The sequence below is a fragment of the Microbacterium limosum genome (assembly GCF_036324365.1).
GTDB lineage: Bacteria > Actinomycetota > Actinomycetes > Actinomycetales > Microbacteriaceae > Microbacterium > Microbacterium limosum.
In genome coordinates, this window is sequence record NZ_CP137080.1 from 903,935 (window position 1) to 1,128,210 (window position 224,276).

Consider the following 224,276-nt stretch of genomic DNA (forward strand, 5'->3'; position numbering starts at 1 on the left):
ATCGGAAAGTTCCGCATGACGTTCTTCATTTCGCCCGTCGACCTCCCCGTGGCGGCGAACGGCTGATGCCGGCAGCTTCGGCCCGCGGGTCCCTCCCCGTCGCCGGCCTGCTGAGCATCGGTCAGGTGCTCGCACGGCTGACGCCCGAGTTCCCCACGCTGACCACGTCGAAGCTGCGTTTCCTCGAGGTGCAGGGCATCGTCACCCCCATGCGCACGGAGTCGGGGTACCGCAAGTTCTCCCAGGGCGATGTCGAGCGGCTCCGGATCGCGCTGCAGCTTCAGCGCGACCACTACCTGCCGCTCCACGTCATCCGCGACTATCTCGCGGACCGCGACGCCGGGCGCGACGCGCAGCACCCGGGGGAGCAGCCGCCGCCGTCGATCCACCCGCACGGCCGTCGATTCAGTCGCGACGAGTTGCTGAAGGCGACGGGCGCTCGTGCCCAGCTGCTCAACGAGGCCATCTCCATCGGCCTTCTCCCCGCGTCGGAGTCGTACCCCGAGTCGGCGGTCGGCCTCCTCGGGGCGATGTCGGCCCTCGACCGCCACGGCATCGAGCCGCGGCACATGCGCGCCCTGCGGCAGGCAGCCGAGAGGGACGCCGCGCTCGTGCAGCAGGCGCTGGCGCCGCTGCTGCACCGCACGGATCCACGATCGCGAGCACGGGCGAGCGAGGCCGGCCCCGAGCTCGCACGTCGCCTCGACGAGGTCCGCAGCCACTTCCTGAAGGCGGCCCTCGAGCGGATCCTGCCGTGAGCGACCCCGCACGGTCGGGGTTGCGGCGTGTCGCGGCCGATGTCGTTGCCGGGCGCCCGGGCGTGGCCTACCGTGGGGGAAGATCGATCCGGACGAGGCGAGGAGAACGCGATGACCGCTGGTGACCTCGCCGACGAACCCCGCTTCGTCTCCGAGCTGCTCTTCACCGACGGTCTTCCCGCGATGGATGACGAAGTCGGCTATCGCGGCGCCGTCGCTGCCCGCGCCGCCGGCATCACCTACCGGCAGCTCGACTACTGGGCCCGCACCGAGCTGGTCGAACCGACCGTCCGTGGCGCCAGCGGATCGGGCTCGCAGCGTCTCTACGGCTTCCGCGACATCCTCGTCCTGAAGCTCGTCAAGCGCCTGCTCGACACCGGCATCTCCCTGCAGCAGATCCGCACGGCGGTCGATCAGCTCCGCGCGTCCGGCATCCGCGATCTCGCGGGCACGACGCTCATGAGCGACGGCGCATCCGTCTACCTCTGCACCTCCAACGACGAGGTCATCGACCTCGTCAGCCGCGGGCAGGGTGTTTTCGGGATCGCGGTGGGAAAGGTCCTCCGCGAGGTGGAGTCGACGCTCGTCGAGTTCGACCCGCAGGCGCCCGACTCGCTCGACGAGCTCGCCGCCCGCCGGGCCAAGCGCACGGCCTGACGCCCCCTTCTCCACCGGCCGTGCCGGGTGGAGAAGGGGGCGCCCTCGCGGATCAGGCTCCCGGGGCGGGGATGCGCCCGGTCCGCATGACGCGGTCGAGAAGGGCGTCGAAGTCTGCCGCGAGTTCCTGCGCGGAGTCGCCGGGCCAGATGTGGAGCGGCTTCGCCGCGCCCTGCGCCTGCTGCAGCGAGGTGCGCTCGGGCAGCTGCGGCGAGAGCACGAGGGGGCCGAACATGTCCCGCAGCTCCTTGATACGGAACTGGTGCTCGATCGACTGCGGACGCACGCGGTTCACGACGATGCCGAGGGGCTGCAGACGCGGGGAGAGGCCGCGGCGGATCTCCTCGATCGCGCGAAGCGCACGGTCGGCGGCGGCGACCGAGAAGAGCCCGGGCTCGGTGACGACGATGACCCGGTCGCTGGCCGCCCATGCGGTGCGTGTGAGCGCGTTCAGCGACGGTGCGCAGTCCACCAGCACGAGGTCGTAGTCGGCCTCGATCGTCGCGAGCGCCTCTTCGAGCTTCCAGACGTCGCGCACCGACGGGTGCGGTCCGTCGAAGTTGATGGCGGAGGGGCTCCCGATGAGCACGTCGATCGTGCCGGGATGCACCTTGGCCCACCCGCTGGAGGTGATCGCCTGGCGGACGACCTTCTCCTTCGGGTTCGCCAGGACATCGGCGACGTTGAGTCGACCGGCGACGTGGATATCCATGCCGGTCGACACATCCGATTGCGGGTCGAGATCGACGACGAGGGTCCGGACACCGCGGGCGAACGCGGCCGAGGCGAGCCCCAGTGTCACGGTCGTCTTGCCGACCCCGCCCTTGAGCGAGCTGACGCTGAGTACGTGCACGGTCCCTAACGTTACCTTCCCCTAGGCTGAGGAACACATTCTGCCCCGACGCGCCGACGCTGGGAGGCCCCATGTTCCACAAGATCCTGGTTGCGAACCGAGGTGAGATCGCCATTCGGGCGTTCCGCGCGGCCTACGAGTTGGGGGCCCGCACGGTGGCCGTCTACCCGTACGAGGACCGATTCTCGCTGCACCGGCTGAAGGCCGACGAGGCCTATCAGATCGGCGAGCCGGGGCATCCGGTGCGGGCCTACCTCGACGTCGATGAGATCATCCGCGTCGCGCGCGAGTCGGGAGCCGACGCCATCTACCCGGGGTACGGCTTCCTCTCCGAGAACCCCGAGCTGGCCGCTCGCGCCGCCGAGCACGGCATCGCGTTCATCGGCCCGCCCGCGCGGGTGCTCGAGATGGCCGGCAACAAGGTCACCGCCAAACACCACGCGGTCTCGGCGGGAGTCCCCGTGCTGCGCTCGACCGAGGCCTCGGACGACGTCGAGGCGCTCGTCGCCCAGGCCGACGACATCGGCTTCCCGATCTTCGCCAAGGCGGTCGCCGGCGGCGGCGGCCGGGGCATGCGGCGCGTCGAGTCCAAGGCCGAGCTCGCTCCCGCCCTCGCCGAGGCCATGCGCGAGGCCCAGAGCGCGTTCGGCGACCCGCGCATGTTCCTCGAGCAGGCCGTGGTGCGTCCGCGGCACATCGAGGTGCAGATCCTCGCCGACGGCGGCGGGAACACGGTGCATCTCTTCGAGCGCGACTGCTCGGTGCAGCGCCGGCACCAGAAGGTCATCGAGATCGCCCCCGCACCCAACCTCGACGACGCCCTCCGCGAGAGGCTGCACCGGGATGCCGTGGCCTTCGCGACATCCATCGGCTACGTCAACGCCGGCACCGTCGAGTTCCTCGTCGACACGGCGGGGGAGCGCGCCGGCGAGCACGTGTTCATCGAGATGAACCCGCGCATCCAGGTGGAGCACACCGTGACGGAGGAGGTCACCGACGTCGACCTCGTGCAGTCGCAGATGCGGATCGCGGCGGGCGAGACGCTCGAGCAGCTCGGTCTGACGCAGGCGGAGATCCGGCTGCGCGGTGCCGCGCTGCAGTGCCGGATCACGACGGAGGACCCCACCCAGGGCTTCCGTCCCGACACGGGGAAGATCACGACCTACCGTTCGCCCGGAGGCGCGGGCATCCGGCTCGACGGCGGCACGACCGCCGCCGGGTCGCAGATCAGTCCGCACTTCGACTCGATGCTCGCGAAGCTGACCTGCCGCGGGCGCGACTTCCCCGCGGCGGTCGCCCGGGCGCGGCGCGCGCTGGCCGAGTTCCGCATCCGCGGCGTCTCGACCAACATCCCCTTCCTGCAGGCCGTCCTCGACGACGCCGCCTTCGCGGCCGGCGACCTCGCGACCTCGTTCATCGACGAGAGGCCCGGTCTCCTCGCCGGCTCGGCGTCGAAGGACCGCGGCTCGAAGCTGCTCAACTGGCTCGTCGATGTGACGGTCAACAAGCCGCACGGCGACAACCCGATCTCGATCGCCCCGGCCGACAAGCTGCCGCGGATCGACCTGCTGGCCCCGCCGCCCGAGGGGTACCGCCAGAAGCTGCAGTCGCTCGGACCCGCGGGATTCGCCCGCGCCCTGCGCGAGCAGCCCGCCCTCGCCGTCACGGAGACGACATTCCGCGATGCGCACCAGTCGCTGCTGGCCACGCGTGTGCGCACGAAGGACCTCGTCGCGGTGGCGCCCGCCGTCTCCCGCATGACCCCGGGACTGTTTTCGATGGAGGCGTGGGGCGGTGCCACCTACGACGTCGCGCTGCGCTTCCTCGGCGAGGACCCGTGGGAGCGGCTCGAGAAGCTGCGCGACGCGATGCCGAACATCCCGATCCAGATGCTGCTGCGCGGGCGCAACACGGTGGGGTACACGCCGTATCCGACCGAGGTGACGGACGCCTTCGTCCGCGAGGCGGCGGCGACGGGCGTCGACATCTTCCGCATCTTCGACGCGCTCAACGACGTCTCGCAGATGCGGCCCGCGATCGACGCCGTCCTGGCGACGGGCACGACGGTCGCCGAGGTCGCCGTCTGCTACACGGGCGATCTGCTCAATCCCGGCGAGGACCTCTACACGCTCGACTACTACCTGCGCCTGGCGGAGCAGATCGTCGACGCGGGGGCGCACATCCTCGCCATCAAGGACATGGCGGGCCTCCTGCGACCGGCCGCGGCCGCGAAGCTCGTCGCCGCCTTCCGGGACCGCTTCGACCTCCCCGTGCACGTGCACACGCACGACACGGCGGGCGGACAGCTCGCGACCCTGCTGGCAGCCAGCGCGGCCGGGGCCGACGCCGTCGACGCGGCATCCGCCCCCATGGCCGGCACCACGAGTCAGCCCTCCCTGTCGGCGCTCGTCGCAGCGCTCGCCCACACGGAGCGCGACACGGGTCTGGACCTCGGCGCCGTCGCCGACCTCGAGCCGTACTGGGAGGCGGTGCGCAGCCTCTATCGTCCGTTCGAGTCGGGCCTTCCGGGCCCCACGGGCCGCGTGTACCGGCACGAGATCCCGGGCGGGCAGTTGTCGAACCTGCGCCAGCAGGCGATCGCGCTGGGGCTCGCCGACGACTTCGAGCTGATCGAGGACATGTATGCGGCGGCCAACGAGATCCTCGGCCGCATCCCGAAGGTGACACCGTCGTCGAAGGTCGTCGGCGACCTCGCGCTGCACCTCGCCGCCGTCAAGGCCGACCCCGCCGACTTCGCCGCCAACCCGCAGAAGTACGACATCCCCGACTCGGTCGTGGGGTTCATGGCGGGCGAGCTCGGCGACCTTCCGGGCGGATGGCCCGAACCCTTCCGCACCGCCGTGCTGGCGGGCCGCACGGTCACGATCGAGACCGCGCCCCTGTCCCGCGAGGATGCCGCGGCCCTCGAGGGCGACGCGGCCGAACGCCGTCACGCCCTCAACCGTCTGCTCTTCCCCGCGCCCACGAAGCATTACGACACGGTGCGGGAAACCTACGGCGACCTCTCCCTCCTCGACACCGCGGACTACCTCTACGGCCTCGTGCCCGGGGAGGAGCACGTCGTGGAGATCGAGCGCGGGGTGCGCCTCTACGTCGGCCTCGAGGCGATCGGCGCCGCCGACGACAAGGGCATGCGCACGGTCATGACGACGCTCAACGGTCAGCTGCGGCCGGTGTTCGTGCGTGACCGCAGCATCGAGGTGGAGTCGCGGCAGGCGGAGAAGGCCGACACGTCGCGCCCGGGTCAGGTCGCGGCACCGTTCTCCGGCGTCGTCACGCTCAAGTCCGCGGTGGGGGAGAAGGTCTCGGCCGGTCAGCCCGTCGCCTCCATCGAGGCGATGAAGATGGAAGCGGCGATCACGGCGCCCGTCGACGGCGTGATCGAACGACTCGCGATCGCCGCGACGGCGCAGGTCGACGCGGGGGATCTTTTGGTCGTCATCCGGCCCGCGCACTAGCCTTAGGCAGTCCGACCGGACGACCCGACCGATCCCACGGAGCACGAGTGAGCCCGCACGGCCCCGATTCCCACCCCGACGAGCATCCCGACAACGGCCTGCTCAGCACGGCGCCCTCGGTGGACACGTCGGGGATCGGCATCCTGGGCGCCACGACGGCGCACGTCGAGATCGTCCTGCCTGCTCACGACGACGAGGAAGACGACGACGACGTCGTCGACGACGATGTGCTCGAGGAGGACGTCGAGGTCATCGTCGCCGAGCTCGCCGACGATGATCCGGCGGCTGACGCCGAGCCCCCGCAGGAACCGGGTCCCGAACCCGAGCCGGAACCCGAGCCGCTGCCCGAACCCGAGCCGCTGCCCGAACCCGAGCCGCTGCCCGAACCGGTCGCCGCCTCCTCGCGCGCCGACGCTACGATGACGGCACACCTCGGTGCGGGGGACTCGTCCGCCGGCGCCGGGGACGAGCCGGAGGGGGATGCCGTGACCGACGACGCATCGCACGCCGAGACCACGACCGCGGCCGTCGCGACGCGTGCTGCGGCCCGTGAGGTCACCCGGCACGCACCCGCCGAACCCGCCGCCCCTCGGCGCATCGGCGACATCGCGCAGGGGTCGGTGCGGGAGACCCCCGACCTGCTGACGGCGGACCGGCTTCTCGATTCCAGCCGGCTCGCGCGTCCCGAACCCGACGGGGCATGGCGGCACCTGCTCTACAGCGCCACCCGGGGACGCATCAATCTGGGGGATTCGCGGCGGGCCCGCGAGCGCAAAGACCTCGACCGCCGCATCGCCGCGCCGCTGCCCGGCAGCGGTGCTCGCTTCGTGGCCGTCATGTCACGCAAGGGCGGTGTCGGCAAGACGACCGTGACGACCCTGCTGGGCATGGCGCTCGCGGACGCCCGCGACGACCGCGTGATCGCCGTCGACGCCAACCCCGACCGCGGCACCCTCGCCGAGCGCATCACTCGCCGCAGCGAGAAGACGGTGCGCGATCTCGTGCGCGAGAGCGAGAGCCTTCGCGGGTACAACGACGTCTCGGCGATCGTCGCCCGCGACGAGACACGACTCGACGTGCTGGCCTCCGACACCGATCCGCACGTCTCCGAGGCCTTCAGCGACGACGAGTACCGCACGGTCGCCCGCGTGGCGGACCACTACTACTCGATCGTGCTCACCGACACCGGCACGGGGATCGTCCACTCCGTCATGGGTGCCACGCTGGAGCGCGCCGATCAGCTGATCGTCGTCGCCGGAATGAGCATCGACGAGGCCCGCCTCGCCTCGGAGACGCTGACGTGGCTCGAATCCAACGGGCACGAGGAACGGGTGCGCGACGCGATCGTCGTCCTCAACATGGCCTCGCCGGGGTCCGCACTCGTGCGGCCCGACCAGATCGAGGCGCACTTCCGCTCCCGCGTGCGCGACGTCGTGCGCGTGCCCTACGACGCGCACATCGCGACGGGCGGGGCCATCACCTTCCGCGATCTCCCGCCCGCGACGCGCGCCGCGGCGAGGCAGCTCGCCGTGAAGGTCGTCGACGCGCTGCGCGGCGCGCCGGCCCCCTCGACTACGACGGCGGGTGCCTGACCATGGCCGTGCGTGAGATCCGTCTCTTCGGCGACCCCGTGCTGAAGGCGCACAGCGCCGAGATCGCCGAGATCGACGACTCGGTGCGGGCGCTCGTGCGCGACCTGCTCGACACCGTCGCCCTGCCGGGTCGTGCGGGGGTCGCCGCCCCTCAGATCGGGGTCGGCCTCCGTGCGTTCAGCTACAACATCGACGGCGACATCGGCTATGTCCTCAATCCCCGCGTCGTCGAGGTGCGCGGCGAGGCGGAGCCGGTCGACGAGGGCTGCCTCTCCGTTCCCGGGCTCTGGCATCCGGCGCTGCGCCACCCGTGGGCCCGGGTCGAGGGCATCGACCTCGACGGTCAGGCCGTGGAGCTCGAGGGCGAGGGCCTCCTCGCGCAGGCGCTCCAGCACGAATGCGACCACCTCGACGGCGTGCTCTACCTGCAGCGGCTCACCCCCGAGCAGCGCCGGATCGCCATGCGCGAGGTGCGTGAGAGCTCCTGGTTCTGAGCCCCCGCGCACCCCGCGCCGGGCGGGTCAGGGGATCGAGACGTTCGTCGTGTTGACGGGCTCGCTGTAGAGCTCCTCGATCTGCAGCGAGAAGTCGGACATGATCACGTTGCGCTTGATCGACATCTTCGGCGTGAGGTGCCCGGATGCCTCGGTCCACTCCGAGGGCAGGATCGTGAACTTCCGGATCGACTCCGCCCGGGAGACGTGGGTGTTCGCCTCGTCGATCGCCCGCTGCACCTCGGCCCGCACGGCGGCGTGCGCCGCGGCATCCGCCAGCGACATGTCTCCCGGCAGGTTGTTGTTGGCCAGCCACGTCGGCAGCATCTCGGGGTCGAGGGTGATGAGGGCCGCGATGAAGGGCTTCTGATCGCCGACCACGACGACCTGGCCCACGATGGGGTTGGCGCGGATGGGGTCTTCGAGGGCGGCGGGGGCCACGTTCTTCCCGCCCGCCGTGACGATGATCTCCTTCTTGCGCCCCGTGATCGTGAGGAACCCCTCGGAGTCGAACGACCCGACATCTCCGGTCTTGAACCACTCGCCGTCGAAGGCCGCCGCGGTCGCCTCGGGGTTGCGCCAGTACTCCTTGAAGACGTTGATGCCGCGCACCTCGACCTCGCCGTCCTCCGCGAGGCGGACCCCCACCCCGGGAAGGGCGGGGCCGACGGTGCCGATCTTGGACTTCTTGGCGAGGTTCACCGTCGCCGGCGCGGTGGTCTCGGTGAGGCCGTACCCCTCGAGGATCGTCACGCCGAGGCTGTGGAAGAAGTGGCCGAGACGGGGACCGAGCGGTGCCGACCCCGAGACGGCGTAGCGCACGTTGCCGCCCATCGCGTTGCGCAGCTTGCTGTAGACGAGCTTGTCGAAGAGGGCGAACTTGATCTTCAGCGCGAGGGGGATCCGCTTGCCCTCCTGCAGGAGGGTGGAGTGCTCGATCGCCGCGTGCGCGGCGGCGCGGAAGATCTTGCCCTTGCCGCCCGCCTCGGCCTTCTGCTCCGCGGAGTTGTAGACCTTCTCGAACACCCGGGGCACGGCGAGGAGATACGTCGGCTTGAAGCTGCCGAGCGCCGGCAGCAGCTGCTTCGTGTCGGGCTGGTGGCCCGTCTTGACACCCGCGTGGATGTTCAGGATCGAGATGAAGCGCGCGAACACGTGCGCCGTCGTGATGAACAGCAGCGTGGACGACCCGGGCACCTGCACGACCTCGTCGAGTGCCTTGGCGGCGTTGCGCGAGAGCTCGACGAAATTGCTGTGCGTCAGGACGCATCCCTTCGGGCGCCCGGTCGACCCCGAGGTGTAGATGAGGGTCGCGATGTCGGCGCCCACGGCGATGCCGCGGCGGCGCTCGATCTCGTCGTCGCCGACGGCGCTTCCCGCGTCGGAGAGCTTGCCGATCGCGCCGAGGCCCAGCTGCCAGACGTCGCGGATGAGGGGCAGGTCGCCGCGCACCTCGTCGACACGGGCGGCGTGGTCGGCCGACTCGACGATGAGTGCGACGGCGCCGGAATCCTGGAGGATCCACTGGATCTGCGAGGGGGAGCTGGTCTCGTAGATGGGGACCATCACCGCGCCGGCGTAGAACAGCGCGAAGTCCACGAGCGTCCACTCGTAGGTCGTCCGGGCGAGGAACCCGACCTTGTCGCCGGGCTCGATGCCGGAGGCGACGAAGCCCTTGGCGAGCGCGATCACCTGCCGCCGGAACTCGGATGCGGCGATGTCGCGCCAGCCCGAACCTTCGGGGACCGCGAACAGCGGGCGATCGGGGGTGGCCTTCACCCGCTCCTCGAGCAGATCGGCGATATTGGCGCTCGGGTCGGCGGGGACGATGGCGGGAACCTCGAACTGGACGGCACTCATGTCGGCAACTCCTTCGGTACCGGTGGGGTGGCTCTGGCACTCAACTCTACCCCGCGGTGATACTCAGTCCCAGCCGCGAAACGATGCCCGGCGCCGGGCGCGACCTCCCTACTAGACTGCACGTTGGCCCGCGCGCGGCCGGGGAAGGAAGTGGCGGTGCTCGCGGTAGGTATCGACATCGGCGGAACGAAGATCGCCGGCGGACTCGTCGACGAGGAGGGGCGCATCCTCGCGCAGGTCAGGGTCGATACGCCCCTGACGGTGCCCGCGATCGAGGCGGCCGTCGCACAGATGATCGCCCACCTGTCGACGGATCGGGACGTGCGAGTGGCCGGGGTCGCCGCCGCCGGGTTCATCGACCGCGATCGCTCCACGGTGTATTTCGCGCCCAACATCGCGTGGCGGGATGAGCCGCTGCGCGCCCGGCTGGAGTCGCTGACGGGCCTCGACGTCGCGATCGAGAACGACGCCAACGCGGCGGGCTGGGCCGAGTACCGATTCGGGGCCGGTGAAGGCCGCCGTGACGTCGTGATGCTGACCCTCGGCACCGGCGTGGGCGGCGCCATCGTCGTGGGCGGGGAGCTGTACCGCGGGGGCCACGGGATCGGCGCCGAACTCGGTCACATCCGGCTCGTGCCCGGGGGCCGGCTCTGCGGGTGCGGACAGCAGGGCTGCCTCGAGGTGTACGGATCGGGCCGCGCACTCGGCCGGGAGGCGGCCGAGATCGCCGACACGGCGCCCGAGGGCCTCGGTCGCGCACTCGCCGAGGCTCGCGCGGAGAAGGGGAAGCTGACGGGGGCGATGATCTCCGGCCTGGTGCTCGCCGGGGATCCCGGGGCGGAAGAGGCGCTACGTCGGATCGCGGTCGCGGTGGGACAGGCGTGCGGCAGCTTCACTGCGATCCTCGACCCGGAGCTGTTCATCATCGGCGGGGGAGTGTCGCAGCTGGGGGAGCGCGTGCTCGCGCCGATGCGCGAGGCGTATCTCGCCGCGACCCCGGCGGCGGGGTCGCGACCGGTCGCCGACTTCGCGATCGCCCGGATGGTGAACGACGCCGGGGTGATCGGCGCCGCCGACCTCGCCCGCCGCGACATCCTCGGGGGTGCCTGAGCGGTGTTCTACTGGCTGATGAAGTACATCGTCATCGGGCCCGTGCTCAAGGCGATCTTCCGGCCCTGGATCGTCGGTCGCCGAAACATCCCCGTGCAGGGGGGAGCGATCCTCGCCAGCAACCACCTCTCGTTCGCCGACTCCATCTTCCTTCCGCTCATGATCGACCGGCCGGTGTCGTTCCTCGCCAAGAGCGACTACTTCACCGGGCGGGGCATCAAGGGCTGGGCGACGCGGGTCTTCTTCAAAGCCACGGGGCAGCTGCCCATCGACCGCTCGGGAGGCAAGGCCTCCGAGGCGTCGCTGAACACCGGACTGAGCGTGCTCGCCCGCGAAGACCTGCTCGGCATCTACCCCGAGGGCACGCGCAGCCCCGACGGCAAGCTCTACCGCGGCCGCGTCGGAATCGCCCGGATGGCGCTCGAGGCCCGCGTGCCGGTCGTTCCCGTCGTCATGGTCGACACCGACGAGATCATGCCGATCGGGCGCCGCGTGCCGCGCATCGGCCGTGTCGGGATCGTGATCGGCGAGCCGCTGGACTTCTCGCGCTTCGCCGGTCTGGAGGGCGACCGCTACGTGCTCCGCTCGGTCACCGACGAGATCATGGTGGCGCTGCAGCGGCTGGGCGAGCAGGAGTACGAGGACGTCTACGCCTCGACGGTCAAGGACCGCCTGGTCGCGGCCCGGCCGGCGCGAGGGTAGCCGCCCGCGCGCTGGTGGGCAACCCGCCCCGGCTAGACTGAGCGGATGCTTCAGCAGTTCGACGCGCTCGATCAGTGGCGCACCCTTCCGATCAAGCAGCAGCCGCAGTGGGCCGATCCGGATGCCGTGGCCGCCGTGTCTGCAGAGATCGCGACGCTCCCCCCGCTCGTCTTCGCCGGTGAAGTCGACATCCTGCGCGAGCGCCTCGCGCGGGCCGCGTCCGGTCGCGCCTTCCTCCTGCAGGGCGGCGACTGCGCCGAGACGTTCGCCGGCGCGACGGCGGAGCAGATCCGCAATCGCATCAAGACGGTGCTGCAGATGGCCGTCGTGCTGACCTACGGCGCATCCATGCCCATCGTGAAGATGGGCCGCATGGCGGGGCAGTTCGCCAAGCCGCGCTCGAGCGACACCGAGACCCGTGGCGATGTCACGCTCCCCGCCTACCGCGGCGACATCGTCAACGGATACGACTTCACCGCGGCATCCCGTCAGCCCGACCCCCAGCGGCTGCTCAAGGGATACCACACCGCGGCATCCACGTTGAACCTCATCCGCGCGTTCACGCAGGGCGGCTTCGCCGATCTGCGCGAGGTGCACAGCTGGAACAAGGGCTTCGCGCAGAACCCCGCGAACCAGCGCTACGAGCGCCTGGCGGGGGAGATCGACCGGGCGATCCAGTTCATGGAGGCGGCCGGCGCCGACTTCGACGAGCTGCGGCGCGTGGAGTTCTACACCGGGCACGAGGGCCTGCTCATGGACTACGAGCGACCGATGACCCGGATCGACTCGCGCACGGGCACGCCGTACAACACCTCTGCGCACTTCCTCTGGATCGGCGAGCGCACGCGCGAGCTGGACGGGGCGCACGTGGACTACTTCTCCAAGATCCGCAACCCGATCGGCGTGAAGCTCGGCCCCTCGACCTCGCCCGAGGTCGCGCTCGAGCTCATCGACAAGCTCGACCCCGAGCGCGAGCCCGGGCGCCTGACCTTCATCACGCGCATGGGCGCGGGCAAGATCCGCGACGCCCTGCCGCCGCTTCTGGAGGCCGTCAAGGACTCCGGCGCGACGCCGCTGTGGGTCACCGACCCGATGCACGGCAACGGCATCACGACCCCCACCGGCTACAAGACGCGTCGCTTCGACGACGTCGTCGACGAGGTGCGCGGCTTCTTCGAGGCGCACCGCTCCGTCGGCACGTTCCCGGGCGGCATCCACGTCGAGCTGACCGGCGACGACGTCACGGAGTGCCTGGGCGGCTCGGAGATGATCGACGAGGCGACGCTCGCCACGCGCTACGAGTCGCTGTGCGACCCGCGCCTGAACCACATGCAGTCGCTCGAGCTGGCGTTCCTCGTGGCCGAGGAGCTCGAGAAGCTCTGACCGAGCGGCGCATCCGCCGCACGCGAAGGCGCCCGGAACGGGAGGACCCCAGGGTCCGCCGTTTTCGGGCGCTTTCGCGTGGGCGGTGCGACCGAGATGGCGGTGCCGCGAGTGGCGGTCAGCCGAGGGCGGATATCTGAATGGTCGTGCCAGGAACCCGGAATTCCCCAGCCTCAGGGTCTGTGCTCACGGCGCTGAAGAAGTCCCAAAGTGGGCCCGCAGGCAGGGAAGTTGTGGGTCGGAAACCCTCTTCCTCAAGCAGCGCCATGGCCTCGCGGATCGTGAGGCCATTCACGTCGGGAATTTCGATGGGCTCGGGCCCGAGCGAGACGACGAGGGTCGCGGTGTCGCCGGGCGCCCAGTTCCGCCCCTCCGGGGCCCCGCGGATGCCGATCACGTCGCCCTCGGCGATGTCGTCGGAATACTCCTCCGGTCGGTCGCCCGACACCTGCAGACCGACGCCCTCGAGCGTGGTGGTCGCCTGTCCGACGCTCATGCCCGTGACGTCGGGAACGGGGCCGCGGGAGACCGTGAGCACGACGGTGTCGCCCTCCAGCACCGTGCCGCCGTTGGAGAGGTCGCTCGGATCGCCGCCCGCCGCGGGCTGCAGGGTCGCCGCGAGGACGGTGCCGTTCGCCGGCTCGGCGAACTCCACCCGCGACTCGCCGACGGTCACCTCGGCCGCCGTCAGCACCTGGCGCGCGGCATCCTCCGACAGGCCCGCGAGCGCCTCGATCGTGTGCGGCCGGGGGCCCAGGGAGAGCACGACGGCGACCTCGGTGTCCTTGTCGACACGGTCGCCCGCGGCGGGATCGGTGCGGATCACCTGCCCCGGGGGTACATCCCGTGTGTACTCGCCCTCGGCCTGCGTGGCGACGAGGGTGTCCTGCGCGAGACGGGCGGCCGCCTCCTCGTAGGTGAGGCCGCTGACATCGGCGACGGCGACGAGGGAGCCCGGACCGGAGCCGAACCACCATCCCGCACCGCCCGCGAGCCCCGCCAGCAGCAGGACGATGACGAGCAGCCATGCCCCCTTCGCGCGGCGGCGGCCGGCGCGCGAGCGCAGGCGCGCGGAGTTGTCGATGTCCACCCCGGGCGCGTTCGTGCTCGCCATCGCGGTCGTGCCGGCGGCCGGCAGCACGGCGGTCAGCTCGCCCGAGCCGCCGTCGGACACCGTCGGGATGCCGACGGTCGCCCGGGTCGGGGCGGGTGTCACGCCGATCTCCCGCTCGATCTCGCGCAGCTTCTCGAGCATCTCCTGCGCGTCGCGCGGGCGGTCGTCGGGCACCTTCTCGGTGGCCCACAGCACCAGCTCGTCGAGCTGCTCGGGAACCTGCGGGTTCTTCGCGCTCGGGCGGGGCACCGTGTCGGTGGCGTGGCGGTACGCGATCTGCATCGGCTGTTCGCCCTTGTAGGGCTGGTCGCCGACGAGCATCTCGTAGAGCATGATGCCGAGCGCGTAGATGTCGCTGCGGGCGTCGGCCTGGCCGCGGGTGACCAGTTCCGGGGCGAGGTAGGCGATCGTGCCGAGCAGCATCTGCCCGGTCGCGGTGTTCGCCGTCGTCGCCCGCGCGAGCCCGAAGTCGCCGATCTTGATGCGGCCGTCCTCGGCCAGCAGGATGTTCTCCGGCTTCACGTCGCGGTGGATGATCCCCGCGCGGTGCGCGGCGGCGAGCCCCGACAGGGTCGCGTCCATGATCGTGATCGTCTGGGCGACATCGAGGCGCTTCTGCTCGCGCAGCAGTTCTCGCAGGGTGATGCCGGGCAGGTACTCCATCACGAGGTAGGCGATGCCCTCGTCCTGCCCCTGATCGAAGACGTTGACCACGTGCGGGTCCGCCAGGCGCGCGGCTGCGCGCGCCTCCTGGATGAACCGGCCCTGGAAGACGGCGTCGTCGCTGAGATGGCCGTGCATCACCTTGAGCGCGACGCGTCGTTCGAGGCGCAGGTCGGTGGCGACGTAGACGGTCGCCATCCCGCCCCGCGCGATGCGGGCGCGAACGCGGTACCGGCCGTCGACAAGCCGCCCGATGAGGGGGTCGGCTTGCTGGCTGGTCGTCACGCAAGCAGTCTACGGATGCCCCGGCATCCGGCCCGGCAGCGGCTCACCTGTTCGGGACCCCCCATGCGCCGGGATCGCGCGGAATCTCAGCCGAGCGCGGCCAGCCAGGCGTATGCCCGGCTCTCCCACTGGCCATAACGATCCGGGAACGCCGAGACCTGCACGGCCTGCGCCGCCTCGGCGAACCCCATCTGCTCCCACCCTGCGACGTCGAGCAGGCCGCGCGTACGGTCGCCGTTGGGGTCGGCGGCGCCGCCGTAGAAGACGCGGATGGAGCGTGCCGCGTCACGGATCTCGCCCTCGGTGCCCCACCCGGTGCTCGGGCGCTGCTGGAACAGGCCGAGCGAGTCGCGGTCGCCCCAGTCGAGGTTGCGCACCCACGACTCCACCATCGCGGTGGCCAGGGCGATCGCGATGCCCCGGTCGGGGACCCCGATCTCGCGCCCGATCTGCACGATGAGCCGCGCGTTGGCGGTCTGCTCGGCATCCAGATCGGCGATCTCGGCCGGCGCGGGCGCGGGGGCGGTTGCGACGGCGAGCTCGACGGTGCCGGGGAGGGAGATCTGCTGACCCGGGTAGATGATCGAGCCGGGACCCAGCCCGTTGGCGTCGAAGACGGCCTGCAGCGAGACGCCGTGCGCGGCGGCGATGCCCGAGAGCGTCTCGCCGGCGGAGACCGTGTGCACGGCCGCGGCGGGCGAGGGAGCCTGCGGGGCCGTCTCGGGTGCGGCCGGAGCCGGAGCCGGAGCCGGAGCTGGTGCCGCCGCAGCCCCCGGGAGCGCGATCTGCTGACCCGGGTGGATCACGGAGTGCCAGCCGAGGCCGTTGGCGTCGAAGAGCGCGCGCAACGGGATGCCGTGGCGTGCCGCGATCGCGGAGAGGGTCTCGCCGGCGGACACGGTGTGCGTCGCGGCCGGGGCCGGGGCGGGCGCCGCGGGCGCGGGAGCCGCGGCGGCGGGCGGGCGGAGTACGACGGTGTCGCCGGGATGGATCACGGAGCCCGATGTGAGGCCGTTCCACGCGAGCACATCGGCGACTCGGACGCCGTACCGGATGGCGATGCCCCACACGGTGTCGCCCGGGGCGACGATGTACGTGTCGGGGGCCGTGCTCGCCGGCACCTGCCGCCACGTCTGTGCGGGGGAGCGGTCTGCGTGGGCGCCCGAGGCGTGGGCCGGTGTCGCGGCCAGGGCCGCCGTCAGAGTTCCGACGATCGCGGCGGGCACGCCGATGCGGGTGATCTGGGCGGACGAGCCGCGTCGAAGGATGTGTCGCACGGGTCTTCCCCTTCCTGTGAGACGACTGACACGCTGTCACGCCTGCTAACGAAAGTCAACGAAAGTGATATGTGCGACGCATGAGACGCGAGTGATTTCTGTGACGGAGGTCAGGGGCGGCGCCCACGTGGATCGGGCCCGGGCGGGCGTGCGATAGTGGCTGGGTGACCGATTCACCGTCCTGGATCCGAGCCATCGACTGGCTCACCCTCCCCGATGTCGCCGACGCGATCGGCGAGACGACGAGCCGGGTTCGTCGCCTGCTGGATGACCACGCGCTCGTCGCGGTCCGTGTCGACGGCGTCCTGAAGGTCCCGGCCGACTTCCTGCTCGAGGGGCGACCGCTCTCCTCTCTGCGGGGCACCGTGATCGTCCTTCTCGACGGCGGGTTCGCGCCCGAAGAGGCCGTGCAGTGGCTCTTCGAACCGGAGGAGACGATCGGGATGCCGCCGATCGAGGCCCTGCGGGCGGGACGCAAGAGCGAGGTCCGCCGCGTCGCCCAGACGCTCGGCTGACGGGCGCCCGGGCCTTCCTCAGGCCTCGCGCCGAACGGCGGCGATCGCAAGATCGCGCAGTTCGCCGACGGCCCCGTGGCCGAGGGGCGCGCCCGCGAGCGCGCGGTCGGCCTCGTGGGCATAGCCGGCGATCAGCTGCTCGACCCGATCGAGCGCGCCGCAGTCGCGGATCGCGCCCTGAAGGGCGACGACCTGCGCCGCGTCGAGCTCGGGGTCGCCGAGCAGTTCGTCCAGCGTCCGCCGCGCGGAGGGGGGAAGGGCCGCCCGCGCGAAGGCGATCAGGGCGGTGCGCTTGCCCTCGCGGAGATCGTCGCCGGCGGGCTTGCCCGTGACGGCCGTGTCCCCGAAGACGCCGAGCACGTCGTCCCGCAGCTGGAAGGCCATGCCGATCGGGTGTCCGAACGCGCTCAGCGCGTCGTCCTGGGCGGGCGAGGAGCCGGCCAGGGCGGCGCCGATCGCGAGGGGCTGCTGCACCGAATAGCGCGCGGATTTGAAGGAGGCGACCAGCAAGGCCGCGTCGAGGTGCTCGTGCTCGGCGAGCACGGGGTGCGAGGCCTCCGCGGCGATGTCGAGGTACTGGCCGACGGTGACGTCGCGGCGCATCCGGGCGTACCGCGTCCGCGCGGCGATCGCGCGCTCGCGGGGCGCGGTGCGCAGGCCCTCCTCGAGCAGGTCGTCGCTCCACGCCACGAGCAGGTCGCCGAGCAGGATGGCGGTGGAGCGGCCGTAGCCCGCGGCATCCCCGGCCCATCCGTCGGACCGGTGCTGAGCCTCGAGGGCCCGGTGCGCGGAGGGGCGGCCCCGGCGCGTGTCGGAGTTGTCGATGATGTCGTCGTGGACGAGGGCGGCGGCGTGGAAGATCTCGAGGGCGCCCGCGGCATCGACGACCTCCTCGGGCACCTCGCTCGGACGCCCTCCCGCCTCGGCGACGGCGCGCCACCCGGCCAGCAGGAACTGGGCGCGGAAGCGCTTGCCGCCCGCGAGCGCGGATGCCGCGGCATCCGTCACGGGCCGCGCCATCGGTGTCTCGGCGAGCGCCTCCCGGGTGAGCCTCGTGACGAATCTCTCCAGTCGCTGTGAAACTCGGGTGATCGCGTCCGGGGAAGCCTGCACGGGCCTAGCCTAGTAACCGGCGCCAGCACTAGACTTAGGCGCACTCTTCCATTACCGACCGGGGGGACCGATGCCACTCTCCGAACAGGAGCAGCGCCTTCTCGATGAGATGGAGCGCCACCTTCTGCGCAACGACGCCGACGTCGTCAGCGCCGACCGTCACGGCCGGACCGTCAACTACCGCAACGTCACCATCGGGGCCCTCCTCGTGCTCGCCGGTATCGGCGGGCTCATCGCCGGTGTCGCCACCCAACTGATCGTGGTCGGCATCGTCGGGTTCGCCGCGATGCTCGGCGGCGTGATCCTCGCGGCCACGCCCTCCAAGGCCGAGTCGGCGCACCTCACGGCTCCCCGACCGGGGGCCGGACCGACGCGGGCATCGTCCCCGTCCTCCAGCTTCATGGATCGCATGAACGATCGCTGGGACCGCCGTCAGGGAGATCGCTAGCTCCACCTCCCTCCACTCCTTCGGGGTCGACCTTCGGGTCGGCCCCTTTTTTCGTGCTCCGCGCACCTTCGCACGCGCCGAAACCCCGCTTCCGCGCCGAAACACCACACGGCGCGTGGTGTTTCGGCGCGGGCGTGGTGCCTCGCCGCCGTGCGCCGCGACGCGGGGCGCCCCGGAGAGGGGGAGCGGTGCGCCCACGAATTGATAGACGAGTGGGGGGAAGTGGAGTAATGTGGGGGCACATGAGCGCGGCCGGGCGAAGGGGGGATGCCGATGCTTCTCGGCACCTACACCCCGAAGCTCGACGACAAGGGGCGGGTCATCCTGCCCGCGAAGTTCCGCGAGGACCTCGCGGGCGGCGTCGTCGTGACGCGCGGCCAGGAGCGGTGCCTCTACGTCTTCAGCCAGCAGGAGTTCGAGCGTGTGCACGAGCGGATCCGCGAGGCACCGCTGTCCAACCGCGACGCGCGCAACTTCCTGCGGATGTTCCTGTCGGGCGCCTCCGCGGAGATGCCCGACTCCCAGAGCCGCATCACGGTGCCCGCCCACCTGCGCCAGTACGCCGGGCTCGAGAAGGAGCTCGTCGTGACGGGTGTCGGGGCCCACGCCGAGATCTGGAACGCCGAGGCCTGGAACGCCTACGCCGAAGCCAACGAATCGACCTACGCCGAGCTGGAGCAGGAGGTGATCCCCGGCCTGTTCTGATCCCCGGACCCTGACTCCCAGCCGCACGCCCTGACACACTTCCCCGGTGCCAGGTCGGAGCGGATGGGGATCAGGGTCCGGGGCCCCGAGGCCCTCATCATGGACGCCCGCGACCTGCACACCCCCGTTCTGCTCGAGCGCTGCGTCGAGCTCCTCGCCCCCGCCCTCGATCGACCGGGCGCCGTCCTCGTCGATGCCACCCTCGGCATGGGCGGACACGCAGAGGCCTTCCTGGAGCGCTTCCCCGACGCGCGCCTGGTGGGGCTGGACCGCGACACCGATGCGCTCCGCCTCGCCGGCGAGCGTCTCGAGCGCTTCGGCGACCGCGTGAGCCTCGTGCACACGGTGTACGACGGGATCGCGGATGCCGCGGCATCCGTCGGACTCGTCCGCGTCGACGCGGTCCTGTTCGACCTCGGCGTCTCGAGCCTGCAGCTCGACCTCGCAGACCGCGGGTTCGCGTATGCGCGCGACGCGCCCCTCGACATGCGGATGGACCAGACCCGCGGCACGACCGCGGCCGAGGTCATCGCGACGTATCCGGAGGGGTCGCTGCGGCGCATCTTCGAGAGGTACGGCGAGGAGAAGCTCGCGGGGCGCTACGCCCGCTTCATCGTCGACGCGCGTCAGAAGGCTCCGATCGAGCGGTCCGGTCAGCTCGTCGACATCCTCGTCGCAGCGACGCCCGCCGCCGTGCAGCGCGCCGGACACCCCGCCAAGCGCGTGTTCCAGGCCCTGCGCATCGAGGTGAACGCCGAGCTCAGCGTCCTCGAGCGCGCGATCCCCGCGGCCCTCGACCTGCTGCGGGTCGGCGGCCGCATCGTGGTCATGTCATACCAGTCGCTCGAGGACCGCATCGTCAAGCGGGCCCTCGCGGATGCCACGGCATCCACCGCCCCCGCGGGCCTCCCTATCGAGATGGCCGAGCACGCTCCCCGCTTCCGGCTGCTGGTCAAGGGCGCCGAGCTCGCGTCCGACGCCGAGCGCGAGGCCAACCCCAGAGCAACCCCCGTCAGACTCCGCGCCGCAGAGAGAGTGAGGGCCGCATGAGCGTCCCGGCCGTCGCACCGCTGTCCGCACCCCGTATCCAGCGCGATCCGCAGCGAGGCCTCCGCGCCCTCGAGTCTCCCGCGCGCCGCCGTCGCCCGAGGGTGCTCTATGCGATCATCGCCGTGTGCGGGGCGTTCGGGATCGCGGCGGGTCAGATGGGGCTGTCGATCGCGATGACGCAGGGCGTGTACCAGGAGCAGGCGCTCGAGCGGCAGCTGACCGCGCTGACCTACGAGAAGCAGTCGCTCACGGAGGCCATCACGGGCCTGAGCTCCCCGCAGTACCTCGCGGCGAACGCCAGCGCCCTCGGAATGGTCGTCGGGGAGCCGCCCTCGTACCTGCGCCTGTCCGACGGTGCCGTGCTCGGCAGCGGCGAGGCGGCCACGTGGAGCTCGTCGGTCGACGCGATCGGCCGCGGCAGCGTGCCCAACTCCCTCGTCTCGGATGCTCCGCTCGTGACCGCGCCGGGAGCGACGATCGGCGGAGTGACGGTCGCCCCCGCCGAGGAGGCGGATGCCGCGGCGGGCGACGCCGCGTCGCCGGCGGCGCCCGAGCCCCCCGCGCTCTCCGACGGACTGCCCAGCCCGGTGACACGCTGATATGAGCACTCGCGCCACCCGGTCGCCGCGGCGCCGCACCGTGATCGCCCTCGCGGTCGTGCTCGCCGTGCTCGCGGCCTTCGTCGTTCGCCTCGTCGACATCCAGGTCGTCAACGCGGACTCCCTCCGGGACGACTCCCTCGGGGTCGGCATCGGCGCCTCCCACACCGTCTTCGGCGCGCGCGGCACGATCACCGACTCCACGGGCGCGCTGCTTGCGGGCAACGTCATGCAGTACGACGCGCAGGTCGACCCCCAGCACGTCGGGGACATCGAGACCGAGTCGGCGACCGGCGAGGAGATCGTCGTGACGTGGGCGGAGCAGGCCGCGCGCATCGCCGCGATCACCGGGCAGACGCCCGAGGAGATCCAGAAGATCGTCGCCGACGCGCTGGAGGCGGACCCGGACACGCAGTGGGCCCGCCTGTCGACGGGCCTGTCGACGGACCAGTTCCAGGCCCTCGCCGACCTCGGGTACCCGTACCTCTACATGACCGAGCACCCCGCCCGCACGTACCCGGACGGTGCGGTGGCCGGCAACCTCATCGGATTCGTCGGCGCGGACGGCGACGCCCTCGCGGGTCTCGAGAGGGCGAAGGACGGGTGCCTCGCCGCGATCGACGGCGAGCGGGTCTTCGAACGGGGCAAGGACGGCGTCGTCATCCCCGGGACGATGCGCGAGACGCCGGCCGTCGACGGCGGCACGCTCGAGCTGACGATCAACCGCGACCTGCAGTGGTACATGCAGCAGATGATCGCGGAGGAGGTGCAGAACCAGGAGGCGAACTACGGAACGGTCTTCGTCCTCGAGGTCGGTACCGGCAAGGTCCGCGCGGCCGCGGAGTATCCCACCGTCGACCCCAACGACCCGTCGGCCTCTCCCGGGGAGGACCGGGGCAGCCGCATCTTCAGCTACACGTTCGAGCCCGGCTCGACGTTCAAGCCCGTGACGGCGGCCACGATCATCGAGGAGGGCGCGGCCACGCCGCTGCGGCCGATCATCCCGGCATCCGGCCGGGAGACGTTCCCCAACGGCGTCACGATCAACGACATCTTCTCGCACCCCTCGTACGACTACACGCTGACCGGGGCGCTCGTGGACTCCTCGAACGTCGCGCTGTCGAAGTTCGGCGAACTGGTGCCGGATGCCGTGCGCCACGACTACCTCGAGGCCTTCGGCGTGGGCCAGGGCACCGCGATCGGCTTCCCCGGAGAAGAGCCAGGCCTGCTGCACCCCGTGCCGTGGGACGACGCATCGCACTACACGACGACCTTCGGGCAGTACTACACCGTCACGGTGCCGCAGGTCGCGAGCGTGTATCAGACCATCGCGAACGGCGGCGTGCAGATGCCGCTCAGCCTCGTGGAGTCCTGCACGACGCCCTCGGGAGAGGTCATCGAGCCGGAGCTGCCCGCCGCGAAGCGGGTGATCAGCGAGAGCACCGCCGACCAGGTCACGCTCATGCTGGAGAACGTCTATCAGCAGGTCACGAACCACTCCGTGCTGGAGGTTCCGGGCTATCGGATGGCGACGAAGTCGGGCACGGCCCAGAAGCCGGACGGGCAGGGCGGATACAAGCAAGGTATCTTCTATACGACCCTCGCGGGCTTCGCGCCGGCGGATGACCCGCAGTACGTCGTGATCCTCACGCTCGACGAACCGAAGAAGAACCGGGCATCCGCGGCGAACGCGCCGGGATTCCAGAAGGCCATGACCCAGGTACTCAAGACGTTCCGGGTGCTGCCGTCTCAGAATCCGGGGCCGGAGATCCTGCCGAAGTACGAATGAGAGGGTTCGCGCGCCGATCGATGCGGCGCGCGTCGCTCCAGGAAGGATGTCCATGATCGCGTTGACGCTTGCCGAGATCGCACGGGTAACCGGCGGCGAGCTGCGCACGGCGGGGGAGCACACCCCCGACACCGTCGTCGACGGCACCGTGGACACCGACTCGCGACTGATCGAGCCGGGAGGGATCTTCGCGGCGAAGCCCGGCGCAGAGACCGACGGGCACCGCTTCATCGGAAAGGCGATCGAGCGCGGCGCGGTGCTGGCCCTCGTCGAGCGGCCCACCGACGACGCCGTCAGCCAGATCGTCGTGCCGGGCGTCGTCTCCGCGCTGGCCGACCTCGCGCGCCACGTCGTCGCCCGCGTCCGGGACGGCGGGGCGCTCACGGTCGTGGGCATCACCGGCTCCAACGGCAAGACGACGACCAAGAACCTCATCGCCCGCATCCTCACCGACGAGGGCCCGACGGTGTATCCGCACGCCTCCTTCAACAACGAGGTCGGCGCGCCGCTGACGATGCTGCGCGTGCGGCACGACACCCGCTACCTCGTCTGCGAGTTCGGCGCGAGCGCGCCCGGAGAGATCGCCCGCCTCGCAGGCCTCGTGACCCCCGACATCGGCGTCGTCCTGATGGTGGGAATGGCGCACGCCGGCGGCTTCGGCGGCATCGAGGCGACCGTGAAGGCCAAGTCCGAGCTCGTCGGCGCGATCCGGCCGGGCGGGACGGCGGTGCTCAACGCCGACGATCCGCGCGTGGCCGGGATGGCGACCCTCGCGCGGGGCCGCGGCGTGGAGGTGCGGTGGTTCGGGCGCGGAGCGGCGGCGGACGTCCGCGCCGACGAGGTCGTGGTGGATGCCGCGGGCACGTCGTGCACGGTGTACGCCGACGGCACCGCGGCATCCCTCCGCCTGCGGGTGCTCGGCGAGCACCACGTCATGAACGCCCTCGCGGCGATCGCGGTCGCCACGCGCATCGGCGTCACCCTCGCCGAGTGCACCTCGCGCCTCGAGACCGTCGAGCTCGCCGAGCGGTGGCGCATGCAGCCCCTCGGCACCGAGCGCATCCGCATCATCAACGACGCCTACAACGCCAGCCCCGACTCGATGGCGGCCGCCCTGCGCACGCTCGCGCAGATCGTCGGTCCCGGCGAGCGGACCGTCGCGGTGCTCGGAGCGATGAGCGAGCTCGGCGAGTACGCCGACGACGAGCACGACCGCGTGGGGCTTCTCGCTGTGCGCCTGAACATCCAGCGCATCGTGGTCGTGGGCCAGGACGCCCGACGCATGTACCTCGAGGCGATCGCGCAGGGCTCGTGGGACGGCGAGGCCGTGTTCTTCCCCGACGCCGATGCGGCCTTCGAGTACCTCGTCGCCGAGCTGCGCGAGGGCGACCGCGTCCTCGTGAAGTCGTCGAACGCGGCGGGTCTGCGGCACCTCGGCGATCGTCTGGGAGAATCGGTCTCGTGAGGTCTCTGCTGACGGCGGCCGCGATTTCGCTGGCATTCACGCTCTTCCTCACTCCCGTCTTCATCCGTCTCTTCCGCGCATGGGGCTGGGGGCAGGTGATCCGCACCCCCGAGGCGATCGAGAACCCCAGCCACGGCGAGAAGCGCGGCACGCCCACGATGGGCGGAACGATCTTCATCCTCGGCACGATCGTCGGCTACCTCATCGGCGGGTACACGGGCAACAACCCGCCCACGATCTCGGGCTGGCTCGTCATCTGGATGATGGTCGGCTTCGGAGCGGTCGGGTTCATCGACGACTACATGAAGGTGCGCCGGCAGCGCAGCCTCGGCCTGTCGGGGTGGCCGAAGGTGATCGGGCAGGTGCTCGTGACCGTGCCCTTCGGCATCGTCGCGCTGCACCCGATGTTCCAGAACGCCTGGGGGCAGACTCCCGCGAGCGCGTACGTGTCGCTGTTCCGCGACCTGCCCGTGCTGTCGTTCATGGCGCTCGGGCCGATCCTCGGGTGGCTGCTCTACCTCGCGTGGCTCTCGCTCATCGGCGTGGCCTCCTCCAACAGCGTCAACCTCACCGACGGTCTCGACGGGCTCGCCGCCGGCGCGGGCGTCTTCGTCGTCGGTGCGTACAGCCTCATCGCGTTCTGGCAGTTCAACCAGGTGTGCACGGGCGAGGGGCTGGCCCCGGCGCTGCAGCCCGCCTGCTACGACACGAGGGACCCCTTCGACCTGGCCATCATCTCCGCCGCGTTCGTCGGCGCCCTCGTCGGGTTCCTCTGGTGGAACGCGCCCAAGGCCAAGCTCTTCATGGGCGACGTCGGGTCGATGGCGATCGGCGGCGTCGTCGCCGCCATGGCGATCCTCACCCGCACCGAGCTGCTCATGATCCTCGTCGCGGGCGTCTACGTCATCGCGTCGGGCTCCGTCATCCTGCAGCGGCTCTACTTCAAACTCACCCGCGGCAAGCGGCTCTTCCTCATGAGTCCACTGCATCACCACCTCGAGATGCGCGGATGGCCAGAGGTCACGATCGTCGTCCGGATGTGGATCATCGCGGGCATGCTCGCCGTCACCGGCATCGGGCTGTTCTACGTCGAGTGGCTGGCGCGCGCCTCGTGAGTGCGCCGCTGTCGGAGCTGACCAGCTGGCACGCCGACTGGAAGGGCCTTCGGGTCGCCGTCCTCGGCCTCGGCCAGACGGGGTTCTCCGTCGCCGACACCCTGACCGAGCTCGGCGCCGAGGTGCTCGTGCTCACCGAGCGCGCCGACGAGGAGTACGAGCGCCTGCTGCCCGTCATCGGCGCCGCGCTGCACGTCGGTGCGCTCGAGCCCGCCCCGGCCGAGCTCGCGGGGTTCGATCCCGAGCTCGTGATCGCCTCGCCCGGGTTCCCCCCGCATCACGCGGCGGTGCGCTGGTGCGAGGAGTCGGGCGTGCCGCTCTGGGGCGACATCGAGCTGGCGTGGCGTCTGCGCGACAAGGTCGTGGGCGCCGACGGCTCGCCGGCGGAGTGGGTGTTCATCACCGGGACCAACGGCAAGACCACGACGACCAACCTCACCGCGGCGATGCTCGTCGCGGGCGGCATGCGCGCCGCGCCATGCGGCAACATCGGCATCCCGGTTCTCGATGCCGTGCGCGACCCCGCCGGCTTCGACACGCTCGTGGTCGAGCTCTCCAGCCATCAGCTCTGGTACCTCTCGCTCTCGGCGCCCGAGGGGCAGCCCGTGCCCGCGGCATCCGTCTGCCTCAATCTGGCCGACGACCACCTGCAGTGGCACGGGTCCGCCGAGGCGTACCGCGACGCGAAGGCCCTCGTCTACCGCAACACGCGCCTCGCCTGCGTCTACAACAAGGCTGATCCCGCGACGCGCGAGATGGTCGAGGATGCCGAGGTCATCGAGGGGGCTCGCGCGATCGGGTTCGACCTCGGCGTGCCCGGCCCGAGCGACCTGGGCATCGTCGACGGGATCCTCGTCGATCGCGCGTTCCTCGAGGAGCGCCGCACGAGCGCGCTCGAGATCACCACGATCGAGCGCCTCGCCCGCCACGGGCTCGGCGCTCCCCATATCGTCTCGAACATCCTCGCCGCCGCGGCGCTGGCCCGGTCGCAGGGGGTCGCACCCGCCGCGATCCGCGACGCGCTCGACGCGTTCCGGCTCGACCCCCACCGCATCGAGGTCGTCGCGGTGCACGCCGGGATCACATGGATCGACGACTCGAAGGCGACCAACCCCCACGCCGCCGCGTCGTCGCTGGGCGCGTACCCCGGTGCCATCTGGATCGTGGGAGGGCAGCTCAAGGGCGTCGACATCGGGCCACTCGTCGCGCACCGCGGGCCGTCGGCGCGCGCCGCGATCGTCATCGGCGAGGTACGCGACGAGGTCGTGGCGGCATTCGGCCGACACGCGCCCGGGGTTCCCGTGTTCGAGGTGCAGGCCGGTGAGACTGAGGACGTCATGAGGCGCGTCGTGGAACTGGCGGCGGGCGTCGCACGCGAGGGAGATGTCGTCCTGCTCGCACCGGCCGCGGCATCCTTCGACCAGTTCACCGGCTACGCCGAGCGGGGCACGCGATTCGCGGACGCCGTCAGGAAGCACATCGAGCAGGAACCGAGGGGAGCGGCGGATGGCGATCACGACCCCGACGAGGCCCCGGGGCTCGGCTGACGGCGACGACGGCGGCGCGCGCTCCGGCGGTCTCGCCGCCCGGGTCTCGCTCGGCCGGGTGTTCGCGCCCGTCCCCAGCGAGTTCCTGCTCATCGCCTCCACGGCGATCCTGCTCACGGTGTTCGGCCTGGTGATGGTGCTCTCCGCCACCACCGCGACCGCCACCGCCTCGGGGGAGAGCCCCTTCGACGCACTGATCAAGCAGGGCGTTTTCGCGATCCTCGGCATCCCGCTGATGTTCGTCGCGTCGCGCTTCCCGATCGCGTTCTGGAAGAAGATCGCGTGGCCGCTGCTCGGGGTCGCGGTGATCTTCCAGCTGCTCGTGTTCGTCCCAGGCCTCGGCATCGAGGTCTACGGAAACCGCAACTGGATCGGCATCGGCGCCTTCACGGTGCAGCCCTCCGAGTTCCTCAAGCTCGCCCTCGCGCTGTGGATCGGCTACGTGCTCTACCGCAAGCGCACGCTGCTCGGGCTGTGGCGGCACGTGTTCATCCCGCTCGTGCCCGTCTCCATCGCCGTCATCGCGACAGTCATGGCCGGGCACGACCTCGGCACGGCGATGATCCTCGTGCTCATCGTGCTGGGAGCGCTGTTCTTCTCGGGCGTGAAGCTGCGCATCTTCATCCTCCCGCTCATCGCCGCGGCAGTCACCGTCGCCTACCTCGCGGTGACGAGCCCCAACCGCATGCGGCGCATCCTGAGCTTCATGGATCCCGACTGCGACTACTTCAACGAGTGCTATCAGCCGCTGCACGGCGTCTGGGGTCTCGCGGGCGGGGGAGTGTTCGGCCTGGGCCTCGGCAACTCCAAGGAGAAGTACGACTGGCTCCCGGCGGCCGCGAACGACTACATCTTCGCGATCGTGGGCGAGGAGCTGGGGCTCATCGGCTGCATCGTCGTGCTGTTCCTGTTCACGCTCTTCGCCGTGGGCGCCTTCCACGTCATCCGCAAGACCGACGACCCCTTCGTGCGGATCGTCTCGGGTGGCATCACGATCTGGATCGTCGGCCAGGCCCTCATCAACATCGGCGTCGTGCTGCGGGTCTTCCCCGTGCTCGGCGTGCCGCTGCCCTTCATGTCGCAGGGCGGCACGGCGCTGCTGTCGGTGCTGCTGGCATGCGGCGTGCTGCTCTCGTTCGCCCGGGCGCTGCCCGTGCGCCAGAGGGCGCGAGGGTAGCCTGCTGCGGTGACGACCTACCTCCTGGCCGGCGGCGGCACCGCCGGTCACGTGAACCCCCTGCTCGCTGTCGCCGACGGCCTCGCCGCCCGCGATCGCGGAGATGAGATCCTCGTGCTCGGCACGAAGGAGGGCCTCGAGGCGCGGCTCGTGCCCCTGCGCGGCTATGAGCTGCTCACGATCGAGCGCCTGCCCTTCCCGCGCCGGATCGACGCCGCCGCGGCGTCCTTCCCGGTGCGCTTCCGTCGGGCCGTCGCACAGGTGCGCGCCCTCATCCGCGAGCGCGGCGTCGACGCGGTGGTGGGGTTCGGCGGCTATGCGTCGGCTCCCGCGTACGTCGCCGCCCGGCGCGAACGGGTGCCCTTCGTCGTGCACGAGGCGAACGCGCGTCCGGGGCTTGCAAACGTGCTCGGAGCTCGGACGGCCGCGGGCGTCGGCGTCGCCTTCGCGGGAACCCCGCTGCGCGGGTCGCGAGTGGTCGGGATGCCGCTGCGCCCTGAGATCACCGCGATGGACCGCGCGTCGCTGCGCGATACCGCGGCATCCCACTACGGGCTGGATGCCGCGGTGCCCACCCTGCTCGTCTTCGGCGGATCGCTCGGCGCGCTGCGGCTGAACACCGCGTTCACGGGCGCCTACGCCGACGTGCTCGCCGCGGGCTACCAGCTCGTGCACATCACGGGAGCCCGGTGGGAGGGGGATGACCCCGGCGTGCCGGGCTACGTCGTGCGCGAGTACGAGGACCGCATGGATCTCGCGTTCGCGATGGCCGACGTCATCGTCTCGCGGGCCGGGGCCGCCACCGTGAGCGAGATCAGCGCCCTCGGCATCCCCGCCGTCTACGTGCCGTACGCCGTGGGCAACGGCGAACAGAAGCTCAACGCGCGCTCGGCGGTGGAGGCGGGCGCGGCGATCCTCGTCGAGGACGGGTCGTTCACCGCCGACCGCGTGCGGACGACCATCGTGCCGCTGCTGCGGGATCCCGAACGCCTCGACGCGATGCGCGAGGCGGCCGTCTCGGTGGGCACCCGCACGGGAACCGAGAACGTGATCGCCATGATCGACTCCGCGCTGCGGCGCTGACCACGCCCTCGTTCGGCCGCGAACGGTCGCGACACGCCGCAGGGCCCGCCCCGGCGCGGCGTGTCGCGACCGTTCGGCGCAGGCCCGCGCGCGCCGGGGCGTCCCCACAGGAGGGCCGACCTACACTTGTGACGTCATGATCAAGCCCGACCTGAGCCTTCCCATCCCCGCGCGCATCGAGGCCGCGCACTTCATCGGCATCGGCGGCTCGGGCATGTCGGGTCTCGCGCGCATGTTCCTCGCCCGCGGCATCCGCGTGTCGGGCTCCGACCGTTCCGACAGCCAGGCGCTGCGCGATCTCGCCGCGCTCGGCGCGCGCGTGCACGTCGGCCATGACGCCGCGAATCTCGGCGACGCCGACACCGTCATCCACACCGGCGCCATCTGGCCCGAGAACCCCGAGTTCGTGCTCGCTAAGCGCCGCGGGATGCCGGTGATCCACCGCTCGCAGGCGCTGCACTGGCTCATCGGCGGCCGTCGGTTGGTCTCGGTGGCCGGCGCCCACGGCAAGACGACGTCCACCGGGATGATCGTCACGGCGCTGCATGCGCTCGGCGAGGACCCGAGCTTCGTCAACGGAGGCGTCATCGCGCAGCTGGGCGCCTCCAGCGGGCCGGGCGCCGACGAGCTCTTCGTCGTCGAGGCCGACGAGTCCGACGGCACCTTCCTGCTGTACGACACCTCCGTCGCCCTGATCACCAACGTCGATCCCGACCACCTCGACCACTACGGCACGACGGAGGCGGTGGAGGACGCCTTCGTGCGCTTCGCCGACGCGGCACGGGAGGCCGTCGTCGTTTCGGCCGACGACGCCGGCGCGCTGCGGGTCGCGGCCCGCCTCTCCCATCCGCACGTCGTGAGCTTCGGCGAATCCGTCGGCGCCGACGTGCGCATCACCGACATCACGACGCAGGGCCCCGTCGCGTTCTCCGTGTCGCACGACGGTGCGACGGTGCGCGTGCGTCTCCAGGTGCCCGGCGCGCACAACGCGATCAACGCGGGCGGGGCGATCGCGGTGATGCTGACCCTCGGTCGAAGCCTCGAGGATGCCGCGCGCGCCGTCGAGGGGTTCACCGGGACCGTTCGGCGCTTCGAACTGCACGGCACGGAGCGGGGCGTGAGCGTCTTCGACGACTACGCGCACCACCCCACCGAGGTGGCCGCGGCCCTCTCCGCAGCCCGCACGGTGATCGGCGACGGCCGCATCATCGCCGTGCACCAGCCGCACACGTACTCGCGCACGCAGGCGATGCACCGCGAGTTCGCTGAGGTGCTCGAAAGCCACGCCGACCACACCGTCGTCCTCGACGTGTACGGCGCTCGTGAGGACCCGGTGCCGGGAGTCACCGGCGAGCTCGTCAGCGCGGACTTCGAAGATCCCACCAGGGTGCGCTTCGTCGCCGACTGGCAGCAGGCGGCCGACTACACCGCCGGCATCGCCCGCGCCGGCGACTACGTCATCACGCTCGGCTGCGGCGACGTCTACCTGATCATCCCGCAGGTGCTCGCAGCCCTCTCGACACAGGCGCCGGTCGGCGCCCAGGGCTGATCGGGATGCGCCGGCCCGCTCCCTTGCCGACGCCGCCGCGCGCGCAGGCGGACGCCGAGGCGGATGCCGCGGCGCGCGCCCTCGAGGGCGAGCACGACGCCGGTACCGACGCCACGCAGGCGCAGGCGTCCGCCACGGAGGCTCCACCCGCAACGAGCCCCGGGTCGCTCGATGAGACCGCCGAGGTGCCGTGGCTGCGCGACCGCACGCGGGAGGCGACGGATGACCGGGCCGCGACGCCGGCGGAGCGCGCGGCATCCGCCCTGCCCTTCGCCTCGGTGCGGCGACCGGCCGCCGTCGTCGACGACGAGCAGACCGCGACGGGCTGGCGCGACGTGTGGCGCGCGGCCCGGGCCCGGCGACGCGCGCTGCGCCGGGAGGTGCGGCGTTTCACGGCGCGGTCGCGGCGGCGGCGCGTCGCGTGGGCCGTTGGCGTGGGCGCCGTCGTGCTGCTCGTCGTCGGGAGCGTCGGGGCCGCGTACAGCCCGCTGTTCGCCGTCGAGCGCATCAGCGTCGTGGGCACCGAGACCCTTCCGGCCGATGCCCTCGAGCGGGCGCTCGGCGCGCAGCTCGGCCGGCCGCTGCCCCTCGTCGACGCCAGCGAGGTCAAGGCCGCGCTGGTCGGATTCCCGCTCGTGGAGTCCTACACCCTCGAGGCGCGGCCCCCGCACGACCTCGTCGTGCGCATCGTCGAGCGCACCCCCATCGGCGTCATTCAGGGACGGGCGGGGTGGACGCTGGTGGATGCCGCGGGCGTCGCGCTCGAGACGACTCCCGACGCACCGGAGGGCCGGCCGGTGCTCGAGGTCTCGGGCGGCACGGGATCCGACGCCTTCGACTCCGTCGGGCTCGTGATGCGCGCCCTCCCGGACGCGATCCGCGCGCAGGTCACCCGCGTGTCGGCCTCGACGCGCGACGACGTCACGCTGACCCTCGGCGCGACCGGGACGCAGATCGTCTGGGGCTCGGTGGACGACACTCCGATGAAGGCGCGCGTGCTCGAGACGGCCATGGGAACGCGCCCCCCGGAGACCGTGAGCACGTACGACATCTCCTCGCCCGAGGCCATCGTCATCCGCTGACCGCGACGCCGGAAATCGGATGACGCGACACGCCCGCGCGCCTGCGTGCCGGGGAGGGGCCGGGACCTACCGTGTGAATACGGAATTGCATACCGAGCATTTCTTTATACCTCTACTTGAGGTTGAAGGTTGAGACATTCGGTGCGGGACACGGAGGCCGGCATGAGCCAGAACCAGAACTACCTCGCTGTCATCAAGGTGGTCGGCGTTGGCGGAGGCGGCGTCAACGCCGTCAATCGCATGATCGAGCTCGGCCTTCGCGGCGTCGAGTTCATCGCCATCAACACCGATGCGCAGGCGCTGCTGATGAGCGACGCGGACGTCAAGCTCGACGTCGGGCGCGAGATCACGCGGGGCCTCGGCGCGGGCGCCGACCCCGAGGTGGGTCGCCGCGCGGCGGAGGACCACGCTGAGGAGATCGAGGAGGCGCTCCGCGGCGCCGACATGGTCTTCGTGACGGCCGGTGAGGGCGGCGGAACCGGCACGGGCGGCGCCCCCGTCGTGGCGAAGATCGCCAAGTCGATCGGCGCCCTGACGATCGGTGTCGTCACCAAGCCCTTCTCGTTCGAGGGTCGTCGCCGCCAGACGCAGGCGGAGGCGGGCGTCGGTCGGCTCAAGGAAGAGGTCGACACCCTCATCGTCGTGCCCAACGACCGCCTGCTGGAGATCAGCGACCGCGGCATCTCGATGATCGAGGCCTTCGCCACGGCCGACCAGGTTCTCCTGGCCGGTGTGCAGGGCATCACCGACCTCATCACGACGCCCGGCCTCATCAACCTCGACTTCGCCGACGTGAAGTCGGTGATGCAGGGGGCGGGATCGGCCCTCATGGGCATCGGCTCGGCGAGGGGCGCGGACCGCGCGATCAAGGCCGCGGAGCTCGCCGTCGAATCTCCGCTGCTGGAGGCATCCATCGAGGGCGCCCACGGAGTGCTGCTGTCGATCCAGGGCGGTTCCAACCTTGGCATCTTCGAGATCAACGACGCCGCGCAGCTCGTGCGCGAGGCGGCGCACCCCGAGGCCAACATCATCTTCGGCACCGTCATCGACGACACGCTCGGCGATGAGGTGCGGGTCACCGTGATCGCCGCGGGCTTCGACGGGGGCGAGCCGCAGGCCAAGACCGAACCGGTCGTGGCTCAGCGGCCGGCGCCCGTGGTCCCCGCGACCCTCCCGGAGGAGCCGGCGACCGAGAAGCCGAAGGCCGAGGTTCCGCGCGAGAGCGTGGCCGTCGGGTCGAACAGCGGGCCCATCGTTCCCGAGAACGCCGGGTTCGAGTCGGCATTCGGGGACGACGACCTCGACATCCCCGACTTCCTGAAGTAAGAACGACCTGTCGCGCACGCGGGTCCGGCCATGCGCCGGGCCCGCGTGCGTGTTCCAACGGAAGGGATGCCGTGAGTCACCCCTCGCTCGCTGAGCGGCTCGAGGCCATCGATCAGCGCATCGCCGACGCCGCACGGGCCAACCGGCGCGACCCGGGTGAGATCACCCGCATCGTCGTGACGAAGTTCCACCCCGCCTCGCTGGTTCGGAAGCTGTGGGCGCTCGGCGTGCGCGACGTCGGCGAGAACCGCCAGCAGGAGCTGCACGCCAAGCGTGCGGACCTCGCCGACCTCGCCGATCTGCGCTGGCACTTCGTCGGTCAGGCCCAGACCAACAAGGCCCGGGCGATCCGTCACGACGCCGCCGCGGTGCACTCGGTGGACCGCACACGGCTCGCCGACGCCCTGGACCGCGCCGCAGAGCCGGGGGAGGGCGCCCTCGACGTCCTCCTGCAGGTCAACCTCACGTCGGACCCGGCTCGGGGCGGGGTGGCTCCGTCGGAGGCTGCCTCACTCGCAGAGCACATCGCCGGATGCCGCGGTCTGCGCCTGCGCGGGGTCATGGCGGTCGCGCCCCTCGACGAGGCCCCCGCGTCGGCGTTCGCGCGGCTCGCAGGCGTCGCGGAGGCCGTCCGCGGGGTGGAGCCGAACGCGCGATGGATCTCCGCGGGCATGACGGCGGATTTCGCCGAGGCTATCGCGGCCGGCGCGACACACCTGCGGATCGGGTCCGCAATCACGGGCAACCGACCACCCCGGGCGTAGCCTCGAAACAGCCCAGCGAACACGGAGGAAGCGATGGCGAACCCGCTCAAGAAGACGATGGTGTACCTCGGTCTCGCCGACGAGGAAGAGATCATCGACGAGCAGCCTCAGCAGCAGACGCAGCACACGCGCGAGCAGCGAGTGCAGCCCGTCGAACAGCCGAAGGGAACGGTGACCCCCATCCGCAAGCCCGCCGTGGTCGCGCAGCCCGCCAGCAGCGGACTGACCGAGATCCTCACCGTCCACCCCAAGCAGTACCGGGACGCACAGGTGATCGCCGAGAACTTCCGTGAGGGCGTTCCGGTCATCATCAACCTCTCGCAGATGTCCGACGCCGACGCGCGCCGCCTCATCGACTTCGCCAGCGGGCTCTCGCTGGGGCTCTACGGCCGCATCGAGCGCGTCACGAGCAAGGTCTTCCTCCTCTCGCCGGAGCACGTGGCCGTGTCCGGTGACGGCGGCATCCCGCACGCCGACCCGGAGCAGCCCTCCTTCTCTCCGGCGTAGTCTGGAGGAGTGGAACTGCTGGGGCTCATCGCGTCGATCCTCAACGGCCTTCTCCTCCTGTACGTCTTCGTCCTGTTCGCGAGGCTCATCCTCGAGTACATCCCCGTGTTCAATCGCGAGTGGCGGCCGAAGGGTGCGGGATTGATCGCCGCGGAGATCGTCTACACCGTCACCGACCCTCCGATTCGCTTCTTCCGGCGCTTGATCCCGCCGCTGCGCATCGGTCCGGTCGCCATCGACCTGGGCTTCGCGCTCACCATGCTGCTGTGCTTCATCCTCCTCGGGGTGACGCGCACGCTCGCCGCGGGCGCCTGACCCGCCGGCGCGCACCCGCGCCTCGCGACGCGAAAACCCCTGGACTATGCTGGACAGGCCTCGCACACGGGGCGCCATCACACCGACCACGAGATAGAAGAGGACGGATCCCATGGCTCTGACCCCCGATGACGTCGTCACCAAGCAGTTCCAGCACGTCCGCTTCAAGGAGGGTTTCGACCCCGAAGAGGTCGACGACTTCCTCGACGAGATCGTCGTGGAATGGCGCAAGACGATCGCCGAGAACGAGGAACTGAAGGCCAAGCTCGCCGCGTACGAGTCCGGCGAGGCGTCGGCCCCGTCCTCGGCGCCCGCGCCGGCGGCAGAGGCATCGGCGCCCGCCCCCGCCGCGGAGGCATCGGGCGATGGCACGGCACCCGCAGCCACGAGCGCCGGGATCATCGAGCTGGCCCAGCGCCTGCACGACGAGCACGTCTCCGAGGGCATCGCCCAGCGCGACAAGCTCGTCGCCGAGGCCCAGGCCACCGCATCCCGCATCATCGCCGAGGCGGAGGCCAACCAGCGCGAGCAGAAGGAACGCCTGGAGAAGGAGCGCCAGCTCCTCGAGGGCCGCATCTCCGAGCTCCGTCAGTTCGAGCGCGACTACCGTGCGCAGCTGCGCAGCTACATCGAGGGCCAGCTGCGCGACCTCGACTCGAGCGGCACGAACTCGGGCTCGGCCCCGGTCTCGACCGTCGGTCTTTGACCCTTGGGTGATGAGCGCCCCGCCGTGGAGCGATCCTCCGGCGGCAGGCGCCCCCTGAACCGAGCGGCGGCCGGCATCCTCATCGCGATCCTCGCGGTGACGGTGCTGGCCGCCGATCAGTTGACGAAGGCCCTCGCACTGGCGCAACTGGAGCCGGCAGACCCCGTGCAGGTGCTCGGCGAGGCGCTGGTCTTCGTGCTGGTCTTCAACCCGGGTGGCGCGTTCTCCCTGGGTGCGGGCTTCACCTGGTTCTTCACGATCGCCCTCGCGAGCGTGGCGATCGTGATCGTGTATCTGATGCTCACGCGCGTGCGGTCGCGACTGTGGGCGGTCGCCCTCGGCCTTCTCCTCGGCGGCGTGCTCGGCAACCTCACGGATCGCCTGTTCCGCGACCCCGGCTTCCCTGTGGGCCATGTCGTCGACTTCATCCACACGCCGTGGATGATGGACGCCGTCTACAACGTCGCCGACATCTTCATCGTGGGCGACATGATCGGAATCGCTCTGATGGTCCTCCTCGGCGTGCACATGGACGGCACGCGGGAGCGGCGTCGGGCCGGGGCGACGGATGCGGGGTCGTCCGCGGAGGGCGACGTGCCGCGCGGGTCGTCGCCGGCGTGAGCATGCAGACCCGCACCATGCCCGTCCCCGACGGTCTCGACGGTCAGCGCGTGGATGCCGCGTTGGCGAAGATGCTCGGATTCTCCCGCACCTTCGCCGCGGAGGTCGCGGAGGCCGGCGGTGTCGCGCAGTCGGGCCGCCCGCTCGGCAAGTCCGACCGCGTGAGCGCGGGCGAGTGGCTCGAGGTGAACTGGCAGCCGCGTACGGAGCCGCAGATCGTCCCCGTCGAGGTGCCCGACCTCGGGATCGTCTACGACGACGACGAGATGGTCGTCGTCGACAAGCCCACGGGCGTGGCCGCTCACCCCTCTCTCGGATGGGAGGGGCCCACGGTGCTCGGCGCCCTTGCGGCGGGCGGCTTCCGCATCGCGACCACGGGTGCGGCCGAGCGACAGGGCGTCGTACACCGCCTTGATGTCGGCACGAGCGGCCTGATGGTCGTGGCGAAGACCGAGGGCGCCTACACGGCGCTCAAGCGCGCCTTCAAGGAGCGCGAGGTGGCGAAGGTCTACCACGCCGTCGTGCAGGGGCATCCCGATCCCCTGTCGGGCACCATCGACGCCCCGATCGGTCGCCACCCCTCCCATTCCTGGAAGTTCGCGGTGACACCCTCGGGCAAGGACTCGGTCACCCACTACGAGACCACGGAGGCGTTCCCGGGCGCCTCGCTTCTCGAGATCCACCTCGAGACGGGCCGTACCCACCAGATCCGCGTGCACATGGCGGCCCACCGGCATCCCTGCGTCGGCGATCCCCTGTACGGCGCCGATCCGACGCTCTCGGCCAAGCTCGGGCTCACCCGGCAGTGGCTGCACGCACGGCGGCTGGGGCTCACGCACCCGGCCACGGGCGAGTGGATGACCTTCACCTCCGAGTATCCAGAGGATCTCGCGCACGCGCTGGAGATCCTGCGGGGCGGGTGAGCGTCACCGCTCGAAGAACGCCTCGGGCGCACCGCTGAGCGCAAGCCGGATCGCGCGCTTCTTGCCCTCGGGTGCGAGGGCGATCGCGTCGTGCGGGGCCATCCAGCGCAGCTGCGTCAGCTCTCCGTCGGCGGGCCACGGATCGCCGTCCTCCCATATGCACAGGAAGGCGATGTCGAGGTAGTCGACCTGGTCGCCGCCCACGTGGGTGATGCGCGGCACCTGGTGCACCGACAGGAGACGCTCCACCCGGATGCGGATGCCCGCCTCCTCGAGCGCCTCGCGACGTGCCGTCTCGGCGGGTTCCTCGCCGGGGTCGACGATTCCGGAGATCGGCGCCCAGGCGCCGTTGTCGCTCCGGCGTCCCATGAGCACCTCGTCGGCCCTCACGACGACGGCGGTCACTCCGACGAGGGGAAGGGGGGCGTGCCCGATGTGCCGGCGCAGCGCGAGGACGAAGTCGGGGGTCGGCATGCCGACACCCTACCGGCGGGGGTGTCGGCGGCCACGCGTAGGCTGGTCGCGTGGCAGCCGACTCCTTCGTACATCTGCACGTCCACAGCGAGTACTCGATGCTCGACGGTGCGGCCCGCGTGGGCCCGATGGTGCAGGAGGCGGCCAAGCAGGGGATGCCCGCGCTGGCGGTGACCGACCACGGCAACACCTTCGGCGCCTTCGAGTTCTACAAGGCCGCGAAGGATGCCGGCGTCAAGCCGATCATCGGCATCGAGGCCTACGTGACACCCGGCACGCACCGCGCGGACAAGGCCCGCGTGCGGTGGGGGAGCCCGGACCAGGCCGACGACGACGTGTCGGGTGCCGGCGCCTACACGCACATGACCCTGCTGTCGCACTCGACCCAGGGCATGCACAACCTGTTCCGCCTCTCCTCCAAGGCGAGCATCGAGGGCTACTACTTCAAGCCGCGCATGGACCGCGAGCTGCTGCAGACCTATTCGTCCGGACTCATCGCCACGACGGGGTGCCCCTCCGGCGAGGTGCAGACCCGACTGCGGCTCGGGCAGTACGACGCGGCGAGGGCGGCGGCCGCCGAGTTCCAGGACATCTTCGGCAAGGAGAACTACTTCGCCGAGATCATGGACCACGGCCTCGGGATCGAGCGCCGCGTCATGGCAGATCTGCTGCGCCTGGCCAAGGATCTCGACATCCCGCTCGTCGCGACGAACGACCTCCACTACACGCACCAGCACGACGCCACGAGCCACGCGGCGCTGCTCTGCGTGCAGTCGGGTTCCACCCTCGACGATCCCAAGCGGTTCAAGTTCGACGGCGACGGCTACTACCTGAAATCGGCCGCCGAGATGCGGCAGGTCTTCCGCGACCACCCCGAGGCGTGCGACAACACCCTGCTGATCGCAGAGCGGTGCCAGAGCGAGTTCAACACCAGCGCGAACTACATGCCCCGGTACCCCGTGCCCGACGGTGAGACGGAGCAGTCCTGGTTCGTCAAGGAGATCGAGAAGGGCCTGCAGTACCGATACCCGGGCGGGGTGCCGGACGAGGTGCGCCGTCAGGCGGAGTACGAGACCGACGTCATCGTCCAGATGGGCTTCCCGGGATACTTCCTCGTCGTGGCCGACTTCATCAACTGGGCCAAGGACAACGGGATCCGCGTCGGTCCGGGGCGCGGCTCGGGCGCCGGATCCATGGCGGCGTACGCGATGCGCATCACGGATCTGGACCCCCTTCAGCACGGCCTGATCTTCGAGCGCTTCCTCAACCCCGACCGCGTCTCCATGCCCGACTTCGACGTCGACTTCGACGACCGTCGCCGCGGCGAGGTCATCCAGTACGTCACCGAGAAGTACGGCGACGACCGGGTGGCCCAGATCGTCACGTACGGCACGATCAAGGCGAAGCAGGCGCTCAAGGACGCCAGCCGCGTGCTCGGCTTCCCCTTCGGCATGGGGGAGAAACTCACGAAGGCGATGCCGCCCGCCGTGATGGGCAAGGACATGCCCCTCGACGGCATGTTCGACCCGCAGCATCCGCGCTATAAGGAGGCGTCGGAGTTCCGCACCCTCATCGAGACCGATCCCGAGTCCAAGACGGTCTTCGACACCGCCGTGGGACTGGAGAACCTCAAGCGGCAGTGGGGCGTGCACGCCGCCGGCGTCATCATGTCGAGCGAGCCGCTGATCGACATCATCCCGATCATGAAGCGGGAGCAGGACGGCCAGATCGTCACGCAGTTCGACTACCCGGCGTGCGAGTCGCTCGGCCTGATCAAGATGGATTTTCTCGGGCTTCGCAACCTCACGATCATCGACGACGCCCTCGACAACATCCGCGCCAACCGGAACGAGAACCTCGTCCTGGAGGATCTCGCTCTCGACGACGCCGCGTCGTACGAACTTCTCGCGCGGGGCGACACCCTCGGCGTCTTCCAGCTCGACGGCGGACCGATGCGATCGCTGCTGCGCCTCATGAAGCCCGACAACTTCGAGGACATCTCCGCCGTGCTCGCGCTGTACCGGCCGGGCCCGATGGGCGTGAACTCGCACATCAACTACGCGCTGCGCAAGAACGGCCAGCAGGAGATCGAGCCGATCCACCCCGAGCTCGCCGAGCCCCTCGCCGACATCCTCGACACCACCTACGGCCTGATCGTGTACCAGGAGCAGGTCATGGCGGTGGCACAGCGCGTCGCGGGGTACTCGCTCGGACAGGCCGATCTGCTGCGCCGCGCGATGGGGAAGAAGAAGAAGTCCGAGCTCGACAAGCAGAAGGAGATCTTCTTCGGCGGCATGACCGAGCGGGGCTTCTCGGATGCCGCGCAGCAGACCCTCTGGAAGGTGCTGGAGTCGTTCGCGGACTACGCCTTCAACAAGGCGCACACGGCGGCCTACGGTCTCGTGTCCTATTGGACGGCATACCTCAAGGCGCACTATCCCGCCGAGTACATGGCCGCCCTCCTGACGAGCGTGGGGGACTCGAAGGACAAGCTCGCGATCTACCTCAACGAGTGCCGCCGCATGGGCATCAAGGTGCTGCCGCCGGATGTCAGCCAGTCGATCCGCTACTTCGCCGCCGTCGGCGACGACATCCGCTTCGGCCTCGGGGCCATTCGCAACGTCGGTGCCAACGTCGTCGAGGCGATCGTCGCGGCCCGGCGGGAGACGGAGTTCACGACCTTCCACGACTTCCTCCAACGCGTTCCGCTGCAGGTCGCCAACAAGCGCACGATCGAGTCGCTCATCAAGGCCGGCGCCTTCGACTCCACCGGGGCGACGCGTCGGGCGCTGCTGGAGGTGCACGAAGACGCCGTCGAGCAGGTCGTGCTCGACAAGCGCCGTGAGGCCAACGGCGAGGTCGGCTTCGACTTCGACAGCCTGTGGGATGAGCCGCAGACCGCCCAGAAGGTGCCCCAGCGGCCTGAGTGGACGAAGAAGGACAAGCTCGCGTTCGAGCGCGAGATGCTCGGACTGTACGTCTCGGATCACCCGCTGGCCGGGCTGGAGGTGCCGCTCGCGAAGCACGCTTCGCTCGGCATCCACGAGCTGCTGGCATCGGACGACCTCTCGGACGGGGAGCAGGTGACGATCGCCGGCCTCGTCACGAGCGCCCAGCACCGCGTCGCCAAGTCCAGCGGCAATCCGTACGGCATGATCACCGTCGAGGACTTCAACGGCGAGATCACGGTCATGTTCATGGGCAAGACGTACCAGGAGTTCCAGCCGATACTGCAGGCCGATTCGATCCTCGTGGTGCGCGGGCGGATCTCGCGTCGCGACGACGGGATGAACCTGCACGCCGTGTCGGCGATGGCGCCGGCACTCGACTCGTTCGACGCGTCGGGTGCGCTCGACCTCGTCATCCCCGAGCATCGAGCGACACAGCCCGTCATCGGCGACCTCGCCGAGATCCTCGCGCGGCACGGGGGGTCCACCGAGGTTCGGCTCACGCTCACGAAGGGCCAGGTCGCGAAGGTCTTCGAGGTGCCGCACCCCGTGAAGATCTCCGCCGACCTGTACGGGGAGCTCAAGTCGCTGCTCGGCCCGGGGTGCCTCGGGGGGTGAGGCGGGGGCGGCGAAGCCGCCCCCGCTCCTCCAGCCGGCGACGGTAAGGTAGGCGAGGCGCGCAGCGCCGGACGAAAGGGGAACAGCGTGAGCGATGCACAGGCCGGATCGGACCCGATCGAGCAGCACACCGCGTCCGACACGGAGACGCCGACTCGCGAGGGTCAGTACGGGGTCGGACCCTTCACCATCCGTGAGGTCGCCATCCTCGCGTTCTGGGCCGTCGCGTTCCTCGCTTCGTTCTTCTCCATCTGGGGTCGCGCGTTCAGTTCGGTGTGGATGAGCGGCATCGAGTGGATCCTGCTCATCGGCGCTCCCACCGTGGCGGTCTTCCTCATCGTGCTCCGACGCTTCTCGCCGGAGGGGATCCGCCGTGTCGGGTCGCTCGGCATCGACCAGTTCGCGTCGGTCGTGTTCTCCGTGGCGGCCCTGCTGTGGCTGCAGTACATCTGGAGCACGATCGCGACGGTCGCAGGACGCGGCCCGTGGCTGACGACGTGGGTGATCTGGGTCGAGTTCTTCGCGATGCTCGCGCTGGTGTTCCTCACCGTGTTCGCACCCTACGTGGCTCCGTTCGACGAGGACTTCCGCGGACGACCCGAGGTGCCGGCCCACCGCAACGCGCGTCCGGTGCGCGCCGTGATCCCCCGGCCGGCGCCGGAGCCGAAGCCCGAGGCCGGGTCCGTCGCGACCAGCGAGCCGCAGACGTCCTCGATGACCGAGGCCTTCGCGCCGCTCGGCGACCCGTATGCGGCGGAGCCCCGCGACACCGATACCGGCGCCCCCGCCGCAGACACCGGCCGGGCTCCCGCTCCCGCCTATGCGCGCTCCGGCTACGACCCTTCCGCGCCCGACGCCGAGGAAGCCCCCGCTCCGGCCGCATCCGAACAGCCCTTCTGGGCGCTGGTGCCCGTCGAGCGCGACGTGGTCGACGAGGCCACCGGGGCTCCGATGTTCCGCATCGGCCCCACCGCCTGGGCTCTCGTCGTGGCCGATCGCGGGTCCAGCTTCCTCGTGCGCCACGAGGACGGTCGCGTCGGTGTGCTCAACGACGTCTCCGGCGTCACCCGCGGCTGAGCGCCGGTAGCCTGGAACGATGCGCACGATCGATCTGCGCGGTGTTTCCGCGCGCGACGCGGCGGCCCTCGTCCCTCGGGCCGTCGAGGCCCGCGAGAACGCCCTGAAGGTGGCCGGCGACCTCGTCGCCGATGTCCGAGACCGAGGCGAGGCCGCCCTGCGCGAGCACGCCGAACGTTTCGACGGCGTCAGCGGACATCCGCTGCGGGTTCCGAGAAGCGACATCGACGCCGCCGTCGCATCCCTCGACCCCGCGGTGCGGGACGCGCTCGAGCAGGCGATCGTGCGCGTACGGCGGGCATCCGCGGCCCAGGTGCCCGCGCCGGCCGTCACCGAGATCGCCCCGGGCGCCCGCGTCACGCAGCGCTGGCAGCCCGTGAGGCGGGTGGGCGTCTACGTGCCGGGAGGCAAGGCCGTCTATCCGTCCACCGTGGTGATGAACGTCGTGCCCGCGCAGGTCGCGGGCGTCGAGGCCGTCGCGCTCATGTCGCCGGCTCAACGCCCCGACGGCCGCGTCCACCCCACGATCCTCGCGGCCGCCGGTATCCTGGGGGTGCAAGAGGTATATGCGATCGGGGGAGCGAGCGCGATCAGCGCGCTCGCGCACGGGATCGACGAGATCGGTCTCGAGGCCGTGGACGTCGTGACGGGGCCCGGGAACAACTTCGTCGCCGCGGCCAAGCGCCACGTGGCGGGGATGGTCGGCATCGACTCGGAGGCGGGCGCCACCGAGATCCTCGTCATCGCGGACGCGACCGCTGATCCCGTCGTCGTCGCGGCCGACCTCGTGAGTCAGGCCGAGCACGACGAGCAGGCGGGCTCCGTCCTGGTGACGGACTCGCCGGAGCTCGCCCGCGCGGTCGAGCGGGAGACGGAGCGCCTGGCGGCCCGCACGCTTCACAGCAGGCGGGTGAAGGCCGCTCTCGAGGGGTCGCAGTCGGCCATCGTGATCGTCGACGACCTCGCCGCCGCGGCAGACTTCAGCAACGCCTACGCGCCCGAGCATCTCGAGGTGGTCACGGCCGAGCCCGAGGACCTGCTTCCGCGGCTGACCAGTGCCGGGGCGATCTTCCTCGGCGCGAGCACGCCGGTGAGCCTCGGCGACTACCTCGCCGGAAGCAATCACGTCCTGCCCACCGGGGGACAGGCCCGCTACGCGGCGGGGCTGGGAGCGCACACGTTCCTCCGGCCGCAGCAGGTCATCTCGTACGACCGCGCGGCGCTTGCCGAGGTGGCGGGGCCGATCATCGCCCTCGCCGAGGCCGAGGCGCTGCCGGCGCACGGCGAGGCCATCACCGCGCGCTTCTCGCCCGAACGGCTGACCGGCGGCAGCGCCATCGACGCGGCATCCACCGACTGAGCGATACTCATGCACTGTCCGTTCTGCCGCCACGCCGACTCCCGCGTCATCGACTCCCGCACGAGCGACGACGGGCTGTCGATCCGCCGGCGCCGTCAGTGTCCCGAGTGCGGGGGCCGTTTCTCGACGATCGAGACGGCCAGCCTGAACGTCATCAAGCGCTCCGGCGTCATCGAGCCCTTCAGCCGGGAGAAGGTCATGTCGGGGGCGCGAAAGGCATGCCAGGGCCGGCCCGTGACGGAGGCCGATCTCGCGATACTGGCGCAGAGCGTCGAAGAGACGGTGCGTCAGACGGGGTCGTCGCAGATCGATGCGAACGACATCGGCCTGGCCATCCTGGGCCCGCTCCGGGAGCTCGACGAGGTCGCCTATCTGCGATTCGCCAGCGTGTATCAGGCCTTCGACTCGCTCGAGGACTTCGAGAGCGCCATCGGCGAGTTGCGTGCCGACCACGACCGCCCCCGTCGCCGCCCCGTCGAGTGAGCGCCCCGACCCGAAAGACCGAGGCCGCCATGTACCGCGCCCTGTTCTCGCTCGTCCTCTCGCGGCTCGATCCGGAAGACGCCCACCACCTCGCGATGCGGGTGATCAGGATCGCGGGCACACGGCCGATCGCCCGGATGCTGCGCCCCTTCACGCGGCCGGATCCCTCGCTCGCGGTCTCGGCGCTCGGTCTCGACTTCCCCTCCCCCTTCGGGGTCGCGGCGGGTTTCGACAAGGACGCGCACGGCGCCCTCGGTCTCGGCGCGCTCGGCTTCGGCCACGTCGAAGTGGGCACGATCACCGCCGTGCCGCAGGACGGCAATCCGCGTCCGCGGCTCTTCCGGTTGATCCCCGACCGCGCGGTCGTCAACCGGATGGGATTCAACAATGCGGGTGCGGAGGCGGCCGCCCACCGCCTCGCCCGGCTGCGCGGCCGACGCGATCGGCCCGTCCTCGGCGTGAACATCGGCAAGAGCCGCATCGTGGATGTCGCGGACGCCACCGAGGACTACGTCCGCAGCGCCACGCTCCTCGCGCCCCTCGCGGATTACCTGGCCGTCAACGTCTCCTCGCCCAACACTCCTGGGCTTCGCACCCTGCAGGCGGTGGAGAGCCTCGCCCCGCTGCTGAGGTCCGTCAAGGACGCCGCGGGAGCGACGCCCCTCCTGGTGAAGATCGCTCCCGACCTGGACGACGCCGAGGTCGACGCGGTCGCTGCCCTTGCGGTCGAGCTCGGACTCGACGGCATCATCGCGACGAACACGACGCTGTCGCGCGACGGGCTCGCATCGGCCCCCGACGTCGTCGCCGCGGCAGGAGCGGGCGGGCTCTCCGGCGCACCCCTCGCGGGGCGCGCCCTCGAGGTCTTGAGACGCGTGCGGGCCGCGGTCCCGGCCGACTTCTGCGTGATCTCCGTCGGAGGCGTCGAGACCGCCGAGGACGTGCGGGAGCGGCTCGCCGCGGGCGCCACCCTCGTCCAGGGCTATACGGCGTTCCTCTATCGCGGGCCCTTCTGGGCCCGTCAGATCAACCGCGGCCTCGTGGGCTGACGGCCCGCGCGGGGGTCAGGACAGCTTCGCGCCGCGCCGCACCTGCGGCTTGGGCAGACGCAGGAAGCGCATCTGCATCGACCGCATCGCGGCATACCAGCCGGTCCCGCGCTCGAGCGCGTTCTCACCGAACTTGCGCCGCACCGCCCGCTTCGTGCGCCAGGAGGTGATGAACATCTCGACGACGACGAACAGGATGAAGCCCCACAGGGCGACGAACGCGTAGAACTGCACCGCGGGGATCGAGATGAAGGACAGCAGGATGACGACGATCATGGCCGGCATGATGAACTCCGCGAGGAACCAGCCGGAGTCGACGTAGTCGCGCACGAAACGTCGCTGAGGACCCTTGTCCCGGGCGGGCAGATATCGCTCGTCGCCCGCGGCCATCCCGGCGCGCGCCTGGTCGCGCTTGGCCTGCAGCTGGGCGCGCGCGGCCTTCTTCGCCTCCTTGGTGTCGGGCACGAGCGGCCGGCGACGGCCGGCGACGGCCTCGGCCCGCGAGGGCGTGGGGCGACCCTTTCCGGGACCCGCGGGGGTGTCCTGCTCGTCGCTGGGCACCGGGGCGGGAGTCTTGGCCACGATCGTTCCTCTACAGCCGGGAAAAGGGGACGTCTCTAAGATTACCCGCATGCATCCCGCGCATTCCCCGACACCGACCGACCTGCAACGCCTGGTGGAGGAGGGGATGCCCGGCACCCTCGCCGCGCTCGGTGCGCTCGTGCGCATCCCGGGCATCGCCTGGCCGGCATTCGACCAGTCCGCGTTGCAGCGCAGCGCCGAGTCCGTCGCGGCGCTTGCGGAGGCCACCGGTGCGTTCGACGAGGTCCGCATCCTCCGCGCGCCGATCCCCGGCACAGCCGAGCAGGGCCAGCCCGCCGTGCTCGCCACGCGCGCCGCGCGGCGCGGTGCACCGACCGTCCTGCTCTACGCCCACCACGACGTGCAGCCTCCCGGCGATGACGCGCTCTGGGATTCGCCGCCCTTCGAGCCCACCGTTCGGGACGGCCGGCTCTACGGGCGCGGCGCAGCCGACGACAAGGCCGGCATCATGACGCACATCGCCGCGGTGACGGCTCTTCGCGAGGCCGCGGGGGAGGACTTCCCGCTGGGGCTCGCCCTGTTCGTCGAGGGCGAGGAGGAGTACGGGTCGCGGTCGTTCGCGAACTTCCTGGCGGAGAACCGCGACGCGCTGGCGGCCGACGTCATCGTCGTCGCGGACTCGGGCAATTGGGACTCCGACACCCCCGCGCTGACGGTGTCGTTGCGGGGAAATGCCCGCTTCACGCTGCGGGTGCGCACGCTCGCCCACGCTTCGCACTCCGGCATGTTCGGCGGCGCCGTGCCCGACGCCATGATGGCGCTCGTGAAGACACTGTCGACGCTGTGGCACGACGACGGTTCGGTCGCGGTCGAAGGCATGACGGCCCGGGACGCCGATACCCCGGAGTACGGCGAGCAGACTCTGCGGGACGAGGCCGGTCTGCTCCAGGGGGTCGATCCTGCGGGCCGTGGCGAGATCCTCGGGCGCATCTGGAACCAGCCCTCCATCACCGTGACGGGGATCGACTTCACGTCGGTTGCCGCGGCATCCAACACGCTCGCGCCGGAGGTCACCGTCGTCGTCAGCGCGCGCGTCGCGCCGGGTCAGGACGCCGCGGCCGCCTACGAGGCGGTGCGCACGCACCTGATGACGCACGCGCCGTTCGGCGCGCAGCTGGAGTTCTCGGACGTGGATCTGGGCAACGGCTTCCTCGTCGACACCTCGGGGTGGGCGGTGGCCGCGGTGCGGGAGGCCTTCGCGGAGGGGTACGGCGCGGAGCCCGTCGACATCGGCGTCGGCGGCAGCATCCCGTTCATCGCCGATCTCGTGAGGGAGTTCCCCGACGCGCAGATCCTCGTCACGGGCGTGGAGGACCCGCATTCGCGGGCGCACAGCCCGAACGAGTCACTTCATCTCGACACGTTCCGGCATGCGATCCTCAGCGAGGCCGTCTTCCTTGCTTCCGCGAACGCGCGCGCGACAGGCGCCGCGGGGCCGGGCCGCGGGTAGACTCTCCGAAAGGAGGACTGCCATGACCGATACCACGATCGTTTCCACCGAGGCCCCCGCTCACGGTGTCACCCTCACGACGGCGGCCGCGGCCAAGGTCAAGAGCCTGCTCGAGCAGGAGGGGCGTGACGACCTGCGTCTGCGTGTCGCCGTTCAACCGGGCGGATGCTCGGGCCTGATCTATCAGCTCTACTTCGACGAGCGCTATCTCGACGGCGATGAGACGGTCGACTTCGACGGCGTCGAGGTCATCGTCGACAACATGAGCGTGCCCTACCTCGATGGCGCCGCCATCGATTTCAAGGACACCATCTCCGAGCAGGGATTCACCATCGACAACCCCAATGCCGCGGGCAGCTGCGCCTGCGGCGACAGCTTCCACTGAGCTGATCAGCCCCTTCCAGACGCCCAGTCCGACGTCGTGTCGGGCTGGGCGTCTGGCCTGAGTGCGGTGTGAATTGTCCTAGACTGACTCAAGTCACACCCGCGAGCCCCGAAAGGTGCACCGTGCGCTCGAAACGCCGTCTTCGCCTCGCCGCCCTCCCTATCGGAGCAGCGGCCGTCGCCATCCTCGCCGGATGCACGCCGACGGAGCTGAACGGGTACCTTCCCGGATTCCAGGAGGACGGTTCCCAGGCCACCAACCGCACCGAGATGGTGTCGGGCCTGTGGGTCAACTCCTGGATCGTGCTGCTCGCGGTGGGCGTCATCACGTGGGCGCTGATGCTCTGGGCGATGATCGTCTACCGCCGTCGCAAGGGCCAGAGCGGCCTGCCCGTGCAGCTGCGCTACAACATGCCGATCGAGATCTTCTATACGATCGTGCCGCTGATCCTCGTCGTCGGCTTCTTCGCCTTCACGGCGCGCGACCAGACCATCCTCGAGACGCAGTACGAGGACCCCGATGTCTCCATCGTCGCCATCGGCAAGCAGTGGGCGTGGGACTTCCAATACAACGGCGACGACGAAGATGGCTCCGACGCGGTGTGGACCATGGGCGTCCAGGCGGTCCCCGAGGCCAACGGAGACGTCGACCAGGCCGCGCTCCCGACGCTCGTCCTGCCCGTCGACCAGACCGTCCAGATCGAGCTGCGCTCGCGCGATGTGATCCACAGCTTCTGGGTCATCGACTTCCTGTACAAGAAGGACATGTACCCGGGCCGCGAGAACTTCTGGTCCTTCACACCGACGCGTGAGGGTACCTACGCCGGGAAGTGCGCCGAACTCTGCGGCGAGTACCACTCCGCCATGCTCTTCAACGTCGAGGTCGTGAGCGAGCAGGAGTACGAGGACTACCTCGACACCCTGCGGGCCGCGGGACAGACCGGCGACATCACCGACGATTACGACCGCAACAGCAACCTGCCCGGGACCGGCGGCGACCTCGCCGGCGCGGGCAGCGAGGAAGGCTGAGCCCATGGCCACGACCCTGCCGTTGAAAGAATCCGGTTCGAGCCGGACGACGACGCTGCCTCCCCGTCAGGCGGCGCTGCTCTCGCGGTCGCGCGTCGACCAGAAGGGCAACATCGTTGTCAAGTGGATCACCTCCACCGACCACAAGACCATCGGGTACATGTACCTGATCGCGTCGTTCCTGTTCTTCCTCCTCGGCGGCGTGATGGCCCTCATCATCCGCGCCGAGCTCTTCGCGCCGGGCATGCAGGTCATCCCGACGAAGGAGCAGTACAACCAGCTGTTCACGATGCACGGCACGATCATGCTGCTCATGTTCGCGACGCCGCTCTTCGCGGGCTTCGCCAACGTCATGATGCCGCTGCAGATCGGCGCCCCCGACGTGGCGTTCCCGCGTCTGAACGCCTTCGCGTTCTGGCTGTTCCTGTTCGGATCGACCATCGCGGTCTCCGGCTTCCTGACCCCGCAGGGCGCGGCATCCTTCGGCTGGTTCGCGTATCAACCGCTCGCGAACGCCTCGTTCTCGCCGGGAGCCGGCGGCAATCTATGGATGCTGGGCCTCGGTATGAGCGGTTTCGGCACCATCCTCGGTGCGGTCAACTTCATCACGACGATCATCACGATGCGCGCTCCCGGCATGACGATGTGGCGCATGCCCATCTTCACCTGGAACACCCTCGTGACGAGCCTGCTCATCCTGATGGCATTCCCCGTCCTCGCGGCCGCGATCTTCGCCGCCGCCGCGGACCGCGTGCTCGGTGCGCACATCTACGATCCCGCGAACGGCGGCGTGCTGCTCTGGCAGCACCTGTTCTGGTTCTTCGGTCACCCCGAGGTGTACATCATCGCCCTGCCGTTCTTCGGCATCGTGTCCGAGATCTTCCCGGTCTTCAGCCGCAAGCCGATCTTCGGCTACAAGACGCTCGTGTACGCGACCATCGCGATCGCGGCGCTGTCCGTCGCGGTCTGGGCGCACCACATGTACGTCACCGGTGCGGTTCTGCTTCCCTTCTTCGCACTCATGACGATGCTGATCGCGGTTCCGACGGGTGTGAAGATCTTCAACTGGATCGGCACGCTCTGGCGAGGATCCGTGACGTTCGAGACCCCGATGGTGTTTGCGCTCGGGTTCCTCATCTCGTTCGTCTTCGGAGGGCTCACGGGCGTCATCCTCGCGTCGCCGCCGCTGGACTTCGCGCTGTCCGACTCCTATTTCGTCGTGGCGCACTTCCACTACGTGGTCTTCGGAACCGTGGTGTTCGCGATGTTCGCGGGCTTCTACTTCTGGTGGCCCAAGTGGACCGGTCGCATGCTCAACGAGCGCCTCGGCTACGTGCACTTCTGGCTGCTGTTCATCGGCTTCCACATGACCTTCCTCATCCAGCACTGGCTGGGCGTCGACGGCATGGTCCGGCGCTACGCGGACTACGCCGAGGCCGACGGCTGGACCTGGCAGAATCAGTTCTCCACGATCGGATCGATGGTGCTCGCCGCGTCGATGCTGCCCTTCCTCCTGAACGTGTGGATCACCGCGCGCAAGGCGCCGAAGGTCACGGTCAACGACCCGTGGGGGTACGGAGCTTCGCTGGAGTGGGCCACCTCGTGCCCGCCGCCGCGACACAACTTCACCTCGATCCCGCGGATCCGCAGTGAGCGTCCCGCGTTCGATCTCAATCACCCCGAGGCAGGCCTGCCCGTCGGCGTGGGTCCCGCGAAGGACGCACCCGATGCCCCGGTTGTCGACCTTGCCCAGGGAGGGGTGAAGTAAGTGCGCTCCAACGTCGTCCTCTGGTGGATCCTGGCCGGTTTCTTCGGCTCGGTCGGCGCGCTGTACATCGGCTGGAACATCATCGCGCACCCCGACGTGCCGTGGTACAACGGCATCGAGTGGGTGGGATCCGTCGCCCTCGTCTTCGCAACCCTCATGGCCGCCTTCATTGCCTGGTACCTGCAGCGGGTGCACAAGGCTCAGGGCGGTGACCTGCCCGAGGACACGCTGACGGCCGACATCGATGACGGCGATCCGGAGCTCGGCGAGTTCAGCCCGTGGTCGTGGTGGCCCATCGTGCTCGCGTTCGCGGCCGCGCTGGCGTTCATCGGGCTCGCTGTGGGGTCGTGGATGGTTCCGATCGGTTTCGCGGTCTTCCTCGTGGCGATCGTCGGCTGGGTCTACGAGTACTACAGGGGTTACTTCGCCCGGTGACGCCCCGTTATCCGAGGCGCGCCTCGGGCTCCGTTCGGCGGTGCGGTCCGACACAGGACCACACCGAACCGGCAATGAGGATTCCGTGTCCGTGTCGTCCCAGTCGACGGTCGTCGCCGATGGTGTTCGCGGTGGTCCCGGCGGCGAGATCGCGTCCGCCGCGCTGATCCATCGGATGGCTTCCGGGTCGTGGACGCCCCTGACCGTCGACGACGTCGCATTCGGGCGGAGTGATCCGACTGGGATCTCGGGCCCCTCATCCGGCGCGATCCCTAGATCACTGGGATCGCGACGACGTTCACGGGGGATCCACGCTGGATGCGCTGACGGCCACGCGCACGGTCGAGGTCGCCCCCACACATCGGCCACGACGAGCAGGCTTCCCACCACGGGTGCGAATCCCAGCTGGGGTGTGCTCGCGGCGGCCGGGGTGCTGCTCGCACTCGGCGGAGTGATCACTGTGACCGGCTACCGGCGACGCCAGGGCTGAGCGCTCCAGCCGTGCGCTGACGATGGGAATCGGGCAGCGTCAGTCGCGGTTGCGGAAGCCGCGGGCGAGGCGGCGGTGCGCACCTCGAGTCAGCGCGCGGTGCGGACGACCATGACCTGGGGGTCGAAGAGGCGGGGGAATGGACCCTCGTCGTTCTCCGCGGGTTGCCCTTCGCGCGCCCAGTATTCGTAGCCGCCGATCATCTCCTTGACCGATAACCCCGCCTCGGCGAATGCCTTCGCTCCGTTCACGCCCGCATTGCACCCGGGGCTCCAGCAATAGACGACGACGGGCACGCGGGGATCCAGCTCGGCGGCCCGACGGGGGACGTCGCGGTAGGGCATGTGGATGGCGCCGGAGATGCGTCCCTGCGCCCAGGCCTCGTCTCCGCGGACATCCACGAGCACGAAGCGCTCGCCCGCCCTCTGAGCGGCGTACACGTCGGATGGATCGGTCTCATGCGCCAGGCGGGACGAGAAGTACGAGGCGGCATCGGTCATCTTCTGACGATAGGGGGGGGGGAGCGGGCGCGCCCCTACATCGCTTCCCGGTCATACGTCGTGCTCTTCCTGCCGATCTCGCTGCGCGCACTGTCGAGTCGGAACGGCGTCGCACGCGAAAGGGCCCGGACGGCATCCCGCGGGGGGAGCTGTCCGGGCCCTTGTGATCCGTTCCGGGGCCTCAGTTTTCCTCGGCGTCCCGCTTCTTGGACTGCGACGACTTCTCGTCCTCTTCGAGCGCGATGACGGTCGTCGGCCGAACCGCCGTCTCGTGGACACGCTCCGACCCGTCCGCCACGAGCGGTGCATCGGGCGCGCCGGCTCGCTCGTGGGCACCGCGGATCTCCGCGGTCTCCTCATCGGCGATGTGGTCGAGGGCATGCTGCTGGTGCGCCACGGCCTCGTCGATCTCCGCCTGGGTGACCGGCGTGAGGCGATCCTCGAAGAACCAGCGCGAGATGGACGCGCGGACTTTCTGATGCCACGCGATGCGCCCGCGGGAGTCGGGGCGCACGACGAGCGGCTCGTAGGTCTCGTAGGAGACCAGCTTCCACCGCTCGTACTCGTCGACGGGCTGGTGGACCTCGATGTACTCGCCGCCGGGGAGCCGGACGATACGCCCGGACTCGTAGCCGTGGAGTGCGATCTCGCGGTCCTTCTTCTGCAGGGCGAGGCAGATGCGCTTCGTGACGAAGTACGCGACGATCGGCCCGAAGATCAGCATCGCCTGGAGGGTGTGGATCACGCCCTCCATCGTCAGCCAGAAGTGCGTCGCGATGAGGTCGGAGGATGCCGCGGCCCACAGCACCGCGTAGAACGTCACTCCGGCCGCGCCGATCGCCGTGCGCGTCGCGGCGTTGCGCGGGCGCTGGGCGATGTGGTGCTCGCGCTTGTCGCCCGTGACCCACGCCTCGATGAAGGGGTAGATCGCGACGAGCACGATGAACAGTCCGATCACGACGAGCGGGAGGATGATGTTCCACGACCAGGTGTGGTCGAGGAATACCGTCTCGAGGTGCGGGGGAACGAGCCGCAGCGCGCCGTCCGCGAAGCCGATGTACCAGTCCGGCTGGGTTCCGGCCGACACCGGAGACGGGTCGTAGGGGCCGTAGTTCCAGATCGGGTTGATCGTGAACAGCGATGCGATCAGGGCGATGACACCGAACGTGATGAAGAAGAAGCCACCCATCTTCGACATGTACACGGGCATCATCGGGTAGCCGACGACGTTGTCGTTCGTGCGGCCGGGGCCGGCGAACTGCGTGTGCTTGTTCACGATCATCAGGATGAGGTGAACCGCGATCAGCCCGATCACGAGCAGCGGCAGCAGCAGGATGTGCAGCGTGTAGAGACGACCGACGATATCGGTGCCCGGGAATTCGCCGCCGAACAGCAGGAACGAGGTCCACGTGCCGATCAGGGGGATTCCCTTGATCATGCCGTCGATGATGCGCAGACCGTTGCCCGAGAGCACGTCGTCGGGGAGCGAGTAGCCGGTGAAGCCCTCGGCCATCGCCAGGATGAAGAGCACGAAGCCCACGACCCAGTTCAGCTCGCGCGGCTTGCGGAAGGCGCCTGTGAAGAACACGCGCAGCATGTGGACGCCGATGCCGGCGACGAAGATGAGCGCCGCCCAGTGATGCATCTGGCGCACCAGGAGGCCCCCGCGGATGTCGAACGAGATTTCGAGCGTCGAGGCCATCGCCGCGGACATCTCGATGCCGCGCATCGGGATGTAGGCGCCGTAGTAGTGGGTCTCCACCATCGACGCCTGGAAGAAGAACGTCAGGAACGTTCCCGTGATCAGGACGACGACGAAGCTCCAGAGGGCGATCTCGCCGAGCATGAACGACCAGTGGTCGGGGAAGATCTTCCGACCGAGCTCCTTGACCATGCCCGAGAGGCTCGTGCGCTCATCGATGTAGTTGGCGGCGCCTCCGACGAAGCGGCCACCCAGGGGCGCCTTCTTGGCGCCTTCGTTGCCGGCTGCAGTACTCAATGGCGCTCCCAGAAGCTCGGGCCGACGGGTTCATGGAAGTCGCTCTGCGCAACGAGGTAGCCCTCGTCATCCACGGTGATGGGCAGCTGCGGGAGCGGACGGGCAGCCGGTCCGAAGATGACCTCCGCACCGCGAGAGACATCGAATTGCGACTGGTGGCATGGGCACAGCAGGTGGTGCGTCTGCTGCTCGTACAGAGCCACAGGGCATCCGACGTGGGTGCAGACCTTCGAATACGCCACGATGCCGTCGTAGGACCAGCTCGCACGCTCCTCCGTCTCCTGCAGCTGCTCGGGGAGCAGGCGCATGAGCAGGACGATGGCCTTCGCCTTCTCCTCGAGGTAGCCGTCATAGTGCGACAGGCCGGCCAGCGGCTCCGGGATGACCTGGAAAGCCGAACCCAACGTGACCTCGGAGGCCTTGATGGGCGTGCCGGAGGGGTCGCGCGCGAGTCGCATGCCCGACTCCCACATCGTGTGGCTGAGTAGCTCGACGGGGTTCACGCCCTGCGGCGCGAGGCCGCGGAAGAGGACGATACCGGGGGCGACGGAGGCGACGAGAGCGGCGATCAGCGAGTTGCGGATCATCGCGCGGCGACCGAAGCCAGACTCCTCGTTCGCCTCGGCGAACGCCTGCACCGCAGCGGCGCGGGTGGTGTCCTTACCGCGCGTCGGGTGGCGGTGCTCGACGTGCTCCGTGTCGGACATGATCGCCTTGGACCAGTGGATCGCGGCGACGCCGATCGCGAGGAGCGCGAGCGCGATCCCGAGCCCGACGAAGAGGTTGTTGGCGCGGACCGAGGCCAGCTCGCCGTCTTCCATCGGGAAGAGGAAGTACGCGGCGATGGCCCAGATGCTGCCCGCGACCGAGAGGTAGAAGAGCGTGTAGACGGTACGGACCGCTGCGCGCATCTTGGCGGGATCCTGATCCGTCACCCGCTCGCGGTGCGGCGGCAGGCCGGGGTTGCGAACGGGATCGGTCACGGCGACCGCGAGCCCGGACGAGGGAGCGGGGCCCCGGTCCTGGTCCGGTGCCTCGATCTCGTGTGCCATGGTGCTCCTCGTGCGTATTGGTGTGTCGTCGTTGCGGGGCGTCAGTTGGACTTCGCCGTGATCCACACGGTGAATGCCACGAGCGCTCCGATACCGAAGATCCAGATGAACAGGCCCTCGGAGACGGGTCCGAGCGAGCCGAGCGAGAATCCGCCGGGGGAGGGGTTGCGCTCCATCCACAGCAGCGCCGAGATGATGTCGCGCTTGTCCTCGGGGGAGAGGTTCAGATCGCTGAAGACGGGCATGTTCTGCGGGCCGGTGACCATGGCCGCGTAGATGTGGCGGGGCTCGACGCCCACGAGCGAGGGCGCGTACTTGCCCTCCGTGAGCGCGCCGCCGGCGGCGGCGACGTTGTGGCACATCGCGCAGTTGATACGGAACAGCTCTGCGCCGCGCGAGACGTCGCCCTCGCCGTCGAGCACCTGCCCCGTGGCGATCTCGGGCCCGGGAGCGACCGACTGGACGTACTCCGCCATCGCCAGCGTCTGCTCTTCGGTGAACTGCGGCGGCTTCTGCGGGGCCTGCGGCCCCTGCATCTGCAGAGGCATGCGGCCCGTGGCGACCTGGAACTCGACCGCCATGGCGCCCACGCCATAAAGGCTGGGACCGTTCTCCGTGCCCTGCAGGTCGAGGCCGTGGCACGTGGCGCAGTTGGCCTGGAACAGCTTCTTGCCGTCTTCGACAGTCAGGGTCTGCGTCGGCGTGTCGGGGGTCGCGGCCATGGCCGCCGAAGCACCCGCGTAAAGACCGCCGGTCAGGAGGAGGCCGATTCCGATGAGGCCGGCGGCTGCGAGGGGGCTGCGGCGACCGGAGCGGCGCTTTTTGTCTCGTGGCATTTCGGGGCTTTCGCTTCTTATTTGAGGAAGTAGATGACCGCGAACAGGGCGATCCACACGACGTCGACGAAGTGCCAGTAGTACGACACGACGATCGCGCTCGTGGCTTCCTTGTGGCCGAAGTTCTTCACCGCGTAGGCGCGGCCGATGACGAGGAGGAACGCGACGAGCCCGCCGGTGACGTGGAGGGCGTGGAAGCCGGTCGTGAGGTAGAACGCGGAGGCGTACGAGTTCGTGTCGATCGACAGGCCCTCCGCGACTAGCTGCGCATACTCCCAGACCTGGCCCGACACGAAGATCGCGCCGAGCGCGAAGGTGAGGAAGAACCACTCGACCATGCCCCAGCCGAGGATGCCGCGCTTGCGCGTGGAATACGGCTGGAACCGCTCCGCGGCGAACACGCCCATCTGGCAGGTGACGCTCGAGAGCACGAGGATGATCGTGTTCACGAGGGCGAACGGGACGTTCAGAAGAGCGCTGTCCTCGGCCCATAGACCGGGCGAGGTGTTGCGCAGGGTGAAGTAGATCGCGAAGAGGCCGGCGAAGAACATGACTTCGCTTCCGAGCCACACGATCGTTCCGACAGCGACCGGATCCGGACGCTTGATGGTCCTCGCCGCCGAGGCATAGGTCGCTGTAGTGCTCGTCACGCTCCCCATTATGGCCGATCCTGAGCGGTTGGGTTCGCACGGCGGCGCCTCCCCGCGCCCGGACGGGGACTTTGGGCCGCCTCGGAGCGCCCGGCCAATCCGCCGGGAGAGTGCTGAATGCCGCGGTCGATAGGATCGGGAGACATGAGCGATGCCGATACCTGGCCCGATCTGATCGCCGCGCTGCTGGCCGGGGAGGACCTCAGCGTGTCGGAGGCGACGTGGGCGATGTCCCGTGTCATGACGGGGGAGGTGACGCCGGCTCAGCTCGGCGGCTTCCTCGTCGCTCTGCGGGCGAAAGGCGAGACCGTCGACGAGGTCGTCGGCTTCCGCGACGCGGTCCTCGACGCCGCGCTGCCTCTGGACATCCCCGCGGACGCCCTGGACATCGTCGGTACCGGGGGCGACCGGCTCGGGGCCGTGAACGTCTCGACGATGGCGTCGATCGTCGCCGCGGCATCCGGTGTGCCCGTGATCAAGCACGGGAACAAGGCGGCGAGCTCTTCGTCGGGCTCGTCCGATGTTCTCGAAGCGCTGGGCGTATCGCTCACGCTGAGCCCCGAGGCCGTTGCCGAGTCGCTGCGCCGGGTCGGCATGACCTTCGTCTTCGCGACCGCGTTCCATCCGGGCTTCCGTCACGCGGGCGCCGTGCGACGCGAGCTCGGGGTGCCGACGGTGTTCAACATCCTCGGGCCGCTGTGCAACCCCGCGCGAGCCGAGGCGAACGCCGTCGGCGTCGCCCACCTCGACCGCGTGCCCCTGATCACGGGCGTCTTCCGCACGCGAGGCGCGACGGCGCTGGTCTTCCGTGGAGACGACGGTCTCGACGAGCTGACCACGACCGGGCACAGCCGTGTCTGGGAGATCAGCCGGGGCGACGTCCACGAGCACGACCTCGATCCGCGCGACCTCGGCATCCCGCGCGCCGAGATCTCTCAGCTGCGCGGCGGCGATCCCGCCCACAACGCGGACGTCGTGCGCCGCGTGCTCGACGGCGAAACCGGGCCGGTGCGAGACATCGTGCTGCTGAACGCCGCGGCGGGGATGGTCGCATACCGGCTGTCCCACGACGCGGGGCAGGCGCAGAGACCCATCCTCGAGCGCCTCGCGGAGGAGCAGGCACGCGCGGCCGCGGCGATCGACGACGGGAGCGCGGCGGCGACCCTGCAGCGCTGGGCTGCGATCACACGCGAACTGTCGTGATGGCGGCCCCCGCTCGTCCCGGCGCGCGCCCCGAGGCGCCGGGCTAGGGTGGTCGCCGTGAATCCGGTCGAGGCGCTCTCCGAGATCGCGTCCCTGCTCGAGCGCGAACGGGCGTCTCGGTACCGCTCCGCCGCGTTCCGGGGTGCGGCGGCGGCGATCGCCGGTCTCGACGATGCCGTGCTGCGCGACCCCGCGCGGCTGCGCCGGGTGAAGGGCGTCGGCGCGTCGTCGATGGCCGTCATCCAGGAGGCGCTCGCGGGCGCGGTGCCCGGCTACCTCGCGGAACTGCGCGAGCGGTACGACGTGCCCCCGAGCGGAGGCTCGCTCCGGGCCCTGCTGCGCGGCGACCTCCACTCCCACAGTGACTGGTCAGACGGACTCTCTTCGATCGATCTCATGGTGGACGCCGCGCGGCAGCTGGGCCATGAGTACCTCGCGCTCACCGACCACTCCCCGCGCCTGCGCGTCGCGAACGGACTCAGCGCCGAGCGACTGCGCGAGCAGTGCGCACTCGTCCCCGACTTCGGCACGGGGGAGTTCACCCTGCTTACCGGCATCGAGGTGGACATCCTCGACGACGGAGCGCTCGACCAGGAGGACGAGGTCCTGGACGCTCTCGAGGTCGTCGTGGCCTCGGCGCACTCGAAGCTGCGGATGGAGGAGGCGGCGATGACCCGGCGCCTGGTCGCCGCAGTGTCGAATCCCCGGGTCGACGTGCTCGGTCACGTCACGGGCCGTCTCGTCGAGGGCTCGCGCGGGACGCGGCCGCCCTCGACCTTCGATCCGGTCGCCGTCTTCGAGGCCTGCGCCGCGCACGGGGTCGCCGTGGAGATCAACTCCCGCCCGGAGCGGCAGGACCCGCCCGACGACATGATCGCGATCGCGCTCGAGGAGGGATGCCTGTTCTCGATCGACTCGGACGCGCACGCCCCGGGGCAGCTCTCGCTGCTGGACTACGGCGCCGCGCGCGCGGAGGCCGCCGGCATCCCGCCCGAGCGCATCGTGACGACCTGGGATCTCCCGCGCCTGCGGGAGTGGGCGGGGCGCTGAGCTCAGGGAGTGAGGGCCGCGGCGGCTCGTTCCATCGCGGTACCGAGGCCCCAGCGCTGGGCGGCGGCGGCGGCATCCGCGGGGTCGGGCGCGGCGGGCGGTGGCAGGTGCAGGTCGAGATCCCTTGCGACCGCGACCACGCGGGGTGCGACGCGCAGGTAGGGGAGCGCGGCGAGGATGCGGGAGCGCACGCCCACGGACATGCCCTCTCCCGCCTCGGCGGCGGCGATGATGCCGGGCAGGTCGCCGTGGGCGGCGAGCAGCGTCGCCGCCGTCTTCTCGCCCACGCCCGGGACGCCGGGAAGTCCGTCGGACGTGTCGCCGCGCAGCGTCGCGAAGTCGGCGTACTGCTGCGGGAGCACCCCGTATTTGGCGACGACGACGGCATCCGTCACGACCTCCAGCTTGCTCATGCCGCGAGCGGTATAGATCACACGCGCTTCTCGTGCGTCATCGACGAGCTGGAAGAGATCGCGGTCGCCCGTCACGACGTCGACCGGGCCCTCCGTCTGGTGGGCGAGGCTGCCTACGACGTCATCGGCCTCGTGCTCCGCCGCGCCGACGACGGGGATGCCGAGGGCGTCGAGCGCCTCCCGGATCGCCGGAAGCTGGGCCTCCAGGGCATCCGGCACCTCTTCCTCGTCGGGCGCGCCCGCGTGCTCTGCGGCGACCCGATGCGCCTTGTAGCTCGGGATGAGCGCAACCCGCCACGCGGGGCGCCAGTCGTCGTCCCAGCAGGCGACGACGCGCTGGGGGGCGTAGGCCGATGCGAGCTTCGCGATCATGTCGAGCAGCCCCCGTACGGCGTTGACGGGCGTGCCGTCGGGTGCCTTCACTGTGTCGGGGACACCGTAGAAGGCACGGAAGTACAGCGACGCGGTGTCGAGGAGCATGAGGCGACCTTGCGCCTCGGCATCCTCTCCTCCGGGGCTCACGTGTCGTGTTCGATCGGCGCGGCGTCTTCGCGGTGGTCGTCGTGTCCGCCGGGCGGGAACGACTGCCGCTCGGGGCGCCGGCGGAGGAACAGCGTGCTCGCGACGAGGCCGCCCCACACGATGACGACCGCGAGGAGGAAGAAGACGATGGCCAGCGGGGTCATGAGCGCACTCCCTTTCCGGCCTCGGCCGTCCGGGGCGCGGGATAGGGAGGCCAGGGCGTGAAGTCGTCCGGGGGTCGTCGCCATCGGATGCCGGTGAGCACGGCGGCGGCGACGACGATCACGAGGATGGTTCCCCAGCCCACGATGCCGAGGTACCAGGCGGGCATGCCGCCGTAGCCCTCGAGGAGCAGCGTGACGATGCGTGCGACGAGCATGTAGCCGAGGACCACCGGCGCCAGCAGGCCGACGAGGGCGATCCACGCCCGACCCACGGGGAAGGTGGAGACGGAGTTGAGGTGGTAGCGCAGCTCCGGGCCCAGCCGCAGCACCCAGATGACGAGGATCGTCGAGGCGACCGCGGAGGCGACGATGCCGATGTTGTTCGCCCAGTTGTCGGCGACATCCAGCGCGAGCAGTCCCGTCGTGGTCGAGAAGAGGAGGATCGACAGGACCGCCGAAACCACTCCGAGCCGGATCGCCGCCTGCCGCGGCGTCAGGTCGAACTTCTCCTGGAACGCGGCCGAGACGACCTGCAGCACGGAGATGAGGGAGGTGAACCCTGCCAGCGTGAGCGAGCCGAAGAAGAGGACCCCGAAGACCGGGCCGCCCGGCATCTGGGACACGATGGCGGGGAAGGTGATGAACGACAGCCCGACGCCCGTGAGCCCCTCGAGCTCCGCGATGTCGACACCCTGCTGGAAGGCGAAGAACCCGAGGGTCGCGAAGACGCCGATGCCGGCGAGGATCTCGAACGACGAGTTCGCGAAGGCGACGACGAGACCCGGCGCGGTCAGGTTCGCCCGGCGCTTGCGATACGACGCGTACGTGATCATGATGCCAAAGGCGATCGACAGCGAGAAGAAGATCTGGCTGTAGGCGGCGATCCAGACGTTGGGGTCGCCGAGAGCCGCCCAATTGGGCGTGAAGAGGGCGTTGAGGCCGTCGGCCGCGCCGTCCAGGAAGAGCGCGCGGACGACGAGCACCGCGAAGGCGATGATCAGGACGGGAAGGAAGACGACGTTCACGCGCTGCAGGCCCTTCGCCACGCCGAGCGCGAGGACGACGATCGTCGCGATCCAGATCAGAGCGAGCGGGATGAGCACTCCGGGGACGAACTCCAGGCTGAACCCGGGGTCGCCGGTGCGCAGATACTCGCCGGTGAAGAAGCCGGCGGTGTCATCGCCCCAGCGCAGATCGAACGAGAAGACGAAGTACGACAGGGCCCACGCGATCACGGCGGTGTAGTACAGCCCGATCACGAACGCGATGGCGACCTGGAACCACCCCAGCGACTCCAGGAGCCCCTTCGCCCTTCCCGCCGCACGACGGAGGGCCGTGGGGGCGGCGCCTCGGAACCGGTGCCCCAGGGCGTAGTCGAGGAACAGGATCGGGATGCCGGCCGTGACCAGCGCGATGAGGTAGGGGATGAGGAACGCGCCGCCGCCGTTCTCGTAGGCGACCCCCGGGAAGCGCCAGATGTTGCCGAGCCCCACCGCCGACCCGATCGCCGCGAGGATGAAGCCGATCTGGCCGGTCCACTGCTCGCGCGGGGGTGAGGATGACGTGGCCGCCGACGTGGGTGCATCTGCCATGGCGCTCCCTGCTTCCGGTGAGAGGCCGCGGGGTCGCAGCCGCGGTCTGCCGGAACGCTATCAGCCGGGAGTCGTGCGGGTCACCCGCCGGAGGTGAGGATGCCGATGATGCCGGAGACGACGAAGTACAGCCCCACACCGCCGGCGATGATCCAGATGGTGATGCGTGCGGGGGAGGGCCCCTGGGAATCGCCGCCGCCGAAGATGCTCACCCCTCGAGAGTAGAGCAGGCGCGCCCGGACCCGGCTCCGGGTCATCGGCGCGGGCTACCGTGGGTTGTATGAAGCGCCCGCGTCCCGAACCCGTCGGTCCCGGCCAGGAATCCGTGTGGGACTATCCGCGTCCGCCGCGTGTCGAACGCGTCGATGCGCGCGTGAGCATCGACCTCGGCGGTGAGCGGATCGTCGACACCGACGACGTCGTGCGCGTGCTCGAGACGAGTCATCCGCCCGTCTACTACCTGCCCATCGCCGCGTTCGTCGCGCGCGCCCTCACGCCGACCGCCGGCGCCTCGTTCTGCGAGTTCAAGGGAGCGGCGTCGTACTTCGATGTGACCGGCGGAGGGCGCACGGCGCCGCGCGCGGCGTGGACCTACCCCCGACCCTCGCCCGGCTTCGCGGAGCTGTCGGGCCGCGTGGCGGTGTACGCCGGGCCGATGGATGCCTGTGCCGTCGGCGGTGAGGTCGTCGCGCCGCAACCGGGAGGTTTTTACGGGGGATGGGTCACCTCCGATCTGGTCGGTCCCTTCAAGGGCGGACCGGGATCGATGGGGTGGTGAGCGCGCCCGACCCATGTCCGTGCGGCACCGCGTCGTACGAGGCATGCTGCGCGCCGCTGCACCGCGGCGGCGCGGCCCCGACCGCGGAGGCGCTCATGCGCTCGCGGTACGGCGCCTTCGCCCTCGGCGACGCGGACTACCTGATGTCGTCCTGGCACCCCGGGACGGCGCCGGCGAGCGTCGAGCTGGACGACCGCGTGCGGTGGACGGGGCTCGAGATCCATGACGTGCGGGGCGGCGGCCCGGGAGAGAGTCGCGGGGTCGTGGAGTTCACGGCGCACTACCGCGAGGCCGGTCGGGATCGCGAGCTGCGGCCGGGCTCACCTGTCGCATACCGCTCGAGCCGCGGCATCCGGTGAGCGGTTCGTGACAGGCGACGGTACCGCCGCTGCGGGCCGCTCGCCGGCACGCGGGGTCAGGCGAGCAAGCGGCCGCTGGCCTCGAGCACGACCCGTCGCGGGATGATGCCCGAGAGCATGCTCGCCACGGCGTTGGTGGCTCCCGAGACCACGCTCGGCGGCGTACTGCGCCGGTCGAGCGCCTTCAGCGCGGTCTCGACCACCTGCGCCGGGGTCTGCATGCCGCGCGCGACCTCCTCCGCGCACGCGATCTCGAAGAACTCCGTCGCGGTCGACCCCGGGCTCAGGGCGAGCACGCGCAGGCCGGTGTCGCGCGTCTCGTAGGCGATCGCCTCGGTGAGGCTCAGCACGAAGGCCTTCGTCGCGCCGTAGACCGCCATGTACGGTGTGGGCTGATACGCCACGACGCTCGCGACATTGACCAGGGCGCCGCGCCCTGAGGCGACGAGGTCGGGCAGGAACTCTCGCGTGACCGCCGTGAGGGCAACGACGTTGAGCTGGATCATGGCGGCGAGGCGCTCGGGATCCTCCGTGAGGATGGCGCCGCGTGCCCCGAAGCCGGCATTGCCGATGAGCGTGTCGATACGGATGCCGCGGTCGTCGAGCTCGCGCCGCAGCGTCGCGGCGATGCCCGCCACGCCCAGGTCCAGCGGGAGCACCGTGGCCGTGATGCCGTGGCGCTCCTCGAGCTCCGCGGCGAGTGCGCGCAGACGGTCTTCGCGTCGCGCAACGAGAACGACATCCGCGCCGCGTTCGGCGAAGCGGGCCGCGAACTCCTCGCCGATCCCCGAGCTCGCCCCCGTGATCATCGCCGTCGTCCCGCGGTAGGTCATCTCGCTCGTGGTCACCTGATCAGGCTAGGCGGCCCGCGGCGGGGCGCGGGCGAGTAGCGTGGACGGATGGCTCGCATCCTCGTCTTCGGCGGTCACGGCAAGGTGGCCCTCCTGCTCACTCCGATCCTGGCTGCCCGCGGTGACGAGGTCACGTCCGTGATCCGCAACGCCGATCACGCGGGCGACGTACAGGCGGCGGGTGCGACGCCCGTCGTGGCCGACATCGAACAGCTCGACACGAGCGCCCTCGCGGGACTGATCGCCGGGCATGACGCGGTCGTATGGACCGCGGGCGCGGGCGGCGGCGATCCCGCCCGCACCTACGCGGTCGATCGCGACGCGGCGATCCGCTCGATGGAGGCGGCCGAGGCCGCCGGTGTGCGGCGGTACGTCATGGTCTCCTACTTCGGCGCGGGTCCCGACCACGGCGTCCCCGAGGACAGCTCCTTCTTCCCGTACGCGCAGGCCAAGGCGGCCGCCGATGCGCGCCTGCGTGCCTCCGGGCTCGACGCCACGATCGTCGCGCCGAGCGCCCTGACGCTCGACGAGCCGACCGGCGCCATCGATGTGGCCGCCGTCGAGTCCGCGTCCGTTCCGCGGGCGGATGTCGCGGCCGTCATCGCGGCGGTGCTGGCCGATGACGCCACGATCGGCCGCACCATCCGGTTCAACTCGGGGCCCACGCCCATCGCCGCGGCGGTGCGCGCGGGCTGAGCCGCCCCACCGTCCGCGCGGCGGTCAGTCCGTGTCGCCGAGCGCTTCGTGGATCCGCCGGAGATCCTCGAGCAGTGAGCCGATGAGGATCCAGTGGTCCGCGGAGGGCGTCTGCACCAGCAGCGGCGAGGTCAGGGCGGGCATGGTCGTCGTGGGCGGCGCGGATGCCCCGGCATCCCCCCGCGGCGGGGCCTGCGTGCGAGGCGCGGCGGCCCTGCGCATCCGAAGACGCACGTCGTGCGCCGCGCGGTGCAGCTGCTCGCCGATCGCGGGGAGCACCGGCTCGTCGGCGATCGCCGGGTCGTAGTGGTCGTACACGGCGCGGGTCATTCCGATCACCTGCGTGACGACGGGGCGGAAGCGATCGAGCAGGGCGCGCAGATCGCGGAGCTCGTCGCGGTGCCGGCGCCCTCTCGGGTTGAGCGCGAGCGAGTCCTGCGCGTCGTCGATCGCCTGATCGGCGGAGGCCAGCATGGGGCGCATGAGCCGGGCTTTCAGCAGAAGCTCTTCGAGCTGAGTGCGACTGCGCGGTTCGGCCAGCGCGTCGCCGAGCCGGTCGAGTGATGCGGCGAGCTCGTCCGCCAGGGCGTCGATCTTCTCGTGGGCCGGCGCCACGGCGACGGGGGGCACGAGCACCACGTTGACGATCACGCCGATGACGGCGCCGATGACGGTCTCGAGGACGCGATCCACCGCGTACCCCGGGGTCGTCGCGCCGAGGGCCAGCACGAGGACGGCGCTGATCGCCACCTGGTTGGCCGTGCCCGCCGTCATCTTCAGCGCCCAGGCGACGAGGAGGGCCGCGACGATGGCGATCACGACGACCCACGCCGACTCGCCGAGCAGGACGCCCAGGAGCGAGGCGACGGCGACCCCCGCTATGACGCCGACCGACCGCTCGATCGCCTTCGCGAACGACTGGTTGAGGCTCGGCTGCACCACCAGGAGTGCCGCGATGGCGGCGAAGACGGGGGGTGGGCCCTGGATCAGCCAGCCCGCGAACACCCACGCGATGGCTGTCGCGACCGCCGACTTCGTCACCTGGACAAGCGGAGCGCGCTGTGCCGCCCGAAAAGCCGAGGTCATCCGCATACGCCCACGCTACGGCCCCGCCGCAGTGCCCCGCATCGCCGCCGTGACGAGACGGCCTCAGGGAAGCATCGCCGCGACGACGGGGGCGCCGATGCTTGCTGCGACCGCGACGGGAACGGCGAGGGCGCCGGCGGCCACCCACGCGGCGCGCGTCCCCGCCGCCCGGCGCACCTGCCGGCGCAAACGCACGAACGCCGGCACGTCGACCGGATCCGCGTGCTCGCCCCGATGCGTCATCCAGGTGCCCGGACGCGCCGCGATCGAGCTGATCCGCGCGACGTCGCCCGCATGCCAGACCTGGGGCGCGGATCGCAACCACCGGGTGAGGTCCCGATCGCGCAGCACCAGGACGCCCTCGGGGGAGGCGTGGTCCGAGAGCGATCGCGCGCCGACGGTCACCACCAGCGCGCGGACACCGATGGGGAGATGCGCGGCGGCGGACAGCTGCCGCGCCGCTCGGGCGGCCTCCGCGACGGCGCGGCGACCCACGCCGGCCGCGTACAGCGGGTCCCGGTCGCGCGCCCGCCGGTGCTCGCCCTCGTGCAGCAGGGTCGTGACGGTGAACACCCCCGCGGGGCCGATGAGCAGGTGGTCGATGTCGCCGCCATCGCAGCCCACCGGCACGGCGTGCAGCACGCTCCACCCGGGCCCGACGCCGTCGAGCAGGCGACCGACGGCGATCTCCCCGAGCGCCCCCACGTACCAGGGGCGCGCGAGGGAGCTGAGAGGGCTGCGTCCGAATATCGTCCCGAGCCGCGAGCGAGGAGGCGACGCCGCCTGGCGGCGAAGGCACTCGCCGATGACCGATGCGCCCGGCGGTCTCATCCGCAGGTCGCTCGGCGCCTCGAATCCGGGTACGGCTCTGCTCGTCATGGACCACCCCCTCCGCGCCGCATGGTAGCCGCGGCAGACGACAGCCGTGTTTCGATCGCCTGGGACCGGACGCGGGAGGAGGTGCCTGGGAAGGCGCCGGAATTTCGCATCGAGCGATCCTCAACGACATATCGGAGAGTATCGTTGCCGGCGCGGACAGACCACCGCGAGGAGGACACCATGAACGGTTCATTCACGGGAGACGGATTCGGCTTCGGCGCCGGGCTCGGCAAGGCCGGATCGGGCATCTGGGAGGCGATGGAGCAGCTCCGCGACGAGTTCGAGCGGCGCGTGTCGCCGCGTCAGGGGGGCCGCATGGGACGAGGCGACGTCCGCGCCGCCGTCCTGTCGCTGCTGGCCGAGCAGCCGATGCACGGATACCAGATCATCAGCGAGATCGAGCAGCGCAGCGGCGGCTCGTGGAAGCCGAGCCCGGGCTCGGTGTACCCCACTCTCCAGCTGCTGGCCGACGAGGGCCTCATCACGGCCGAAGAGGCCAACGGCCGCAAGACATACGCGCTCACGGACGCCGGTCGCGAGGAGGCGGATGCCGCCGGCGACCGCCCCGCGCCGTGGCAGACCTCCGCGTCGCGCTCCGAGGCGGGCCCCCGAGTGGGCGCGCTCCCGAAAGCGGGCGTGGAGCTGGCGCAGGCGGCGGCACAGGTGGCCCGCTCCGGATCGCCCGACCAGGTCCAGCGCGCGGTGGACGTCCTCGAGGAGGCGCGTCGTAAGCTCTACTCGATCCTCGCCCAGGACTGACGCGAGTGCCTGCGGCACGTCGGCGTCACGGAGACATGATGACCGACGTCGGCGACACGCGTGCCCGCTACCGTCGCATCCTGCGGTTCGCCGCTCGCTACCTCGTGCAGACCTGGTGGTTCGAGATAGCGCTGCCGCGGCTCGGGCTGGTGCGGATCGCGGAACGCACGCGCAGTTCTCGGATGCGGCGGTTCGCGCGTAAGTTCCACGTGCTCGCCGTCGACCTCGGCGGGCTCATGATCAAGGTCGGGCAGTTCATGTCCTCGCGCCTGGACGTGCTGCCGCCCGAGATCACGAAGGAGCTCGAGGGACTGCAGGACGAGGTGCCACCGGTTCCGTTCGCGCGGATCCGGGCCGCGGCGGCGGCTGAGCTCGGCGTGCCGCTCGAGGCGGCCTACGCGTGGATCGACGAGGCGCCCGTGGCCGCGGCATCCCTCGGTCAGGTCCATCGCGCGAGGCTGGCGCCCGCCGACGCGGAACAGACCGGCATGTCCGCGGTGGTCGTGAAGGTGCAGCGGCCCGGCATCCAGCAGATCGTCGACGTCGACCTGGCGGCGCTTCGCCGCGTGGGCGGCTGGCTCAGCCGCATCCGGCTCGTGTACACGCGGGTCAACGCCCCGGCCCTCGTGGAGGAGTTCGCGGCGACGAGCATGGAGGAGATCGACTACCTCCATGAGGCGGAGAACGCCGAGCGTTTCGCGCGGGATTTCGCCGACGACGACCGGGTGGCGATGCCCGAGGTGGTCTGGGAGCGCTCGACGCGTCGCCTGCTCACCCTGCAGGACGTCACGGCGATCAAGATCACCGACCACGAGGCACTGCGGGTCGCGGGCGTCGAGCCCGACGCCGTGGCGCGCCGCTTCGCCGCCGTCATGTTCGATCAGCTGTTCGACCACGGCTTCTTCCACGCAGACCCCCACCCCGGGAACGTCTTCGTCACCCTCGGAGAGGGCCCGCAGGAGGGGGAGGGGCCGCGTTGGAGGTTCACATTCGTCGACTTCGGGATGATGGGCGAGGTGCCCTCCGGCATCCGACGCGGCCTGCGTCAGCTGCTCATCGCGGTCGCCTCCCGCGACGGGAGAGGACTGGTGGCGGCGATCCGCGAGGTGGGGGTGCTCCTGCCCTCGGCCGACACGGCGGAGCTGGAGCGGGCCATGACGCAGCTGTTCGCGCGGTTCGGGGGCATGGGATTCGCCGAGCTCGCGCAGGTCGACCCGCGCGAGTTCCGCGCGTTCGCGATCGAGTTCGGCGACGTCGTGCGGTCGCTGCCCTTCCAGCTCCCCGAGAACTTCCTCCTGATCGTGCGCGCGTCGTCGCTGACCTCGGGCGTGTGCAGTGCGCTGAACCCGGCGTTCAACCTGTGGGACTCCGTCGAGCCGTACGCCGCCAGGCTTCTGCAGGACGAGCGCGGCAACATCGCGCAGGCCATCGGCAAGGACGTGCTGCACGCCGCGAGCGTCGCGGCACGCCTCCCCGTCCGGCTCGACGACCTCGTCACCCGCCTCGACGACGGGCAGGTCTCGATCGACACGCCGCGCCTCGATCGCCGCATCGCGCGATTGGAGCGCCTGGGACGACGGATCTTGTCCGCCGTGCTCTTCGTCGGGCTCGTCGTGGCGGGTGCGGTCCTGGTGCCGGACCAGGCCGTCCTCGGCGCGGTTCTGATGAGCGCGTCCGGACTGCCGCTGCTGCACGCCCTCTTCGCGGGCGCCGGCGGCCGCTCGGGAACTCCGTAGCGCTCCCGGCGACGACGAACGGCCACGACGAACGGCCACGACGAACGGCCACGACGTGACCGGGCGGACCCTGACGGGGGCCTCGGCGCGACGTGGCCGTTCGAGGTGACGAGGGTCAGTACCAGCCGACCGACTGCGAGTGCGACCAGGCGCCGCAGGGGCTGCCGTAGCGGCCCTGGATGTATCCCAGACCCCAGCGGATCTGGGTCGCCGGGTTGGTCTGCCAGTCGGCACCGGCCGACGCCATCTTGCTGCCGGGCAGAGCCTGCGGGATGCCGGTGGCGCCGCTCGAGGCGTTGTAGGCGTTGTAGCGCCATCCGGACTCCTTGTGCCAGAGGGAGACGAGGCACGAGAACTGGTCGTCGCCCCATCCGTAGCCGCCGAGCATCGAGCGGGCGGTCGCCTGCGCGTCCGCGGGGCTCGTGCCGCCGACGGCGCCACCCGCGGCGATGGGGGCACCGGCAGCGGAGGAGCGCGGGGCGGGTGCCGCGGCGGCGGCCCTCGCGGCGGCCTCGGCCTCGAGACGCGCCTTCTCGGCGGCCTCCTCCTCGGCCTTCTTCGCCTGGGCTGCCTCGAGGCTGCCTCGCAGGCTGGCGACCTGGCCGTCGACGACCGTGCGGTGCTCGGTCACGTCGTCGGTCAGGTCGGGAACGAGAGGCGCCGGCAGGTCGGTCGCGCCCTCGAGTCGATCGATCGCGTCTTCCAGCGCGGCGGTGTCGACGGTCGTCTCGGGCACGCCGATGTCGAGTCCCGAGGCCGAGATGTCCGATGCGACGGCGGTGGCCGCGGCCAGCGACGCGTCGGCCGCGGCCAGTTCGGCCTGCATCGCGGTGGAGATCTCGTCCGTGCCCGTCGGCGAGACGACAGGGGTCGGCTCGATGGCGGTCGTGAAGGAGGCGAGCGCGATGCCGGGGGAAGTGCCGGAGGCACCCGCCTGGGCCGCGGGGGCCGTCGACAGGCCGACCGCCGCGATGATGCCCAGCGCGAGTGCGCTCGTGGCGATCGCGGGCCGGCGGCGGGCCCGTCGTGCGCTGCGATCAGCGAGGCGACGGGTGCGGCGGTCGGGTGACGAAGACGTGATGGAGCGCATGAAGTACCGGTTCCGTATCGATGAGCTGCGCCGTTCGGGCGGCGCCGGGCGTCCGTGGAGCGGACACAAAGCACCGACCCTGGCATAGGCCACCTGAAGGTCTCCTGGGTGCAGAGCGTGCCCGGGCGCCGGAAAAGGCCCGATCGCGGGCCATGGCCCGCGTGGCGCAGGGGCGGTGGAGTGTCGCGCTCCGGCCTCAGACCGCCGCGCCGCCCCGCAGAATCGATGCCATCTTCTTCCCTCGGGCGACCTCGTCGACGAGCTTGTCCATGTACCGGATCTGCTGCATCAGAGGATCCTCGATGTCCTCCACGCGCAGGCCGCAGATGACTCCGGTGATGAGCGTGCTGTCGGGATTGATCCGGGGGGCGCGCGCGAAGAACGTCGCGAGGTCGACGCCCTCCTCGATGCTGCGCCGCAGGCCCGCTTCGTCGTAGCCGGTGAGCCAGGTGATGACGCGATCCACGTCTTCCGGGGCCCTCCCTTTGCGCTCGACCTTCGCGAGATACAGCGGGTAGACCCGGGCGAAGGGCATTGCGAAGATGCGGTGTTCGGCCATGGCCACTGCCCCCTCGTGTCGCGTGTCTGTCCTCCATTGTGGGATGCCGAGGCGCCCGGTGCCACCGAGGACGCACGGGGGAGGCGGGGCGTACGCTGGGCGGGTGCCCGCTTCCTCCTCGTCTCGGAGCGCCCGGGCGCAACTGGCGGCGTTCGCGGCGCGGGGCGCCGGAGGGGCCCTGGCCCGGCGGTTCGGTCCTCTGCCCGGGGCCGGCCTGCGACCCGCGGCCGTGCTGATGCTCTTCGGGGTGCTCGACCGCCTGCCGAGCGATCACGAGGCCCAGGCCCGGGCCGTGTCCCGCGACCTCGACGTGCTGCTGCTGGCCCGCGCCGCGACACTGCGCTCGCACCCCGGTCAGATCGCCTTCCCCGGGGGAAGGGTGGATCCGGGAGACGACGGCGCGGTGGCCGCCGCCGTGCGCGAGGCCGAGGAGGAGACCGGCGTCGACGCCGCGGGGGTGGAGGTGCTCGGCGAGCTGGAGCGCGTCTCGCTGGCATTCTCCGGTCATGTCGTGACGCCCGTGCTCGCCTGGTGGCGGCATCCCTCTCCCGTCGGGGTCGTCGACGAGGCGGAGTCGGCGGACGTGTTCCGGATGCCCGTCGCCGACCTGCTCGATCCCGCCAATCGCGGGGTGACGGTGATACGGCGCGGCGGTCGGGAGTTCCGCGGCCCGGGATTCCTCGTGCCGCACGGCCGCGACGGCCGACTGGTGTGGGGATTCACCGGCATGCTGCTGGACGGGCTGTTCGACGCGCTCGGATGGACCGAGGACTGGGATCGCTCGCGCGAGCTTCCGCTCTGAGACGCCCGGCGTCCCGCACGAGCGCGCAAGCGTGCCGTGCGCAGGCGCGGATGTCAATGGGGGCGGGCGAGCGCAGCCGGGCGCGTAGCGTTCCCGGCACGACGACCCGGCCCGGCCGGAGAAGGAGGCAGCGATGACCGATCGCGACACGTCCGACATCCACAACACCGAGGGCACCCCGGGCGGGGACGCCGAAGCCGACACGACGTCGGGTGGCGCCCCCGAGGAGCCCGACACGACGCTCGACGGCGACGGCAAGCCCGTCGACAACCCCTCGGGCGGCTGACTCCGATCACTCCTGCGGGCGCGATGCCCGCAGGGGATCGGCGCACCTCCGGTAGATCGGGAACACGGATGCCGCGCAGACCGTTGTCCCCGTCGGGCACACCGAGCCCGCACCCCGGACAGAGAGGTACGCTCACCCCATGACCGACGACGGCAGCATCACCCGCACCCCCGGAACCGAGACGGCGGTCCTCGCCGGCGGATGCTTCTGGGGCATGGAAGACCTGATCCGGCGCCAGCCCGGCGTGCTCGGCACGCGGGTCGGCTACACCGGGGGAGAGAACGCCCACGCGACCTACCGCAACCACCCCGGTCATGCCGAAGCGGTGGAGATCGTCTTCGACCCGGAGGCGACGACCTACCGCGACATCCTGGCCTTCTTCTTCCAGATCCACGACCCGTCGACGCTGAACCGGCAGGGCAACGACATCGGCACGAGCTACCGCTCGGCGATCTTCCCGCTCACCCCCGAGCAGGAGCGCGTCGCGCGGGAGACCATCCTGGACGTGGACGCCTCGGGCCTGTGGCCGGGCAAGGCCGTGACGACGATCGAGGAGGCCGGCCCCTTCTGGGAGGCCGAGCCGGAGCACCAGGACTACCTGTTGCGCTACCCCAACGGCTACACGTGCCACTTCCCGCGCGCGGGCTGGGTCCTGCCGCGCAAGGACGCCACCGCCACCGCTTAGGACTCGCCGCGCGGGCGCTGCTGCGACGCGCGGCGCCGCCGCACCAGCGCCCGCACGCCCCAGACGAGAGCGGCCGCCAGGGCGATGACCGCGAGCCAGGGCAGCAGGAACCCGAGGGCGACGACGAAGCCGTTGAGGGCGGCGATCATGCTGTTCCAGCCGGTGACGAGACCATCGCCGAACCCCGCCGGATCGGCCCTGACCTCCGTCCGCTCCACCGCGAGCTCGACCGTCAGCGACGACAGCTCCACCTGCTCATCGAGCTGCTCGAGCTGCTGGCGGTACGACTCCAGTTCCGCCTGCCTCTCCGCGAGCGCGGTCTCGGCCGCGATCAGGTCGGCCACCGATTCGCTCTGGGCCATGAGCTCGGTCAGGCGCGCGACGGATGCCTCGGCCGCGGCCAGGCGTGCGCGCAAATCCTGGGCCTGCTCCGTGACGTCGACCCGCGACACGCTCGAGGAGGTCACCTCCCCGCGTGCGCCGGCCGCCGCCATTGCGGCCGGAAGCTCGTCGGCGGGCACGCGCACGGTGATCCACGCACCGTCGACCGGCGCGGGCATCGACGTCCCCGTCGCGGGGTCGACGACGAGATCGGTGCGGCCGACGTTGAGGCTTTCGACGTACCCCCCGCGGGCCTGCGCGTCCTCGGCGATGGCCTCGGCCGCGGCATCCACATCTCCCACGAGCACACGCATGGATCCGGAGGCGATCAGCTCGCGGTCGGGCGCGCTCTGGGAAGTCGACGCGTCCCCCGCGGAACCCCGCCCGGCGATGATCGACCCGTCGACTGACTCGGGTGCCGCGTCACCGGGGGGCGCGCCCCCGGGAGCCGGCTCGAACGCGCCGTCGGTGGCGATCACGCCCGCCTCGTCCGAAGCGGCGCCTCCGATGCCGCCGACGACAGCGGGCGAGATGACGGCGGCGACGACGAGCACGGCCGCCGCGGAGGCCGCAACCGCCCAGGCGGTGCGCCGCCGGCGCCGCCTGCTCGCGCGATCGTGCTGCGCGGCATCCATGACACGCGCCTCGATGCGGTCGATCGTCGCCTCGGTCAGCGGCGGCAGGGGCGGGGTCGGGGTGCTCATGAGGTCTCTCCCAGGGATGTGCGCACGCGCGATCGGATACGAGAGAGACGATTGCGCACCGTGCCGTGCGTGACTCCGAGCGCGCCGGCGGCGGCGTCGTAGCCGTAGCCCTCCGTCGCACACAGCAGGAAGATGTCACGGTCGAGGGGGTCGAGCTGTTCGATCTCGGCCAGGATGCGCCGGGCGTACTCGGCGTCGATCACCTGCTTCTCGACATCCACCGTGGCCGGCAGCTGTTCGGCGTGCTCGAGCGGTTCCGTCGCGCGGCGGGCGCGCAGCCTGTTGGCGCAGTGGAAGCGGCAGATGGTGACGAGCCACGGCAGCATCGACGTGCCCCGCAGCTGCAGGCCCGAGAGCTTGCGCCACGCGGTCACGAACGTCTCCTGAGCGGCATCCTCCGCCTCTCCCGCGTCGCCGAGCACGCCATAGGCGACCCAGTAAACGGGGCGCACGTGCGCGCGATAGAGCGTGCGGAAGGCGAAGTCGCTGCCCGCCGCCGCCTGCGCGACCAGCGTGGCTTCGTCGTGCATCGCCGCCTCCGCCACGCGCTGGTCCCTTCATCGCCCGGGTCGCCCCGGCTCGCCGTCATCATCTCTCACCCTGTCAGTGTCGAGCCAGGGCGGATCGTCTCAGATCCGTCGCATCGTCTGCGGAGGGACGGGCGGCGTAGACTCGTCGCCGCTCGACAGGCGCTGCGTCGACAGCCCGTCCCGTCTTCGGCTTTCCCCTCTTCCTCCCGCCGCGAAAGGCCGTGCATGGACCTCGTCCTTCCCGTCTGGTTCCAGATCGGCTCGCTCGTCGTGGTGACGCTGATCCTCGTGGCAGACCTGCTGATCATCCTCAAGCGGCCGCACATCCCCTCCACGAAGGAGTCGACCCTGTGGGTCGTCTTCTACGTCACTCTCGCCCTGATCTTCGCGGGTGTCATGTGGTTCTTCGCGGGGGGAGAGGTCGCGGGGCAGTTCGTGGCGGGGTGGCTGACGGAGTACAGCCTGTCGATCGACAACCTCTTCGTCTTCGTGCTGATCATGAGCCAGTTCTCGGTGCCGCGGCGGTATCAGCAGGAGGTGCTGATGGTCGGCATCATCATCGCGCTCGTCCTGCGCGGCCTGTTCATCCTGGTGGGTGCGGCGGTCATCGAGCACTTCAGCCCGATCTTCTATCTCTTCGGCGCGTTCCTGATCTACACCGCCGTCAAGCAGGCCTTCCCGGGTGGCGACCACGACTCCGACGTCACGCAGGAGAACTTCCTCCTCCGCCTGCTTCGCCGGGGCATAGACATCCACGACGAGTACGACGGCTCGAAGCTGCGCACGGTCGTGGACGGCAGGAAGATGTTCACGCCGATGATCATCGTCTTCGCGGCGATCGGGGTCACCGACCTGCTCTTCGCGATCGACTCGATCCCCGCGATCTTCGGCATCACGCAGAGCGCCTTCATCGTCTTCACCGCCAACGTCTTCGCGCTGATGGGGCTGCGCCAGCTGTACTTCCTCCTCGGCGACCTGCTCGACCGCCTGCGCTATCTGCACTACGGCATCGCGTTCATCCTCGCCTTCATCGGCGTGAAGCTCATCCTGCACGCGCTGCACGAGAACGAGCTGCCCTTCATCAACGGGGGTGAGCACATCGAGTGGGTGCCGGTCATCTCGACGTGGGTGTCGCTCGCCGTCATCGTGCTCTCGATGGCGGTCGCGACGCTCGCGAGCCTCTCGGCCTCGGCCCGCGAGCGCCGCGCCGACGGCGAGGACGAGGCGGCTGCGAGCGTCGCGGTCGAGATGGGCACTCCCTCCACCGTCGAGCAGCCCCCGGCATCCGATGCCAAGCCCGACGCCCGCAGCTGAGGCGTCGGCCCGCGAGGCGTCGCGTCCCCGTGCCGAACGGTCGCGACACGCCGCATCGGGCCGTGTGGTCGCGGTGTGTCGCGGCCGTTCGCCGGGAGAGGGGGCGGGCCCCGGCCGGGAGAGGGGGCGGGCCCCGGCCGGGAGAGGGGTCTGCCGCCGCGGTGATACCCTGGGGCCGTGCGGATCGCTCGCCTCCTCCTTAGCGGCCGCGACGAGTCCTAGTTCCCAGGCCTCACTCGTCGCGGAGTTCGTCGCGGGCTTGATCCCCTCACAGGAGAGAAACCACTGAGCATGAGCACACCGCAGACCCACGCGTCCGACATCACGATCCCCGATCGACCGCGCACCCTCGCCGAGAAGGTCTGGGACGACCACCTCGTCGTCAAGGGCGAGGACGGCCAGCCCGACCTCATCTACATCGACCTGCACCTCGTGCACGAGGTGACCAGCCCGCAGGCATTCGACGGACTGCGCACCGAGGGCCGCCCGCTGCGGCGTCTCGACCTGACGATCGCGACCGAGGACCACAACACCCCGACGCTCGAGATCGACAAGCCGATCGCCGACCTCACGAGCCGCACCCAGATCGAGACCCTGCGCCGCAACGCCGAGGAGTTCGGCGTGCGCATCCACTCGCTGGGCGACAAGGAGCAGGGCATCGTGCACGTCGTAGGCCCGCAGCTGGGCCTGACGATGCCGGGGATCACCGTCGTCTGCGGAGACTCGCACACGAGCACCCACGGCGCGTTCGGCGCGATGGCCTTCGGCATCGGCACGAGCGAGGTCGAGCACGTCATGGCGACCCAGACCCTGCCGCTCAAGCCCTTCAAGACGATGGCCATCACGGTCGAGGGCGAGCTCAAGCCCGGCGTCACGGCGAAGGACATCATCCTCGCCGTCATCGCCAAGATCGGCACGAACGGCGGCCAGGGCTACGTGCTCGAGTACCGCGGCAGCGCGATCCGCTCCCTCTCGATGGAGGGGCGGATGACGATCTGCAACATGTCGATCGAGGCGGGCGCGCGCGCCGGCATGGTCGCGCCCGACGAGACGACCTTCGCCTACGTGAAGGACAAGCCGCACGCCCCCCAGGGCAAGGATTGGGAGGATGCCGTCGCCTACTGGCGCACGCTGCCCTCCGACGAGGGCGCCGTCTACGACGCGGAGGTCTTCCTCGACGCGAACGAGCTCGAGCCCTTCGTCACGTGGGGGACCAACCCCGGCCAGGGCGTGTCCCTCTCGGACTCCGTGCCCGACCCCGCGGCGATGACCGATCCCAACGAGCGCCGCGCCGCCGAGCGCGCGCTCGAGTACATGGACCTCGAGCCGGGCACCGCGATGAAGGACGTCGCCGTCGACGCCGTCTTCATGGGCTCGTGCACCAACAGCCGGATCGAGGACCTGCGCGCGTTCGCATCGATCATCCGGGGCCGCACGAAGGCCGAAGGGGTGCGTGTCATGGTCGTCCCCGGATCGGCGCGCGTGCGCCTCGAGGCCGAGGCCGAGGGCCTGGACAAGGTCTTCGTCGACTTCGGTGCGGAATGGCGCTTCGCCGGCTGCTCGATGTGCCTCGGGATGAACCCCGACCAGCTCGCCCCCGGCGAGCGGTGCGCGTCGACGAGCAACCGCAACTTCGAGGGCCGGCAGGGCAAGGGCGGGCGCACGCACCTCGTCTCCCCGCTCGTGGCCGCGGCCACCGCCATCAGGGGCACGCTCTCGAGCCCGAGCGACCTCGAGCCGGCCGACGCTGTGGCGGCCACGACCGGGGCGGAGGCCTGAGCATGGAGAAGTTCACCACGCACACGGGTGTCGCGGTGCCCCTGCGCCGGTCGGCCGTCGACACCGACCAGATCATCCCCGCCGTCTACCTCAAGCGGGTCACCAAGACGGGCTTTGAGGACGCCCTGTTCGCCAACTGGCGCCAGGATCCCGACTTCGTGCTGAACCAGCCGGCGTACGCGGGGGCGAGCATCCTCGTCGCCGGCCCCGATTTCGGCACCGGCTCGAGCCGGGAGCACGCCGTGTGGGCGCTGCGCGACTACGGGTTCCGGGTCGTGCTCAGCTCGCGCTTCGCCGACATCTTCCGCGGCAACGCGGGCAAGCAGGGCCTGCTCGCCGCCGTCGTGCCCGAGGCGGACCTGGAGCGCATCTGGTCGGCGCTGGAGGCCGAGCCGGGCGCGCTGATGACGGTGGACCTGGAGGCGCGCGAGGTGTCGGTCGCCGATGTCCGGGTCGCATTCGACATCGACGATTACACTAGGTGGCGGCTCCTGGAGGGACTCGACGACATCGGGCTCACCCTCAGGAACGAAGACAAGATCGCAGCTTACGAGGCGCGACGCGAATCATGGAGGCCACGCACCCTACCGGTGCCGCCCCTTCCCCTAACGTGAGGCCGACCGCATGACGACACTCCTGAACGACTCCGTGGCGCTGGGCGGTCGGAAGGGAGGGTCGGGGGAGACGCTTCAGATCCGGGGCGGGCACCCGCTCTCCGGGACGGTCGACGTCAAGGGCGCGAAGAACCTCGTCACGAAGGCCATGGTCGCCTCGCTGCTCGGCGACACCGCCAGCATCCTGCACGACGTCCCCGACATCAGCGATGTCGCGGTCGTGCGCTCGCTGCTGGAGGTTCACGGCGTGCGGGTGCAGGACGGGGATGCAGAGGGCAGCCTCGTGCTCGATCCCCGCGACGTCGAGTCCGCCCACATGGAGGAGATCGACGCGCACGCGGGGGCCTCGCGCATCCCGATCCTGTTCTGCGGCCCGCTCCTGCACCGCCTCGGCCAGGCCTTCATCCCCGACCTCGGCGGATGCCGCATCGGCGACCGGCCGATCGACTTCCACCTCGACGCCCTGCGCAAGTTCGGCGCCGTCGTCGAGAAGCTCCCGAGCGGCATCCGCCTGTCGGCGCCGGGCGGTCTGCACGGTGCGAACATCCACCTGCCGTACCCGAGCGTGGGAGCCACGGAACAGGTGCTGCTGACGGCCGTGCGCTCCAGGGGCGTCACGGAGCTGAAGAACGCCGCCATCGAGCCGGAGATCATGGACCTGATCGCCGTGCTGCAGAAGATGGGCGCGATCATCTCCTACGAGCCGAACCGCGTCATCCTCATCGAGGGCGTCGACGACCTGCGCGGGTACGAGCACCGTGCGATCTTCGACCGCAACGAGGCCGCGAGCTGGGCCAGCGCCGCGCTCGCGACCGACGGCGAGATCTTCGTCGGAGGCGCCAAGCAGCAGGAGATGCTCACGTTCCTGAACATCTTCCGCAAGAGCGGGGGCTGGTTCGACGTGCGCGAGGACGGCATCCTGTTCCGGCGCGGGGGCGACCTGCGCCCCGTCGTCGTCGAGACCGACGTGCACCCCGGCTTCATGACGGACTGGCAGCAGCCGCTCATCGTCGCGCTCACGCAGGCCACGGGCGAGTCGATCGTGCACGAGACCGTCTACGAGAACCGCTTCGGCTTCACCGATGCGCTGAACAAGATGGGCGCCAAGATCGCCGTGCACCCGCACGGCCTGCAGAACGGGGTGCGCCGCGTGCCGCGCCGCACCCTCGAGCAGGCCGCCGTCATCACGGGCCCGACGCCGCTCACCGGAGCCGACATCACCGTGCCCGACCTGCGGGGCGGGTACAGCCACGTCATCGCCGCCCTCACCGCGGAGGGCACGTCCACCGTGCGCAACGTCGGCATCATCAGCCGCGGATACGAGAAGTTCTTCGACAAGCTGACTGGCCTGGGCGCCGACTTCGACGTCGTCGGATGAGCGCGCGCCCCCGCGCCTCGCGCGAGAAGACCCGCCCCAGCATCTTCTGGGTGCTCGCCGGCATCGTCGTGCCGGTGGTCGGGCTCCTCGCTCGGATCGAGATCGTCGGCGGCGAGAAGCTCCCCCGCAAGGGCGCGTACGTGCTCGCGCCCAATCACTACAGCGAGATCGATCCGCTCATCGTCGCGGTCGCGGTGTGGCGCCTCGGGCGCGCGCCGCGTTTCATGGCGAAGGAGAGCCTCTTCCGCGTCCCCGTGCTGGGATGGGCGCTGCGCGCGACGGGAATGGTCCCGGTGGCCCGCGCCTCCACCGCCTCGGGGGCGGCGCAGACGATCGAGGCCTCGCGCCGACTCGTCGACGACGGGCGGGGCGTCATCGTGTACCCCGAGGGGACGCTGACGCGCGATCCCGACCTGTGGCCGATGCGGGGAAAAACGGGGGCGGCTCGTCTCGCCCTCGCGGGCGGCCTGCCCGTCATCCCCGTCGCTCACTGGGGCGCGCAGCAGATCATGGGCCGCTACAGCAAGAAGATCGACCTGTGGCCGCCGCGCAAGCACGTGCGCCTGGTGATCGGAGATCCCGTCGATCTGTCCGACCTCCGGGCGACGGGATCGCAGCCCGCGACCCTCACCCGGGCGACGACCCGGATCATGGACGCGATCACCGCGCTGCTGGCCTCCCTCCGGCAGGAGACGCCCCCCGCCGAGCGGTGGAATCCCGCGGAGCACGCGCAGAAGGAGACGGGCCGCTTTGAGTCGTAGGGGCAACGAGGCTCCGCGCGTCGCGGTGATCGGCGCCGGCAGCTGGGGCACGACGTTCGGCAAGATCCTCGCGGACGGGGGTGCGCACGTGACGATGTGGGCGCGCCGCCCCGAGCTCGCGCACGAGATCGCCGAGGCCAAGCGCAACAGTCAATACCTCCCGGGCGTGAACCTGCCGCGCGCCATGACCGCCACGCCGCACCTGTCGGAGGCGCTCGAGGGTGCCGAACAGGTCTACCTGTCGATCCCGAGTCAGTCGGTGCGTCAGAACCTCACCGCGCTCCGGCCACTCCTTTCCACGAGCGACGTGCCCATCGTGAGCCTCATGAAGGGCGTCGAACAACGCACCGGCCTGCGCATGAGCCAGGTGATCGAGCAGGGCCTGGACTGCGACCCGGCCCGCATCGCGGTGGCGTCCGGACCGAACCTCGCGCTCGAGATCGCCCGTGAGCAGCCCACCGCCGCCGTCATCTCCTCCCTCAACCTGGAGACCGCGGAGGCCGTCGCCCGCCGGGCGCGCAACCGGTACTTCCGCTCCTTCGTCAACACCGACGTCACCGGAACCGAGTTCGGCGGCGTGCTGAAGAACCTCATCGCGGTCGCCATCGGCATCGTCGACGGCGTCGGGTACGGCGAGAACACGAAGGCGTCGATCATCACGCGGGGACTCGTCGAGATGACCGACTTCGCGGTCGCCTTCGGCGCCCAGCCCGAGACCCTGCAGGGGCTCGCGGGGCTCGGAGACCTGATCGCGACGTGCCAGTCGCCGCTGTCGCGCAACAACACGGCCGGCCGGCTTCTCGGCCAGGGCTACAGCTTCCAGAACGTCGTGAAGCAGATGCAGCAGACCGCGGAGGGCCTGGCCTCGGTCGCGCCGATCCTGCAGCTGGCCCGCGGGGCCGGGGTGGAGATGCCCATCGTCGAGCAGGTCAAGCGCGTGCTGGACGGCACGATGGATCCTCGCGACATCGCCCCGCACCTGACCACCGACGATGACACCCCGCAGGGGGAGAGGACCCAGAATGGAACGACAGGTCGTGGCGGTGCTCTTCGGAGGGCGCTCGAGCGAGCACTCGATCAGCTCCGTCACGGCGGGGGGAGTGCTTCGGGCGATCGACCGTGACCGTTTCCGGGTGATCCCCATCGGCATCACCCGCGACGGAGTCTTCGTGCTCGAGGCGGACGATCCCGACCGTTTCGCCCTCGACGCGGCGCGGCTGCCCGAGGTGACCGACAACGGCACTCGGATCCTGTGGCCGGAGGGCGGGCAGGACCGGTCCCTCCGCGTCCGACGCGCCGACGGCGAGGTCGAGGAGCTCGGGTCCGTCGACGTCGTGCTCCCGATCCTGCACGGCGTGCACGGTGAGGACGGAACGGTGCAGGGCTTCCTCGACACCCTCGGCATCCCGTACGCCGGCGCCGGCGTGATCGACTCGGCGCTGTGCATGGACAAGCACTTCATGAAGGTCGCCCTCGAGGCATCCGGCGTGCCCGTCGCCCCGTGGGTCACCGTGCGCGAGCGTTCTTGGCGCGCCGACCCCGGCGCCGTGCGGAGCGATGCCGCGGGCCTCGGGATGCCGCTGTTCGTCAAGCCCGCGCGCGCCGGCTCCAGCGTGGGGGTGTCGAAGGTGCACACGATCGACGAGCTCGACGAGGCGCTGCGCGTGGCCTTCGCCGAGGACGAGAAGGTCCTCGTCGAGCAGGGGATCTCCGGGCGCGAGGTCGAGGTGGCGATCCTCGAGGGCAGCGACGGTGTCGTCCGTGCCTCTCTTCCGGGCGAGATCGTGCTGACGACGCGGGAGTTCTACGACTTCGAGGGCAAGTACCTGGGTGGCGACGGGGTGGAGGTGGTGTGTCCCGCCGACGTCGACGCGGCATCCACCGACCGCATCCGCGACATGGGCGTGCGGGCGTTCGAGGCGGTCGATGGGCGCGGGCTCGCGCGGGTGGACTTCTTCCTGACCGCCGACGGCCTCGTCGTCAACGAGCTCAACACGATGCCGGGCTTCACCCCGATCTCGATGTTCCCGAAGTGCTGGATCGCGTCGGGGATGAGCTATCCCGAGCTGATCTCCGAGCTCCTCGACACGGCCCTGGGGCGCGCGGCCTGAGGCCTCACTCGCCCGCGGGACGCTCCGTGCAGCGCCCGTCGACGGGCAGCCGCGAGACCGCCGGCGAGAGCGCGTCGAGCACGTCGAGGCTCGAGACGGCCTCGTTGTCGAGGTACACCTGCACGGCCGGCGTGCGCCCGAAGCTCGTGACGAGGTAGCGCGGGGCGTCGGAGTCGTCGATGATCCAGTCCACCGAGCCGACCGTCTGACACGGCAGCGTCGTGGGACCGGGAGGTTCCACGCCGCAGCTGACCACGACGGCGGTCGGGGAGCCCCAGGATGCCGTGGCCTGCGCATCGGTCCAGACGCGAGCCTGTCCCGCGAGCTCGTCCGGGTACCGCACCGACACCTCGGCGCAGAGGGGATCGTCTGCGTTCGCGGCAGGCTCGAGCGAGATCACGGCGCTGCAGCCGGCGAGGGCGAACGCCGCGAGCGAGAACAGCCCCGTCGCGGCGGCGAGGCGGGAGCGGGGGCGGAGCACCCGACCAGGCTACCGTGGGGGGATGAGCGTGCTGCCGGAGGACCCGCGTGTGGGCGAGCTGTCCGAAGCGATCATCCTCCGCGGCATCCTCGAGCGTCTGGGCGGCTCTCGCGCTCTCGTCGGCCCCGGGGACGATGCCGCCGTGCTCGCGATGGCGGGCCGGGTCGTCGCGACCACCGACACGCTCGTCGAGGGCCCCGACTTCCGTCTCGCGTGGTCGAGCGGGTACGACCTCGGGTGGAAATCCGCCGCCGTGAACCTCGCCGACGTCGCGGCGATGGGCGCGCGTCCCACGGCGCTCCTCGTGGCGCTCGCGCTGCCTGCCGAGACGCGGCTGTCGTTCGTGCTGGACCTCGCCGACGGGCTCCGCGACGCGTGCGACCGCCTCGCGCCGGGGTGCGAGGTGGTGGGCGGCGACCTCACGGTCTCGCCCACGCTCACCATCGCGGTGACGGCGCTCGGCGAGCTCGAGGAGAGGGAGGCGGTTCGGCGGGACGGGGCCCGTGCGGGGGACGTGCTCGCCCTGGCGGGGGAGGCGGGGCAGGCCGCCCGCGGCCTCTCGGTGCTCTTCGACCGTTTCCGTGACGCCGACGGGAGGCCTGTCCCGGTCGACCGGTCCGGGCTGGTGCCCGACGACGCCCGAGCGCTCGATGCGCAGCTGCGTCCGCTGCCGCCCGTCGCCCTCGGTCCCGTCGCCGCGGATGCGGGCGCGACCGCCATGATGGACGTCTCCGACGGTCTGGCCCGCGACGCGGCGCGCATGGCGGCGGCATCCGGCGTCTCGTTCGACATCGACGGGGCGGCGCTCGGCCCGCACCGCGCCTGGGCGGTGTCGGGGGGCGAGGATCACGGCCTGCTGGCGACCTTCCCGGACGGGCGGGAACTGCCGGAGGGATTCCGCGCAATCGGTCGCGCCGTGCCCGCGCGCGGCGACGGGCCGGCGGTCAACGTCGACGGAGCGGCCGCCGACGGCGGATGGGACCCCTATCGCGACTGGGACGGGCGCTCGGGCTGACCGCGGTCAGGATGCGACGGAGACCCACCACAGCGTGGTGTCGCCGTAGCGCCTCTCCCTGCGGTGCTGCAGGCCCTCGGGAAGTGTGGGCACGGGGGAGCGCCGCGACCGTTCGAGGATGACCGTGGCGCGAGCGCCGAGGTGGGGCACGAGCGCCGCGAGCGCGTCGGTGAGTGCCGCATCGGTGTGGTCGTAGGGCGGGTCGAGGAACACCAGGTCCCACGTGGCCGACGTGGAGCGCAGGAACGCCTCGGCGGACATGCGGTGCACGCGCGCGTCGCCTGAGCCGACCGCAGCCGCGACCCGCCGCGCGTTGCGCTCGGCGACGGCCGCTGCGGGAGACGCCTTCTCCACGAGATCGACGGATGCCGCGCCGCGGCTGAGCGCCTCGAGGCCGAGCGCGCCCGATCCGGCGTAGAGGTCGAGCACCCGCGCGTCCTCGATCGCATCCGCCGACTCGAGTCCCGCGAATAGCGACTCGCGCACCCGGTCGCTCGTGGGTCGCGTTCCCGCGGCGGGAACCGCCAGCGGCAGCGATCCGGCGCGTCCGGCGATGATGCGTGTCACACCCTCACGATAGCGAGGCGACGCCTTCCCCCAGCGTCGGAGGCCGACCTTAGACTCGGGTCGTGCCCTCGCTCAGCCTCGAATCGCGCCTGGACGGCGTCGTGGGCGGAAAGACGGCGGCGGCTCTCGGCCGAGCCTTCCAGATGCAGACGGTCGGCGATCTGCTCTCGCACTATCCGCGCCGGTACGCGCGCCGCGGCGACCTCACGCCCATCGACTCGCTACCGCTGGGCGAGAACGTCACGATCGTCGCGGAGATCCGCAGGGTGAGCGAGCGGGCGATGCGGCAGCGGCGCGGTTCGCTGCTCGAGGTCGTGATCGGCGACGGTCTCAGCGAGGTGTCGTTGACTTTCTTCAATCAGCAGTGGCGGATGTCCGAGCTGCGACCCGGTCGCCGGGGGATCTTCTCCGGGAAGGTCGGGCAGTACAAGAGCGGCCGGCAGTTCGCGCACCCCGACTACGTGCTCTTCGACGGCGATGTCGAGAACACGCTGCGCACGACCGCGGCGTTCTCCAACGCGATGATCCCCATCTACCCCGCGACCTCGTCCCTGCCGAGCTGGAAGATCTCGCAGGCGGTCGATCTCGTGCTCGACTCGCTCGGAGGTCTGGACGACCCCCTCGTCGGCGAGATGCGAGAGCGGATGCAGCTGCTCCCCTTCGCCGATGCGCTGCGCGGCATCCATCGTCCCGAGACCGACGCGGACGTCGATGCCGCCCGCCGTACGCTGCGGATGCACGAGGCGCTCGTCCTGCAGACGGCGCTGCTGCAGCAGCGCCAGTTCGTGCGGGCGCTCTCCGCGACCACCCGTGCCAGCGAGACCGGGGGCCTGCTCGACCGGTTCGACGCCGCCCTTCCCTTCGAACGAACGACCGACCAGATCAGCGTCGGCGATCAGATCTCGGCAGATCTCACTACCCCGTGGCCGATGAACCGCCTGGTGCAGGGCGAGGTGGGATCGGGCAAGACGCTCGTCGCCCTGCGCGCGATGCTGCAGGTGGCCGAGTCCGGGGGGCAGTCCGCGCTCATCGCCCCCACCGAGGTGCTCGCGGGCCAGCATCTCCGATCGATCGCCCGCATGCTCGGGCCCGACCTCGCCCCCGCTCTGATGCCGACCCTGCTCACGGGCCAGCAGGGCACCGCGGAGCGACGCAAGGCCGCGCTCCGCGTCGCGTCGGGGCAGGCGCTCATCGTCGTCGGCACGCACGCGCTCCTGAGCGACAAGACGACGTTCGCCGATCTCGGGCTGGTCGTCATCGACGAGCAGCACCGGTTCGGCGTCGAGCAGCGCGAGGCGCTGCGGGCCAAGGGGACGAGTCCTCACGCCCTCGTCCTCACGGCCACGCCCATCCCGCGCACCGTCGCGATGACCGTGTTCGGCGACCTCGATGTGTCGACGATCCGGTCGATGCCCACGGGGCGCGCCGGCATCGAGACCTTCGTCGCGCCGGTCGCCGAGAAGCCGGGATGGTTCGATCGCGTCTGGGCGCGCGTCGCGGAAGAGGTCGGCAAGGGGCACCAGGCGTTCGTCGTCTGCCCCGCGATCGATCCGACGGCCTCGACGGCGGCCGCACGGGATGACGATGCCGACGCGGCCGACGCGCCGGTCGCGGAGGGCGCACCGGCGAAGCCGCGGTGGGGCGTCGCGCAGGCAGCGGACCTGCTCGGCCGGCATCCTCTCTTCGGCTCGATCCGCGTCGCAACCCTGCACGGCCGGATGCCCGGGGAGGAGAAGGATGCGATCATGCGCTCCTTCGCCGCGGGGCAGATCGATGTGCTCGTCGCGACGACCGTCATCGAGGTCGGCGTGGACGTGCCGAACGCGTCGACGATGGTCGTGCTCGATTCCGACCGCTTCGGGGTCTCGCAACTCCACCAGCTGCGCGGGAGGGTGGGACGGGGCAGCGTCGCAGGCCTCTGTCTGCTCGTGACGGAGGCCGCGGGCGGGTCGCCCGCTCGCTCCCGGGTGGAGGCCGTGGCGCGCGTCTCCGACGGCTTCGAGCTCGCCGAGATCGATCTGGAGCTGCGCGGGGAGGGCGACGTGCTGGGCGACCTGCAGTCCGGCGCTCGATCGTCGTTGCGCCTGCTGCGGGTCGTCGATGACGCGGCACTCATCGGTCTCGCGCGCGACGAGGCGGAGCGGATCCTCGAGGAGGATCCGGCCCTCAGTCGCCACACGGGGCTGTCGTCGGCGATAGAGCGCCGCCTGGATGTCGCCGAGCGCGCGGCGATGGCCCGGGCCTGACGGCGCGAGCGCGCTCCGCGGGTAGTCTCGAGGGGTGAACAACCGGATCGCCGTCGTGCCGGGCTCCTTCGATCCGCCCACGCTCGGCCACCTCGATGTCATCCGGCGCGCCGCGGGATTGTACGACCGGCTGCACGTGCTCGTCGTGCACAACCCGGGCAAGGCGGCGATGCTGCCGATCGCGCAGCGGCTGAGCCTGCTGGAGCAGTCGATCGCCGAGAGCGACATCGACAGCGACGTGGTCGTCGCCTCCTGGAGCGTCGGGCTGCTCGTGGACTACGCGCGCGATGTCGGAGCGGGGGTGCTGGTGAAGGGCATCCGCTCGCAGGTGGATGTCGCCTACGAGACGCCCATGGCGATCGTCAATCGTCATCTGGCCTCCGTCGAGACCGTCTTCCTGCTTCCCGATCCCGCCCACGCGCTCGTCTCCAGTTCGCTCGTGCGCCAGGTCGCCTCCCTCGGCGGGGACGTCTCGCCGTACGTGCCGCCCGCGGTCGCCCGCTTCCTCGACACGGGCGCCCGCGACATCTGACCCCGCCCCGGCCCGGGCGAGCGCGGGTAGCATGGTCGACCGTGAGATCCCCACGCCCCGGCCCCTTCAGCATCGGCGTCCGCGACATCGTCCGGCGCCCCGGTGAGATGCGCGAAGTCGAGCTCGACGTCCCCCTGAAGGAGAAATGGGGGGAGGCGCTCGTCGCGGTCGAACCTGGTGAGTCGATCCACGTCTTCGCCCGGCTGGAGTCGGTGCACGAGGGCATCCTGGCCACCGCAGAGGTGGACGCGCAGTACCGCGGGGTGTGCGGGCGATGCCTGACGGACATCTCCGCGCCGGTCGAAGTCGAGTTCCAGGAGCTTTTCGCGTATCCTGGGCAGGAAACATCTGACCTCGAGGTTCAAGACGACCACGTGGATCTTGAAACTCCGGTCAGGGATGCGATCGTTTTGACGCTTCCGTTTCAACCGGTCTGCCGACCGGATTGCCCGGGGCTCGACCCCGCGACGGGCGAGCCGATGGCGGATGGATCGGGCACGGAACCTCGTGCCGACCTCGATCCGCGCTGGGCGGCGCTGGCGGAGTACACCGCGACAGACGCCGATGGCGGCCGGAAGCCCTAGAACTCACCGACGAAAGAGATGACCCATGGCTGGTAACCCTCCGAAGCGCAAGGTCTCGCGCTCCAACACCCGTTCGCGCCGCGCGCAGTGGAAGGCGGAAGCCCCCGCGCTCGTCAAGACGGTGGAGAACGGCAAGGTCGTCTACAGCCGTCCCCACCAGGCGAAGGTCGTCACCGACTCGCAGGGCACCGAGCTGTTCCTGGAGTACAAGGGCCGCAAGGTCGCCGACGTCTGACAGCGACGCTCGTGACGGACGCCCCTGGGGGGATACGGCCACTCACAGACACGCTCGGCGTCGACATCGACGCCGAGCTTCTGTCTCTCGCCCTCACGCATCGCTCATACGCGTATGAGAACGGCGGAATCCCGCACAACGAGCGCCTGGAGTTCCTCGGGGACTCGGTGCTCGGTCAGGCCGTCACGGTCACTCTCTTCACGAGATATCCCGATCTGGACGAAGGCTCGCTCGCCAAACGACGTGCGAGCCTCGTCTCCACCGTCGCCCTCGCCGAGGTCGCCCGACGCGTCGGCGTCGGGGCGCACGTGCTCCTCGGTCGAGGCGAAGAGCAGACCGGCGGTCGCGACAAGGACTCGATTCTCGCCGACACGACGGAGGCCCTGATCGGCGCCGCCTACCTCTCGGCGGGCCAGGATGCCGCGACATCCCTCGTCATCCGCCTCGTCGAGCCGCTGCTCGACGACCCCGAGCGCTACGGCGCCGCGATGGACCCGAAGACGAGCCTGCAAGAGCTCGCCGCGCGCCGTCAGGCGCCGCCGCCGGAGTACTCGGTCGTCGCCGACGGCCCCGACCACAACCGCCTGTTCACCGCCACGGTGCGCGTCGGGGACGTCCGAGCGGACGGAGTGGGCACGAGCAAGAAGGCCGCCGAGATGGCGGCGGCCCTCCAGGCCTGGCGCGATCTCAGCGCCCGTGCCTGAGCTCCCCGAGGTCGAGGTGGTGCGTGCGGGCCTCGCGCCCGCCGTCACCGGGGCGACGGTCGCGGCCGTCGTGGTCGACGACGCCCGCGCCCTGACCCGGCATGCGGCGGGCGTGGCCGACTTCTGCGCCCGTCTGACCGGCCGCCGAATGCTCGGCGCGGCCCGCCGCGGGAAGTTCCTCTGGTTCCCGCTCGCTCCCGACGGGGAGGGAGCGCCGGAGGCGGTGCTCGGTCATCTCGGGATGAGCGGACAGATGCTCCTGCGGGCGGCAGGGGCCGACCGCGAACGCCACGAACGCGTCCGACTGAGCCTGGACCACCCGCTGCACGGGGAGCTCGATCTCGTCTTCGCCGACCAGCGGACGTTCGGCTCCCTCGCCGTCGACGCGCTCGTCCCGACCGACGACGGCGAACCCGCGGGGCGGGGAACTCTCGACCCCCTCCTTCCGGCGCAGGCCCGCCACATCGCCCGCGACCCTCTCGACCCCGCTTTCCGCGATCGCGCATTCGTCGCGGCTGTGTCGCGCACGCGCTCCGCGATAAAGCGCGTGCTGCTCGATCAGGGCGTCGTGAGCGGCATCGGCAACATCTACGCGGACGAGGCCCTCTGGTCGGCCCGGCTGCACCCCGAGACGCCGTCCGACGCGATCTCCTCGCGTCGAGCCGGACGCCTGCTCGCGGAGGTGCGGGCCGTGCTGGAGCGGGCGCTCGCCGAAGGCGGCACGAGTTTCGACGCCCAGTACGTCAACGTCAACGGTCAGGCCGGGTACTTCGCCCACTCGCTGAACGCCTACGGTCGTGGCGGGCGGCCGTGCCCGCGGTGCGGCCGCCCGATCGAGCGCATCGCCTTCACCAACCGCGCCAGCCATTTCTGCCCGCGTTGCCAGCGGATGCCTGAGGCCGGCTGATCAGCGAAGCACCTTCTTCCACGCCCCTTCGTACGCGATCGGCGCGAACCCGATCGCTTCGTTGATGTCGAGCATCGGGCGGTTCTCCTCCGCGTTGTAGGTCAGCACGCGCGGTGAATCAGGCGCGATCGCCCGCCACGCGAGGAGCCCCTCGCACTTCACGAGCATCCCGAGGCGGTGACCACGATGCCGGGAGAGCACGAGCGTGTCCTCCTGATGCGTCGCCTCGGAGCGGTCGGCGGCGATGACCAGCTCGTTGAAGGCGCACAGCTCACCGGTCGCGATGTGCTGGGCGGCCGTGACGAGCATCGTCTGCCCGGCCTCCAGGTATCGCTCATCGTGCGTCGCGACACGAGCGGCATCCCACACCTCGTCGTCGTATTCGAGGGCGGCCGAGGGGGCGTCGGTGACCATGCGCGATTTCATCCACGCGTATCCGGCGGTGAACTCCGACGGGGTCGGCAGCGTCCACGACACGACCCGGTAGCCCACGGCGGCCTCGAGCGCGTCGTCGCGCAGGGTGCGCACGCGATCCCACGACGCGCGCAGGTCGAGGGCGCTGCACCGCTCGACCTGCTCGAGCGCGAAGCCCCGGCGGGCCAGGAAGCGCGCGGCGTGGTCCTCCGCCGGCACCGAGCCGAAGCCGGTCGGCGGGTGCAGGCGCCCGCCGGGCGCTTCGGGATGCTCCACCCACGTCTGCAGCGTCTGCCGACCGTGCTCACGCGCGACCCGCTCGATCATCTCGAGAGCCGCGCCGCCGATGCCACGCCCCCACGCCGCGCGGCGCAGCTCGACGAGGACGAACGCGAGGGTCGATTCCCGTTCGATCGGCAGATCCACCCCGATGCGCCCGACCGGCTCGTCGTCGTCGAGGACGAGCCACGTCATCCGCTTCTCGTACGGATCGTCGCGGTAGTGCGGGAGGAGGCTCTCCGCGCTCATGGAATGGTCGGTATGCCCGGAGATCTCCTCATACACCGCGTTGCGCACGCCCGACATCGCGCGGAAATCGGCGCCGTCGGGATCGTCGGCGCGGGTGGGGATCGTGACGGGCCGGATGGTGATGCCGGCGGGAAGGGATGTCATCGCGGTGCTCTCATCGTGGAGGGGTGGGGAGGGGGAGGCCGGTGCCCGTGCGTGGGCCCGGGCACCGGCGGGTCACGCGCCGTGCATCCACAGGCGGGTGGCCCAGGCCGCGTCGGCATCCCGGAGCTCGCGTCGGTCGACGGCGCGCTGCCGCAGCAGCTCCCGTTCGCCGGCGTCGGCGCCGGTGCCCCTGTCGGCGGTGCGAGGGGGACGAGCGCTCCAGATGAGCAGCCAGAGCCCCACGCGCATGGCACAGCGATCGAGGATCGAGGTGCGCGGTGGCGCGGGAAGAGCCGCCGCCAGGAGCGACGGCAGGGAATCGGGAGGGTGCGCGGCTGTCCGCGGAGGGGAGGTGGTGTTCACGGGAATCGCTTTCGGAGGACCCGGGGAATCGGGCGGGAGAGGAAAGGGCGAGGGAGGGGGCCCCGAAGACCCGTGCCGTGGCACGGGGTGGGTCCACCGATGCCCCCGGGCATCGGCATGCACGGAGCAGCCCGGGAATCGGGCAGAGGTGCGGCGCGGACGCTAGCGCGCGGAGAGGGCGGGTGTTCCGCCGAAGGCGCCGACGGGGCCGGTCGCGAGCGATGCGCGGGCGACGACTCCGAATGGAGCGTGCGTGCGGGGCGCTGTCCCCGTCTTGGTGTTGTGCATCATCATGGCGACCTCCTCTCGATGTCCGACGCGAGCACAGACGCTAGCGCCCACGTACGCCGCCGTCAAGCGGATTCTCAGGTTTCCTCGCGCGGCCGCGCGGTGCCTGCCGGGCTCCGAGGGATGCCTCGGGTAGCGTGAACCCGTGAAGATCCGGGGCCGAGGGGCGCATCCATGCACCTGAAGAGCGTGACGCTCAAGGGCTTCAAGTCGTTCGCGCAGCCGACGACGTTCGCGCTCGAGACGGGCGTCACGGCCATCGTCGGGCCCAACGGATCCGGCAAGTCCAACGTCGTGGACGCCCTGGCGTGGGTGATGGGCGAGCAAGGCGCGAAGACCCTCCGCGGCGGCAAGATGGAGGACGTCATCTTCGCGGGGACCTCGACCCGCGGCCCCCTCGGCCGCGCAGAAGTCCAGCTGACGATCGACAATTCCGACGGCGCGCTGCCGATCGAGTACTCCGAGGTCACGATCAGCCGGACCCTGTTCCGAAACGGCGCGAGCGAGTACGCGATCAATGGCGAGTCGTGCCGGCTGCTCGATGTGCAGGAGCTGCTCAGCGACTCCGGTCTCGGCCGTGAGATGCACGTCATCGTCGGGCAGGGCAGGCTCGACGCGGTGCTGCAGGCGTCTCCCGAGGATCGTCGCGGGTTCATCGAGGAGGCGGCCGGAATCCTCAAGCACCGGCGGCGCAAGGAGAAGACGCTGCGCAAGCTCGAGGCGATGGAGTCCAATCTCACGCGTCTCAGCGATCTCGCCGGCGAGATCCGGCGACAGCTCAAGCCGCTCGGGCGGCAGGCGGAGATCGCGCGGGAGGCGCAGTCGATCGCGGCGGTCGTGCGAGATGCGAAGGCCCGGCTGCTGGCCGACGAGGTCGTGCAGCTGCGGCGCACCCTCGCCGATCACGCGCGCGCCGAGCACGAGCGCCACTCGGAGCGGCTCGTCCTGCAGGACCGGCTCGAGCAGGTGCGCGCGCGGGTGGCCGCGCTGGAGGCGGACCCGGGCGGGGAGGGCGTGGATGCCGCACGCGGCGTGCTGTTCGGCCTCGAGCAGGTGCAGGAGCGGCTGCGGAGCCTCTTCACCCTCGCCAATCAGCGCCTCGCGCTGCTGGGCGGCGAAGACGACGCCCCCGCGGGGGTTACGGTCTCGGAGGCCGACATCGACGAGGCGCGCCGCGAGGTCTCCGAGCTCTCCGACGGGCTGACGGGAGCGCAGGACGCGGCCGTCGCCGCGGGACGGGCGGTGGCGCAGGCACGAGCCGAGCTCGACGCGCTCGACACCGACATCGCCGCGCAGAGTGCCCTGGTCTCGGAGCATGACATGCGGCTCACGACCCTGCGGGGCAGGGCCGAGGCAGCGGCATCCGCCCTCGCCGCCGTGCGAGAGGCGGTGCAGAGGCAGAGGGGGGCACTGGATGCGGCGCTGGCGCGACGCGCGGAGGCGCAGGAGGCGATCGAACAGCTCGGCACGCCTCCCGACGGCGACGACGCCGCGCACGCGGCCGAGTACGAACGCGCGGGCCGCGCCGTGTCCGAGGCCGAGGCGCACGTGGCCGGGATGCGTGATCGGCTCCACGCCGCGGAACGCGAGATCGACTCGCTGACCGCCCAGACGGCCGCACTCACGCGTGCGCTCACGGTGCGCAACGCGGCGGCCGCCATCATCGATCGCGGCCTGACGGGTGTGCAGGGGCTCGTGGCGGACGGGATCCAGGTGCGACCCGGCTTCGAGGCCGCCATCGCCGCCGTGCTCGGCCCCGTCGCCGAGGGCCTGCTCGTCGACGAGCGCGATTCCGCGTTCGCCGTTCTCGCAGAGGCCGCGCGCGCCGATCTCGGCACCGTCGACGTCGTCGTCGCGGATGCTCCCGTGCGCCACAAGCCGCCCGCCGTCGAGGGACTCATCGCCGCGAGCGACGTCGTCTCCGGCCCAGACGGTGTGCGGGGCATGCTCTCGGGCGTGTTCGTCGCCGACGACCTCGCGGCCGCGCGGAGCGCGTGGGAGCGGATGCCCCTCCTGACCGACGCCGCCCCGGTGACCGTCGTGACGCGCGCCGGGGAGGTGACCACCGCCCAGCTCATCCGCGGCGGGGCGGGGGGATCACCGTCCCGCCTGGCGCTCATCGCCGAGCGCGACGCGGCCGACGAACGTCTCGCGGAAGTCCGCGTCATCGCCGACTCGCTGCGCGAAGCGCTCGGCGATGCCCAGGCCGCGCTCGCGACCGCGCGCCGGCACGCGGCCGACGCGCTGACCGCGCTACGGGAGCACGACGCCGCGCTGGCGGCCGACGCCGAACGCCGGAACAAGGTCACCGTGCGCTACGAGGCCGCCGCGGCCGAATGCGAGCGCCTCGAAGCGGGCGTGGCCCAATCGGCGGGATCGGTCGCGGACGCCGAGGCGGCCGTGCGCCGCGCCGACTCCGAGCTCGAGGCGGCGCAGGAGCTGCCCCGCCCGATCCTCGACGCGTCGGCCCGCGAGGGCATGCTCGCAGAGCTCGAGGCGGCGCGCGAGGGGGAGATGCGGGCCCGGCTCGACGTGGAGACGCTGCGGGAGCGGATCCGTGCCCAGGAGTCCCGAGTGGGCGGTCTGGTCCGGCAGCGGGAGACGGAGCGCAAGGCCGCCGAGGACGCGGCTCGTCGCGCCGTGGTCCGGCGTGCGCAGCGCGAATCCGCCGGGGGAGTGGTCGCGGAGGTGCCGCGGGTGCTCGACTCCGTGGAACGCTCTGTCGCCCAGGCTCGCCTGGAGCTGGCCCGTGCCGAGCAGGATCGCGCCGAGCACAACGCCGAGTTGAAGGACCTGCGCGGTCAGGAAGCGGGGCTGCGCGAGCGGCTCGCCGGACTGACGGAGGGGGTTCACGCCCTCGAGCTCCAGATACACGAGAAGAAGCTCCACCTGAACGGTGTGCTCGATCGCGTCCGGTCGGAGTTGGCGATAGATGAAACGATTCTCATAGCGGAATATGGTCCGGACCAGGATGTAGAGGTTGCGGGTACCGACGATGACGAACCCGTCACCGAACCATTCGATCGCGATCGTCAGCGCCGTCGCCTGCAGGATGCCGAGCGCAAGCTCGCACAGCTCGGCCGGGTCAACCCGCTCGCGCTCGAAGAGTTCGCCGCCCTCGAGCAGCGGCACGCGTTCCTCGTCGATCAGCTCGCCGACCTCACGAAGACGCGCACCGACCTCATGACGATCATCGAAGAGCTCGACGATCGGATGCAGGCCATCTTCCATGCGGCCTACGAAGACACCCGCACGGCGTTCGGCGAGGTCTTCCCGATCCTCTTCCCGGGAGGGGCGGGCAGTATCTCGCTGACGGACCCCGACAACCTCCTGACGACGGGTATCGAGGTCTCCGTCCGCCCCGCGGGCAAGAAGATCGAACGGCTCTCACTGCTCTCGGGGGGGGAGCGATCGCTCGCGGCGGTGGCGTTCCTCACCGCCATATTCAAGGCGCGCCCGAGCCCGTTCTACATTCTCGACGAGGTCGAGGCGGCGCTCGACGACGCGAACCTCGGTCGGCTCCTCGGGGTGTTCGAGCAGCTGCGCGCCTCCAGTCAGCTCATCGTCATCACGCATCAGAAGCGCACGATGGAGGTCGCCGATGCCCTGTACGGGGTCTCGATGCGGCAGGACGGCGTCTCGGCGGTCGTGGGGCAGCGCGTGAACGAACGCGCCTCGGCCTAGTGCCCGCGTAGGCTGGAGTCATGGCGGAGAAGTCCTGGTCGCTCGGTCGCGCGCTGCGCGGCATGTTCGTCAAGCCGACGATCGATGAGACGACGTGGGACGACCTCGAGACCGCGTTGATCCAGGCCGACTTCGGGCCGGACATCACCGAGCGGATCGTCGACGAGCTGCGCGAGAAGGTCGAGCGCTATCGCACGACCGACCCCAAGGACCTCCAGCGAATGCTGCGCGAGACGCTCGAGGAGCATTTCGCGAGGTTCGACACGACGCTGCGGCTCACCGAGCGGCCCGCGGTGGTGCTGATGGTGGGCGTGAACGGCGTGGGGAAGACGACGACGATCGGGAAGTTCGCGAAGTTCCTGCAGCGGTACGGTCGCTCGGTCGTGGTCGGTGCCGCCGACACGTTCCGCGCCGCCGCCGTCGATCAGCTGGCGACGTGGGCGGACCGCGGAGGGGCGCAGATCGTGCGGCCCCAGCAGGAGGGGCAGGATCCGGCATCCGTCGCCTATCAGACGGTGGACTTCGCCCAGCGCACGGGAACCGAGATCGTGCTGATCGACACCGCCGGGCGCCTGCACACGAAGGGCGGCCTGATGGACGAGCTCGGCAAGGTGACCCGCGTCGTCGAGAAGCTCGCGCCCATCAGCGAGGTCCTGCTGGTGCTGGATGCGACGACCGGTCAGAACGGCGTCATGCAGGCGGAGGCCTTCCTGCAGCACGCGGGCGTCACGGGTCTGGTCATCACGAAGCTCGACGGCTCCGCGAAGGGCGGTTTCGTGCTCGCCGTTCAGGAGCGCACGGGCATCCCCGTCAAGCTTCTCGGTCAGGGTGAGGGCATCGGGGACCTGACCGGCTTCACGCCGCACGTCTTCGCCGCCGCGCTCGTGGAGTGAGCCATCCGGCGACGCGCCGCGGCGGGCTACCGTGTGGCGTCGCGTGCTGGTTTCATGGAGGTATGGCGATCGAGCACGACTTCTTCGGACTCCTCGAGTCCGGACCCGACGGGTCGATCTTCTGGTCCGAGAACATCGAGTTCGGCGACCAGCAGGTCACCGTCGATCTGACGGCGCCCGATCAGGAGGACGTGACGCCCGCGGCACTCGACATCGCGGCCGGAATGGTCGCGACGATCGAGGGGATCGACCGGCTGGCGCGGGACGCCATGCTCGCGCAGGTCGATGACCGCACGAGCGAGGTGACGGAGTACATCCTGCAGCAGGAGGCGTCGTACGGGGAGGACGAGCTCCAGGAGATCCTCGCGGACGTGTCGGGCGACATCGCCGTCGACGTCATCCGCTCGCTGCAGCTGATGAGCATGACGATCCTCGCCGACGAGCTCGGCGGCGGGGACCCCTTCGCGGTGCTCGAGTACGCCCTCGACCCCGATGCGACCGACGACGTGCTCCTCGTGAATCTCGCCAGCGACGGAGCGGTTCAATCGGTCACCAGCGCCGAGTGACACGGCCGCCGGCCGGAGGCCCCCCGCAGACGCGCGGGGCGCCGGCTCAGACCGCCTGGGCGAACCCGTAGTCGACGCCCTCGGCGATGTGCGCGAGGTGAGGCGGGATCTCCCGGCCCTTCGAGATCATCGACTGGGCCCAGAGGCGGCCCGCACGGTAGGACGAGCGCACCAGCGGCCCGGCCAGCACGCCGAGGAATCCGATGCGCTCGGCCTCCTCCTTGAACTCCACGAACTCTGCGGGCTTGACCCAGCGCGCCACTGGCAGGTGGCGGGGAGAGGGGCGCAGGTACTGCGTGATCGTGATGATGTCGGTGCCCGCCTCATGCAGATCCTGCAGGGCCTGGACGACCTCCTCGGGCTCCTCGCCCATGCCGAGGATGAGGTTCGACTTCGTGATGAGCCCCGCGGCGCGCGCCTGCGTCAGCACGTCCAGCGAGCGCTCGTACCGGAACGCCGGCCGGATGCGCTTGAAGATGCGGGGCACGGTCTCGACGTTGTGCGCGAACACCTCCGGGCGGGAGGAGAAGACCTCTGCGAGCAGGTCGGGATTGCCGCTGAAGTCGGTGGCGAGGATCTCGACGCCCGTGTTCGGGTTCATCTCGTGGATCTTGCGCACGGTCTCGGCGTGCAGCCACGCGCCCTCGTCGGGCAGGTCGTCGCGAGCGACGCCCGTCACCGTGGCGTAGCGGAGATTCATCTGCACGACGCTCTCGGCGACGCGTCGCGGTTCATCGCGGTCGTAGTCGGCCGGCTTGCCGGTGTCGATCTGACAGAAGTCGCATCGTCGGGTGCACTGCGACCCGCCGATGAGGAAGGTGGCCTCGCGGTCCTCCCAGCACTCGAAGATGTTGGGACAGCCCGCCTCCTGGCAGACGGTGTGCAACCCCTCGTCCTTGACCAGCGAGTGCAGAGCGGTGTACTCCGGGCCCATCTTGGCCTTCGTCTTGATCCACTCCGGCTTGCGCTCGATGGGGGTCTCGGCGTTGCGGATCTCCAGGCGCAGAAGCTTGCGGCCCTCGGGTGTCGCGCTCATGCGGCCATCCCCGCGGGGGTGCCGGCGTATGTCGCCTCGAACGCGGCGGCCACCTCGTCGACGATGTCGGCGGGCGAGATCTCCGCGCCGGCGACCTCGCTGAGGGTGGTGACCCCGGCATCCGCGATGCCGCACGGGATGATCGCGCGGAACGCGGCGAGGGAGTTGTCGCAGTTCAGGGCGAAGCCGTGCATCGTGACGCCGCGCTGGACGCGCACACCGATCGCGGCGACCTTGTCCTCCGAGAGCGGGCGACGCACCCACACGCCGCTGCGACCCTCGATGCGGTAGCCGTCGATGCCGCGCTCGCGGAGCACATCGATGAGCACCCCTTCGAGGAGTCGCACGTGGCCCACGACGTCGACGGGCTCGTGCAGGCGCACGATGGGGTAGCCGACGAGCTGACCCGGCCCGTGCCACGTGATCTTGCCTCCCCGGTCGACATCGACGACGGGCGTGCCGTCCTGAGGGCGCTCCGCCGGCTCGGTGCGCTTGCCGGCGGTGTACACGGCCTCGTGCTCGAGGAGCAGCAGCGTGTCGGGCCGCGTGCCCTCGACGACAGCGGCGTGCACGTCGCGCTGCAGCTGCCAGCCCTGCATATAGGGGACGAGATCGGGTGAGAGTCCCACCCGCTGGATGTCGAGCACGCTTGCTCCCTCGCTTGTAGCGCTATTTTCTGTACCGCGTCCAACAATACGCCCGGATGGCGCGCGGGGTGCCCGGCCCGGGGACGCGGCGCGGCCGGATACGCTGACCGCATGTCGTCGGAGCCACGGAGCGGTCGCCCTCGCGCGTCATCGCGCGAGGTGCTCGCCGAGGCCGCGTGCGAGCTCTTCCTCGAGCAGGGGTACGCCGCGACATCCGTCTCCGACATCACGCGGCGTGCGGGCGTGAGCCGGTCGAGCTTCTTCAACTACTTCCCCTCGAAGGCCGACGTGCTCTGGGGCGGGTTCGATGAGCGCGTCGCGCGCCTGAGCACGTCGCCGGATGCCGGGGCCGACGCGGATCCGGACGCCGCGGTGCGGCGAGCCCTCGTCGAGGCGGTCGACGGGTTCGCGCCCGACAGTCTCGCGCTCGCCCTGGCCAATTCCCGGCAGATGGGGCTCGACGACGAGCTCGAGCGCGAGGCATCCGTGCGCCAGGCGCGCATCGCGCGGCACGTGGCGGGCCGGCTGCGCTCCGCCGGTGCCGGTGAGCTGCGGGCCGCGGTCGCCGGTGCGGCGTACGGGGGAGCGGTGCTGGCTGCCGTCGAGGAGTGGGCCCGGCAGGGCGCGGGACGCGTGTCGCTGCGCGACGTGCTCGTCCGCGCCCTGTCGCTGCTCGGCGTCACGGGCCCGTAGCGCCCCGCGATCGCGCGCGGGTCCGCCGAAATCGGCGCGGTATCCGCTCGCGTAAACTCGACGCATCATGGCTACCTTCGGCACCCTCTCCGATCGTCTCACCGATACGTTCCGCAACCTTCGCAAGAAGGGGCAGCTCTCGCCCGCCGACGTGGATGCGACGGTGCGGGAGATCCGGCGTGCCCTCCTGGACGCCGACGTGGCCCTGTCCGTCGTGAAGGACTTCGCCGCGACCGTGCGGGAGCGCGCCCTCGGCGACGAGGTCAACCGCGCCCTCAATCCCGCGCAGCAGGTCGTCCAGATCGTCAACGAGGAGCTCGTCGCGATCCTCGGCGGGCAGCAGCGCCGGCTCCAGTTCGCCAAGACCGCCCCTACCGTGATCATGCTCGCGGGCCTGCAGGGCTCGGGCAAGACGACCTTCGCGGGCAAGCTCGCCAAGCAGCTCGAGAAGGAGGGGCACACGCCCCTCCTCGTCGCCGCCGACCTCCAGCGTCCCAACGCCGTGGGCCAGCTCCAGGTCGTCGCCGAGCGCGCCGGCGCCGCCGTCTACGCACCCGAGCCCGGCAACGGCGTCGGCGACCCCGTGCGTGTCGCGCGCGACGGCGTCGAGCACGCCCGCCGCCAGCAGCACGACGTCGTCATCATCGACACGGCGGGTCGCCTCGGCGTCGACGCCGAGCTCATGAAGCAGGCCTCCGACATCCGCCGCGTCACCGACCCGGACGAGGTGCTGTTCGTCATCGACGCGATGATCGGTCAGGATGCCGTCAACACCGCCAAGGCGTTCCAGGAGGGGGTCGACTTCACCGGCGTCGTGCTCTCCAAGCTCGACGGCGACGCCCGCGGTGGCGCGGCGCTCTCCGTCGCCTCCGTCACCGGCCGGCCGATCATCTACGCCTCCACGGGCGAGGGCCTCGACGACCTCGAGGCCTTCCACCCCGATCGCATGGCGAGTCGCATCCTCGACCTCGGTGACATCCTCACCCTCATCGAGCAGGCCCAGCAGGCGTTCGACGAGGACGAGGCGCGCAAGGTCGCCGAGAAGCTCGCGAAGGAGCAGTTCACCCTCGAGGACTTCCTCGAGCAGATGCAGCAGCTGAAGAAGATGGGTTCGATGAAGAAGATGCTCGGCATGCTGCCGGGCATGGGCGCGATGAAGCAGCAGCTGGAGGACTTCGACGAGAGCGAGCTGGGTCGCACCGAGGCGATCATCCGCTCGATGACGCCGGGGGAGCGACGCAACCCCAAGGTCCTGAACGGATCGCGGCGGCTCCGCATCGCGCGGGGGTCGGGTTCGACCGTGACCGACGTCAATCAGCTCGTGACGCGCTTCGACCAGGCGGCGAAGATGATGAAGACGGTCGCGCGTGGCGGGATGCCGCAGATTCCCGGCATGGGCCCGATGCCCGGCGCCCACGGCGGCGGCAAGCGGGGAAAGCAGCAGAAGGCGAAGGGCGGCTCGCGGTCGGGCAACCCCGCCAAGCGCGCCGCGGAGAACGCGGGTGTCGGCGCCAAGGCCCCGACGGGGTCGGGGTTCGGCCTGGGCGCGGGCGGGGCGGGCGCGGGGGCGCCGAGCGAGGCCGATCTGGCGGAGATCCAGAAGCTGTTCGGTAAGGGCTGAGCCCCCGCTTGGGGGCCTCATCGGATGCCGCGGCCCCACCGCAGCATCCTCACCCCATGCCGAGGTGCTGACGCAGCGTGGGGCCCGTGCGGAACTCCCGGATGAGGTGCTGAACGACCTGGCGGAGGTCGCCGCCGGAGGCCTCCGCCACCACGAGCTGGCGCTCGTAGCTCGCCCCCTGCGTGAGGATCGCCTCCAGGCCCGCGAACTCGCGCGCGCACTTGATCTCCTCGGCGATGGGCTGCAGGCGTGCCATCGTCTCCCGCAGATGGTCGGCGACGAGCTCCTGGGTGCCGGCGCGGTCGACGATGACCCGCGCGTCCATGCCGTACCGCGCGGCGCGCCACTTGTTCTCACGGACGAACCACGGCTGGATGGTGGGCAGCTCCCGGCCCACGTCGAGCTCGCGCGAGAAGTGCTCCACCAGCACCTGCGTGAGCGCCGCGACCGCCGCCAGCTCCGGAAGGGTCGACATGCCATCGCACGCCCGCACCTCGACGGTGCCCCAGCGCGGTGCGGGACGGATGTCCCACCGCACCTCCGTGGCATCCTCCATCACACCGGTGCGCACCATGTCGTCGAGGTAGGACTCGTACTGCGCCCACGTGTCCAGCTGCCACGGCAGTCCCGCCGTGGGCAGCTGCTGGAAGACCAGCGCGCGGTTGGACGCGTATCCCGTGCGCTCGCCGGCCCAGTAGGGGCTGGATGCCGAGAGCGCCTGCAGGTGGGGCAGGTACACCGACAGTGCACCGATGATCGGGAGCACTTTGTCGACGTCGTCGACGCCGATGTGGACGTGGATGCCCCAGATCATCATGTTGCGGCCCCACCACTGGGTCCGCTCGATCAGGGTGTTGTAGCGCGTCTTGTCGGTGACCGACTGCTCGAACCACTGCGCGAACGGGTGCGAGCCCGCGCAGAGCATCTCGATCCCGCGCGGGTCGGTGATCTCGCGCACGGCGGCTATCGCGTCGGCGATGTCGTCCACCGCCGCGGCGACAGTGTCGCCGACCCCGCTGGTGAGCTCGATCGTGTTCGTCAGCAGCTCGCCGGTGACGGTGAAGCGCTCGAGGCGGGTCTCCTCCTCGAGGTGTTCGAGCACCTCGGGAGCGCGAGGGACGAGGTCGCCCGAGGTGCCGTCGGCGAGCATGAGCTCCCACTCGATGCCGACGGTCGATCGGGGCGATGCCGCGAACGTCACTGTCATGGCGACAGTCTGGCACGCGGCATCCCGCGTCTCCGCTGCGGCCGGGGGGTTCGCGGGAGACCCGCGGATCTGGCAGAATGGTGGGTCGGGTCCAGCGCTCGACCCTCTATCCAGCGCGGTCCCGACTTATTGAGCTTCCGCCGGGTGTGCACCCCACGCTCCAGGCGATCGGTTCGTTCCCTTCCACACCATTCAGGAGAATCGTGGCTGTCAAGATCCGTCTCAAGCGCCTGGGCAAGATCCGTGCGCCGTATTACCGCATCGTCGTCGCCGACTCGCGCACCAAGCGCGATGGTCGTGTCATCGAGGAGATCGGCAAGTACCACCCCACCGAGGAGCCCTCGCTCATCGAGGTCGACTCCGACCGCGCCCAGTACTGGCTGGGCGTCGGCGCCCAGCCGACCGAGCAGGTGGCTGCGCTGCTGAAGCTCACGGGCGACTGGGGCAAGTTCAAGGGCGACAAGGACGCGGTCTCGACCGTGAAGGTCGCCGAGCCGAAGCAGGCGTTCCAGGCGGATGCCGCCAAGAAGCCCGTGCTGCTGCCGAAGGCCGAGAAGAAGGCCGCTCCCGCCGAGCAGCCCGCCGAGGCCGCGTCCGACGACGCGACCACCGACGCCGAGTAAGACGTTGCTCGCCGCCGCGCTCGAACACCTCGTCAAGGGCATCGTCGATCACCCCGACGATGTCCGCATCGACGCTGTCTCCTCCGCTCGCGGGGAGGTCCTCGAGGTGCGCGTGCACCCCGATGACCGAGGCCGGGTGATCGGGCGCGGCGGACGCAACGCGAAAGCCCTCCGCACGCTCGTCTCCGCGCTCGCCGACGGTCGCCGCGTGCGCGTCGACGTCGCGGATGACTGACGTGCCCGAGGACACCGGGCCCGTCAAGGCCCGTCCCCCGAAGGGGGCGAAGACCCAGCTGCGCGTCGGGCGCCTCGTGAAGGCGCACGGTCTCAAGGGCGCCCTCAAGCTGGAGCTCTACACCGACGACCCCGAGGGGCGGTTCACGCCCGGGGCCACTTTCACCCTGCAGGTGCCGGAGTCCTCTCCCTGGCACGGCAAGCCGTTGACGGTCCGGGAGTTCCGCTGGATGAACAGCCACCCGGTCGCCTTCTTCGAGGGCGTCGACGACCGCAACGCCGCGGAGGCGCTCGTCCGCGCGATCCTGTGGATCGACGCGGATGCGGCGGCCGAGCCTTCGGAGCCCGACGCCTGGTACGACCATCAGCTGACGGGGCTCGACGTCGTGCGCGACGGGGTGAGCGTCGGTCGGGTCATCCGCGTCGAGCATCTGCCCGCGCAGGACCTGCTGATCGTCAAGGCCGGTGAGCGCGAGATCATGGTGCCCTTCGTCGGCGCCATCGTGCCGGAGGTCGACGTCGACGCGGGACGTGTCGTGGTCACGCCGCCCGCCGGTCTCTTCGAGGACCTGGACGACGAACCGGACGAGGACGAGCCGCACGAGGACGCGCCGGGCGAGGCGTCGGCGGATGACGGCGCCGGCGACGACGCTCGCGAGAGCTGACGGGGCCGGCGTCGTGCGCATCGACATCGTCACGATCTTCCCGGCGTTCTTCGATGTGCTGGACCTGTCGCTCATCGGGAAGGCGCGGGCGCGCGGCATCCTGGATCTGAGGGTCCATGACCTCCGCTCCCACACCCACGACCGCCATCGCACCGTCGACGACACCCCGTACGGGGGCGGGGCGGGCATGGTGATGAAGCCCGAGCCGTGGGGCGAGGCGCTCGATGGCATCCTCGGCGAGGACGCCGTGCTGATCGTGCCCTCCCCCGCCGGGGAGCTGTTCACGCAGGCGACCGCTCGCGAGCTCGCGTCCGAGCAGCATGTCGTCTTCGCCTGCGGACGCTACGAGGGCATCGACCAGCGCGTGATCGACCACTACGCGGCGCGCGGCCGGGTGCGGCTCATGAGCCTCGGAGACTACGTCCTCAACGGGGGAGAGGTCGCCGCGATGGCGATGATCGAGGCCGTCACGCGGCTCGTGCCTGGCGTCGTCGGCAATCCCTCGAGCCTCGTCGAGGAATCGCACGAGGACGGCCTGCTGGAGTACCCGATCTACACGAAGCCGCCCGTCTGGCGGGATCGATCGGTCCCCGAGATCCTGCTCGGCGGAAACCACGGCGCGATCGCCCAGTGGCGACGCGAGCAGAGCATCGAACGCACGCGTCAGTACCGTCCCGATCTGCTGAGCTGACCGCTCCGGGCGTCACCCGGCGCTCGGCGGGGCCGCGGATCGTTACGGGCCGTACATGCGCGCGGGGCGCGAACGGTGGAGAATCGCGGGAACGCCCGTGGACCATCTCTGCAGAGGAACCTCTCATGCGCCGCGCCAAGATCGTCGCCACCCTCGGACCCGCATCGCAGGACGAGGACACCATCGAAGCCCTCGTGCGCGCGGGCATGGACGTCGCCCGGCTCAACCTCAGCCACGGCGATCGCGAGGTCCATGAGAGCGTCTACCAGCGGGTCAGGCGCGCCGCAGACCTGACGGGTCGCGCCGTCGGTGTGCTGGTCGACCTGCAGGGCCCCAAGATCCGGCTCGGACGATTCGCAGACGGCCCCCACGACCTCGAGCCCGGAGACCTGTTCACGATCACCACCGAGGACGTGCGGGGGACGAAGGACTACTGCGGCACGACCTTCGCGCCGCTCGTCCGGGACGCCGCTCCGGGCGACACGCTGCTCATCGACGACGGGCGCGTGCGGCTGCGCGCGATCGAGAGCGACGGCGTGCGCCTGCTGACGGAGGTCGTCGTGGGAGGCACCGTCTCCGACAACAAGGGGATCAACCTGCCGGGAGTGGACGTGCGGGTCCCCGCCCTCACGGAGAAGGACGAGTCCGACCTGCGGTGGGCGCTCGCGCTGGGGGCGGACATGATCGCTCTGTCGTTCGTCCGCTCTCCCAAGGACGCGCTGCGTGTGCTGCGGATCATGGCCGAGGAGGGCCGGCGTGTGCCCGTCATCGCGAAGATCGAGAAGCCGGAGGCCGTCGAGGCGATGCACGCCATCGTCGATGCGTTCGACGGCGTCATGGTCGCGCGCGGCGACCTCGGCGTGGAACTGCCGCTCGAGCAGGTTCCCATCGTCCAGAAACGCGCGGTGCAGGAGGCGCGCCGCTGGGCGAAGCCGGTGATCGTCGCGACGCAGATGCTGGAGTCGATGATCGAGAACCCGGTTCCGACGCGGGCCGAGACCTCCGACGTCGCGAACGCCGTGCTCGACGGGGCCGACGCGCTGATGCTGTCGGGGGAGACGGGTGTCGGAGCGCACCCCGTCACGGTCGTGTCGACGATGGCGAGGATCATCGAGTCGACGGAGCGCCACGGGTTGGAACGGATCCCCCCTCTCGGGACGAGTCCGCGCACGCAGGGCGGCGCCATGACCCTCGCCGCGACGGAGATCGCGGACTTCGTCGGGGCCCGATTCCTGTGCGTCTTCAGCCAGTCGGGGGATTCCGCCCGTCGGATGGCGCGGCTGCGGCATCCCACGCCCATCCTCGCCTTCACCGACATGCCCGGGACGCGATGCCGCCTCGCGCTCACGTGGGGCGTGGAGACCTTCCTCGTTCCGCGCGTGGGGACCACGGACGAGCTCATACGTCTCGTCGACGAGGTGGTGCTCGGATCGGGCCGCGCGTCGGCAGGGGAGGTCGTGGTGATGACCGCGGGGGCTCCTCCCGGCGTCCCCGGCACGACCAACAACGTCCGCGTGCACCGCCTCGGCGACGTGGGCGGCGCGTGACGCGGACCGGCCCTGCGCCTAGGCCTGTCCGGGGCCTCGCGCGGGCGAGCGGGTCGGAGACCGAATGGGCTCGATGCGCACGATCGCTGTCTTGAACTCCGGCATCGCCGAGATCGGGTCGACCGCATCGCTCGTGAGCAGGTTCGCGCTTTCGGCATCCGCGAAGTGGAACGGAAGGAAGATCGTGTCGGGGCGGATGTCGGGGCTCATCCCCACCACGGCATCCACCGTCCCCCGCGTGTTGGACACCCTCACGAGGCCGCCGTCGGTGAGCCCCCGATCGGCCGCGGTGACGGGGTGCAGCTGTGCCACGACGCGCGGACGGGCGTCGTTCAGCTCGGCCACCCGTCGGGTCTGGGCCCCGCTCTGGTAGTGCTCGAGGAGCCGACCGGTGATGAGGGTGAGCTCGTCTCCCGCCGCCGTCCGCCGGTGCGCTGCGCGCCTCACGGCCACGAGACGGGCACGACCGTCGGGGTGCGCGAAGCCGTCGTCGAAGAGGCGCTGCGTGCCCGTGCTCCCCACCGGGAAAGGCCAGAAGGCGGCGTCCCCGCGCTCGCTCATCTCGTCGAGCAGGACGTGACTGAGGCCGGAGTAGTCGGCGAGTCCGCCCGCCGACGCGCGGGCGAGTTCGTCGAAGACCTCGGCCGGATCGAGGCTCCATGTGCCGGGCGCATCCAGGCGCCGCGCGAGCTCTGCCATGATCCACAACTCGCTGCGTGCGCCCTCCGGCGCGGTCAGCGCCCGCCGACGGCGGAGCACGCGCCCCTCGAGATTGGTCATCGTGCCCTCCTCCTCGGCCCACTGGAGCACGGGCAGGACGAGGTCGGCGAGTCGCGCGGTCTCGCTCAGGACGAAGTCGCAGACGACGAGGAGGTCGAGGCGGGCGAGGGCGGCCCGGGCCGCCCCGGCGTTCGGCGCCGAGACGACGACATTCGACCCGTGCACGAGCAGCGCCTTGACGCCCGCGTCGGTGCCTGCGCTCTGCAGTAGCTGGACGGCGGGCACGCCCGGTCCGGGGATCGCGTCGGCATCCACGCCCCATACGCTCGCCACGTGCGTGCGCGCCTCCGGGTCGGTGATCTTGCGGTACCCGGGCAGTTGATCGGCCTTCTGCCCGTGCTCGCGTCCGCCCTGTCCGTTGCCCTGGCCTGTCAGGGTCCCGTACCCGCTGCCCGGTTTGCCGGGCAGACCGAGCAGCAGGGCGAGGTTGATCGCGGCCGTCGCCGTATCGGTGCCGTCGGCGTGCTGTTCCACGCCGCGTCCCGTGAGGATGTAGGTCGAGCGCCCCTCGGCCAGCCGGCGGGCCAGGGCGCGCAGTGTGGGCGCGGGCACGCCCGTGGCCTGCTGCACGCGCTCGGGCCACCACGACGCCACCGATGCGCGCAGCGTGGACAGCCCTGTCGTGCGGGCGGCGACGTATTCGGAGTCGTAGAGGCGCTCGGCGAGGACGATATGGCACAGGCCCAGCAGCAGCGGCAGATCGCTGCCCGGCACCGGCTGGACGTGCAGGCCGCCGCCGTCCTCGGTCAGGCGAGCGGTGCTGCTGCGGCGCGGGTCGACGACGAGCAACCCGCCCGCGGCGCGCGCTCCCTGCAGGTGCGAGACGAACGGCGGCATGGTGTCGCCGACGTTCGAGCCCAGCAGCATCACGGTGTCGGCCGTGTCGAGGTCGGTCAGCGGAAAGGGCAGGCCCCTGTCGATGCCGAAGGCCCGGGTGGATGCCGCCGCAGCCGACGACATGCAGAAGCGCCCGTTGTAGTCGATGCGCGAGGTCCGCAGGGCGATGCGGGCGAACTTGCCCAGCTGGTACGCCTTCTCGTTCGTGAGGCCGCCGCCCCCGAAGACACCGACCGCGTCGGGACCGTGCTCGGACCGCAGCTCCTGCAGTCGTGCCGCGAGGGTGTCGAGAGCGGTCTCCCAGGAGGTCTCCTGCAGCTCGCCGTCCTCTCCGCGCACGAGAGGCGTCGTGAGGCGATCGGGGATCGCGAGCAGTTCCGCCGAGGTCCAGCCCTTCTTGCAGAGCCCGCCGCGGTTGGTGGGGAAATCCCGGCCCGTCACGCGCACGGGCACGCGGTCGCCCGGGGCGGGATCCAGGGTCATCGCGCACTGCAGCGCGCAGTAGGGGCAGTGCGTGGCGGTTCCGGTGGAGGGCCCGTCGCCACCGCCGGCGGCGTCCGGCGCGCTCATGCGGGTGCCGCCTCGAGGGTGCCGGAGGCGGTCAGTATCTCGGCGATGCGGGAGCGGCAGCCTCCGCATCCGGTGCCCGCGCGGGTGCAGCGTCCGATCTCGGGGACGCTGGCGCAGCCGTCGGCGATGGCGTCCTCGATGGCACCGGCCGTGACGGCGTTGCAGACGCACACGGTCGCTTCGCGCCCGGTCGCCCGCGGCGCGAGGTCCTCGACGGCGTCCAGACGCAGCAGAAGCGAACGGTCGGAGGGGAGCTCTCCTCGCCGCGTGTACAGCACACCCAGCTCGGCGGCCGTGCGCGGCATCCCGACGCTGACGAAGCCGGTCAGCACGCCGTCGCGCGTCACCATCTTCGTGTACGTGCCGTGCTCGGGATCGGCCCAGAGCGCGACGCCCGGCGCCTGCTCGCCGCGGGGGACCGGAGCGAACGGGTCGGCGCTGACATCGCCCGCCGACACGAGATCGACGCCCTCGGCCTTCAGGAGCACGACCCCCGGCGTGTCGTCGACGAAGGGTTCGACGTCGGAGCCCTCGCACTCCGCGATCAGGGCCCGCGCGAGCCATTCCGCTTGGCGCCAGCCCGGGCCGATGAGCCCCGCGGGTCCGCCGGGGACCACCTGGTCGTGCAGATGCGCGTCGGCGTCGCCGATGTGCGCGCAGTCCCCGATCGCGAGGATGTCCGGATCGGTCCATGAGCGCAGTCGGTCATCGACGAGGACGCCGCCGCCCACCCGCAGGCCCGCCTCGCCGGCGAGCTCGGCGCGGGCGGTGACACCGCACGAGAGCACCAGAAGATCGCCCTGGATGCGTTTGCCGTCGGCGCTGACGAGAGCCTCGAATCGGCGGATGCCCCGCTCGTCCGGGCGCGCCACGATCGCCTCGGCGCGGGTGTGCGGGACGACTTGTACTCCCGCGCGCTCGAGGGCGGCTCCCAGGACGGCCGCCGCCCCGCGATCGAGTTGTCGCGGCATGGGCGTGGGGCCGAAGTGGGCCACCGACGGGCGGGCGCCCGCCTGGGCGAGCAGGAGGGCCAGCTCGATGCCGAGCACCCCCGCCCCGAGAACGACGACCCGGCCGCCCTCGGCGACCACTGTGCGCACGCGCTCGGCGTCTTCGGCGGTGCGCAGGACGCACACGCCCTCGGTGAGGGTGTCGTCCAGCCCGTCGGAGGCGCCCACGATCCGCTCGAGACCGTCGAGCACGGGGACGTTGGCGCGAGCTCCCGTCGCCAGCACGAGGCGGTCGTAGACGAGACGATCGCCCGTGGAGAGGTGCACGAGGTGCGCCTCGCGGTCGATCCCGGTCGCCCGGACACCGCGCAGCACGGTGGCGCCGGCATCCGTCAGCGTGGTCGACCCGAGGAGGGTGAGGTCGTCGCGGGCGACCTCACCGGCCGCATACTCCGCCACGAGCACGCGGTTGTACGGGTCGTCCCGCTCCGCTCCGACGACGGTCAGGGCGACCCGGCCGGCGGCGATGGCCGGAAGCATCTCCTCGGCGAATCGCGCACCGACGGGGCCGAAGCCGACGAGCACGACGCGGAGCAGGACGGGGGTGCTCATGCGGTTCAGATCCTCTGTCCGGCGAGCGAGCGGCGCGGGATCACATAGGCGAACACCGTGATCAGCAGCAGTGCGACATAGGCCCCGACGAATCCGTAGAAGGCGGCCGAGTACGCGCCCGTGGCCAGCTGCGAGGCGTTCAGGATCTGCGGGATCACGAAGCCGCCGTAGGCCCCGATGGCCGAGATCAGCCCGAGCGCGGCGGCCGCCTTGCGCTGCATGCCCATGCTGCCCGACGTGGCGCCCCGCGCCAGCCCACGGGCGGCGAACACGTTGGGGATCATGCGGTACGTCGATCCGTTGCCCACGCCGGTGGCGGCGAAGAGCACGAGGAAGCAGCCGAGGAAGAGCGGGAAGCTGCGCATCGGGAGCGTCCACACCAGGGCGAGGGCCCCGAGGGCCATGACGGCGAAGGCCGCTACCGTGATCCGGGCTCCGCCGAACCGGTCGGCCAGTTTCCCGCCGTAGGGACGCGCGAGCGATCCGACGAGCGCACCCAGGAAGGCGAGGGAGATCGCCGCCTGCCCGATCTGGAACGTGGAGAACTCGGGGAACTGGTCGGCGATGAGCTTCGGGAAGACGCTCGCGAAGCCGATGAACGAGCCGAAGGTGCCGATGTAGAGCAGCGACATCAGCCAGAGGTGCGGCTCGCGAAGCGCTGCGGCGGAGCCCGCGACGTCCGCCTTGGCATTGGACAGGTTGTCCATGTAATGCCACGCGCCCCAGATCGCGAGGAGGATGAGGGGGATCCACATCCATCCCGCGAGCGAGATGTTCAGCGTCGCACCCGCACCGATGGTGACGGCGATCGGCACCGTGAACTGCGCCACCGACGTGCCGAGGTTGCCGCCCGCGGCGTTCAGGCCCAGGGCCCAGCCCTTCTCCTTCTGCGGGAAGAAGTAGGTGATGTTGGCCATGGAGCTGGCGAAGTTGCCGCCGCCGAACCCCGCGAGGGCCGCGACGAGCAGGAGCACGCCGAACGGGGTGTCGGGGTTGCCGACGACGAACCCCAGCAGGGTCGCGGGGATCAGCAGGAGCGCGGCCGAGACGATCGTCCAGTTGCGCCCGCCGAATCGGGCGACCATGAAGGTGTACGGGAAGCGCATCGTGGCGCCCACGAGGCTCGGCAGCGAGATGAGCCAGAACGACTGGGAGCTGGTGAGATCGAAGCCCGCGGCGGGCAGCATGACGACGACGATGCTCCACAGCTGCCAGACGATGAAGCCGAGGAACTCGGCGAAGATCGACCAACCGAGGTTGCGCCGGGCGATGCCGCGACCCTCGCCCCGCCAGAAGTCGGCGTTCTCGGGGTCGTAGCCGTCGACCCATCGTCCGGGGCGGCGGGTGAGGCGGACGGGGGCGCTCCCCCCGGGCGCTGGGGTTCCGGCATCGCTGCCGACGGACGAGGGCTGCACGGTCGTTGACATCGGATCTCCTCGGATAGGCGTGATCCGACGCTACGGACGCCGTGTTTCGTGCCGACTGTCGCGGGAGTTACCGCTGCGTCACTTCTGTGTCACCGAGCGGTGGACGCGAAGGTTAGGGCGCGGTCATCTGCCGGAAACATTGCCTCCGAGATCACTTCGCGAGCGCGGCCGCGCCGCCCAGCTGCGCCGCCGCGGCCCGGAAGCGCTCCACGACGAGCGCCGCGATACGCAGGTCCGGTGCCAGCGGCGCCGTCACGGCGTCCGCTCCCGCCCGGCCGATCACGTCGGCGAAGTACCCGGGCGCGAGGACGTAGCTGGCCGCGATCACGCGCTCGGCGCCCGCCGCCCGTGCGCTCTCGACCGCCGCGTCGATGCGCGGGTGGGCTCCTGCGGCGAACCCGACGGTGATCGGGGCGAAGACGCACTGCGCGAGTCGGTCGGCCATCGCCTGCACGTCGATCGCGGCGGCCGGATCGCTCGATCCCGCCGCCGCGAGGACGATCGCGTCGCCGCCCTGCAGATCGGCATCGGCGAGGCGCGATTCGAGGACGAGCGCCAGGAGGTCGTGAGGTCCGAGCGCCGGCGCGGCGATGGCCCTGCCCGGGTGCGCGGCGACGGCTCGCGCGATGTCGACGCGGGTGTGGTAGCCGGTAGAGAGCAGCACGGGAACGACCACCGCGGGGCCCTCGGCGACGGCGCGACCGACGACCTCGCCGATGGCCGGTTCCTGGACGTCGACGAACGCCTCCTCGACGCGCACGCCCGGCACCAGGGTGCGCACCTGGTCGAGGAGGGTGCTGATGGCCTGACGGCCCTCGTGCGACCGCGTGCCATGGGAGCACGCGATGAGGGTGGGTGTCATGGGCGTCCCTCGGGCTCGACGACGTTGAGGCGGTAGCCGCGCTTGACCACCGTCTTGATGAGGTCGGGGGAGGCGAGCGCTTCGCGCAGCCGCGCGACCGCCATCTCGACCGCGTGCGTGTTGTGACCGGAGCGCGGCAGCGCGCCCTGCAGGCTCGCCCGCGATACGACGCCCCCTCGGGCGGCGAAGAGGGAGGCGAGTACGTCGATTCCGGTGCGCGAGAGGGGGATGTGCCGGCCGCCGCACACGGCGCCCGAACTGCGCAGCTCGAGCCGGCCCGCGACGGTCTCGAGCCCGGCGGCATGCCCGCCGCCGAAGTGCGTCACGACTCCCCGCACGAGCGATCCGAGTCGTCCGCGCTCGGCGATGAGGGGGGACAGGCCGGCGTCGACCAGCGGACCCGCCGTGATCGGGCCGACGGCCGCCATCAGCACCCTCCCGGCCGCCCACATCCCGCGGATGTCGTCGAGCATGCCTTCGCGCCGCGCCGCGCTGATCCATTCCTCGGCGCCGGGCGCGGAGGTGAAGAGGACGGCATCCACGTCGCCCGTGCCCGTCGCGACGACCGATCGGCGCACCGCCTCGGGGTCGGGCGGGGGACCCCACCGGTACACCGTGAGGCTGACGACATCCGCGCCGTGTCCGGTGAAGAGCTCGTCCAGACCGTCTGCGCCGGAGCCGTGGTGCTGCACGGCGACGCGGCGTCCCGAGACGCCCTCCGCGAGCAGGAACTCGCCGAGCTCGGTGGAGGTCTCGGACTCGGCCACCCAGTCCGCGGTCAGGCCCGCCTGCTGTATCGCCCCACGTGCCTTCGGACCCCGCGCGACGATCTGAGCTCCCTCCAGGGCGCGGTGGAGCTGATCGTGCAGTCCCGCCTCGTCGGCGGCTTCCATCCAACCGCGGAACCCCACCCCCGTCGTGGCGACCACGATCTCCGGCGGTGAGGCGATGAGCTCGCGGGTGCGAGAGATGAGCGCCTCGTCGTCGATGTGCGGCACGATCGTCAGCGCCGGCGCGTGTCGCACCTGGGCGCCGTGCCGCTCCAGCGCGGCCGCCAGTTCGCCCGAGCGCCGGTCGACGGCTATCACGATCGTGCAGCCCTCGAGGGCGGCCGACAGTGCGGGGCGGGCAGCGGATGTCACCGGCCGGAGCCCTCTGCCAACGACGGGTCGGGCATCAGGAGGCCGGCGCGTGCGACCTCCCCGACGACGATCACGGCGGGGTTCTGCACGCCGGCCGCGGCCGCGTCGGCGACGACACGTCCGAGCGTCGTTCGCGTCGTGCGCTGGTGAGGGGTGTGGCCGTTCTCGACCACGGCGATGGGGCGGTCTGCGGGAACTCCCGCCTGCTCGGCCGCGCGAACCAGGCGGGGGAGGGCGGCGACGCCCATCAGCACGACGGTGGTCACCGTCTCGTCGGCGAGGGCGGCGAGTGTACTCTCGCTCGTCTCGGCCTGCCCGTTGACGATGTGCACGCCGGCGGCGGTGCCGCGGTGAGTGACGGGGATTCCCGCCGCCTGCGGCACCGAGACGACGCTGGTGAGACCGGGCACGACCTCGACGGGGATGCCGGCGGCCAGGCACGCGGCGACCTCTTCGCCGCCGCGGCCGTAGACGAACGGGTCGCCCCCCTTCAGGCGCACGACGCGCTTTCCCGCGCGCGCGTGCGCGACCAGGAGGGCGTTGATCTCGTGCTGGGGCACGGGGTGGTGATTCGGACGCTTGCCGACGTCGATCACCTCGACATCGGGATCGAGCTCGCTCAGGACGTCGGTGGGTCCGAGGCGATCGGCGACGACGACGTCGGCCTCGGCGAGGAGGCGACGCCCTCGCAGGGTCATGAGGTCGGTCGGGCCGGGCCCGCCGCCCACGAGGTCCACACGCCCCGCGGCTCCCGCGCGACGCCGTCGCAGAGGCAGCCGACCATCCCTGAGCAGGGCCCCGATCGTGTCGCGCAGGCGCGCGGCGCGGCGCGGATCGACGCCCGCGTCGGAGACGACCCCGACCACGACGTCGCCCGAGCGCGCCTCGGCGGCCAGGCGTGCCGTGCCGTGCGCGCCGTCCGACGCGTTCACGCACAGGATGCGGCGTTCTTCGCAGGCCGCGGCGATGAGTGCGTCGACGCGGGGGACCCCCGTAGCGGTGTGGACCAGCCAGGCGCCGTCGACATCGGTGGTGCGGGCCGGGCGCGGCAGCCACTCGAGGGAATGGGCGTCCACGAGGTCCTGGACCTCGGGGCTCAGCAGCGGCGCCACGATGCGGACGCGCGCGCCGTCGTCGAGCAGGCGCTGCAGCCGCCGCGCGGTGACCGTGCCCCCGCCGACCATGAGCACGTCGCGGCCCGCGAGCGAGATGCCGAGCATCGTCGTCATGTCAGCTCCTCCGATCGGACGTAGACGTCTCCGTCCTGCACCGCGACGGGCCAGACGGCCAGCGTGCGGGGCTCCTTCCCCTGCGTGTCGAGACAGGAGCCCGTGCGTAGGTCGAACACCTGCTTGTACATCGGCGAGGCGACGGTGGGGGCATTCTGCCGCGTCCCGACGATACCCCGGGAGATGACGTGCGCACCGCTGTAGGGGTCATAGTTCGACACAGCGTGCACCCGGCGCTCGTGCGTGAGGAACAGGGCGATCTGCGTGCCGCCGACGAGGGCGGCGCGCCCGCGCTCGGGTTCGAGATCGGTGAGCGCGCACACCCGCACCCACTGCGAGCGCGGGATCGCGGCGTCGGACTCCGGCCTCGCGTCGGCGATGGTCATCGGCGCACCTCCAGGGTGGTTCCGGCGATGAGGACCCGTCCGTCCTCCCGTTCCGCCGCGGTCGCGGGACGCGGCTGCCCCCGCTCGGCCGTGTACGCGAGCGACGGGTCGGGCGTCGCGGGCGCGTTGACGAAGGAGGCGAAGCGGCGCAGCTTCTCGGGATCCGCCAGCGTCGCCTTCCACTCGTCCTCGTAGTTGGCGACGTGGGCGGCCATCGCGGCGTCGAGGTCCGCGCAGATGCCGAGGCTGTCGTCGAAGATGACGGCCCGCACCTCGTCGATGCCGCCCTCCAGGTCCTCGAACCACGGCGCGGTGCGCTGCAGGCGGTCGGCCGTGAAGATGTAGTACATCAGGAACCGGTCGATGGCCCTCAGGAGAGCGTCGTCGTCGAGCCCTTCCGCCAACAGCACCGCGTGGCGCGGCGTGAAGCCGCCGTTGCCACCGACGTACATGTTCCAGCCCGCCTCGGTGGCGATGACTCCGACGTCCTTGCCGCGCGCCTCGGCGCATTCGCGCGCGCAGCCCGAGACGCCGAGCTTGATCTTGTGAGGAGAGCGCAGGCCCCGGTAGCGCAGTTCGAGCTGCACCGCCATTCCCACCGCGTCCTGAACGCCGTACCGGCACCAGGTCGATCCCACGCACGACTTGACCGTGCGCAGCGACTTGCCGTACGCGTGCCCGGATTCGAAGCCGGCGTCGACGAGGCGCTTCCAGATGTCGGGCAGCTGCTCGAGCCGCGCGCCGAACATGTCGATGCGCTGGCCGCCCGTGATCTTCGTGTACAGGCCGAAGTCCTTGGCCACCTGCCCGATCACGAGCAGTCCCTCGGGCGTGATCTCGCCCCCCGCGATGCGCGGGACCACCGAATAGCTGCCGTCCTTCTGCAGGTTCGCCATCACGTGGTCGTTGGTGTCCTGCAGCGTCGCGTTCTCGCCCTCGAGCACGTGACCGCCGACGAGGGTCGAGAGGATGCTCGCGAGGGCGGGCTTGCAGATGTCGCAGCCGCGTCCCGTGCCGAAGCGCTCGATGACCGCGCTGAAGGTGCGAAGACCCGAGACGCGCACGGCGTCGAAGAGCTGACGGCGCGAGAGGTCGAAATGCTCGCAGAGCGCGCTGCTGAGGCTCGCGCCGGATTTCGCGAGCTCGGTGCCGACGAGCTTCTTGATCATGGTGACGCACGACCCGCACGCCGCGCCCGCCTTCGTGCAGGACTTCACGGCGGCGACGTCGGAGCAGCCCTCCTCCTGCACGGCGCCGCGGATGGCGCCGGCGGTGACCGAGTTGCACGAGCAGACGAGGGCCGAGTCCGGGAGGTCTCCCGTGGGCGCGGCGACCCCTCCCTCCGGCATGAGGTAGGCGGCGGGGTCGCCACCGAGAGCCCCGCCGACGAGGGGCCGGAGCGAACCGTAGGCCGAGGCGTCACCGACGAGGATGCCGCCGAGCAGCGTCTTGGCGTCGTCCGAGAGGACGAGCTTCTTGTACACCCCCGCGACGGGGTCGGCGTAGACGACGTCGAGCGCGCCGGGGGTCGTGGCGAACGCGTCGCCGAAGCTGGCCACGTCGACCCCGCTGAGCTTCAGCTTGGTGGAGAGGTCGTATCCCGGGAACGAGGCGTCGCCACCCCGCAGGCGGGTCGCGGCGACCTCGGCCATCGCGTACCCGGGGGCGACGAGCCCCACGCACAGCCCGTCGAAGTTGGCGACCTCGCCGATCGCGAGGATGCGGTCGTCGCTCGTACGGCATTCGGCGTCGATGAGCACGCCGCCGCGCTCGTGCACGGCGAGGCCGGCGGCGCGGGCAAGCTCGTCGCGCGGGCGCACGCCCACCGTGAAGACCACGACATCCGTGCGCTCCCACGTGCCGTCGCGGAACTCCAGCCCCGTCACCCGGCCGTCGCGACCGGGATCGACGCGGGTCGTGATCGCGCCGGTCTTGACCCGGATGCCGCGCGCCTCGATCAGCCGCGCGAGCGCGGCGCCCGCCGGCTGGTCGAGCTGGGCCGACATCAGCCGATCGGAGGACTGCACGACCGTGCTCTCGACACCCAGGCCCTGCAGGGCCCCCGCCGCCTCGAGGCCGAGCAGGCCGCCGCCGATGACGGTGCCGGTGAGCGGTCGGCCGAGCTCGGCGCGCCGGGCCTCGACGAAGCCGCGCAGGGCCTCGACGTCGTCGAGCGTGCGATAGACGAAGCATCCGTCGAGCCCGAAGCCGTCGACGGCGAGGCGGGCCGCGTACGAGCCCGTCGCCAGCACCAGGCGGTCGTAAGCGACGCGCTCGCCCGACGCGGTCGTGACCTCGCGCGCCTCGCGGTCGATCGCGGTGACGGCCGTGCCGCGCATGAAGCTCACGCGTTCGTCGTCGAGCACGGAGCGGTCGAGGGTGAGGTCTTCGGCGCTCGCACCGGCGAAATACCCGGTCAGCCCGACCCGGTCGTAGGGATGCCGGGCCTCGTCCCCGATGACGGTGACGCGCCACGGGCGATCGCCGCGCGAGAGCAGGCTCTCCACGAAGCGGTGGGCCACCATGCCCGCTCCCACCACCACGATGTGCGTGCTGTCATCGGGGTGGGGCATGCCGTCACGGTAGCCAGGGGAGATTGCCCCGGTGTGTTCGGCAGGTTTCGGGTTCCCGACGGCGGGCGCCGGCCAGCGGGGCGCGCTGTTGTCCTCATGCGGGGTCATGGCAGGCGACGCTACGGGCGGGGTGTTTCGGCGGGGATCGATCCCGCGTTACCCTCTGCGAACGTTTCCCTCACGCCCGAGATGCGGCACTTGTGAGAACTGCCGCATCGGCCGCCGAGGCGGCGGTCAGGTCAGGAGACGCCGAGCCACGACCGGTCGGTGAGCACGATCGGACCGTCCGCGGTGATGGCCACGGTGTGCTCCGCGTGCGCGCCCCGCGAGCCGTCGGCCGAGCGGAGCGTCCATCCGTCGGCGTCCGTCACGAGCTGATCGGTGGAGGCGAGGAACCACGGCTCGAGTGCGACCACGAGGCCGGCGCGCAGGGGGTAGCCCCTGCCGGCCTTGCCGTCGTTGGGGATGTGGGGATCGCCGTGCATGATCCGTCCCACGCCGTGGCCGCCGAAGTCGGTGTTGATCGAGTAGCCGTCGGAGCGGGCGACGTGGGAGATCGCCGCGGAGATGTCGCCGACGCGATGGCCCACGGTCGCCGCGTCGATCGCGGCCGCGAGGGCGCGCTCCGTCGTGTCGATGAGGCGCAGGTCCTCGTCGCGCGGCGTGCCGACGACGAAGGAGACCGCGGAGTCGGCGACCCAGCCGTCGACGGAGACCGCGAAATCGAGCGAGACGAGGTCGCCGTCGCGCAGCACGTAGTCGCGTGGGAGCCCGTGCAGGACGCCGTCGTTGATCGAGGTGCAGATCACCTTGCCGAACGGGCTGGCCCCGAAGGAGGGGTGGTAGTCGATGTAGCACGACTCCGCGCCGGCGCGGCGGATGAGATCGTGCGCGCGCCGGTCGATGTCGAGCAGGTTCGTGCCGACCTTCGTGTCCTCCCGCAGAGCCGCGAGCGTCTCCGCGACGAATCTGCCCGCGGGACGCATCTGCTCGATCTCGGCGGGTGTGCGCAGCTCGATCATCGTGTTCCTTTCGCCGAGACCATTCTGTCGGATGCCGCTGTTCCGCCCTGGGAGCTCGCCCAGCCTCACCGGTACCAGGGCGCTGCGCGGCGTAGCATCGGTGTCATGTGGCTGCGGAGGGCGTACTATCACTGGCTCCTGCCGGCGGCGTTGGTCCTGCCGCTCTGGCTCGTCGTCGGCTGGGCGGTGTTCCAGGCCGGCGCGTGGGTGTTCCTCTGGGTCCTCTTCATCGCGGTGCCCTCGGTCCTCGTGGGCCAGCTCGTGCTCACCCTCCTCGTCCGCTCACGGCCCTCCGTGCGAGAGGAGCGAGCGGTCTCGTGGGCGGATGTCGCGGGTTTCACGGTCTGGCACGCGCTCACGATCGCGGTCGGGCTCTTCAGCGAGGCATGGTTCGTGCCGATTCTGATCGGCGCCATCGCCGCGGGGATCGGGATGTTCTGGCTGTCCCTCTGGCAGCTGTGGCGCGACGCCCGCGAGAGCGGCACGCGCATGATGCTGCGCTACAGCGCGACGTCTCCGTCGCCCGGGGCCTCGGAGCGCACCGACCGCGCGGACGGGCCGCGGGTCATCGTCGTCGACGAGTCCCGCCGAGGATCCCGCGGCGACTGAGCGGCCGTTTTGGCGGGGCCGCGGCATCCGTGGCAGAATAGGCGTTTGTGCCGAGACCGGCTCTGCCTCAGGGGAGCCCGCGGACGAGTGAATCTCCGCATGCACACCTCATACCCACCATTTCACCCGCGTGGCCGACCTGTGGCGGCCGCAGGAAGAGACGATCATGCAGATCCTCGACGCGCTCGACGCAGCATCGCTGCGCAGCGACATCCCCGCTTTCGGTCCCGGTGACACCGTCAAGGTGCACGTGAACATCACCGAAGGCAACCGCTCCCGCATCCAGGTCTTCCAGGGCGTCGTGATCGGCCGCTCGGGCGACGGCGTGCGCGAGACCTTCACGGTCCGCAAGGTCAGCTTCCAGGTGGGTGTCGAGCGCACGTTCCCCGTGCACAGCCCCGTGATCGACCACATCGAGGTCGTCACCCGCGGCGACGTGCGTCGCGCCAAGCTCTACTACCTCCGCGCCCTCCGCGGCAAGAAGGCCAAGATCAAGGAGAAGCGCGAGGGCTGAACCCCTCTGCTCTCCGAAGGTCCCGGGCGAACGATGCCCGGGGCCTTCGCCGTTCAGGGGCGTCTCCGCGCCCTTTGCGCGTCGCGATGTGCGACGCTTGGTGGAGCGCCGGCGCGTGAGTCCCGGTCATGAAGGAAGAACCGTGAGCACCCCTGTGACCGACGTCGAGGAGCCGTCCCGCCCCGCACGCAGCCGTCGCCGCAGCGCGCTGGCCCTGTTGCGCGACATCGTCGTCATCCTTCTCGTCGCCGTGCTCGTGTCGTTCCTGGTCAAGACGTTCCTGGTGCGCTCCTTCTACATCCCCTCGGGGTCCATGGAGAACACCCTCATGGTCGACGACCGCATCCTCGTCGACGAGATCACGCCGCGATTCGGCGGCTACGACCGCGGAGACGTCATCGTCTTCCGCGATCCCGGCGGCTGGCTGCCGCCGTCCACGGCGCCGGAGCGTCCGCCCGTGGTCGAGGCCGGAGAATGGCTGCTCTCACTCGTCGGCCTCGCCGCGCCCGACAGCGACGACCACCTCATCAAGCGCATCATCGGGCTGCCGGGGGATCGGGTCGTGTGCTGCAACGCGCTCGGTCAGATCGCCGTCAACGGCGTCCCGCTCGACGAGGGCTCGTACCTCCGGCTTCCGGCGGGGCAGACCGCGGCATCCGCCGATGCGTTCGACGTCACGGTCCCGGAGGGCTCCCTCTGGGTCCTCGGCGACAACCGCTACAGCTCGAAGGACTCGCGGTACAACCAGGACCAGCCCGGAGCCGGCTTCGTCCCTCTCGACAATCTCGTCGGCAGGGCGTTCCTGATCACCTATCCGCTCGACCGGTTCGGCCTCATCGATTTCCATCACGAGGTGTTCTCGGGGGTGCCCGCGCCCGAGGGGGCGCCGTGACGGTCGCCGTCCCGACGCTGACACGCGAACGGCGTCTCCTGAGGGAGTACCCGCTCGTCATCGCGTGCGACGAGGTGGGCAGGGGAGCGCTCGCCGGTCCCGTCGCCGTCGGCGCGACGGCGATCGATGCGGCCGCGTCGCGCCGACGGATGCCGGAGGGGCTGCGCGATTCGAAGCTGATCCCCGAAGCCCGGCGAGCGGCCGTGGCGACGCGGGCGGCGGCGTGGGTCTGCGCATCCGCGGTCGGCTGGTCCAGCCCCGAAGAGGTCGACGACGTCGGGATCGTCCGCGCCCTGGGCCTCGCGGCGATCCGGGCGCTGGACGGGCTGCGCGCCCAGGGCGTCGCGGCCGGCGAGGCGATCGTGCTGCTCGACGGGAACCACGACTACATCACGCCGGCCGGAGCGACAGGGCTCACGGTCATGCCCGTGGTGAAGGGCGACCGCGACTGCGCGAGCGCCTCCGCGGCATCCGTCATCGCCAAGGTCGCCCGCGACGCGCTCATGGTCGACCTCCACCCGCAGCACCCGCCCTACAACTGGCTGCGGAACAAGGGCTACGCCAGCCCCGACCATCGGATGGCGATCACCGAGCATGGACTGAGCCCCCACCACCGCGCGTCGTGGGCGATCCGGCCCGCCACGCTGTTCTGAGCGCCGGCGCCGGTCGAGATCGGGATGGCCGGGTGCCCATCTAGACTGGGGGGACCATGGATGACGATGTGTTCGAGGACTACGACCGCGAGCTCGAACTGGCTCTGTTCCGCGAGTACCGCGACGTCGTCTCGCAGTTCCAGTACGTGATCGAGACCGAGCGCAGGTTCTATCTGGCCAACGACGTCAACGTCGTCCGTCGCGACACCGAGCACGACTTCTACTTCGAGATCACGATGTCTGACGTGTGGGTGTGGGACATCTATCGCGCCGACCGATTCGTGAAGGCCGTCCGCGTGCTCACGTTCAAGGACGTGAACGTCGAGGAACTCTCCCGCCGCGACTTCGAGCTGCCGCAGGAGCTCTCCCTCGACGGAGAGTGACGCAGCCCTCCTCCCCGCGGGTCTGATCCGCGATCTCTCCCCGACCGTCGCGAGGGCGAGCCTCCGGGCACGGCCGCGCTGACACGGTGGGTCTCGCGTGCCGTCGGGTGCGCGGGAGGAGGCGGCCGTGGCGGCGAAGGACGAATTCGGGCGCGCGGGCGAGGAGCGTGCCGCACGGTACCTGGCGGATGCCGGATGGTTGATCCTCGCCCGCAACTGGCGCTGCCGGGAGGGCGAGCTCGACCTCGTCGCGCAGCGGGACGGCGTCCTGGCGGCCGTGGAGGTGAAGTCCCGGCGCGGCATCGGGTACGGCCACCCCTTCGAGGCGATCACTCCCCGCAAGCTCGACAGGCTGCGCCGGCTCGCCGTCGCCTGGGCGATCGCCCATCCCGATGAAGCGCGCGGGCGTCGTGTGCGCATCGACGCCATCGCGATCACGGGCGACGACGCGGCCACGGCGCCCCTCGAGCATCTCGAGGACGTGCGGTGAGCGTGGCGCGCACATGGGGCGTCGCCCTGACGGGGCTGCACGGCGCGCTCGTCGAGATCGAGGCGGACCTGTCGAATCAGCTCCCCGAATTCCGCGTGATCGGTCTGCCCGACAAGGCGCTCGGCGAGGCGCAGCTGCGGGTGCGCAACGCGACGGCGAACTGCGGGATGCCGCTGCCCGCGCGCCGGCTGACGGTCAACCTCTCACCGGCGGCGCTTCCGAAGCAGGGATCGGGCTTCGACCTGGGCATCGCGGTCGCGGCGCTCGCCACCGCGATGCCGTTGGACCGGGCATCGATCGAGGAGACCGTGCACATCGGCGAGCTCGGTCTGGATGGGAGGCTGCGCCCCGTCGCGGGCGTCCTCCCCGCCGTGATGGCGGCGGCGCGGGGCGGGCGACGCCGAGTCGTCGTGCCCCACGCCAACCGGGACGAGGCGGCACTGGTCACCGGCATCGACGTGCACGGTGCGGTCTCGCTCATCGACGTCATGCGTCTCCACGGGTCGGAGGTCGAGGAACGCGCCATGGTTCCCGTCGGCGCGGCTGCCGTACCGCCGGGCGGATCCGGCGAGGCGGCGGAGCTCGCCGACGTCGTGGGCCAGCGGGACGCGGTGGAGGGCCTCGTCGTCGCCGCCGCCGGAGGACACCATGTACTGATGTCGGGTCCGCCGGGGGCGGGTAAGACGATGCTCGCGGCCCGGCTCCCCGGCATCCTGCCGCCGCTCGCGGACGACCAGGCGCTCGAGGCCGCCGCGGTGCGCTCGCTCGCGGGAGAGCCGATCACGCGGCTCTCCCGCACTCCTCCCTTCGAGGCGCCACACCACGGCGCATCCGCGGCGGCGCTCGTCGGCGGCGGGTCGCGAGTGGTGCGCCCGGGCGCGATCGCGCGGGCGAGCGGGGGAGTGCTGTTCCTCGATGAGGCGGCCGAGTTCGCCCCCTCCGTGCTCGATGCGCTGCGTCAGCCGCTCGAGAAGGGGAGCATCACGATCCACCGCGCCGGCGCGAGCGCGACGTTCCCCGCGCGGTTCCAGCTCGTGCTCGCCACCAACCCGTGCCCGTGCGGCAACTACGGGGTGCGCGGCGCGTCGTGCGGATGCCCGCCGCAGGCGATCCGGCGCTATCTCGGCCGGCTCTCCGGCCCCCTCCTCGATCGTGTCGACATCGAGGTGCAGATGACCCGGGTCAGCGTTGCGCACGCATCGCAGGACGAGGGAGGAAGGCTCAGCACCGCCGCCGCGCGAGCGCAGGTGGCAGAGGCCCGGGCGCGGGCCGCCCGTCGACTGGAATCCACGCCGTGGCGGCTCAACGCGGAGGTCTCCGGGCCGTGGCTGCGGCAGGGGCCGCTGGCGCTGCCCGCTTCCGTTCGACGCCCGCTCGATGTGGCCCTCGCGCGAGGGGCGCTCACGCTGCGGGGATACGACCGCGTTCTGCGCCTCGCGTGGAGCGTCGCGGATGTCGCGGGGATCGATGCGCCCGGTCTCGCGGAGATCGGCCGGGCGCTGTTTCTGAAGAAGGGGATCACGACGTGAGCACGATGACGGCGGCCGAGCTGGCCGGGTGGAGCGAACGGCGGCGCCGGGACGACCTGCGGGGCCTGGGAGCCCCCGAGGACGATGCGGCAATGACCGATCGGTGGGCGCGGGCCGTGTGGTCGCTGCTGGCCGAACCCGGGGACCGGACGGCACGTGCCCTGATCGAGGCCGTGGGGGCGATGGAGGCCCTCCTCGTCGTGGCGGAGAAGGATCCCGGGAGTGCGCTGGAGACTCCCGGGGCGGTGGGTGACGGCCTTCGGCGGTGGCGACCCCGCCTGCGGCGCGGCGGCATCGAGGCGATGTTCCACACGGCACGGGCGGCGGGGGTGTCGATCCACGTCCCGGGCGACCCCGCGTGGCCGATGCGTGTCGACGATCTCGGCGACCACGCACCCGTATGCCTGTGGGCCCGAGGGAGCATGCGCATGGCAGCTGCCGACGGGCCGGCTGTCGCCCTGATCGGCGCGCGGGCGTCGACAGCATACGGAGAGCGGATCGTGATCGACATGGCAGCCGAACTGGTGGGAGCCGGTGTGCGCATCGTGTCGGGCGCCGCATACGGAATAGACGGAGCGGCGCACCGAGCGGCGCTCGCCGGCGGCGGGGTGACCCTCGCGGTGCTGGCGGGTGGGCTCGACAGGCCGTACCCGACCGGCCACAGCGATCTCATCGCGCGCATCGCCGCGACAGGGACGGTGCTCTCGGAGATCCCGCCCGGGGGCGCGCCCACCAAATGGCGCTTTCTCGCCCGCAACCGCACTATCGCCGCGCTCGCCGATGCCGTGATCGTCGTGGAGGCCGGATGGCGCAGCGGTTCGCTGAACACCGCAGGGCACGCCGCCACGCTCGGCCGTCCGCTGGGCGCGGTGCCCGGTCCCGTCACGAGCGGCGCATCGGCGGGGTGCCATCGCCTGCTTCGCGAGTACGACGCGGTCTGCGTGACGGGCCCCGAAGACGTGCTCTCCCTCTTGGGTGGCTCGGCGTCCGTCCGGCGGGCCGTGGGGCCGGCGACCGACGACTCCACTCGCGTGCTCGACGCCCTCTCGACGAGGGCGGATCGATCGGTCGATGACGTCGCCCGCCGGGCGGGCCTGGCCCCGGCCGACTGCGGCGCGATCCTGGCGCTCCTCGAGCTCGAGGGGGTGGCCAGGCGCGGGGCGGTGGGCTGGCGGCGCGCCGCCGCGGTGCCGGCGCGCGGAGGGGCGCATTCTTGAAGGATGCTGCTGACCGAGGCATCCGAGGCGTTCGCGCACCACCTGGGCGATGTGCGCCGACTCTCCCCGGCCACGGTGCGGGCCTACCGTGCCGACCTTCGCGACCTGGCGGCTCTCGCGGCGACCCGAGGTGTCACGGCGCTCACCGATGTGGACCTCGAGCTGCTCCGGGAGTGGCTGTGGCATGCATCGGAACGCGGCGACGCCCGATCGACGCTGGCGCGCCGCACGGCGACCGCCCGGGCACTGTTCTCGTGGGCGCTCGAGACGGGGTTGGTACCGACCGATCCCAGCCTGCGGCTCACCGCGCCCAAGCGGGCGCGCACGTTGCCGCGCGTGGCTCCGTCGGCGGCCCTTGCGGAGGTCATGGAGCGCTCGGCGGCGGAGGCGGCCGACGGAGACGCGATCTCCCGGCGCGACCATGCCGTGCTGGAGCTGTTGTACGGGTCCGGGATCAGGGTGTCCGAGCTCTGCGGCATCGATATCGACGACATCGATCAGCAGCGCGGGGTCGTGCGCGTCGTCGGCAAGGGGGACAGGGAACGGGTGGTGCCGTTCGGAGCGCCCGCCCGGCGCGCCCTCCAAGCCTATCTGCCGGTGCGACCGGCCCTGCTCACCGGCACGGCCCCCGACGCGCACGGCGCCCTCTTCCTCGGCGCCCGCGGCGGCAGGCTCTCGCCTCGGGTCGTCCACCGACTCGTCTCCCGCCGGATCGGGCCGGTCATGGGCGCGGAGAACGTGGGTGCGCACGCGCTCCGGCACGCCGCGGCGACGCACCTGCTCGACGGTGGCGCAGACCTCCGCAGCGTTCAGGAGCTACTGGGGCATGCCAGCCTCGGCACGACGCAGATCTACACCCACGTCTCGAGCGAGCGTCTCGCGGCCGCGTACCGGCTCGCGCACCCCCGCGCCTGACCGCCCCCGCTCATCGGCCGAGATCGCCCGCGCCCGGTGCGGCAGGCGCGGATCCGAGCGGCAGGAGCACGGCGCGCGGCAGGTCGCCCAGAAGTGCCAGGGGGTTCAGGTATCGGCCGTGACGCCGTGCCCCGAGATGAAGATTGCCGGGCGTCGTGTGACCCCCGACGGAGAGGTGCGCGATCGGCTCGCCCGCGCGTACGGCGGTGCCCGCGGGCCACAGCGGCTCGACGGGCTCCACGGTCGAGACCAGCCCGTCGCCGTGGTCGATCGTCACGACGGAGCGATCGACCACCCGACCCGCGAATGCGATGACTCCGTCGGCGGGAGCGGTGACGACGCGTCCGCCCGCGTCATCACCGAGCGGCTGGATGTCGATCCCCCGGTGCCCCGCGGCATAGTCGTGCACCGGTGCGACGTAGGGACGGGCGATCCGTCGAGGGGGTGGCAGCGGCCACTGCCACACGGCCTCCGTGCGCGCTTCGATGATCCCGTCGTGAGGGCCCGCCCGGTGGGACGGCGCCGCGGCCGCCGAGAGGCCGTGCGCCTCCGTGCACAGGACGGCGACCACCATCGTGAGCGCGAGCGCCCGGCGCCGCGGTCGATCGAATCGTCGTCCGAGTGCGCGGTCCATGGTGACAGGGTCGCGCGCATCGCCCGCACCGCCGCCGGAGAGGCTCGGAAACCCGGGGAAGCGAGCCGCCGACCACGATGGGGAGGAGGTCCGCTGCTGATACACTGGGCGGGCACCTCGGAAACGGGGTGACTTCGCGTGCCCACAGCGGAGCGGCCTCGCCGCCCGCGGCACACCTCCCTTCGGTCCCGATGCATTCGGGTGGGAGCGTGTCGGGCACCAGGGAACCGCATCGTCCGATCCGGTTCGTCAAACCGCAGAACCGGCGCCTCGCGCCGAAGAAAAGGAGAGCGGCCATGGCCGTCGTCACCATTCGTCAGCTGCTCGATTCGGGCGTCCACTTCGGTCACCAGACCCGCCGGTGGAACCCGAAGGTGAAGCGATTCATCCTCACCGAGCGCAGCGGCATCCACATCATCGACCTGCAGCAGTCGCTGTCGTACATCGACAAGGCCTACGAGTTCGTCAAGGAGACGGTCGCCCACGGCGGCACCATCCTCTTCGTCGGCACCAAGAAGCAGGCCCAGGAGGTCATCGCGGAACAGGCGACGCGCGTGGGCCAGCCCTACGTCAACCAGCGCTGGCTCGGTGGTCTCCTCACCAACTTCCAGACCGTGAGCAAGCGCCTCGCCCGTATGAAGGAGCTCGAAGAGCTCGACTACGACAACCCGGCGGACAGCGGCTTCACCAAGAAGGAACTGCTGATCAAGAAGCGCGAGCTCGACAAGCTCCACAAGTCGCTCGGCGGTATCCGCAACCTCACCAAGACGCCCTCGGCGATCTGGGTCGTGGATGCCAAGCGCGAGCACCTCGCCGTCGACGAGGCGAAGAAGCTCGGCATCCCCGTGATCGGCATCCTCGACACCAACGCCGACCCCGACGAGTTCCAGTTCCCCATCCCGGGCAACGACGACGCGATCCGCTCCGTGAGCCTGCTGACGCGCATCGTCGCCGACGCCGCCGCGGAGGGCCTGATCCAGCGTCACCAGCCCAGCGACGAGTCGGCCGAGGCCGAGCCGCTCGCTGACTGGGAGCGTGAGCTCCTCGAGCAGCCGGAGACCGCGAGCGGCGATGCCGACGTCTCCACCGCGTCGACGGAGACCGCCGCCGACGAGGCCGGCGAGGAGGCCCACGCCGCCGCCGAGGAGCCCGCCGCCGAGGCCGAGGGTCCCGCCGCGGACGAGGCCGCCGAGGCCGAGGCCAAGTAACCCTCTGCCGGGTGAGAAGCCCGGCATCCGAGTACCCACCAGAACCACAGAGGGAGAGCCACCACCCATGGCAAACTTCACGATCGCCGACATCAAGGCGCTGCGCGAGCAGCTCGGCACCGGCATGGTCGACACCAAGAAGGCACTCGAAGAGGCCGACGGCGACGTCGAGAAGGCCGTCGAGATCCTCCGCCTCAAGGGAGCGAAGGGCAACGCGAAGCGTGCCGACCGCTCCACGAGCGAGGGGCTCGTCGTGGCCCGCGAGCAGGACGGCAAGGTCACCCTCGTCGAACTCGCCTGCGAGACCGACTTCGTGGCCAAGAACGACCGCTTCATCGCGCTGGCCGACAAGGTCGCGGATGCCGCGGCCGCCGCAGCGGCCGATTCGGTCGACGCTGCTCTCGCCGCGCCCGCCGGCTCGGGGACGGTCGATCAGCTGATCTCCGACGAGGCCGCCATCATCGGAGAGAAGGTCGAGCTGCGCCGCGTCCGCACGCTCTCCGGCGACGCGTTCGAGATCTACCTGCACAAGACGAGCAAGGATCTGCCCCCGCAGATCGGCGTCGTCGTGGCCTACAGCGGCTCCGACGCGGAGACCGCTCGCAGCATCGCGCAGCACATCTCCTTCGCGAACCCGAGCTACCTCAGCCGCGACGACGTGCCCGAGGCCGACGTCGAGAAGGAGCGGGAGATCGTCACCGAGATCTCGCGCAACGAGGGCAAGCCCGAAGCGGCGCTGCCGAAGATCGTCGAGGGGCGCGTCAACGCGTTCTTCAAGCAGGTCGCGCTGCTCGATCAGGACTACGCGAAGGACAACAAGCTCTCCGTCGCCAAGGTCGCGCAGGAGGCGGGGATCACCGTCACCGACTTCGCGCGATTCAAGGTCGGCGCGTAGCGCAGGGACGAGCCCGCATCGCCATCAGGCGGTGCGGGCTTTTCTCATGCCGGGCCACCGGCGATAGGTTGGAGACGACGAGAGGAAGTCGCCGTGATCGATGAGACCAGCGGGACGCGAAGGGTTTTGCTCAAGCTCTCCGGGGAGGCGTTCGGCGGGGGCGCGCTGGGTGTCAACCCCGACGTCGTGGGCCAGATGGCACGCGAGATCGCGGAGGCGGTGGACCGCGTCGAGATCGCGGTCGTCGTCGGCGGCGGGAACTTCTTCCGTGGGGCCGAGCTCAGCCAGCGGGGGATGGACAGGGGGCGCGCCGACTACATGGGCATGCTCGGCACGGTGATGAACGCGCTTGCGCTGCAGGACTTCCTCGAGCAGGCGGGCGCCGCCACGCGTGTCCAGTCGGCGATCTCGATGACCCAGGTCGCCGAGCCCTACATCCCGCGCCGTGCCGAGAGGCACATGGAGAAGGGCCGCGTCGTGATCTTCGGCGCTGGTGCCGGCCTGCCGTACTTCAGCACCGACACGGTGGCGGCCCAGCGGGCACTCGAGATCAAGGCCACGGAGGTGCTCGTGGCCAAGAACGGCGTGGACGGCGTCTACACCGCCGATCCGCGTCTCGACCCGACGGCGAGCCGCATCGACCGCCTCACATACAGCGACGCCCTGCAGCAGGGACTCAAGGTCGTCGACTCGACGGCGTTCAGCCTGTGCATGGACAACCGCATGGACATGCGGGTCTTCGGCATGGAGCCCGCCGGCAACGTGACCCGTGCCCTGCTCGGAGAGACCATCGGCACGCTGGTCACGGCGTGACGCGCGTCGCTGACTAGACTGGACCGACGCTTCACCCCCTGTTAGGAGTCACCGTGATCACGGACGTCTTGGCGGATGCCGCCACCCGCATGGATCGAGCCGTCGAGGCGGCGAAGGACGACTTCTCGACGGTGCGGACGGGACGCGCGAACCCGCAGTTGTTCCAGAAGGTGCTGGTCGACTACTACGGGTCGCCGACCCCCCTCGCCCAGCTCGCCTCGCTGAACACCCCGGAGGCGCGCACCATCGTTGTCACTCCTTACGACAAGTCCGCTCTCAAGGCCATCGAGCAGGCCATCCGGGACATGCCGAACCTCGGTGCGAACCCCACGAACGACGGCAACCTCATCCGCGTGACGATGCCCGAGCTGACGGCGGAACGTCGCAAGGAGTTCGTCAAGCTCGTGCGCTCGAAGGGCGAGGACGCCAAGGTCCATGTTCGCGGCATCCGACGCAAGGCGAAGGACGACCTGGACGCGCTCAAGAGCGACATCGGCGAGGACGAGATCGCACGGGCCGAGAAGGAGCTCGACGCCCTGACCCGCACGCACGTCGATCTGATCGACGAGGCCCTCAAGCGCAAAGAAGTCGAGCTCCTCGAGGTCTGACGCCAGCGATGACCGACGCACCCGGCGAGGGACCGGCAGAACCCGAGGCGACGCGGCAGACGCGGCGGGGGAGTTCTGCGGAGTCCGCTGCGTTCCAGGCGCACGTCCGCGCGGCGCGCGAGGAGTTCGAGACGCAGGTCGCCCACGCACGGGACCAGTTCGGCGAGGCGAACGAGCGCATCAAGCAGCGGACGGGGCGAGATCTCATCGTCGCCACCGTGATCGGGCTGGCCGCCGGTGCCGTCGTGATCGCCTCCCTCATCTTCCTCAAGTGGGTCTTCGCGATCTTCGCGGCGGGAGTCGCGCTGCTCGGTGTCTTCGAGCTCGGCCGGGCCCTGCAGGGGGCGGGACGCAAGATAGACCTCGTTCCGCAGCTGCTGTTCGCGGTCGTGCTCGTGGCCGCCGGCTTCTTCGCCGAGGTCTGGCTGCTCTGGGTGCTGCTCTTCGTCGATGTGGCGGTCATCGTCGTCTGGCGTCTGCTGGTGCAGATGTCCGCGCGCGACGGCCGCACGTACGGCGAGGTGCTGGATGACGTCCTCGCGGCCGTGCTCGTGCAGATCTACGTGGCCTTCATGGCGAGCCTGGCGATGCTGCTGCTGCGGGAGGACAACGGCGAGTGGTGGGTGCTCGCATTCCTCATCATCGCGGTCGCCTCGGACACGGGCGCGTACGCGACGGGTCTGGCGCTGGGCAGGACACCGATGGCGCCTCGCATCAGTCCCAAGAAGACGTGGGAGGGCTTCGCGGGCGCCGTCGTCGCCGCGCTGGGCGCGGGTGTGCTGCTCGCCCTCTTCATGCTGGGGCTGCCCTGGTGGGTGGGCCTCGTCATCGGCGCCGTCATCCTCGCGACCGCGACGGCGGGCGATCTCGGCGAGTCGATGCTCAAGCGAGACCTGGGGATCAAGGACATGAGCTCCTGGCTGCCCGGGCACGGTGGCGTGCTCGACCGTCTGGACTCGATCCTCCCCTCGGCTCCGGCCGCCCTCGCCCTGTTCCTCCTGCTCTCCCCTCTGGCGGCCCTGTGAGCGAAACGCACCCCGTTTCGGGCTTCCCCGATGCGCCCGGGAGAACCCGCGGTTACGACAAGCGTGCCGTCGATGAGTTCCTCGAGCGTGCTCGTGCCGCGTTCGAGGTCGACCCCTCCACGGAGGGGGTGTCCGGCGCCGACCTGGACGCCGCTGCCGTTCGCACGGCATCCTTCCCGCTCGTGCGGGGGGGCTACGCGATCGGCCCCGTCGATGCGGCGCTCAGCCGGGTGGAAGACGCCTTCGCGGCCCGCGAGCGGGACAGCGCCGTCAGCGAGCACGGTGCGCACGAATGGGTGGAGCGTGCGCGCGGCGAGGCGCAGGTGCTGCTCGACCGCCTCTCGCGCCCCGCGACGCGCAAGTTCGCCCGCACCGGGCTGCTGGGGTTCGGCTACCGCGTCGACGAGGTGGACCTCGTTGCGGGGCGTCTCGTCGCCTACTTCGAACGGGGTGCTCCCGTCAGCGTCGAGCAGGTGCGATCCGTGGCCTTCCGGATGCAGCGCCGGGGATACCGTGAAGAACAGGTGGATGCCGTTCTGGACGCCGTGATCGAGGTCATGCTCGCGGTTCGATGACGCGTTGCGACCCGTCGACCGAAAGCGTGCGGCGGATGCCGGGTGGCGGCTAGACTCGTGAAACTGTGAGCCTGGGCAACGAGATCACTCCCGCGCCGACGCGCGGTGTCTCTCGTGCGCACGCGTCCGGCCCCGCCCTGCGCCCCGCCGCCGTCCGCTGGTCGAGGCGTCGCAGCGTGACGGGCGTCTTCGCGGCCGTGGCCGCCTCCGCCTTCCTCGCAGCGTACGTGCTCGCCCCCACGGGGACCGCGATCGCCGAGCAGAACGGCGATGCCCCCGTGTCCGCGCTGACCTCCTTCGCCGCGGCGCAGGAGGACGCGCAGTCGCTCGTGGTGGAGGCGGCATCCGACGCCGCGACCGATGGCTTCGGCCGCAGCGGGTACGAGGTGTACGTCACCCCCAAGCCCACTCCGACGCCCGAGCCGGTCGCGCCGCGCTCCAGCGGCGGGGGATCCGCGAGCGGCTGGGCCCCGCCCGCGGTGTCGCCCGACCCCGGCTCCGCCAAGGCGATCGCCTACGACATGGTCATGGCCCGCGGCTGGAGCTCCGCGGACTACGACTGCCTCGTCGCGCTGTGGCAGAAGGAGTCCGGATGGCGGGTCAATGCACACAACCGCTCCAGCGGCGCCTACGGCATCCCGCAGTCCCTCCCCGGGTCGAAGATGGCGAGCGCGGGAGCGGACTGGGAGACCAGCGCCGCCACGCAGATCACGTGGGGCCTCGGGTACATCGGCGGACGCTACGGCACCCCGTGCGGCGCGTGGGGACACTCGCAGGCGCGCGGCTGGTACTGACCCGTGCCGCGCTCGAACCGGCGCCGGCCCGAGCAGCCCAGGGGTGACGGGTTCGAACGGATGCTGGCGGGATGGAAACGCACGGAGACCCGTCGGGGGTCTTCGTGGACCGTCCAGCCGATCAGCGCCGCGCAGGCCGTCAAGGACTACACGTGCCCCGGGTGCGGGCGCACGGTCGCGGCCGGCACCGCCCACGTCGTGGCGTGGCGTGCGGATGGCGTGATGGGCGACGCGGCGGACCTCGCCGCGCGCCGACACTGGCACACGGCATGCTGGAGGATCGCATGACGACCGAGATCCGAGGTCCGCTTCAGCTGCCGGCGCGGCGTGAGGACATCGAACTGGAGACGATCGACGGGCTGACCCTGGTCGGCGAGCTGGCCACCCCGGCGGATAAGGAGCCGGTCGCCACCCTCGTGACGCTGCACCCCCTGCCCACGGCTGGCGGGTTCATGGACTCCCACGTCCTGCGCAAGGCCGCGGCGCGCCTGCCGGCTCTTGCCGACCTCGCCGTCCTGCGTTTCAACACGCGCGGCACCGAGTCGCCCCGGGGACGCAGCGAGGGCACCTTCGACGGCGGGCACGCGGAGGCCTTCGACGTGGCCGCGGCCATGGCGTTCGTCACGGCGCGCGGCTTGCCTCGCCCCTGGCTCGTGGGGTGGTCGTTCGGCACCGAGCTCGCTCTGAAGTACGGGCGCGATCACGATATCGAGGGCGCGATCCTCCTCTCTCCGCCCCTTCACCGCGCGACCGATGACGACGTGGCGGCCTGGGCGGGGGAGAGCCGGCGGCTCATCGCCCTCATCCCGGAGTTCGACGACTATCTCCGCCCGGACGAGGCGGCGAAGCGCTTCCGTTCGGTGCCGCAGATGACGCTGGTGCCGGTCGAGGGCGGCAAGCACCTGTGGGTCGGCGAGACGCAGACGCGGCGGGTGCTCACGGAGATCGTCGCCGCGGTCAACCCCGGTGCTCTTCCGCTGCCGACGGAGTGGGAAGGCCCGCTGCCCTCGGCGTGACCCGTCAGGGGGAGTGGTCCGTCAGCGTTCGTTCTGGCGCGGGATGATCACCTGACGATAGATGATCAGGATGCTCGCCGCGATCGGGATCGCCACGAGAGCTCCCAGCAGCCCGAGGAGCGACCCGCCCGCGAGCGCCGCGATCACCACGACCGCGCCGGGAACCGATACGGCGCGGCTCATGATCCGGGGGGCGAGCACGTAGGCCTCGATCTGCATGTAGATGAGGTAGTAGATCGCCGCGGCGAGGGCCGTGCCGGGGGAACCGACCCCGGGCAGGAGGCACGTCAGGACGATGATCGCGGAACCCGTCAGCGTTCCCACGAGGGGGATGATCGAGAAGAACAGTGCGATCACCGCGAGCACCGCGGTGAAGGGCGCGCCGATGATCGACAGGAAGATGAAGCTCAGGACGCCGTTGGTGAGCCCGAGGCTGAGCTGGCCCATGACGAAGTAGCCCACCGAGTCGGTGATCTGCTCGGCGAGGTCGATGAAGCGCGCGCGCTTGCTCGCGGGGACGAGCTGGTACACCGCGGCCTTGAGGTTCGGCGTGGACGCCGTGAAGTAGATCGTGAGGATGAGAACGATGAATCCGCCGGCGAGTCCGGCCACGACGGTCGCCCCGAAGACGATGACGCTCTCGCCGATCGCGGCGAAGTCGAGGGAGTTCACCCAGTCCGTGACGTACTGGAAGACCTGATCGACGTCGAGGTAGGGGAAGACGCCGCCGACCCACTCCCGGATGTCCGCGAGGAACGGCTCGACCCCCTGGTCGAGCGCTTCGGAGATGACGACGACCAGCTGGCTGATCTGATCGACGATGATCGGCACGATCATGAGCACGATGCCGGTGAAGGCGGCAAGGATGACGAGGACCGTGATCAGAACGGCGAGCCACCGCTTCATCCGCCGCCGCTCGAGGAAGGAGATGGCGGGCTCGAGACCGAGCGAGAGGAACAGGGCGGTGCCGATGTAGAGCAGGATCGTCGAGAGGGTCTGCACGCTCTGGATCAGGACGATGCCCAGTCCGACGCCGAGCGTCGCGACGAACGCCACGCGGAAAGGGTTCTGCACCTTCATCCGACACTTCTCTCCGCCGCGGTCCGTCACGGCTCCGTCAGAATACGGCTCGGCGGGGCCGCGTCCGTGCGACACCCGCTCGTGGCGGACATTCAGGTCGTCTTGGATAGGCTGGGACGTCCGATTCCGCGCCGAGACCACCCACGGCGTGACGAGGAGGGGTTCTTCTTTGCGATTCGTCTGGGCCGTGCTGGCCTTCGTCATTGCTGCCGTGCTGATCGGTGCGGGCATCGCTCAGCGCACCGTGTTCCTCGGGCCGACCACCGAGGTCGCCGAGATCACCGGGCTCGACGAGCACGCCTACACGCTGGTGGACGGCTCGGTGCTCACCAGCCTGCCAGGCTCGCAGACCCTGCGTGCAGAGGGCGAAGACGTGGTCTTCGCCGCGTACGGCCGCACCACCGACATGACCGCCTGGCTCGCCGACACGACCTATACCCGGGTCGCGATCGACGAGGGCACGATCGCGACGGAGACCGTGGAGCCCGTGGCCGAGGAGCCCGACGCGGAAGACGCGTCCCCGGCGCCCGAGGAAGCCGCTCCCGAGGACGGCAGCGCCGCGGACGAGGGCGCCGCTGCGGATGCCCCGGGGCGCAACCCGGCCGGTTCCGATCTGTGGCTCGACGAGTTCAGCGACTCGGGCACGCTCACCGTCCGGCTCCAGCTTCCCGAGGACATGAGCGTCCTCGTCGCCTCGGATGGCACGCAGCCCGCGCCCGCGCGGATGACCGTCACGTGGCCGATCCAGAACGCCACCCCGTGGGCGGGACCCCTCATCGTGCTCGGCGGTATCGTGATGGCCGCCGGCGTCGTGCTGTACTTCCTCGGCATCCGCCACGCCCGGCGTTCGCGTGGGCCGCGACGCAAGGGTCCGCCGCCGCTGCCCGAGACGCAGCCGATCGACACGCTTCCCCCCTCGGACGGCAAGGGCTTCGTCGGTTCCACTCCGCCTCGCAGGGCCCTGCAGCGCCGTGCGCTGCACGCCCTGCCCGCCCTCGTGGTGGCCGGGCTCGTCGTCAGCGGCTGCTCCGCCGAGGCTTGGCCGCAGCTCGGTCCCACGCCGACCCCGAGTCCCACGGCGACGGTCCTCACGACCGAGGACCAGCAGCAGCCCGTCGTCACCGAGACGCAGGCGCAGCGCATCCTCGCCCGCGTCGCCGAGACGGTGGCGGAGGCGGATGCCGCGGGCGACGCCGACCTGGCAGCGACGCGCCTGGACGGCGCCGTCCTCGCCGAGCGCCAGACGAACTACCAGATCCGCAGCAGCGTCAGCGATCACCCCGCGCTCCCCGCGATTCCGAGCGAGCCGGTGGAGATCGTGCTGCCCGAGGCGAAGAACGGCTGGCCGCGCACGTTCATGACCGTCGTGGCGCCGGCCGAGGGCGAGAGCGCCGCCCCCTCCATCGCCGTGCTCACGCAGGACGACCCGTGGAGCGAGTACCGCCTGACGTACCTGGCGAGCCTCGCGGCATCCGCCGAGTTCCCTGGCGGCGTCGCGCCCGCGACGATCGGCGCAGCGCAGGTGCCGCCGGACTCCTCGTTCCTCGTCATCGAGCCGCAGGAGATCGCCGCGGCCTACGCGGACGTGCTCAACAACGGCGCGGAGAGCGCGTACGCCGACCTGTTCCAGGAGGACGGGGATCAGTTCCGCGTGAAGGTCGCGGAGGACCGTCGCACCCGTCTGGAGCAGTTCAACCAGACCGGCGCCGAGACCGGGAGCCTCACGTTCTCGTCCGCCGCCGGGGCCTACGAACCCATCGCGCTGGCCACCCTCGAGTCGGGGGCGATCGTCGCGGTGAGCGTGACCGAGACCGACACGGTGCGCCCCACGAACGAGGACGCGGTCATCCGCCTCGACGGCAATCCCACGGTCCAGGCGCTGGCCGGCACCTCGACGTCGGCCTCGGGCTTCGAGACGACGTTCTCCGACCAGCTCTTCTTCTACGTCCCCAACCAGGCCGACGGCGGGCAGATCCAGCTGCTCGGCTACGCCTCCAACATCCTCAGCGCGGGAGTGATCCAGTGAGCCAGAACGTGACCCCCGGCGCCGTCATGCGCGGTGCCGTCGACCTTTCCTCCCTGCGGAACCGCCCCTCGGGGTCGGGACCCGCCGCGGAGGCCCCCGGATCGGCCGCCGCGTCTGCCGCGGGCGGTGCGGCATCCGTGCCCTCGCTCGTGATGGACGCGACGGATGAGACCTTCGCCGCGGTCTTGGAGCTCTCGCGCACCGTTCCCGTGGTCATCGACCTGTGGGCGGAGTGGTGCGGGCCCTGCAAGCAGCTGAGCCCCGCGCTGGAGCGCGTCGTCACCGAGCTCGGCGGCCGTATCGTGCTCGTCAAGGTCGACGTCGATGCCAATCCCCAGCTGGCACAGGCCTTCCGCGCCCAGTCGATCCCCATGGTGGTCGGTCTCGTCGCCGGTCAGCCCGTGCCCCTGTTCACGGGCGCCGTGCCCGAGGCGCAGATCCGCGAGGTCTTCGCCCAGCTGCTGCAGCTCGCCGCCCAGAACGGCGTCACCGGAACGGCGCAGCCCGCCGGTGCCCCCGGGGACGCGGGGGCACCGGGGGAGCCGGAGGAACCGCCGCTGCCTCCGCTGCACGCCGAGGCGTTCGAGGCGATCGAGGCGGGGGACTACCCGCGGGCGATCTCGGCGTACGAGCGCGCGATCGCGGAGAACCCCGGCGACGCGGACGCCCGCACGGGTCTGGCTCAGGTGCGCCTGCTCGAGCGGGTGCAGGACGCCGACCTGCAGGCGGCGCGGGATGCCGCGGCCGCCGAACCGACGGGGATCGACGCACAGCTGCGGGTCGCCGACCTCGACATCGCCGGCGGGCACGTCGATGACGCGTTCGGGCGCCTCCTCGACCTGTTCGCCCAGCTGGATCCCGAGTCGCGCGCGCCCGTCCGCGAGCGCCTGCTGGAGCTGTTCGGGCTCGTGGGCGACACCGACCCCCGCGTCATCCGTGCGCGCGGGCGTCTCGCCTCGCTGATGTTCTGACCGGGTCGTGCCGCTCCGTCCCGACACGGAGCGGCACGGAGGCATTCACTCCGCCGTGGGGTCCGGTGCATCGCCCCGGTGGGCGAGCCACAGCACGCCGAGCGGCGGAAGCACGAGACTCGCGCGTGCGGGTTCTCCCTCACCACGGTCCTCGGCATACACGACGCCCAAGTTCCCGACGCCGGAGCCGCCGTACTCCGCGGCATCCGAGTTGAGGATCTCCTCCCACACGCCGGGCTCCGGCATGTCGAGCTCGAAGCCGTGGATCGGCACACCGGAGAAGTTGCACACGACGCCGACGATGTTGCCGTGCCAGTCTCGGCGCGCGAAGGCCACGACGCTCGGGTTGTGGTGCGGCCCCCAGATCCGGCTGAATGCGGCGCCGTCGTGGTCGCGCGCCCAGAGGGCGGACCTTTCCACGTAGACGCGGTTGAGCGTCCCGACGAACGACTGCAGCTGCGCGTGCGCCGGCTGGTCGAGGATCCACCAGTCGAGCGCCCGCGACTCCGACCACTCGGAGAGCTGGCCGAACTCCTGCCCCATGAACAGCAGCTGCTTGCCCGGATGCGACCACTGGTACGCCAGCAGCAGCCGGGTGTTGGCGAGCTTCTGCCAGTGGTCTCCCGGCATGCGTGACATGAGCGTGCCCTTGCCGTGCACGACCTCGTCGTGGCTGATGGGGAGCACGTAGTTCTCGCTGAAGGAGTACACGAAGGTGAAGGTGATCTCTCCCTCGTGGTGAGCCCGGTACATGGGGTCGCGCCCGAGGTACTGCAGGGTGTCGTTCATCCACCCCATGTTCCATTTGAAGCCGAAACCGAGTCCGCCCTGGTCGGTCGGCGCCGTCACCCCCGGGAAGCTCGTGGACTCCTCGGCGATCATCGCGATGCCGGGGTAGCGCTTGTAGGCGGTGGCGTTGACCTCCTGCAGGAACGAGATCGCCTCGAGGTTCTCGCGGCCGCCGTGGATGTTCGGCTCCCAGTCGCCTTCCTCCCGGGAGTAGTCGAGATAGAGGATCGACGCGACGGCGTCCACCCGCAGCCCGTCGACGTGGAACTCCTCCAGCCAGTACAGGGCGTTGGCGACGAGGAAGTTGCGCACTTCCCGGCGTCCGTAGTCGAAGATGTACGTCCCCCAGTCGCGGTGCTCGCCGCGGCGCGGATCGGGATGCTCGTAGAGCGCCTCGCCGTCGAAGCGGGCCAGTGCGAAGGCGTCCTTCGGGAAGTGGCCTGGGACCCAGTCCATGATGACGCCGATGCCGGCCTGGTGGATGCGGTCGATGAGGTACCGCAGATCGTCCGGCGTGCCGAAGCGGCTGGTCGGCGCGAAGTAGCCCGAGACCTGGTAGCCCCAGGATCCGCCGAACGGGTGCTCGGCGAGGGGCATGAACTCCACGTGTGTGAACCCGAGGTTCAGGACGTAGTCGATGAGCTCGTCGGCCGCGTCGCGGTAGGACAGGCCGGGACGCCATGACCCGAGGTGCACCTCGTAGATCGACATCGGCCGATCGGTGGGGCTGGTCTTCGCGCGACGCGCCATCCAGTCGGCGTCCTGCCACCGGTGACGGGCCTTCGTCACCACCGACGCCGTTGCGGGCGGCACCTCCGCCGCGCGCGCCATCGGGTCGGCCTTCATGATCCAGTGCCCCGACCGCGTGAGGATCTCGTACTTGTACGTCGAGCCTTCCCCGACCCCGGGCACGAAGAGCTCCCACACGCCCGTCGATCCGAGCGACCGCATGGGGTGGCCCTGGCCATCCCAGCCGTTGACGTCGCCCACCAGGCGCACCGCCTGGGCGTTCGGGGCCCACACCGCGAAAGCGGTTCCGTCGACGCCGTCGATCGTGCGCACGTGCGATCCGAGAACGCGCCACAGCTCCTCGTGGCGGCCCTCGGATATGAGGTGCAGATCGAGCTCGCCCACCGTGGGGAGGAAGCGATACGGGTCATCCGCGATCCAGTCGGGGCCCTCGTCGTAGGTCGCCTCGATGCGGTACGGCTGCGGATCGCGCCGGTGCAGGCCCGCCCACACGCCGTGGCGCTCGTGTTCCAGATCCACGCGGGTGCCGTCCGCGAGGAGGGCGGTGACCGTTCTCGCGAGCGGCCGGCGGACGCGGATGCGCGTGGCCGGCGAGCCGGACGCATCCGTCGCGGGGTGATGACCCAGCACGGAGTGGGGGGAGTAGTGCGACCCCGTCGCGACCCGGTCGAGGTCCTCGGTCGAGATGGTGCTCATCGGGTGCTCCTCACGTGCAGGATGTGGACCGGCTCGGAGAATGCGTCGAGCCGGACGTAGTTGTGGTCGCGCCAGTGCCATACGGCACCCGTGATGAGATCCTCGACCTCGAACTCCTCCCCGGGGTCGACACCCCAGATCCGGGTGTCGAGATGGACGGTGGTCTCACGGGCCGAGTGCGCATCGACATTGGCGACGACGATGATCGTGTCGTCGGCGCCGGTGGGCGAGAGCGCCGCGTCGAGATGCTTGGAGAACACCAGGATCGCGTCGTCGTCGCTCCAGTGGATGTCGATGTTGCGCAGCTGGCCGAGGGCGGGGTGTTCGCGGCGGATGCGGTTGAGCTGCGCGAGATAGGGTGCCAGCGAGTCGCCGCGCTCCTCGGCGCCCTCCCAATCGCGGAACTTGTACTCGTACTTCTCGTTGTCGATGTTCTCCTCTGAGCCGGGGCGTGCGACGCTCTCGTAGAGCTCGTAGCCCGCGTAGACGCCGTAGGTGGGCGCGGCGGTCGCGGCGATCGCGACGCGGATCTTGTAGGCCGCGCGCCCGCCGTACTGCAGGTACTCCGTCAGGATGTCGGGCGTGTTGACGAAGAGGTTCGGGCGCAGGTAGTCCGCCGTCTCGTGGGCGAGCCCGTCGAGGAACTCCTCGAGCTGACCCTTCGTGTTGCGCCACGTGAAGTAGGTGTAGCTCTGCTGGAAGCCGGCCTTCGCGAGTGCCTGCATGATGGCGGGCCGTGCGAATGCCTCGGCCAGGAAGACGACCCCGGGATGCTCCGCGGTGACCTCCCGGATCAGCCACTCCCAGAACTGCAGGGGCTTGGTGTGCGGGTTGTCCACTCGGAAGATCTGCACGCCCTGGGCGATCCAGTGCCGCACGATGCGCAGCACCTCCGCCCGGATGCCGTCCGGGTCGTTGTCGAAGTTGATCGGGTAGATGTCCTGATACTTCTTGGGCGGGTTCTCCGCGTAGGCGATCGTCCCGTCGGGAAGCGTCGTGAACCATTCCGGGTGCTCGGCGACCCACGGATGGTCGGGCGCCGCCTGCAGGGCGAGATCGAGGGCGACCTCGATCCCCGCCTCGCGGGCGGCGTCGACGAAGGCCCGGAAGTCCTCGAGCGTGCCCAGATCGGGGTGGACGGTGTCGTGGCCTCCGTCGGCGGAGCCGATGGCCCACGGCGAGCCGGGGTCGCCGGGGAGGGCCTCCAGGGTGTTGTTGCGGCCCTTTCGGTGAACGGTTCCGATCGGGTGGATGGGCGGCAGGTAGAGCACGTCGAAGCCCATCGCGGCGACCGCGGGCAGCCGCAGGGCGGCCGTTTCGAACGTTCCGCTGACGACGGCGCCGTCGGCCCCGCGCGTCGCGCCCTCGGACCGCGGGAAGAACTCGTACCAGGCGCCGACGCCCGCGCGGGCCCGTTCGACGAGCAGCTCGCGCTCCTCGCCGACCGTCAGAAGGCTGCGGACGGGCCGGGCCGCGAACGACGCCGCGATCCGGTGGTCCTCGACGATGTCGAGGGCGGCCGCGGCATCCGTGCCCTCCTCGCGGAGTCGCCTCGCGGCATCCGAGAGGAGGCGGCGCTCGGCCGCGGGCCGTGACTTCTCGGCCGCGGCGCGCTCGAACAGTGCGGCGCCGATCTCGCACATGAGCTCGACGTCGACGCCCGCCGCGATCTTGATGCCCGCGGCGTGGTGCCAGGTCGCGTACTCGTCGCCGAACACCTCGAAGCGGAACCGCCACACACCCTGTTCGAGGGGAGCCACGAGCACGCTCCAGCGGTCGGTGCCGTCGTCGAGGGGGCTCAGCCGGTGCAGCGACTCATCCCCGGACGGTGCCAGGAGCCGCACGTGCGCGCCGATGCGGTCGTGGCCCTCGCGGAAGGTGGTGACGCCGAACGGGACCGCCTCTCCGACGAACGCCTTGGGGCGGTAGAGCCCGCCGGGAACCGACGGTCGCTGGTCGAAGAGGGGCAGGCGCGGGGCGATCGTGTCGCGGTCGCCCTGCCACGGGGCGGCAGGACGGACCGGGACGGCGGCGCCGCTGCGCCATGCCCGAGAGCTGGTTTTCTGACGAGACGCGGTAGCCACAACCCGAACCTACCGCGCTCAAATGAAGGGCGATACGTGTCGCGTTCCGGGCCTCGATGCGCTATGGGCGACGATCACTCGGCGCGGAAAAGGCGCATGGATGTGGGGGCCAGCTGCACCACGTCGCCCGGCGCGAAGGCGGTTTCGGGCGCCTCGGGGCGCTCGTCGGACGAGCACCACAGCGACACGTAGCGGGACACGCCCGCGATCTCGGGAAGCGTGACCCGGGCGGGCTGCTCCGTGCCATGGACCATCAGCAGGATGCGGTTGAACGCCTCGGTCTCGGGGGTCGACGCCGCGACGTACTGCAGCGTGCGGTGGGCGGGGCTCGTCCACCGCTCGGCCGACATCGTCTCGCCGTTCTCGTCGAACCAGTCCATGACCGAGGCGGAGGGAGTGACCCGATCCTGCCGGGCGAAGTGGACCGGTCGTAGCGCGGGATTCTCCCGCCGCACCCGGGTGAGATGGCGCACGTGCTCCACCAGGTCGTCCTGCCACGGCTTGTGATCCCAGCGCAGCCAGGTGAGCGGGCTGTCGTGGCAGTATGCGTTGTTGTTGCCGCGCTGGGTGCGACCGAACTCGTCGCCCGCGGTGAGCATCGGAACCCCCGCGGACAGCAGCAGCGTGCCGAGCAGGTTGCGCATCGCCCGCCGTCGCGTGGCGAGGATCGCCTCGTCGTCGGTCGGCCCCTCGGCCCCGTGGTTGAAGGATCGGTTCGTGTCCGCGCCGTCGCGGTTCTGCTCGCCGTTGGCGAGGTTGTGCTTGACGTCGTAAGAGACGAGGTCGTGCAGGGTGAAGCCGTCGTGCGCCGTGACGAAGTTGACGCTCGCGAGGGGACCGCGCTCCTGATCGAAGGTGTTCGAGGAACCGGCAAGGCGGGTGGCGAAACCCCCGATGCCGACCGGGGAGGTCGAGGCGCGACGGGCGTAGTCGATGTCGCTCAGCCAGAAGTTGCGGACGCGGTCGCGGTAGCGGTCGTTCCACTCGCTCCAGCCCGACCCGAAGTTGCCGGTCTGCCAGCCGCCCATTCCCACATCCCAGGGCTCGGCGATCTTCTTGACCCCCGCGAGCGCGGGATCGTCGACGATGGCCCGCAGCAGCGGATGCTCGGGGGTGAAGTGGTGCTTCTCGTCGCGGCCCAGGGTGGCCGCGAGATCGAGGCGGAATCCGTCGACCTGGACGTCGTTCGCCCAATAGCGCATCGAGTCGAGCACGAGCCGCGCCGCGGCATCCGTCGACGTGTCGATCGCGTTGCCGCACCCCGTCTCGTCGACGTACGTGCCGTCGTCGAGCTGCCGGTAGTACGCACGGTTGTCGATGCCGCGAAGGCTCGTGCGCGGGCCGCCGAAGCCCTCCTCGGCGGTGTGGTTGTAGACGACGTCGAGGATGACCTCCAGGCCCGCCTCATGCAGGAGCTTCACCATGCCCTTGAACTCGCGCAGCACCGCTTCCGGTCCCTCCCGCCGGTTCGCCTCGGTCGCGTAGGGCGCGTGCGGGGTGAAGAAGTTGAGCGAGTTGTAGCCCCAGTAGTTCGACAGGCCGAGCTGGTGCAGGCGGGGCTCGCTCGCGAACGCGTGGACGGGAAGGAGCTCGACGGCCGTGACCCCGAGGCGGAGGAGATGATCGATCATCGCCGGATGGGCGAGGCCCGCGTACGTGCCGTGCAGGGCGGGCGGGATGCCGGGGTGCCGCTTCGTGAGGCCCTTCACGTGACCTTCGTAGATCACGGTGCGATCCAGCGGCGTCTTGGGTTTGGCGACACCGCCCCAATCGAAGGAGCGGTCCACGACGACGGAGCGCCAGTCACCGCCGCCCGCGGCCCACCCTCCCGAGACCAGACCGCGGGAATACGGCTCGACGAGGAGGGTGCGCGGGTTGAACGCGTTGCCGGGACCGCTGGGACCGGAAACGCGGATGGCGTAGCGGGCGCCCGGACGAAGACGGGGGGATCGCACCTCCCACACCCCGTGGCCGACGGGAGCCAGCGGCGCGGTGTCGGTGATCCAGTCCAGATCGGTGTCGTCGAAGAGGACGAGCTCGATCGAGTCCGCCGCCCCCGACCACACGCGCAGTCGGCCGCCCTCGGCGTCGAGGGTGACCCCGAGATCGTCGAAGGCGGCATCGAGCAGCCCCGGCACGGCGGGCGCAGCGCTCGGACTCGGGCTGACCATGGCGACTACCCTAATCAGCGCAGGGGTCCAGCACGTTACAGCGGCCCCACGACCACGACGCCCGGAGGAGGGACGCGATGGCCGTCTACCTCGACCACGCCGCGACGACCCCGCTGCGCGACGAGTCGCGAGAGGCGTGGATCGCGGCATCCGCGACGCTCGGCAACGCGTCGTCGATCCACGGACCCGGCCAGGGGGCACGGCGCCTGCTCGAGGAGGCCCGGGAGCGGGTCGCGGCCGCGGTGGACTGCGATCCCGTCGAGGTCGTCTTCACCTCGGGGGGCACGGAATCGATCAACACGGCCGTGACCGGACTGCTGCGGGCGCGTCGCGCGGCCTCCTCCTCGCGGAACGCGATCCTCGTGCCTCGTGCCGAGCACCACGCGACGCTCGACGCGGTCGACTGGCTCGAGCGCGCCGGCGAGGCCCGCGTCAGCCGGGTCGAAGTGGATGGCGACTCCGTCGTGGATCTCGCGCAGTGGCGCGCCGCCCTCGAGGCGCCCGACGCCGCGGTGGCGACGATGCTCGCCGCGAACAACGAGACCGGGGCGATGCAGCCGGTCGCCGCGGCATCCGCCCTCGCCGCCGCGGCCGGAGTGCCACTGCACGTCGACGCGGTCGGGGCCTTCGGGCATGCGCCGCTGTCCTTCGCGGGGCTCCGCGCGGAGTCGGGCGCCCGTGCCGCCGGTCTCGTGGCGATGAGCCTGTCCGCCCACAAGTTCGGCGGACCGGTGGGCGTGGGCGCGCTCGTGGTCTCCCGCGATGCGGCCCCCGTGCCGCTGCTGCACGGCGGCGGGCAGCAGCGCGGGCTGCGGGCGGGCACGCAGGATGTCGCGGGGGCCGCCGCACTGGCGGTGGCCGCGGAGCTGGCCGTGGCCGAGCTGGCGCGGGAGGCGGAGCGGCTGGCGAGGCTGCGGGACCGCCTGCAGGCGGGTCTCGTGGCGGCGATCCCCGAACTGCAGGTCTCCGCGGGCGGCGTCGATCGGCTGCCGGGGCATCTCCACGTGCGGCTCCCGGGCGCTCAGGGCGACTCGCTGCTGCTGCTGCTGGATGCCGCGGGCGTCGCCGTGTCGACGGGGTCCGCGTGCCAGGCGGGGGTGCCGGAGCCCTCTCACGTGCTGCGCGCGATGGGCGTCGAGGACGCGGACGCCCGCGGCGCACTGCGGATCACGCTGGGGCGAACGAGCACGCCCGATGACGTCGCGGCGGTGCTCGGTGCCCTGCCCGGCGCGTACGAGCGGGCGCGCCGGGCGGGGCTGTCTTCGCGGGCTGTCTCCGGGCGCTGATGCCGCGCGCTGCGGGCGAGCCGGCCCCGGAGCCGCCCGCGCGGGCCCCTCGTAGACTGGGGCGATGCGTGTTCTGGCGGCGATGAGCGGGGGAGTGGACTCCGCGGTGGCGGCCGCGCGCGCGGTCGACGCCGGGCACGACGTGACGGGCGTGCACCTGGCGCTCTCGCGCGCGGGCGGCACGCTGCGCGCGGGCAGTCGCGGGTGCTGCACGGTGGAGGACGCGCTCGACGCGCGCCGGGCAGCCGATCGCCTCGGCATCCCGTTCTACGTGTGGGACTTCTCGGAGCGCTTCCGCGACGACGTCGTAGAGGACTTCGTCTCGGAGTACCGCGCCGGTCGCACCCCGAACCCCTGTATGCGCTGCAACGAGCGGATCAAGTTCGCCGCCGTGCTCGAGAAGGCCCTCGATCTCGGCTTCGACGCGGTGTGCACGGGGCACTACGCGCTCGTGCGAGAGGGGCGCGACGGGCTCGAGCTCCACCGTGCCCACGACGCGGCGAAGGACCAGTCCTACGTTCTCGGCGTGCTCACGGCCGGTCAGCTCGCGCACACGCTCTTCCCGCTGGGCGAGACGCCGTCCAAGGCGCTGGTGCGAGCCGAGGCCGAGGCGCGGGGCCTGAGCGTTGCCAGCAAGCCCGACAGCCACGACATCTGCTTCATCCCCGACGGCGACACGCGGGGGTGGCTCGCCGAGCGCGTGGGCGCCGAGCGCGGCCAGATCCTCGACCAGAGCGGCGAGGTCGTCGGCGACCACGACGGCGCGCACGCGTTCACCGTCGGTCAGCGGCGCGGACTGCGGCTGGGTGTTCCCGCCGCCGACGGCAAGCCCCGGTTCGTCCTCGAGGTCAGGCCCGTCTCCAACACGGTCGTGGTCGGGCCGAAGGAGGCCCTCGCCACCTCCGAGATCGCCGGCGCGCGGTTCAGCTGGGCCGGGGCCCCTGCCCTCGCGGCGGGGGAGGAGTCCGCGTGCGACGTGCAGATCCGCGCGCACGCCGATCCGGTGCCCGCACGGGCCCGGCTGGTCGACGAACACGACGGCGCGCGCGTCGTCGTACGACCCGACATCCCTCTCGACGGCGTCGCCCCGGGCCAGACGGCCGTGCTGTATCGCGGCACGCGGGTGCTGGGCCAGTTCACGATCGATCGCACCGTCTCGGCGGCGCCCGTGGGCGTCTGACGGCTTCGCGCAGGCTTCGCGCGGCATCCGCTCGCGCGCCGGCCGTGCGCCGAGCGCGTCGGAGCCCGAACCTAGACTGATGCGGTGGCAGCCGACGACCAGCACTCCCTCCCCGATCTGACTCTCGAGCAGGCACGCGACGAGGCGCGCGAGCTCACGGAGAAGATCGTCGGTGCGCGTGACGCCTACTACGGGCGAGACGCCGAGCTCGTCGACGACGCCACCTATGACGGGTGGATGCTGCAGCTGGAGGCCATCGAGCGCCTGTACCCCGAGCTGCAGGGGCAGGACTCGCCCACGAGGTCGGTCGGGGCCGCGCAGGGCACGCAGCTCGCCCCCGTCGAGCACGCGGAGCGGATGCTGAGCCTCGACAACGTCTTCTCGATCGAGGAGCTGCGCGAGTGGTGCACGAAGGCGCAGGCCGGCGCGGGTCGACACGTGCGGTGGCTCACGGAACTGAAGATCGACGGCCTCGCGATCAGCCTTCGCTACGAGCACGGCGTGCTCGTCTCGGCCGCAACGCGCGGCGACGGGCGCATCGGCGAGGACGTCACGGTCAACGCGGTGCGGGTCCCCGGCATCCCGCAGCGGCTGTCGGGCTCGGGGCATCCGCCGCTCGTCGAGGTGCGCGGCGAGGTGTTCATCCCGGTCGCGTCGTTCGCCGCGCTCAACGCGCTGCAGGCGCAGATGCGGGATCGCGCCATCGAGCAGTCGCGTGCGCGCTCGCGGGCGTTCGATCCGGAGCGGGCGCGCGTGAGCGCGGAACGCCGGTTCCCCGCCTTCGCCAACCCCCGCAATGCGGCCAGCGGCGGGCTCCGTCAGCAGCTAGACAAGAAGGAGGGCCTCGAGCTGGAAGCGGGGCAGGCACGTCTGGACTCGCTGCGCCTCTTCGTCCACGGCATCGGCGCGTGGGAGCAGCCCCCCGTGGCGTCGCAGAGCGAGATCTACGGCCTTCTCGCGGAATGGGGTCTCCCCACCAGCCCCTACTTCGCCACGAAGGACTCGATCGACGGGGTCGCCGAGTTCGTCGAGCACTACGGCGACCACCGTCACGATGTCGAGCACGAGATCGACGGCATCGTCGTCAAGGTCGACGAGCTCGCCCTGCACGACGAGCTGGGTGCAACCAGCCGCGCTCCGCGATGGGCGATCGCGTACAAGTACCCTCCCGAGCAGGTCAACACGAAACTGCTCGACATCGTCGTGTCGGTGGGTCGCACCGGGCGCGCCACGCCCTTCGCGATCATGGCGCCCGCCCGCGTCGCCGGGTCCGTGGTGCGGCAGGCGACGCTGCACAACCAGGACGTGGTGCGCGCGAAGGGCGTGCTGATCGGCGACACCGTCGTGCTCCGCAAGGCGGGAGATGTCATCCCCGAGGTGCTGGGGCCCGTCGTCGAGCTCCGGGACGGCACCGAGCGGGAGTTCGTGATGCCGAGCGAGTGCCCGGAGTGCGGCTGGACCCTGGCCCCGGCGAAGGAGGGCGACATCGACCTGCGCTGCCCCAACACGCGGGCGTGCCCGGCGCAGGTGCGGGGCCGGGTCGAGCACATCGGCTCGCGGGGCGCGCTCGACATCGAGGCGCTCGGCGAGGTGACGGCGGCGGCTCTCACGCAGCCGTCCACCCCCTCCCAGCCGCCCCTCGAGACCGAGGCGGGGCTGTTCGACCTGACGATCGAGCAGCTCGTGCCGATCGAGGTGATCGTGCGGGATGCCGAGACGGGTGAGCCCCGCGTGGACGCCGCGACGGGGGAGCGCGTGCTGAGGGCGCCGTTCCGCCGCAACCCCTCCGCCGCCGAGAAGAAGCAGGGCGCGACGGGGCCGCAGCCCTCCGCGCAGGCGCTCACGCTGCTCGAAGAGCTCGAGAAGGCCAAGACCAAGGAGCTCTGGCGCTTCCTGGTCGCGTTCAACATCCGTCACGTGGGTCCGGTCGCCGCGCGGGCGCTCGCGCAATGGTTCGGCTCGGTCGCTGCGATCCGCGCCGCGTCGCGGGAAGAGCTCGCGACCGTCGAGGGAGTCGGGGGCATCATCGCCGATGCCGTCATCGACTGGTTCGAGGTCGATTGGCACCGCGAGATCGTCGAACGATGGGAGGCGGCCGGTGCCCAGTTCTCGACACCGGGCCATCCGGGGCCGGGGGCCGCGGGGGGCGGCGGCGTGCTCGAGGGGCTCACCGTCGTCGCGACGGGCTCGCTCGAGGGCTACACCCGCGAGGGTGCCCAGGAGGCGATCATGGCGGCGGGCGGCAAGGCCGCGTCGAGCGTGTCGAAGAAGACGGACTTCGTGGCCGCGGGGCCGGGAGCGGGCTCCAAGCTCGCGAAGGCGGAGGCGCTGGGTGTGCGCATCATCGACGCGGCCCAGTTCCGCCTGCTGGTGACGGAGGGCCCGGGAGCGCTGGCGGCGCTCGACACCGAGGATCGCTGAACCGACGGCGTCCGCCGTCGGCGCGGCACGGCTCCCAGGGCCGCCCCGTCAGCGGCCGGTGGTCAGCTGCAGCAGGGACTCGCGCACCTGGCGGCGCAGTACCTTGCCGATCAGGGACTTCGGCAGCTCGTCGACCACGAATATGCGCCGCGGCACCTTGTAGGGCGTGAGGATGCCGCGCGCGAACTCCCGCACGGACTCCTCGTCGAGCGATACGCCGGGCGCCGGGACGATCGCGGCGACGACCTCCTCGCCCGAGTGCACGCTCGGCAGGCCGACGACCGCGGCATCCTCGACCTGGGGATGCTGGCGCAGCGCGATCTCGACCTCGGTGGGAGCGACGTTGAATCCACCCGTGATGATCAGCTCCTTTATGCGGTCGACGATGCGCACGAATCCCGACTCGTCGATCGTCACGATGTCGCCGGTGCGGAACCAGCCGTCCACGAACACGTGCTGCGTCTCCTCGGGCTTTCCGTAATAGCCCCCGAAGACCTGCGGACCGCGCACGAGCAGCTCGCCGGCTTCCCCGGCGTCCACGTCGCGGGTGGGGTCGTCGGGATCGACGACGCGGCACTCCGTCCCGGGGAGCGGAAGCCCCACCGTGCCCGGGACACGGTTCTCGGCGACGGGGTTCGCCATCAGCACGGGGGAGCACTCGCTCAGGCCGTATCCCTCGACGAGGTAGCCGCCCGTTGCCGCCTCGAACGGCACGACCAGCTCATGGGGCAGCGCCATCGCGCCGGAGATCGCGACCTCGGTTCCCTCGAGCGAGACGCCCCGCTCCCGCGCCGCCGTCAGCAGCCGGTCGGCGATCGGGGGGACGAGGGGAAGGAAGGTCGCGGGGTGCTTCTTCGTCACCGCGAGCACCATGTCGGGGTCGAAGCGGGGGAAGAGCACCAGACGCGCCCCCATCGACATCGCGAAGGTGAGACACAGCGTCAGGCCGTAGGCGTGGAACATCGGGAGCACGGCGTAGACGACGCATCCCTCACCGCGGCGGATCGAGGGCACCCACGCCCGCGCCTGTGCGGCGTTGGAGATGAGGTTGCGGTGCGTGAGGGCGGCGCCCTTGGGGGTGCCGGTCGTGCCGCTGGTGTATTGGATGATCGCCAGGTCGTCGGTGCCGGGGGCAGGCACGCTCGCGGGGAGCGGGTCGCTCCGCAGGAGCGTCTCCCACGGGATCGCACCGCTCACACGAGCGGTGAGTGCCTCGCGCGCCTTACGGGCCCTGGCGACGGGCAGACGGAGGGCGGCGCGGGTGCGCAGGGGCATCGCACGCGTCACATCGACGGAGACGAGGGTGCGCACCGCGACGTCGGACGGGAACGCCTGCACCGATGCGGCGACCTTGCTCCAGACGATCGCGTGCACGGCGCCGTGGTCCTCGAACTGCTTGCGCAGTTCGCGCGGCGTGTAGAGCGGGTTGTGCTCGACGACGACGGCGCCGAGCCTCAACACGGCGTAGAACGCCACGATGTGCTGAGGACAGTTGGGCAGGACGATGGCGACGGGGTCGCCGGATCGGACCCCCCGCTCGCGAAGTCCGGCCGCGGCCCGCTCGATCTGGTCCTGCAGCTCGCGGTATGACATCGTGCGCCCGAAGAACTGCAGGGCGGGAGCGTCCGGGTAGTCCCGGGCGGATGCCGTGACGATGTCGACCAGCGAGCCCGAGACGGGCTCGAGATCGGCGGGAACGCCCTCGGCGTAGCTTCGGATCCAGGGGCGCGGGGGATCGTACGTCGTCACGCCGCCAGCCTAATGGGGGTGCATCGCGTGGCCCGGGGGGCCAGTGTGGTGTCCGAGTCCACCAGCGAGTGAGCACTCCTCCAGCCTGACGCCGTCATGAGGTCTAGGCCTAGATCGTGCCCTCGCTGGTTGGTGAGGAGGCCGTGATGGCTGCTGGGATGACGTGCTTCGAGCACTGAACCATTAGGACGCTGCGAGCTTTCTCCGGGACGAGCAATGATCAGGTTCGCGAAGGGAGCGGGGACGATGTTGTTCCTCGGTGATGACTGGGCGGAAGCCCACCACGACATCGAACTGCAGGACGAGCAGGGCGCAGTGCTGGTTCGGCGTCGACTGCCGGAGGGGGTGACGGGGTTGGCGCGGTTGCACGCGCTGATCGCGGATCATCTCGACGACGCCGACGATCCGAGCGTGGTGTTCGTGGGGATCGAGACGGATCGGGGCGGGTGGGTGCAGGCTCTGATCGCGGCCGGGTACTCGGTGTATCCGATCAACCCGCAGCAGTCGGCCCGGTACCGTCAGCGGCACTCGACGTCGGGCGCGAAGAGCGACCCCGGGGATGCGCACGTGCTCGCGGAGATCGTCCGCACCGACCGTGATCATCACCGGCCCGCGACCGGCGACAGCGACCTCGCCGAGGCCGTGAAGGTGCTGGCGCGGACCCATCAGACGATGATCTGGTCGAAGCAGCGGCAGGCCAATCAGCTGCGGTCGATGCTGCGAGAGTTCTACCCTGCCGCGTTGACCGCGTTCAGCGACGACCTCGCCGGACGAGACGCCCTCGCCGTCCTCGCCGCCGCGCCGACCCCGGCCGCCGGACGGGCACTGACCCGGACCCGGCTGGTCTCAGTGCTGCGCCGGGCGGGACGGCGACGCAACCTCGAACACCGCGCGATCGAGATCCTCACCGCTCTCCGGTCCGAGCAGCTCGAACTGTCCGGACCAGTCGCGGCCGCCTACGGCGCCGGGGTCACCGCGATCGCGACAGTGCTGACCGCGATGACCGGTCAGATCGCTGCGCTGGAAGCCGAGGTCGAGTCGTGTTTTGGCCGGCACCCGGACGCTGAGATCATCACCAGCCAACCCGGCCTGGGGAAGGTCCTCGGCGCGAGGGTGCTCGCCGAGTTCGGAGACGACCCCGACCGCTTCGCCGACGCGAAAGCACGCCGGAACTACGCCGGCACCAGCCCCATCACCCGCGCGTCCGGCACCCGACGGGTCGTGCTCGCCCGCTACGCCCGCAACAGACGCCTCGCAGACACCATGCACCAACAGGCGTTCTGCGCACTCAGCACGTCACCCGGCGCTCGAGCGTTCTACGACGCCCACCGCGCCGCGGGAAACACCCACCACGCTGCGCTACGAGCCCTCTCGAACCGGCTCGTCGGGATCCTCGACGGCTGCCTCCGCCACCACACCCGCTACGACGAAACCATCGCCTGGGCACACCGCCACACCCTCGCCGCTTGACAACCTACGACCCTGGGATATCTAGGTGCCGCCACCCGGGGCCGGAGCGGCGCGGGGGTGCCGCCTAGAATGGGGCGGTGTCTGAAATCACCCCCGAACTCGTGCGCCATCTGGGCGTGCTCGCACGGATACAGCTGACCGACGACGAGGTGCAGACCCTGACGGGCCAGCTCGATGTGATCGTCGACAACATCGCGAAGGTGTCGCAGGTGGCCACGCCCGACGTGCCCGCCACGAGCCACCCCGTGCCGCTCGAGAACGTCTTCCGCCCCGACGAGGTCGCCGACACGCTCACGCGCGACCAGGTCCTGCAGAACGCCCCCGATTCCGCCGACGGCCGCTTCCGGGTCACGGCGATCCTGGGGGAGGAGCAGTGAGCGACATCACCCGCCTCACCGCCGCGGACCTCTCCGACAAGCTCGCCGCCGGTGAGCTCTCGAGCGTCGAGGTGACGCGCGCCCACCTGGCGCGCATCCTGGACGTCGATGCCGACGTCCACGCGTTCCTGCACGTGAACGAGCGGGCCGAGCAGATCGCCGCCGAGATCGATCGGCGGCGGGCCTCGGGGGAGACGATGCACGCGCTCGCGGGCGTTCCGCTCGCCATCAAGGACGTGCTCGTCACGACCGACATGCCCTCCACGAGCGGCTCACGCATCCTCGAGGGGTACATGTCGCCCTTCGACGCGACCGTCGTGTCGCGGGCTCGCGCCGCGGGGATGGTTCCCCTCGGCAAGACGAACATGGACGAGTTCGCGATGGGCTCCTCGACGGAGCACTCCGCCTACGGCCCGACGCGCAACCCCTGGGATCTCGACCGCATCCCCGGCGGCTCCGGCGGCGGCTCCGCCGCGGCGGTCGCCGCATTCGAGGCGCCGCTGGCCCTCGGCAGCGACACCGGCGGGTCGATCCGGCAGCCCGCCCACGTGACCGGCACGGTCGGCATGAAGCCGACCTACGGGGGCGTCAGCCGCTACGGCGCGATCGCGCTGGCCTCCAGCCTCGATCAGGTCGGTCCCGTCACGCGCACGGTCCGCGACGCGGGCCTGTTGCACGATGTCATCGGCGGGCACGATCCGCACGATTCGACGTCGCTGCGTCACGACTGGCCGTCGTTCGCCGAGGCCGCCCTCGAGGGCGCCCGCGGGGACGTGCTCAAGGGTCTGCGACTCGGCGTGATCCGTGAGCTGCCCGACAGCGGATTCCAGGCCGGCGTCGCCGCCTCTTTCCACGGCGCGCTGGACGCGCTCGCCGCGCACGGTGCCGAGATCGTCGAGATCAGCGCCCCCCACTTCGAGTACGGGGTCGCCGCCTACTACCTGATCCTTCCCGCGGAGGCCTCGAGCAACCTCGCGAAGTTCGACTCGGTGCGCTTCGGCATGCGGGTGACCCCGCACGCGGGCGCCACGGTCGAGGAGGTCATGGCGGCCACGCGCGAGGCCGGCTTCGGACCCGAGGTGAAGCGCCGCATCATCCTCGGCACCTATGCCCTCTCGGCCGGCTACTACGACGCGTACTACGGCAGCGCGCAGAAGGTGCGCACGCTCATCCAGCGCGACTTCGACGCCGCGTTCGGCCAGGTGGATGTCATCGCGACGCCCTCCGCGCCGACGACGGCCTTCCGCCTCGGCGAGCGCATCGACGACCCGCTGCAGATGTACCTCAACGACGTCACGACGATCCCGGCCAACCTCGCGGGCGTGCCGGGGATCTCGATCCCGACGGGCCTCGCCGAAGAGGACGGCCTGCCCGTCGGCATCCAGTTCCTCGCCCCCGTCCGCGAGGACGCCCGCCTGTACCGTGTCGGCGCCGCCCTCGAGTCGCTGCTCGAATCGTCGTGGGGCGCACCGCTGCTGGACCGCGCCCCTGCTCTGACTCCCGGAGGAACCCGCTGATGGCCGCCGCGAAGCTGATGGACTTCGACCGTGCGCTCGAGCTCTTCGAGCCCGTGCTCGGGTTCGAGGTGCATGTAGAGCTGAACACCGCGACGAAGATGTTCTCGTCGGCGGGCAACCCCGCCCACGACGCGAACCACGGCGCCGCCCCGAACACGCTCGTGGCCCCCGTGGACATGGGCTTGCCGGGTGCCCTGCCGGTCGTCAACGAGGAGGCCGTGCGGTCCTCCATCAGTCTCGGTCTGGCGCTCGGCTGCCAGATCGCGCCGTCGAGCCGATTCGCGCGGAAGAACTACTTCTACCCCGACCTCGGTAAGAACTACCAGATCAGCCAGTACGACGAGCCCATCGCCTTCGAGGGGCGCGTCGTGGTCGAGCTCGAGGACGGCACCGAGGTCGGCATCGACATCGAGCGCGCCCACATGGAGGAGGATGCCGGAAAGCTGACCCACGTCGGCGGGTCGACCGGCCGCATCCAGGGGGCGGAGTATTCGCTCGTCGACTACAACCGCGCCGGCGTGCCGCTGGTGGAGATCGTGACGAAGCCGATCGTGGGCGCAGAGCACCGTGCGCCCGAGATCGCGAAGGCCTATGTCCAGACGATCCGCGACATCGTCCGGGCGCTCGGCATCTCCGAGGCGCGCATGGAGCGCGGCAACCTGCGCTGCGACGCGAACGTGTCGCTGCGTCCTCGCGGGCAGGAGAAGTTCGGCACGCGCACCGAGACGAAGAACGTCAACTCGATGCGGTCGGTCGAGCGGGCCGTGCGATACGAGATCCAGCGTCAGGCCGCCATCCTCGAGGCGGGCGGCACCATCACGCAGGAGACGCGGCACTGGCACGAGGACACCGGGCGCACCTCGCCCGGTCGCCCGAAGTCGGACGCGGATGACTACCGGTACTTCCCCGAGCCCGACCTGCTCCCCGTCGTGCCGGCACCCGAGCTCGTCGAGCAGCTGCGAGCAGCGCTGCCGGAGGCGCCCGCGGCCCGTCGTCGCCGTCTGAAGAGCGAATGGGGCTTCACCGATCTCGAGTTCCAGGACGTCGCCAACGGCGGAATCCTCCCCGAGGTGGAGGCGACGATCGCGGCCGGTGCATCTCCCGCCGCGGCCCGCAAGTGGTGGACGGGTGAGATCGCCCGCATCGCGAACGCGCAGGACCGCGAGGCGGGCGAGCTCGTCTCGCCGGCGGATGTCGCGGCGCTGCAGGGGCTCGTGGATGCCGGAACCCTCACCGACAAGCTCGCCCGCCAGGTGCTGGAGGGCGTCATCGCGGGGGAAGGGACGCCGCAGGAGGTCGTGGACGCGCGCGGTCTCGCGGTCGTCTCCGACGACGGCGCGCTCATCGCCGCGATCGACGAGGCATTGACGGCGCAGCCCGACGTGCTCGCGAAGATCCGCGACGGCAAGGTGCAGGCCGCCGGCGCGATCATCGGCGCGGTCATGAAGGCCATGAAGGGTCAGGCGGACGCCGCGCGCGTGCGCGAGCTCATCCTGGAACGCGCCGCGCAGGCGTGATGCGGCGGCCTCGCCCGCCGTGTCGGAAGCCGCGGGGAGAATGGGCCCATGGGACGGGGTGACGGCAGCGGGCGCATCGTGTCGCCGGAGGGCGCGGACGACACCGGAACCGGCATCCTGCACGTCGACATGGACGCCTTCTACGCGGCCGTCGCGGTGCTGGATGACCCGAGCCTCGCGGGCAAGCCGCTGATCATCGGATCCCCGGAGGGCCGCTCGGTCGTCTCGAGCGCGTCGTACGAGGCTCGTCGGTTCGGTGTGCGCAGCGCCATGCCCGTCAGCCAGGCGCTCCGGCTGTGTCCGTGGGCGATCGTCGTCGCGCCGCGCTTCGAGCGCTACCTCGAGCTGTCGGCTCGGGTCATGGCCGTCTTCGAGGAGTTCACCCCGCTCGTCGAACCGCTCTCGATCGACGAGGCCTTCCTCGACGTGCGGGGGGCGCGCCGGCTGTGGGGGAGCCCCGGGCAGATCGGCGCCGCACTGCGCCGCCGCGTGCTCGAGCGCACCGGGCTGACCTGCAGCGTCGGGGTCGCCGCCACCAAGCACGTGGCGAAGATGGCCTCCACGCGCGCCAAGCCCGACGGCCTTCTCATCGTGCCCGAGGCGCAGACGCAGGCGTTTCTGGAGCCTCAATCGGTCCGCGCGATGTGGGGTGTGGGGCCGAAGACCGCCGAGGCGCTCGAAGGCCGAGGCATCCGCACCATCGGCGACATCGTGCGCACGCCGCGGGAGGTCCTCGACCGCGTCGTCGGCCGCGCGGGGGGAGAGCGGCTGTGGCACCTCGCGCGCGGGATCGATCAGCGTCGCGTCGACACCGAACGCATCGAGAAGAGCGTCGGCCATGAGGAGACGTTCTCCGACGACGTCGCGGACCCGGAGTTCCTGGGGGCCGAGCTGCTGCGGCTCTCCGATCGGGTCGCTCGGCGGCTGCGGCGGTCGGGGTGGGAAGCGGCGACGGTGGCGATTAAGGTGCGCTACGCCGACTTCTCGACCCTCACCCGGTCCCGCACGCTGACCGAGCCCACCGACGTGGGGCAGCGGATCGGCGACACCGCCAGGGAGCTCTTCGGTTCGCTCGAGGAGGGCCGGCCGGTACGGCTACTCGGCGTGCGCGGCGAGAACCTGCGCGGGGCCGCACACGGCATGTCCCTCTGGGACGACGACGAGGAGCGCCGCCGGCTCGAGGGCGCGCTGGATGACGCGACCAGCCGCTTCGGCGGAAACGCGGTGATGCGCGCGTCACTCGTGGGCCGTACGGGCGGGCCCCGCAGCCTGCCCTCCCACCCGAAACCCCCGCACGACCCCCGCCCCTGACGGGGGTCGTCAGCGGACCCCCGGAGCGATAGCGTGGCATCATGCCCAACATCGCTTTGGAACTCGGCAAGCAGTCCGCGCACTTCGGCGTCGAAAGCGCCTATGGCGAGCAGCAGGATGTGGACGGCGTGCGCTTCATCCCGGTCGCCGCGACATGGCACGGTTTCGGCGGCGGATCCGATGAGTCCGGCAACGGCGGGGGAGGGGGCGGCGGCTATTCGGTCCCCTTCGGCGCGTACGTGCGGCGCGGCGACGACCTCCGGTTCGAGCCCAACCTCGTCGCACTCCTGGCGGTCGCCATCCCGTTCGTGTGGGTGGCCGGTCGCGCCCTCAGCCGTGTCATCCGCGCGCTCAAGAAGTAGCACGCCGGCGCAGGACCCTTTCGGGCTTGCCGTGGCGGATGCCGCGGCCGCCGTACTCCGCGCCGTCGAGGGCATCGAGGCGCTCAACCCCGTCATCCTCATCGACGGTCGCAGCGGCGCCGGCAAGTCCACGCTCGCGCGTGCCCTGGTGTCGGCCTGGCCCGCCGCGGGCCGGGTGCAGCTCGTCGCCCTCGATTCGATCTACCCCGGGTGGGACGGCCTGGCCGCGGGCGTGGAGATCGCGCGGCAGGACATCCTGGTGCCCCACGCACGCGGCCTCGTCGGGGTGTGGCGCCGATACGACTGGGATGCCGGGGCCCCCGCGGAGGCGCATGCCGTCGATCCGTCGCTCCCTCTCATCGTCGAGGGTGCCGGCATCCTGACTCCGCAGACCGCGCGGGTGGCCGACGTCGCGGTATGGCTCGATTCCCCGGAACGCTCGCGCCGCCACCGGGCGCTGGCGCGGGACGGAGACGCCTACGAGCCCCACTGGGAGCGGTGGGCGCTCCAGGAGGCCGAGCACATCCGCGAGCATCGCCCGCACGCCCTCGCCCACGTGAACGCGGTCATGCCGTAGGCGGCAGCGCCGCCTGGCCGCTACGCCAGCGCGTTGACGATCCCGTCGAGGCGGAAGCCGATCCAGTCGTACACGGCGTACCGCTCGTCGTCGTCCTGTCGATCGTCGTCGTCGGCGATCCCGAGGCGTGTGGCGATGACGAGGCGGATGGCGGTCAGCGTGCGCATCCAGGCCCATCCCGCGTCGGCGTCGAGCTCGATGGGCAGCGTGTCGTCGGGGTCGGCGGTGTCGTCGCCCTCCGCGAAGGCGGGAGCGAGGTCTGCCAGGACACGCAGCGCGTCGGAGGACCGGCGGCCCAGGAGGTCGCCGGACGTGGCCGAGCGGAAATCGGCCGCCGCCTCGTCGTCGTCGGGGTAGGGAGTGGGGGTGAGCCGCGCGACGGCCGGATCGTCGGCGGCCTCCGCGGCATCCGCCGCCGACGTGGCGTTCTCCAGCAGCTCGGAGAACTGCGCGACGAGATCGGCGAGGTGCCGCGCCTCGAGTCGGCTGATGGTCAACACGGTGGTGGTCACAGGGGTGCCTTCCGGACGGTGGCCCACAAGCCGTAGTCGTGCATCGCCGCGGCGTGCAGTTCCATCTGCTCGCGCGGTCCCTCGGACACGACCGCATGCCCGCGCTCGTGCACGTCGAGCATGAGGGCGGTCGCGCGGGCAGTGGAGTACCCGAAGTAGTCGCGGAACACGCGCACGACGTAGCTCATCAGGTTGACCGGGTCGTTCCACACCACGGTCTGCCACGGGCCCGGCGCGGACGCACGCAGATCCGCATCCTCCCGGATGTCCGGCAGCGTCGTGGTGCTCATGCCCAGCCCAGCTCGTGCAGTCGGTCGTCGTCGATCCCGTAGTAGTGGGCGATCTCGTGGACGAGGGTCGTGTGCACCTCGTCGCGCAGCTCGGCCTCGTCGGCGCACGCGTGCAGGTGGGGCTCGCGGTAGACGATGATGCGGTCGGGGAGCTCACCGACGCCGTAACGGTCGCGCTCGGTCACGGCCACGCCGTCGTAGAGGCCGAAGAGATCGAGGCTGCCGTCCTCCGGCCGGGCCTCGACGACGAAGACGACGTTGTCGAGCCCGTCGACCATGTCGTCGGGCAGCAGGTCGAGTTCGGACACGACAAGGTCCTCGAACGTCGCGGCATCCATGTCGATCATTGGGGTGAGTAACGGGACTTGAACCCGCGACCCCCTGGACCACAACCAGGTGCTCTACCAACTGAGCTATACCCACCATGTGCCTGCGTGAGCGGGCAACCAGCCAAGTCTATTACACGCCGGAGGGGAACGCCGACACCGCGGCGGCGGCGGCGGAGCGCGCACCGTCGCTGGTGGGTCCGGGCTGGGAGACGAACACGGACTGGCGGTAGTACGCCAGCTCGCGGATCGACTCGCGGATGTCGGCGAGGGCGCGGTGACCGCCCTGCTTGGCGGGGGCATGGATGTAGGCGCGGGGGTACCAGCGGCGCGCGAGCTCCTTGATGCTGGAGACGTCGACGTTGCGGTAGTGCAGGTAGCCGTCCAGGCGCGGCATGTACTTCGCCAGGAACATCCGGTCGGTGCTGATCGTGTTGCCGGCCAGGGGCGCCTTCCCGTGCTGGGGCACGAAGCGCTGGATGTACTCGAGGGCCTGGAACTCCGCCTCGGCGACGTTCACGCCGTGGGGGATCTGCTCGAGCAGACCGGAGGAGCGGTGCATGTCGGTCACGAAGTCGTTCATGTTCGCCAGCGCCGACTCGTCGGGCTTGATGACCACGTCGAATCCGTCGTCCAGGATGCGCAGCTCGAAATCCGTCACCACGACCGCGATCTCGACCAGTTCGTCGACCCCGAGGTCCAGACCGGTCATCTCGCAGTCGATCCAGACCAGACGGTCGTTTTCGCTCGCAGCCATAGCCGACATCCTATCTTCGCGGGCTCTTGGGGCCCCGTTCACTCCCGCGACGACGCGCTAGCCTTGGTGGCACGCCTCCGTAGCTCAGTGGATAGAGCAGCGGCCTTCTAATCCGTTTGTCGCAGGTTCGAATCCTGCCGGGGGCACCGGGTTCGAGACGTCAGTGACCGACCGTTCGCCAGTGCGTACCCGTGCTCGCCGAGCGTGTCCGGGACGAACTCGCTGCGCCGTGCCGCGTGACGCGGGAGCGGGAGGGCTTCCGCTCGGCCACGCCGCGGCGTAGCGTCGAGTGGGTCGAAAGGAGTTCGCCGATGAGCACGACGACACGCCCCACGATCTGGGTTGCCTACGGGCCCACGGGAGTGGTCGGCACGGTCCGCAAGGACGACGACGGGTACACCGTGATGATGGCGGGGGCGGCGGCATCCGCGGGTACCTATCCGACAATGGAGATCGCCAAGCGCGCGCTGCATGCGCGGATGCGTCCCGGCAGCGATTGGCCGCAGTTCCGGGAGCACTGAGCGATCAGGGCGCGGATGCCGCGCCCGCCGCCGGCGTCACCGCGGGGGAGGCGTGCGGCGCAGCGGTCCCTGCCCCGCCGGGGGCGGTGTCGAAGGCGCGCACTGCGGCGTGCGCGAGCGGGCCGATGAGCACGGCGAACGCGACCGTGCCAATTCCGACCGTTCCGCCCAGCAGCCACCCGGCCGTCAGGACGACCGCTTCGACCAGTGTTCTCGATACCCAGAGGGGCCACCCGAGGCGGTGGGAGAGCCCGGTCATGAGCCCGTCGCGCGGGCCCGGACCGAAGCGTGCGCCGATGTAGAGGCCGCTTCCGAGGCCGACGATCGCAATGCCGGCGGCGAACATGACGCAGCCGAGCGCGAACGACGGCGCGGTCGGGATGACGTCGAGGGCGAGCTGCATCGCTGTGCCGACCATCAGGATGTTCAGCACCGTGCCGAGCCCGGGACGCTGGCGAAGCGGTATCCACAGGAGAAGCACCCCGAGCCCGATGAGGCTGGTGACCCAGCCGATCCCCATGCCGGTGGCCTTCGAAACTCCCTGGGCGAAGACCGTCCACGGGTCGAGTCCGATGCCGGCGGCGATCATGACCGCGCAGCCGACGCCGTACAGGACCAGCCCGATCGGCAGCTGCAGGGAACGGCGGAGCATGCTGCAATCCAATCTCGGAAGTGGCTTGCTTGCCAGAGGCCAATCCTCTTACGGTGGATGCATGCCGGATTCCCGCCTCTCGTCCCGGTCGTTCGCCGTGATGCTCGGACGGTGGCGCGGCGCCGGTCCCGCATATCGAGACCTGGCCGACGCCGTCCGCGTGCTGAGCCTCGACGGCCGGATCGTGCCGGGCACGGCCCTGCCGGCGGAACGCGACCTGGCCGCACGCCTGGAGCTGAGCCGGACCACTGTTGCCGCCGCATACCGCGATCTCCGGGAGAGCGGGCACCTGCGCAGCCTGCGGGGGTCGGGCAGCGTCGTCCAGGCGGTGGGGCGGATGGCCGCGGCCCCGGAGCCCGGGGGCGCGGACACGATCGACCTCAGTCAGGCCAGTCCCTCTGCGTGGCCGGGTCTGCCGGAGCTCTTCGCGGAGGCCGCCAGTCAGGCATCCCGATGGGTCAGCCGCCCCGGGTACGACGTGCGGGGCGACGCCGAGCTGCGCCAGGCGATCGCCGAGCGGTACACCGCTCGCGGACTGCCGACCGACGCGACGCAGATCATCGTCACGACCGGGGCCCAGGCGGCGATCTCGCTGCTCGCCGATGTGCTGGTGCGCCCGGGGGATCGGGTCGCGATCGAGACGCCGACGTATCCGCACGCGGCGGATGCGTTCTCGCGGGCGGGTGGCCGCCTCACGGCGATACCGGTGCACCTCGACAGCGGGTGGGACCTCGAGCGCGCCGAGCACGTGCTTCGCCGCGCCGCGCCCAGCGTCCTCTACACGATGCCCGACTTCCAGAACCCGACGGGCGCGTCGATGGCTCGGGCGGCGCGCGAGGAGTTCGTGGGCCTGGCTGCGGATGCCGGCGCCGTCCTCGTCGCGGATGAGACGACGGCGGACCTGCGGATCGATCCCGGCGCCGCCTCGGCTCCGCTCGGCGCGGGGATGGATCCCCTCCTCCAGCGTCGCGTCGTGACCCTCGGCTCCCTCGGCAAGTCGGTCTGGGGAGGATTGCGCGTGGGGTGGATCCGTGCCGATGTCGATCTCGTGCAGCGACTGGTGTCGGCTCGTCCTCGACGCGAGCTGGGAACCCCCGAGATGGAACAGCAGGTGGCTCTTCTGGCGCTGGCCCGGATGCCCGAGATCCTCGAGCAGCGCGCGCGACTTCTCGGCGCCGGCCGCGATGCCCTGTGCGCGGCGCTGGCATCGCGGCTTCCGCACTGGCAGGTGCCCTGCCCGCCCGGCGGCGTGGCCCTGTGGGTGGGGCTCGGCGAGCCCGTGAGCTCTCCGCTGTCATGGGAGGCGCGCACACGGGGGCTCGTCATCTCGTCCGGTCCGCGCTTCGGAGTGGAGGGCGGGCACGAACGGCACCTGCGGATCCCCTTCACCGCCGCCCCCGCGATCCTCGAGCGCAGCGTGGAGATCCTGGCCGAGGCGTGGGACAGCGCGCTGAGCCGAGCACGCGCCGGCCAGCCGCATGAGCCCCTTCTGGCGTCGGTCGTCTGACCGCGCCGCGCCCGCTCAGCGATCGAGCAGGACCCGGATCGCCTCGTCGGCGGACCAGAACTCGCCGAGCGAACGGAACGCGCGCGACGGCGCGTGGAAGCGCTTTGCGCTGTAGCGGACACCGCGTGCATCTGCGCACGATTCGATGTGGCCGACGATGAGGCCGGTCCTGTCTCGCACCCGCCACAGGGAAGGCCCGGCGGGAACGAGGTCTGCCCCGTGCGGAGCCCGGGGCCGTCCGAGAATCGCTGTCGTTGTCATGTCTCCTCCTCCGCCACGACCGTAGGCCGGGCCTCCGACATCGCCGTTCGCGTTCCAGGGTGCTCCTCCCCAGCTCCGCCGCGGCGCGCGGAATCCCCGACGACGAGGATCGACGCGCCGCCGCTCGCGCCCCCCGCGCATCCTGGGTCGAGTGGCGCGATGCCGCACGGCCGGAGGGGCCGGCCGGGAAGGACAGACGCAAATGAGCGATCACATCACCGTCGTGGGAAACGTCGTCGGAGACATCCGCCACGTCATGACCCCCGCAGGACTCCCGATCACGTCGTTCTCGCTGGCCAGTTCCCAGCGACGGCTCGACCGCGCCAGCGGCGCCTGGGTCGAGACGGCGACGAACTGGTACACGGTGTCCGCGTTCCGGGCATTGGCCCTGAACGCCCGGGACTCGCTCTCGACCGGTCAGCGGGTCATCGTGTCGGGGCGCCTCAGGCTCCGGCGCTGGGAGAACGGAGATCGACGGGGAACGGCCCCGGAGATCGACGCGGAGGCGCTCGGTCCCGACCTGCTGTGGGGCACCGCGGCGTTCCACCCGTCGACGCAGCGTGCGTCGACGGCGGATGCCGGGGCGTCGGGCGTGGATGGATGGGGCGGCACCGATCCGGCGGCGCCGCCTGCCGGCGCGCCGGAGACGTGGGCGACGGGCGGTGACGACGGCGCGGCGGTTCCGCGGGCCACGGGGGGCGACGCCGCCGAGGAATCGGACGCCACGCCGCCCGCGCGCGACTGGGCGAGCGCCCCCGTGCCGTTCTGAGACGCTGCCCGCGCGGCGGGCGCGCATAGACTCGCAGGGTGACTGTCTCCCCGCTCTCCCCGATGGGGCGCGCGGGGCGCACATTCGCGGCTCTCGCGCTCGCGACGGTCGCGCTCGCGGCATGTGCGGGGGAGCCCACGCCGACGCCGACGCCTTCGGTGTCCACGCCCGCGGCGCCGCAGCCGACGCCCACGCCGGAGGCGCCCGCACTGCAGCCCGACGGCGACGCCGCCGCGAACCTGCCGTTCTTCGCCCAGACCGTGCAGGGAGTGTGGGATTCGGGTGCCGGAGTGGCGGGTCGCGCGTACGTCGACGCGCTCGCCGCGGCCGGGTTCGACAAGGCCGCCATGCAGGTGACCGACGACGAGACGACGCTGGGCAACCCCGTGGAGAGTCTGCAGTTCTCCGTGCGATGGAACGAGGAGTGCCTGATCGGCCAGGTCGGTCCGGAGACCGGCGACCCCGTTGCGGTGGTCCTCCCGGTCATCGAGGGCGATCGGTGCCTCGTGGGCGATACCCGCACCATCGACTGGTGAGCACCGCGGCGGGTCCGGCCGTCGCACGCCCGTAGACTGGAGCGGTTATGGCTGAGTACATCTATCAGATGGTCCGTGCCCGCAAAGCTGTGGGCGAGAAGCTGATCCTCGACGACGTCACGATGTCGTTCCTTCCCGGGGCGAAGATCGGCATGGTCGGGCCCAACGGCGCCGGCAAGTCGACGATCCTGAAGATCATGGCGGGCATCGACCAGCCTTCGAACGGCGAGGCGAAGCTCAGCCCGGGGTTCACCGTCGGCATCCTCATGCAGGAGCCCGAGCTCGATGAGAGCAAGACGGTGCTGGAGAACATCCAGGAGGGCGTCGCGATCAAGGCGAAGCTCGACCGCTTCAACGAGATCTCCGCGCTCATGAGCGATCCGGACGCCGACTTCGACACCCTGCTCGCCGAGATGGGCGCGCTCCAGGAGGAGATCGACGCGGCCGACGCGTGGGACCTGGACTCGCAGCTCGAGCAGGCGATGAACGCGCTGCGCACCCCGCCCGCCGACGCCGAGGTCGCCCCGCTCTCCGGTGGAGAGAAGCGCCGCGTCGCGCTCACGAAGCTCCTCCTGCAGAAGCCCGACCTGCTCCTCCTGGATGAGCCCACGAACCACCTCGACGCCGAGAGCGTGCTCTGGCTCGAGCAGCACCTGCAGAAGTACGCCGGTGCCGTCATCGCGATCACTCACGACCGGTACTTCCTCGACAACGTCGCGGAGTGGATCGCCGAGGTCGACAGGGGGCGCCTCATCGGCTACGAGGGCAACTACTCCACCTACCTGGAGAAGAAGGCCGAGCGGCTCGACGTTCAGGGAAAGAAGGACGCAAAGCTCGCCAAGCGCCTCAAGGACGAGCTCGAGTGGGTGCGCTCCAACACGAAGGGCCGCCAGGCGAAGTCGAAGGCCCGCCTCGCGCGATACGAGGAGATGGCCGCCGAGGCCGAGCGCACCCGCAAGCTCGACTTCGAAGAGATCCAGATTCCGCCCGGCCCGCGCCTGGGCAGCATCGTGATCGAGGCGAAGAACCTGCAGAAGGGCTTCGGCGACCGCTCGCTCATCAACGGCCTGAGCTTCAGCCTGCCGCCCAACGGCATCGTCGGGGTCATCGGTCCCAACGGCGTCGGAAAGACGACGCTGTTCAAGTCGATCGTCGGCCTGGAGCCGCTCGATGGCGGCGACCTGAAGATCGGCGAGACGGTGCAGATCAGCTACGTCGACCAGAGCCGCTCGAACATCGACCCCAACAAGTCGCTGTGGGAGGTCGTCTCCGACGGGCTCGACATCATCACGGTGGGCAAGACCGAGATCCCCTCGCGCGCCTACGTGTCGAAGTTCGGCTTCAAAGGCCCCGATCAGCAGAAGAAGGCGGGTGTGCTCTCCGGCGGTGAGCGCAACCGGCTGAACCTGGCGCTCACGCTCAAGGAGGGCGGCAACCTGCTGCTGCTCGACGAGCCCACCAACGACCTGGACGTCGAGACGCTGCAGTCGCTCGAGAACGCCCTGTTGGAGTTCCCGGGCTGTGCGGTGGTCATCACGCACGACCGGTGGTTCCTCGACCGCATCGCGACCCACATCCTCGCCTACGAGGGAACCGACGAGACCCCCGACGCCTGGTACTGGTTCGAGGGGAACTTCGAGGCCTATGAGGAGAACAAGATCGAGCGGCTCGGACCCGATGCCCTGAATCGCTCCAGCTCGACGTATCGCAAGCTCACGCGTGACTGAGAGCGCGAGCGGCGTGCGGCTGCACGTTCCGATCCACCTCCGATGGGGCGATCTCGACGCGTTCAATCACGTCAACAACACCTCGATGCTCAAGCTGCTCGAGGAGGCGCGGGTGCGCGCGTTCTGGCGCCCCGGCCCGGGGGAGGACTGCCCGCCGACGGCTGTCCTGGATTCGGGCGTGGAGCACGGCGTGCTCACCCTCATCGCGCGGCAGGAGATCGAATACCTTCGGCCGGTTCCCTATCAGCGCCTGCCGCTCGACGTGCAGATGTGGTTCGGATCCCTCGGCGGCTCGAGCATGGAGGTCTGCTACGAGGTCTTCAGCCCCGCCGCCGACGCGAAGCAGGAGCTCTACGCCCGCTCGACCGCGATCGTCGTGATGGTGGATGCCGCGACCGGTCGTCCGCGCCGCATCGACGACGAGCAGCGGGCCGCGTGGGGGCCCTACGTGGGCGAGCCGATCGTCTACGGCCGCCGTCGCTGAGGCTGCCGTCGCCGCGCGCCGGCTCAGTCGCCGCTCGGCACCCGCACCATGATCTCTTGCGCGACGCTCGCGACGAGCACGCCGTCACGCGTGTAGATGCGGCCCGTGGCGAGCCCTCGGCCGCCGCGGGCGTTCGGCGAGTGCTGCACGTAGAGGAGCCACTCGTCCACACGGGCGGGGCGGTGCCACCACATCGCGTGATCGAGGCTCGCCACCCTCAGGCCCGGCGTGACCCAGGCGATGCCGTGCGCGCGGAGGATCGACTCCTGGATCGTCATGTCGCTGAGGTAGGCCATCACCGCCCGGTGCAGGCCCGCGTCGTCGCCGATCGGCCGTCGCGTGCGCATCCACACCGCCTGGCGCGGCTGCCGCTCCTCGCCCGCCGACACGTAGATCGGCGAGGGGATGTGGCGCAGCTCGATCGGTTGCTCCGAGAACATCCGCCGCGAGATCGGGTTCACGTCGCCCGTCATCTCGTTGACGTCGGGGATGTCCTCCGGAGCGGGAAGACCGTCGGGCATGGGCTCCTGGTGCTCGACGCCGGGGTCCTCGTCCTGGAACGAGGCGATCATCGAGAAGATGGGAACGCCGTCCTGGAATGCCTGGGTGCGGCGGGTGGCGAAGGACCGCCCGTCGTGGATGCGGTCGACCGAGAATGTGATGCCCTTGCTCGCATCGCCGGGCCGGAGGAAGTAGCCGTGCATCGAGTGCACCGTGCGCTCGGGCGAAATGGTGCGTTGCGCCGCGACGACCGACTGGGCGAGGACCTGCCCTCCGTACACCCGTCCGAGCGGCATGTGCTGCGAACGGCCGGTGAAGATGTCCTCCGTGGTCCGTGCGACACTGGTCGAAAGGTCGAGAACCCCGAGCATGGCACCCACCGGGTCCTCGTGGACGTGATCGGTCTCGGCGTTCTCGGCATCCGGCATCGTTTAACCTCCATCGCCGGAGCCCCGGCGTCGCTGGAATAGTCTAGGTCGGATGCCCCCCCGCCTGATCTTCCCCGAGCGCGCCGCGGCCGCCGACGTGCTCACCTTCGCGGGCCGCGCGGCGAGGCTGGGCGACGGCGCCGTCCGCCTCCGCGCCACCGACGGAACCCTTGTGGTGACCTCCGCGCCGCTCGCGCCGCGCGGGCTCTTCGACACCACCCCGACCGTCCTGGCGATGCGGGTGTCGCCGGTCGATCCCGAGCTGCAGTGCGATCTGGTCGTGGAGGCGAGCAGCCTCCGAGCGGACGAGGGCGATGCGTCTGCCCTCCTTCTCCCCGACACCGCCCTCGCACCCTCGTGGGCGGGGGTCTCGCCGCCCCGTGGGGGATGGGAATCGCGGGAACCCGTCGCGGCGGCGACGCTCGCGGCGCGTGCGCAGTGGGGCATCCAGGCCGTCGCGGAGGCGATGCCGGCCGACCCGGGGGAGGACATCGTGCGCACCGTGCGTGCTTCCGTCTGGGGTGCGCCCGACGACGCGCTCGGCGGGCTCCCGCTCGGCGCGGCCTTCGCGGCGTTCGCGATGGGATTCATCGCCGGCGAGGAGGAGGCGCAGTCGCGCGTCGCCGCGGCCTGGTCGCGGCTGACGCTGTCGCGCGGTCACATCCTCGTGCGGGGCCCCGCCCGCTCGGGGCTCACGGCGGTGCGCAGGACGGGCGACGCGCGCGACTGACGCTCAATCGGCGCGCGGCAGCTCGCCTGCTGCGGGCCGGGGGCCGGGGGCAGCTGTCGCGCCCAGCTCCGTGCGACCCGTCGCCGACGGCCCGATGGGCGTCGACTCGAAGGTGTTCACCATCGCCAGGGCAGCGCGGTGCAGGTAATCCCAGAGGGTCGCCTCATGCAGCGGCGGCAGCTCCAGCGAATCCACCGCGCGCCGCATGTGCGCGAGCCAGCGGTCGCGCGCGTCGGGGTTGACATGGAAGGGGGCGTGCCGCATCCGCAGCCGTGGGTGGCCGCGCCGCTGGCCGTACGTCGTGGGCCCGCCCCAGTACTGCTCGAGGAACAGGGTGAGCCGCTCCGCGGCGGGACCGAGGTCCTCCTCCGGATACATCGGACGGAGGACCTCGTCCTCGGCGACCCCCCGATAGAACTCGTCGACGAGACGCACGAAGGTGTCGTGCCCGCCGATCTCGTCGTAGAAGGCGAGCGGTGCATCGGGCGTATCTGTCACGGCTTCTCCTCGGTGTCGGTGCTGCCGGTGTCGTCGCGCACGGCGTCGTCCGACGGCGCCGGTCCTGCGTCGCCGTCGCGCGGGCGGGGGGTGCGCTTGGGTCGCCAGACCGGCCGCTGTTCGGCGACGGCAACCGGAGTCGGCTTCGTCTTGGGCGGATTGGCGCCTCTCACCCGCTGCGCGCCTTCGAGGCCCGTCAGCACGATGGAGTTGAGCTGGGGGAGCGTGAGTCCCATCGCGTCGATCGCGCGCTTGAGCCGAACGCGCAGCTCGCGGGCGACGTCGTCCTTCGCGTTCGCCCGGGTCTTGATGACGAGGCGGATGACGAGCGCGTCGCCGGAAACGGACTCCAGGCCCCACACCTCCGGCTGCTCGATGACCCGCGTCCGCCACTTCGGATCCTTCGCGAGGGCCTTCGCGGCATCCAGCATGGCCGATTCAACCTGATCGATATCGGCGTCGACGGGCACGGCCAGGTCGATGATCACGCGCGACCACCCCTGGGACATGTTGCCGATGCGGGTGATCTCGCCGTTTCGCACATACCAGAGCGTGCCGTTGACGTCGCGCACGTGCGTGATGCGCACGCTCACGTATTCCACGACCCCGGTGGCCAGCCCCAGGTCGACGACGTCGCCGATGCCCACCTGGTCCTCGGCGACGATGAAGATGCCGTTGAGCACATCCTTCACGATGTTCTGGGCGCCGAAGCCGAGCCCCGCGCCGATGGCCGCCGTCAGGAGGGCGAGCGAGCCGAGCGCGTTGGGGGCGATCGCGTTGATGACCAGGACGATCGCGACGATCCCGACGGCGACGTTGACGATGTTCTGCAGGATCGAGCCGAGCGTGCGGGTGCGTTGCACGAGGCGCACCGCCGCGAGCGGCGACCTCTCGAGGGCACGGGTGTCATCGACGTTGGCCTTGCTCTTGGCCCCGTTCACGACTCGGTCGACGAGACGTCGGATGACGATGCGGAGGATCCACGACAGCAGCAGGGCGCCGATGACGATGAGGACGGCGTTGATGATGCGGAAGCCCGCGACACCGAGGCGCGCGAGGAATTCCGTCCACCACTCGGGGTCCGTGACGCCCTCGGCGGCGGCCAGCATCTCGATCATCGTCCCGATCCTAGACACGGATGCCTCGGCGCCCGCTGTGCGGGGCCGAGGCACCCGCGGCGATCACTGGGCGTCGCGCTCCTGCACCGAGAGGGCGCGCTCGACCCCGGCGAGGTTCTCGTTCACCAGCCGCCGCAGCGCGGCGGGTGCGTCGGGGTGATCCGCAAGCCACGCGCGGGTCGCGTCGCGGAGAGCAACATCGGCGAGGGGAGCGGGATACAGACCGACAATCAGGTACTGCGCGATCTGATAGCTGCGGGACTCCCACACGGGCAGCAGCATGTCGAAGTACGCCGGCACGAACTCCTCGAGCAGGTGCGACGTGGCGGGGTGCACGAAGCCCGCCGCCGCCGAGCGGACGATCGTGTTCGGCAGGTCGGCCTTGTCGACCAAGCCGTCCCACGCCACGCGCTTGGTCTCGCGGTAGGGCAGGGCGGCCTTCGCCTGCGCCGCGAACTCGCCGCCCTTCGCGGTGTTGTCGGCGGCGAGGGCCTCGTCGATCTGCGCGGCCGTCGCGACGCCGCCGGCGGCGAGCGAGATGAGCAGCTGCCAAGAGAGGTCGGTGTCGATCTCGAGGCCCGGCAGCACGTTCTCGCCGTCGCGGATCGCGCGCACACGCTCCCACTGCTCGGCCGTCGCGGCGGACTGCGCGAACGCCGTGACGAACTGCAGCTGGTTGTCGCTGCCGGCCTCGGCCTCCTGGGCGAGCGACCACAGCCCCTCGGCCACGTGGATCCGGGACTGTTCGCGGCGCTCGGGCGCGACGTAGGCGTTGGCGGCGAGCTGCAGCTGGGCCAGCGTCGTCCGCACAGTGGTCGACTCGGTCTCGGCACCGATGTTGCGCAGGACGAGATCGATGTAGTCGGTGGCGGATGCCTCGGCATCCCGCGTCTGGTCCCACGCGGCGCCCCACACGAGCGAGCGCGCCAGCGGGTCGCTGATCTCGGCGAGGTGGGCGATGGCGGTGGCGAGGGAGCGGTCGTCGAGACGGATCTTCGCGTAGGCGAGGTCGTCGTCGTTGAGCAGCACGAGGTCGGGGCGCGCGAGGCCCTTGAGGTCGGGCACGTCGGTGCGGTCGCCGTCGACGTCCAGCTCGAGGTGGTGGACCCGCGTGAGCGCGCCGTCGCGAACGCTGTAGAAGCCGATCCCGAGGCGGTGCGGGCGGATCGTCGGGTAGTCGGCGGGCGCGGTCTGCACCACGGCGAAGCGCGAGATGGTGCCGTCGGCGGATTCCTCGATGAGCGGCGACAGCGTGTTCACACCGGCGGTCTCGAGCCACTTCTTGGACCACTGCGACAGGTCGCGGCCGCTCGTGGCCTCGAGCTCGCGCAGGAGGTCGGGCAGCTCGGTGTTGCTCCACTCGTGCCGGGCGAAGTAGGCCGCGACACCGGCGAAGAACTGCTCGATGCCGACCCAGGCGGCGAGCTGCTTGAGCACGGATCCGCCCTTGGCGTAGGTGATGCCGTCGAAGTTGACCTGCACGTCCTCGAGGTCGTTGATCTCGGCCACGACGGGGTGGGTGGAGGGCAGCTGGTCCTGACGGTAGGCCCAGGTCTTCTCCATCGCGTTGAAGGTCGTCCAGGCGGCCGTCCACTCGGTAGCCTCCGCCGTCGCGATGGTCGAGGCCCACTCGGCGAACGACTCGTTCAGCCACAGGTCGTTCCACCACTTCATGGTGACGAGGTCGCCGAACCACATGTGGGCCAGCTCGTGCAGGATCGTCACGACGCGGCGCTCCTTGACCGCGTCGGTGACCTTGCTGCGGAAGACGTAGGTCTCGGTGAATGTGACCGCGCCCGCGTTCTCCATGGCTCCCGCGTTGAACTCGGGCACGAAGAGCTGGTCGTACTTGGCGAACGGGTACGGGTAGTCGAACTTCTCCTCGTAGTAGGCGAAGCCCTGGCGCGTCTTGTCGAAGATGTAGTCGGCGTCCAGGTGCTGCCACAGGCTCTTGCGGCCGTACACGCCCAGCGGGATGACGCGACCCGACGCGCTCGTGAGCTCGGAGAACGTCGACTCGTAGGGGCCGGCGATGAGCGCCGTGATGTAGGAGGAGATGCGGGGCGTGGGCTCGAAGGCCCAGACGGCCGATCCGTCGCCGCGGGGCGAGGGCTCCGGCGTGGGGGAGTTGGAGACGACCTTCCATGCCTCGGGCGCGCGCACCGTGAAGCGGAACTCCGCCTTCAGATCGGGCTGCTCGAAGACCGCGTACATGCGTCGCGAGTCGGGCACCTCGAACTGGGAGTAGAGGTAGACCTCGCCGTCGGCGGGGTCTACGAAGCGGTGCAGACCCTCGCCGGTGTTGGTGTAGACGCAGTCCGCGTCGACGACCAGTTCGTTCTCGACCTCCAGCCCGTCGAGTGCGATCCGCGAATCGGCGAACGCCGTCGACGGGTCGATGCTGCGGCCGTTCAAGGTGATCTCCCGCACGTCGCGCGCGATGAGGTCGATGAAGGTCGACGCTCCGGCGGTGCCGCCGAACCGCACCAAAGTCCGGGATCCGAAGACCTCGGCGCCCCGTGTCAGGTCGAGCTCGACCTCGTACGAGTGCGTCTCGACGACGGCGCGGCGCTCCTGCGCCTCGATGCGGGTCAGATTCTCTCCAGGCACTGCGATGCTCCCGTGGGGTGTGGGGTTGAGGCGCCATGGCGCCGAGCGGATGCCGTGCCACGGCGCTGCTGGCGCCGGCGGCAACCGCTTCAGCCTACGCCCGCCCGCGCGGATCCGCGGGCCCGGCCGAATGGCAGGATTGAGCCGTGCACACCGAGCCTGCTCCCTCCGAGCCCGTCGTCCTCCACGCCTCTCCGGAAGCGGCGTCGGGTCGTCCCCATGTCGAGACCCCCGTCGCCTACGACGCGATCCTGCTCGCCAGTTTCGGCGGCCCCGAAGGGCAGGACGACGTCATCCCCTTCCTGCGCAACGTCACCCGCGGTCGCGGCATCCCCGACGAGCGCCTGGAAGAGGTGGCACACCACTACCGTCACTTCGGCGGGATCAGCCCGATCAACGCCCAGAACCGCGAGCTGAAGGCAGCCCTCGAGGTGGAGATCGCCCGGCGCGACCTGGGCCTGCCGGTCTACTGGGGCAACCGCAACTGGGGTCCCTACCTCGACGAGGCCGTGCGCGGCGCCGCCGACGCGGGTCACACCCGGCTCCTCGCGGTGGCCACGAGCGCGTACAGCTCCTTCTCGAGCTGCCGCCAGTACCGGGAGGATTTCGCGCGCGTGCTCGATGAGACGCAGCTCGGCGGCATCGTCACGATCGACAAGGTGCGTCAGTTCTTCGACCACCCCGGTTTCGTCGAGCCGTTCTTCGCGGGCGTGCGCGATGCGGTGGCGGGCTTCCTCGACGACGGCGTGCCCGCCGACGCCATCCGGGTGCTGTTCTCCACCCACAGCGTGCCCATCGACGACGCCCGTCGGTCGGGGCCCCGCGATGTCGACTGGGGCGAGGGAGGCGCGTATGCGGCGCAGCATCTCGCGGTCGGCGCGCGCGTGATGGAGCGCGTCGCCGCGGAGATTCCCGCCGCGGCGACGCTCGGCTGGGAGCTCGTCTACCAGTCGCGTTCGGGCCCGCCCAGCCAGCCGTGGCTCGAGCCCGACGTGTGCGACGTGATCGAGGAGCTGCCCTCGCGCGGGGTGGAGGCGGTGGTGATCGTCCCTCTCGGGTTCGTCAGCGACCACATGGAGGTCAAGTGGGACCTCGACACCGAGGCGATCGAGGCGGCGGAGGAGGCGGGGCTGCGCGCCGTGCGCACGCCGACGCCCGGCGTGGACCCCGCATACGTCTCGGGGCTCGTCGATCTCATCGAGGAGCGCCTCCGGGGGACGCGGGCAGCCGACCGGCCGCACGAGACGCCCCTCGGGCCCTGGTTCGACGTGTGCCGTCCCGGATGCTGCGAGAACGTCCGCGCGGGATTCAAGCCCGCCGCGGCCGGCATCGCGCCCTGACGCCCGATCCCTAGGATGAGAGCCATGCGCATCCACATCGCCACCGATCACGCGGGCTTGGAGTTCTCCACGCGCCTGCAGCAACACCTGAGCGACCAGGGCCACGACGTCATCGACCACGGTCCGCTCGAGTACGACCCCGTCGACGACTACCCCGCGTTCTGCATCCGCGCGGCGCAGGCCGTCGTGCGCGACCGTGCGGACGGGGTCGAGGCCCTCGGCGTCGTGTTCGGTGGCTCCGGCAACGGTGAGCAGATCGCGGCCAACAAGGTGCAGGGAGTGCGCGCCGCGCTGGCGTGGAGCATCGCGACCGCCGAGCTGGCGCGCGAGCACAACGATGCGAACGTCATCGCCATCGGCGCTCGCCAGCACACGTTCGAGGAGGCGGCCTCGTTCATCGACACGTTCATCGCGACGCCCTTCTCGAACGAAGAGCGCCACGCCCGGCGCATCGCCCAGGTGGCGGCGTACGAGGTGGACGGCTCGCTGCTTCCCGACCCTCGCGCCGGGGTGCCGGTCGGCGGTGAGTCGTCCGACCGGCTCGACCCCGAGGCAGGCTGATGCCGGAAGGACATTCCGTCCACCGGATCGCGCGCCAGTTCGACCGCAACTACGTCGGTCGCCGGGTGATGGCATCGAGCCCGCAGGGCCGCTTCGTCGAGGGCGCTTCGCTGATCGACGGCCGCGCCGCGGCATCCGTGCGGGCCGTCGGCAAGCAGATGTTCCTCGAGTTCGAGGGCGACCTGTGGCTCCGCGTGCATCTGGGCATGTACGGGGCGTGGGATTTCGCAGGCGAGATCCTCGTCGATCCCACGATCGGCTCCGCCAACGGGCGCATGGGGCAGACGAACCAGCGCGGCACCGACCTCGAGGGCGACCCGGTGTTCGATGCGGCAGGGGAGAACTCGCTGACGTCGATCGGTGCCCCCCGGCGGACCCGTGTGCACGTGCGGATGTCGGAGCAGACGACGGGACTGGCCGACGAGGACGACCAGTGGCCGCCGCCGGTCGTGGGGCAGGTGCGCCTGCGGCTCATGACGGATATCACGTGCGCCGACCTGCGCGGGCCGACGGCGTGCCAGATCCAGGATCCCGACGAGGTCGCCGCGACGATCGCGAAGCTCGGCCCGGACCCGCTCGTCGACGACGTGGCCGAGGGCGAGGAGCGCTTCGTCGCCGCGGTGCGGAAGAAGGCCACCCCCATCGGTCTCCTCCTCATGGATCAGGCGGTCGTGAGCGGCATCGGCAACGTCTACCGTGCCGAGATGCTCTACCGGGCGAACCTCGATCCGCACACCCCGGGTCGTGACGTGCCCGAGGAGCTCGTGCGGGGCCTGTGGCGCGACTGGGTGCGGCTGCTGTCCATCGGCGTCGAGACCGGTCAGATGATGACGATGGACGATCTCGACCCCGACGCCTATCGGCGTGCGATGGCGCACCGCGACGACCGGCACTGGGTGTACCACCGCGCCGGCCTGCCGTGCCGCGTCTGCGGCACCGAGATCGTGCTCGAGGAGATGGGCGCACGCAAGCTCTACTGGTGTCCCGTCTGTCAGCGATGACGGCGCGAAGCGCCGGCGCGGGCCTCGTAGGCTGACACGGTGCGCCAGAACCCCTCCTTCGCGCTGACCGACATCGGTGAGCTGCGCCGTCTCGTCGACCTCAATCCCTGGGCCAGCCTCGTCAGCCACACCGACGAGGGGCTCGTCGCATCGCACTACGCCGTGCTGTTGGACGATCAGAGGGACGACCTCACGATCGTCGGTCATGTCGGGAGGCCCGACGACCTCATCCACGGGCTGGGGGAGCGGGAGCTGATGGTGATCGTCCAGGGCCCGCACGGGTACATCTCTCCCGGGTGGTACGGAGACGTGCCGGCCGTGCCGACCTGGAACTTCGTCTCGGCGCACCTCTCGGGTGTGCCCGAGCTGCTCAGCACGGCCGAGAACCTCGCGGTGCTCGACAGGCTCGTCGATCGATTCGAGAGCAGGATGCCGCGGCCGCGTCCGATGTGGCAGGCGCCGAACGACGAGGCCTTCGTGGAGCGCCTCGAGCGCGGCACCACCGGATTCCGCCTCACCCCCTCGCGCGTCGTGGCCAAGCGCAAGCTCAGCCAGAACCGCTCGAGCGAGGTCGTCGAGACGATCATCGCCGAGCTCTCGGGCGACGGTCCCGCGGCGCAGCCCGCCCTGGCCGCCGAGATGCGCCGAGCGCTCGATGCGCGCCGGATGCGGGGGGCACCGTGAACCGGGGCGAGGTCGTCTCGGCGATCAGGAACGCGCGCATCGTGTCGTCGGGCGTGCCCCTGCCCGGCGGCGACGACGAGCCGCACGACGTCGTGATCGCGGGAGGCCGGATCGCCGACATCGCCCCCGCGGGTGCGCTGCGCCTCGGCGGTGCGGTGCTCGACGCTGCCGGTCGCTGGCTCCTGCCGGGTCTGTGGGACCACCACGTCCACACCGTCCAGTGGGCGCTCGCCGCCCAGCGCGTCGACCTCGGCGGCGCGGCCACGGCCGCGGAGGCCGCGGCGATCATGGGAGCGGCGCTCGTCGTCCGCGGTGTCGCCGACGACGGCCGCCGGATCGGCACCGGCTACCGCGATGCCCTCTGGCCCGACCGCCCCGACCTCGAGCTCCTCGACGCCGCGACGGGCGAGGTGCCCACGTATCTCATCAACGCCGACGTGCACAGCGTGTGGCTCAACTCCGCGGCGCTGCGCCGAGAGGGGTTCGAGCACGCTCGCGACGGGGTCCTTCGCGAGCAGCCCGCCTTCGAGATCTCCCGGCGGCTGAACGCCGTCGATCCCGGCGTCGCCGACGCGTTCGTCGCGCGCGCGGCGGATGCCGCGGCATCCCGCGGCGTCGTCGGCATCGTCGACCTCGACATGGCCTGGAACGAGGAGGCATGGGCGCGCCGCCTCGCGAACGGCTTCGACGCGCTGCGGGTGGAGTTCGGCACCTACCCCGACCACCTCGAACGCGCCGTCGCCGAGGGCCTCTCCACCGGAGACACCGTGCGGGGGCAGCGCAGCGACCTCGTCCGGGTCGGGCCGTTCAAGGTGATCACCGACGGTTCGCTCGGCACGCGCACGGCGGCGTGCTCGCATCCCTATCCGGGCGAGCCGCACAACACGGGAGTCCTGACCGTTCCCCCGGACGAACTCGTCGAGCTCATGACCGTCGCCACCGGCGCGGGTCTGCGCTGCGCCGTGCACGCGATCGGCGACGTCGCGAACTCCCGCGCCCTCGACGCCTTCGCCCTCACGGGCGCGACGGGCAGCATCGAGCACGCGCAGCTCGTCGCCCACGCCGACCTGCCGAGATTCGCACGGCTGGGCGTCGCGGCGAGCGTGCAGCCGGAGCACGCCCTCGACGACCGCGACATCACCGAGCGGGAATGGGCTGCGCAGACGGCCCTCGCGTATCCGCTCCGCTCCCTCGCCGCAGCGGGAGCGTCGCTGCGCTTCGGCTCGGACGCGCCCGTCTCGCCGCTGGACCCGTGGGCGGCGATCGCCGGAGCGGTGTACCGCACGAGAGACGGTCGCGAGCCGTGGCATCCTCACGAGGCGGTGTCGCCGCAGACGGCGCTCGACGCCTCGACGCACGGTGGCAGCGGCGACGCCGCCGCGCGGATCGAACCGGGCGCCGCCGCCGACCTCGTGCTGTGCGGCGCGGATCCGCGCACGGCCGACGAGTCGGTGCTGCGGTCGATGTCCGTCTCGGCGACCCTGGTCGCGGGCCGCCTCACGCATCTGGCGTGAAGGACGAAGCCCCCGGACCGCGGAGCGGTGTCGGGGGCCTCGAGGTCGCGGGCGGCTACGCGCTGACGTGGGCGAACAGGAACCAGCGGTCCTTCTCGAGACCGCGCTTGATCTCGATGGCCACGTCCTGGCTGGTGAGGTCGACCTCGTCGAGGCCCTCGATGGCCGCCTCCAGGTCGGCGAGCACAGCGTCGATGTCGGCGATCACGGCGAGGACGATTTCGTCGGACCGGGTGAAGCCGGCGGGAACCGCGGTGGGTGCGACCTTCGACGCGATGGTGGCGACGCGGGCGTCGATCGGTAGGCCCAGTGCCACGATCCGCTCGGCGGCGGTGTCGGCCCAGTCTCCCGCGTGCTCGACGAGCACATCGAGGAACTCGTGGACACCGATGAAGTTGGCTCCCCGCACGTGCCAGTGGGCCTGCTTGCCGTTCACGACGAGGGCCTGCAGGCCGAGGGCCACGGGGGAGAGGAACTGGGCGGAGGCGGCGGCGACCGAAGGGTCGACGGCGGTGGTGGAAACGGTCTCTGCGTTGCTCATGACATCCCCTTTCGCCGCGGGTCTCGCGGCTCAGTGAATCCAACGGTACTCAGTCCGAGACATTCCGCAAGCAAGTGAAGGCTCGGCTAACCGGCGCAGAAACACGGGCAAATGCGAGGGTCCGCGGGCGCAGCCGGTAGCGTCGTCTGGTGCCCTCCGCTGATCATGAACTCGGCCCCCAGAACCTGCGCTCACCGTCTCGCACGGTGACCCGCGAGCCGAGCGGAAGGTCCCCCGAGCACGCCGAGCCGTCGCGGTTCCTCCCTCACGTTCAGGGCCTGCGCGCCATCGCCGTCCTCCTCGTCGTGCTCTACCACTTCTGGCCCGGCCGCCTCTCGGGCGGATACGTCGGCGTCGACGTCTTCTTCGTCATCTCCGGATTCCTGATCACAGGGCACCTGATGCGGGAGCTGGAGGCCACCGGCGGCGTGCGACTCGCGCAGTTCTGGGCGCGACGTGCGCGCCGGCTGCTGCCGGCATCCCTTTTGGTGCTGCTGTTCTGCGCCCTGGTCGTGGGCACCCCCTATCTGTTCCCGCTGTCGTCGCTGCCCACCGAGATCCGCGAGATCCTCGCCTCCACGTTCTACGTCGAGAACTGGTTCCTCGCGCTGAACTCCGCCGACTACCTCGCCGACACCGGCGAGCCCACGACCGTGCAGCACTACTGGTCGCTCTCGCTGGAAGAGCAGTTCTACGTGCTGTGGCCCCTCATCCTGCTGGCGGCTGCGTGGATCGGCGTGACGAGGTTCCGCGGGGCGCGCCGCAGGGCGGTGCTCGTGGCGATCGTCGCCGTGACCGCGGCATCCTTCGTCTTCAACGTCATCTTCACCATCACCGACCCCGCGCCGGCCTACTTCGTCACGTTCGGTCGCATGTGGCAGTTCGGCGTCGGCGCCCTCATCGCACTGGTCCCGATGCTGCAGATCCGTCACGCGGTGGGCAGTTTCCTCCTCGGGTGGGCGGGGATAGCCGCGCTGGTGTTCACCGCGTTCACCTTCGACGCCCAGACGCCCTTCCCCGGATACATGGCGGCGATCCCGACGCTCGGGGCGGCGGCCGTCATCGCCGCGTCCAACGCCGATCGGTGGTGGTACCCCACCCGGGTGCTCTCCCTCCGTCCCGCGCGGTTCGTCGGCGACATCTCCTACAGCCTCTACCTCTGGCACTGGCCGCTCATCGTCATCGCTCCCTCGGTGCCGTTCTGGGGGCTCTCCATCTACCACCGCGTCGCCCTGCTGGCGCTCTGCTTCGTCCTCGCCTGGCTCACCAAGCGCTTCGTCGAGGACCCGGCACGCTCCTGGAAGGTGCTCACGTCGCGTCGTCCGCGGGTGACGCTCTGGTCGTCGCTCGTCGCGATGGTCGTCGTGGCGGCGGTGGCGGCGGGCGCCTGGGCCGTGAACGCCCCCGCCTATCGGACGGGCGTGCAGGCGATCGAGCAGACCCGGGAGAACCCGCCGGAGTGCTTCGGCGCGGCGAGCGTGCTCGACCCCGCGTGCGCGACGGTCGACTTCGGCGACCAGGTCCTCCCCGCGCCGGGGTTCGCCGCCGCCGATCGCCCCTCGGACGAGCAGTGCTTCGTGCAGCTCAACGACACCCGGCCGGTGACGTGCGAGTTCGGCGTCGACGACCCCGAGGCGCCCGAGGTGGTGCTGATCGGCGACAGCCACGCCTTCCAGCTGCTGTCGACGTTCGAGAGCATCGCCGTCGAGAACGGGTGGCGCCTGACCACGCTGTTCAAGGGGGCGTGCCCGTGGTCGACGACGTCTCTCGTGACGCCCGGCGCCTTCGGAGCCGCGTGCGACCGGTGGCGGCAGAACGCCGCCGAGGTGCTCGAGGAGCGCGATCCCGACGTCATCTTCACCGCGGCGCTGTCGACGACCCCGTATTCGTCCGCCGGTTTCGACAGCGCGCACGACGCCGCGGTGGCCGGGTACCGCGATGCCTGGCGGGGAGCGATCGACCGCGGCATCCCCGTCGTGACCGTCGTGGACAACCCCGTGTGGGAGAACGACCCCAACAAGTGCCTGCGCACGCGCGGGATCGACGCCTGCGCAGGCGCGCGGGATGCCGTGCTGTCCGAGAACGACCCGGTGCGGGATGCCGCGGAGGGAATGTCCGGGGTGACCCTGCTGGATTTCACGGACGTGTACTGCGACGACGCGCAGTGCTCGCCCGTCGTGGGCGGCGCGAACGTCTACCGGGACGAGGACCACCTCACGGTGACCTTCGCCGACACGCTCGCGCCCTCGTACGCGGCCGCGCTGCGCGGGGCGATGGGACGCGACGGCAGCCTCACGCAATAGGGTCGGGGGCATGACCATCGCCCCGGACGCCACGATCCTCGCCCTGCCCGGAGGCGCCGCGCCGGCGCTCGATCCCGCCGCCTTCGTCGCCCCCGGCGCCCGCATCGTCGGCGCGGTGGAGATGTCGGAGGGATCCAGCGCCTGGTACAACGCCGTCCTGCGCGCCGACTCCGCCGCCATCACGATCGGGGCGGGCAGCAACCTGCAGGACAACGTCTCGGTGCACGTGGATGCCGCGCATCCCGTCGTGATCGGCGAGAACGTGTCGGTCGGCCACAACGCGGTCGTGCACGGCTGCACGATCGGCGACGGTTCGCTGATCGGGATGGGCAGCGTCGTGCTGTCGGGCGCCGTCGTGGGCGAGGGCTGCCTCATCGCCGGGGGAGCGGTGGTGCTCGAGGGCTCCGTCATCCCGTCGGGCTCGCTCGTCGCGGGCGTGCCCGCGAAGGTGCGCCGCGAGCTGACGGGCGAGGAGCGGGCGAGCATCCTGCGCAACGCCGAGATCTACCGCGCCCATTCCGCCACGCACGCCGCCGCGCTCGGCTGAGGGCGGCCGTGGCGAAGTCGGCAGGCAGTGAAAAGACGGAGGGGCTGACGGGAATCGAACCCGCATCATTAGTTTGGAAGACTAAGGCTTTACCACTAAGCTACAGCCCCGCATTCGGCGGGTGTCCGCCGGATGTGAGTGTTCAGTTGTGTGGATCCGCGTGTGTGGATCCGCGCGCGGAAGCCGCGGCACCCATCAGTCTAACGGAGTCTGGGGCATGCCCTCGACGAGGGCCGGATCGTCGGCGTCGGACGCCGCCCGGTCGTGCATACGTCGCCGAATGGGGCGAACGGCGCCCGTCGGCTAGACTTCACGGGGCCGTTTCGTGCCCGTGCTCACGCACGGCGCCGCCCGGGGCGTAGCTCAGCTTGGTAGAGCGCCCGCTTTGGGAGCGGGAGGCCGCAGGTTCAAATCCTGTCGCCCCGACGCACGGATCCCCAACAGACCTCACGCACAGACCTTCACCCGCCGCGCGTTCGCGCGCGCGATCATCACGAGGAGAACAACCAGCATGGTGAACAGCACCGTCGAGCAGCTCAGCCCCACGCGCGTGAAGCTGCGCATCACGGTCTCGCCCGACGAGCTCAAGCCCAGCATCACGCACGCCTACGAGCACATCGCGCAGGACGTCCAGGTGCCCGGCTTCCGCAAGGGCAAGGTCCCCGCTCCGATCATCGACCAGCGCATCGGGCGCGGTGCCGTCATCGAGCACGCCGTGAACGAGGGCCTCGACGCCTTCTACCGCGAGGCCGTGACCGAGCACAACGTGCGCGTCGTGGGCCGCCCGGCCGCCGAGATCATCGAGTGGCCGAACGAGAAGGACTTCTCGGGCGACCTGCTGGTGGACGTCGAGGTGGACGTGCGCCCCGAGATCACGGTTCCCGAGCTCGAGGGGATCACCCTCACCGTCGACGCGATCGAGGTCGACGAGGCCGCCGTCGAGGAGGAGCTCGAGCGCCTGCGCGGCCGCTTCGGCACCCTCGTGACCGTCGAGCGTCCCGCGAAGACGGGCGACTTCGTCGAGCTCGACCTCGTCGCCACGATCGACGGCTCCGAGATCGACCGCGCCGGCGGCGTGTCGTACGAGATCGGCTCCGGCGAGCTGCTCGAGGGCATCGACGAGGCGCTCGAGTCGCTCACGGCGGGCGAGGAGACCACCTTCCGCTCCAAGCTCGTCGGCGGCGACCACGCCGGCGAGGAGGCCGAGGTGACCGTCACCGTCAAGGCCGTCAAGGAGCGCGAGCTGCCCGAGGCCGACGACGACTTCGCGCAGATCGCGAGCGAGTTCGACACGATCGCCGAACTCCGCGAGAGCCTCGTCGAGCGCGTCAGCCAGCAGTCCGTCTTCACGCAGGGCTCCGCCGCGCGCGACAAGCTCATCGAGACGCTGCTCGAGCAGCTCGACATCCCCGTGCCGCCGAAGCTCGTCGAGGACGAGGTGCACAGCCACCTCGAGGGCGAGGGCCGGCTCGAGGACGACGAGCACCGCGCCGAGGTGACCGAGGCGAGCGAGAAGCAGTTCCGCACGCAGGTGCTGCTCGACGCGATCGCCGAAGAAGCCGATGTCCAGGTCTCGCAGGACGAGCTGACGCAGTACATCATCCAGTCGGCCGCGCAGTACGGCATGGCCCCGCAGGAGTTCATGCAGGCGATCCAGCAGGGCGGCCAACTGCCCGCGCTCGTCGGCGAGGTCGCCCGCAACAAGGCCCTCGCCGTGGCGCTCGGCAAGGTCACGGTCGTCGACACGAACGGCAAGGCGGTCGACCTGGCCGGCTTCGTCGCCGTCGACGACGAGCCCGAGGCCGAGGAAGAGGTCGCCGAGGAGGCGCAGGAGATCGCGGACTCGGCGACCGACGCCGAGGCAGACGCCGCTCCCGCCGAGTCGGAGGCCGCCGCCGAGGAGAAGCCGAAGACCCGCAAGGCCGCGAAGAAGAAGGCTGACACCGCCGAGTGAGGCGCACGACGACGGGGGCGGATGCCGCGGCATCCGCCCCCGTCATCGTTCCCGGGCGCACCGCCGATCTGCCCACGGCGAACACGACCGATCGGCGCAAATGCCGCCGGTAGGGTCATAACGACGCACCACCGGAATGGAGTGAGAATGGCCGCGGAACCCCTGGTCGCCACGAGTGTTTTCGACCGACTGCTGAGAGATCGCATCATCTGGCTGGGCTCGGAGGTGCGCGACGAGAACGCGAACGAGATCTGCGCCAAGATCCTGCTTCTCGCCGCCGAGGACTCTCAGAAGGACATCTACCTGTACATCAACTCGCCCGGCGGGTCGATCACGGCCGGCATGGCGATCTACGACACGATGCAGTTCGTGCCGAACGACATCGTCACCGTCGGCATCGGCATGGCGGCGTCGATGGGCCAGCTGCTGCTGACCAGCGGCACGAAGGGCAAGCGCTACATCACGCCCAACGCCCGTGTGCTGCTGCACCAGCCCCACGGAGGCTTCGGTGGCACCTCCAGCGACATCCAGACGCAGGCTCAGCTCATCGTCTCGATGAAGAACCGCCTCGCCGAGATCACGGCGGCCCAGACGGGCAAGACCGTGGAGCAGATCAACGAGGACGGCGACCGCGACCGCTGGTTCACCGCCGACGAGGCGCTGGCCTACGGCTTCGTCGACCACATCCGCGAGCACGCCGTCGACGTCACCGGCGGCGGCGGAACGGCCGCGTGAGGTTCGAGGCGAGAGACAAGGACGACAAAGCGATGCACACCCCCACCTTCGGAACCCCTTCGCCGCAGGCCCTGCAGATGCCTGGATCGCGCTACATCCTGCCCCAGTTCGAAGAGCGCACCGCGTACGGCTACAAGCGTCAGGACCCGTACAACAAGCTCTTCGAGGACCGGGTCATCTTCCTGGGCGTCCAGGTCGACGACGCATCGGCCGACGACGTCATGGCGCAGCTGCTCGTGCTCGAGAGCCAGGACCCCGACCGCGACATCGTGATGTACATCAACTCGCCGGGTGGCTCGTTCACCGCGATGACGGCGATCTACGACACGATGCAGTACGTCTCGCCGCAGATCCAGACCGTCGTGCTCGGCCAGGCCGCCTCGGCCGCGGCGGTGCTCCTCGCGGCCGGTGCGCCCGGCAAGCGGCTCGCGCTGCCTAACGCCCGCATCCTGATCCATCAGCCGGCCATGGGCCAGGCCGGTCACGGGCAGGCGTCGGACATCGAGATCCAGGCCCAGGAGATCCTGCGCATGCGCACGTGGCTCGAGGAGACGCTGGCGAAGCATTCCAACCGCTCGCAGGAGCAGGTCAACAAGGACATCGACCGCGACAAGATCCTCGGCGCGTCCGAGGCTCTCGAGTACGGCCTCGTCGACCAGGTCCTCACGACCCGCAAGCGCACGCCCGCGGCGATCACGAAGTAGTCCTCTCCACAGGTTCGCCCCGGCATCCGTCAATGCGACCGGATGCCGGGGCTTCCTATTAGGCTCGACACACAGCATCATCCAGGCGGCAACGCACGAGGAGGGCCGGATGGCACGCATCGGAGAGAGCGCCGATCTGTTCAAATGCTCGTTCTGCGGAAAGAGCCAGAAGCAGGTCGTGCAGCTGATCGCCGGCCCCGGCGTCTACATCTGCGACGAGTGCGTCGAGCTGTGCAACGAGATCATCGAGGAGCGCATGGCCGAGTCCGGCTCGGGCGTCGTCTCCGATTTCGATCTACCCAAGCCCCGCGAGATCTTCTCCTTCCTCGACGAGTACGTCGTGGGCCAGGAAGACGCCAAGCGCGCGCTGTCGGTGGCCGTCTACAACCACTACAAGCGCGTCCGGGCCCACGGCGAGATCAAGCCCGCCGAGCAGCGCGCCGAAGAGGTCGAGGTCGCCAAGAGCAACATCCTGCTGCTCGGCCCCACCGGCTGCGGCAAGACCTACCTGGCGCAGACGCTCGCGAAGCGCCTCAACGTGCCGTTCGCGGTCGCGGACGCCACGGCGCTGACCGAGGCGGGCTATGTCGGCGAAGACGTGGAGAACATCCTTCTCAAGCTGCTGCAGGCCGCAGACTTCGACACGAAGCGCGCCGAGACCGGCATCATCTACATCGACGAGGTCGACAAGATCGCCCGCAAGGCGGAGAACCCCTCGATCACGCGCGACGTCTCGGGCGAGGGTGTCCAGCAGGCGCTGCTGAAGATCCTCGAGGGCACCGTCGCGTCCGTGCCACCGCAGGGAGGGCGCAAGCACCCCCATCAGGAGTTCATCCAGATCGACACGACGAACGTGCTGTTCATCGTGGCGGGCGCGTTCGCAGGGCTCGAGGAGATCATCTCCTCGCGGGTCGGCAAGCACGGCGTGGGCTTCGGGGCGCCGTTGCAGGACAAGGACAACGTGCAGAACCTCTTCAGCGAGGTGCTGCCGGAGGACCTGCACAAGTTCGGGCTCATCCCCGAGTTCATCGGGCGTCTGCCGATCGTCGCCTCGGTCGCGCCGCTCGACCGGGAGGCCCTCATCGAGATCCTCACCGAACCGCGCAACGCGCTCATCAAGCAATACCAGCGCATGTTCGAGCTCGACGACGTCGATCTGGAGTTCGACCGGGAGGCGCTCGAGGCCATCGCGGAGCTCGCCGTGGCGCGCAAGACCGGCGCCCGTGGTCTCCGGGCCATCCTCGAGGACGTGCTCGGCCCGATCATGTTCGAGATCCCGTCCGCCGAGAACATCGCGAAGGTCGTCGTCACCCGCGCCGCGGTCGAGGACGGCGCGGCGCCCACCTTCGTCCTCAAGCAGGCGAAGAAGAGCGCCTGACCCGCGACCGGATGCGAGCGGCCGCCGGCCGGTGCATCCCGCCGCGTGCGCCGTTCAGCCGGTGAGGCCGCGCCGCTGGAGCAGGGGCTCGATGCGGGCGTCGCGGCCCCGGAAATCGCGGTACGCCTCGAGGGGGTCCTTCGAGCCCCCGACCGCGAGGAGCCGGGTGCGGAAGCGAGCGCCGGCCGTGCGGGTGAGCCCGCCGTTCTCACGGAACCACTCGACTGCGTCCGCATCGAGCACCTCGCTCCAGATGTAGGAGTAGTACCCGGCGCTGTAACCGCCCGAGAAGATGTGGGCGAAGTACGTGGAGGAGTAGCGGGGCGGGACGGCCGGGTCGTCGAGCCCGATATCGGCGAGGGCGCGGGCTTCGAACTCCTCCACGGAGGTGACGGCGGCGGCATCCGCCTCGCTGAGGGAGTGCCAGGCCTGATCGAGCCAGGCCGCCGCGAGGTACTCGCTCGTCGCGAAGCCCTGGTTGAAGCTCCCGGTCGCGCGGAGCCGCTCCACGAGGTCCTCGGGCAAGGGCTCGTTCGTCTCGACGTGACGGGCGTAAGAGGCGAGGATCTCGGGCCACAGGATCCACATCTCGTTCACCTGGCTCGGGAACTCCACGAAGTCCCGGCACACGCTGGTACCGGCGAAGTGCGGGTAGGTGACGGTCGCGAAGAGGCCGTGCAGGGCGTGCCCGAACTCGTGGAACAGCGTCGTGACCTGATCGAGCGTCAGCAGAGTGGGCAGGCCCCCGGCGGGCTTGGCGACGTTGAGGTTGTTGACGACGACGGGAGCGTCGCCGCGCAGGCCCGACTGCGCGACGATCGAGTTCATCCAGGCCCCGCCGCGCTTGGTGTCGCGGGTGTAGCGGTCGAGCACGAAGAGGCCGAGCGGCGTGCCGTCGGCCTCATCGACCTGGTAGACGCGGGCGTCGGGGTGGTACGCGTGCAGGTCGTGACGCTCGGCGAAGCGAAGACCGTACAGCTCGGATGCCGCGCGGAACACCCCGTCCTGAAGCACCCGTTCGGCCTCGAACCACGGCCGCATGGCGCTCGTGTCGATGTCGTACTCGGCGATCCGGACCTGCTCGGTGTAGAACGCCCAGTCGTGTGCGGCGAGCTCGAAGCGGTCGTCGCCCTCGTCGATGATCCGCTGCAGCTTCTCGGCTTCACGGCGGGCGTTGCGGGCGGCGGGCGCCGCGAGCCGGCGAAGGAGGTCGTGCACGGCCTCCGGGCTGCCTGCCGTCTCGTCGGCGGTGACGTAAGCGGCGTGGCTGGGAAAGCCGAGGATCGCCGCGCGCCGAGCGCGCAGGCGCACGATCTCGAGCAGCACCTCTCGGTTGTCGCCCGCCCCGCCGCGGATGCCGCGTGCGCGGGACGCGGCCATGAGGCGTCGACGGCTCTCGCGATCGGTCAGCACGGCAAGGTAGGGATGCCCCGTGAAGAGCGTCAACGTGACGGCGAAGCGTCCCGGCTGTCCGCGGTCGGCCGCGGCCTGGCCCGCCGCGGACAGCTCGGCGTCGGAGAGGCCGTCGAGTTCGCGCGCGTCGTCGAAGAAGACCGCGAGATCGTTGGTGTCTGCGAGCAGGTTCTTCTCGAACGTCGTCTTCAGCGATGAGAGTCGCTGGTTGATGGCAGTGAGCCGTTCCTTGCTCGCCGGGTCCAGGGCGGCTCCCGCGAGCGTCATCTCGCGGTGGTGGCGCTCGATGAGGTAACGCTGCTCGGGCGTGAGGTCGAGGGTGTCGGCGTGCTCGGCGAGGGCTCGCACCCGCGCGTACAACTCGGCATCCAGCTGCACGGAGTCCCGATGCGCGGACATGAGGGGAGCGAGCTCCCCGTCGATCGCCTGTATCTCGGGAGTCGCATCGGCGGAGCTGACGGTGTAGAACGTGCGAGCGACACGGTCCAGCGCCTCGCCCGACCGCTCGAGCGCTTCCATCGTGTTCTCGAAGGTCGGGGCGGCGGCGTTGCCGGTGATCGTCGCGATCTCATCGCGATGAGCGGCGAACGCCGCGCGGAATGCCGGGAGGTAGTGCTCGGGCAGGATCGCGTCGTAGTCGGGCAGCCCGAAGGGAAGGGCGGATCTCGCGAGCAGGGGGTTGCTGTTCTCGGCCACCCGGTCAGCGTATCGCCGGGCGTTGGGGCCACGGCGTGCCGGCCTTCCGCCCAGGGCTGCCGCGGCCCGGCGAGCGGCCGCCGCGATCAGGCGAAGTCGTCCTCGGGGTCGTGCTGCACGACGGCGGCGCCGCTCGCGTCCGTCGTCACGATGACGCCCGTGTCGAGCTCGGCGATCGGGCGCCCCTCGAGCCAGGTGAGCGTCCAGCGCGGCGGCGGGTCGCCCGCGTTCAGGCTGAGCGTCTCGACCTGCGCGATCGTGTCCCACAGCGTGCGCGGCACGGCCGCGGGCGGCTGAGCACCGGCGGTCCAGCGGGTTCCGAGCTGCATGTCAGTCCTCCCTCTCCGCGAACTCGATCGCGGCGACGTGGGTGCTCTCGGCCTCTGCGAGCTCGAGCCGCTCGATGCGGCCGACCGCGCGGAGGTCGCCCTCGACCTGACGCAGGGCGTCGAGGGTCGCCGCGGGTGCGGCGAGGGTCAAGGCATCCACCGGCGTCTTCTGGGAGAGCTTCGCCTCCGTCTTGGCGCGCCGGATCGCGATGAGCGCCTCGCTCGCCGCCGTCAGGATCGCGGGGTCTCCCGGCGCCCCGCCCGGGGTGGGCCAGGGCGCGCCGTGCACGGAGCCGTCATGGAACCACGACCACGCCTCCTCGGTCGCGAAGACGAGCACGGGGGAGAGCAGGCGCAGCAGCGTGTCGAGCGCCGTCCGCAGCGCGAGCGCGGCGGATGCCTGACCCGCGTCGGAGGGGTCGTAGGCGCGCTCCTTCACGAGCTCCAGGTAGTCGTCGCAGAACGTCCAGAAGAAGGACTCGGTGACCTCGAGCGCCCGGGCGTGGTCGTACGCGTCGAGGGCCTTCGTGGCCTGCGCCACGACGTCGTCGAGGGTGGCGAGCATCGCGGCATCCAGGGCGTCGGTGATCTGCGCGTCGGCCGGTACGGGGAAGGTCAGCACGAACTTCGCCGCGTTCAGCACCTTGATCGCGAGGCGCCGGCCGATCTTGATCTGGGTCGGGTTCTGCGGATCGAAGGCCGCGTCGGTGCCCAGGCGACTGGATGCCGCCCAGTACCGGACCGCGTCGGACCCGTGCTGCGCGAGGATGTCGGCGGGCGTCACGACATTGCCCTTGGACTTGGACATCTTCTTGCGGTCGGGATCGACGATGAAGCCGCTGATGGCGGCATCCGTCCACGGCGCCCGGTCGTCCTCGAGGGCGCTGCGCAGGAGCGTCGAGAACAGCCACGTGCGGATGATGTCCTGCCCCTGCGGGCGCAGGTCGAACGGCGCCACGAGGTTCCAGAGCTCCTCGTCGCGCTGCCAGCCGCCCGCCAGCTGGGGCGTGAGGCTCGATGTCGCCCACGTGTCGAAGACGTCGGTCTCGGCGTCGAACCCGCCGGGCACGCCGCGCTGGTCCTCGGTGTAGCCCGAGGGGACGTGCGTCGTCGGGTCGATCGGCAGCGCCGAGGCATCCGGGGTCAGCACACGGGAGTAGTCCCGCTCGCCGTCGTCGTCGAGCGCGTACCAGACCGGGATCGGCACGCCGAAGAAGCGCTGACGGGAGACGAGCCAGTCGCCCGTGAGGCCGCCGACCCAGTTCTCGTACCGCACCCGCATGAAGTCGGGGTGCCACGAGACCTCGCGGCCGAGCGCGATCAGGCGCTCGCGCAGCTGCTCGTCGCGCGCGCCGTTGCGGATGTACCACTGCCGCGTCGAGACGATCTCCAGCGGGCGGTCGCCCTTCTCGAAGAACTTCACGGCGTGCGTGAACGGCTTGGGATCACCGATCATCTCGCCCGACTCGGCCAGCAGCTCCACGATGCGCTTCTTGGCGCTGAAGACCGTCTTGCCCACCAGCTCGGCGTAGGCGGCCTTCGCGGCATCCGTCGCCAGCACGTCGGGGGCTTCGGCGATGACCCGGCCGTCCTGTCCGATGATCGTGCGGTTGGGGAGATCGAGCTCGCGCCACCAGATGATGTCGGTGACGTCGCCGAACGTGCAGATCATGGCGATGCCGGAGCCCTTGTCCTGCTGCGCGAGGGGGTGCGCGAGCACGGGGACCTCGACGTCGAAGAGCGGTGTGCGCACGGTCGTGCCGAACAGGGGCTGGTAGCGCTCGTCGTCGGGGTGCGCGACGAGGGCGACGCACGCGGCCAGCAGCTCGGGACGCGTCGTCTCGATGTGCACGTCGCCGGCGCCGTCCGCCCTGTGGAACGCCAGGCGGTGGTAGGCGGCGGGCTGGTCGCGGTCCTCGAGCTCGGCCTGCGCGATCGCGGAGCGGAAATCGATGTCCCACAGCGTCGGCGCGAGGGCCTGGTAGGCCTCGCCGCGCTCGATGTTGCGCAGGAAGGCGAGCTGGCTCGTGCGGATCGTGTCGTCGCTGATGGTGCGGTACGTCTGGGTCCAGTCGACGCTCAGGCCGAGATCGCGCCACAGCGCCTCGAAGTGCTTCTCGTCCTCGACCGTGAGCTTCTCGCACAGTTCGATGAAGTTGCGGCGGCTGATGGGTCGTTGGTCGGCGGCCTTCGTGCTCTTGTTGTCGCCGCCCTCGAACGGGGGAGCGAAGTCGGGGTCGTAGGGCAGCGTCGGGTCGCAGCGCACGCCGTAGTAGTTCTGCACGCGGCGCTCGGTGGGCAGGCCGTTGTCGTCCCACCCCATGGGGTAGAACACGGTCTTGCCGCGCATGCGCTCGAAGCGAACTTTGACATCGGTGTGCGTGTAGCTGAACACGTGCCCGATGTGAAGGCTTCCGCTCGCGGTGGGCGGGGGAGTGTCGACGCTGAAGACGCCCTGACGCCCGGATGCCGCGGCGCTCGCGCGATCGAAGAGGTACGTGCCCCTCGCGCTCCACGCGGCATCCCACTTCTTCTCGAGTCCCTCGAGGGCGGGCTTGTCGGGGATTTCGGCCATAGGGGACTCCTTGCGCGCTATGTGCGGCACGGTGTGTGCGTGCCTGAGTGTGGGATTCGCGGGCCAGTTTACCGGGCGGCGCGGCATCCGCTGCCCGGTGCGGCTTGCGGAGGGCGTGGTCCTCTGCCCGGCCGAGGGTGATTGCCGAGCAGAGGGCGGGATGCCGTGATTCGGCCCTCTGCCGAGCAGATCCCCTCTGCCGAGCAGAGGAGACTGTGCGGGCTCGAGGGGGAGATGGATGCCGGATGCGTATCCTGTGGATAGTCGGCTGTCCACCGTTGCGCCTCCGAAGGCGTCGCCCCCGATGGGTCTCGGCCACCATCGGTGCATGACGGAAGCGCGTGAGCGGGCGGCGGCAGCGGCGGCGGCGAAGGTGCGGGCGCAGGGCGGCATCGTGCGCAGCGCGCGACTGATCGAGGCGGGCACGCCCAAATGGGCGGTGGCGGATGCCGTGACGCTCGGGCTGCTGGTCCGTGTTCGCAGGGTCTGGGTGGCCTCGATCGACGCGGACGAACAGCTCGTGACCGCTGCGCGCGAGGGCGTCGTGCTCACGTGCGTGACGGCGGCCGCGCGCCTCGGTCTGTGGGTTCTCGGCTCCGACCGGATGCATGTGGCCGCACCCGCGCACGCCGGATCCGTGGACGTCGCCCAGGCGATGGTGCACTGGAACGGTCCCGTCGTGCCCAGGCCGCCCGGGCAGCTCGAGGATCCCATCGAGAACGTCCTGGCCCTCGTCGCCCAGTGCCAGCCCCGTGAGGCCGCGCTCGCCGTGTGGGAGTCGGCGCTGCGACGGCAACTCGTCGATCCGCTCGCACTCGGGCGGATGCCGCTGCCCGCTGCCGCCCGGGAGGTGCTGGCATCGGCATCCCCGTGGTCCGATTCCGGCGTCGAGACCTTCGTCGTGCCCCGCCTGCGCTGGATGCGGCTTCCTCTGCGACGCCAGACCTGGATTGCGGGGCACCGGGTCGACCTGTTGATCGGCGACCGCCTGGTCCTGCAGATCGACGGGGGACACCATGTCGGCGCCCAGCGCGAGATCGACAACGCCCACGATGCCGCGTTGAGGCTGCTCGGGTACCACGTCATCCGCGTCGGGTACTGGCAGGTGCTCGAGCACTGGCACGAGGTGCAGGACGTCCTCATGCGCGCAGTGGCGCAGGGGCTGCACCGGGCGTAGACGCACCGGGGCACGACCCCGCGAACAGAGGTGTCCGTCGCCGAGCAGAGGGGCATTGCCGAGCAGAGGGCCGCAGACGGGCGGGGGCTCCTCTGCTCGGCAGTGAACCTCTCCCGGGCAGAGGAGCCGGGCGCGCGACCGCCGCGGCATCCGGTCCCGCGCCGGGCAGCTACAATCGTCGCAGCAGCACAGATCCGGCCATCACCGGGGAGCTTCCGGAAGAACGGCCCCACGGCCCAGTAGAACCGGACGGGTCAGGCCCGTCACAGCCGCAGCAGAGGGGGATCCGCATGCCGGATCCAAGCGGGGTGGTACCGCGGTCCAGGAGGATCGTCCCCGCAGGAGCCACCATCGAGCACCTGCGAGTGAACATGACATACCCCCGCCCCTCGGCCTTCGGGCCCGCCGCCGACAGCCAGGCGGATGCCGCGGCATCCGTGGTGCCCTCGCCCCGGTTCCCCGAGATCGAGCAGCAGGTGCTCGAGTTCTGGCGCGAGGACGACACGTTCCGCGAGAGCATCGCCCAGCGCGAGGGCAGCGAGGAGTGGGTCTTCTACGACGGTCCGCCCTTCGCCAACGGCCTGCCGCACTACGGGCACCTGCTCACGGGGTACGCGAAGGACCTCTTCCCGCGCTTCCAGACGATGCGCGGCAAGAAGGTCGACCGCGTCTTCGGGTGGGACACGCACGGCCTGCCCGCCGAGCTCGAGGCGATGAAGCAGCTGGGCATCACGGAGAAGGCCGAGATCGAGGCCATGGGCATCGACACCTTCAACGCCAAGGCGCGCGAGTCCGTGCTGGCGTACACGCGGGAGTGGGAGGACTACGTCACCCGCCAGGCGCGATGGGTCGACTTCGAGCGCGGGTACAAGACGCTCGACACCTCCTACATGGAGAGCGTGCTCTGGGCGTTCAAGACCCTGTACGACAAGGGCCTCGCCTACGAGGGCTACCGCGTGCTGCCATACTGCTGGCGCGACGAGACGCCACTGTCCACCCACGAGCTGCGCATGGACGACGACGTCTACAAGACGCGCCAGGACCCCTCCGTCACGGTCACCTTCCCGCTCGTGGGGGCCAAGGCGGAAGCGCTCGGCCTGACCGGCGTGCGGGCGCTCGCATGGACGACGACCCCGTGGACGCTCCCGACCAACATGGCGCTCGCCGTGGGCCCGGCGATCCGCTACGCCGTCCTGCCCGCGGGCCCGAACGGGGCCGCCGACGTGCACCACACGCCCGAGGGTGCGGCCGACGACCTGCTCGAGGCGAGCGCGCACCGGTACCTCCTGGCCGAGGATCTGCTCGGCGGCTACGCGAAGGACCTCGGCTACGACTCCGCCGAGGCCGCGCGCGAGGCCATCGAGCGCACAGTCGAGGGACGCGAGCTCGAGGGCGTGTCCTACGACCGGCTGTTCGACTACTACGCGGATGCCGAGGCGTACGGCACCGGGAACGCCTGGCAGGTGCTCGTCGACGACTACGTCACGACGACCGACGGCACGGGAGTCGTGCACCAGGCCCCCGCATACGGCGAGGACGACCAGCGGGTGACCGAGGCCGCCGGCATCCCGACGATCCTGAGCCTCGACGACGGCGGGCGCTTCCTGCCCGCCGTGACGGATGTCGCGGGCCAGCTGTGGATGGAGGCGAACACCCCCCTCATCCGGCTGCTGCGCCAGAGCGGCCGCCTCGTGCGCGAGGCCAGCTACGAGCACGCCTACCCGCACTGCTGGCGCTGCCGCAATCCGCTCATCTACAAGGCGGTGTCGAGCTGGTTCGTGCGCGTCACGGACTTCCGCGACCGCCTGGTCGAGCTCAACGAGGACATCACCTGGGTGCCCGACAACGTCAAGCACGGCCAGTTCGGCAAGTGGCTCGCCGGCGCGCGCGACTGGTCGATCAGCCGCAACCGCTACTGGGGCTCGCCGATCCCGATCTGGAAGAGCGATGACCCCGAGCACCCCCGGGTGGACGCGTACGGATCGCTCGAAGAGATCGAGCGCGACTTCGGCCGACTGCCCCGGAACGACGCCGGCGAGGTCGACCTGCACCGGCCGTACATCGACGAGCTGACGCGTCCGAACCCCGACGACCCGACCGGGCAGAGCACGATGCGCCGCATCGAGGACGTGCTCGACGTCTGGTTCGACTCGGGCTCCATGCCGTTCGCGCAGGTGCACTACCCGTTCGAGAACCGCGAGTGGTTCGACACGCATGCGCCCGCCGACTTCATCGTCGAGTACATCGGCCAGACCCGGGGCTGGTTCTACGTCATGCACGTGCTCTCGGGCGCGCTCTTCGACCGCCCCGCGTACAAGGCGGTCTCGGCCCACGGCATCGTGCTCGGCAACGACGGGCAGAAGATGTCCAAGTCGCTGCGCAACTATCCGGACGTGAACGAGGTGTTCGACCGCGACGGCTCCGACGCGATGCGGTGGTTCCTGATGTCGAGCCCGGTGCTGCGGGGCGGAAACCTCGTCGTGACAGAGGAGGGCATCCGCGCGGGGGTGCGGGAGTTCCTGCTTCCCCTGTGGAACTCCTGGTACTTCTTTGCGACGTATGCCAACGCCGCGCGCGCAGGGCGGGACGGGGTGGATGCCGGGGGCTACGAGGCATCCTGGCGCACCGACTCGACCGACGTGCTCGACCGCTACATCCTCGCGCTCACGGGCGATCTCGTCCGCGGCGTGGCGAGCGACCTCGAGGGCCTGGATTCGACGATGGCCGCGGCGAAGCTGCGCGATTTCGCCGAGGCCCTCACCAACTGGTACATCCGTCGCTCGCGCGACCGGTTCTGGGAGGGCGTCGGCGACGACCCCCGCAGCCGCGAGGCCTTCGACACGCTGTACACCGTGCTCGAGACGCTCACGCGGGTCGCGGCGCCGCTGATCCCCCTCGTGGGCGAGCGGGTGTGGCAGGGCCTCACCGGTGGGCGCAGCGTGCACCTGCAGGACTGGCCCGACGCGGGCGCGTTCCCTGCGGCCACCGACATCCGCACGGCGATGGACGCCGTCCGCGAGGTCTCGAGCGTCGCGAACGCGCTGCGCAAGCGCGAGGGCAAGCGCGTGCGGCTGCCGTTGGCGCGCCTGACGGTCGTCGTGCCGGATGCCGCGGCGCTCGCCCAGTTCGACGACATCCTGCGCGAGGAGCTCAACGTCAAGAGCGTCGACCTCGTCGAGCTGGAGGAGGGCACCGCGGCGCAGTACGGCGTGACGCACCGCCTCTCCGTCAACGCCCGCGCCGCGGGTCCGCGCCTGGGCAAGCAGGTGCAGCAGGTCATCCGCGCTGCGAAGGAGGGGGACTGGTCGCTGAACGGCGAGGTCGTCACCGCCGGCGGCGTCGATCTCATGCCGGGGGAGTACGAGCTCGTGCTCGAGACATCCGGCCGACCCGAGGGCGAGGCGCTCGCCCTTCTCCCCGAAGGAGGATTCGTGCTTCTGGACACCGTCACCACCCCCGAGCTCGAGGCGGAGGGGCTGGCCCGCGACGTCATCCGCGCCGTGCAGGACACTCGCAAGGCCGCCGGCTTCGACGTGAGCGACCGCATCGAGCTCTCGCTGCTGTTCGACGACGCCGAGGATGCCGCGGCCGTCGGCGACGCGTTCGACATCGCCGACGTGGCGCGGGAGACCCTGGCGGTGGAGTACCGCCTCGGCACGGCCGACGAGACGCTGCGCGCCTCGTCCCGCTCGCACATGTCATCGCCGGCGAAGGCGGAGCACACCGCGACGTTCGCGGCAGCCGCGTTCGCCAATCGCGGCCCGTTCACGGTCGCCGTCGCCCGAGTGGAGGGCTCATGAGCGGCGACGATCGGGCGCGCGCCGACGCCGTCTACGAGGCCCTGCTGCAACGGCAAGGCGAGCAGTGGGTGCAGCCGCGGGTCGAGCGCACGCGTCGCGTGCTCGACCTGCTGGGCGACCCGCAGCGTTCGTACCGCGTCGTGCACGTCACGGGGACCAACGGGAAGACGTCGACCAGCCGCATCATCGAGAGCCTGCTGCGGGCGTTCGGCCTCCGCACCGGCCTGTTCACGAGCCCGCACCTCGTGCGCTTCACCGAGCGGATCCTGATCGACGGCGCCCCCGTCGGGGACACCGAGGTGGCGGACGCCTGGGACTCCGTCGCGCCGATCGTCGAGATCGTCGACGCCGAGCTCGCCGCGGCGGGCGATGCGCCGCTGACGTTCTTCGAGCTGCTGACGGTCTTGGCCTTCGTCGTGGCCGCCGACGCACCGATCGACGTCCTCGTGCTCGAGGTCGGCATGGGCGGGGCGTGGGATTCCACGAACACGGCGGACGGCGACGTGGCGGTCTTCGCGCCGATCGACATCGACCACGCCGACCGGCTCGGATCGACGATCTCCGAGATCGCCACCGTCAAGGGCGGCATCATCAAGGACGGGGCGGCGGTCGTCTCGGCGGCGCAGCACCCCGACGCCGAGCGAGTGCTGCGGAAGATGGCATCCGACCGCGGGGCGCGCATCACCTTCGAGGGTGCCGAGTTCGCCCTCACCGACGACCGCCTCGCGGTGGGCGGGCAGCTCATCTCCGTGCGCGGGCTCGCGAGCACCTACGACGAGGAGTACCTGCCGCTCTACGGCGCGCACCAGGGGCGCAACGCGGCGCTCGCGATCGCGGCCGTGGAGTCCCTCATCGGCGGCGCGGAGCAGCCGATCGCCGGCGACGTGCTCGCCGAAGGCCTCGGTCAGGTCGTCTCGCCCGGACGCCTGCAGCTCGTGGGCACAGAGCCGACGGTGCTCGTCGACGCCGCGCACAATCCCCACGGCGCACAGGCCCTCGCGGAGGCGCTGCGTACGTCGTTCGACTTCGACGAATGGGGCGTCGTGCTGGGCGTCCTCGCCGACAAGGATGCCGCGGGCATCGTCGCGGCCCTCGCCCCGGTCGCCGCGGAGGTGTTCGTCACGGCGCCGGACTCCGAGCGCGCCGACGACCCGGACGCGCTGGCCGACCTCGTGGAGGAGGCGGGGCTGCGTGCGAGCGTGCACCGCGACCTCGAGGATGCGGCCGCCTCGGCACGGGAGTGGGCCTCGGCATCCGCCCGCAGGGCCGTCGTGATCGCCGGATCCGTCGTTCTGGCGGGGGAGGCCCTCGCGGTCGCGGCCCGCGAGGACTGGAAGGGCGGGCCCTCGTGAGCGAGGCCGCACCGCGTCCCCGTTCGCGCCGCAGTCTCACGACGCAGCTGGCGACGGTCGTGCTCGGCTTCGAGGCGATCGTGGTCTTCCTCGGCGGGCTCACGATCTACGGTCTCCGCGCGCTGCCCGCGGGAGTCGAACCGTGGTGGGGCATCGTCGGCGGCGTCGTCGTGGCGGTCGTGATGCTCCTGACGTGCGGATTCGTCAGCCGCCCCGCCGGTATCGTCGTGGGGTGGGCGCTGCAGGTGATCATCGCCCTCGCGGCGTTCCTCGTGCCCGGCATGCTGCTGGTCGCCCTCGTCTTCGGCGGCATGTGGGCTTTCGCGACCATCCAGGGTCCCCGAATCGAAAGGCGCGCGCAGGGCGCGACGCCGGAAGGAGAATGACATGGCCACCGAAGAGACGCTCGTCCTCGTCAAGCCCGACGGAGTCGCCCGCGGCCTGACCGGGGAGATCCTCGCCCGCATCGAGCGCAAGGGCTATGCGCTCGTCGATATGCGCCTCGTCGAACCCGACCGGGAGCGCCTCGAGCGCCACTACGCCGAGCACGAGGGGAAGCCGTTCTACGAGCCCCTCCTGGACTTCATGATGTCGGGACCGTCGGTCGCGATCCGGCTCGCCGGCAACCGCGTCATCGAGGGCTTCCGCTCCCTCGCGGGAACCACCGACCCCACCGGTGCCGCCCCCGGCACGATCCGCGGGGACTTCGGCCGCGACTGGGGCCTCGCCGTCCAGCAGAACCTCGTGCACGGGTCGGACAGCACCGAGTCGGCGGCGCGCGAGCTGGGGATCTGGTTCGACTAGAAGAGCGTTGCCAGCACGTCGAGGCGCACCTGCGCGATGACCGCCACGATCGCGTAGCTGACGACCGTCAGCACAGGCAGCCAGCTCGTGAGGGCGGATGCCGCGCGCCGCACTCCTCGCGGCGCCGGGAGCAGGCCGGTGCGCAGCACGTGCAGCAGCACGGCGTAGAAGGTCGGGATCGTCACGGCCCATGTCACCATGCACCACGGGCAGAGCGTTCCGAGCACGAAGATCGACTGAGAGATCAGCCAGATCACGAAGCCGAAGGCGAATGCCATGCCGGCGGTGAAGAGCAGCCAGAACCACCGCGCGAAGCGGGCACCCGCCAGCAGCGCCATCCCGACGACGACCGGCGCGATCCAGCCGGTGAGGCCCAGGATGGGGTTGGGGAAGCCGAAGACGCTGCCCTGCCACGATTCGAGGTTCGCGCGGCACTGCACCAGCACGCTGAAGTCGCACGAGAGGCTCGCGTCGGGATCGACGAGCAGGGCGAAGCGCTCGATCGTCAGCGCGAACGCCGCGTACCAGCCCACGGCTCCCGCGATCACGAGCCAGATCGTCAGGCCGAGCGGACGAGTGCGTGGGTGGGGAGACGACATGCCTCGGATTATGGCACCGCGCGCTGGCAGCGCCCTCGACCGGGCCGTGGCAGACCCGATTCGGGCGGGGCGTCCCGCATCCGGGCCGGGAAGGTGCGATAATGGCATACCAGATGCACACGCGGCCGCGCCGCGACCGCATGGACGAAGACTTCGGGCGATGATCGCCCTCACGCAGCACGAGCCGCTGGCCTGCTGCAGACCGAGTGAGTTCGCGGCACCGCAGGTGCGGCACCGCACGAGAGTTCGCCGGGCGACGCGCGGTGTCGCCCGCAGGGAGTACGCCAGAGATGGCCGATGAGAACAACACCACCGACCGAACCGAACAGACCGAGCCGCCCGTAACGGTGGATGCCGCGGCAGAGGCGGAGGCCTCCGTCGCTGCCGACGGTGCCGACGTCGGCCCGACCGAGGTCCCGGCGGCGGAGGACACGGCCGCCACGGACAGCGCTCCGGCCGCCGAGGACACGCCCGCCGTGGACAGTGCGCCGGCCGCGGACGACACGCCCTCGGAGCCGGACGCCGCCGCCGAGGAGGTCCCCGCCCCCTCGGGCCCCCCGACCGCTGTCTCGCTGGGGCTTCTGCCCGAGACGTTCGTGTCGCAGGTGAGCACGGCTCTGCACTTCTACGCGCCGGAGATCGCCCCGCTCCCTCCACGCCCGACGGCCGTGGATGAGAGCCCCGAGGCCGAGGGCCAGGGGCGCTCGCGTCGGCGCAATCGCCGCCGCTCGGGCGACGAGGGGGGCGAGCAGACGGAGTCCGCCCCGGCCGCGCGGGTGCGCCAGCCGCGCGCCGTGGAGATGATCACCGAGCCGCAGCGGATCAAGGGTTCCACGCGTCTGGAAGCCAAGAAGCAGCGCCGCCGCGACGGCCGGGAGGCCGGACGCCGCCGTGCGGTGGTCACCGAGGCCGAGTTCCTCGCGCGCCGCGAGGCCGTCGATCGGGTCATGGTCGTCCGCTCCAAGAACGGGCGCATCCAGATCGCCGTGCTCGAGGACAACGTCCTCGTCGAGCACTACGTGGCACGCAACCAGGACGCGTCGCTGATCGGCAACGTCTACGTCGGCCGCGTGCAGAACGTGCTCCCGAGCATGGAAGCCGCCTTCGTCGACATCGGGCGCGGCCGCAACGCCGTGCTGTACTCGGGCGAGGTGGACTGGGACTCGGTCGAGACGGGCAACCAGCCGCGCCGCATCGAGCTCGCCCTCAAGTCCGGCGACAAGGTGCTCGTGCAGGTCACGAAGGACCCCGTCGGCCACAAGGGCGCGCGCCTGACGAGCCAGATCTCGCTGCCCGGCCGGTACCTCGTCTACGTGCCCGGCGGTGCGATGAACGGCATCTCGCGCAAGCTCCCCGACACCGAACGCGCGCGACTGAAGAAGATCCTCAAGGAGGTCCTTCCCGAGTCCTCCGGCGTCATCGTGCGCACGGCGGCCGAGGGGGCCACGGAGGAGCAGCTCACGCGCGACGTGAGCCGCCTCACGACGCAGTGGGAGCACATCTCGGCGCAGGTGCAGAACGTGCAGGGACCGACCCTGCTGCACTCCGAGCCCGACCTGCTGGTCAAGATCGTGCGCGACGTCTTCAACGAGGACTTCTCGAAGATGCTCATCCAGGGCGACGAGGCGCACCGCACGATCAAGGGCTACCTCGAGGCCGTCGCGCCCGATCTCCTCGAGCGCGTCGAGCGCTTCGAGGGCGAGCACGATCCGTTCGACGAGTTCCGCATCACCGAGCAGATCGAGAAGGCGCTGGACCGCAAGGTGTGGCTGCCCTCGGGCGGATCGCTCGTGATCGACCGCACCGAGGCGATGACGGTCGTCGACGTCAACACGGGCAAGTTCGTGGGCTCGGGCGGCAATCTCGAGGAGACCGTCACCAAGAACAACCTCGAAGCCGCCGAGGAGATCGTCCGTCAGCTGCGTCTGCGCGACATCGGCGGCATCATCGTCGTCGACTTCATCGACATGGTGCTCGAGTCCAACCGCGACCTCGTGCTCCGGCGCCTCATCGAGTGCCTCAGCCGCGACCGTACGAAGCACCAGGTCGCGGAGGTCACCTCGCTCGGTCTCGTGCAGATGACCCGCAAGAAGCTCGGGCTGGGGCTCCTGGAGACCTTCAGCGAGGCGTGCCAGGTGTGCGCGGGGCGCGGCGTCATCGTGCACCACGACCCGGTCGTCAAGCATCGCCCCGCGTCGTCCGGAAATGGATCCGGTTCCTCCCGTCGCGGACGCGGCGGCGGATCGAACCCGCCCGCCACGCAGAACGGCGGCACCGCGCCGGTCGGCGGAACCCACGTCATCACCGAGGGGGTCAAGTCGGCGCTCGCGCAGATCGCCGCCTCGACGCTCGCCGCGCATCAGGAGACAGAGCAGGTGGATGCCGCGGCATCCCTGCCCGCGGCATCCGTCGACGACGTGATCGTGCTCCCCGAGGGCCCGGCCGCGAACGGGTCGGGGGAGGGCGCCTCCGAGCGCCCCAAGAAGCGGCGCAAGCGCCAGGAGCGCCCCGCGGCGCCCAAGTCCGAGAAGGAGCAGCTGCTCGACTCGGTGCTGAGCGCCCTTCCGGAGCCCAAGGCGCCCGGTCAGGGGCGCGGCGCGCGACGCCGTGTGTCCACGGGTGTGCTCACCGGCACGCCCGTGGCGATGCCCACCAACGGCTCCGACGACGACTGATCACGCGTCGTGGCGGCGCTCGCGCGCCGTCACGCGCAGCCCCGACGCCCGCAGCGCCTCCACGATCTGTCTCATGCCGACGTGGCGCGCGCCCGCGGCGATCAGTCGGGGGACGGCGTCCTCGGGGACGTCGTAGTGGTCGCGATCGAAGCTCCGCGCCGGCACACCGTTCGCGCGGGCGAAGGCGTGGAGCTCGTCGAGGTTGTCGTCGCTGATCAGATGCGCCCACAGGCGGCCGTGGGCGGGCCAGCGCGCGGTGTCGATCAGGAGGGCCATGGTCAGCGATCCTAGGGCGCTGACGCCGCCGCGGGGCGACACGCGGCGGCCGCTTTTGCCAGGGCGCTCCGGCATCGGGTAGACTCGACCCTTGGTGCGTACCGTGCCGCCCGTGTGGCGCGAGGATCGCGAAGCGTCCGCACCGATCCCTCCGGACCCCGTGTCATGGAGGCGACGTCTTCCCGTGACATCCGGAGCCGTGGGGCTCCCCAGAGAAAACAGGTGTGAAGTGGTTTACGCAGTAGTGCGCGCCGGTGGCCGCCAGGAGAAGGTGGAGGTCGGCTCCGTCGTCGTCCTCGACCGCCTGAAGGCGCAGACCGGTGAGAAGGTCCAGCTGCCCGCCGTGCTGCTCGTCGACGGCGAGACCGTGACGACCGATGCCGACAAGCTCGCCAAGGTCACCGTCACCGCCGAGGTGCTGGGCAACGAGCGCGGCCCGAAGATCGTCATCCAGAAGTTCAAGAACAAGACCGGTTACAAGAAGCGCCAGGGGCACCGTCAGGACCTCACGCGCGTCAAGGTCACCGGCATCAAGTAAGCGCCACGGAGGAACGAGATGGCACACAAAAAGGGCGCAAGCTCCACCCGTAACGGTCGCGACTCCAACGCCCAGCGACTGGGCGTGAAGCGCTTCGGCGGCCAGGTTGTGGGCGCGGGCGAGATCATCGTCCGCCAGCGCGGCACGCACTTCCACCCCGGCGCCGGCGTCGGCCGCGGGGGCGACGACACGCTGTTCGCGCTTCAGGCCGGAGCTGTCGAGTTCGGCAACAAGGGCGGCCGCAAGGTCGTCAACATCGTCGCGACCGCCGAGTAATTCGCCGGTCCGCAGCGCGGATCACCACGTCAGGAGGGGGCGGGCTTCGGCTCGCCCCCTTCGGCCATTCCAGGAGGACCGTATGGTCACGTTCGTCGATCGGGTGACGCTTCACCTGCGCGCCGGCAAGGGCGGCAACGGATGCGTGTCCGTGCGCCGCGAGAAGTTCAAGCCGCTCGCGGGCCCCGACGGCGGCAACGGGGGAAACGGCGGGGAGATCGTGCTGGTCGCCGACCCGCAGGTGACGACGCTGCTGTCGTACCACCACTCCCCGCACCGCACCGCCGGCAACGGCGGCTTCGGAATGGGTGACCTGCGCCAGGGCGCGGCCGGGGAGGACATCGAACTGCCCGTTCCCCTCGGCACCGTCGTGAAGGACCCCGACGGCTCCGTGATCGCCGACCTCGTGGAGCCCGGCATGCGGCTCGTCGTGGCGCCCGGCGGTCAGGGCGGTCTCGGCAACGCGGCGCTGTCCTCGCCCAAGCGGAAGGCCCCCGGCTTCGCGCTGCTGGGCACGCCCGGCTGGGAGGGCGATGTCGTCCTCGAGCTCAAGACCGTCGCCGACGTCGCGCTCGTCGGCTTCCCCTCCGCGGGGAAGTCGAGCCTCATCGCCGCCGTCTCGGCCGCGCGCCCCAAGATCGCCGACTACCCGTTCACGACCCTGCATCCGAACCTCGGCGTCGTGGAGGCGGGGGACATCCGTTTCACGATCGCCGACGTGCCGGGCCTCATCGAGGGTGCGAGCGAGGGAAGGGGCCTGGGCCTCGAGTTCCTCCGCCACGTGGAGCGCTGCACCGCCCTTGTGCACGTGCTCGACTGCGCGACGCTCGATCCCGGGCGCGATCCGCTGAGCGATCTCGACGTGATCCTCGCGGAGCTCGCCGCGTACCCCGTGCCCGAGGGTCAGGTCCCGCTCGTCGATCGCCCGCAGCTCATCGCCCTCAACAAGGTCGACGTGCCGGAGGCGCGCGAGCTGGCCGACCTGGTCCGCCCCGACCTCGAGGCCCGCGGCTTCCGCGTCTTCGAGATCTCGGCCGTCGCGCGCGACGGACTGCGCGAGCTCACCTTCGCCCTCGGCGGCATCATCGCGGAGCACCGCGCCGAGATCGCCGCCCGTCCGCCGGCCGAACGCATCGTCATCCGCCCCCAGGGCTCGGAGCGCGACTTCGTCGTCAAGGTCGAGGGCGGCACGTACGGCAACATCTACCGGATCATCGGCGCCAAGCCCGAGCGCTGGGTCGCGCAGACCGATTTCCAGAACGACGAAGCCGTGGGCTTCCTCGCCGACCGCCTGGAGCGCCTCGGCGTCGAGGACGAGCTGTACCGGTCGGGTGCGCAGCCGGGATCGACCGTCGTCATCGGGGCCGGTGACGGCGTCGTGTTCGACTGGCAGCCGTCGCTGACCTCCGCCGCGGAGCTGATGGCCGCCCCGCGCGGCACCGATCCGCGGCTGGACCAGGGCGGCCGTCGCACCACCTCCCAGCGCCGCGAGCGCTATCACGAGCGGATGGATGCCAAGGCCGCCGCCCGGGCCGAGCTCGAGACCGAGCGCCTCGCACGCACGGCGGATGACGAGGTCGACGGAGGGGGCCGATGACGGCGCAGCGGCGCGAGGAGCTCAGGGGCGCCACCCGGCTCGTCGTGAAGGTGGGTTCCTCGTCGATCAGCGGTGAGAACGCGGCGCGCATCGAGACGATCGTCGACGCCCTCGCGGGCGCCCATTCGCGCGGCACCGAGGTGGTCCTGGTCTCCTCGGGCGCGATCGCGACGGCGCTGCCGCTGCTGAGCCTCGACGGACGGCCTAACGATCTCGCCACCCAGCAGGCCGCCGCGGCGGTGGGTCAGAACGTGCTGATGTGGCGCTACCAGACGAGCCTCGACCGATACGGCCTGCTCGCAGGTCAAGTGCTCCTCACCGCCGGGGATCTCGACAACCCCACGCACCGCTCGAACGCCCGCCGCGCGATGGAGCGCCTGCTGGGGCTTCGCATCCTGCCGATCGTCAACGAGAACGACACCGTCGCCACCCACGAGATCCGCTTCGGCGACAACGACCGACTCGCGGCCCTCGTGGCCCGGCTGATCGGCGCCGACGCGCTGGTGCTCCTGAGCGACATCGAGTGCCTCTACACCCGCCCGCCCGACGAGCACGGGGCCGAGGCGATCCCGCACGTGGCGTGGGGCGACGATCTCGCCGGTTACGAGTTCGGCTCGGTCGTCGTCAACAGCGTCGGAACGGGTGGCGCGGCCACGAAGGTTTCCGCCGCCCGCCTGGCGGCCGCCGGCGGAGTGGGCGTGCTGGTAACGAGCGCCGAGCGCGTCGTCGATGCGCTCGAGGGCGGCGAGATCGGCACGTGGTTCGAACCGGATCCCGACGGGGCCGCACGCGCTCTGACGGGTCCGGTGCGCACGGTGCACGAGGATGCCGCCTCGATACACTGATCGGATGATCACGACCGAGCTGACCGCCCGCGACCTGATGACCGCGGCCAAGGGTGCTGCGCGGGGCGTAGCGCTGCTCTCCGATCAGGAGAAGTCTTCGGCGCTGCGCGCCATCGCCGACGCGCTCGAGGGCGCGACCTCCGCGATCGTCGAGGCCAACGCGCAAGACCTCGAGCGCGGACGCGGCAACGGGCTGTCCGACGCGATGCAGGACCGGCTGCGCCTGGACGCGACCCGCGTGGCCGCGCTCGCGTCCGCCGTACGCGACGTCGCCGATCTGCCCGACCCCGTCGGGCGGGTGCTCGACGAGCGCACGCTCGCGAACGGGCTGCAGCTGACGCAGGTGAGCGTTCCATTCGGGGTCGTCGGCGCGATCTACGAGGCACGTCCGAACGTCACGGTCGACATCGCCGCGCTCGCCCTACGGGCCGGCAACGCCGTGGTGCTCCGCGGCGGCACGGCCGCGGAACGGACGAACGCGGCCCTCGTGGTGGCGATGCGCGGAGCCCTCGAGGCCCACGGCGTGGACCCCGAGGCGATCCAGACCCTCGACGCCTTCGGGCGTGAGGGCGCACGCGAGCTCATGCAGGCGCGCGGCCTGGTCGATGTGCTCGTACCTCGGGGGAGTGCGCAGCTCATCCAGACGGTCGTGACGGAGTCCGCCGTGCCCGTCATCGAGACCGGCGCGGGCGTCGTCCACATCGTGCTCGACGACACCGCGCGGGAGGACTGGGCCCGCGACATCGTCACCAACGCCAAGGTGCAGCGTCCGAGCGTGTGCAACGCGGTGGAGACGGTGCTCGTTACCCGTGCGGCCGCCGAGCGGCTCGTGCCGAGCGTCGCCGCCGCGCTCACCGAGGCGGGAGTCACGATCCATGCCGACGAGGGCGTCCGGTCGCTCGTGCCGGGCGCGGTCGCGGCGACCGAGGCGGACTGGAGCACCGAATACCTCAGTCTGGACGTGTCGATGCGCATCGTGGAGGACCTGGACGACGCGCTCGAGCACATCCGCCGGTACTCGACCGGCCACACGGAGTCGATCATCACCGACGACCAGGCGCACGCCGATCGCTTCCTCGCCGAGGTCGACTCCGCGGTCGTCATGGTCAACGCCTCGACGCGATTCACCGACGGGGGTGAGTTCGGGTTCGGGGCCGAGGTGGGCATCTCGACCCAGAAGCTGCACGCGCGGGGCCCGATGGGGCTGCCCGCTCTCACGAGCACCAAGTGGCTCGCGCGCGGCGTCGGGCAGACCCGCGGATAACTGCCTAGACTGGGACGGCGCCACCCACCTGAGAAACGGAGCCCTCGATGACTCTTGCCACGACCCTCCTGGCCGCCGCCGAGGAGGCGCACCACGGAAACGTCGCGATGGAGACGATCATCTTCGGCATCGTCGCCGTCGCCATTTTCGCCGCTCTCGGGCTGGTGACCTTCTCCTACCGCGATGTCGCCAACCGCCACGCGGGCAAGGCGCAGGCCTTCGCCGAGTCCCGCTCGACCGACCTGGACCACCGGGCGGGGCACGGCCACTGATCGCGTATGGCGGAGGCAGGGGGACGTCCCCGGATCGGCGTGATGGGCGGCACGTTCGACCCGATTCACCACGGTCACCTCGTCGCCGCCAGTGAGGTCGCCCAGCACTTCGACCTCGACGAGGTCATCTTCGTCCCCACCGGTCAGCCATGGCAGAAAGCCCACGTCACCGACAGCGAGCATCGCTACCTGATGACGGTGATCGCCACGGCATCCAACCCGCGGTTCACGGTGAGTCGGGTCGACATCGATCGTGCCGGCCCGACCTACACGATCGACACCCTGCGTGATCTGCGGGCGCAGCGGCCGGACGCGACGCTCATCTTCATCACGGGCGCCGACGCCGTGGCGCAGATTCTCAGTTGGAGGGACCATGATGAACTCTGGAGCCTGGCGCATTTCGTCGCCGTGAGTAGGCCCGGGCACGTGCTCGACACGACCGGTCTGCCCAGTTCCGATGTGAGTCAACTCGAGATACCCGCGCTGTCGATCTCCTCCACCGATTGCCGCGATCGTGTGGAGCGAGGACACCCCGTCTGGTACCTCGTGCCCGATGGAGTGGTCCAGTACATCAACAAGCATCACCTCTACCGGAGCCCCGAATGAGCACACCAGAGCAGCCGCTAACGCGCAAGCAGCTCCGTGAACTGCAGCGCACCGGTTCCGTCCCGGTGCAGGACGACGCCCACGAAGAGGATGACGTTGCGCCGGCGCCCACGCCGGCGGTGCCGCTTCCCCGGGCCGCCGTGCCCGCAGCTGCGCCCCCCGCGCCGCGCGCCGACGCCGAGGTGGACCTCGGCGTCGCCCCGCTGACCCGTCGCCAGGCCCGTGAGCAGGAGCGGATACGCACGGCATCCATTCCCGTGATCACGCCGGAACAGGCCGCATCCCGCCCCGCGCACGAAGCCCCCGTCGAAGACGCCGCTGTCGAGGATGCCGCTGTCGAGGATGCTGCTGTCGAGGACGCCGCTGTCGAGGACGCCGAGGAAACTGCCGCCGAGGAAACGGCCGCCGACGAAACGGCCGCCGACGAAACGGCTGACGATCAGTCCGTCGAAGAGCTCCCGGGCGAGACGGACGCGCAGGCCGACGCCGACGACGACTCGTCCGAGACAGGCGATCGCGTGGCTGAGGACGAGGAACGAGAGTCGGACGACGCCGAGTCGGCCGTGGAAGCCTCGCCCATCAGCGCCGCCGAGGCCGCCTCTGTGGGGACCGAGACCTCGGAGCCGGTGCCCGCAACGACCGCCGGCGGGGAGCGGACCGCGACCGACGAGGCATCCGCGGACACGTCGGCGGAGACCGAGGGCGAGCACCGGGAGACGCCCACCGTCGGACCCCAGTTCGGGGCCGAGCTGCTCGCCGCCGAGGAGAGCTCCATCACGCTGCCGCCGTCGTTCGATGAGGTGGTCGCGCGATCGTCCTCGACGGGTGCCCTGGCGACGCCGAGCGCGCTCATCCTCTCGCAGACGCCCGCCGCGCCTTCCCTGTCAGGGCCCGTCAACGCGACCGGTGAGGTCATCATCACCGGGTCGTACCACCTGCCGGAGGGCCTCGGTTCGCGAGGTAGCGATCCGCGCTCGACCGACGGCAAAGACGTCGACGCCGTGCTTGTCGATGGTGAGCTGCCGGCATCCTCGTCCCCCACCCCCATTGCCGCCAGCGCCGCCGTCAGCACGGTGCGCGGTACCGGCGAGATCATCCGTCCCCCCGCCCCCGAGAAGGGGAGCAAGCTGCTCTTCGCGCTGGCGATCACCGCCGGCGTGCTGGCGCTCGCGCTGGTGGGCGTGCTGATCGTCGCCGTCGTGAACGGAGTCTTCTGATGGTCACCACCGATGCCACCCGCGAACTCGTGGCGATCGCCGCGGCTGCCGCCGATGCGAAGGGCGGCGACGACCTCGTCGCTCTCGATGTGTCGGGTCCGCTGCCCCTGGTCGATGCCTTCCTCCTCGTGACGGGGCGCAACGAGCGCAACGTCGGGGCCATCTCCGACGACATCGAGGAGAAGCTGCTCGAGCGCGGCGTCAAGCGCATCCGACGCGAGGGTCGGGAGGAGGGGCGCTGGGTTCTCATCGACTTCGGCGACCTCGTCGTGCACGTCTTCCACGAGGAGGAGCGCGTGTTCTACGGCCTCGAGCGGCTCTGGAAGGACTGCCCGGTCATCCCGATCGACCTTCCTGCCCACTCCGCGGCGGACTGACGCCGATTCGAAGCACGTCTGAGCATGTAGTAGTCTTGTGGGGTTGCCTCGCGAGAGCGGGGCCGCCCATCACGGGCCTGTGGCGCAGCTGGTAGCGCACCTGCATGGCATGCAGGGGGTCAGGGGTTCGAGTCCCCTCAGGTCCACCCTGTGATGAGTCGCGACATAGGAGACATCTGAGTCGCGTCATAGGCGACATTTACGAGAGAGAGTCCGGCCATCGGCCGGGCTCTCTCTCGTTGTTTCGCCAGTAGGTCCGGGCGGGGTCGATGGTGTTGGTCGCGATGATTTCGCCGGTGTCGAGGTGGATGACGGTGACGGTGTGTTCGTCGGCGATGAGGATGCAGCGTTTCCCGCGGTGGTTGGCGCCGATGCCGAGGTGGTGCATGCGGGCCGCGCGGCGGAAGCTGATTTTCCCGTTGCTGTCGACGTGGTCGTGTCGGATCCGGTAGTGGGTGCGGTCGCTGTGGCCGGCGGGGGTGGCTTTCGGGGTGGCGGCGTAGGCGAGGTCGGGTGTGGTTGCGTGGGCGCGGTGGGGTCGGGTGGTGTTGTAGTAGTCCCGGAACTGGTCGAGCTGGGTCTGGAGCTCCGTGATGGTTGCCGCGCGGGGTCGGGCGGTGAGCCAGCGTTTGAGGGTCTGGTGGAAGCGTTCGATCTTCCCTTGGGTTTGCGGGTGGTTCGGGGTGCCGTTCTTCTGTCGGATGTTCAGCGCGGCGAGGACGTATTCGAACTCGTTGCGTCCCCCTCCGTGGCGGGCGGTGTAGACGCGTCCGTTGTCGGTGAGGGTCGATGCGGGCGGTCCGAACTCGTCGACGCAGTGTAGGAAGGTGTCCACGACGGTTTTGCCGGTGACGGGGTGGTGGACGGTGCAGGAGAGCAGTTTGCGGGAGTGGTCGTCGAGCCAGTTCAGGATCTCGACGTCGGTGCCCTCGCCAGGCGCCAGTGGGTGAAGTCGGATTGCCAGGTCTCGTTGGGCCTGTCTGCTTCGAACCGGATGTAGGAGGAGCGGGGGCGTTTGCGGGGTTCGGGGGCGATCAGCCCGGCAGTGTGCAGGATGCGGCGGATGGTGGAGGTCGACGGGGCCTGTAGCCCTTCCTGGGTCAGGTGCCAGGCGATCGTGACCGGGCCAGCGTCGGTTCCGGCCGCGGTCAGCGCGGCCCGCAGCTGCACGATCCGGTCACGGACCCGGTCGGTGACCGCCTGCGGGCTGGTCAACGGGGCACGGGATCGGGGCTTCAGCCCGTCCAGACCCTCGTCGCGGTAACGGGCGAGGAGCTTGTGTAAGTACTGCCGAGACATCCCGTACTCGGCCGCTGCTGCCGTGACCGACAGCTCCCCGGCGACGATCTTCAACACCACGACCCGATGCTTCGACGACATGCACGAGTGTCGCCTATGACGCGACTCACGTGTCGCCGATCACCTGTCGCCTATGTCGTGAACTCAGACACCCTCAGGTCCACCCCACGCACAAGGCTCGAACCCTTGCCAACGGAAACGTTGGTTGAGGTTCGGGTCTTGTTGGTGTCTGCGGCCCAGGTCAGGGCGTTGGCGTTGACCTGTGGATCGAGGAGCATCTCGAAGGGCCGGTTGTGCTCGACGCGCAGCTCGTTGTCCTCGTCGATGTAGACCTTCGTGAAGAACGCCTGGTTGCACAGCCGCCGGTTGGTGTCGTCGCAGCGGGCGTAGATGTCAGCGCAGTTGGCGAGCAGGCCGAGCGCGTCGTCGAGGTGGGCGCGAGCGTCGGCGTAGTCACCGAAGTGGGCGTCGATACGGCGGGTCACCTGGTCGAGTTCGGCGACGATGCGGTCTTGCTCGCGCTTGAGCACGGAGAGCGGGATCGCGTCGGCGTAGTGCGCCTGCATGAGGCGGTCCTGCTCGCCTTCGAGCCGGTCGCGGTTGGCGGTGAGGCGTTCCAGTTCCTCGGTTTCGGCGGCCATGAGCCGGTCGAACTCGTGGTGGAGCATCCCCGCGAGCGCGTCCTGCTGAGCCGGCGTGATCTGGACGCGCGTGTAGTAGTCCTCGACGAGCTTCGCGACGTCCTCGATGAGCATCGCCTGGCGCGTGCAGTCGGTGCGCTTGGAATGCCGACCGGAGCACACGAAGTAGCAGTAGACGTTGCCGTGGCGGTTCTTCGCGTTGGAGACGATGAGCCGGGACCCGCACTGGCCGCAGTGGATGGTGCCTTTGAGGTAGTGGCCGTGGACTTGGGTTGCCTCGACGGCGCACTGGTGCGCGGTGAGCACGGACTGGACCTGGTACCAGACCTCGGCGGGCACGAGCGCCGGGTGGTTGCCCTTGTAGCGGGTGCCTCGGTAGACGACATCGCCTTTGTAGTACGGGTTGGTCAGGAGCCGGTGGATGGTGGACACGGCCAGCGGCTTCGCCGGCCGCTTCGGGGTGGGCAGACTGCGCAGCCCGCGCGAGGTGAGTTCGTCATGGAGCTGGCTGACGCTCCAGTTGAATCGCCCTGGGTTTCGTTCCGTTCTTCAAGCAAGGATGGAACCGATGAATCAGAAGTACTCGCCCGAGATGCGGGAGAAGGCGTTGCGGACGACCGGCCCTGACCGACATGATCCGCTTCATCGACGAGCATCGGGATCAGTTCGGGGTCGAGTTCCTCTGCCGTGTCCTCCGGGACACGGTGCCAGGGTTCCTCACCTCCCGCGGGTATCGCGCCGCGAAGACCCGCGTGCCCTCGGCCCGGCAGCTGCGTGACGAGCTGCTCGTGCCGGAGGTCCGCCTTCTCCACGAGGAGAACTACGGCGTCTACGGCGTGCGGAAGATGCATGCGCTGTTGCGACGACAGGGGTGGGATGTCGGCCGTGATCAGACCGCCCGCCTCATGGGCCTCGCGGGAGTGCGCGGGGTGGCGCGGTCGAAGAAGGTGTTCACGACGAAGTCCGATCCGACGATCCCGCAACCGCAGGACCTCGTCAAACGCGACTTCACTGCTCTCGCGCCGCGGCGGCTGTGGGTCGCGGACATCACCTATGTCGCGACGTGGGCGGGGTTTGCGTATGTCGCGTTCGTAATCGACGTGTTCTCCCGCATGATCGTCGGCTGGAACGTCGCGTCGACGTTGAAGGCCGACGTGCGGCCGCTGCAAGCGTTGAACATGGCCGCGTTCAACGCTGCGGGGCCGCTCGATGAGCTCGTCCATCACGCGGACCACGGGTCGAACTATCTCTCTGTGGTCTACACGGATCGGATCGTCGAGATCGGCGCGAAACCCTCCACGGGAACCGTGGGCGACAGTTATGACAACGCCCTCGCCGAGGCGGTCAATGGGCTCTACAAGACCGAGCTGATCCGCCGCCGGGGCCCGTGGCGGACGGTCGAGCAGGTCGAGCTCGCGACCCTCGAGTACGTGTGGTGGTGGAACAACTCCCGCCTCCACGGAGAGCTCGGCTACCGCACCCCCGCCGAGATCGAAGCCGCGTACTACGCTGACCAAGAATCACCCCAGTCGGCAACCGCCGGACAGGGAACCCCATAGGAACGAAACCCAGGATGCTTCTATGTCCTGTCAAGTCCGTTCTGGGTGGTGAGGTGCCGGTAGAGCTGTCGGGCGATGTATCGCTTGAGTGATCGGCGGATCTCCTTGGTCGTGCGTCCCTGAGCGCGTCGACGTTCGACGTAGGCGCGGGTCGCGGGATGGTGAGACATCCGGGTCAGCGCGATTGAGGAGAGCGCCCGGTTCAGCCGTCTGTCGCCGCCGCGGTTCAGGCGGTGTCGGGTGGTGTTCCCGCTCGATGCCGGGACCGGGCTCACTCCGGCGAGCACGGCGAACGCTGCCTCGGAGCGGACGCGTCCGGGGTGTGACCAGGCAACGATAATCGCCGCGGCGTTAATCGCTCCGATGCCGGGTTGCTCGAGCAGCCCGGATGCGTCGCTCGCCCTGACGAGCGCGGTGATCTCGTGGCGATTGTCCGCGAGGTCTTGATCGCACGCGGTGATGCGTCTGGCGAGGCGGATCGCTTCGCGACGAGCAGTCACGGCCGCGAGGTCTTCCTGCCGGTGCCGCCACGACGCGATCGTCACGAGCTGCGCTTTCGTTAACGGGCGCCGCGCGTCGATGCCGAGGTCGACGGTTCGCAGCAGCGCGGTGAGCGCGTTGATCGACCGGGTGCGGTCGCTGTTGAGCAGCTCGCGCCCTGCGACGAGGACCCGCAGCGCGGCGCGTATTCCCGCGTCCTGACGCGGATCGCGGAGCTTGTCCGCATCGACACTGAGCACGGAGCGGGCGATCAGTTCCGCGTCGATCTCATCGCTCTTACCGAGGCCGCGGCGTTGCCGGGCCGGGGTCGGGAACGACTCCACGACCCGGTAGCCAGCGTCCTGGCATGCCCGCGCGAGTCGAGCGCCATAGGACCCGACGCCTTCGATGGCGACGAGCACGTCCACCAGTCCGCCGGTGCGGCTGGCGATCCACGCGACCGCGCGGGAGAGTCCTGCAGGGGTCGTCGGGAACGTCGAGGTATCGACTCTCGCGCCGGTGCGCACGTCGATGACGGCGAGGGTGTGCGTTCGGGAGTGCGTGTCCGCGCCGATGACATACGCGAATGTGTTTGCAACGATGGTCATGGTGACCGTGATCCTTTCCACGAGGTTGACGTCACTGCTGGCGTCGGCCCGGGAATGGTCACTGCGAGGCAGGCCTGTAATGGGCCACGACCGCCGCTAACGGTCGGACAAGCTTCTGATCAAGCCATCGAAGTGGGCAGGGTCGGCGCCGGCGCCCGCCCGGGCGGACAGATCCTGAGAAAGGCACCCCAGCCCGAAGGGCGAAGGGCCAACCGATTCAAGAGTCACGACCATGCGGAGCGCCAGCACCCACCCTGCCAGCCGACCCCAGGCCAGCAACTCAGAGACTTACAGGCGATTCAGCGCAGCATCGAGGAGATGCTCACCGCCATCCACAAGCGCGAGTATCTGATGCCAGCTATCCATCGTGAATTTGTCTGAAGCACGGATACCCTGTCGGCTCCTTCCTGCTCTGGAACTTCAAGCCCGAGACCGCGCAGTCGTACACGTTCTACGAGTTCCTGACGAACTACCACGAGCGCGACAACCTTACGCGGACAAGACAACGGTTCCCTCCGGGCAGCAAGACCCTTCAGCCGATTGGTCAGAGGTACCGGCAGATCGACTCGGGTGTGCAGGCCTCCGGCGACGTCTGTGCTGCGTTCGCGCGGAGCTCGGCGACGCTGGTACGGAGCAGGCGGAGATGCTCAAGCTGCTCGTCGATCTCGACCAGTCGCCGGTCGAGGAGGTCTCGAACATGACCGCACGGCGACCCGCCCGCGTCACGTACTTCGAGGATCTCGGCGGTTTGCGCGAGGGTGAGCCCTGCTGCGCGGGCCCGGTCGATGAACTCGAGCCGCTGCACCGCCTCGTCGCCGTAGTTGCGGTACCCGGCCGGGGTACGCTCCGGAGGTTGGAGCAGCCCGCGCTCCTCGTAATACCGCAGCGTGGACGCCCTCGTCTTCGCCTTCCCCGCGAGTTCTCCGATCCGCATCGTCACCTCCGCCACCGACTTGACCTTCAAGCATACTTTAAGGTCCATTCTTTCAGGAGTGGCCGCATGAGTGGCCGGTTCGAACTTGAGGAGGCATCGTGACACAGCACACAGAGGTTGATCTCGTGGTGATCGGGACGGGCGGGGCGGCGATGTCCGCAGCGATCCACGCGCGCCTCGAGGGGGCCAGCGTGGTCGCCATCGAATCGGGAACCCTCGGCGGTACCTGCGTGAACGTGGGTTGTGTGCCGTCCAAGACGCTTCTCGCGGCCGCGCACACCCGGCACTCCGCCCTCACGAACCCGTTCTCAGGCGCCCCCAGCTCTGCTGGGATGGTCGATCTCAGCGCGCTCATCGAGCAGAAGGATGATCTGGTTGGGATGCTCCGCCAGACCAAGTACGCCGACATCGCCGCTGCCTACGGGTTTGACATCCTCCCGGGCACTGCAACGTTCACAGACGCGGGAACCCTGCTCGTGGATGGACGACCGGTGCGCGCGAAGTCGTATCTCGTCGCCACCGGCGCCGAGCCGCACGTGCCGGCAATCCCTGGGCTTGAGCAGGTTGATTACCTCACGTCGACCACAGCGATGGAACTGACGGAACTGCCCGCGTCGCTCGTGGTGATCGGCGGTGGCTTCGTCGGCCTGGAACAGGCGCAGCTGTTCGCCCGGCTCGGAGTAGAGGTCACCGTCATCGGTCGGCTCGCCCCGCACGCCGAACCGGAACTGTCATCCGAGCTCCGCAAGGCCTTCCTGGCCGAGGGGATCAGCGTCATCGGCGACCGCGCAGCCACGATCACCCAGCACGAGGGCCTGGTCCAGGTGACGACCCGCAACGGGAAGGACGCGACCGGTGAACGTGTCCTCGTTGCCACCGGTCGCACCCCGCGCACCGAAGGGCTCAACCTTCCTGCTGCGGGTATCGCGACCGACGAGCGCGGCTTCGTCATCGTAGACGAGCAGCAGCGGACCACGAACCCGGCTGTGTTCGCCGCCGGTGACGTCACTGACGTGCCCCAGTACGTGTACGTCGCCGCGAGGACTGGGAAGATCGCCGCGCACAACGCCCTGGGTCACGACGAGCGAGTCGACTACACCGGGTTGCCGTCTGTGCTGTTCACCTCACCCCAACTGGCCTCCGCCGGGATCACCGAAGCCAGCGCCATCGCCGCCGGATACCGGTGCGCCTGCCGATTCCTACGACTTTCCGACGTGCCCAGGGCCATCGCCAACCACGACACACGCGGCGGCATCAAGGTCGTCGCCGACGCCGACACCGGCAAAGTCCTCGGTATCCACGCCCTCGCCGACACCGCTGGGGAGATGATGCTCGCCGCAACCTACGCCATCACCGCCGGATTCACCGTCACCCAACTCGCCGACACCTGGGCCCCCTACCTCACCATGGCCGAAGGCATCCGCCTCACCGCGAACCTCTTCCGCAACGAACTCCCCACCTCCTGCTGCGCCTGACACAAGAGCCGGGCCCAGCGATGTGGTGATCCAAGTGATATCCGCGACGCCTTCAACACCGGCACCGACCGCGTGATCGACGCCTACGCGGTCAGCGTGGGCTCAGTTGAGGCAGCGGCGCCGAGCACGTCGTCTGGGCCGCTCACACGCGGAGCGCACCGGGACACTCAGCCGCCAGGTAGCAACCACAGCACGCTGCCATCTACGCAGTCGGCTACGAGTTCAGAGGCCGAAGGCACCACCACTGACGAGGATGAAGATGCCCAGGCCGATGAGCACGATCGGGAACAGGATGTGTTCCCAGCGTTCCAGGAGTTCGGCGATCGGTCGGCGGGTGGCGACGAACTTGCCCAGGCCGACGAGGGCGGCGACCAGGGCGAGGAACACGATGCAGTACGCCACCACGGCCGCTGGGCCCACGCTGAGGAAGACCGGGACGTAGACGCCGATGTTGTCCCCGCCGTTGGCGAAGGTCACCCCGGCCACCGTCCACACCCCAACCTTCTTGCCCTCGACCTTTGCCTCATCGTCATCGTCGGCACCGCGGTTGCGCCAGGCTTGCCACGCAGCCCAAAGTCCCAACCCCAGCGGAATGAGTCCGAAGTAGGGGATGACCTCCGGCGGCAGGAACGCTCCCGCCCCGAGCGTCACCAGCACGGAAGCGCCCAGGATGCCAGCGAACCCGAGGTACTGTCCGACCAGGATTCGGGCGGTGGTCCCGCGCCGGCCCGCGCCTCGGGCGAAGAACAAGGAGAGCACGATGATGTCATCGATGTTCGTGGCGATGAATAGGCCGATCGCCTGCAGGACGGAGGACAGGATCATGCGCCCACCGCCGCGTTACAGCCGCCTGGCGACCCAGCGGTTCCGGCAGCCGCGTGCCGTTGATACTCTGCGACCATCATTGTCCGTTCCTGGTGTGGTTTGGGCCTCGGAGGTAAAGCAGTACGCCCAGGGCGACGCCGAAACCGAGGATGACGTCGGCAAGGTTGCCGATGAACAGGTTGCCGTAGGCGAGGAAGTCGGTGACATGACCGCGGCCGAATCCGGGAGGGGCGAACAGCCGGTCCAGGAGGTTGCCGACCGCGCCGCCCCACACCAGGCCGATCGCGACCGCCCACCCGGCCGATGGAGCGCGCGCGGCGGCGATGAGCAGGGCGATGGACGCCGCGGTCGCGATGACGGTGAGCAGCCACGTTGAATCGGACCCTAAGGACATGACGGTGCCGGGGTTGAACGCGAGCTGTAAGCCGAGCCAGTCTCCCAAGAGCGGGATTGCGGTCATCCTCGCTGAGCTGAGCTGAGCGAGGGCGAGTGCCTTGCTGCCTTGGTCGATCAGCACCGCGCCGGCGGCGACGGCGCACGCGAGCAGGAACCAGCGGAGCCGGACGCGCGCCGCCGCCGGGCCGGCAGAACTCGCTTCCACGGCATCCGCTTTTCCCGGGGAGGGAGCGGAGCCGTCAAGGGGATCGGTCATGCCTTCGTGCGCCGCGCCGCGCGGAGCCCGTTGAGGATGACGACGACTTCAGCGACCTCGTGTACAAGCACGACCGCGGCGAGCCCGAGGACTCCGGTGATCGCGAGCGGCAGCAGCGCCACGATGATCGCGATCGACAACACGACGTTCTGGTTGATGATGTTGCGGCCGCGGCGGGCGTGGGCGAGGGCCTGTGGGATGAGGCGCAGGTCGTGGCCGGTGAACGCGACGTCGGCGGACTCGATCGCAGCATCGGCGCCCTTGGCTCCCATAGCGATCCCCACATCCGCGGCCGCCAGCGCGGGAGCGTCGTTGATGCCGTCCCCGATCATGGCAGTGGGCTGAGACTTCGACAACTTCGCGACGGCGGTGGCCTTGTCCTCGGGGCGCAGCTCGGCGCGCACGTCCCTGATGCCGGCCTGGTCGGCCAGCGCTGCGGCGGTGCGGGCGTTGTCGCCGGTGAGCATCGTCACCCCGATCCCGCGGCGGTTCAGCGTGGCGATGACCTCGGGAACCTCTGGGCGCAGTTCGTCACGCACCCCGATCGCCCCGGCCGGCTGGTCGCCTCGGTGCACGATGACGACGGTCATCCCCTCGGACTCCATCGCCCGCACCTGGTCGGCCAGTGATCCGGCATCCAGCCAGCGGGGGCTACCGACGGCGAGACGGGCACTACCGAGCGTGCCGGTGATGCCGCGCCCGGCGGTCTCGGTGACGTCGTGCGCGGTCGGGGCGTCGGGGACGGCCTTCGTGATCGCGGCGGCCAGCGGGTGCGTGCTGTGACCTTCCAGGCTCGCTGCCCACGCCAGCACCTCATTCTCGGTCGCGCCGGTGGTGACGACGCGGGTCACCGTGGGCTCGTTGCGGGTCAGCGTGCCGGTCTTGTCGACGGCGAGGTGGCGGATGCCGCCGAACCGCTCGAACGCGGCCCCGGACTTCACGACCACACCGAACTTCGACGCCGCGCCGATCGCGGATACGACGGTGACCGGGACGGCGATCGCCAGCGCGCACGGCGAGGCTGCGACCAGCACGACCAGGGCGCGGGTGATCCACAGCTCGGGGTCGCCGCTCAGCAGCGACCCGAGCACGCCGACCAGCACGGCGAGGATCATCACGCCGGGCACGAGGGGTCGGGCGATCCGGTCGGCCAGGCGGGCACGGTCGCCCTTCTCGGCCTGCGCCTGCTCGACCAGCTCCACGATGGTGGTGAGGGAGTTGTCGGTTCCGGCGGCGGTGGCCTCGACCTCGAGCACGCCGGTGGTGTTGATTGACCCGGCCGATACGTCGGTGCCGGGTTCGACCTCGACCGGGATCGATTCACCCGTGATCGCGGACGTGTCCAGGCTGCTTCGCCCGGCCCGCACGGTGCCGTCGGTGGCGATCCGTTCACCCGGCCGGACCACGAGCACGTCACCGACGCGCAGCTCCTTCGCCTCTACCTCGGCGGTGGCATCGCCGCGCTTGACGAGCGCGGTGTCGGGCACCAGCTTTAATAGCGCCCGCAACCCCGCGCGGGCGCGGTCCATCGCCTTGTCTTCCAGCGCCTCCGCGATCGAGTACAGGAACGCCAGCGCGGCGGCCTCCTCGACGTAGCCGAGAATCACCGCGCCGGTAGCGCTGATCGTCATGAGCAGGCCGATGCCGAGCTTGCCCTTGGTGAACAGCTTGCGCAGCGCGCCCGGCACGAACGTGTAAGCGCCCAGCAGCAGGCCGATCCAGAACAGCACCAGGCCCGCGGTCTCCGCGCCGGTCCACTCGCACACCAGGCCGGCGGCGAACGCGACGCCGGAGGCGATCGGGATCAGAACGCTCGGGCTCCGATACCACGGCCGGTCATCGTCATCATCGTGGTCGTCGAGGTCGACGTGCTCGACTTGCGAACCTGTGACCGCGCTCACGCCCGCACCTCCCCCGCCACGCAGCCCTCGACCCCGCAGTCCGGGTCCATGCACGGCACGCTCTCGTCGACCGCGAGCGTCACATCCACCAGCGCCGTCAGGGCGCGGGCAAGATGCGGGTCTGCGACCTCGTAGCGGGTCTGCCGGCCCTCCGGCTCGGCCACCACGATCCCGCACCCACGCAAACACGTCAGATGGTTCGACACATTCGAGCGGGACAACCCCAACTCGCGAGACAGCACCGCCGGGTAACTCGGGCCGGCCAAGAGAGTCAGGAGAATGCGAGAGCGGGTCGGGTCCGCCATAGCTCGGCCGAGCCGGTTCATCACGTCGAGTCGATCGGAAATAGTCAGCATACGATGACTATACACTGTACGATGTATATTCGGCGCCAGGTGTCCTCACGAGCGGCGAGTCAGTTGACAGCTCCCTACCAGCGAGCGTGGCGAAGTGCTCGAAGATCCGTCGTGGAGAATATGTCCCGTTCCTCGGTGCCGGCGTCCCGCTCGATTAAGGTCGACGACTACTTGGCCGCCGCATGCCTGCTGCCGAACCTTCAGTTGCTGGGTGGGGCCGTCAACATCGAGAAGCAGGATGGACTGCCTGCGGAGTGGATGGACACCGCCTTCCCGAGCGAGAACAAGCGAGCTACGTACCTTGCCGAGGACGACCTCGACGGCCTTCCGCTCGACTTGGCCGACTTCACCTCGTTCTTCGAGCAGCGCAAGCAGCGAGTCCGGGTCCGCCTGCTCGCCGCTCTGGGAACGACACCGGGAGCACCGGAGGACGCCGCTCTCGCGTAGCCCACGTTCACGCGGCGAGCAGTGACAGCGCGGACACAGCCTGGAGGGGTAGCACTCCGTTGCCGAGGGCGGTGATCTGTTGATTCTGCGTCAGGTCGCCGCTATCGGTGACCCATCCAGTCGGCAGGCCCATGAGCCATTCGACGAATGCCGGTGCTGGGCGGGGGCCGTCGGCGTCGTTCAGGAGGGCTGGCGCTTGCGCGGGTCGCCCGGTGATGTGTTCCCAACGAGTGATGGCGTCGGCGTAGCGTCCCCATCGCTGAACAGTCCGTCGATCAGCGACCACAGCGTCTCCGATTCGGCTCTCCTGTTCGATGAGCCACCCGGTCCGTGGAGGGCGAAGTCGATGATCTGGTGCGACAGCGCAATCGTCCCTCGTCTCGCTCGCACCTGGTCGAGAGTCTCTCCACCGCGCGATGAGTCCGTCGCCAGCGGGGTGCGGAACAGTGCGCCGGGCGAGGGCGAAGATGCGGAAGCGTTGGTGAGGAGCGCCGACAAGGGAAGCCGGTAAGCCGATCCATCCTGCATCCAGCCGCAAGTCGGCCAGATCGCCGAGAACGGCGCCGAGAGCCCGAAGAGGTCGAGTTGCGTAGTCTCCCAGATGCCACGGGTCGGGTTCCACGTTGCGAAGGGTTGCGCCGTCGGGGGATGCATCGCCTGGGTTGCGTCGGTCATGGTTATTGAATCGGCCTGACTTTCGTTCCGTTCTTCAAGCAAGGATGGAACTCGATGAACAGGAAGTATTCGCCGGAGATGCGTGAGCGGGCATTGCGGATGCTCGCGGAGACGCGGCCGTCGCACCCGACGATGATGAGCGCGGTCCGGCATGTGGCCGGTCTGCTCGGGATGAGCCCCGAGACGCTGCGGCTCTGGCAGCGGCGTTACGAGGTCGACGCCGGCGTGAAGCCCGGGTTGACCACGGACGCGGCGGCGGAGATCAAGCGGCTACAGAAGGAGGTCTCGGAGTTGCGGAAGGCGAACGAGATGGCGGATTCAACCGGTGGTCGCAACGAGTTCCGCGAACTTCTCCGATGGTGTCAGATAGCCGAGTGTCTTGCGTGGTCGACCGTTGAGCGAGTCCTGGATCGCGGTCAGCTCAGCGCGGGTGACGATGCTCAGATCGGTGCTCTTCGGCAGGTACTGGCGTAACAGCCCGTTGGTGTTCTCGTTGCTTCCGCGCTGCCACGGGGAATGCGGGTCGCAGAAGTAGATCGGGATGCCGGTTACTGTCGTGAACTCGGCGTGCTTGGCCATCTCCGCGCCCTGGTCCCAGGTGATCGTCCGCGCCAGCGACGACGGTAGCGCCGTGATCGCTTCGCGCATCGCGGCCTCCACCTTTTCGGCGCTCTTCCCGTCGGGCAGGTGCAGCAGGAGAGCGAGCCGAGTGCTGCGTTCGACGAGGGTTCCCACGGCACTGCGACTGTTCTCACCGAGAATCAAGTCGCCTTCCCAATGCCCCGGCACGGCACGGCCCTCGATCTCTGCGGGACGCTCGCTGATCATCACCATCCCCGGCAGCCGGCCCCGCCCGTCCGTCGCGGTCCGCGACTTCCGTGCCGCACGCCCCGACCGCAGGCAGCGGGCGAGCTCGCGGCGCAACTGCCCGCGTCCCTGCACGAACAGGGACTGGTAGATCGTCTCGTGGCTCACGTGCATCTCCGGGTCATCGGGATGCTCCAAACGTAAGCGTGCGGCGATCTCCTGCGGCGACCACAGTTGCTCCAGCTGCGTCGTGACGACCTCGAGCAGCCGTCCACTGTCGAGCTTGAACGGCTTCGGTCGGCGGGCCTGCTCCCGCGCGTCCTCGTGCGCCCGCCACGCCGAGTACTCCTCCCGTCCGCCCCCGCGCTTGACCTCGCGGCTGACCGTCGACACCGCGCGTCCCAGGGCACGCGCGATCGCAGTAAGCGTGTCACCGCGGGCGAGGCCGACCAGGATCTCCTCACGGTCGAAGACCGTCAGATGCCCCTCGCGCGGCTCCCAGCCGAACGGCTTCCCGTCGAGGTGACGGCCCTCCCGCGCCATGCGGCCGACCATCGGCGCCGTACAGCCGATCTCGCGGGCGATATCGATGAGCCGCCACCCCTTCGAGTGGAGACGGAGCGCGAGCTGCTTCTGCTCACGACTGAGATGACCATGTTTGCCCTGCAATCGATGCCTCCCGAGATCAGCGCCTGCTTCATCTCACAGCACCCGTTGCGTTGACCGGTTGAATCCGCCGAACCAGAAAGTGGGGCGGTGCTCCCGGAACAGCCGCGCGATGTCCTTCACGAGCACCACGTAGCTACGGAAGAAGCCGACGCTCTGGCCGGGTGCCGACGGAGGGGGCTCGGGAACGTTGCGGAACAGCGGGATGGAGAACAGGATCGTCCACAGGCCGCATCCGACCGCGATGAGCCGGTAGGCAAGTCCGTCAGAGGTGTCCATGCCGAACCAATCGGCGAAGGTGAGCGCGACGACGATCACGAGGGCGACGATCCCGCCGATATACCCCATGCCCCAGCCGAGGCCGCTGACCTTGCCGACGGTCTTCGGCGTCGAAACCTGCACGAGCAACGCGTTGTAGTTGACGCCGGCGATCTCGGAGATGACGGCGCCGACAGCCAGTACTGCCGCGCCGTACCAGAAGAAGACGGGCTGGGCGTAGACGAAGAACAGCGCGAACTGCGCGAGTGCCAGAAGCATCGTGAACACGAAGAGCCAGCGCTTCTTGCTGCCCCGGCGATCGGCCTGTTGGCCGAGGACCGGCGCGAGAAACAGGATCAGCAGCCCCGCGATGGTGGTGACCAAGCCATACCCGCTGGTGAGGTCGGCAAGCGCCGCCTCTTTGACCGGGGAATCATCCGGAAGCGAGGCGACATCAGCGGGCAGGAAGCTGTCGGAAACGAGGTATAGCGCCGCGAAGACGAAGGTGAGGATGACGGAGTTGAACGGCTGCGTCGCCCAGTCCCAGAACGCCCACGAGACCACCTGTTTGCGGGGGATCTCGCGCTCCTCGGTGGAGTCCTGGAAGAGTACCGCCAGGCTCTCGAGCGCATCGGTGTCGGTGGTCGGTGGGGGAGTCGGCACAGCGGCCCCGCCGGATGCCGGGGTCGGGGCCTTGCGGAGTTCGGGCTCGCTATCGCTCACTCGCCATACGCTAGGGGTCCAGAGTGAACATTGGGTAGCCCTCTTGGTGGGAAGATGGGCGCATGCCCGTTCACGTGGAGCGCGCCGAACTGCCCGGTATCGGCATCCGTCACGACATCCTGACCGATGATGGTCGGCGTCTGTCGGTGGTGAACTTCCGCGACGGTGGCCGCGAGATCGCGATCTCGGATGAGGATGACCCCGACCGCTGTGGCGACACTCTTGCGTTGACGGATGACGAGGCCACGGCCCTCTCGGAGGTGCTCGGCGGCTCGGTCATCCTGACCCAGCTCGCGGGTCTGCAGGAAGCCTTCGCCGGCCTGCAGATGGAGAAGATCCCGGTGCGGGCCGACTCGCCGTACGTGGGTCGCCCTCTCGGCGACACCAAAGCACGCACCCTGACGCGCTGTTCGATCGTCGCCGTCGTGCGGGAGTCGGGAGTCATCCCGGCGCCCGAGCCCTCCGACGTGCTGCGCGCCGGTGACACCCTGGTCGTCGTCGGTACGCGCGAGGGCCTTGAGCACCTGGTCCGGATTCTGAACGGCGCCTGATCGATGCATGACGGCGCGCTGCTCTTTCTCGAGATCGGCGCGCTGTTATTCGGCATCGCGCTGCTGGGTCGCCTGGCGGGCCGCATCGGGATCTCCCCCATCCCGCTGATCCTCCTGGGCGGTCTCGCGTTCGGTGAGGGCGGCATTCTGCCGATTTCGCAGGGCGAGGAGTTCATCGAGGTCGGCGCTGAGATCGGCGTCATCCTGCTGCTGGTGATGCTGGGCCTGGAGTACAACGCGAAAGAGCTGATGGGCAGCCTCAACCGGTCACGCATGGCCGGAGGGATCGACATGGCCCTGAACGCCGTCCCCGGTGCCATCGCCGGGTTCGTCCTCGGCTGGGGGCCGATCGGTGCCCTGGTGCTCGCCGGGATCACGTGGATCTCATCATCGGGTGTCGTTGCGAAGTTGCTGCAGGATCTCGGGCGTCTCCCCAACCGTGAGACGCCGACGATCCTCTCGATCCTCGTGATCGAAGATCTGGCGATGGCGTTCTACCTTCCGATCCTGACGGCTGTTCTGGTCGGTATGGACCTCGCCGGCGGGACGATAAGCGTCACGATCGCGCTTGCCGCCGTGCTCGTCATCTTGTGGGTGGCACTGCGACACGGGCCGCTTGTCTCCAAGCTCGTCTGGTCTAAGCGCGCCGATGTGCTGCTGCTGTCGGTGTTGGGACTCACCCTGATCGTTGCGGGTCTTGCCGCAGAGGCTAACGTGTCTGCCGCGGTGGGCGCCTTCCTCGTGGGCATCGCCATCTCCGGCCCCGCCGCCGAGCACGCGACGCAGGTTCTCACTCCGCTCCGCGACCTGTTCGCGGCGGTCTTTTTCCTCTTCTTCGGTCTCTCGACCGACCCCGCCGATCTCCCTCCCGTTCTCATCCCCGCGCTCATCCTGGCGGTCGTCACCATGGGCACGAAGGTGCTGACCGGCTATCTTGCCGCCCGCAAGGCCGGAATCGCCGAACCGGGGCGCTGGCGTGCCGGCTTCGCTCTCACGCCCCGCGGGGAGTTCTCGATCGTCATCGCGGGGCTTGCGGTATCGGCTGGCGCCGATCGATCACTTGCCGCCCTAGCGACGGCCTATGTACTCATCACCATCGTGGTCGGGCCGCTCCTTGCCCGCATCCCCGACACCGCGCGCTTCGACGCCTGGGCCAAGGCGCGTCAAAAGGCACGGCGGATGCGACAGCGGGCGGCGGCCGAGAGCCGAGGAGAGACATCATGACTCCCGCATCTGCCGACGAAACCGCCGACGGTGCCCGCCCGAAGGACGCGCACGACCGGCCGGCAGCCCCCGAGGGCGGCTCCTCGATGCAGCGGCGCTATGACCGCCTCTTCAACACCGGCGGCAGCCGGGCAGTCGGCGCCTATCTTCGCGAGCGGATCTACGCCACCTTCACAGGACTTGCCATCATCCTCGTGATCGCGGGTTCCGATCACGAGGATGCCGACCACGCCCTGCTTGCCCTGCTGTTCGGTGTGATCGGCATCACGATCGCGGGTCTGGTGTCAGACGTGGTTTCGCACCTCGCGGTGGAGGGGGAGTTTCCCCATGGCCGGGACTGGATCGTCCTGACCCGCGTCGCCGGCGGTGGCCTGTCGACGGTTGCCGTGCCGGGCGGACTACTGTTTCTCGGATGGCTCGAGATCATCGACCTGTCCACGGCGATAAGCGCTGCCGCCATCGTCTACGTCGTCACCCTCGCGCTGATCGGCTGGCTCGCCGTTCGCCGTTCGCACGCGAGGTGGTGGGAGAGGGTGCTCGCTCTCGGCATCCTCATCGGGCTCGGCCTTCTCGTGATTGCGCTGCAAACCCTCGCGAAGCTCGTGTGAATCACTCGCGGCACTCAGGCTCGAATGCGTCGATAGTCCTGCTCGAGGATCGCGTAGATCGCGGTGTCGACCCACTCGCCCTTCAGCCACATGTTCTCGCGCAGATGGGCCTCGTGACGCATTCCGAGCCGCGCACAGACTGCGGCTGACGCTTCGTTGCGGGGATCGAGTTCGGCGTAGATGCGGTGCAGCCCGAGCTCCTCGAATCCGACCCGCAGGAAGATGTCAGCGGACTCGGTCGCGTAGCCCTTGCCCCGCGCGGATGCCGACAGGAGCCATCCGATCTCTGCGGTGCGGTCATCAGTGCTGGCGAGCTTGAAATACAGCGTTCCCACCAGCTGGCCATCGGCATCCCGGATCGCCGGCTGAACGTAGTCACCGGCCTTCTCGAGGGAGTTGTGGGCGCTGTCGCGCTCGATGGCGGCGACGACCTGCTCTCGCGACCGCGCCTCGTAGAGCATGTAGCGCACGATCGCCGGGTCGCCCTGAATCGCGCTCAGCGCCTCCACGTCGTCCGTGCTGACGAGGTCGAGTGTCACACGCTCGCCGCGCAGCGGAGCGAAGTGCCACGGAAGATTCACGCGATCATTATCGCCCGCACAAAATTGATACGAGTGGACTCAACTCCAGTTGACACCGAGAGGGTGGGTGGCTACGCTTGAGTCATCGCGACTCAACCTCGTGCCTCAACCGTGCAAGGAGCCGCGAGTCGACTTTTCAACCGGAACATCGCTTCCACGCAAAACAAGGAGAATCAGATGCCACGTGCAGTGGGAATCGACCTCGGAACCACCAACTCCGTCGTCAGCGTCCTCGAGGGCGGCGAGCCCAAGGTCATCGCCAACGCCGAGGGCTTCCGTACCACCCCCTCGGTGGTTGCCTTCACGAAGGATGGCGAGGTGCTCGTCGGTGAGACCGCGAAGCGCCAGGCCGTCACCAACGTCGACCGCACCGTCTCGTCGGTCAAGCGCCACATGGGCACCGACTGGACCTTCGATGTCGACGGCAAGAAGTACACGCCGCAGGAGATCTCGGCCCGTATCCTCGCCAAGCTCAAGCACGACGCCGAGCAGTACCTCGGCGACTCGGTGACGGATGCCGTCATCACCGTTCCGGCGTACTTCAACGACGCCGAGCGTCAGGCCACGAAGGAAGCCGGCGAGATCGCAGGCCTCAACGTCCTGCGCATCATCAACGAGCCGACCGCTGCCGCGCTGGCCTATGGCCTCGACCGCGGCAAGGAGGATGAGCTCATCCTCGTCTTCGACCTCGGTGGTGGAACCTTCGATGTCTCCCTGCTCGAGGTGGGCAAGGACGATGACTTCTCCACGATCCAGGTGCGTTCGACCGCCGGTGACAACCGCCTCGGTGGCGACGACTGGGACCAGCGCGTCGTCGACTACCTGATCAAGCAGTTCAAGGACACGACAGGCGTGGATGTCTCGGGCGACAAGATCGCCCTGCAGCGTCTCAAGGAGGCTGCGGAACAGGCCAAGAAGGAGCTGTCGAGCTCGGCATCGACGAGCGTGAACCTGCCCTACCTGTCGCTGACCGAGAACGGCCCGGTGTCGCTGTCCGAGACGATCACCCGCGCGAAGTTCGAGGACCTCACCAAGGACCTGCTCGACCGCACCAAGAAGCCGTTCGAGGACGTCATCCGCGAAGCCGGCATCAAGGTTGACGACATCGACCACGTCGTGCTCGTCGGCGGATCGACCCGTATGCCCGCCGTGGGCGACCTGGTCAAGAAGGAGACCGGCGGCAAGGAGCCCAACAAGGGCGTCAACCCGGATGAGGTCGTCGCCGTCGGCGCCGCCCTGCAGGCCGGCGTCCTCAAGGGCGAGCGCAAGGATGTGCTGCTGATCGATGTCACCCCGCTGAGCCTCGG

The 224,276-nt window shown here is 70.5% G+C and carries 216 protein-coding genes, 5 tRNA genes and 3 pseudogenes (2 of these 224 running past the window's edge); 147 read left to right on the plus strand and 77 right to left on the minus strand.

The genetic code is table 11. The annotated features are described in order from the left end of the window. From RYJ27_RS04345 to RYJ27_RS04355, 3 genes are all read left to right on the plus strand, one after another. Positions 1-66, plus strand: partial view of an FHA domain-containing protein gene (locus RYJ27_RS04345; RefSeq protein WP_330171525.1) — the 3' portion only. 426 nt of this gene lie to the left of the window's left edge; 66 of the gene's 492 nt are visible here — the last part of the coding sequence; its start codon lies beyond the left edge, outside the window; its stop codon occupies positions 64-66. Beyond that, complete coding sequence (gene ftsR / locus RYJ27_RS04350; RefSeq protein ID WP_330171526.1) at positions 66-758, plus strand: transcriptional regulator FtsR; 693 nt, start codon at positions 66-68, stop codon at positions 756-758. Before RYJ27_RS04345 ends, ftsR begins: the two co-directional genes overlap by 1 nt. 111 nt (positions 759-869) lie before the next feature. Further along, the gene (locus RYJ27_RS04355) at positions 870-1,415 is read left to right on the plus strand and encodes a MerR family transcriptional regulator (protein ID WP_330171527.1); all 546 of its coding nucleotides are present in this window, start codon (positions 870-872) and stop codon (positions 1,413-1,415) included. 52 nt (positions 1,416-1,467) lie between these two features. Here RYJ27_RS04355 and RYJ27_RS04360 read toward each other — a convergent pair whose 3' ends face one another. After that, positions 1,468-2,268: a ParA family protein gene (locus RYJ27_RS04360; RefSeq protein WP_330171528.1), complete on the minus strand. Its 801-nt coding sequence runs from the start codon at positions 2,266-2,268 to the stop codon at positions 1,468-1,470. Positions 2,269-2,339: 71 nt separating this feature from the next. Here RYJ27_RS04360 and RYJ27_RS04365 point away from each other — a divergent pair, with 71 nt between their 5' ends. The 3 genes from RYJ27_RS04365 to def are packed head-to-tail and all read left to right on the plus strand — an operon-like array spanning position 2,340 to position 7,833. Next, positions 2,340-5,747, plus strand: coding sequence for a pyruvate carboxylase (locus RYJ27_RS04365; RefSeq protein WP_330171529.1), 3,408 nt, complete (start codon positions 2,340-2,342; stop codon positions 5,745-5,747). Between the two features lie 47 nt (positions 5,748-5,794). Next, a complete protein-coding gene (locus RYJ27_RS04370; RefSeq protein WP_330171530.1) occupies positions 5,795-7,339 on the plus strand; it encodes a MinD/ParA family ATP-binding protein in 1,545 nt (514 codons plus the stop codon). Between the two features lie 2 nt (positions 7,340-7,341). Next, positions 7,342-7,833, plus strand: coding sequence for a peptide deformylase (gene def / locus RYJ27_RS04375; protein WP_330171531.1), 492 nt, complete (start codon positions 7,342-7,344; stop codon positions 7,831-7,833). A gap of 27 nt (positions 7,834-7,860) precedes the next feature. Here the strand turns inward: def and RYJ27_RS04380 are convergent, their stop codons facing one another. Then, a complete protein-coding gene (locus RYJ27_RS04380; protein ID WP_330171532.1) occupies positions 7,861-9,693 on the minus strand; it encodes an AMP-dependent synthetase/ligase in 1,833 nt (610 codons plus the stop codon). 156 nt (positions 9,694-9,849) lie between these two features. Between RYJ27_RS04380 and RYJ27_RS04385 the strand changes: the two genes are divergently transcribed. From RYJ27_RS04385 to RYJ27_RS04395, 3 genes are read left to right on the plus strand one after another with little or no spacing between them, the layout of a single operon-like run. After that, the gene (locus RYJ27_RS04385) at positions 9,850-10,803 is read left to right on the plus strand and encodes an ROK family glucokinase (RefSeq protein WP_330171533.1); all 954 of its coding nucleotides are present in this window, start codon (positions 9,850-9,852) and stop codon (positions 10,801-10,803) included. Positions 10,804-10,806: 3 nt separating this feature from the next. Continuing rightward, positions 10,807-11,505 (plus strand): lysophospholipid acyltransferase family protein, encoded by a 699-nt coding sequence (locus RYJ27_RS04390; protein WP_330171534.1) that lies wholly within the window; start codon positions 10,807-10,809, stop codon positions 11,503-11,505. A gap of 45 nt (positions 11,506-11,550) precedes the next feature. After that, positions 11,551-12,888 (plus strand): class II 3-deoxy-7-phosphoheptulonate synthase, encoded by a 1,338-nt coding sequence (locus RYJ27_RS04395; RefSeq protein WP_330171535.1) that lies wholly within the window; start codon positions 11,551-11,553, stop codon positions 12,886-12,888. 118 nt (positions 12,889-13,006) lie between these two features. Here RYJ27_RS04395 and pknB read toward each other — a convergent pair whose 3' ends face one another. Next, on the minus strand, positions 13,007-14,950 hold the full coding sequence (pknB, locus tag RYJ27_RS04400) for a Stk1 family PASTA domain-containing Ser/Thr kinase (RefSeq protein ID WP_330171536.1): 1,944 nt from the start codon (positions 14,948-14,950) through the stop codon (positions 13,007-13,009). A gap of 86 nt (positions 14,951-15,036) precedes the next feature. After that, positions 15,037-16,218 carry a LysM peptidoglycan-binding domain-containing protein gene (locus RYJ27_RS04405; RefSeq protein ID WP_422732883.1) on the minus strand — a complete coding sequence of 394 codons (1,182 nt, stop codon included), beginning with the start codon at positions 16,216-16,218 and terminating at the stop codon, positions 15,037-15,039. 173 nt (positions 16,219-16,391) lie between these two features. Here RYJ27_RS04405 and RYJ27_RS04410 point away from each other — a divergent pair, with 173 nt between their 5' ends. Beyond that, entirely contained in the window at positions 16,392-16,742 is a 351-nt protein-coding gene (locus RYJ27_RS04410) for an Rv2175c family DNA-binding protein (protein WP_330171538.1), read from the plus strand. An 18-nt stretch (positions 16,743-16,760) separates the two neighbouring features. Here the strand turns inward: RYJ27_RS04410 and RYJ27_RS04415 are convergent, their stop codons facing one another. Next, on the minus strand, positions 16,761-17,855 hold the full coding sequence (locus RYJ27_RS04415) for a polyprenyl synthetase family protein (protein WP_330171539.1): 1,095 nt from the start codon (positions 17,853-17,855) through the stop codon (positions 16,761-16,763). Positions 17,856-17,925: 70 nt separating this feature from the next. On the opposite strand from RYJ27_RS04415, the gene RYJ27_RS04420 reads away from it, so the two are divergent. The 19 genes from RYJ27_RS04420 to RYJ27_RS04510 all read left to right on the plus strand — a co-directional run bounded on the left by RYJ27_RS04420 (position 17,926) and on the right by RYJ27_RS04510 (position 36,626). Then, a complete protein-coding gene (locus tag RYJ27_RS04420) occupies positions 17,926-18,303 on the plus strand; it encodes a DUF3040 domain-containing protein (protein ID WP_330171540.1) in 378 nt (125 codons plus the stop codon). A 273-nt stretch (positions 18,304-18,576) separates the two neighbouring features. Continuing rightward, positions 18,577-19,008, plus strand: a complete 432-nt coding sequence (mraZ, locus tag RYJ27_RS04425; RefSeq protein ID WP_330171982.1) for a division/cell wall cluster transcriptional repressor MraZ — start codon at positions 18,577-18,579, stop codon at positions 19,006-19,008. A gap of 99 nt (positions 19,009-19,107) precedes the next feature. After that, positions 19,108-20,058 (plus strand): 16S rRNA (cytosine(1402)-N(4))-methyltransferase RsmH, encoded by a 951-nt coding sequence (gene rsmH / locus RYJ27_RS04430; protein WP_330171541.1) that lies wholly within the window; start codon positions 19,108-19,110, stop codon positions 20,056-20,058. Further along, the gene (gene ftsL, locus RYJ27_RS04435; RefSeq protein ID WP_330171542.1) at positions 20,055-20,657 is read left to right on the plus strand and encodes a cell division protein FtsL; all 603 of its coding nucleotides are present in this window, start codon (positions 20,055-20,057) and stop codon (positions 20,655-20,657) included. Before rsmH ends, ftsL begins: the two co-directional genes overlap by 4 nt. Before the next feature lies 1 nt (position 20,658). After that, on the plus strand, positions 20,659-22,446 hold the full coding sequence (locus RYJ27_RS04440) for a peptidoglycan D,D-transpeptidase FtsI family protein (RefSeq protein WP_330171543.1): 1,788 nt from the start codon (positions 20,659-20,661) through the stop codon (positions 22,444-22,446). Between the two features lie 52 nt (positions 22,447-22,498). Next, positions 22,499-23,911, plus strand: coding sequence for a UDP-N-acetylmuramoyl-tripeptide--D-alanyl-D-alanine ligase (locus tag RYJ27_RS04445; RefSeq protein ID WP_330171544.1), 1,413 nt, complete (start codon positions 22,499-22,501; stop codon positions 23,909-23,911). Further along, the gene (gene mraY / locus RYJ27_RS04450; RefSeq protein WP_330171545.1) at positions 23,908-25,026 is read left to right on the plus strand and encodes a phospho-N-acetylmuramoyl-pentapeptide-transferase; all 1,119 of its coding nucleotides are present in this window, start codon (positions 23,908-23,910) and stop codon (positions 25,024-25,026) included. The genes RYJ27_RS04445 and mraY overlap by 4 nt, the downstream gene beginning before the upstream one ends. Further along, on the plus strand, positions 25,005-26,573 hold the full coding sequence (murD, locus tag RYJ27_RS04455) for a UDP-N-acetylmuramoyl-L-alanine--D-glutamate ligase (protein ID WP_330171546.1): 1,569 nt from the start codon (positions 25,005-25,007) through the stop codon (positions 26,571-26,573). The genes mraY and murD overlap by 22 nt, the downstream gene beginning before the upstream one ends. Beyond that, a complete protein-coding gene (gene ftsW, locus RYJ27_RS04460) occupies positions 26,533-27,750 on the plus strand; it encodes a putative lipid II flippase FtsW (RefSeq protein WP_330171547.1) in 1,218 nt (405 codons plus the stop codon). The genes murD and ftsW overlap by 41 nt, the downstream gene beginning before the upstream one ends. A 9-nt stretch (positions 27,751-27,759) precedes the next feature. Continuing rightward, positions 27,760-28,833 carry a UDP-N-acetylglucosamine--N-acetylmuramyl-(pentapeptide) pyrophosphoryl-undecaprenol N-acetylglucosamine transferase gene (locus tag RYJ27_RS04465; protein ID WP_330171548.1) on the plus strand — a complete coding sequence of 358 codons (1,074 nt, stop codon included), beginning with the start codon at positions 27,760-27,762 and terminating at the stop codon, positions 28,831-28,833. A 136-nt stretch (positions 28,834-28,969) separates the two neighbouring features. Then, complete coding sequence (murC, locus tag RYJ27_RS04470; RefSeq protein WP_330171549.1) at positions 28,970-30,382, plus strand: UDP-N-acetylmuramate--L-alanine ligase; 1,413 nt, start codon at positions 28,970-28,972, stop codon at positions 30,380-30,382. Positions 30,383-30,387: 5 nt separating this feature from the next. After that, positions 30,388-31,464, plus strand: coding sequence for an FtsQ-type POTRA domain-containing protein (locus RYJ27_RS04475; protein ID WP_330171550.1), 1,077 nt, complete (start codon positions 30,388-30,390; stop codon positions 31,462-31,464). A gap of 162 nt (positions 31,465-31,626) precedes the next feature. Then, positions 31,627-32,790, plus strand: a complete 1,164-nt coding sequence (ftsZ, locus tag RYJ27_RS04480; RefSeq protein WP_330171551.1) for a cell division protein FtsZ — start codon at positions 31,627-31,629, stop codon at positions 32,788-32,790. Between the two features lie 71 nt (positions 32,791-32,861). Then, positions 32,862-33,554 (plus strand): YggS family pyridoxal phosphate-dependent enzyme, encoded by a 693-nt coding sequence (locus tag RYJ27_RS04485; RefSeq protein WP_330171552.1) that lies wholly within the window; start codon positions 32,862-32,864, stop codon positions 33,552-33,554. A gap of 33 nt (positions 33,555-33,587) precedes the next feature. Continuing rightward, the gene (locus RYJ27_RS04490; RefSeq protein WP_330171553.1) at positions 33,588-34,061 is read left to right on the plus strand and encodes a cell division protein SepF; all 474 of its coding nucleotides are present in this window, start codon (positions 33,588-33,590) and stop codon (positions 34,059-34,061) included. Between the two features lie 9 nt (positions 34,062-34,070). Further along, the gene (locus RYJ27_RS04495; RefSeq protein ID WP_330171554.1) at positions 34,071-34,376 is read left to right on the plus strand and encodes a YggT family protein; all 306 of its coding nucleotides are present in this window, start codon (positions 34,071-34,073) and stop codon (positions 34,374-34,376) included. Positions 34,377-34,488: 112 nt separating this feature from the next. Continuing rightward, positions 34,489-35,082, plus strand: a complete 594-nt coding sequence (locus RYJ27_RS04500; protein WP_330171555.1) for a DivIVA domain-containing protein — start codon at positions 34,489-34,491, stop codon at positions 35,080-35,082. Positions 35,083-35,106: 24 nt separating this feature from the next. Next, on the plus strand, positions 35,107-35,703 hold the full coding sequence (gene lspA / locus RYJ27_RS04505; protein WP_330171556.1) for a signal peptidase II: 597 nt from the start codon (positions 35,107-35,109) through the stop codon (positions 35,701-35,703). 2 nt (positions 35,704-35,705) lie between these two features. Continuing rightward, the gene (locus RYJ27_RS04510; protein ID WP_330171983.1) at positions 35,706-36,626 is read left to right on the plus strand and encodes an RluA family pseudouridine synthase; all 921 of its coding nucleotides are present in this window, start codon (positions 35,706-35,708) and stop codon (positions 36,624-36,626) included. A gap of 3 nt (positions 36,627-36,629) precedes the next feature. On the opposite strand, the gene RYJ27_RS04515 is transcribed toward RYJ27_RS04510, so the two are convergent. Next, positions 36,630-37,100, minus strand: coding sequence for an NUDIX hydrolase (locus RYJ27_RS04515; protein ID WP_330171557.1), 471 nt, complete (start codon positions 37,098-37,100; stop codon positions 36,630-36,632). A gap of 98 nt (positions 37,101-37,198) precedes the next feature. Between RYJ27_RS04515 and dnaE the strand changes: the two genes are divergently transcribed. The 5 genes from dnaE to RYJ27_RS04540 all read left to right on the plus strand — a co-directional run bounded on the left by dnaE (position 37,199) and on the right by RYJ27_RS04540 (position 44,635). Further along, on the plus strand, positions 37,199-40,666 hold the full coding sequence (gene dnaE / locus RYJ27_RS04520; RefSeq protein WP_422732884.1) for a DNA polymerase III subunit alpha: 3,468 nt from the start codon (positions 37,199-37,201) through the stop codon (positions 40,664-40,666). An 87-nt stretch (positions 40,667-40,753) separates the two neighbouring features. Then, a complete protein-coding gene (locus RYJ27_RS04525) occupies positions 40,754-41,743 on the plus strand; it encodes a hypothetical protein (RefSeq protein ID WP_330171559.1) in 990 nt (329 codons plus the stop codon). A gap of 19 nt (positions 41,744-41,762) precedes the next feature. Then, positions 41,763-43,103 (plus strand): histidinol dehydrogenase, encoded by a 1,341-nt coding sequence (gene hisD / locus RYJ27_RS04530; RefSeq protein ID WP_330171560.1) that lies wholly within the window; start codon positions 41,763-41,765, stop codon positions 43,101-43,103. 9 nt (positions 43,104-43,112) lie between these two features. Then, entirely contained in the window at positions 43,113-43,586 is a 474-nt protein-coding gene (gene nrdR, locus RYJ27_RS04535; RefSeq protein ID WP_330171561.1) for a transcriptional regulator NrdR, read from the plus strand. Between the two features lie 29 nt (positions 43,587-43,615). Continuing rightward, complete coding sequence (locus RYJ27_RS04540) at positions 43,616-44,635, plus strand: quinone-dependent dihydroorotate dehydrogenase (RefSeq protein WP_330171984.1); 1,020 nt, start codon at positions 43,616-43,618, stop codon at positions 44,633-44,635. A 15-nt stretch (positions 44,636-44,650) separates the two neighbouring features. Here the strand turns inward: RYJ27_RS04540 and RYJ27_RS04545 are convergent, their stop codons facing one another. After that, on the minus strand, positions 44,651-45,217 hold the full coding sequence (locus RYJ27_RS04545) for a DUF3043 domain-containing protein (protein WP_330171562.1): 567 nt from the start codon (positions 45,215-45,217) through the stop codon (positions 44,651-44,653). A 49-nt stretch (positions 45,218-45,266) separates the two neighbouring features. On the opposite strand from RYJ27_RS04545, the gene RYJ27_RS04550 reads away from it, so the two are divergent. The 5 genes from RYJ27_RS04550 to ctaF all read left to right on the plus strand — a co-directional run bounded on the left by RYJ27_RS04550 (position 45,267) and on the right by ctaF (position 50,304). Next, positions 45,267-46,688: a dipeptidase gene (locus RYJ27_RS04550; protein WP_330171563.1), complete on the plus strand. Its 1,422-nt coding sequence runs from the start codon at positions 45,267-45,269 to the stop codon at positions 46,686-46,688. Between the two features lie 22 nt (positions 46,689-46,710). After that, the gene (gene erpA / locus RYJ27_RS04555; protein WP_330171564.1) at positions 46,711-47,073 is read left to right on the plus strand and encodes an iron-sulfur cluster insertion protein ErpA; all 363 of its coding nucleotides are present in this window, start codon (positions 46,711-46,713) and stop codon (positions 47,071-47,073) included. Positions 47,074-47,195: 122 nt separating this feature from the next. Next, the gene (gene ctaC / locus RYJ27_RS04560) at positions 47,196-48,101 is read left to right on the plus strand and encodes an aa3-type cytochrome oxidase subunit II (protein WP_330171565.1); all 906 of its coding nucleotides are present in this window, start codon (positions 47,196-47,198) and stop codon (positions 48,099-48,101) included. A 4-nt stretch (positions 48,102-48,105) separates the two neighbouring features. Further along, complete coding sequence (gene ctaD / locus RYJ27_RS04565; RefSeq protein ID WP_330171566.1) at positions 48,106-49,869, plus strand: aa3-type cytochrome oxidase subunit I; 1,764 nt, start codon at positions 48,106-48,108, stop codon at positions 49,867-49,869. Continuing rightward, positions 49,870-50,304 carry an aa3-type cytochrome oxidase subunit IV gene (ctaF, locus tag RYJ27_RS04570; protein WP_330171567.1) on the plus strand — a complete coding sequence of 145 codons (435 nt, stop codon included), beginning with the start codon at positions 49,870-49,872 and terminating at the stop codon, positions 50,302-50,304. A 579-nt stretch (positions 50,305-50,883) separates the two neighbouring features. Here ctaF and RYJ27_RS04575 read toward each other — a convergent pair. The 5 genes from RYJ27_RS04575 to ctaE all read right to left on the minus strand — a co-directional run bounded on the left by RYJ27_RS04575 (position 50,884) and on the right by ctaE (position 55,840). Beyond that, the gene (locus RYJ27_RS04575; RefSeq protein ID WP_330171568.1) at positions 50,884-51,294 is read right to left on the minus strand and encodes a rhodanese-like domain-containing protein; all 411 of its coding nucleotides are present in this window, start codon (positions 51,292-51,294) and stop codon (positions 50,884-50,886) included. A gap of 181 nt (positions 51,295-51,475) precedes the next feature. After that, complete coding sequence (qcrB, locus tag RYJ27_RS04580; RefSeq protein ID WP_330171569.1) at positions 51,476-53,293, minus strand: cytochrome bc1 complex cytochrome b subunit; 1,818 nt, start codon at positions 53,291-53,293, stop codon at positions 51,476-51,478. Continuing rightward, positions 53,290-54,345: a cytochrome bc1 complex Rieske iron-sulfur subunit gene (gene qcrA / locus RYJ27_RS04585; RefSeq protein ID WP_330171570.1), complete on the minus strand. Its 1,056-nt coding sequence runs from the start codon at positions 54,343-54,345 to the stop codon at positions 53,290-53,292. Before qcrA ends, qcrB begins: the two co-directional genes overlap by 4 nt. Positions 54,346-54,386: 41 nt before the next feature. Continuing rightward, complete coding sequence (gene qcrC, locus RYJ27_RS04590; RefSeq protein ID WP_330171571.1) at positions 54,387-55,181, minus strand: cytochrome bc1 complex diheme cytochrome c subunit; 795 nt, start codon at positions 55,179-55,181, stop codon at positions 54,387-54,389. Positions 55,182-55,198: 17 nt separating this feature from the next. After that, positions 55,199-55,840, minus strand: a complete 642-nt coding sequence (ctaE, locus tag RYJ27_RS04595) for an aa3-type cytochrome oxidase subunit III (RefSeq protein WP_330171572.1) — start codon at positions 55,838-55,840, stop codon at positions 55,199-55,201. Positions 55,841-55,975: 135 nt separating this feature from the next. Here ctaE and trpD point away from each other — a divergent pair, with 135 nt between their 5' ends. Together trpD and RYJ27_RS04605 are read left to right on the plus strand one after the other, a co-directional pair. Continuing rightward, the gene (gene trpD, locus RYJ27_RS04600; protein ID WP_330171573.1) at positions 55,976-57,034 is read left to right on the plus strand and encodes an anthranilate phosphoribosyltransferase; all 1,059 of its coding nucleotides are present in this window, start codon (positions 55,976-55,978) and stop codon (positions 57,032-57,034) included. Positions 57,035-57,091: 57 nt separating this feature from the next. Then, entirely contained in the window at positions 57,092-58,084 is a 993-nt protein-coding gene (locus tag RYJ27_RS04605) for a PHP domain-containing protein (protein ID WP_330171574.1), read from the plus strand. Positions 58,085-58,086: 2 nt separating this feature from the next. Here RYJ27_RS04605 and RYJ27_RS04610 read toward each other — a convergent pair whose 3' ends face one another. The 4 genes from RYJ27_RS04610 to RYJ27_RS04625 form a co-directional block, all read right to left on the minus strand. Beyond that, positions 58,087-58,977: a 5'-3' exonuclease gene (locus RYJ27_RS04610; RefSeq protein WP_330171985.1), complete on the minus strand. Its 891-nt coding sequence runs from the start codon at positions 58,975-58,977 to the stop codon at positions 58,087-58,089. A gap of 38 nt (positions 58,978-59,015) precedes the next feature. Further along, positions 59,016-59,183: a methionine/alanine import family NSS transporter small subunit gene (locus RYJ27_RS04615; protein ID WP_330171575.1), complete on the minus strand. Its 168-nt coding sequence runs from the start codon at positions 59,181-59,183 to the stop codon at positions 59,016-59,018. Then, positions 59,180-60,775, minus strand: a complete 1,596-nt coding sequence (locus RYJ27_RS04620) for a sodium-dependent transporter (protein ID WP_330171576.1) — start codon at positions 60,773-60,775, stop codon at positions 59,180-59,182. Before RYJ27_RS04620 ends, RYJ27_RS04615 begins: the two co-directional genes overlap by 4 nt. An 80-nt stretch (positions 60,776-60,855) precedes the next feature. Next, positions 60,856-60,987, minus strand: coding sequence for a hypothetical protein (locus RYJ27_RS04625; RefSeq protein ID WP_330171577.1), 132 nt, complete (start codon positions 60,985-60,987; stop codon positions 60,856-60,858). Positions 60,988-61,055: 68 nt separating this feature from the next. On the opposite strand from RYJ27_RS04625, the gene RYJ27_RS04630 reads away from it, so the two are divergent. Together RYJ27_RS04630 and RYJ27_RS04635 are read left to right on the plus strand one after the other, a co-directional pair. Then, on the plus strand, positions 61,056-61,553 hold the full coding sequence (locus RYJ27_RS04630) for a DUF427 domain-containing protein (protein WP_330171578.1): 498 nt from the start codon (positions 61,056-61,058) through the stop codon (positions 61,551-61,553). Continuing rightward, the gene (locus RYJ27_RS04635) at positions 61,550-61,912 is read left to right on the plus strand and encodes a YchJ family protein (protein WP_330171579.1); all 363 of its coding nucleotides are present in this window, start codon (positions 61,550-61,552) and stop codon (positions 61,910-61,912) included. The genes RYJ27_RS04630 and RYJ27_RS04635 overlap by 4 nt, the downstream gene beginning before the upstream one ends. Before the next feature lie 56 nt (positions 61,913-61,968). Here RYJ27_RS04635 and RYJ27_RS04640 read toward each other — a convergent pair whose 3' ends face one another. Continuing rightward, positions 61,969-62,760 carry an SDR family NAD(P)-dependent oxidoreductase gene (locus RYJ27_RS04640; RefSeq protein ID WP_330171580.1) on the minus strand — a complete coding sequence of 264 codons (792 nt, stop codon included), beginning with the start codon at positions 62,758-62,760 and terminating at the stop codon, positions 61,969-61,971. 51 nt (positions 62,761-62,811) lie between these two features. Between RYJ27_RS04640 and RYJ27_RS04645 the strand changes: the two genes are divergently transcribed. Then, positions 62,812-63,459 carry an SDR family oxidoreductase gene (locus RYJ27_RS04645; protein WP_330171581.1) on the plus strand — a complete coding sequence of 216 codons (648 nt, stop codon included), beginning with the start codon at positions 62,812-62,814 and terminating at the stop codon, positions 63,457-63,459. Positions 63,460-63,483: 24 nt separating this feature from the next. On the opposite strand, the gene RYJ27_RS04650 is transcribed toward RYJ27_RS04645, so the two are convergent. Together RYJ27_RS04650 and RYJ27_RS04655 are read right to left on the minus strand one after the other, a co-directional pair. Continuing rightward, positions 63,484-64,500, minus strand: coding sequence for an FUSC family protein (locus RYJ27_RS04650; protein WP_330171582.1), 1,017 nt, complete (start codon positions 64,498-64,500; stop codon positions 63,484-63,486). A gap of 108 nt (positions 64,501-64,608) precedes the next feature. Further along, positions 64,609-65,424, minus strand: a complete 816-nt coding sequence (locus RYJ27_RS04655; RefSeq protein WP_330171583.1) for a nuclease-related domain-containing protein — start codon at positions 65,422-65,424, stop codon at positions 64,609-64,611. 180 nt (positions 65,425-65,604) lie between these two features. Between RYJ27_RS04655 and RYJ27_RS04660 the strand changes: the two genes are divergently transcribed. Together RYJ27_RS04660 and RYJ27_RS04665 are read left to right on the plus strand one after the other, a co-directional pair. Then, positions 65,605-66,183 (plus strand): PadR family transcriptional regulator, encoded by a 579-nt coding sequence (locus tag RYJ27_RS04660; protein ID WP_330171584.1) that lies wholly within the window; start codon positions 65,605-65,607, stop codon positions 66,181-66,183. Positions 66,184-66,221: 38 nt separating this feature from the next. After that, a complete protein-coding gene (locus RYJ27_RS04665) occupies positions 66,222-67,919 on the plus strand; it encodes an ABC1 kinase family protein (RefSeq protein ID WP_330171986.1) in 1,698 nt (565 codons plus the stop codon). Positions 67,920-68,034: 115 nt separating this feature from the next. Here RYJ27_RS04665 and RYJ27_RS04670 read toward each other — a convergent pair whose 3' ends face one another. Next, complete coding sequence (locus tag RYJ27_RS04670; protein ID WP_330171585.1) at positions 68,035-69,009, minus strand: aggregation-promoting factor C-terminal-like domain-containing protein; 975 nt, start codon at positions 69,007-69,009, stop codon at positions 68,035-68,037. 196 nt (positions 69,010-69,205) lie between these two features. After that, positions 69,206-69,568, minus strand: a complete 363-nt coding sequence (locus RYJ27_RS04675; protein WP_330171586.1) for a DUF2200 domain-containing protein — start codon at positions 69,566-69,568, stop codon at positions 69,206-69,208. 103 nt (positions 69,569-69,671) lie between these two features. Between RYJ27_RS04675 and RYJ27_RS04680 the strand changes: the two genes are divergently transcribed. The 3 genes from RYJ27_RS04680 (at position 69,672) to msrA (ending at position 71,341) form a co-directional block, all read left to right on the plus strand. Beyond that, positions 69,672-70,370, plus strand: a complete 699-nt coding sequence (locus RYJ27_RS04680; protein WP_330171587.1) for an NUDIX hydrolase — start codon at positions 69,672-69,674, stop codon at positions 70,368-70,370. A 133-nt stretch (positions 70,371-70,503) separates the two neighbouring features. Further along, complete coding sequence (locus RYJ27_RS04685) at positions 70,504-70,656, plus strand: hypothetical protein (protein WP_330171588.1); 153 nt, start codon at positions 70,504-70,506, stop codon at positions 70,654-70,656. 139 nt (positions 70,657-70,795) lie between these two features. Beyond that, complete coding sequence (msrA, locus tag RYJ27_RS04690) at positions 70,796-71,341, plus strand: peptide-methionine (S)-S-oxide reductase MsrA (RefSeq protein ID WP_330171589.1); 546 nt, start codon at positions 70,796-70,798, stop codon at positions 71,339-71,341. Here msrA and RYJ27_RS04695 read toward each other — a convergent pair. Together RYJ27_RS04695 and RYJ27_RS04700 are read right to left on the minus strand one after the other, a co-directional pair. Then, positions 71,338-72,426 (minus strand): DUF4349 domain-containing protein, encoded by a 1,089-nt coding sequence (locus RYJ27_RS04695; RefSeq protein ID WP_330171590.1) that lies wholly within the window; start codon positions 72,424-72,426, stop codon positions 71,338-71,340. The two genes, msrA and RYJ27_RS04695, sit on opposite strands and share 4 nt — an antisense overlap. Beyond that, entirely contained in the window at positions 72,423-72,956 is a 534-nt protein-coding gene (locus RYJ27_RS04700; protein WP_330171591.1) for an RNA polymerase sigma factor, read from the minus strand. The genes RYJ27_RS04695 and RYJ27_RS04700 overlap by 4 nt, the downstream gene beginning before the upstream one ends. A gap of 225 nt (positions 72,957-73,181) precedes the next feature. Here RYJ27_RS04700 and RYJ27_RS04705 point away from each other — a divergent pair, with 225 nt between their 5' ends. The 7 genes from RYJ27_RS04705 to RYJ27_RS04735 all read left to right on the plus strand — a co-directional run bounded on the left by RYJ27_RS04705 (position 73,182) and on the right by RYJ27_RS04735 (position 80,913). After that, positions 73,182-74,270 (plus strand): TerC family protein, encoded by a 1,089-nt coding sequence (locus RYJ27_RS04705; RefSeq protein WP_330171592.1) that lies wholly within the window; start codon positions 73,182-73,184, stop codon positions 74,268-74,270. A 291-nt stretch (positions 74,271-74,561) separates the two neighbouring features. Next, positions 74,562-76,049, plus strand: coding sequence for a 3-isopropylmalate dehydratase large subunit (gene leuC, locus RYJ27_RS04710; protein WP_330171593.1), 1,488 nt, complete (start codon positions 74,562-74,564; stop codon positions 76,047-76,049). Between the two features lie 2 nt (positions 76,050-76,051). Next, positions 76,052-76,663, plus strand: coding sequence for a 3-isopropylmalate dehydratase small subunit (gene leuD / locus RYJ27_RS04715; protein WP_330171594.1), 612 nt, complete (start codon positions 76,052-76,054; stop codon positions 76,661-76,663). Positions 76,664-76,673: 10 nt separating this feature from the next. Continuing rightward, positions 76,674-78,041, plus strand: coding sequence for a UDP-N-acetylglucosamine 1-carboxyvinyltransferase (gene murA / locus RYJ27_RS04720; RefSeq protein ID WP_330171595.1), 1,368 nt, complete (start codon positions 76,674-76,676; stop codon positions 78,039-78,041). Next, the gene (locus tag RYJ27_RS04725; protein ID WP_330171596.1) at positions 78,038-78,802 is read left to right on the plus strand and encodes a lysophospholipid acyltransferase family protein; all 765 of its coding nucleotides are present in this window, start codon (positions 78,038-78,040) and stop codon (positions 78,800-78,802) included. The genes murA and RYJ27_RS04725 overlap by 4 nt, the downstream gene beginning before the upstream one ends. A gap of 25 nt (positions 78,803-78,827) precedes the next feature. After that, a complete protein-coding gene (locus tag RYJ27_RS04730) occupies positions 78,828-79,925 on the plus strand; it encodes an NAD(P)H-dependent glycerol-3-phosphate dehydrogenase (RefSeq protein ID WP_330171597.1) in 1,098 nt (365 codons plus the stop codon). Further along, positions 79,825-80,913: a D-alanine--D-alanine ligase family protein gene (locus RYJ27_RS04735; RefSeq protein WP_330171598.1), complete on the plus strand. Its 1,089-nt coding sequence runs from the start codon at positions 79,825-79,827 to the stop codon at positions 80,911-80,913. The genes RYJ27_RS04730 and RYJ27_RS04735 overlap by 101 nt, the downstream gene beginning before the upstream one ends. Positions 80,914-80,917: 4 nt before the next feature. On the opposite strand, the gene RYJ27_RS04740 is transcribed toward RYJ27_RS04735, so the two are convergent. Beyond that, complete coding sequence (locus RYJ27_RS04740) at positions 80,918-81,394, minus strand: DUF3515 family protein (protein ID WP_330171599.1); 477 nt, start codon at positions 81,392-81,394, stop codon at positions 80,918-80,920. 22 nt (positions 81,395-81,416) lie between these two features. On the opposite strand from RYJ27_RS04740, the gene thiL reads away from it, so the two are divergent. Continuing rightward, positions 81,417-82,409, plus strand: a complete 993-nt coding sequence (gene thiL, locus RYJ27_RS04745; RefSeq protein ID WP_330171600.1) for a thiamine-phosphate kinase — start codon at positions 81,417-81,419, stop codon at positions 82,407-82,409. Between the two features lie 6 nt (positions 82,410-82,415). Here thiL and rsmD read toward each other — a convergent pair whose 3' ends face one another. Continuing rightward, positions 82,416-82,976: a 16S rRNA (guanine(966)-N(2))-methyltransferase RsmD gene (gene rsmD / locus RYJ27_RS04750; RefSeq protein WP_330171601.1), complete on the minus strand. Its 561-nt coding sequence runs from the start codon at positions 82,974-82,976 to the stop codon at positions 82,416-82,418. 62 nt (positions 82,977-83,038) lie between these two features. On the opposite strand from rsmD, the gene RYJ27_RS04755 reads away from it, so the two are divergent. The 6 genes from RYJ27_RS04755 to mutM all read left to right on the plus strand — a co-directional run bounded on the left by RYJ27_RS04755 (position 83,039) and on the right by mutM (position 88,184). Continuing rightward, on the plus strand, positions 83,039-85,222 hold the full coding sequence (locus RYJ27_RS04755; protein WP_330171602.1) for an ATP-dependent DNA helicase RecG: 2,184 nt from the start codon (positions 83,039-83,041) through the stop codon (positions 85,220-85,222). A gap of 34 nt (positions 85,223-85,256) precedes the next feature. Next, on the plus strand, positions 85,257-85,754 hold the full coding sequence (gene coaD / locus RYJ27_RS04760) for a pantetheine-phosphate adenylyltransferase (protein WP_330171603.1): 498 nt from the start codon (positions 85,257-85,259) through the stop codon (positions 85,752-85,754). A 107-nt stretch (positions 85,755-85,861) separates the two neighbouring features. Beyond that, a complete protein-coding gene (locus RYJ27_RS04765; RefSeq protein WP_330171604.1) occupies positions 85,862-86,338 on the plus strand; it encodes a YceD family protein in 477 nt (158 codons plus the stop codon). Positions 86,339-86,363: 25 nt separating this feature from the next. Next, complete coding sequence (gene rpmF, locus RYJ27_RS04770) at positions 86,364-86,573, plus strand: 50S ribosomal protein L32 (protein ID WP_050721097.1); 210 nt, start codon at positions 86,364-86,366, stop codon at positions 86,571-86,573. A gap of 11 nt (positions 86,574-86,584) precedes the next feature. Next, positions 86,585-87,277, plus strand: a complete 693-nt coding sequence (gene rnc / locus RYJ27_RS04775) for a ribonuclease III (protein ID WP_330171605.1) — start codon at positions 86,585-86,587, stop codon at positions 87,275-87,277. Next, on the plus strand, positions 87,270-88,184 hold the full coding sequence (gene mutM, locus RYJ27_RS04780) for a bifunctional DNA-formamidopyrimidine glycosylase/DNA-(apurinic or apyrimidinic site) lyase (protein ID WP_330171606.1): 915 nt from the start codon (positions 87,270-87,272) through the stop codon (positions 88,182-88,184). The genes rnc and mutM overlap by 8 nt, the downstream gene beginning before the upstream one ends. On the opposite strand, the gene RYJ27_RS04785 is transcribed toward mutM, so the two are convergent. From RYJ27_RS04785 to RYJ27_RS04795, 3 genes are all read right to left on the minus strand, one after another. Continuing rightward, a complete protein-coding gene (locus tag RYJ27_RS04785; protein ID WP_330171607.1) occupies positions 88,185-89,270 on the minus strand; it encodes a GNAT family N-acetyltransferase in 1,086 nt (361 codons plus the stop codon). Between the two features lie 72 nt (positions 89,271-89,342). Then, on the minus strand, positions 89,343-89,633 hold the full coding sequence (locus RYJ27_RS04790) for a hypothetical protein (RefSeq protein ID WP_330171608.1): 291 nt from the start codon (positions 89,631-89,633) through the stop codon (positions 89,343-89,345). A gap of 162 nt (positions 89,634-89,795) precedes the next feature. Next, on the minus strand, positions 89,796-89,927 hold the full coding sequence (locus RYJ27_RS04795) for a hypothetical protein (RefSeq protein ID WP_330171609.1): 132 nt from the start codon (positions 89,925-89,927) through the stop codon (positions 89,796-89,798). A 168-nt stretch (positions 89,928-90,095) separates the two neighbouring features. Here RYJ27_RS04795 and smc point away from each other — a divergent pair, with 168 nt between their 5' ends. The 3 genes from smc (at position 90,096) to RYJ27_RS04810 (ending at position 95,064) form a co-directional block, all read left to right on the plus strand. Beyond that, positions 90,096-93,605: a chromosome segregation protein SMC gene (smc, locus tag RYJ27_RS04800; RefSeq protein ID WP_330171610.1), complete on the plus strand. Its 3,510-nt coding sequence runs from the start codon at positions 90,096-90,098 to the stop codon at positions 93,603-93,605. A 20-nt stretch (positions 93,606-93,625) separates the two neighbouring features. Continuing rightward, positions 93,626-94,498, plus strand: a complete 873-nt coding sequence (gene ftsY, locus RYJ27_RS04805; protein WP_330171611.1) for a signal recognition particle-docking protein FtsY — start codon at positions 93,626-93,628, stop codon at positions 94,496-94,498. A 62-nt stretch (positions 94,499-94,560) separates the two neighbouring features. After that, on the plus strand, positions 94,561-95,064 hold the full coding sequence (locus tag RYJ27_RS04810) for a DUF2004 domain-containing protein (protein WP_330171612.1): 504 nt from the start codon (positions 94,561-94,563) through the stop codon (positions 95,062-95,064). Between the two features lie 46 nt (positions 95,065-95,110). On the opposite strand, the gene lipA is transcribed toward RYJ27_RS04810, so the two are convergent. Both lipA and lipB read right to left on the minus strand, forming a co-directional pair. Continuing rightward, complete coding sequence (lipA, locus tag RYJ27_RS04815) at positions 95,111-96,100, minus strand: lipoyl synthase (protein ID WP_330171613.1); 990 nt, start codon at positions 96,098-96,100, stop codon at positions 95,111-95,113. Further along, entirely contained in the window at positions 96,097-96,747 is a 651-nt protein-coding gene (gene lipB, locus RYJ27_RS04820) for a lipoyl(octanoyl) transferase LipB (protein ID WP_330171614.1), read from the minus strand. The genes lipA and lipB overlap by 4 nt, the downstream gene beginning before the upstream one ends. Positions 96,748-96,858: 111 nt before the next feature. Between lipB and RYJ27_RS04825 the strand changes: the two genes are divergently transcribed. Together RYJ27_RS04825 and ffh are read left to right on the plus strand one after the other, a co-directional pair. Then, positions 96,859-97,440: a TetR/AcrR family transcriptional regulator gene (locus tag RYJ27_RS04825; RefSeq protein ID WP_330171615.1), complete on the plus strand. Its 582-nt coding sequence runs from the start codon at positions 96,859-96,861 to the stop codon at positions 97,438-97,440. Positions 97,441-97,507: 67 nt separating this feature from the next. Then, complete coding sequence (gene ffh, locus RYJ27_RS04830) at positions 97,508-99,061, plus strand: signal recognition particle protein (protein WP_330171616.1); 1,554 nt, start codon at positions 97,508-97,510, stop codon at positions 99,059-99,061. 49 nt (positions 99,062-99,110) lie between these two features. On the opposite strand, the gene RYJ27_RS04835 is transcribed toward ffh, so the two are convergent. Continuing rightward, positions 99,111-100,268 (minus strand): glutamate--cysteine ligase, encoded by a 1,158-nt coding sequence (locus RYJ27_RS04835; protein ID WP_330171617.1) that lies wholly within the window; start codon positions 100,266-100,268, stop codon positions 99,111-99,113. 203 nt (positions 100,269-100,471) lie between these two features. On the opposite strand from RYJ27_RS04835, the gene rpsP reads away from it, so the two are divergent. The 5 genes from rpsP to pyk all read left to right on the plus strand — a co-directional run bounded on the left by rpsP (position 100,472) and on the right by pyk (position 104,028). Next, on the plus strand, positions 100,472-100,891 hold the full coding sequence (rpsP, locus tag RYJ27_RS04840) for a 30S ribosomal protein S16 (protein WP_330171618.1): 420 nt from the start codon (positions 100,472-100,474) through the stop codon (positions 100,889-100,891). A 4-nt stretch (positions 100,892-100,895) separates the two neighbouring features. Next, on the plus strand, positions 100,896-101,126 hold the full coding sequence (locus RYJ27_RS04845; RefSeq protein ID WP_330171619.1) for an RNA-binding protein: 231 nt from the start codon (positions 100,896-100,898) through the stop codon (positions 101,124-101,126). Beyond that, a complete protein-coding gene (gene rimM / locus RYJ27_RS04850) occupies positions 101,119-101,790 on the plus strand; it encodes a ribosome maturation factor RimM (protein ID WP_330171620.1) in 672 nt (223 codons plus the stop codon). Before RYJ27_RS04845 ends, rimM begins: the two co-directional genes overlap by 8 nt. Before the next feature lie 13 nt (positions 101,791-101,803). Beyond that, a complete protein-coding gene (gene trmD, locus RYJ27_RS04855) occupies positions 101,804-102,481 on the plus strand; it encodes a tRNA (guanosine(37)-N1)-methyltransferase TrmD (protein WP_330171987.1) in 678 nt (225 codons plus the stop codon). Between the two features lie 125 nt (positions 102,482-102,606). After that, positions 102,607-104,028 (plus strand): pyruvate kinase, encoded by a 1,422-nt coding sequence (pyk, locus tag RYJ27_RS04860; RefSeq protein ID WP_330171621.1) that lies wholly within the window; start codon positions 102,607-102,609, stop codon positions 104,026-104,028. An 18-nt stretch (positions 104,029-104,046) separates the two neighbouring features. On the opposite strand, the gene RYJ27_RS04865 is transcribed toward pyk, so the two are convergent. From RYJ27_RS04865 to map, 9 genes are all read right to left on the minus strand, one after another. Next, the gene (locus RYJ27_RS04865) at positions 104,047-106,215 is read right to left on the minus strand and encodes a molybdopterin oxidoreductase family protein (protein WP_330171622.1); all 2,169 of its coding nucleotides are present in this window, start codon (positions 106,213-106,215) and stop codon (positions 104,047-104,049) included. Beyond that, positions 106,212-107,777 carry an FAD-dependent oxidoreductase gene (locus RYJ27_RS04870; protein ID WP_330171623.1) on the minus strand — a complete coding sequence of 522 codons (1,566 nt, stop codon included), beginning with the start codon at positions 107,775-107,777 and terminating at the stop codon, positions 106,212-106,214. The genes RYJ27_RS04865 and RYJ27_RS04870 overlap by 4 nt, the downstream gene beginning before the upstream one ends. Before the next feature lie 5 nt (positions 107,778-107,782). Next, a complete protein-coding gene (locus tag RYJ27_RS04875) occupies positions 107,783-109,204 on the minus strand; it encodes an MFS transporter (RefSeq protein ID WP_330171624.1) in 1,422 nt (473 codons plus the stop codon). Positions 109,205-109,355: 151 nt separating this feature from the next. After that, positions 109,356-110,066: a sirohydrochlorin chelatase gene (locus RYJ27_RS04880; RefSeq protein ID WP_330171625.1), complete on the minus strand. Its 711-nt coding sequence runs from the start codon at positions 110,064-110,066 to the stop codon at positions 109,356-109,358. Further along, positions 110,063-111,208, minus strand: a complete 1,146-nt coding sequence (locus tag RYJ27_RS04885; protein ID WP_330171626.1) for a uroporphyrinogen-III synthase — start codon at positions 111,206-111,208, stop codon at positions 110,063-110,065. Before RYJ27_RS04885 ends, RYJ27_RS04880 begins: the two co-directional genes overlap by 4 nt. Next, positions 111,205-112,437 (minus strand): uroporphyrinogen-III C-methyltransferase, encoded by a 1,233-nt coding sequence (cobA, locus tag RYJ27_RS04890; protein ID WP_330171627.1) that lies wholly within the window; start codon positions 112,435-112,437, stop codon positions 111,205-111,207. The genes RYJ27_RS04885 and cobA overlap by 4 nt, the downstream gene beginning before the upstream one ends. After that, the gene (gene nirD, locus RYJ27_RS04895) at positions 112,434-112,823 is read right to left on the minus strand and encodes a nitrite reductase small subunit NirD (protein ID WP_330171628.1); all 390 of its coding nucleotides are present in this window, start codon (positions 112,821-112,823) and stop codon (positions 112,434-112,436) included. Before nirD ends, cobA begins: the two co-directional genes overlap by 4 nt. Next, the gene (gene nirB, locus RYJ27_RS04900) at positions 112,820-115,396 is read right to left on the minus strand and encodes a nitrite reductase large subunit NirB (RefSeq protein WP_330171629.1); all 2,577 of its coding nucleotides are present in this window, start codon (positions 115,394-115,396) and stop codon (positions 112,820-112,822) included. Before nirB ends, nirD begins: the two co-directional genes overlap by 4 nt. 239 nt (positions 115,397-115,635) lie before the next feature. Beyond that, positions 115,636-116,418 carry a type I methionyl aminopeptidase gene (gene map / locus RYJ27_RS04905; RefSeq protein ID WP_330171630.1) on the minus strand — a complete coding sequence of 261 codons (783 nt, stop codon included), beginning with the start codon at positions 116,416-116,418 and terminating at the stop codon, positions 115,636-115,638. Positions 116,419-116,523: 105 nt separating this feature from the next. Between map and RYJ27_RS04910 the strand changes: the two genes are divergently transcribed. From RYJ27_RS04910 to RYJ27_RS04950, 9 genes are all read left to right on the plus strand, one after another. Then, on the plus strand, positions 116,524-117,027 hold the full coding sequence (locus RYJ27_RS04910; RefSeq protein ID WP_330171631.1) for an MFS transporter permease: 504 nt from the start codon (positions 116,524-116,526) through the stop codon (positions 117,025-117,027). A gap of 166 nt (positions 117,028-117,193) precedes the next feature. Further along, the gene (gene rplS, locus RYJ27_RS04915) at positions 117,194-117,541 is read left to right on the plus strand and encodes a 50S ribosomal protein L19 (protein WP_330171988.1); all 348 of its coding nucleotides are present in this window, start codon (positions 117,194-117,196) and stop codon (positions 117,539-117,541) included. Between the two features lie 142 nt (positions 117,542-117,683). Beyond that, complete coding sequence (gene lepB, locus RYJ27_RS04920; RefSeq protein ID WP_422732863.1) at positions 117,684-118,433, plus strand: signal peptidase I; 750 nt, start codon at positions 117,684-117,686, stop codon at positions 118,431-118,433. Beyond that, a complete protein-coding gene (locus RYJ27_RS04925; protein WP_330171632.1) occupies positions 118,430-119,086 on the plus strand; it encodes a ribonuclease HII in 657 nt (218 codons plus the stop codon). Before lepB ends, RYJ27_RS04925 begins: the two co-directional genes overlap by 4 nt. Before the next feature lie 56 nt (positions 119,087-119,142). Beyond that, the gene (locus RYJ27_RS04930) at positions 119,143-119,469 is read left to right on the plus strand and encodes a DUF2469 family protein (RefSeq protein ID WP_330171633.1); all 327 of its coding nucleotides are present in this window, start codon (positions 119,143-119,145) and stop codon (positions 119,467-119,469) included. A gap of 127 nt (positions 119,470-119,596) precedes the next feature. Then, positions 119,597-119,959: a YraN family protein gene (locus RYJ27_RS04935; RefSeq protein WP_330171634.1), complete on the plus strand. Its 363-nt coding sequence runs from the start codon at positions 119,597-119,599 to the stop codon at positions 119,957-119,959. Continuing rightward, a complete protein-coding gene (locus tag RYJ27_RS04940) occupies positions 119,956-121,488 on the plus strand; it encodes a YifB family Mg chelatase-like AAA ATPase (protein WP_330171635.1) in 1,533 nt (510 codons plus the stop codon). Before RYJ27_RS04935 ends, RYJ27_RS04940 begins: the two co-directional genes overlap by 4 nt. 5 nt (positions 121,489-121,493) lie before the next feature. Then, positions 121,494-122,705 (plus strand): DNA-processing protein DprA, encoded by a 1,212-nt coding sequence (gene dprA, locus RYJ27_RS04945; RefSeq protein ID WP_330171990.1) that lies wholly within the window; start codon positions 121,494-121,496, stop codon positions 122,703-122,705. A gap of 3 nt (positions 122,706-122,708) precedes the next feature. After that, positions 122,709-123,620, plus strand: coding sequence for a tyrosine recombinase XerC (locus RYJ27_RS04950; RefSeq protein WP_330171636.1), 912 nt, complete (start codon positions 122,709-122,711; stop codon positions 123,618-123,620). Between the two features lie 10 nt (positions 123,621-123,630). Here the strand turns inward: RYJ27_RS04950 and RYJ27_RS04955 are convergent, their stop codons facing one another. Then, entirely contained in the window at positions 123,631-124,254 is a 624-nt protein-coding gene (locus tag RYJ27_RS04955; RefSeq protein ID WP_330171637.1) for a murein hydrolase activator EnvC family protein, read from the minus strand. A 296-nt stretch (positions 124,255-124,550) separates the two neighbouring features. On the opposite strand from RYJ27_RS04955, the gene rpsB reads away from it, so the two are divergent. The 9 genes from rpsB to RYJ27_RS05000 all read left to right on the plus strand — a co-directional run bounded on the left by rpsB (position 124,551) and on the right by RYJ27_RS05000 (position 131,188). Then, positions 124,551-125,462 carry a 30S ribosomal protein S2 gene (gene rpsB / locus RYJ27_RS04960; RefSeq protein WP_330171638.1) on the plus strand — a complete coding sequence of 304 codons (912 nt, stop codon included), beginning with the start codon at positions 124,551-124,553 and terminating at the stop codon, positions 125,460-125,462. A gap of 67 nt (positions 125,463-125,529) precedes the next feature. Next, entirely contained in the window at positions 125,530-126,357 is an 828-nt protein-coding gene (tsf, locus tag RYJ27_RS04965; protein WP_330171639.1) for a translation elongation factor Ts, read from the plus strand. A 93-nt stretch (positions 126,358-126,450) separates the two neighbouring features. Then, complete coding sequence (gene pyrH, locus RYJ27_RS04970; protein WP_330171640.1) at positions 126,451-127,170, plus strand: UMP kinase; 720 nt, start codon at positions 126,451-126,453, stop codon at positions 127,168-127,170. Between the two features lie 53 nt (positions 127,171-127,223). Further along, a complete protein-coding gene (gene frr / locus RYJ27_RS04975) occupies positions 127,224-127,778 on the plus strand; it encodes a ribosome recycling factor (protein WP_330171641.1) in 555 nt (184 codons plus the stop codon). An 8-nt stretch (positions 127,779-127,786) separates the two neighbouring features. After that, complete coding sequence (locus RYJ27_RS04980) at positions 127,787-128,803, plus strand: phosphatidate cytidylyltransferase (RefSeq protein ID WP_330171642.1); 1,017 nt, start codon at positions 127,787-127,789, stop codon at positions 128,801-128,803. Then, positions 128,800-129,378, plus strand: coding sequence for a DivIVA domain-containing protein (locus tag RYJ27_RS04985; RefSeq protein ID WP_330171643.1), 579 nt, complete (start codon positions 128,800-128,802; stop codon positions 129,376-129,378). The genes RYJ27_RS04980 and RYJ27_RS04985 overlap by 4 nt, the downstream gene beginning before the upstream one ends. A 65-nt stretch (positions 129,379-129,443) precedes the next feature. Further along, positions 129,444-130,172 carry an aggregation-promoting factor C-terminal-like domain-containing protein gene (locus RYJ27_RS04990; RefSeq protein ID WP_330171644.1) on the plus strand — a complete coding sequence of 243 codons (729 nt, stop codon included), beginning with the start codon at positions 129,444-129,446 and terminating at the stop codon, positions 130,170-130,172. Positions 130,173-130,175: 3 nt separating this feature from the next. After that, positions 130,176-130,460, plus strand: a complete 285-nt coding sequence (locus RYJ27_RS04995; protein ID WP_330171645.1) for a hypothetical protein — start codon at positions 130,176-130,178, stop codon at positions 130,458-130,460. Further along, positions 130,457-131,188: an alpha/beta hydrolase gene (locus tag RYJ27_RS05000; RefSeq protein ID WP_330171646.1), complete on the plus strand. Its 732-nt coding sequence runs from the start codon at positions 130,457-130,459 to the stop codon at positions 131,186-131,188. The genes RYJ27_RS04995 and RYJ27_RS05000 overlap by 4 nt, the downstream gene beginning before the upstream one ends. A 21-nt stretch (positions 131,189-131,209) precedes the next feature. Here the strand turns inward: RYJ27_RS05000 and RYJ27_RS05005 are convergent, their stop codons facing one another. Next, a complete protein-coding gene (locus tag RYJ27_RS05005) occupies positions 131,210-132,268 on the minus strand; it encodes an AI-2E family transporter (RefSeq protein WP_330171647.1) in 1,059 nt (352 codons plus the stop codon). A 169-nt stretch (positions 132,269-132,437) separates the two neighbouring features. On the opposite strand from RYJ27_RS05005, the gene RYJ27_RS05010 reads away from it, so the two are divergent. Beyond that, on the plus strand, positions 132,438-134,294 hold the full coding sequence (locus RYJ27_RS05010; protein WP_330171648.1) for a DUF8094 domain-containing protein: 1,857 nt from the start codon (positions 132,438-132,440) through the stop codon (positions 134,292-134,294). A gap of 26 nt (positions 134,295-134,320) precedes the next feature. Then, positions 134,321-135,265, plus strand: coding sequence for a tetratricopeptide repeat protein (locus RYJ27_RS05015; RefSeq protein WP_330171991.1), 945 nt, complete (start codon positions 134,321-134,323; stop codon positions 135,263-135,265). 45 nt (positions 135,266-135,310) lie between these two features. On the opposite strand, the gene glgB is transcribed toward RYJ27_RS05015, so the two are convergent. The 3 genes from glgB to glgX all read right to left on the minus strand — a co-directional run bounded on the left by glgB (position 135,311) and on the right by glgX (position 141,755). After that, entirely contained in the window at positions 135,311-137,500 is a 2,190-nt protein-coding gene (glgB, locus tag RYJ27_RS05020; RefSeq protein WP_330171649.1) for a 1,4-alpha-glucan branching protein GlgB, read from the minus strand. Continuing rightward, on the minus strand, positions 137,497-139,584 hold the full coding sequence (locus RYJ27_RS05025) for an alpha-1,4-glucan--maltose-1-phosphate maltosyltransferase (RefSeq protein WP_422732864.1): 2,088 nt from the start codon (positions 139,582-139,584) through the stop codon (positions 137,497-137,499). Before RYJ27_RS05025 ends, glgB begins: the two co-directional genes overlap by 4 nt. A 74-nt stretch (positions 139,585-139,658) precedes the next feature. Further along, on the minus strand, positions 139,659-141,755 hold the full coding sequence (gene glgX, locus RYJ27_RS05030) for a glycogen debranching protein GlgX (RefSeq protein ID WP_330171650.1): 2,097 nt from the start codon (positions 141,753-141,755) through the stop codon (positions 139,659-139,661). Between the two features lie 77 nt (positions 141,756-141,832). On the opposite strand from glgX, the gene RYJ27_RS05035 reads away from it, so the two are divergent. The 3 genes from RYJ27_RS05035 (at position 141,833) to ligA (ending at position 146,642) form a co-directional block, all read left to right on the plus strand. Continuing rightward, the gene (locus tag RYJ27_RS05035) at positions 141,833-143,041 is read left to right on the plus strand and encodes a cysteine desulfurase family protein (RefSeq protein WP_330171651.1); all 1,209 of its coding nucleotides are present in this window, start codon (positions 141,833-141,835) and stop codon (positions 143,039-143,041) included. A gap of 64 nt (positions 143,042-143,105) precedes the next feature. After that, on the plus strand, positions 143,106-144,221 hold the full coding sequence (mnmA, locus tag RYJ27_RS05040) for a tRNA 2-thiouridine(34) synthase MnmA (protein WP_330171652.1): 1,116 nt from the start codon (positions 143,106-143,108) through the stop codon (positions 144,219-144,221). Positions 144,222-144,458: 237 nt separating this feature from the next. Beyond that, on the plus strand, positions 144,459-146,642 hold the full coding sequence (ligA, locus tag RYJ27_RS05045; RefSeq protein ID WP_422732885.1) for an NAD-dependent DNA ligase LigA: 2,184 nt from the start codon (positions 144,459-144,461) through the stop codon (positions 146,640-146,642). Positions 146,643-146,690: 48 nt separating this feature from the next. On the opposite strand, the gene RYJ27_RS05050 is transcribed toward ligA, so the two are convergent. Next, positions 146,691-148,391, minus strand: coding sequence for a long-chain-fatty-acid--CoA ligase (locus RYJ27_RS05050; protein WP_330171654.1), 1,701 nt, complete (start codon positions 148,389-148,391; stop codon positions 146,691-146,693). Between the two features lie 246 nt (positions 148,392-148,637). Between RYJ27_RS05050 and RYJ27_RS05055 the strand changes: the two genes are divergently transcribed. From RYJ27_RS05055 to RYJ27_RS05085, 7 genes are all read left to right on the plus strand, one after another. Then, positions 148,638-149,861: an IS110 family RNA-guided transposase gene (locus RYJ27_RS05055; RefSeq protein ID WP_330171993.1), complete on the plus strand. Its 1,224-nt coding sequence runs from the start codon at positions 148,638-148,640 to the stop codon at positions 149,859-149,861. 77 nt (positions 149,862-149,938) lie between these two features. Continuing rightward, entirely contained in the window at positions 149,939-150,238 is a 300-nt protein-coding gene (gatC, locus tag RYJ27_RS05060; protein WP_330171655.1) for an Asp-tRNA(Asn)/Glu-tRNA(Gln) amidotransferase subunit GatC, read from the plus strand. Next, positions 150,235-151,755 (plus strand): Asp-tRNA(Asn)/Glu-tRNA(Gln) amidotransferase subunit GatA, encoded by a 1,521-nt coding sequence (gatA, locus tag RYJ27_RS05065; RefSeq protein WP_330171656.1) that lies wholly within the window; start codon positions 150,235-150,237, stop codon positions 151,753-151,755. Before gatC ends, gatA begins: the two co-directional genes overlap by 4 nt. Then, positions 151,755-153,272, plus strand: coding sequence for an Asp-tRNA(Asn)/Glu-tRNA(Gln) amidotransferase subunit GatB (gatB, locus tag RYJ27_RS05070; RefSeq protein ID WP_330171657.1), 1,518 nt, complete (start codon positions 151,755-151,757; stop codon positions 153,270-153,272). Before gatA ends, gatB begins: the two co-directional genes overlap by 1 nt. 48 nt (positions 153,273-153,320) lie before the next feature. Next, a complete protein-coding gene (locus RYJ27_RS05075) occupies positions 153,321-154,583 on the plus strand; it encodes a DNA polymerase IV (RefSeq protein WP_330171658.1) in 1,263 nt (420 codons plus the stop codon). 41 nt (positions 154,584-154,624) lie between these two features. Continuing rightward, positions 154,625-154,945, plus strand: a complete 321-nt coding sequence (locus RYJ27_RS05080) for a hypothetical protein (protein WP_330171659.1) — start codon at positions 154,625-154,627, stop codon at positions 154,943-154,945. 31 nt (positions 154,946-154,976) lie between these two features. Further along, positions 154,977-155,522, plus strand: coding sequence for a nucleoside/nucleotide kinase family protein (locus RYJ27_RS05085; protein ID WP_330171660.1), 546 nt, complete (start codon positions 154,977-154,979; stop codon positions 155,520-155,522). 20 nt (positions 155,523-155,542) lie between these two features. On the opposite strand, the gene RYJ27_RS05090 is transcribed toward RYJ27_RS05085, so the two are convergent. The 5 genes from RYJ27_RS05090 to orn form a co-directional block, all read right to left on the minus strand. Further along, a complete protein-coding gene (locus tag RYJ27_RS05090) occupies positions 155,543-156,034 on the minus strand; it encodes a DUF2017 family protein (RefSeq protein ID WP_330171661.1) in 492 nt (163 codons plus the stop codon). Next, positions 156,031-156,324, minus strand: coding sequence for an ATP-dependent Clp protease adapter ClpS (gene clpS, locus RYJ27_RS05095; protein ID WP_330171662.1), 294 nt, complete (start codon positions 156,322-156,324; stop codon positions 156,031-156,033). The genes RYJ27_RS05090 and clpS overlap by 4 nt, the downstream gene beginning before the upstream one ends. Beyond that, positions 156,321-156,671, minus strand: a complete 351-nt coding sequence (locus RYJ27_RS05100) for a metallopeptidase family protein (RefSeq protein ID WP_330171663.1) — start codon at positions 156,669-156,671, stop codon at positions 156,321-156,323. The genes clpS and RYJ27_RS05100 overlap by 4 nt, the downstream gene beginning before the upstream one ends. Continuing rightward, positions 156,672-156,747, minus strand: a tRNA-His gene (locus RYJ27_RS05105). It lies immediately after the preceding gene. Between the two features lie 36 nt (positions 156,748-156,783). Then, positions 156,784-157,407, minus strand: a complete 624-nt coding sequence (orn, locus tag RYJ27_RS05110) for an oligoribonuclease (RefSeq protein WP_330171664.1) — start codon at positions 157,405-157,407, stop codon at positions 156,784-156,786. Positions 157,408-157,480: 73 nt separating this feature from the next. Here orn and RYJ27_RS05115 point away from each other — a divergent pair. After that, positions 157,481-157,553: transfer RNA gene (locus RYJ27_RS05115), tRNA-Arg, on the plus strand. A gap of 165 nt (positions 157,554-157,718) precedes the next feature. Then, complete coding sequence (locus RYJ27_RS05120) at positions 157,719-157,928, plus strand: methyltransferase (RefSeq protein ID WP_330171665.1); 210 nt, start codon at positions 157,719-157,721, stop codon at positions 157,926-157,928. A 4-nt stretch (positions 157,929-157,932) separates the two neighbouring features. On the opposite strand, the gene yczE is transcribed toward RYJ27_RS05120, so the two are convergent. Beyond that, the gene (yczE, locus tag RYJ27_RS05125; RefSeq protein WP_330171666.1) at positions 157,933-158,580 is read right to left on the minus strand and encodes a membrane protein YczE; all 648 of its coding nucleotides are present in this window, start codon (positions 158,578-158,580) and stop codon (positions 157,933-157,935) included. 61 nt (positions 158,581-158,641) lie between these two features. Here yczE and yczR point away from each other — a divergent pair, with 61 nt between their 5' ends. Further along, a complete protein-coding gene (gene yczR, locus RYJ27_RS05130) occupies positions 158,642-160,087 on the plus strand; it encodes a MocR-like transcription factor YczR (protein WP_330171667.1) in 1,446 nt (481 codons plus the stop codon). A gap of 15 nt (positions 160,088-160,102) precedes the next feature. Here yczR and RYJ27_RS05135 read toward each other — a convergent pair whose 3' ends face one another. Further along, positions 160,103-160,267: a hypothetical protein gene (locus RYJ27_RS05135; protein ID WP_330171668.1), complete on the minus strand. Its 165-nt coding sequence runs from the start codon at positions 160,265-160,267 to the stop codon at positions 160,103-160,105. 283 nt (positions 160,268-160,550) lie between these two features. On the opposite strand from RYJ27_RS05135, the gene ssb reads away from it, so the two are divergent. Genes ssb through RYJ27_RS05155 form a run of 4 tightly spaced genes read left to right on the plus strand, consistent with a single transcriptional unit; the run spans position 160,551 to position 163,864 of the window. After that, positions 160,551-161,117, plus strand: a complete 567-nt coding sequence (gene ssb / locus RYJ27_RS05140) for a single-stranded DNA-binding protein (RefSeq protein ID WP_330171669.1) — start codon at positions 160,551-160,553, stop codon at positions 161,115-161,117. Positions 161,118-161,155: 38 nt separating this feature from the next. Continuing rightward, positions 161,156-161,653: a DUF6993 domain-containing protein gene (locus RYJ27_RS05145; RefSeq protein ID WP_330171670.1), complete on the plus strand. Its 498-nt coding sequence runs from the start codon at positions 161,156-161,158 to the stop codon at positions 161,651-161,653. Positions 161,654-161,700: 47 nt separating this feature from the next. Then, on the plus strand, positions 161,701-163,380 hold the full coding sequence (gene ettA / locus RYJ27_RS05150; protein WP_330171671.1) for an energy-dependent translational throttle protein EttA: 1,680 nt from the start codon (positions 161,701-161,703) through the stop codon (positions 163,378-163,380). After that, positions 163,373-163,864 carry an acyl-CoA thioesterase gene (locus tag RYJ27_RS05155; RefSeq protein ID WP_330171672.1) on the plus strand — a complete coding sequence of 164 codons (492 nt, stop codon included), beginning with the start codon at positions 163,373-163,375 and terminating at the stop codon, positions 163,862-163,864. Before ettA ends, RYJ27_RS05155 begins: the two co-directional genes overlap by 8 nt. A gap of 23 nt (positions 163,865-163,887) precedes the next feature. Here the strand turns inward: RYJ27_RS05155 and RYJ27_RS05160 are convergent, their stop codons facing one another. Then, positions 163,888-164,793, minus strand: a complete 906-nt coding sequence (locus RYJ27_RS05160) for an acyl-CoA thioesterase (protein WP_330171673.1) — start codon at positions 164,791-164,793, stop codon at positions 163,888-163,890. A 52-nt stretch (positions 164,794-164,845) separates the two neighbouring features. Here RYJ27_RS05160 and RYJ27_RS05165 point away from each other — a divergent pair, with 52 nt between their 5' ends. Continuing rightward, positions 164,846-165,523, plus strand: a complete 678-nt coding sequence (locus RYJ27_RS05165) for a DUF8185 domain-containing protein (RefSeq protein ID WP_330171674.1) — start codon at positions 164,846-164,848, stop codon at positions 165,521-165,523. A gap of 3 nt (positions 165,524-165,526) precedes the next feature. Here the strand turns inward: RYJ27_RS05165 and RYJ27_RS05170 are convergent, their stop codons facing one another. The 3 genes from RYJ27_RS05170 to pepN all read right to left on the minus strand — a co-directional run bounded on the left by RYJ27_RS05170 (position 165,527) and on the right by pepN (position 169,749). Then, positions 165,527-166,021 (minus strand): globin, encoded by a 495-nt coding sequence (locus tag RYJ27_RS05170; protein WP_330171675.1) that lies wholly within the window; start codon positions 166,019-166,021, stop codon positions 165,527-165,529. After that, positions 166,018-167,139 (minus strand): mechanosensitive ion channel family protein, encoded by a 1,122-nt coding sequence (locus RYJ27_RS05175; protein WP_422732865.1) that lies wholly within the window; start codon positions 167,137-167,139, stop codon positions 166,018-166,020. Before RYJ27_RS05175 ends, RYJ27_RS05170 begins: the two co-directional genes overlap by 4 nt. Positions 167,140-167,202: 63 nt before the next feature. After that, the gene (pepN, locus tag RYJ27_RS05180) at positions 167,203-169,749 is read right to left on the minus strand and encodes an aminopeptidase N (RefSeq protein WP_330171676.1); all 2,547 of its coding nucleotides are present in this window, start codon (positions 169,747-169,749) and stop codon (positions 167,203-167,205) included. Between the two features lie 146 nt (positions 169,750-169,895). Here pepN and RYJ27_RS05185 point away from each other — a divergent pair, with 146 nt between their 5' ends. From RYJ27_RS05185 to RYJ27_RS05205, 5 genes are read left to right on the plus strand one after another with little or no spacing between them, the layout of a single operon-like run. Further along, entirely contained in the window at positions 169,896-171,089 is a 1,194-nt protein-coding gene (locus RYJ27_RS05185; RefSeq protein WP_330171677.1) for a ferrochelatase, read from the plus strand. Positions 171,090-171,113: 24 nt separating this feature from the next. Next, a complete protein-coding gene (locus tag RYJ27_RS05190) occupies positions 171,114-171,650 on the plus strand; it encodes a ribose-5-phosphate isomerase (RefSeq protein WP_330171678.1) in 537 nt (178 codons plus the stop codon). Beyond that, on the plus strand, positions 171,650-172,651 hold the full coding sequence (locus RYJ27_RS05195) for an Fpg/Nei family DNA glycosylase (RefSeq protein ID WP_330171679.1): 1,002 nt from the start codon (positions 171,650-171,652) through the stop codon (positions 172,649-172,651). The genes RYJ27_RS05190 and RYJ27_RS05195 overlap by 1 nt, the downstream gene beginning before the upstream one ends. Before the next feature lie 39 nt (positions 172,652-172,690). Continuing rightward, positions 172,691-173,335, plus strand: coding sequence for an FMN-binding negative transcriptional regulator (locus tag RYJ27_RS05200; RefSeq protein WP_330171680.1), 645 nt, complete (start codon positions 172,691-172,693; stop codon positions 173,333-173,335). Next, positions 173,332-174,849, plus strand: a complete 1,518-nt coding sequence (locus RYJ27_RS05205; RefSeq protein ID WP_422732866.1) for an amidohydrolase — start codon at positions 173,332-173,334, stop codon at positions 174,847-174,849. Before RYJ27_RS05200 ends, RYJ27_RS05205 begins: the two co-directional genes overlap by 4 nt. Before the next feature lie 55 nt (positions 174,850-174,904). Here RYJ27_RS05205 and RYJ27_RS05210 read toward each other — a convergent pair whose 3' ends face one another. Next, a complete protein-coding gene (locus RYJ27_RS05210) occupies positions 174,905-175,390 on the minus strand; it encodes a Dps family protein (protein WP_330171681.1) in 486 nt (161 codons plus the stop codon). Positions 175,391-175,539: 149 nt separating this feature from the next. On the opposite strand from RYJ27_RS05210, the gene RYJ27_RS05215 reads away from it, so the two are divergent. After that, the gene (locus tag RYJ27_RS05215) at positions 175,540-177,693 is read left to right on the plus strand and encodes an acyltransferase family protein (protein WP_330171682.1); all 2,154 of its coding nucleotides are present in this window, start codon (positions 175,540-175,542) and stop codon (positions 177,691-177,693) included. Positions 177,694-177,703: 10 nt separating this feature from the next. Continuing rightward, positions 177,704-178,240, plus strand: a complete 537-nt coding sequence (locus tag RYJ27_RS05220) for a gamma carbonic anhydrase family protein (RefSeq protein WP_330171683.1) — start codon at positions 177,704-177,706, stop codon at positions 178,238-178,240. A gap of 39 nt (positions 178,241-178,279) precedes the next feature. On the opposite strand, the gene RYJ27_RS05225 is transcribed toward RYJ27_RS05220, so the two are convergent. Beyond that, positions 178,280-178,350: transfer RNA gene (locus RYJ27_RS05225), tRNA-Gly, on the minus strand. Between the two features lie 242 nt (positions 178,351-178,592). Between RYJ27_RS05225 and RYJ27_RS05230 the strand changes: the two genes are divergently transcribed. From RYJ27_RS05230 to clpX, 5 genes are all read left to right on the plus strand, one after another. Beyond that, positions 178,593-178,666, plus strand: a tRNA-Pro gene (locus tag RYJ27_RS05230). A gap of 85 nt (positions 178,667-178,751) precedes the next feature. Next, entirely contained in the window at positions 178,752-180,194 is a 1,443-nt protein-coding gene (gene tig / locus RYJ27_RS05235) for a trigger factor (protein WP_330171684.1), read from the plus strand. Between the two features lie 147 nt (positions 180,195-180,341). After that, positions 180,342-180,929, plus strand: a complete 588-nt coding sequence (locus RYJ27_RS05240) for an ATP-dependent Clp protease proteolytic subunit (protein WP_330171685.1) — start codon at positions 180,342-180,344, stop codon at positions 180,927-180,929. Positions 180,930-180,961: 32 nt separating this feature from the next. Next, entirely contained in the window at positions 180,962-181,633 is a 672-nt protein-coding gene (locus RYJ27_RS05245) for an ATP-dependent Clp protease proteolytic subunit (RefSeq protein ID WP_330171686.1), read from the plus strand. Between the two features lie 109 nt (positions 181,634-181,742). After that, positions 181,743-183,011, plus strand: coding sequence for an ATP-dependent Clp protease ATP-binding subunit ClpX (gene clpX / locus RYJ27_RS05250; protein WP_330171687.1), 1,269 nt, complete (start codon positions 181,743-181,745; stop codon positions 183,009-183,011). 54 nt (positions 183,012-183,065) lie between these two features. On the opposite strand, the gene RYJ27_RS05255 is transcribed toward clpX, so the two are convergent. The 3 genes from RYJ27_RS05255 to valS all read right to left on the minus strand — a co-directional run bounded on the left by RYJ27_RS05255 (position 183,066) and on the right by valS (position 188,024). Further along, positions 183,066-185,120: a M3 family metallopeptidase gene (locus RYJ27_RS05255; protein WP_330171688.1), complete on the minus strand. Its 2,055-nt coding sequence runs from the start codon at positions 185,118-185,120 to the stop codon at positions 183,066-183,068. Between the two features lie 86 nt (positions 185,121-185,206). Then, positions 185,207-185,449, minus strand: coding sequence for a hypothetical protein (locus RYJ27_RS05260; protein WP_330171689.1), 243 nt, complete (start codon positions 185,447-185,449; stop codon positions 185,207-185,209). Between the two features lies 1 nt (position 185,450). Continuing rightward, complete coding sequence (gene valS / locus RYJ27_RS05265; RefSeq protein ID WP_330171690.1) at positions 185,451-188,024, minus strand: valine--tRNA ligase; 2,574 nt, start codon at positions 188,022-188,024, stop codon at positions 185,451-185,453. 328 nt (positions 188,025-188,352) lie between these two features. Here valS and RYJ27_RS05270 point away from each other — a divergent pair, with 328 nt between their 5' ends. The 5 genes from RYJ27_RS05270 (at position 188,353) to ndk (ending at position 195,157) form a co-directional block, all read left to right on the plus strand. Continuing rightward, entirely contained in the window at positions 188,353-189,201 is an 849-nt protein-coding gene (locus RYJ27_RS05270) for an endonuclease domain-containing protein (protein WP_330171691.1), read from the plus strand. A 371-nt stretch (positions 189,202-189,572) separates the two neighbouring features. Further along, positions 189,573-193,001, plus strand: coding sequence for an isoleucine--tRNA ligase (ileS, locus tag RYJ27_RS05275; RefSeq protein ID WP_330171692.1), 3,429 nt, complete (start codon positions 189,573-189,575; stop codon positions 192,999-193,001). Continuing rightward, positions 192,998-194,353, plus strand: a complete 1,356-nt coding sequence (locus RYJ27_RS05280; RefSeq protein ID WP_330171693.1) for a bifunctional folylpolyglutamate synthase/dihydrofolate synthase — start codon at positions 192,998-193,000, stop codon at positions 194,351-194,353. The genes ileS and RYJ27_RS05280 overlap by 4 nt, the downstream gene beginning before the upstream one ends. Beyond that, on the plus strand, positions 194,350-194,739 hold the full coding sequence (locus tag RYJ27_RS05285) for a DUF4233 domain-containing protein (protein WP_330171694.1): 390 nt from the start codon (positions 194,350-194,352) through the stop codon (positions 194,737-194,739). Before RYJ27_RS05280 ends, RYJ27_RS05285 begins: the two co-directional genes overlap by 4 nt. A gap of 1 nt (position 194,740) precedes the next feature. After that, positions 194,741-195,157, plus strand: a complete 417-nt coding sequence (gene ndk, locus RYJ27_RS05290) for a nucleoside-diphosphate kinase (protein ID WP_330171695.1) — start codon at positions 194,741-194,743, stop codon at positions 195,155-195,157. On the opposite strand, the gene RYJ27_RS05295 is transcribed toward ndk, so the two are convergent. Beyond that, entirely contained in the window at positions 195,154-195,756 is a 603-nt protein-coding gene (locus tag RYJ27_RS05295; protein WP_330171696.1) for a vitamin K epoxide reductase family protein, read from the minus strand. The two genes, ndk and RYJ27_RS05295, sit on opposite strands and share 4 nt — an antisense overlap. Before the next feature lie 290 nt (positions 195,757-196,046). Here RYJ27_RS05295 and RYJ27_RS05300 point away from each other — a divergent pair, with 290 nt between their 5' ends. Next, positions 196,047-198,431 (plus strand): Rne/Rng family ribonuclease, encoded by a 2,385-nt coding sequence (locus RYJ27_RS05300; RefSeq protein WP_330171697.1) that lies wholly within the window; start codon positions 196,047-196,049, stop codon positions 198,429-198,431. Here RYJ27_RS05300 and RYJ27_RS05305 read toward each other — a convergent pair whose 3' ends face one another. Beyond that, complete coding sequence (locus RYJ27_RS05305; RefSeq protein WP_330171698.1) at positions 198,432-198,707, minus strand: DUF4031 domain-containing protein; 276 nt, start codon at positions 198,705-198,707, stop codon at positions 198,432-198,434. It lies immediately after the preceding gene. Between the two features lie 229 nt (positions 198,708-198,936). Here RYJ27_RS05305 and rplU point away from each other — a divergent pair, with 229 nt between their 5' ends. The 10 genes from rplU (at position 198,937) to RYJ27_RS05355 (ending at position 205,845) form a co-directional block, all read left to right on the plus strand. After that, positions 198,937-199,245, plus strand: a complete 309-nt coding sequence (gene rplU / locus RYJ27_RS05310) for a 50S ribosomal protein L21 (protein ID WP_330171699.1) — start codon at positions 198,937-198,939, stop codon at positions 199,243-199,245. Positions 199,246-199,263: 18 nt separating this feature from the next. After that, the gene (gene rpmA / locus RYJ27_RS05315) at positions 199,264-199,521 is read left to right on the plus strand and encodes a 50S ribosomal protein L27 (RefSeq protein ID WP_330171700.1); all 258 of its coding nucleotides are present in this window, start codon (positions 199,264-199,266) and stop codon (positions 199,519-199,521) included. 82 nt (positions 199,522-199,603) lie between these two features. Then, positions 199,604-201,118 carry a GTPase ObgE gene (gene obgE / locus RYJ27_RS05320; protein ID WP_330171701.1) on the plus strand — a complete coding sequence of 505 codons (1,515 nt, stop codon included), beginning with the start codon at positions 199,604-199,606 and terminating at the stop codon, positions 201,116-201,118. Continuing rightward, on the plus strand, positions 201,115-201,963 hold the full coding sequence (proB, locus tag RYJ27_RS05325) for a glutamate 5-kinase (protein ID WP_330171702.1): 849 nt from the start codon (positions 201,115-201,117) through the stop codon (positions 201,961-201,963). Before obgE ends, proB begins: the two co-directional genes overlap by 4 nt. 4 nt (positions 201,964-201,967) lie before the next feature. Continuing rightward, a complete protein-coding gene (locus RYJ27_RS05330; protein ID WP_330171703.1) occupies positions 201,968-203,227 on the plus strand; it encodes a glutamate-5-semialdehyde dehydrogenase in 1,260 nt (419 codons plus the stop codon). A 47-nt stretch (positions 203,228-203,274) separates the two neighbouring features. Further along, positions 203,275-203,499 carry a hypothetical protein gene (locus RYJ27_RS05335; protein ID WP_330171704.1) on the plus strand — a complete coding sequence of 75 codons (225 nt, stop codon included), beginning with the start codon at positions 203,275-203,277 and terminating at the stop codon, positions 203,497-203,499. A gap of 6 nt (positions 203,500-203,505) precedes the next feature. Further along, positions 203,506-204,105, plus strand: coding sequence for a nicotinate-nucleotide adenylyltransferase (gene nadD, locus RYJ27_RS05340; protein WP_330171705.1), 600 nt, complete (start codon positions 203,506-203,508; stop codon positions 204,103-204,105). Then, positions 204,102-205,322 carry a hypothetical protein gene (locus RYJ27_RS05345; RefSeq protein ID WP_330171706.1) on the plus strand — a complete coding sequence of 407 codons (1,221 nt, stop codon included), beginning with the start codon at positions 204,102-204,104 and terminating at the stop codon, positions 205,320-205,322. Before nadD ends, RYJ27_RS05345 begins: the two co-directional genes overlap by 4 nt. Beyond that, entirely contained in the window at positions 205,322-205,699 is a 378-nt protein-coding gene (gene rsfS, locus RYJ27_RS05350) for a ribosome silencing factor (protein ID WP_330171707.1), read from the plus strand. The genes RYJ27_RS05345 and rsfS overlap by 1 nt, the downstream gene beginning before the upstream one ends. 73 nt (positions 205,700-205,772) lie before the next feature. Beyond that, a tRNA-Ala gene (locus RYJ27_RS05355) sits at positions 205,773-205,845 on the plus strand. Positions 205,846-205,898: 53 nt separating this feature from the next. Here the strand turns inward: RYJ27_RS05355 and RYJ27_RS05360 are convergent. From RYJ27_RS05360 to RYJ27_RS05370, 3 genes and pseudogenes are all read right to left on the minus strand, one after another. After that, a pseudogene (locus tag RYJ27_RS05360) lies at positions 205,899-207,079 on the minus strand (IS481 family transposase). Positions 207,080-207,129: 50 nt separating this feature from the next. After that, entirely contained in the window at positions 207,130-207,978 is an 849-nt protein-coding gene (locus tag RYJ27_RS05365) for a recombinase zinc ribbon domain-containing protein (protein WP_330171996.1), read from the minus strand. Beyond that, positions 207,952-208,146: pseudogene (locus RYJ27_RS05370) on the minus strand (recombinase family protein); the annotation flags it as partial. The gene RYJ27_RS05365 and the pseudogene RYJ27_RS05370, both read right to left, overlap by 27 nt. A 125-nt stretch (positions 208,147-208,271) precedes the next feature. Between RYJ27_RS05370 and RYJ27_RS05375 the strand changes: the two are divergent. Next, positions 208,272-209,198 carry an IS3 family transposase gene (locus tag RYJ27_RS05375; RefSeq protein ID WP_330171708.1) on the plus strand — a complete coding sequence of 309 codons (927 nt, stop codon included), beginning with the start codon at positions 208,272-208,274 and terminating at the stop codon, positions 209,196-209,198. A gap of 20 nt (positions 209,199-209,218) precedes the next feature. Here the strand turns inward: RYJ27_RS05375 and RYJ27_RS05380 are convergent, their stop codons facing one another. Next, positions 209,219-210,286, minus strand: a complete 1,068-nt coding sequence (locus RYJ27_RS05380) for an IS110 family RNA-guided transposase (protein WP_330169863.1) — start codon at positions 210,284-210,286, stop codon at positions 209,219-209,221. Positions 210,287-210,830: 544 nt separating this feature from the next. Beyond that, positions 210,831-211,220 carry a heavy metal-responsive transcriptional regulator gene (locus RYJ27_RS05385; protein WP_188551966.1) on the minus strand — a complete coding sequence of 130 codons (390 nt, stop codon included), beginning with the start codon at positions 211,218-211,220 and terminating at the stop codon, positions 210,831-210,833. A gap of 152 nt (positions 211,221-211,372) precedes the next feature. On the opposite strand from RYJ27_RS05385, the gene merA reads away from it, so the two are divergent. After that, the gene (merA, locus tag RYJ27_RS05390; protein WP_236021854.1) at positions 211,373-212,695 is read left to right on the plus strand and encodes a mercury(II) reductase; all 1,323 of its coding nucleotides are present in this window, start codon (positions 211,373-211,375) and stop codon (positions 212,693-212,695) included. Between the two features lie 222 nt (positions 212,696-212,917). Here merA and RYJ27_RS05395 read toward each other — a convergent pair whose 3' ends face one another. From RYJ27_RS05395 to cmtR, 4 genes are all read right to left on the minus strand, one after another. After that, on the minus strand, positions 212,918-213,520 hold the full coding sequence (locus RYJ27_RS05395) for a cadmium resistance transporter (RefSeq protein WP_100810821.1): 603 nt from the start codon (positions 213,518-213,520) through the stop codon (positions 212,918-212,920). Between the two features lie 76 nt (positions 213,521-213,596). Then, positions 213,597-214,172: a signal peptidase II gene (locus RYJ27_RS05400; RefSeq protein ID WP_100810822.1), complete on the minus strand. Its 576-nt coding sequence runs from the start codon at positions 214,170-214,172 to the stop codon at positions 213,597-213,599. Then, entirely contained in the window at positions 214,169-216,073 is a 1,905-nt protein-coding gene (locus tag RYJ27_RS05405) for a heavy metal translocating P-type ATPase (protein ID WP_330171709.1), read from the minus strand. The genes RYJ27_RS05400 and RYJ27_RS05405 overlap by 4 nt, the downstream gene beginning before the upstream one ends. After that, positions 216,070-216,429 carry a Cd(II)/Pb(II)-sensing metalloregulatory transcriptional regulator CmtR gene (gene cmtR, locus RYJ27_RS05410; RefSeq protein WP_330171710.1) on the minus strand — a complete coding sequence of 120 codons (360 nt, stop codon included), beginning with the start codon at positions 216,427-216,429 and terminating at the stop codon, positions 216,070-216,072. Before cmtR ends, RYJ27_RS05405 begins: the two co-directional genes overlap by 4 nt. A 120-nt stretch (positions 216,430-216,549) precedes the next feature. On the opposite strand from cmtR, the gene RYJ27_RS05415 reads away from it, so the two are divergent. After that, on the plus strand, positions 216,550-216,876 hold the full coding sequence (locus tag RYJ27_RS05415; RefSeq protein ID WP_330171711.1) for a hypothetical protein: 327 nt from the start codon (positions 216,550-216,552) through the stop codon (positions 216,874-216,876). 180 nt (positions 216,877-217,056) lie between these two features. Here the strand turns inward: RYJ27_RS05415 and RYJ27_RS05420 are convergent, their stop codons facing one another. Next, on the minus strand, positions 217,057-217,551 hold the full coding sequence (locus RYJ27_RS05420) for a hypothetical protein (protein ID WP_291526309.1): 495 nt from the start codon (positions 217,549-217,551) through the stop codon (positions 217,057-217,059). Positions 217,552-217,605: 54 nt separating this feature from the next. Between RYJ27_RS05420 and RYJ27_RS13510 the strand changes: the two are divergent. Beyond that, positions 217,606-217,842, plus strand: a pseudogene (locus RYJ27_RS13510) (transposase); the annotation flags it as partial. Positions 217,843-217,869: 27 nt separating this feature from the next. Here RYJ27_RS13510 and RYJ27_RS05425 read toward each other — a convergent pair. Both RYJ27_RS05425 and RYJ27_RS05430 read right to left on the minus strand, forming a co-directional pair. Beyond that, positions 217,870-219,027: an IS30 family transposase gene (locus RYJ27_RS05425; RefSeq protein WP_330171712.1), complete on the minus strand. Its 1,158-nt coding sequence runs from the start codon at positions 219,025-219,027 to the stop codon at positions 217,870-217,872. Between the two features lie 33 nt (positions 219,028-219,060). Next, positions 219,061-220,005 carry an MFS transporter gene (locus RYJ27_RS05430; RefSeq protein WP_330171713.1) on the minus strand — a complete coding sequence of 315 codons (945 nt, stop codon included), beginning with the start codon at positions 220,003-220,005 and terminating at the stop codon, positions 219,061-219,063. A gap of 62 nt (positions 220,006-220,067) precedes the next feature. Here RYJ27_RS05430 and RYJ27_RS05435 point away from each other — a divergent pair, with 62 nt between their 5' ends. Genes RYJ27_RS05435 through RYJ27_RS05445 form a run of 3 tightly spaced genes read left to right on the plus strand, consistent with a single transcriptional unit; the run spans position 220,068 to position 222,388 of the window. Further along, entirely contained in the window at positions 220,068-220,556 is a 489-nt protein-coding gene (locus tag RYJ27_RS05435) for a cation:proton antiporter regulatory subunit (protein WP_300591466.1), read from the plus strand. A gap of 3 nt (positions 220,557-220,559) precedes the next feature. Next, complete coding sequence (locus RYJ27_RS05440; RefSeq protein WP_330171714.1) at positions 220,560-221,780, plus strand: cation:proton antiporter; 1,221 nt, start codon at positions 220,560-220,562, stop codon at positions 221,778-221,780. Then, positions 221,777-222,388 (plus strand): type 1 periplasmic-binding domain-containing protein, encoded by a 612-nt coding sequence (locus tag RYJ27_RS05445; protein ID WP_292728177.1) that lies wholly within the window; start codon positions 221,777-221,779, stop codon positions 222,386-222,388. Before RYJ27_RS05440 ends, RYJ27_RS05445 begins: the two co-directional genes overlap by 4 nt. Before the next feature lie 14 nt (positions 222,389-222,402). On the opposite strand, the gene RYJ27_RS05450 is transcribed toward RYJ27_RS05445, so the two are convergent. Further along, positions 222,403-222,969, minus strand: coding sequence for a GNAT family N-acetyltransferase (locus RYJ27_RS05450; RefSeq protein ID WP_292799426.1), 567 nt, complete (start codon positions 222,967-222,969; stop codon positions 222,403-222,405). A gap of 177 nt (positions 222,970-223,146) precedes the next feature. On the opposite strand from RYJ27_RS05450, the gene dnaK reads away from it, so the two are divergent. Next, positions 223,147-224,276: the 5' portion of a molecular chaperone DnaK gene (gene dnaK, locus RYJ27_RS05455; protein ID WP_330171715.1), read on the plus strand. 739 nt of this gene lie beyond the right edge of the window; the window shows 1,130 of its 1,869 coding nt (coding positions 1-1,130); the start codon lies at positions 223,147-223,149; its stop codon lies off the right edge, out of view.

Excerpts from the sequence above, each read along its gene's own strand:
- RYJ27_RS04955 (WP_330171637.1), bottom strand. The coding sequence starts at position 124,254 with ATGGACCGCGCACTCGGACGACGATTCGATCGACCGCGGCGCCGGGCG.
- RYJ27_RS05210 (WP_330171681.1), bottom strand. The coding sequence starts at position 175,390 with ATGAGCAACGCAGAGACCGTTTCCACCACCGCCGTCGACCCTTCGGTC.
- mnmA (WP_330171652.1), top strand. The coding sequence starts at position 143,106 with ATGCGTGTTCTGGCGGCGATGAGCGGGGGAGTGGACTCCGCGGTGGCG.
- RYJ27_RS04865 (WP_330171622.1), bottom strand. The coding sequence starts at position 106,215 with ATGAGCGCGCCGGACGCCGCCGGCGGTGGCGACGGGCCCTCCACCGGA.
- tig (WP_330171684.1), top strand. The coding sequence starts at position 178,752 with ATGGTGAACAGCACCGTCGAGCAGCTCAGCCCCACGCGCGTGAAGCTG.
- RYJ27_RS04795 (WP_330171609.1), bottom strand. The coding sequence starts at position 89,927 with ATGATGATGCACAACACCAAGACGGGGACAGCGCCCCGCACGCACGCT.
- RYJ27_RS04645 (WP_330171581.1), top strand. The coding sequence starts at position 62,812 with ATGGCTCGCATCCTCGTCTTCGGCGGTCACGGCAAGGTGGCCCTCCTG.
- RYJ27_RS04825 (WP_330171615.1), top strand. The coding sequence starts at position 96,859 with ATGTCGTCGGAGCCACGGAGCGGTCGCCCTCGCGCGTCATCGCGCGAG.
- RYJ27_RS04765 (WP_330171604.1), top strand. The coding sequence starts at position 85,862 with ATGCGCGAAGTCGAGCTCGACGTCCCCCTGAAGGAGAAATGGGGGGAG.
- RYJ27_RS04500 (WP_330171555.1), top strand. The coding sequence starts at position 34,489 with ATGGCTCTGACCCCCGATGACGTCGTCACCAAGCAGTTCCAGCACGTC.
- RYJ27_RS05240 (WP_330171685.1), top strand. The coding sequence starts at position 180,342 with ATGGCCGCGGAACCCCTGGTCGCCACGAGTGTTTTCGACCGACTGCTG.
- RYJ27_RS04785 (WP_330171607.1), bottom strand. The coding sequence starts at position 89,270 with ATGACATCCCTTCCCGCCGGCATCACCATCCGGCCCGTCACGATCCCC.
- RYJ27_RS05440 (WP_330171714.1), top strand. The coding sequence starts at position 220,560 with ATGCATGACGGCGCGCTGCTCTTTCTCGAGATCGGCGCGCTGTTATTC.
- RYJ27_RS04515 (WP_330171557.1), bottom strand. The coding sequence starts at position 37,100 with ATGCCGACCCCCGACTTCGTCCTCGCGCTGCGCCGGCACATCGGGCAC.
- qcrC (WP_330171571.1), bottom strand. The coding sequence starts at position 55,181 with ATGCCACGAGACAAAAAGCGCCGCTCCGGTCGCCGCAGCCCCCTCGCA.
- glgX (WP_330171650.1), bottom strand. The coding sequence starts at position 141,755 with ATGGTCAGCCCGAGTCCGAGCGCTGCGCCCGCCGTGCCGGGGCTGCTC.
- RYJ27_RS05305 (WP_330171698.1), bottom strand. The coding sequence starts at position 198,707 with ATGGCCCTCCTGATCGACACCGCGCGCTGGCCCGCCCACGGCCGCCTG.
- erpA (WP_330171564.1), top strand. The coding sequence starts at position 46,711 with ATGACCGATACCACGATCGTTTCCACCGAGGCCCCCGCTCACGGTGTC.
- RYJ27_RS04440 (WP_330171543.1), top strand. The coding sequence starts at position 20,659 with ATGAGCACTCGCGCCACCCGGTCGCCGCGGCGCCGCACCGTGATCGCC.
- RYJ27_RS05245 (WP_330171686.1), top strand. The coding sequence starts at position 180,962 with ATGCACACCCCCACCTTCGGAACCCCTTCGCCGCAGGCCCTGCAGATG.
- RYJ27_RS04445 (WP_330171544.1), top strand. The coding sequence starts at position 22,499 with ATGATCGCGTTGACGCTTGCCGAGATCGCACGGGTAACCGGCGGCGAG.
- hisD (WP_330171560.1), top strand. The coding sequence starts at position 41,763 with ATGCGCACGATCGATCTGCGCGGTGTTTCCGCGCGCGACGCGGCGGCC.
- RYJ27_RS05015 (WP_330171991.1), top strand. The coding sequence starts at position 134,321 with ATGCGCGGTGCCGTCGACCTTTCCTCCCTGCGGAACCGCCCCTCGGGG.
- proB (WP_330171702.1), top strand. The coding sequence starts at position 201,115 with ATGACGGCGCAGCGGCGCGAGGAGCTCAGGGGCGCCACCCGGCTCGTC.
- RYJ27_RS04950 (WP_330171636.1), top strand. The coding sequence starts at position 122,709 with ATGCTGCTGACCGAGGCATCCGAGGCGTTCGCGCACCACCTGGGCGAT.
- RYJ27_RS04725 (WP_330171596.1), top strand. The coding sequence starts at position 78,038 with ATGAGCGCGCGCCCCCGCGCCTCGCGCGAGAAGACCCGCCCCAGCATC.
- ettA (WP_330171671.1), top strand. The coding sequence starts at position 161,701 with ATGGCTGAGTACATCTATCAGATGGTCCGTGCCCGCAAAGCTGTGGGC.
- RYJ27_RS05335 (WP_330171704.1), top strand. The coding sequence starts at position 203,275 with ATGACTCTTGCCACGACCCTCCTGGCCGCCGCCGAGGAGGCGCACCAC.
- RYJ27_RS05175 (WP_422732865.1), bottom strand. The coding sequence starts at position 167,139 with ATGATCGAGATGCTGGCCGCCGCCGAGGGCGTCACGGACCCCGAGTGG.
- RYJ27_RS04910 (WP_330171631.1), top strand. The coding sequence starts at position 116,524 with ATGTGGCTGCGGAGGGCGTACTATCACTGGCTCCTGCCGGCGGCGTTG.
- rimM (WP_330171620.1), top strand. The coding sequence starts at position 101,119 with ATGACTGACGTGCCCGAGGACACCGGGCCCGTCAAGGCCCGTCCCCCG.
- RYJ27_RS04630 (WP_330171578.1), top strand. The coding sequence starts at position 61,056 with ATGAAGCGCCCGCGTCCCGAACCCGTCGGTCCCGGCCAGGAATCCGTG.
- ftsL (WP_330171542.1), top strand. The coding sequence starts at position 20,055 with ATGAGCGTCCCGGCCGTCGCACCGCTGTCCGCACCCCGTATCCAGCGC.
- RYJ27_RS04490 (WP_330171553.1), top strand. The coding sequence starts at position 33,588 with ATGGCGAACCCGCTCAAGAAGACGATGGTGTACCTCGGTCTCGCCGAC.
- valS (WP_330171690.1), bottom strand. The coding sequence starts at position 188,024 with ATGGCCGAAATCCCCGACAAGCCCGCCCTCGAGGGACTCGAGAAGAAG.
- RYJ27_RS04395 (WP_330171535.1), top strand. The coding sequence starts at position 11,551 with ATGCTTCAGCAGTTCGACGCGCTCGATCAGTGGCGCACCCTTCCGATC.
- RYJ27_RS05100 (WP_330171663.1), bottom strand. The coding sequence starts at position 156,671 with ATGATCGACATGGATGCCGCGACGTTCGAGGACCTTGTCGTGTCCGAA.
- clpS (WP_330171662.1), bottom strand. The coding sequence starts at position 156,324 with ATGAGCACCACGACGCTGCCGGACATCCGGGAGGATGCGGATCTGCGT.
- ndk (WP_330171695.1), top strand. The coding sequence starts at position 194,741 with ATGGCCACCGAAGAGACGCTCGTCCTCGTCAAGCCCGACGGAGTCGCC.
- pyk (WP_330171621.1), top strand. The coding sequence starts at position 102,607 with ATGCGCCGCGCCAAGATCGTCGCCACCCTCGGACCCGCATCGCAGGAC.
- RYJ27_RS05120 (WP_330171665.1), top strand. The coding sequence starts at position 157,719 with ATGAGCACGACGACACGCCCCACGATCTGGGTTGCCTACGGGCCCACG.
- smc (WP_330171610.1), top strand. The coding sequence starts at position 90,096 with ATGCACCTGAAGAGCGTGACGCTCAAGGGCTTCAAGTCGTTCGCGCAG.
- nrdR (WP_330171561.1), top strand. The coding sequence starts at position 43,113 with ATGCACTGTCCGTTCTGCCGCCACGCCGACTCCCGCGTCATCGACTCC.
- RYJ27_RS05420 (WP_291526309.1), bottom strand. The coding sequence starts at position 217,551 with ATGACCGACGCAACCCAGGCGATGCATCCCCCGACGGCGCAACCCTTC.
- RYJ27_RS05220 (WP_330171683.1), top strand. The coding sequence starts at position 177,704 with ATGACCATCGCCCCGGACGCCACGATCCTCGCCCTGCCCGGAGGCGCC.
- rpmA (WP_330171700.1), top strand. The coding sequence starts at position 199,264 with ATGGCACACAAAAAGGGCGCAAGCTCCACCCGTAACGGTCGCGACTCC.
- RYJ27_RS05300 (WP_330171697.1), top strand. The coding sequence starts at position 196,047 with ATGGCCGATGAGAACAACACCACCGACCGAACCGAACAGACCGAGCCG.
- leuD (WP_330171594.1), top strand. The coding sequence starts at position 76,052 with ATGGAGAAGTTCACCACGCACACGGGTGTCGCGGTGCCCCTGCGCCGG.
- RYJ27_RS04550 (WP_330171563.1), top strand. The coding sequence starts at position 45,267 with ATGCATCCCGCGCATTCCCCGACACCGACCGACCTGCAACGCCTGGTG.
- RYJ27_RS05295 (WP_330171696.1), bottom strand. The coding sequence starts at position 195,756 with ATGTCGTCTCCCCACCCACGCACTCGTCCGCTCGGCCTGACGATCTGG.
- RYJ27_RS04835 (WP_330171617.1), bottom strand. The coding sequence starts at position 100,268 with ATGACAGTGACGTTCGCGGCATCGCCCCGATCGACCGTCGGCATCGAG.
- rpmF (WP_050721097.1), top strand. The coding sequence starts at position 86,364 with ATGGCTGGTAACCCTCCGAAGCGCAAGGTCTCGCGCTCCAACACCCGT.
- dprA (WP_330171990.1), top strand. The coding sequence starts at position 121,494 with ATGACGGCGGCCGAGCTGGCCGGGTGGAGCGAACGGCGGCGCCGGGAC.
- RYJ27_RS05000 (WP_330171646.1), top strand. The coding sequence starts at position 130,457 with ATGACGACCGAGATCCGAGGTCCGCTTCAGCTGCCGGCGCGGCGTGAG.
- RYJ27_RS04670 (WP_330171585.1), bottom strand. The coding sequence starts at position 69,009 with ATGCGCTCCATCACGTCTTCGTCACCCGACCGCCGCACCCGTCGCCTC.
- lipA (WP_330171613.1), bottom strand. The coding sequence starts at position 96,100 with ATGAGCGCGACACCCGAGGGCCGCAAGCTTCTGCGCCTGGAGATCCGC.
- RYJ27_RS05160 (WP_330171673.1), bottom strand. The coding sequence starts at position 164,793 with ATGCCGGATGCCGAGAACGCCGAGACCGATCACGTCCACGAGGACCCG.
- RYJ27_RS05260 (WP_330171689.1), bottom strand. The coding sequence starts at position 185,449 with ATGCAGCTCGGAACCCGCTGGACCGCCGGTGCTCAGCCGCCCGCGGCC.
- RYJ27_RS04575 (WP_330171568.1), bottom strand. The coding sequence starts at position 51,294 with ATGACCGATGCCGCCTCGTACTTCTCGTCCCGCCTGGCGCATGAGACC.
- cobA (WP_330171627.1), bottom strand. The coding sequence starts at position 112,437 with ATGACGACGATGCTCGGCATCTCGCTCGCGGGCCGCGACGTGCTCATG.
- RYJ27_RS05375 (WP_330171708.1), top strand. The coding sequence starts at position 208,272 with ATGATCCGCTTCATCGACGAGCATCGGGATCAGTTCGGGGTCGAGTTC.
- RYJ27_RS05385 (WP_188551966.1), bottom strand. The coding sequence starts at position 211,220 with ATGCGGATCGGAGAACTCGCGGGGAAGGCGAAGACGAGGGCGTCCACG.
- ffh (WP_330171616.1), top strand. The coding sequence starts at position 97,508 with ATGGCTACCTTCGGCACCCTCTCCGATCGTCTCACCGATACGTTCCGC.
- clpX (WP_330171687.1), top strand. The coding sequence starts at position 181,743 with ATGGCACGCATCGGAGAGAGCGCCGATCTGTTCAAATGCTCGTTCTGC.
- qcrA (WP_330171570.1), bottom strand. The coding sequence starts at position 54,345 with ATGGCACACGAGATCGAGGCACCGGACCAGGACCGGGGCCCCGCTCCC.
- RYJ27_RS05075 (WP_330171658.1), top strand. The coding sequence starts at position 153,321 with ATGGGACGGGGTGACGGCAGCGGGCGCATCGTGTCGCCGGAGGGCGCG.
- yczE (WP_330171666.1), bottom strand. The coding sequence starts at position 158,580 with ATGCTCCGCCGTTCCCTGCAGCTGCCGATCGGGCTGGTCCTGTACGGC.
- RYJ27_RS05345 (WP_330171706.1), top strand. The coding sequence starts at position 204,102 with ATGAGCACACCAGAGCAGCCGCTAACGCGCAAGCAGCTCCGTGAACTG.
- RYJ27_RS04365 (WP_330171529.1), top strand. The coding sequence starts at position 2,340 with ATGTTCCACAAGATCCTGGTTGCGAACCGAGGTGAGATCGCCATTCGG.
- ftsW (WP_330171547.1), top strand. The coding sequence starts at position 26,533 with ATGGCGATCACGACCCCGACGAGGCCCCGGGGCTCGGCTGACGGCGAC.
- dnaE (WP_422732884.1), top strand. The coding sequence starts at position 37,199 with ATGCTCGACGGTGCGGCCCGCGTGGGCCCGATGGTGCAGGAGGCGGCC.
- RYJ27_RS05080 (WP_330171659.1), top strand. The coding sequence starts at position 154,625 with ATGCCCAACATCGCTTTGGAACTCGGCAAGCAGTCCGCGCACTTCGGC.
- RYJ27_RS05330 (WP_330171703.1), top strand. The coding sequence starts at position 201,968 with ATGATCACGACCGAGCTGACCGCCCGCGACCTGATGACCGCGGCCAAG.
- RYJ27_RS05415 (WP_330171711.1), top strand. The coding sequence starts at position 216,550 with ATGTCCCGTTCCTCGGTGCCGGCGTCCCGCTCGATTAAGGTCGACGAC.
- RYJ27_RS04810 (WP_330171612.1), top strand. The coding sequence starts at position 94,561 with ATGGCGATCGAGCACGACTTCTTCGGACTCCTCGAGTCCGGACCCGAC.
- glgB (WP_330171649.1), bottom strand. The coding sequence starts at position 137,500 with ATGAGCACCATCTCGACCGAGGACCTCGACCGGGTCGCGACGGGGTCG.
- RYJ27_RS04685 (WP_330171588.1), top strand. The coding sequence starts at position 70,504 with ATGACCGATCGCGACACGTCCGACATCCACAACACCGAGGGCACCCCG.
- gatB (WP_330171657.1), top strand. The coding sequence starts at position 151,755 with ATGGCCGCCGCGAAGCTGATGGACTTCGACCGTGCGCTCGAGCTCTTC.
- RYJ27_RS04380 (WP_330171532.1), bottom strand. The coding sequence starts at position 9,693 with ATGAGTGCCGTCCAGTTCGAGGTTCCCGCCATCGTCCCCGCCGACCCG.
- trpD (WP_330171573.1), top strand. The coding sequence starts at position 55,976 with ATGAGCGATGCCGATACCTGGCCCGATCTGATCGCCGCGCTGCTGGCC.
- ftsZ (WP_330171551.1), top strand. The coding sequence starts at position 31,627 with ATGAGCCAGAACCAGAACTACCTCGCTGTCATCAAGGTGGTCGGCGTT.
- RYJ27_RS04665 (WP_330171986.1), top strand. The coding sequence starts at position 66,222 with ATGACCGACGTCGGCGACACGCGTGCCCGCTACCGTCGCATCCTGCGG.
- RYJ27_RS04420 (WP_330171540.1), top strand. The coding sequence starts at position 17,926 with ATGCCACTCTCCGAACAGGAGCAGCGCCTTCTCGATGAGATGGAGCGC.
- cmtR (WP_330171710.1), bottom strand. The coding sequence starts at position 216,429 with ATGCTGACTATTTCCGATCGACTCGACGTGATGAACCGGCTCGGCCGA.
- ssb (WP_330171669.1), top strand. The coding sequence starts at position 160,551 with ATGAGCGATCACATCACCGTCGTGGGAAACGTCGTCGGAGACATCCGC.
- RYJ27_RS05190 (WP_330171678.1), top strand. The coding sequence starts at position 171,114 with ATGCGCATCCACATCGCCACCGATCACGCGGGCTTGGAGTTCTCCACG.
- RYJ27_RS04660 (WP_330171584.1), top strand. The coding sequence starts at position 65,605 with ATGAACGGTTCATTCACGGGAGACGGATTCGGCTTCGGCGCCGGGCTC.
- murA (WP_330171595.1), top strand. The coding sequence starts at position 76,674 with ATGACGACACTCCTGAACGACTCCGTGGCGCTGGGCGGTCGGAAGGGA.
- RYJ27_RS05445 (WP_292728177.1), top strand. The coding sequence starts at position 221,777 with ATGACTCCCGCATCTGCCGACGAAACCGCCGACGGTGCCCGCCCGAAG.
- yczR (WP_330171667.1), top strand. The coding sequence starts at position 158,642 with ATGCCGGATTCCCGCCTCTCGTCCCGGTCGTTCGCCGTGATGCTCGGA.
- RYJ27_RS05055 (WP_330171993.1), top strand. The coding sequence starts at position 148,638 with ATGTTGTTCCTCGGTGATGACTGGGCGGAAGCCCACCACGACATCGAA.
- obgE (WP_330171701.1), top strand. The coding sequence starts at position 199,604 with ATGGTCACGTTCGTCGATCGGGTGACGCTTCACCTGCGCGCCGGCAAG.
- murC (WP_330171549.1), top strand. The coding sequence starts at position 28,970 with ATGATCAAGCCCGACCTGAGCCTTCCCATCCCCGCGCGCATCGAGGCC.
- RYJ27_RS05165 (WP_330171674.1), top strand. The coding sequence starts at position 164,846 with ATGCCCCCCCGCCTGATCTTCCCCGAGCGCGCCGCGGCCGCCGACGTG.
- RYJ27_RS05280 (WP_330171693.1), top strand. The coding sequence starts at position 192,998 with ATGAGCGGCGACGATCGGGCGCGCGCCGACGCCGTCTACGAGGCCCTG.
- RYJ27_RS04930 (WP_330171633.1), top strand. The coding sequence starts at position 119,143 with ATGGATGACGATGTGTTCGAGGACTACGACCGCGAGCTCGAACTGGCT.
- RYJ27_RS04735 (WP_330171598.1), top strand. The coding sequence starts at position 79,825 with ATGGAACGACAGGTCGTGGCGGTGCTCTTCGGAGGGCGCTCGAGCGAG.
- map (WP_330171630.1), bottom strand. The coding sequence starts at position 116,418 with ATGATCGAGCTGCGCACACCCGCCGAGATCGAGCAGATGCGTCCCGCG.
- nirD (WP_330171628.1), bottom strand. The coding sequence starts at position 112,823 with ATGACCATCGCCGACGCGAGGCCGGAGTCCGACGCCGCGATCCCGCGC.
- RYJ27_RS04620 (WP_330171576.1), bottom strand. The coding sequence starts at position 60,775 with ATGGCAGATGCACCCACGTCGGCGGCCACGTCATCCTCACCCCCGCGC.
- RYJ27_RS05400 (WP_100810822.1), bottom strand. The coding sequence starts at position 214,172 with ATGACCGATCCCCTTGACGGCTCCGCTCCCTCCCCGGGAAAAGCGGAT.
- ctaD (WP_330171566.1), top strand. The coding sequence starts at position 48,106 with ATGGCCACGACCCTGCCGTTGAAAGAATCCGGTTCGAGCCGGACGACG.
- RYJ27_RS04655 (WP_330171583.1), bottom strand. The coding sequence starts at position 65,424 with ATGACGAGCAGAGCCGTACCCGGATTCGAGGCGCCGAGCGACCTGCGG.
- RYJ27_RS04475 (WP_330171550.1), top strand. The coding sequence starts at position 30,388 with ATGCGCCGGCCCGCTCCCTTGCCGACGCCGCCGCGCGCGCAGGCGGAC.
- mraZ (WP_330171982.1), top strand. The coding sequence starts at position 18,577 with ATGCTTCTCGGCACCTACACCCCGAAGCTCGACGACAAGGGGCGGGTC.
- thiL (WP_330171600.1), top strand. The coding sequence starts at position 81,417 with ATGAGCGTGCTGCCGGAGGACCCGCGTGTGGGCGAGCTGTCCGAAGCG.
- RYJ27_RS04615 (WP_330171575.1), bottom strand. The coding sequence starts at position 59,183 with ATGACCCCGCTGGCCATCGTCTTCTTCCTCCTCGCGGTCGTCATCGTG.
- rpsB (WP_330171638.1), top strand. The coding sequence starts at position 124,551 with ATGGCCGTCGTCACCATTCGTCAGCTGCTCGATTCGGGCGTCCACTTC.
- nadD (WP_330171705.1), top strand. The coding sequence starts at position 203,506 with ATGGCGGAGGCAGGGGGACGTCCCCGGATCGGCGTGATGGGCGGCACG.
- RYJ27_RS04700 (WP_330171591.1), bottom strand. The coding sequence starts at position 72,956 with ATGCACGACGAAGCCACGCTGGTCGCGCAGGCGGCGGCGGGCAGCGAC.
- tsf (WP_330171639.1), top strand. The coding sequence starts at position 125,530 with ATGGCAAACTTCACGATCGCCGACATCAAGGCGCTGCGCGAGCAGCTC.
- rsfS (WP_330171707.1), top strand. The coding sequence starts at position 205,322 with ATGGTCACCACCGATGCCACCCGCGAACTCGTGGCGATCGCCGCGGCT.
- RYJ27_RS04980 (WP_330171642.1), top strand. The coding sequence starts at position 127,787 with ATGACCGACGCACCCGGCGAGGGACCGGCAGAACCCGAGGCGACGCGG.
- RYJ27_RS05005 (WP_330171647.1), bottom strand. The coding sequence starts at position 132,268 with ATGAAGGTGCAGAACCCTTTCCGCGTGGCGTTCGTCGCGACGCTCGGC.
- RYJ27_RS05035 (WP_330171651.1), top strand. The coding sequence starts at position 141,833 with ATGGCCGTCTACCTCGACCACGCCGCGACGACCCCGCTGCGCGACGAG.
- msrA (WP_330171589.1), top strand. The coding sequence starts at position 70,796 with ATGACCGACGACGGCAGCATCACCCGCACCCCCGGAACCGAGACGGCG.
- def (WP_330171531.1), top strand. The coding sequence starts at position 7,342 with ATGGCCGTGCGTGAGATCCGTCTCTTCGGCGACCCCGTGCTGAAGGCG.
- rsmH (WP_330171541.1), top strand. The coding sequence starts at position 19,108 with ATGGACGCCCGCGACCTGCACACCCCCGTTCTGCTCGAGCGCTGCGTC.
- RYJ27_RS04875 (WP_330171624.1), bottom strand. The coding sequence starts at position 109,204 with ATGTCAACGACCGTGCAGCCCTCGTCCGTCGGCAGCGATGCCGGAACC.
- RYJ27_RS04675 (WP_330171586.1), bottom strand. The coding sequence starts at position 69,568 with ATGGCCGAACACCGCATCTTCGCAATGCCCTTCGCCCGGGTCTACCCG.
- RYJ27_RS05395 (WP_100810821.1), bottom strand. The coding sequence starts at position 213,520 with ATGATCCTGTCCTCCGTCCTGCAGGCGATCGGCCTATTCATCGCCACG.
- RYJ27_RS04355 (WP_330171527.1), top strand. The coding sequence starts at position 870 with ATGACCGCTGGTGACCTCGCCGACGAACCCCGCTTCGTCTCCGAGCTG.
- RYJ27_RS05270 (WP_330171691.1), top strand. The coding sequence starts at position 188,353 with ATGACGGAAGCGCGTGAGCGGGCGGCGGCAGCGGCGGCGGCGAAGGTG.
- RYJ27_RS05195 (WP_330171679.1), top strand. The coding sequence starts at position 171,650 with ATGCCGGAAGGACATTCCGTCCACCGGATCGCGCGCCAGTTCGACCGC.
- RYJ27_RS04695 (WP_330171590.1), bottom strand. The coding sequence starts at position 72,426 with ATGAGCACCCCGACCCCGCCCCTGCCGCCGCTGACCGAGGCGACGATC.
- ftsY (WP_330171611.1), top strand. The coding sequence starts at position 93,626 with ATGGCGGAGAAGTCCTGGTCGCTCGGTCGCGCGCTGCGCGGCATGTTC.
- ctaE (WP_330171572.1), bottom strand. The coding sequence starts at position 55,840 with ATGGGGAGCGTGACGAGCACTACAGCGACCTATGCCTCGGCGGCGAGG.
- RYJ27_RS05380 (WP_330169863.1), bottom strand. The coding sequence starts at position 210,286 with ATGACCATCGTTGCAAACACATTCGCGTATGTCATCGGCGCGGACACG.
- merA (WP_236021854.1), top strand. The coding sequence starts at position 211,373 with ATGTCCGCAGCGATCCACGCGCGCCTCGAGGGGGCCAGCGTGGTCGCC.
- RYJ27_RS04510 (WP_330171983.1), top strand. The coding sequence starts at position 35,706 with ATGCAGACCCGCACCATGCCCGTCCCCGACGGTCTCGACGGTCAGCGC.
- rplS (WP_330171988.1), top strand. The coding sequence starts at position 117,194 with ATGCAGATCCTCGACGCGCTCGACGCAGCATCGCTGCGCAGCGACATC.
- leuC (WP_330171593.1), top strand. The coding sequence starts at position 74,562 with ATGAGCACACCGCAGACCCACGCGTCCGACATCACGATCCCCGATCGA.
- RYJ27_RS04540 (WP_330171984.1), top strand. The coding sequence starts at position 43,616 with ATGTACCGCGCCCTGTTCTCGCTCGTCCTCTCGCGGCTCGATCCGGAA.
- RYJ27_RS04880 (WP_330171625.1), bottom strand. The coding sequence starts at position 110,066 with ATGACACCCACCCTCATCGCGTGCTCCCATGGCACGCGGTCGCACGAG.
- RYJ27_RS05435 (WP_300591466.1), top strand. The coding sequence starts at position 220,068 with ATGCCCGTTCACGTGGAGCGCGCCGAACTGCCCGGTATCGGCATCCGT.
- RYJ27_RS04705 (WP_330171592.1), top strand. The coding sequence starts at position 73,182 with ATGGACCTCGTCCTTCCCGTCTGGTTCCAGATCGGCTCGCTCGTCGTG.
- ligA (WP_422732885.1), top strand. The coding sequence starts at position 144,459 with ATGCTGCAGCTGGAGGCCATCGAGCGCCTGTACCCCGAGCTGCAGGGG.
- ftsR (WP_330171526.1), top strand. The coding sequence starts at position 66 with ATGCCGGCAGCTTCGGCCCGCGGGTCCCTCCCCGTCGCCGGCCTGCTG.
- orn (WP_330171664.1), bottom strand. The coding sequence starts at position 157,407 with ATGGCTGCGAGCGAAAACGACCGTCTGGTCTGGATCGACTGCGAGATG.
- nirB (WP_330171629.1), bottom strand. The coding sequence starts at position 115,396 with ATGCCCCACCCCGATGACAGCACGCACATCGTGGTGGTGGGAGCGGGC.
- RYJ27_RS04610 (WP_330171985.1), bottom strand. The coding sequence starts at position 58,977 with ATGCTCCTCGACACCGCGTCGCTGTACTTCCGTGCCTTCTACGGTGTC.
- RYJ27_RS04870 (WP_330171623.1), bottom strand. The coding sequence starts at position 107,777 with ATGAGCACCCCCGTCCTGCTCCGCGTCGTGCTCGTCGGCTTCGGCCCC.
- ileS (WP_330171692.1), top strand. The coding sequence starts at position 189,573 with ATGACATACCCCCGCCCCTCGGCCTTCGGGCCCGCCGCCGACAGCCAG.